The organism is Mesorhizobium sp. USDA 3734, assembly GCF_056279665.1.
Window position 1 is genome coordinate 5,029,821 of sequence record NZ_JBWCCW010000001.1, and the last position, 230,686, is coordinate 5,260,506.

At 59.1% G+C, this 230,686-nt stretch carries 167 protein-coding genes and 46 pseudogenes (2 of these 213 only partly in view); 107 read left to right on the forward strand and 106 right to left on the reverse strand.

Annotated elements, in window-relative coordinates; all coding sequences use genetic code 11:
• From ACZ89F_RS24140 to ACZ89F_RS24180, 9 genes and pseudogenes are all read left to right on the forward strand, one after another.
• Nucleotides 1-106: the 3' end of a pyridoxal-phosphate dependent enzyme gene (locus ACZ89F_RS24140; protein ID WP_476094525.1), read on the forward strand. Its footprint begins 440 nt before the window's first position; 106 of the gene's 546 nt are visible here — the last part of the coding sequence; its start codon lies off the left edge, out of view; the stop codon is at nt 104-106.
• Nucleotides 54-368, forward strand: a complete 315-nt coding sequence (locus ACZ89F_RS24145; protein WP_476094526.1) for a pyridoxal-phosphate dependent enzyme — start codon at nt 54-56, stop codon at nt 366-368. Before ACZ89F_RS24140 ends, ACZ89F_RS24145 begins: the two co-directional genes overlap by 53 nt.
• 705 nt (nt 369-1,073) lie before the next feature.
• Nucleotides 1,074-1,505 (forward strand): ParB N-terminal domain-containing protein, encoded by a 432-nt coding sequence (locus ACZ89F_RS24150; protein ID WP_476094527.1) that lies wholly within the window; start codon nt 1,074-1,076, stop codon nt 1,503-1,505.
• Complete coding sequence (locus ACZ89F_RS24155; protein ID WP_476094528.1) at nt 1,502-2,347, forward strand: alanine racemase; 846 nt, start codon at nt 1,502-1,504, stop codon at nt 2,345-2,347. The genes ACZ89F_RS24150 and ACZ89F_RS24155 overlap by 4 nt, the downstream gene beginning before the upstream one ends.
• Before the next feature lie 381 nt (nt 2,348-2,728).
• Nucleotides 2,729-3,969: pseudogene (locus ACZ89F_RS24160) on the forward strand (MFS transporter); the annotation flags it as partial.
• 541 nt (nt 3,970-4,510) lie between these two features.
• Nucleotides 4,511-4,798 carry a gamma-butyrobetaine hydroxylase-like domain-containing protein gene (locus ACZ89F_RS24165; RefSeq protein ID WP_476094529.1) on the forward strand — a complete coding sequence of 96 codons (288 nt, stop codon included), beginning with the start codon at nt 4,511-4,513 and terminating at the stop codon, nt 4,796-4,798.
• 9 nt (nt 4,799-4,807) lie between these two features.
• A complete protein-coding gene (locus ACZ89F_RS24170; protein WP_476094530.1) occupies nt 4,808-6,544 on the forward strand; it encodes a fumarate reductase/succinate dehydrogenase flavoprotein subunit in 1,737 nt (578 codons plus the stop codon).
• An 11-nt stretch (nt 6,545-6,555) separates the two neighbouring features.
• Nucleotides 6,556-6,789, forward strand: coding sequence for a 4Fe-4S dicluster domain-containing protein (locus ACZ89F_RS24175; RefSeq protein WP_135909587.1), 234 nt, complete (start codon nt 6,556-6,558; stop codon nt 6,787-6,789).
• Nucleotide 6,790: 1 nt separating this feature from the next.
• Nucleotides 6,791-7,747 (forward strand): HEAT repeat domain-containing protein, encoded by a 957-nt coding sequence (locus ACZ89F_RS24180; protein WP_476094531.1) that lies wholly within the window; start codon nt 6,791-6,793, stop codon nt 7,745-7,747.
• A gap of 23 nt (nt 7,748-7,770) precedes the next feature.
• On the opposite strand, the gene ACZ89F_RS24185 is transcribed toward ACZ89F_RS24180, so the two are convergent.
• Together ACZ89F_RS24185 and ACZ89F_RS24190 are read right to left on the reverse strand one after the other, a co-directional pair.
• On the reverse strand, nt 7,771-8,160 hold the full coding sequence (locus ACZ89F_RS24185) for a Crp/Fnr family transcriptional regulator (RefSeq protein ID WP_476094532.1): 390 nt from the start codon (nt 8,158-8,160) through the stop codon (nt 7,771-7,773).
• A gap of 7 nt (nt 8,161-8,167) precedes the next feature.
• A complete protein-coding gene (locus tag ACZ89F_RS24190; RefSeq protein ID WP_476094533.1) occupies nt 8,168-8,578 on the reverse strand; it encodes a Crp/Fnr family transcriptional regulator in 411 nt (136 codons plus the stop codon).
• A gap of 318 nt (nt 8,579-8,896) precedes the next feature.
• Between ACZ89F_RS24190 and ACZ89F_RS24195 the strand changes: the two genes are divergently transcribed.
• From ACZ89F_RS24195 to ACZ89F_RS24205, 3 genes are read left to right on the forward strand one after another with little or no spacing between them, the layout of a single operon-like run.
• A complete protein-coding gene (locus tag ACZ89F_RS24195; RefSeq protein ID WP_476097354.1) occupies nt 8,897-10,309 on the forward strand; it encodes an ABC transporter substrate-binding protein in 1,413 nt (470 codons plus the stop codon).
• A gap of 8 nt (nt 10,310-10,317) precedes the next feature.
• Nucleotides 10,318-11,100, forward strand: a complete 783-nt coding sequence (locus ACZ89F_RS24200) for an ABC transporter permease (RefSeq protein ID WP_476094534.1) — start codon at nt 10,318-10,320, stop codon at nt 11,098-11,100.
• On the forward strand, nt 11,100-11,930 hold the full coding sequence (locus ACZ89F_RS24205) for an ABC transporter ATP-binding protein (RefSeq protein ID WP_476097355.1): 831 nt from the start codon (nt 11,100-11,102) through the stop codon (nt 11,928-11,930). The genes ACZ89F_RS24200 and ACZ89F_RS24205 overlap by 1 nt, the downstream gene beginning before the upstream one ends.
• A 77-nt stretch (nt 11,931-12,007) precedes the next feature.
• Here ACZ89F_RS24205 and ACZ89F_RS24210 read toward each other — a convergent pair whose 3' ends face one another.
• Nucleotides 12,008-12,250 carry a hypothetical protein gene (locus ACZ89F_RS24210; protein ID WP_476094535.1) on the reverse strand — a complete coding sequence of 81 codons (243 nt, stop codon included), beginning with the start codon at nt 12,248-12,250 and terminating at the stop codon, nt 12,008-12,010.
• A gap of 97 nt (nt 12,251-12,347) precedes the next feature.
• On the opposite strand from ACZ89F_RS24210, the gene ACZ89F_RS24215 reads away from it, so the two are divergent.
• Complete coding sequence (locus ACZ89F_RS24215) at nt 12,348-13,376, forward strand: IS110 family RNA-guided transposase (RefSeq protein WP_476094536.1); 1,029 nt, start codon at nt 12,348-12,350, stop codon at nt 13,374-13,376.
• Between the two features lie 288 nt (nt 13,377-13,664).
• Here the strand turns inward: ACZ89F_RS24215 and ACZ89F_RS24220 are convergent, their stop codons facing one another.
• Genes ACZ89F_RS24220 through ACZ89F_RS24230 form a run of 3 tightly spaced genes read right to left on the reverse strand, consistent with a single transcriptional unit; the run spans nt 13,665 to nt 15,157 of the window.
• Entirely contained in the window at nt 13,665-13,985 is a 321-nt protein-coding gene (locus ACZ89F_RS24220; RefSeq protein ID WP_476094537.1) for an AMP-binding enzyme, read from the reverse strand.
• Between the two features lie 4 nt (nt 13,986-13,989).
• The gene (locus ACZ89F_RS24225; protein ID WP_476097356.1) at nt 13,990-14,505 is read right to left on the reverse strand and encodes a hypothetical protein; all 516 of its coding nucleotides are present in this window, start codon (nt 14,503-14,505) and stop codon (nt 13,990-13,992) included.
• A 22-nt stretch (nt 14,506-14,527) separates the two neighbouring features.
• Entirely contained in the window at nt 14,528-15,157 is a 630-nt protein-coding gene (locus ACZ89F_RS24230; RefSeq protein ID WP_476094538.1) for an AMP-binding protein, read from the reverse strand.
• Nucleotides 15,158-16,329: 1,172 nt separating this feature from the next.
• Here ACZ89F_RS24230 and ACZ89F_RS24235 point away from each other — a divergent pair.
• The 10 genes from ACZ89F_RS24235 (at nt 16,330) to ACZ89F_RS24280 (ending at nt 26,543) form a co-directional block, all read left to right on the forward strand.
• The gene (locus ACZ89F_RS24235; RefSeq protein WP_476094539.1) at nt 16,330-17,052 is read left to right on the forward strand and encodes a PIG-L deacetylase family protein; all 723 of its coding nucleotides are present in this window, start codon (nt 16,330-16,332) and stop codon (nt 17,050-17,052) included.
• Between the two features lie 346 nt (nt 17,053-17,398).
• A complete protein-coding gene (locus ACZ89F_RS24240; protein ID WP_476094540.1) occupies nt 17,399-18,433 on the forward strand; it encodes a sulfotransferase in 1,035 nt (344 codons plus the stop codon).
• A gap of 127 nt (nt 18,434-18,560) precedes the next feature.
• Nucleotides 18,561-20,012, forward strand: a complete 1,452-nt coding sequence (locus ACZ89F_RS24245; RefSeq protein WP_476094541.1) for a condensation domain-containing protein — start codon at nt 18,561-18,563, stop codon at nt 20,010-20,012.
• Nucleotides 19,999-21,483, forward strand: a complete 1,485-nt coding sequence (locus ACZ89F_RS24250; protein ID WP_476094542.1) for a GMC oxidoreductase — start codon at nt 19,999-20,001, stop codon at nt 21,481-21,483. The genes ACZ89F_RS24245 and ACZ89F_RS24250 overlap by 14 nt, the downstream gene beginning before the upstream one ends.
• 13 nt (nt 21,484-21,496) lie before the next feature.
• The gene (locus tag ACZ89F_RS24255) at nt 21,497-22,744 is read left to right on the forward strand and encodes an aminotransferase class III-fold pyridoxal phosphate-dependent enzyme (protein WP_476094543.1); all 1,248 of its coding nucleotides are present in this window, start codon (nt 21,497-21,499) and stop codon (nt 22,742-22,744) included.
• Nucleotides 22,714-23,406, forward strand: coding sequence for an HAD-IA family hydrolase (locus tag ACZ89F_RS24260; RefSeq protein WP_476094544.1), 693 nt, complete (start codon nt 22,714-22,716; stop codon nt 23,404-23,406). Before ACZ89F_RS24255 ends, ACZ89F_RS24260 begins: the two co-directional genes overlap by 31 nt.
• Before the next feature lie 33 nt (nt 23,407-23,439).
• Complete coding sequence (locus tag ACZ89F_RS24265; protein ID WP_476094545.1) at nt 23,440-24,939, forward strand: glycosyltransferase; 1,500 nt, start codon at nt 23,440-23,442, stop codon at nt 24,937-24,939.
• A 225-nt stretch (nt 24,940-25,164) separates the two neighbouring features.
• Nucleotides 25,165-25,596 (forward strand): recombinase family protein, encoded by a 432-nt coding sequence (locus tag ACZ89F_RS24270; protein WP_476094546.1) that lies wholly within the window; start codon nt 25,165-25,167, stop codon nt 25,594-25,596.
• Entirely contained in the window at nt 25,547-26,146 is a 600-nt protein-coding gene (locus ACZ89F_RS24275) for an NAD-binding protein (RefSeq protein WP_476097357.1), read from the forward strand. Before ACZ89F_RS24270 ends, ACZ89F_RS24275 begins: the two co-directional genes overlap by 50 nt.
• 199 nt (nt 26,147-26,345) lie before the next feature.
• Nucleotides 26,346-26,543: a hypothetical protein gene (locus ACZ89F_RS24280; RefSeq protein WP_476094547.1), complete on the forward strand. Its 198-nt coding sequence runs from the start codon at nt 26,346-26,348 to the stop codon at nt 26,541-26,543.
• On the opposite strand, the gene ACZ89F_RS24285 is transcribed toward ACZ89F_RS24280, so the two are convergent.
• Nucleotides 26,544-26,915: a methyltransferase family protein gene (locus ACZ89F_RS24285; protein ID WP_476094548.1), complete on the reverse strand. Its 372-nt coding sequence runs from the start codon at nt 26,913-26,915 to the stop codon at nt 26,544-26,546.
• An 831-nt stretch (nt 26,916-27,746) separates the two neighbouring features.
• Between ACZ89F_RS24285 and ACZ89F_RS24290 the strand changes: the two genes are divergently transcribed.
• The 5 genes and pseudogenes from ACZ89F_RS24290 (at nt 27,747) to ACZ89F_RS24310 (ending at nt 31,251) form a co-directional block, all read left to right on the forward strand.
• Complete coding sequence (locus tag ACZ89F_RS24290; protein ID WP_476094549.1) at nt 27,747-28,562, forward strand: COG4705 family protein; 816 nt, start codon at nt 27,747-27,749, stop codon at nt 28,560-28,562.
• A gap of 113 nt (nt 28,563-28,675) precedes the next feature.
• Entirely contained in the window at nt 28,676-29,185 is a 510-nt protein-coding gene (locus ACZ89F_RS24295; protein WP_476094550.1) for a cytochrome b, read from the forward strand.
• Between the two features lie 49 nt (nt 29,186-29,234).
• Entirely contained in the window at nt 29,235-29,810 is a 576-nt protein-coding gene (locus tag ACZ89F_RS24300) for a tyrosine-protein phosphatase (RefSeq protein ID WP_476094551.1), read from the forward strand.
• Between the two features lie 199 nt (nt 29,811-30,009).
• A pseudogene (locus tag ACZ89F_RS24305) lies at nt 30,010-30,671 on the forward strand (winged helix-turn-helix domain-containing protein).
• A 52-nt stretch (nt 30,672-30,723) separates the two neighbouring features.
• Entirely contained in the window at nt 30,724-31,251 is a 528-nt protein-coding gene (locus ACZ89F_RS24310; protein ID WP_476094552.1) for a hypothetical protein, read from the forward strand.
• 34 nt (nt 31,252-31,285) lie between these two features.
• On the opposite strand, the gene ACZ89F_RS24315 is transcribed toward ACZ89F_RS24310, so the two are convergent.
• From ACZ89F_RS24315 to tnpA, 7 genes and pseudogenes are all read right to left on the reverse strand, one after another.
• Nucleotides 31,286-31,984, reverse strand: a complete 699-nt coding sequence (locus ACZ89F_RS24315) for an IS6 family transposase (protein ID WP_476094553.1) — start codon at nt 31,982-31,984, stop codon at nt 31,286-31,288.
• 134 nt (nt 31,985-32,118) lie between these two features.
• Nucleotides 32,119-33,231 (reverse strand): transcriptional regulator GcvA, encoded by a 1,113-nt coding sequence (gene gcvA, locus ACZ89F_RS24320; RefSeq protein ID WP_476094554.1) that lies wholly within the window; start codon nt 33,229-33,231, stop codon nt 32,119-32,121.
• Between the two features lie 31 nt (nt 33,232-33,262).
• Complete coding sequence (locus tag ACZ89F_RS24325) at nt 33,263-33,433, reverse strand: hypothetical protein (RefSeq protein ID WP_476097481.1); 171 nt, start codon at nt 33,431-33,433, stop codon at nt 33,263-33,265.
• Between the two features lie 328 nt (nt 33,434-33,761).
• The gene (locus ACZ89F_RS24330) at nt 33,762-33,875 is read right to left on the reverse strand and encodes a transposase domain-containing protein (protein ID WP_476097358.1); all 114 of its coding nucleotides are present in this window, start codon (nt 33,873-33,875) and stop codon (nt 33,762-33,764) included.
• A gap of 99 nt (nt 33,876-33,974) precedes the next feature.
• Nucleotides 33,975-35,380 (reverse strand): annotated as a pseudogene (gene tnpC, locus ACZ89F_RS24335) (IS66 family transposase); the annotation flags it as partial.
• A 70-nt stretch (nt 35,381-35,450) separates the two neighbouring features.
• Nucleotides 35,451-35,795: an IS66 family insertion sequence element accessory protein TnpB gene (gene tnpB, locus ACZ89F_RS24340; RefSeq protein ID WP_206079223.1), complete on the reverse strand. Its 345-nt coding sequence runs from the start codon at nt 35,793-35,795 to the stop codon at nt 35,451-35,453.
• Complete coding sequence (gene tnpA / locus ACZ89F_RS24345; RefSeq protein ID WP_476094555.1) at nt 35,792-36,211, reverse strand: IS66-like element accessory protein TnpA; 420 nt, start codon at nt 36,209-36,211, stop codon at nt 35,792-35,794. Before tnpA ends, tnpB begins: the two co-directional genes overlap by 4 nt.
• A 235-nt stretch (nt 36,212-36,446) precedes the next feature.
• On the opposite strand from tnpA, the gene ACZ89F_RS24350 reads away from it, so the two are divergent.
• The gene (locus tag ACZ89F_RS24350) at nt 36,447-37,940 is read left to right on the forward strand and encodes a recombinase family protein (RefSeq protein WP_476094556.1); all 1,494 of its coding nucleotides are present in this window, start codon (nt 36,447-36,449) and stop codon (nt 37,938-37,940) included.
• A 20-nt stretch (nt 37,941-37,960) separates the two neighbouring features.
• On the opposite strand, the gene ACZ89F_RS24355 is transcribed toward ACZ89F_RS24350, so the two are convergent.
• The 3 genes and pseudogenes from ACZ89F_RS24355 to istA (ACZ89F_RS24365) form a co-directional block, all read right to left on the reverse strand.
• Entirely contained in the window at nt 37,961-38,140 is a 180-nt protein-coding gene (locus ACZ89F_RS24355) for a hypothetical protein (protein WP_476094557.1), read from the reverse strand.
• A gap of 438 nt (nt 38,141-38,578) precedes the next feature.
• Nucleotides 38,579-38,932, reverse strand: a pseudogene (locus tag ACZ89F_RS24360) (ATP-binding protein); the annotation flags it as partial.
• Nucleotides 38,884-40,309 (reverse strand): annotated as a pseudogene (gene istA / locus ACZ89F_RS24365) (IS21 family transposase); the annotation flags it as partial. The pseudogenes ACZ89F_RS24360 and istA (ACZ89F_RS24365), both read right to left, overlap by 49 nt.
• 377 nt (nt 40,310-40,686) lie before the next feature.
• Here istA (ACZ89F_RS24365) and ectB point away from each other — a divergent pair.
• The 14 genes from ectB to ACZ89F_RS24435 all read left to right on the forward strand — a co-directional run bounded on the left by ectB (nt 40,687) and on the right by ACZ89F_RS24435 (nt 56,343).
• On the forward strand, nt 40,687-42,009 hold the full coding sequence (gene ectB / locus ACZ89F_RS24370) for a diaminobutyrate--2-oxoglutarate transaminase (RefSeq protein WP_476094558.1): 1,323 nt from the start codon (nt 40,687-40,689) through the stop codon (nt 42,007-42,009).
• A complete protein-coding gene (locus ACZ89F_RS24375) occupies nt 42,006-43,133 on the forward strand; it encodes a Gfo/Idh/MocA family oxidoreductase (RefSeq protein WP_476094559.1) in 1,128 nt (375 codons plus the stop codon). Before ectB ends, ACZ89F_RS24375 begins: the two co-directional genes overlap by 4 nt.
• Nucleotides 43,114-44,232: a DegT/DnrJ/EryC1/StrS family aminotransferase gene (locus tag ACZ89F_RS24380; RefSeq protein WP_476094560.1), complete on the forward strand. Its 1,119-nt coding sequence runs from the start codon at nt 43,114-43,116 to the stop codon at nt 44,230-44,232. The genes ACZ89F_RS24375 and ACZ89F_RS24380 overlap by 20 nt, the downstream gene beginning before the upstream one ends.
• Nucleotides 44,229-45,344, forward strand: a complete 1,116-nt coding sequence (locus ACZ89F_RS24385; RefSeq protein WP_476094561.1) for a DegT/DnrJ/EryC1/StrS family aminotransferase — start codon at nt 44,229-44,231, stop codon at nt 45,342-45,344. Before ACZ89F_RS24380 ends, ACZ89F_RS24385 begins: the two co-directional genes overlap by 4 nt.
• Nucleotides 45,341-46,207, forward strand: coding sequence for a sugar phosphate isomerase/epimerase family protein (locus ACZ89F_RS24390; protein ID WP_476094562.1), 867 nt, complete (start codon nt 45,341-45,343; stop codon nt 46,205-46,207). The genes ACZ89F_RS24385 and ACZ89F_RS24390 overlap by 4 nt, the downstream gene beginning before the upstream one ends.
• Nucleotides 46,185-47,468 carry a M20/M25/M40 family metallo-hydrolase gene (locus ACZ89F_RS24395; protein ID WP_476094563.1) on the forward strand — a complete coding sequence of 428 codons (1,284 nt, stop codon included), beginning with the start codon at nt 46,185-46,187 and terminating at the stop codon, nt 47,466-47,468. Before ACZ89F_RS24390 ends, ACZ89F_RS24395 begins: the two co-directional genes overlap by 23 nt.
• Entirely contained in the window at nt 47,456-48,538 is a 1,083-nt protein-coding gene (locus ACZ89F_RS24400; protein WP_476094564.1) for an Ldh family oxidoreductase, read from the forward strand. Before ACZ89F_RS24395 ends, ACZ89F_RS24400 begins: the two co-directional genes overlap by 13 nt.
• Entirely contained in the window at nt 48,535-49,464 is a 930-nt protein-coding gene (locus ACZ89F_RS24405) for a Gfo/Idh/MocA family protein (protein WP_476094565.1), read from the forward strand. Before ACZ89F_RS24400 ends, ACZ89F_RS24405 begins: the two co-directional genes overlap by 4 nt.
• A gap of 37 nt (nt 49,465-49,501) precedes the next feature.
• A complete protein-coding gene (locus ACZ89F_RS24410; RefSeq protein ID WP_476094566.1) occupies nt 49,502-50,467 on the forward strand; it encodes an L-histidine N(alpha)-methyltransferase in 966 nt (321 codons plus the stop codon).
• A complete protein-coding gene (locus tag ACZ89F_RS24415) occupies nt 50,460-51,704 on the forward strand; it encodes an MFS transporter (protein ID WP_476097359.1) in 1,245 nt (414 codons plus the stop codon). The genes ACZ89F_RS24410 and ACZ89F_RS24415 overlap by 8 nt, the downstream gene beginning before the upstream one ends.
• Nucleotides 51,701-52,939, forward strand: coding sequence for an ATP-grasp domain-containing protein (locus ACZ89F_RS24420; protein WP_476094567.1), 1,239 nt, complete (start codon nt 51,701-51,703; stop codon nt 52,937-52,939). The genes ACZ89F_RS24415 and ACZ89F_RS24420 overlap by 4 nt, the downstream gene beginning before the upstream one ends.
• A gap of 4 nt (nt 52,940-52,943) precedes the next feature.
• The gene (locus tag ACZ89F_RS24425) at nt 52,944-54,326 is read left to right on the forward strand and encodes a nucleotide sugar dehydrogenase (RefSeq protein ID WP_476094568.1); all 1,383 of its coding nucleotides are present in this window, start codon (nt 52,944-52,946) and stop codon (nt 54,324-54,326) included.
• A 308-nt stretch (nt 54,327-54,634) separates the two neighbouring features.
• Nucleotides 54,635-55,726 carry a M24 family metallopeptidase gene (locus tag ACZ89F_RS24430; RefSeq protein ID WP_476094570.1) on the forward strand — a complete coding sequence of 364 codons (1,092 nt, stop codon included), beginning with the start codon at nt 54,635-54,637 and terminating at the stop codon, nt 55,724-55,726.
• Nucleotides 55,727-56,091: 365 nt separating this feature from the next.
• On the forward strand, nt 56,092-56,343 hold the full coding sequence (locus ACZ89F_RS24435; RefSeq protein ID WP_476097360.1) for a transposase: 252 nt from the start codon (nt 56,092-56,094) through the stop codon (nt 56,341-56,343).
• A gap of 207 nt (nt 56,344-56,550) precedes the next feature.
• Here the strand turns inward: ACZ89F_RS24435 and ACZ89F_RS24440 are convergent, their stop codons facing one another.
• Complete coding sequence (locus ACZ89F_RS24440; RefSeq protein WP_476094572.1) at nt 56,551-58,365, reverse strand: phospholipase D-like domain-containing protein; 1,815 nt, start codon at nt 58,363-58,365, stop codon at nt 56,551-56,553.
• A complete protein-coding gene (locus tag ACZ89F_RS24445; protein WP_476094573.1) occupies nt 58,362-61,955 on the reverse strand; it encodes a DEAD/DEAH box helicase in 3,594 nt (1,197 codons plus the stop codon). The genes ACZ89F_RS24440 and ACZ89F_RS24445 overlap by 4 nt, the downstream gene beginning before the upstream one ends.
• Nucleotides 61,956-62,102: 147 nt before the next feature.
• Here ACZ89F_RS24445 and ACZ89F_RS24450 point away from each other — a divergent pair, with 147 nt between their 5' ends.
• Nucleotides 62,103-63,056: an AbiJ-NTD4 domain-containing protein gene (locus tag ACZ89F_RS24450; RefSeq protein ID WP_476094575.1), complete on the forward strand. Its 954-nt coding sequence runs from the start codon at nt 62,103-62,105 to the stop codon at nt 63,054-63,056.
• 181 nt (nt 63,057-63,237) lie between these two features.
• On the opposite strand, the gene ACZ89F_RS24455 is transcribed toward ACZ89F_RS24450, so the two are convergent.
• From ACZ89F_RS24455 to ACZ89F_RS24465, 3 genes are all read right to left on the reverse strand, one after another.
• Entirely contained in the window at nt 63,238-64,137 is a 900-nt protein-coding gene (locus ACZ89F_RS24455; protein WP_476094576.1) for a hypothetical protein, read from the reverse strand.
• Nucleotides 64,138-64,402: 265 nt separating this feature from the next.
• Nucleotides 64,403-65,992 carry a hypothetical protein gene (locus ACZ89F_RS24460; RefSeq protein WP_476094577.1) on the reverse strand — a complete coding sequence of 530 codons (1,590 nt, stop codon included), beginning with the start codon at nt 65,990-65,992 and terminating at the stop codon, nt 64,403-64,405.
• Nucleotides 65,938-66,279 (reverse strand): competence protein CoiA family protein, encoded by a 342-nt coding sequence (locus ACZ89F_RS24465; protein ID WP_476094578.1) that lies wholly within the window; start codon nt 66,277-66,279, stop codon nt 65,938-65,940. The genes ACZ89F_RS24460 and ACZ89F_RS24465 overlap by 55 nt, the downstream gene beginning before the upstream one ends.
• Before the next feature lie 309 nt (nt 66,280-66,588).
• Here ACZ89F_RS24465 and ACZ89F_RS24470 point away from each other — a divergent pair, with 309 nt between their 5' ends.
• The 6 genes from ACZ89F_RS24470 to ACZ89F_RS24495 all read left to right on the forward strand — a co-directional run bounded on the left by ACZ89F_RS24470 (nt 66,589) and on the right by ACZ89F_RS24495 (nt 70,850).
• Nucleotides 66,589-67,395, forward strand: a complete 807-nt coding sequence (locus tag ACZ89F_RS24470; RefSeq protein ID WP_476094579.1) for a hypothetical protein — start codon at nt 66,589-66,591, stop codon at nt 67,393-67,395.
• The gene (locus tag ACZ89F_RS24475; RefSeq protein ID WP_476094581.1) at nt 67,356-68,012 is read left to right on the forward strand and encodes a hypothetical protein; all 657 of its coding nucleotides are present in this window, start codon (nt 67,356-67,358) and stop codon (nt 68,010-68,012) included. The genes ACZ89F_RS24470 and ACZ89F_RS24475 overlap by 40 nt, the downstream gene beginning before the upstream one ends.
• The gene (locus ACZ89F_RS24480; RefSeq protein WP_476094583.1) at nt 67,961-68,599 is read left to right on the forward strand and encodes a DUF2026 family protein; all 639 of its coding nucleotides are present in this window, start codon (nt 67,961-67,963) and stop codon (nt 68,597-68,599) included. Before ACZ89F_RS24475 ends, ACZ89F_RS24480 begins: the two co-directional genes overlap by 52 nt.
• Nucleotides 68,600-68,954: 355 nt before the next feature.
• On the forward strand, nt 68,955-69,404 hold the full coding sequence (locus tag ACZ89F_RS24485; RefSeq protein ID WP_476094584.1) for a hypothetical protein: 450 nt from the start codon (nt 68,955-68,957) through the stop codon (nt 69,402-69,404).
• A 23-nt stretch (nt 69,405-69,427) separates the two neighbouring features.
• On the forward strand, nt 69,428-70,102 hold the full coding sequence (locus ACZ89F_RS24490; RefSeq protein WP_476094585.1) for a hypothetical protein: 675 nt from the start codon (nt 69,428-69,430) through the stop codon (nt 70,100-70,102).
• Between the two features lies 1 nt (nt 70,103).
• Complete coding sequence (locus tag ACZ89F_RS24495; protein WP_476094586.1) at nt 70,104-70,850, forward strand: hypothetical protein; 747 nt, start codon at nt 70,104-70,106, stop codon at nt 70,848-70,850.
• Nucleotides 70,851-70,949: 99 nt separating this feature from the next.
• Here ACZ89F_RS24495 and ACZ89F_RS24500 read toward each other — a convergent pair.
• Nucleotides 70,950-72,016 (reverse strand): annotated as a pseudogene (locus ACZ89F_RS24500) (RHE_PE00001 family protein); the annotation flags it as partial.
• A 101-nt stretch (nt 72,017-72,117) separates the two neighbouring features.
• Between ACZ89F_RS24500 and ACZ89F_RS24505 the strand changes: the two are divergent.
• The 3 genes and pseudogenes from ACZ89F_RS24505 to ACZ89F_RS24515 all read left to right on the forward strand — a co-directional run.
• On the forward strand, nt 72,118-73,770 hold the full coding sequence (locus ACZ89F_RS24505; protein WP_476094588.1) for a transposase: 1,653 nt from the start codon (nt 72,118-72,120) through the stop codon (nt 73,768-73,770).
• A 1-nt stretch (nt 73,771) separates the two neighbouring features.
• A pseudogene (locus ACZ89F_RS24510) lies at nt 73,772-74,608 on the forward strand (TniB family NTP-binding protein); the annotation flags it as partial.
• A gap of 154 nt (nt 74,609-74,762) precedes the next feature.
• Nucleotides 74,763-76,455 (forward strand): annotated as a pseudogene (locus tag ACZ89F_RS24515) (DUF4158 domain-containing protein); the annotation flags it as partial.
• A gap of 89 nt (nt 76,456-76,544) precedes the next feature.
• Here ACZ89F_RS24515 and ACZ89F_RS24520 read toward each other — a convergent pair.
• The 9 genes and pseudogenes from ACZ89F_RS24520 to ACZ89F_RS24560 all read right to left on the reverse strand — a co-directional run.
• Nucleotides 76,545-76,697: pseudogene (locus ACZ89F_RS24520) on the reverse strand (hypothetical protein); the annotation flags it as partial.
• Between the two features lie 133 nt (nt 76,698-76,830).
• Complete coding sequence (locus ACZ89F_RS24525; RefSeq protein WP_476094590.1) at nt 76,831-77,430, reverse strand: CBS domain-containing protein; 600 nt, start codon at nt 77,428-77,430, stop codon at nt 76,831-76,833.
• A 1,680-nt stretch (nt 77,431-79,110) separates the two neighbouring features.
• Nucleotides 79,111-81,177 carry a DEAD/DEAH box helicase gene (locus tag ACZ89F_RS24530; protein WP_476094591.1) on the reverse strand — a complete coding sequence of 689 codons (2,067 nt, stop codon included), beginning with the start codon at nt 81,175-81,177 and terminating at the stop codon, nt 79,111-79,113.
• On the reverse strand, nt 81,174-82,493 hold the full coding sequence (gene brxD / locus ACZ89F_RS24535) for a BREX system ATP-binding protein BrxD (RefSeq protein ID WP_476094593.1): 1,320 nt from the start codon (nt 82,491-82,493) through the stop codon (nt 81,174-81,176). The genes ACZ89F_RS24530 and brxD overlap by 4 nt, the downstream gene beginning before the upstream one ends.
• Nucleotides 82,490-85,117 carry a BREX-2 system phosphatase PglZ gene (pglZ, locus tag ACZ89F_RS24540; RefSeq protein ID WP_476094595.1) on the reverse strand — a complete coding sequence of 876 codons (2,628 nt, stop codon included), beginning with the start codon at nt 85,115-85,117 and terminating at the stop codon, nt 82,490-82,492. Before pglZ ends, brxD begins: the two co-directional genes overlap by 4 nt.
• The gene (locus tag ACZ89F_RS24545; protein ID WP_476094596.1) at nt 85,114-88,878 is read right to left on the reverse strand and encodes a BREX-2 system ATPase PglY family protein; all 3,765 of its coding nucleotides are present in this window, start codon (nt 88,876-88,878) and stop codon (nt 85,114-85,116) included. The genes pglZ and ACZ89F_RS24545 overlap by 4 nt, the downstream gene beginning before the upstream one ends.
• Nucleotides 88,875-92,624: a BREX-2 system adenine-specific DNA-methyltransferase PglX gene (gene pglX, locus ACZ89F_RS24550; protein WP_476094597.1), complete on the reverse strand. Its 3,750-nt coding sequence runs from the start codon at nt 92,622-92,624 to the stop codon at nt 88,875-88,877. The genes ACZ89F_RS24545 and pglX overlap by 4 nt, the downstream gene beginning before the upstream one ends.
• Nucleotides 92,625-92,659: 35 nt before the next feature.
• The gene (pglW, locus tag ACZ89F_RS24555) at nt 92,660-96,811 is read right to left on the reverse strand and encodes a BREX system serine/threonine kinase PglW (RefSeq protein WP_476094598.1); all 4,152 of its coding nucleotides are present in this window, start codon (nt 96,809-96,811) and stop codon (nt 92,660-92,662) included.
• A 220-nt stretch (nt 96,812-97,031) separates the two neighbouring features.
• On the reverse strand, nt 97,032-97,274 hold the full coding sequence (locus tag ACZ89F_RS24560; protein ID WP_476094599.1) for a ribbon-helix-helix domain-containing protein: 243 nt from the start codon (nt 97,272-97,274) through the stop codon (nt 97,032-97,034).
• Between the two features lie 438 nt (nt 97,275-97,712).
• Here ACZ89F_RS24560 and ACZ89F_RS24565 point away from each other — a divergent pair, with 438 nt between their 5' ends.
• A complete protein-coding gene (locus ACZ89F_RS24565; protein ID WP_476094600.1) occupies nt 97,713-98,723 on the forward strand; it encodes a restriction endonuclease in 1,011 nt (336 codons plus the stop codon).
• A 338-nt stretch (nt 98,724-99,061) separates the two neighbouring features.
• Here the strand turns inward: ACZ89F_RS24565 and ACZ89F_RS24570 are convergent, their stop codons facing one another.
• The 3 genes from ACZ89F_RS24570 to ACZ89F_RS24580 all read right to left on the reverse strand — a co-directional run bounded on the left by ACZ89F_RS24570 (nt 99,062) and on the right by ACZ89F_RS24580 (nt 101,118).
• Nucleotides 99,062-99,475 (reverse strand): transcriptional repressor, encoded by a 414-nt coding sequence (locus tag ACZ89F_RS24570; protein ID WP_476094602.1) that lies wholly within the window; start codon nt 99,473-99,475, stop codon nt 99,062-99,064.
• An 83-nt stretch (nt 99,476-99,558) separates the two neighbouring features.
• Entirely contained in the window at nt 99,559-100,314 is a 756-nt protein-coding gene (locus ACZ89F_RS24575; protein ID WP_476094604.1) for an acyl-homoserine-lactone synthase, read from the reverse strand.
• Between the two features lie 84 nt (nt 100,315-100,398).
• On the reverse strand, nt 100,399-101,118 hold the full coding sequence (locus ACZ89F_RS24580; RefSeq protein WP_476094606.1) for a LuxR family transcriptional regulator: 720 nt from the start codon (nt 101,116-101,118) through the stop codon (nt 100,399-100,401).
• A 624-nt stretch (nt 101,119-101,742) separates the two neighbouring features.
• On the opposite strand from ACZ89F_RS24580, the gene ACZ89F_RS24585 reads away from it, so the two are divergent.
• Complete coding sequence (locus ACZ89F_RS24585; RefSeq protein ID WP_476094607.1) at nt 101,743-101,943, forward strand: hypothetical protein; 201 nt, start codon at nt 101,743-101,745, stop codon at nt 101,941-101,943.
• Between the two features lie 5 nt (nt 101,944-101,948).
• On the opposite strand, the pseudogene ACZ89F_RS24590 reads toward ACZ89F_RS24585, so the two are convergent.
• Together ACZ89F_RS24590 and ACZ89F_RS24595 are read right to left on the reverse strand one after the other, a co-directional pair.
• Nucleotides 101,949-102,086, reverse strand: a pseudogene (locus tag ACZ89F_RS24590) (integrase core domain-containing protein); the annotation flags it as partial.
• A 139-nt stretch (nt 102,087-102,225) separates the two neighbouring features.
• Nucleotides 102,226-105,963 (reverse strand): Ulp1 family isopeptidase, encoded by a 3,738-nt coding sequence (locus ACZ89F_RS24595; protein WP_476094609.1) that lies wholly within the window; start codon nt 105,961-105,963, stop codon nt 102,226-102,228.
• Between the two features lie 202 nt (nt 105,964-106,165).
• On the opposite strand from ACZ89F_RS24595, the pseudogene ACZ89F_RS24600 reads away from it, so the two are divergent.
• From ACZ89F_RS24600 to ACZ89F_RS24610, 3 genes and pseudogenes are all read left to right on the forward strand, one after another.
• Nucleotides 106,166-108,708 (forward strand): annotated as a pseudogene (locus tag ACZ89F_RS24600) (Tn3 family transposase); the annotation flags it as partial.
• A gap of 125 nt (nt 108,709-108,833) precedes the next feature.
• A complete protein-coding gene (locus tag ACZ89F_RS24605) occupies nt 108,834-109,652 on the forward strand; it encodes a tetratricopeptide repeat protein (protein ID WP_476094610.1) in 819 nt (272 codons plus the stop codon).
• 10 nt (nt 109,653-109,662) lie between these two features.
• Nucleotides 109,663-110,007, forward strand: a complete 345-nt coding sequence (locus ACZ89F_RS24610) for a hypothetical protein (protein WP_476094612.1) — start codon at nt 109,663-109,665, stop codon at nt 110,005-110,007.
• Between the two features lie 271 nt (nt 110,008-110,278).
• Here the strand turns inward: ACZ89F_RS24610 and ACZ89F_RS24615 are convergent, their stop codons facing one another.
• The 3 genes from ACZ89F_RS24615 to ACZ89F_RS24625 form a co-directional block, all read right to left on the reverse strand.
• Complete coding sequence (locus tag ACZ89F_RS24615) at nt 110,279-111,268, reverse strand: hypothetical protein (protein ID WP_476094614.1); 990 nt, start codon at nt 111,266-111,268, stop codon at nt 110,279-110,281.
• 70 nt (nt 111,269-111,338) lie between these two features.
• Nucleotides 111,339-111,884: a DUF6650 family protein gene (locus tag ACZ89F_RS24620; protein WP_476094616.1), complete on the reverse strand. Its 546-nt coding sequence runs from the start codon at nt 111,882-111,884 to the stop codon at nt 111,339-111,341.
• A 380-nt stretch (nt 111,885-112,264) separates the two neighbouring features.
• On the reverse strand, nt 112,265-112,822 hold the full coding sequence (locus tag ACZ89F_RS24625; RefSeq protein ID WP_476094617.1) for a hypothetical protein: 558 nt from the start codon (nt 112,820-112,822) through the stop codon (nt 112,265-112,267).
• Nucleotides 112,823-113,290: 468 nt separating this feature from the next.
• On the opposite strand from ACZ89F_RS24625, the gene ACZ89F_RS24630 reads away from it, so the two are divergent.
• Complete coding sequence (locus ACZ89F_RS24630) at nt 113,291-113,596, forward strand: hypothetical protein (protein WP_476094618.1); 306 nt, start codon at nt 113,291-113,293, stop codon at nt 113,594-113,596.
• A gap of 126 nt (nt 113,597-113,722) precedes the next feature.
• Here ACZ89F_RS24630 and ACZ89F_RS24635 read toward each other — a convergent pair.
• From ACZ89F_RS24635 to ACZ89F_RS24650, 4 genes and pseudogenes are all read right to left on the reverse strand, one after another.
• A pseudogene (locus ACZ89F_RS24635) lies at nt 113,723-113,843 on the reverse strand (OB-fold nucleic acid binding domain-containing protein); the annotation flags it as partial.
• Nucleotides 113,844-114,148: 305 nt separating this feature from the next.
• Nucleotides 114,149-116,068 carry a potassium transporter Kup gene (locus ACZ89F_RS24640; protein ID WP_476094619.1) on the reverse strand — a complete coding sequence of 640 codons (1,920 nt, stop codon included), beginning with the start codon at nt 116,066-116,068 and terminating at the stop codon, nt 114,149-114,151.
• A 381-nt stretch (nt 116,069-116,449) separates the two neighbouring features.
• Nucleotides 116,450-117,154 (reverse strand): SGNH/GDSL hydrolase family protein, encoded by a 705-nt coding sequence (locus ACZ89F_RS24645; protein ID WP_476094621.1) that lies wholly within the window; start codon nt 117,152-117,154, stop codon nt 116,450-116,452.
• Between the two features lie 331 nt (nt 117,155-117,485).
• Nucleotides 117,486-117,804, reverse strand: a pseudogene (locus tag ACZ89F_RS24650) (DUF4158 domain-containing protein); the annotation flags it as partial.
• A gap of 95 nt (nt 117,805-117,899) precedes the next feature.
• On the opposite strand from ACZ89F_RS24650, the gene ACZ89F_RS24655 reads away from it, so the two are divergent.
• Both ACZ89F_RS24655 and ACZ89F_RS24660 read left to right on the forward strand, forming a co-directional pair.
• Complete coding sequence (locus ACZ89F_RS24655; RefSeq protein ID WP_476094622.1) at nt 117,900-118,598, forward strand: recombinase family protein; 699 nt, start codon at nt 117,900-117,902, stop codon at nt 118,596-118,598.
• Between the two features lie 45 nt (nt 118,599-118,643).
• Nucleotides 118,644-119,351, forward strand: a complete 708-nt coding sequence (locus tag ACZ89F_RS24660; protein WP_476094455.1) for a DUF930 domain-containing protein — start codon at nt 118,644-118,646, stop codon at nt 119,349-119,351.
• Between the two features lie 133 nt (nt 119,352-119,484).
• Here ACZ89F_RS24660 and ACZ89F_RS24665 read toward each other — a convergent pair whose 3' ends face one another.
• The 9 genes and pseudogenes from ACZ89F_RS24665 to ACZ89F_RS24705 form a co-directional block, all read right to left on the reverse strand.
• A complete protein-coding gene (locus tag ACZ89F_RS24665; RefSeq protein WP_476097482.1) occupies nt 119,485-119,700 on the reverse strand; it encodes a hypothetical protein in 216 nt (71 codons plus the stop codon).
• Between the two features lie 53 nt (nt 119,701-119,753).
• A pseudogene (locus tag ACZ89F_RS24670) lies at nt 119,754-120,274 on the reverse strand (Y-family DNA polymerase); the annotation flags it as partial.
• Entirely contained in the window at nt 120,240-120,497 is a 258-nt protein-coding gene (locus ACZ89F_RS24675; RefSeq protein WP_476097483.1) for a hypothetical protein, read from the reverse strand. The pseudogene ACZ89F_RS24670 and the gene ACZ89F_RS24675, both read right to left, overlap by 35 nt.
• Before the next feature lie 76 nt (nt 120,498-120,573).
• A complete protein-coding gene (locus ACZ89F_RS24680) occupies nt 120,574-121,395 on the reverse strand; it encodes a PIN domain-containing protein (protein WP_476094454.1) in 822 nt (273 codons plus the stop codon).
• A complete protein-coding gene (locus ACZ89F_RS24685; RefSeq protein ID WP_476097361.1) occupies nt 121,396-121,824 on the reverse strand; it encodes an abortive infection family protein in 429 nt (142 codons plus the stop codon). It lies immediately after the preceding gene.
• Nucleotides 121,784-122,368, reverse strand: coding sequence for an AbiJ-related protein (locus tag ACZ89F_RS24690; RefSeq protein WP_476094624.1), 585 nt, complete (start codon nt 122,366-122,368; stop codon nt 121,784-121,786). The genes ACZ89F_RS24685 and ACZ89F_RS24690 overlap by 41 nt, the downstream gene beginning before the upstream one ends.
• Nucleotides 122,369-122,846: 478 nt before the next feature.
• Nucleotides 122,847-123,164: a type II toxin-antitoxin system RelE/ParE family toxin gene (locus ACZ89F_RS24695; RefSeq protein WP_476094626.1), complete on the reverse strand. Its 318-nt coding sequence runs from the start codon at nt 123,162-123,164 to the stop codon at nt 122,847-122,849.
• Nucleotides 123,151-123,429, reverse strand: coding sequence for a type II toxin-antitoxin system ParD family antitoxin (locus ACZ89F_RS24700; protein WP_352864905.1), 279 nt, complete (start codon nt 123,427-123,429; stop codon nt 123,151-123,153). The genes ACZ89F_RS24695 and ACZ89F_RS24700 overlap by 14 nt, the downstream gene beginning before the upstream one ends.
• A 196-nt stretch (nt 123,430-123,625) precedes the next feature.
• Nucleotides 123,626-123,868: a hypothetical protein gene (locus tag ACZ89F_RS24705; RefSeq protein ID WP_476094627.1), complete on the reverse strand. Its 243-nt coding sequence runs from the start codon at nt 123,866-123,868 to the stop codon at nt 123,626-123,628.
• Between the two features lie 182 nt (nt 123,869-124,050).
• On the opposite strand from ACZ89F_RS24705, the gene ACZ89F_RS24710 reads away from it, so the two are divergent.
• Entirely contained in the window at nt 124,051-124,494 is a 444-nt protein-coding gene (locus tag ACZ89F_RS24710) for a hypothetical protein (protein ID WP_476094629.1), read from the forward strand.
• Nucleotides 124,495-124,561: 67 nt separating this feature from the next.
• Here ACZ89F_RS24710 and dinB read toward each other — a convergent pair.
• From dinB to ACZ89F_RS24735, 5 genes and pseudogenes are all read right to left on the reverse strand, one after another.
• A pseudogene (gene dinB / locus ACZ89F_RS24715) lies at nt 124,562-125,678 on the reverse strand (DNA polymerase IV).
• A gap of 224 nt (nt 125,679-125,902) precedes the next feature.
• Nucleotides 125,903-126,100 (reverse strand): annotated as a pseudogene (locus ACZ89F_RS24720) (DUF2130 domain-containing protein); the annotation flags it as partial.
• A gap of 519 nt (nt 126,101-126,619) precedes the next feature.
• A complete protein-coding gene (locus ACZ89F_RS24725) occupies nt 126,620-131,806 on the reverse strand; it encodes a Ulp1 family isopeptidase (RefSeq protein ID WP_476094631.1) in 5,187 nt (1,728 codons plus the stop codon).
• Between the two features lie 125 nt (nt 131,807-131,931).
• The gene (locus tag ACZ89F_RS24730) at nt 131,932-132,096 is read right to left on the reverse strand and encodes a group II intron maturase-specific domain-containing protein (RefSeq protein WP_476097362.1); all 165 of its coding nucleotides are present in this window, start codon (nt 132,094-132,096) and stop codon (nt 131,932-131,934) included.
• A 114-nt stretch (nt 132,097-132,210) separates the two neighbouring features.
• A pseudogene (locus tag ACZ89F_RS24735) lies at nt 132,211-132,633 on the reverse strand (IS6 family transposase); the annotation flags it as partial.
• Between the two features lie 52 nt (nt 132,634-132,685).
• On the opposite strand from ACZ89F_RS24735, the pseudogene ACZ89F_RS24740 reads away from it, so the two are divergent.
• From ACZ89F_RS24740 to ACZ89F_RS24760, 5 genes and pseudogenes are all read left to right on the forward strand, one after another.
• Nucleotides 132,686-133,553: pseudogene (locus tag ACZ89F_RS24740) on the forward strand (IS5 family transposase); the annotation flags it as partial.
• Nucleotides 133,554-134,887: 1,334 nt separating this feature from the next.
• Nucleotides 134,888-135,421: a hypothetical protein gene (locus tag ACZ89F_RS24745; protein WP_476094633.1), complete on the forward strand. Its 534-nt coding sequence runs from the start codon at nt 134,888-134,890 to the stop codon at nt 135,419-135,421.
• 143 nt (nt 135,422-135,564) lie between these two features.
• The gene (locus ACZ89F_RS24750) at nt 135,565-137,178 is read left to right on the forward strand and encodes a transposase (protein ID WP_476094635.1); all 1,614 of its coding nucleotides are present in this window, start codon (nt 135,565-135,567) and stop codon (nt 137,176-137,178) included.
• A 12-nt stretch (nt 137,179-137,190) separates the two neighbouring features.
• Nucleotides 137,191-138,068 (forward strand): annotated as a pseudogene (locus tag ACZ89F_RS24755) (TniB family NTP-binding protein).
• Nucleotides 138,068-138,997, forward strand: a complete 930-nt coding sequence (locus ACZ89F_RS24760; RefSeq protein WP_476097363.1) for a TniQ family protein — start codon at nt 138,068-138,070, stop codon at nt 138,995-138,997. Before ACZ89F_RS24755 ends, ACZ89F_RS24760 begins: the two are co-directional and overlap by 1 nt.
• A gap of 216 nt (nt 138,998-139,213) precedes the next feature.
• Here the strand turns inward: ACZ89F_RS24760 and ltrA are convergent, their stop codons facing one another.
• Entirely contained in the window at nt 139,214-140,302 is a 1,089-nt protein-coding gene (gene ltrA / locus ACZ89F_RS24765; RefSeq protein ID WP_476094636.1) for a group II intron reverse transcriptase/maturase, read from the reverse strand.
• A 595-nt stretch (nt 140,303-140,897) separates the two neighbouring features.
• Nucleotides 140,898-141,761, reverse strand: a complete 864-nt coding sequence (locus ACZ89F_RS24770) for a DUF4158 domain-containing protein (protein WP_476094638.1) — start codon at nt 141,759-141,761, stop codon at nt 140,898-140,900.
• A gap of 325 nt (nt 141,762-142,086) precedes the next feature.
• Here ACZ89F_RS24770 and ACZ89F_RS24775 point away from each other — a divergent pair.
• A pseudogene (locus tag ACZ89F_RS24775) lies at nt 142,087-142,281 on the forward strand (sigma factor-like helix-turn-helix DNA-binding protein); the annotation flags it as partial.
• A 54-nt stretch (nt 142,282-142,335) separates the two neighbouring features.
• Here ACZ89F_RS24775 and ACZ89F_RS24780 read toward each other — a convergent pair.
• A pseudogene (locus tag ACZ89F_RS24780) lies at nt 142,336-143,039 on the reverse strand (IS6 family transposase).
• A 194-nt stretch (nt 143,040-143,233) separates the two neighbouring features.
• Between ACZ89F_RS24780 and ACZ89F_RS24785 the strand changes: the two are divergent.
• From ACZ89F_RS24785 to ACZ89F_RS24815, 7 genes and pseudogenes are all read left to right on the forward strand, one after another.
• Nucleotides 143,234-144,415 carry a TlpA disulfide reductase family protein gene (locus ACZ89F_RS24785; RefSeq protein WP_476094640.1) on the forward strand — a complete coding sequence of 394 codons (1,182 nt, stop codon included), beginning with the start codon at nt 143,234-143,236 and terminating at the stop codon, nt 144,413-144,415.
• Between the two features lie 387 nt (nt 144,416-144,802).
• The gene (locus ACZ89F_RS24790) at nt 144,803-145,951 is read left to right on the forward strand and encodes a TlpA disulfide reductase family protein (RefSeq protein WP_476097364.1); all 1,149 of its coding nucleotides are present in this window, start codon (nt 144,803-144,805) and stop codon (nt 145,949-145,951) included.
• A gap of 306 nt (nt 145,952-146,257) precedes the next feature.
• Nucleotides 146,258-146,779 carry a Spy/CpxP family protein refolding chaperone gene (locus ACZ89F_RS24795; RefSeq protein ID WP_476097365.1) on the forward strand — a complete coding sequence of 174 codons (522 nt, stop codon included), beginning with the start codon at nt 146,258-146,260 and terminating at the stop codon, nt 146,777-146,779.
• A gap of 69 nt (nt 146,780-146,848) precedes the next feature.
• Nucleotides 146,849-147,556: a winged helix-turn-helix domain-containing protein gene (locus ACZ89F_RS24800; RefSeq protein WP_476094641.1), complete on the forward strand. Its 708-nt coding sequence runs from the start codon at nt 146,849-146,851 to the stop codon at nt 147,554-147,556.
• A gap of 90 nt (nt 147,557-147,646) precedes the next feature.
• Nucleotides 147,647-147,826 (forward strand): annotated as a pseudogene (locus ACZ89F_RS24805) (hypothetical protein); the annotation flags it as partial.
• Nucleotides 147,827-147,960: 134 nt separating this feature from the next.
• A complete protein-coding gene (locus tag ACZ89F_RS24810) occupies nt 147,961-148,653 on the forward strand; it encodes a sensor histidine kinase (protein ID WP_476094643.1) in 693 nt (230 codons plus the stop codon).
• A gap of 283 nt (nt 148,654-148,936) precedes the next feature.
• A complete protein-coding gene (locus ACZ89F_RS24815; protein WP_476094644.1) occupies nt 148,937-149,884 on the forward strand; it encodes a hypothetical protein in 948 nt (315 codons plus the stop codon).
• Nucleotides 149,885-150,227: 343 nt separating this feature from the next.
• Here ACZ89F_RS24815 and ACZ89F_RS24820 read toward each other — a convergent pair.
• Nucleotides 150,228-151,354, reverse strand: a pseudogene (locus ACZ89F_RS24820) (RHE_PE00001 family protein); the annotation flags it as partial.
• 104 nt (nt 151,355-151,458) lie between these two features.
• Here ACZ89F_RS24820 and ACZ89F_RS24825 point away from each other — a divergent pair.
• The 6 genes and pseudogenes from ACZ89F_RS24825 (at nt 151,459) to ACZ89F_RS24850 (ending at nt 157,149) form a co-directional block, all read left to right on the forward strand.
• Nucleotides 151,459-152,712: pseudogene (locus tag ACZ89F_RS24825) on the forward strand (Mu transposase C-terminal domain-containing protein).
• Nucleotides 152,713-152,719: 7 nt separating this feature from the next.
• The gene (locus ACZ89F_RS24830) at nt 152,720-153,598 is read left to right on the forward strand and encodes a TniB family NTP-binding protein (protein WP_476094645.1); all 879 of its coding nucleotides are present in this window, start codon (nt 152,720-152,722) and stop codon (nt 153,596-153,598) included.
• Between the two features lie 5 nt (nt 153,599-153,603).
• On the forward strand, nt 153,604-153,903 hold the full coding sequence (locus ACZ89F_RS24835) for a TniQ family protein (protein ID WP_476094646.1): 300 nt from the start codon (nt 153,604-153,606) through the stop codon (nt 153,901-153,903).
• Nucleotides 153,884-154,006, forward strand: a pseudogene (locus ACZ89F_RS24840) (TniQ family protein); the annotation flags it as partial. The gene ACZ89F_RS24835 and the pseudogene ACZ89F_RS24840, both read left to right, overlap by 20 nt.
• Nucleotides 154,007-154,024: 18 nt before the next feature.
• A complete protein-coding gene (locus ACZ89F_RS24845) occupies nt 154,025-154,672 on the forward strand; it encodes a hypothetical protein (RefSeq protein WP_476097484.1) in 648 nt (215 codons plus the stop codon).
• Nucleotides 154,669-157,149 carry a TOTE conflict system archaeo-eukaryotic primase domain-containing protein gene (locus ACZ89F_RS24850; protein WP_476094648.1) on the forward strand — a complete coding sequence of 827 codons (2,481 nt, stop codon included), beginning with the start codon at nt 154,669-154,671 and terminating at the stop codon, nt 157,147-157,149. The genes ACZ89F_RS24845 and ACZ89F_RS24850 overlap by 4 nt, the downstream gene beginning before the upstream one ends.
• An 84-nt stretch (nt 157,150-157,233) precedes the next feature.
• On the opposite strand, the gene ACZ89F_RS24855 is transcribed toward ACZ89F_RS24850, so the two are convergent.
• From ACZ89F_RS24855 to ACZ89F_RS24885, 7 genes and pseudogenes are all read right to left on the reverse strand, one after another.
• Nucleotides 157,234-159,033: an SWIM zinc finger family protein gene (locus tag ACZ89F_RS24855; protein ID WP_476094649.1), complete on the reverse strand. Its 1,800-nt coding sequence runs from the start codon at nt 159,031-159,033 to the stop codon at nt 157,234-157,236.
• The gene (gene scpB, locus ACZ89F_RS24860) at nt 159,030-159,731 is read right to left on the reverse strand and encodes an SMC-Scp complex subunit ScpB (RefSeq protein ID WP_476094650.1); all 702 of its coding nucleotides are present in this window, start codon (nt 159,729-159,731) and stop codon (nt 159,030-159,032) included. Before scpB ends, ACZ89F_RS24855 begins: the two co-directional genes overlap by 4 nt.
• A 2-nt stretch (nt 159,732-159,733) precedes the next feature.
• Nucleotides 159,734-160,672, reverse strand: a complete 939-nt coding sequence (locus ACZ89F_RS24865) for a DUF1403 family protein (RefSeq protein WP_476094651.1) — start codon at nt 160,670-160,672, stop codon at nt 159,734-159,736.
• 133 nt (nt 160,673-160,805) lie between these two features.
• Nucleotides 160,806-161,129 (reverse strand): helix-turn-helix domain-containing protein, encoded by a 324-nt coding sequence (locus ACZ89F_RS24870; RefSeq protein ID WP_476094652.1) that lies wholly within the window; start codon nt 161,127-161,129, stop codon nt 160,806-160,808.
• Nucleotides 161,126-161,478, reverse strand: a pseudogene (locus ACZ89F_RS24875) (type II toxin-antitoxin system RelE/ParE family toxin). Before ACZ89F_RS24875 ends, ACZ89F_RS24870 begins: the two are co-directional and overlap by 4 nt.
• Nucleotides 161,479-161,581: 103 nt before the next feature.
• The gene (locus ACZ89F_RS24880) at nt 161,582-161,821 is read right to left on the reverse strand and encodes a hypothetical protein (RefSeq protein WP_476094654.1); all 240 of its coding nucleotides are present in this window, start codon (nt 161,819-161,821) and stop codon (nt 161,582-161,584) included.
• Between the two features lie 82 nt (nt 161,822-161,903).
• Entirely contained in the window at nt 161,904-162,155 is a 252-nt protein-coding gene (locus tag ACZ89F_RS24885; RefSeq protein ID WP_476094656.1) for a hypothetical protein, read from the reverse strand.
• Nucleotides 162,156-162,311: 156 nt separating this feature from the next.
• Between ACZ89F_RS24885 and ACZ89F_RS24890 the strand changes: the two genes are divergently transcribed.
• Together ACZ89F_RS24890 and ACZ89F_RS24895 are read left to right on the forward strand one after the other, a co-directional pair.
• Complete coding sequence (locus ACZ89F_RS24890; RefSeq protein ID WP_476094658.1) at nt 162,312-163,457, forward strand: tyrosine-type recombinase/integrase; 1,146 nt, start codon at nt 162,312-162,314, stop codon at nt 163,455-163,457.
• Nucleotides 163,458-163,690: 233 nt separating this feature from the next.
• Nucleotides 163,691-163,900 carry a hypothetical protein gene (locus ACZ89F_RS24895; protein WP_065010175.1) on the forward strand — a complete coding sequence of 70 codons (210 nt, stop codon included), beginning with the start codon at nt 163,691-163,693 and terminating at the stop codon, nt 163,898-163,900.
• Between the two features lie 438 nt (nt 163,901-164,338).
• Here ACZ89F_RS24895 and ACZ89F_RS24900 read toward each other — a convergent pair.
• From ACZ89F_RS24900 to ACZ89F_RS24910, 3 genes and pseudogenes are all read right to left on the reverse strand, one after another.
• Nucleotides 164,339-164,651, reverse strand: a pseudogene (locus ACZ89F_RS24900) (SMC-Scp complex subunit ScpB); the annotation flags it as partial.
• Nucleotides 164,652-165,787: 1,136 nt separating this feature from the next.
• The gene (locus ACZ89F_RS24905; RefSeq protein ID WP_476094660.1) at nt 165,788-166,303 is read right to left on the reverse strand and encodes a DUF2285 domain-containing protein; all 516 of its coding nucleotides are present in this window, start codon (nt 166,301-166,303) and stop codon (nt 165,788-165,790) included.
• Nucleotides 166,304-166,418: 115 nt separating this feature from the next.
• Nucleotides 166,419-166,595: pseudogene (locus tag ACZ89F_RS24910) on the reverse strand (transcriptional regulator domain-containing protein); the annotation flags it as partial.
• 1,251 nt (nt 166,596-167,846) lie between these two features.
• On the opposite strand from ACZ89F_RS24910, the gene ACZ89F_RS24915 reads away from it, so the two are divergent.
• The 4 genes from ACZ89F_RS24915 to ACZ89F_RS24930 all read left to right on the forward strand — a co-directional run bounded on the left by ACZ89F_RS24915 (nt 167,847) and on the right by ACZ89F_RS24930 (nt 174,310).
• On the forward strand, nt 167,847-169,940 hold the full coding sequence (locus ACZ89F_RS24915; protein ID WP_476094662.1) for a prolyl oligopeptidase family serine peptidase: 2,094 nt from the start codon (nt 167,847-167,849) through the stop codon (nt 169,938-169,940).
• Between the two features lie 363 nt (nt 169,941-170,303).
• Nucleotides 170,304-170,591, forward strand: a complete 288-nt coding sequence (locus tag ACZ89F_RS24920; RefSeq protein ID WP_476094663.1) for a hypothetical protein — start codon at nt 170,304-170,306, stop codon at nt 170,589-170,591.
• Between the two features lie 85 nt (nt 170,592-170,676).
• Nucleotides 170,677-171,393 (forward strand): OmpW/AlkL family protein, encoded by a 717-nt coding sequence (locus tag ACZ89F_RS24925; RefSeq protein WP_476097366.1) that lies wholly within the window; start codon nt 170,677-170,679, stop codon nt 171,391-171,393.
• A 607-nt stretch (nt 171,394-172,000) separates the two neighbouring features.
• Nucleotides 172,001-174,310, forward strand: coding sequence for a S9 family peptidase (locus tag ACZ89F_RS24930; RefSeq protein ID WP_476094665.1), 2,310 nt, complete (start codon nt 172,001-172,003; stop codon nt 174,308-174,310).
• A 233-nt stretch (nt 174,311-174,543) separates the two neighbouring features.
• Here ACZ89F_RS24930 and ACZ89F_RS24935 read toward each other — a convergent pair whose 3' ends face one another.
• Nucleotides 174,544-174,774 carry a helix-turn-helix domain-containing protein gene (locus tag ACZ89F_RS24935; RefSeq protein ID WP_476094666.1) on the reverse strand — a complete coding sequence of 77 codons (231 nt, stop codon included), beginning with the start codon at nt 174,772-174,774 and terminating at the stop codon, nt 174,544-174,546.
• A gap of 143 nt (nt 174,775-174,917) precedes the next feature.
• Between ACZ89F_RS24935 and ACZ89F_RS24940 the strand changes: the two genes are divergently transcribed.
• Entirely contained in the window at nt 174,918-175,169 is a 252-nt protein-coding gene (locus ACZ89F_RS24940; RefSeq protein WP_476094668.1) for a DNA -binding domain-containing protein, read from the forward strand.
• Nucleotides 175,170-176,107: 938 nt separating this feature from the next.
• On the opposite strand, the gene ACZ89F_RS24945 is transcribed toward ACZ89F_RS24940, so the two are convergent.
• From ACZ89F_RS24945 to ACZ89F_RS24955, 3 genes are all read right to left on the reverse strand, one after another.
• Nucleotides 176,108-176,827, reverse strand: a complete 720-nt coding sequence (locus ACZ89F_RS24945; protein WP_476097367.1) for a helix-turn-helix transcriptional regulator — start codon at nt 176,825-176,827, stop codon at nt 176,108-176,110.
• A 678-nt stretch (nt 176,828-177,505) separates the two neighbouring features.
• Nucleotides 177,506-177,697 (reverse strand): hypothetical protein, encoded by a 192-nt coding sequence (locus ACZ89F_RS24950; protein ID WP_476094670.1) that lies wholly within the window; start codon nt 177,695-177,697, stop codon nt 177,506-177,508.
• A gap of 59 nt (nt 177,698-177,756) precedes the next feature.
• On the reverse strand, nt 177,757-178,254 hold the full coding sequence (locus tag ACZ89F_RS24955) for an aminotransferase class III-fold pyridoxal phosphate-dependent enzyme (protein WP_476094671.1): 498 nt from the start codon (nt 178,252-178,254) through the stop codon (nt 177,757-177,759).
• Between the two features lie 990 nt (nt 178,255-179,244).
• On the opposite strand from ACZ89F_RS24955, the gene ACZ89F_RS24960 reads away from it, so the two are divergent.
• From ACZ89F_RS24960 to ACZ89F_RS24985, 6 genes and pseudogenes are all read left to right on the forward strand, one after another.
• Complete coding sequence (locus tag ACZ89F_RS24960; protein ID WP_476094673.1) at nt 179,245-181,335, forward strand: prolyl oligopeptidase family serine peptidase; 2,091 nt, start codon at nt 179,245-179,247, stop codon at nt 181,333-181,335.
• A 278-nt stretch (nt 181,336-181,613) separates the two neighbouring features.
• The gene (locus ACZ89F_RS24965; RefSeq protein WP_476094675.1) at nt 181,614-181,784 is read left to right on the forward strand and encodes a hypothetical protein; all 171 of its coding nucleotides are present in this window, start codon (nt 181,614-181,616) and stop codon (nt 181,782-181,784) included.
• A gap of 483 nt (nt 181,785-182,267) precedes the next feature.
• Nucleotides 182,268-182,636 (forward strand): annotated as a pseudogene (locus ACZ89F_RS24970) (methionine adenosyltransferase domain-containing protein); the annotation flags it as partial.
• A 113-nt stretch (nt 182,637-182,749) separates the two neighbouring features.
• A pseudogene (locus ACZ89F_RS24975) lies at nt 182,750-183,749 on the forward strand (adenosine kinase).
• 444 nt (nt 183,750-184,193) lie between these two features.
• Nucleotides 184,194-185,027 carry a glutamate 5-kinase gene (gene proB / locus ACZ89F_RS24980; RefSeq protein WP_476094677.1) on the forward strand — a complete coding sequence of 278 codons (834 nt, stop codon included), beginning with the start codon at nt 184,194-184,196 and terminating at the stop codon, nt 185,025-185,027.
• Nucleotides 185,028-185,439: 412 nt separating this feature from the next.
• Nucleotides 185,440-185,734 (forward strand): annotated as a pseudogene (locus ACZ89F_RS24985) (hypothetical protein).
• Here ACZ89F_RS24985 and ACZ89F_RS24990 read toward each other — a convergent pair.
• Nucleotides 185,710-185,841: a hypothetical protein gene (locus ACZ89F_RS24990; RefSeq protein WP_476097368.1), complete on the reverse strand. Its 132-nt coding sequence runs from the start codon at nt 185,839-185,841 to the stop codon at nt 185,710-185,712. The pseudogene ACZ89F_RS24985 and the gene ACZ89F_RS24990 sit on opposite strands and share 25 nt — an antisense overlap.
• An 882-nt stretch (nt 185,842-186,723) precedes the next feature.
• Between ACZ89F_RS24990 and ACZ89F_RS24995 the strand changes: the two genes are divergently transcribed.
• On the forward strand, nt 186,724-187,953 hold the full coding sequence (locus ACZ89F_RS24995; RefSeq protein WP_476094679.1) for an ATP-grasp domain-containing protein: 1,230 nt from the start codon (nt 186,724-186,726) through the stop codon (nt 187,951-187,953).
• A 566-nt stretch (nt 187,954-188,519) separates the two neighbouring features.
• Here the strand turns inward: ACZ89F_RS24995 and ACZ89F_RS25000 are convergent.
• The 5 genes and pseudogenes from ACZ89F_RS25000 to ACZ89F_RS25020 all read right to left on the reverse strand — a co-directional run bounded on the left by ACZ89F_RS25000 (nt 188,520) and on the right by ACZ89F_RS25020 (nt 193,772).
• Nucleotides 188,520-189,323: a dimethylarginine dimethylaminohydrolase family protein gene (locus ACZ89F_RS25000; protein ID WP_476097369.1), complete on the reverse strand. Its 804-nt coding sequence runs from the start codon at nt 189,321-189,323 to the stop codon at nt 188,520-188,522.
• A 59-nt stretch (nt 189,324-189,382) separates the two neighbouring features.
• Nucleotides 189,383-190,251, reverse strand: a pseudogene (locus tag ACZ89F_RS25005) (arginine deiminase-related protein).
• A pseudogene (locus tag ACZ89F_RS25010) lies at nt 190,251-190,937 on the reverse strand (Rossmann-fold NAD(P)-binding domain-containing protein); the annotation flags it as partial. The pseudogenes ACZ89F_RS25010 and ACZ89F_RS25005, both read right to left, overlap by 1 nt.
• A 630-nt stretch (nt 190,938-191,567) precedes the next feature.
• A complete protein-coding gene (locus ACZ89F_RS25015) occupies nt 191,568-192,731 on the reverse strand; it encodes an IS110 family RNA-guided transposase (RefSeq protein WP_476094680.1) in 1,164 nt (387 codons plus the stop codon).
• A 219-nt stretch (nt 192,732-192,950) separates the two neighbouring features.
• A complete protein-coding gene (locus ACZ89F_RS25020; protein WP_476094682.1) occupies nt 192,951-193,772 on the reverse strand; it encodes an SAM-dependent methyltransferase in 822 nt (273 codons plus the stop codon).
• Between the two features lie 708 nt (nt 193,773-194,480).
• Here ACZ89F_RS25020 and ACZ89F_RS25025 point away from each other — a divergent pair.
• The 3 genes from ACZ89F_RS25025 to ACZ89F_RS25035 all read left to right on the forward strand — a co-directional run bounded on the left by ACZ89F_RS25025 (nt 194,481) and on the right by ACZ89F_RS25035 (nt 198,742).
• The gene (locus ACZ89F_RS25025; RefSeq protein ID WP_476097370.1) at nt 194,481-195,740 is read left to right on the forward strand and encodes an ATP-grasp domain-containing protein; all 1,260 of its coding nucleotides are present in this window, start codon (nt 194,481-194,483) and stop codon (nt 195,738-195,740) included.
• Between the two features lie 227 nt (nt 195,741-195,967).
• A complete protein-coding gene (locus tag ACZ89F_RS25030) occupies nt 195,968-196,993 on the forward strand; it encodes a class I SAM-dependent methyltransferase (RefSeq protein WP_476094684.1) in 1,026 nt (341 codons plus the stop codon).
• 342 nt (nt 196,994-197,335) lie between these two features.
• Complete coding sequence (locus tag ACZ89F_RS25035; protein WP_476094685.1) at nt 197,336-198,742, forward strand: hypothetical protein; 1,407 nt, start codon at nt 197,336-197,338, stop codon at nt 198,740-198,742.
• Between the two features lie 22 nt (nt 198,743-198,764).
• Here the strand turns inward: ACZ89F_RS25035 and ACZ89F_RS25040 are convergent.
• The 3 genes and pseudogenes from ACZ89F_RS25040 to ACZ89F_RS25050 all read right to left on the reverse strand — a co-directional run.
• Nucleotides 198,765-198,964: pseudogene (locus tag ACZ89F_RS25040) on the reverse strand (dimethylarginine dimethylaminohydrolase); the annotation flags it as partial.
• 368 nt (nt 198,965-199,332) lie between these two features.
• Nucleotides 199,333-199,688: pseudogene (locus tag ACZ89F_RS25045) on the reverse strand (IS110 family RNA-guided transposase); the annotation flags it as partial.
• Nucleotides 199,689-199,832: 144 nt separating this feature from the next.
• Nucleotides 199,833-200,153: a hypothetical protein gene (locus ACZ89F_RS25050; RefSeq protein ID WP_476094686.1), complete on the reverse strand. Its 321-nt coding sequence runs from the start codon at nt 200,151-200,153 to the stop codon at nt 199,833-199,835.
• A 149-nt stretch (nt 200,154-200,302) separates the two neighbouring features.
• On the opposite strand from ACZ89F_RS25050, the pseudogene ACZ89F_RS25055 reads away from it, so the two are divergent.
• Nucleotides 200,303-200,479: pseudogene (locus tag ACZ89F_RS25055) on the forward strand (IS21 family transposase); the annotation flags it as partial.
• Between the two features lie 160 nt (nt 200,480-200,639).
• Here ACZ89F_RS25055 and ACZ89F_RS25060 read toward each other — a convergent pair.
• From ACZ89F_RS25060 to ACZ89F_RS25090, 7 genes and pseudogenes are all read right to left on the reverse strand, one after another.
• Nucleotides 200,640-201,837: pseudogene (locus ACZ89F_RS25060) on the reverse strand (M20 aminoacylase family protein).
• A 252-nt stretch (nt 201,838-202,089) separates the two neighbouring features.
• Nucleotides 202,090-203,574, reverse strand: a complete 1,485-nt coding sequence (locus tag ACZ89F_RS25065) for a carboxypeptidase M32 (protein ID WP_476094688.1) — start codon at nt 203,572-203,574, stop codon at nt 202,090-202,092.
• Between the two features lie 410 nt (nt 203,575-203,984).
• Nucleotides 203,985-205,271 (reverse strand): CapA family protein, encoded by a 1,287-nt coding sequence (locus ACZ89F_RS25070; protein WP_476094689.1) that lies wholly within the window; start codon nt 205,269-205,271, stop codon nt 203,985-203,987.
• Nucleotides 205,272-205,381: 110 nt separating this feature from the next.
• Nucleotides 205,382-207,061 carry a dipeptide ABC transporter ATP-binding protein gene (locus tag ACZ89F_RS25075; protein ID WP_476094690.1) on the reverse strand — a complete coding sequence of 560 codons (1,680 nt, stop codon included), beginning with the start codon at nt 207,059-207,061 and terminating at the stop codon, nt 205,382-205,384.
• A complete protein-coding gene (locus ACZ89F_RS25080) occupies nt 207,058-207,942 on the reverse strand; it encodes an ABC transporter permease (RefSeq protein ID WP_476094692.1) in 885 nt (294 codons plus the stop codon). The genes ACZ89F_RS25075 and ACZ89F_RS25080 overlap by 4 nt, the downstream gene beginning before the upstream one ends.
• Entirely contained in the window at nt 207,939-208,916 is a 978-nt protein-coding gene (locus tag ACZ89F_RS25085; protein ID WP_476094693.1) for an ABC transporter permease, read from the reverse strand. The genes ACZ89F_RS25080 and ACZ89F_RS25085 overlap by 4 nt, the downstream gene beginning before the upstream one ends.
• Nucleotides 208,917-208,921: 5 nt before the next feature.
• On the reverse strand, nt 208,922-210,511 hold the full coding sequence (locus ACZ89F_RS25090) for an ABC transporter substrate-binding protein (protein WP_476094694.1): 1,590 nt from the start codon (nt 210,509-210,511) through the stop codon (nt 208,922-208,924).
• Between the two features lie 225 nt (nt 210,512-210,736).
• Here ACZ89F_RS25090 and ACZ89F_RS25095 point away from each other — a divergent pair, with 225 nt between their 5' ends.
• Both ACZ89F_RS25095 and ACZ89F_RS25100 read left to right on the forward strand, forming a co-directional pair.
• Nucleotides 210,737-211,699 (forward strand): LysR family transcriptional regulator, encoded by a 963-nt coding sequence (locus ACZ89F_RS25095; RefSeq protein ID WP_476094696.1) that lies wholly within the window; start codon nt 210,737-210,739, stop codon nt 211,697-211,699.
• A 210-nt stretch (nt 211,700-211,909) separates the two neighbouring features.
• A pseudogene (locus ACZ89F_RS25100) lies at nt 211,910-212,124 on the forward strand (IS110 family transposase); the annotation flags it as partial.
• A gap of 283 nt (nt 212,125-212,407) precedes the next feature.
• Here ACZ89F_RS25100 and ACZ89F_RS25105 read toward each other — a convergent pair.
• Nucleotides 212,408-212,938 (reverse strand): annotated as a pseudogene (locus ACZ89F_RS25105) (ATP-binding protein); the annotation flags it as partial.
• Between the two features lie 208 nt (nt 212,939-213,146).
• Between ACZ89F_RS25105 and ACZ89F_RS25110 the strand changes: the two are divergent.
• On the forward strand, nt 213,147-213,482 hold the full coding sequence (locus tag ACZ89F_RS25110) for a recombinase family protein (protein WP_476094697.1): 336 nt from the start codon (nt 213,147-213,149) through the stop codon (nt 213,480-213,482).
• Nucleotides 213,427-213,834: a recombinase family protein gene (locus ACZ89F_RS25115; RefSeq protein WP_476094699.1), complete on the forward strand. Its 408-nt coding sequence runs from the start codon at nt 213,427-213,429 to the stop codon at nt 213,832-213,834. Before ACZ89F_RS25110 ends, ACZ89F_RS25115 begins: the two co-directional genes overlap by 56 nt.
• A gap of 9 nt (nt 213,835-213,843) precedes the next feature.
• Here ACZ89F_RS25115 and ACZ89F_RS25120 read toward each other — a convergent pair whose 3' ends face one another.
• Nucleotides 213,844-214,182 carry a hypothetical protein gene (locus ACZ89F_RS25120; RefSeq protein ID WP_476094701.1) on the reverse strand — a complete coding sequence of 113 codons (339 nt, stop codon included), beginning with the start codon at nt 214,180-214,182 and terminating at the stop codon, nt 213,844-213,846.
• Here ACZ89F_RS25120 and ACZ89F_RS25125 point away from each other — a divergent pair.
• Nucleotides 214,139-214,558, forward strand: a complete 420-nt coding sequence (locus tag ACZ89F_RS25125) for a helix-turn-helix domain-containing protein (protein WP_476094702.1) — start codon at nt 214,139-214,141, stop codon at nt 214,556-214,558. The genes ACZ89F_RS25120 and ACZ89F_RS25125 overlap by 44 nt on opposite strands.
• Before the next feature lie 84 nt (nt 214,559-214,642).
• Here ACZ89F_RS25125 and ACZ89F_RS25130 read toward each other — a convergent pair.
• The 9 genes and pseudogenes from ACZ89F_RS25130 to ACZ89F_RS25170 form a co-directional block, all read right to left on the reverse strand.
• Nucleotides 214,643-215,028, reverse strand: a pseudogene (locus tag ACZ89F_RS25130) (ATP-binding protein); the annotation flags it as partial.
• Nucleotides 214,976-216,357, reverse strand: a pseudogene (gene istA, locus ACZ89F_RS25135) (IS21 family transposase). The pseudogenes ACZ89F_RS25130 and istA (ACZ89F_RS25135), both read right to left, overlap by 53 nt.
• A gap of 381 nt (nt 216,358-216,738) precedes the next feature.
• Complete coding sequence (locus ACZ89F_RS25140; RefSeq protein WP_476097371.1) at nt 216,739-217,461, reverse strand: LuxR family transcriptional regulator; 723 nt, start codon at nt 217,459-217,461, stop codon at nt 216,739-216,741.
• A 1,399-nt stretch (nt 217,462-218,860) separates the two neighbouring features.
• Nucleotides 218,861-220,636: an ABC transporter permease subunit gene (locus ACZ89F_RS25145; RefSeq protein ID WP_476094704.1), complete on the reverse strand. Its 1,776-nt coding sequence runs from the start codon at nt 220,634-220,636 to the stop codon at nt 218,861-218,863.
• Nucleotides 220,637-220,653: 17 nt separating this feature from the next.
• Nucleotides 220,654-221,643 (reverse strand): ABC transporter ATP-binding protein, encoded by a 990-nt coding sequence (locus tag ACZ89F_RS25150; protein ID WP_476097372.1) that lies wholly within the window; start codon nt 221,641-221,643, stop codon nt 220,654-220,656.
• Between the two features lie 220 nt (nt 221,644-221,863).
• A complete protein-coding gene (locus ACZ89F_RS25155) occupies nt 221,864-222,967 on the reverse strand; it encodes an ABC transporter substrate-binding protein (RefSeq protein WP_476094705.1) in 1,104 nt (367 codons plus the stop codon).
• 118 nt (nt 222,968-223,085) lie between these two features.
• Nucleotides 223,086-224,276, reverse strand: a complete 1,191-nt coding sequence (locus tag ACZ89F_RS25160; RefSeq protein WP_476094707.1) for a M24 family metallopeptidase — start codon at nt 224,274-224,276, stop codon at nt 223,086-223,088.
• A 53-nt stretch (nt 224,277-224,329) separates the two neighbouring features.
• Nucleotides 224,330-225,640: a serine hydrolase domain-containing protein gene (locus ACZ89F_RS25165; RefSeq protein ID WP_476094708.1), complete on the reverse strand. Its 1,311-nt coding sequence runs from the start codon at nt 225,638-225,640 to the stop codon at nt 224,330-224,332.
• A 27-nt stretch (nt 225,641-225,667) separates the two neighbouring features.
• Nucleotides 225,668-225,979: a hypothetical protein gene (locus ACZ89F_RS25170; protein WP_476094710.1), complete on the reverse strand. Its 312-nt coding sequence runs from the start codon at nt 225,977-225,979 to the stop codon at nt 225,668-225,670.
• 409 nt (nt 225,980-226,388) lie between these two features.
• Here ACZ89F_RS25170 and istA (ACZ89F_RS25175) point away from each other — a divergent pair.
• The 3 pseudogenes from istA (ACZ89F_RS25175) to ACZ89F_RS25185 form a co-directional block, all read left to right on the forward strand.
• Nucleotides 226,389-227,908, forward strand: a pseudogene (gene istA, locus ACZ89F_RS25175) (IS21 family transposase).
• A 12-nt stretch (nt 227,909-227,920) separates the two neighbouring features.
• Nucleotides 227,921-228,631: pseudogene (gene istB, locus ACZ89F_RS25180) on the forward strand (IS21-like element helper ATPase IstB); the annotation flags it as partial.
• Nucleotides 228,632-228,790: 159 nt separating this feature from the next.
• Nucleotides 228,791-229,060: pseudogene (locus ACZ89F_RS25185) on the forward strand (IS66 family transposase); the annotation flags it as partial.
• Here the strand turns inward: ACZ89F_RS25185 and ACZ89F_RS25190 are convergent.
• The 3 genes and pseudogenes from ACZ89F_RS25190 to ACZ89F_RS25200 form a co-directional block, all read right to left on the reverse strand.
• The gene (locus ACZ89F_RS25190) at nt 229,028-229,369 is read right to left on the reverse strand and encodes an ABC transporter ATP-binding protein (protein ID WP_476094712.1); all 342 of its coding nucleotides are present in this window, start codon (nt 229,367-229,369) and stop codon (nt 229,028-229,030) included. The pseudogene ACZ89F_RS25185 and the gene ACZ89F_RS25190 sit on opposite strands and share 33 nt — an antisense overlap.
• A gap of 101 nt (nt 229,370-229,470) precedes the next feature.
• Nucleotides 229,471-229,881: pseudogene (locus ACZ89F_RS25195) on the reverse strand (ATP-binding cassette domain-containing protein); the annotation flags it as partial.
• Nucleotides 229,874-230,686: pseudogene (locus ACZ89F_RS25200) on the reverse strand (ABC transporter ATP-binding protein) (it continues 200 nt past the right edge of the window). The pseudogenes ACZ89F_RS25195 and ACZ89F_RS25200, both read right to left, overlap by 8 nt.

Here is a 230,686-nt window from a genome sequence, read left to right on the forward strand (position 1 = left end):
GGGCGATGAGATATGGGCTCAGACCGACTGGCGCATCGACGCCTTTGTTCAGGGTGGGGACCGGCGGATCAACGCGCGGCACCGCCGAAGCGCTGCACCTGCATAATCCGGCCATTCGCATCGTCGCGGTCGAACCCGCCGAATCGCCGGTGCTGTCGGGTGGTACTCCCGGTGCCAACCTGATCGAGGGCATCGGGATGGGCTATGTCGTCCCGCTGTGGAAACCCGGTCTGGCCGATGAGATCATCCCGATCCCGGCTGCCGATGCGATAGCGATGTCGCGTCGGCTGGCCCGCGAAGAGGGACTGTTCGGGGGCGCATCTTGGCCGGCATATTGCGCGCTTCCGGGGTATAGCGAAGTCGGGTGAAAAGCGAGATGCGAAGGTCAAGCCGGCAAGAGCCGACGACGAGGCGCTCGTGGCCAGTTTCGCACGCGCTTTCTCGATGCCCAAGGTTGGGGTTCCCAAAATCCCTCACTTTGCGAAACGTGCAAACTTCCCGCCTTCTCAGAAACCCAACTCCGCCGCGGGGATACGAAAAGTCATAGAGGATGCCCTGCGATCGGCAGGCTTGATGCACTAGCGTCTTGCCGAAACAACACCACTTTAGGACCACCGTACGGTGAGCAAAAATGTCATTATCGGGCCAACGCTGTAGGCCTGGCGTGGATTCGTCCCGGTTCGGCAGGGACTCGCATGGGCATGAGCCAACTTGCTGTTGGCATCGCGAGACGCGAATGTTCGCGGACTGGCCAGTCGTCCCACGAGCCGGCCTGGTCGGCGCCCATGGCGCCAGCAGACTATCGTGGGCTTACTCCATTGATTTATTCCCACACCAATCCCTACGGCGCCTTGAATGTCGATCTGGAGCGCCGGCTCATTTCGAGGTGAGCGCGGCGGCTTAACACCTCAGCTTAATGCGTTTCGCGGAGTCGATCTGTAAGCATTCCGCGACGCGCTTGGGACGCATTGACGACCGGCATTCAACTGATTGTAGAGGCCCTGCCAGCTAAATCATGACTCAGTTAGTCAAGAAAGCCAGCCCTGACATTTTGCGAGAACAGGCTGGCCAAGATGCAATATTGCCTCCTATCCCCGGCGCGTTTAACCCCCACTGAGGAGGTAAATCCTTCCAGGGTTGCTGAGCTGCAGGCGCAGATCCTGCAGGCGGGCTGCTGGACTGTCCCGATCACGGCACAGAAAGATGCGCTGTTCGTGATGGACGGCCATCACCGGCTGACCGTCGCCTATCGCCTGGGATTTGCGGCGGTGCCGGTGATCCTTTTGGACTATGGCACGGTTCGGGTGGAGAGCTGGCGTGCAGGCGAGATAATCACTCCCGCGTGCATTTTCGCAATGGCCCGAAGCGGCCGAAAATTTCCCTGCAAGACGACGCGGCATATTTTTGGCCAAAGCCTTCCCGGTTGCAATATCCCGCTGCAAAGCTTGCGCCGCGTCGATCGGGTAGACCATATGCGGGCAGGCGCGCCAAGGGCGTGGTCATGACGCTGCATTGCCACAAGCTTGGCGCGGGTCTGCCCCCGGTTCTGCGGCCCTCGACGGCTGAACTGTTGGCCCGCGATGCACAGCATCTTGCGGAATGGGTCGCGCGACACGGCTCGCCGCTCAATCTGATCTGGCCCGATGAGCTGCAGAAGAACCTCGCGGCAATGAGGGGCGTGTTGACATATAGCGATGTGGCGCATGCGGTTTATTACGGGGCGAAAGTCAACAAATCGCCGGGGCTGATGGAGGCGGCGCTCCGCGCCGGCGCCGGTATTGACGTCTCGAGCCTTTACGAATTGCGCGACGCCAAGCGGCTTGGCGCCGATGGCGCACGGCTTGTGGCGACAGGCCCGGCAAAGACGGCGGCATTCCATAGCGAGCTCGTTGGCTGCAGCGCTCTGATATCGGTGGACTCGCCGGAAGAGCTTGAGGACCTTGTGAGCTGCTTGTCAGTGGGCCAAGTGGTGCAGCCGATCCTGCTCCGCTTGCGCCCGACGGAACAGGGCATGAGCCGCTTCGGCATGCCAGCGGACGCTATACAGCATTGTCTGTCGCGCATCTCTGGTGAAGGCAGGCTGCGCTTCGACGGGCTGCATTTTCACGTCAGCGGCTATCGCTGGGAGTCCCGCGCGGCAGCGTTGAGGGAAGCCGCCAGCTTGATTACCGAAAGCCGGGCGAGGGGATTTGCTCCGCGCGTGATCAACATCGGCGGCGGGTTGCCAGTTCAGTATGTCGATCACCTGGCCAATCAGGCGCATCTGAAGGCACAGGTCCCCGGGGACTACCGGACCGGAAAGGTCCCGGGCTCCTTCTACACCTATGGCGGCGCTTTCGGCGACTGACTGGCTGCGCCAGTTCTTGCATGCGCCGATGCCCAAAGGCCGCAGCATCGCCGGGTATTTTGCGGATGAGGGATTGGTTTTGGGACTGGAGCCGGGGCGTGCATTGGCAGATCAGACGGCCATTTCCATCTTCCGGGTCTCAAGAGTGAAGGCCCTCAGTTCCGACACTTGCGTCATTTTTGTCAAAGGCAGCAGTTTTAGCGCCTGCGAAACCTGGTTCGCATCCGAATTCCTGGTCGACCCCATCCTGGTGCCGGTCACACCGCCGTCCGCCATGTCAAAACCCGTGCGGGCCTATCTGGCCGGCCACAGCTGCCTGGACGAGGATGTGCTTTGCAATCGGTGGCTCACATTTCCCGTGGCCCCGCGAAGACCGAGGCGCTCCGCTGTTTGGCCGGATGCGGCGCCGCGTTTACTGATCCGGCTTGGCACGCGTCGGTCGGCGACATCCTGCGAAAACGCGAGGTTCCGGCCGCGGTGACGCTGATCTCGGTCGGCTACAACGCGGTGCGAAGCATCGGTCCGGCGCTCGGCGGCATCATTATCGCGTCCTCAGGACCTTTGACAGCATTCGCTCTGGCGACGCTGACCTACCTCTCGATGCTGTGGGCCATAGGGCGCTGCAAATGGAGTGTTGGCTCTTCGCCTCTTCCCGGTGAGCCATTGACCACTGCCATTCATGACGAGGCGCGCTTCACGGCATTGTCGGGGGAGATCAAGGCGGCAATCGCGCGGGGAGCGCTTTTCGGTTTGGCCAGCATCTCGATACTGGCGCTGCTGCCTCTGGTCGCCCGCGATCAGCTTGGGGGAGGGCCAATCGCTTATGGTATCCTGATGGCCGGCTATGGGGCGGGCGCTTTGTGCGCCGGCATCTGCAACAACGTGCTGAGGCGGTCGCTGTCACAGGAGCGACTGACAACACTGGCGTGCATAGCCTGCGCGGCGTGCTGCCTGGCTCTTACTTTCACTCCTTCACTCGCGGTGGTGACTATGGCTTTGGCGCTCGGCGGCGCGGGCTGGGTCGTCACCTGGACGGGGCTTGACGTGAGCGTGCAGTTGTCGGGCCCGCGGTGGGTCGTTGGTCGCACGCTCTCGATTTACTCTGCCCTCTCGGCAGGCGGCATCGCGGCCGGCAGCTGGCAGTTGGGTATGGTGGCTGAGAACTATTCGCTCACATTGGCGCTGGAAAGCTCGGCTGGCGCTCTCCTGTTGGTTGCCGCCACCGGGTTCCTGCTCCCCATTCGGCAATGGAAAGAGTCTGACCTAGACCCTTCTGCCTTCGAAACGCCAGAGCTCGCCCTGGACTCGAAGTGGAGAAGCGGCCCGATCGTCGTCAAAATCGAGTACTCAATACCGGAGAACAATGTCGAAGCTTTCCTGGACCAGATGCGGGAACGACGCCGAGTGCAGAGCCGCGTCGGTGCCCGGCATTGGAACCTACAGCGCGATCTGCAGGAGCCGTTGCATGGACAGAGACATTCCGCACGCCGACCTGGATGGACTACCTTCGCCTGAACCATCGCCTCACAGCGGCGGACAAGAAACTGGATCAGCGTCTCCTCGAGTTGCATGTGGGAGAGCTTCCACCTCGCACCAAGCTTTCGATTGAGCGGCCGAGCGACCCGCAAGCGGGATCAATCGACAAGTCGGCGTCGATCCCATGCAAGCGTAAACGAGATCCAAGACGTCCGCCGCGTCGCACCGAGTGGTTTGCCAACGGTGTGGTGAAATATCATCGCAGGATCGGAACCACACTTAACGCGCTGGTCAGTGCCGGATTTGCCAATAGACAGACAGCGACGGACGATGCCTCGTCGGCTGCCCGAAACGGCAGCTGTAAAAAGGCCCCGGCGCTGGGTCGGTCGCCGGGGCCTTGGCCATGTACGAGATACCATCATGTCCGTTCATGAGCGTGACGCAATATACTCAACAAACAGTAAAGGGGACAGAGAAGGCCTTCCTAGACTAAGGGCCAGCCTATTACGAGGGTATCAAAGAAGCTTTGGGCAATGAGCGCCGCATAGCTAAGTGCCCGACGCAGAGCCCAGGCTTTCCACGGCAAGCAGGACCATCGCGGTTTCAACAGCATGCTGGCCGCAGGCAATTTATTGCGTGTCCATGTTTCGCTAGTTTCTAAGATGCGGCGAACCATCGGGGGACGCCGTGATACCTCTTGAACTCAAGATCACTGCCACGCGCAGCCTTCTTTCCGTTACATGGGATGACGGTGCGGTTTCGCTCATCCCCGCGTCCATGCTGCGGGCGCGCAGCCGGGCGGCACAGCAGGTGCGGGCTGACATCGAGGGCAACGAACATTCGTTCGAGACCGTCACCGTGACGAGCGCAGAGGCGATCGGTTCATATGCCGTACGTCTGATTTTCTCCGATGGGCACGACCGGGGCATCTATCCCTGGAGCTATTTGCGCGAAATCGCGGATTCTGATGCTTGAGGAACGAGAATGGATAATTTTGTCGAAGGGTTATCGGAAGTCACCTGCGACGTGCTGGTGATCGGCGGCGGCACGGCGGGACCAATGGCGGCGCTCAAGGCGAAGCAGAAAAATCCCGCTCTGAAAGTCGTCCTGCTCGAAAAGGCCAATGTGAAGCGTTCCGGAGCTATCTGCATGGGCATGGACGGGCTGAACAACGCCGTCGTCCCAGGCTATGCGACGCCCGAGCAATACACCAAGGAGATCACCATCGCCAACGACGGCGTTGTCGATCAGGCGCCGGTCTTCAAATATGCCTCGCGCTGCTATGACGTCATCCAGGAACTTGACGGTTTCGGCATCCGTTTCCAGAAGAACGCCAATGGCGATTTCGATCTGAAGAAGGTCCACCATCTCGGAACCTATGTGCTGCCAATGCCGAATGGCGACACCGTCAAGAAGGCGCTCTATCGGCAGATCAGGCGCGAAAGGATATTGGTCTCCAACCGCTTCATGGCAACGCGCCTGTTGACCGCCAACGACGGCAGGATCGCGGGCGCCACTGCTGTGAACACGCGCACGGCTGAATTCCTGGTGCTGCGTGCCAAGACCGTGATCCTGTGCATGGGCGCGGCGGGCCGGCTCGGATTGCCGCATTCCGGCTATCTCTTCGGAACCTATGAGAATCCGACCAATTCCGGGGACGGTTATGCCATGGCCTACCATGCGGGTGCCGCGCTCGCGAATCTCGAATGCTATCAGATCAATCCGCTGATCAAGGACTATAACGGCCCGGCTTGCGCTTACGTTGCCGGTCCGTTCGGAGCCTATACAGCCAACAGTCAAGGCAATCGCTTCATCGAAAGCGACTACTGGTCGGGACAGATGATGCAGGAGTTCTACAACGAACTACAGTCTGGCAAGGGGCCAGTGTTCCTGAAGCTCAACCACCTTCATGCCGACACGGTCGGCGAGATCGAAGAGATCCTGCACAAGGTCGAGCGCCCGTCACGCGGCAGGTTCCACCAGGCGCGGGGCACCGACTACCGCGAAAATATGATCGAAATGCACATTTCCGAAATCGGCTTCTGTGCGGGTCACAGCGCGTCGGGCGTTTTCGTCGATGAATTCGCCCGGACCACGGTGCCGGGGCTCTACGCCGCGGGCGACATGGCGAGCGTGCCGCACAACTATATGCTCGGCGCCTTCACGAATGGCGGGATTGCGGGCGAACACGCAGCCCAAGTCGCACTCGAAAGTGATCTGCCGCACTTCGACAGCGATCTGGTCAGGCTGGAGCGAGAACGCGTGCTTGCGCCGACACGACGCGAGGACGGCATCCCGCCCAACCAGCTGGAATACAAGGCCCGGCGGCTGGTCAACGACTATCTACAGCCGCCCAAGGTGACGGCCAGGATGCGGATCGGCCAGGCGCGGCTCGCGGAGCTCAGGGATGATCTCGAATCCGCCCTAATCACACGCGACGCGCATGAGCTGATGCGTTCGCTCGAAGTGTCGTCCATTCTCGACTGCGCCGACATGGCGGCCCATGCCTCGCTCTTCCGCACGGAGAGCCGCTGGGGGCTCTATCACAACCGCGTCGATTATCCGGAGAAGGACGACGCCAACTGGTTCTGCCATACACTTCTGCGCAAGGTCGACTGCCGAATGGTTTCTGAGAAGCGGGCCATTCAACCCTACATCGTTCCGATCGAGAACGAGGAGCGGACGGCCTATGACCGGCTGCGCGTTTCCAATCACGCCTGACGAGGAAAAACATGCCGCTTGCGCTTTCACCCACCACCGTTCCCGTCGTCGTGGACGAGGCAAAATGCATCGCCGACAAGGGTTGCACGGTCTGCGTCGAGGTCTGCCCGCTGGATGTCCTGCGCATCAGCGATCTCACTGGCAAAGCCTATATGAAATTCGACGAGTGCTGGTACTGTATGCCGTGCGAGAAGGATTGCCCGACCGGCGCTGTAACCGTCAACATCCCCTATCTGTTGCGCTGACATGACGGCATTCGATCCCTTCGAAGATTTTGGCGACATCGACGAAATTGGCGAGCGTCTGAACGATGCAGACGCGGCCGTGCGACGGCTTGCCGTGATCGACCTTGCCGAGACGGCGAGCGCGGATGTGCTGCCGCATCTCCTGACCGCAGTTGCCGACCCCGACGCGACAGTGCGTTTGCAGCTGGCGATTGCACTGTCCGAGTTCGACGCCGTTGAGGCGGCTGCTGGCCTTGCCCGTCTGGCGGCGGATCAGGATTTGACGGTGGCCCAGGCGGCAGCCGATAGCCTTGCTGAACTGAAGGATCCAGCGGCGGCTGAACCCATTCTGCCGCTCGTCGTTCATGGACGCGCCTTCGTCCGGGCTGCGGGTTTTCGCGGGCTGAAAGCGTTGCGTTCGCGTGGGGCACTCGGCCCCGCTCTGGCAGCAATGCGGGATGAAGATGCCAATGTGCGCGCGCAGGCGCTCGGCGTCGTTGCCTATCTCAAGCTGGAAGAGACCTTGCCTTCCCTGATCGCCACGACGCGCGATGCCGATGTCACCGTTCGGTCCGTTGCGGTCAACGCCTTGTCGTTCACGAGCCAGCCCGCCGCAGCGGCTGCCGTGACGGCTGCTCTCGACGATGAGAACTGGCAGGTGCGGGCCGCGGCGGCCGAATCGCTCGGCCGCATCGGTCAGACCTCAGCCGTTGACGGGCTGACGGACGGCCTTTCCGATGAATACTGGCAGGTTCGGCAAAAATGCCTGAATGCGCTCGGCAAGCTCAAGGCACAATCAGCGATATGGCAGATTTCCGAGCTGTTGACGAGCGACATGGCCTCACTGCGCAAAGAGTCTGCGGCGGCGCTCGGTGAAATCGCCGATCCATCGTCGCGGGATGCTCTCATGGCGCATATCGGCGACGCCGATCCCGACGTGCGCAAGACCGTTCGCTGGGCGCTAACGCGGCTCGGTTAGTTAGGGGAAGCCGAAGCGCGGCCTCACCCCGCCGCGCGCTTCGAAACCATTTCCATCAGCGTGTGAGGGCGTTCGATACGGATATGGCGCGGCGTCACCGTCACCAGCCCTTCCTTTTGGAAGCGCTTCATCATCATCGTCACCCATTGGCGTGTGGAGCCGACCATGGCCGCAATCTGGTCATGCGTCACCTTGGCATTGATGACGATTGCCCGTCCGTCGCGCACGCCATGAAGGTTGCCGAGATTCATCAGGAACTGCGCCAGTCGTTCGATCACCGAACGCGTGCCGAGCATCTGAGCCATCGCCGAATAGCATCTGCCCTTCGCTGCAAGCCCCTGCAGAAGACAGAGCGCGAAATTCGGGAGCTCGACGACGAGCTTTTTCAACGCATTGGCCGGGATGAACAGCATCCGGCATTCAAAATGCTTCTCCGGACCAGATATGGATTCCACCGCCGGTCATTTCGGGACCGCCAATGAAATGCCCCGCTGTCCAGTAGGCGAGAGTGATTTCGCGTCCTGACGGTGCCGTGTAGAAGACGTGAACCTTGCCGCTTTCGATGATGAAAATGCCACCGTGTCTGTCGCCCTGGATGAAGATCGCCTGACCGGTTGCAAAAGCGAGACGTCGGCCATGCGCCCTGAGTTTCGCCCACTCTTCTAATGTCAGGGCATCGAGAAAATGCGCGCCGTCGTCGAGCCCTTCCACGCTTTCGCTGAGAAAAAGTGCCCGATCGCCAGGAAGAACGACCCGCTCGGGCAATTCGAGCGCCGGCTCATGTTGCTTACGCTTGGCTTCGAGATCGGTTGAAAGCATTTCGAGGCTCATCTCCGGCTCCTCCTCGTGGTGAAAACGTGAAAGTATATGAATCCTATAGACGAAGAAGGAATATGATTGCGCCTTTCACGCTTGGCTTAGATGATTTTTGTCCCCCAAGTTCGACGGCGCCAGCATAACCCATTGTTTTAGACCAGGTATTTAGCACGTGCGGACTGCGGGAGACCGAGATCGGCTCGGAAGCCGCGCAACTAATTGCTTATGGCTTCAGCCCGGCGGTCACATAAATTCGCGGGACAGCGGTTTGGCAAGCGCCTCCGAGTCAGCAAATAACGCCGAATGCCGGCGATCAGATCACGAGGTAGGACCATGAATGTTCGCATACGTTTGGCTGCCACTGCCCTTATGGCGGCCGGATTCGCTTCTACCGCGAATGCCGAAACCATCCGCGTCGCCATCGGAACGCAGGACACCACCATCAATACCGCCACGGGCGGATTGCTGATCCGTGAGTTGAAGCTGCTCGACAAATACCTGCCGCACGACGGCAATTATAAGGACGTCACCTATGATATTCAGTGGAAGAACTTTACGAGTGGCGCGCCGATCACCAATGAGCAGATCGCCGGCAAGCTTGACTTCGGGGTGATGGCGGATTTCCCCGGCTCTTTCAACGGTCTCGCCCATATCAAGGCCGGAAGAAGGAGCTTGTTCATCACAGTGCTGTCCGGCAGCGTGAACGGCAGCGGCAACGGCGTTGTGGTGCCGACCGCTTCGCCCATCCAGTCCCTCTCGGAGCTCAAAGGCAAGACCATCTCCGTTCCATTCGCATCGACCTCGCACGGCATGCTGCTGCGGGCCGTCAAGGCTCAGGGCTGGGATGCCGAAAGCGACGTGAAGATCGTCACCCAGGCGCCTGAAGTCGCCGGCGCGGCCCTCCAGGCAAACCAGATCGAGGCGCACGCCGATTTTGTCCCATTTGCCGAACTCTTCCCCTGGCGCGGCTTCGCCCGCAAGATCTATGACGGATTCCAGGCAAAGACGCCCACTTTCCACGGTGCCCTGGTCGAGGCCAACTATGCTGAAAAATATCCCGAGATCGTTGTTGCCTATCTTCGAGCTTTAATCGAGGCCGATCAGTTGATCGCTAGGGAGCCGGAGAAGTACAGTGAGCTGATCGCCAAGGTGACGGGCGTCGAAGCCGAGGTCGAATACCTGTTCCATGGACCGCTCGGGCTTCAGACCCGTGATCTCACATGGAAACCGGAATACCGCCAGGCTGTCGACACTGCGATAGACACCCTGAGGCTCCTGAAAAAGACCGACCAGTCGCTCGACGTGAACAGCTTTGTCGATGACCGGTTCATAAAGGCGGCATTCAAGGCGTCTGGGCTCGACTATGATGCCGCGCTCAAGAACTATGCCCAGCTGCCTTTGAATGCCAACGATGCCGCCACCGGTGAAGTGATCAGCGACCCCAAACGCGTTGCTGAGATCTGGGTCCAGGGTGAGCCGCTCGTCCGACACTATGCGTCGCCGCAGAACGCATTCAAGGCGCTTAAGGCCGTTGAAAGTGAGGGGAAGCCGGTCCGGGTGTTTTATGCGCAGGACCGTGACAGCGGCATCAAGCTGCTCGGCAATCAGGCCTGGTTCGTGCGTGCCGACGGCGGCGAAGTCAGCGCCTTCCTGCTGAAGGAAAACGCCGAGAAATGGGCCAAGGATCATGGTGGCAAGGTGCTGGATTTCGCTGCCGCCAAGGCCTCGATCATGGCCAGCAACTGAGCCTGGCCATGACCCCTGTCCACCTTGGGCGCTGGTTGCGCCGGGCCGGATCCCTCGCCATCTGCCTCATTCTTTGGCAGATGGCATCGAGCCTCAAGCTGAATCTCGGCATTATCACGTTCGAGAATGTGCCATTGCCCTTGGATGTCGTGTCGGCGGCGTTGGATTTCCTGCGCTCGCCCAAGTTCTTTGCCCATATTTCGAGCAGCCTGGAAAGGGTTCTGGCTGGCTATGGCATCGCCGCCGTGATCGGTATCGGGCTTGGCCTCGTCATCGGTCGCTCACGGTGGCTCGCGGATATCCTACAAGCCCCGCTTGAGCTCCTGCGGCCGATCCCGGCCGTCGCCTGGATTCCGCTTGCGGTTCTGATGTTTTCGTCCTCGGAACTGTCGATGATTTTCATCACCTTTACGGGCGCATTGTTTCCGATCTTGCTCAACACCGTCCATGGCGTGGAAAACGTCGATCCAAGGCTGATCGCCTCCGCGCGCAGCCTGGGGAGCACCCGGACCGCGATGCTGTTGGAAGTCATTATTCCAGGCGCGGCGCCGAACATCGTCACGGGCCTGGTCATCGGCATGGGCACGTCGTGGTTTTGTCTCGTCACCGCCGAGATGATCTCCGGCCAGTTCGGTATCGGTTACTATACCTGGGAATCCTACACACTGCAAAACTATCCTGAAATCATCGTCGGCATGATCCTGATCGGGCTGTTCGGCATGGGAAGCAGCGCCCTCTTGCGAGCGGCAGGGGCGGTGCTTCTTCCATGGCACACGAAGGACGGCAAATGATGAACACCCATCAGTGCAGCTTTCGCGCGGCAACGGGCCGTATCGAGGCCAATCATGTTTCGATCCGGCTCGGTCACGGCAGCAGTGCGTTCGAAGCCGTCACTGATGCGAGCTTCGAAGTCTCTCCCGGCGAATTCGTCTGTCTTCTAGGGCCATCCGGCTGCGGGAAGTCCACCCTGCTCGGCGCCTTGGCGGGACATATCAAGCCAGCTGCCGGCGTCCTTTCGGTCGACGGACACCCCGTAAAAGACCCCCATCCGGAACGCGGTATCGTTTTCCAGCACCACACGCTGTTTCCATGGAAGAATGCGCGTGACAACGTCGCTTTCGGCCTCAAGATGCGCGGCGTCAAGCGCGGGCAGCGGCGTCTCGAGGCGGAGAAAATGCTCGATCTCGTCGGCCTGAACGGCTTTGCTGGTCGCTATCCGGGTCAGCTGTCCGGCGGCATGCAGCAACGCGTCGAGCTCGCCCGCGTTCTCGTCAACCAGCCACGGTTGCTGCTGATGGACGAGCCCTTCGGGGCGCTCGATGCCCTGACACGGTTGCGAATGCAGGAATTGCTGCTCGACATCTGGGAGCAATTCCGCAAGACGATTCTATTTGTCACCCACGACATCGACGAAGCCCTGCTGCTTGCCGACCGGATTATCGTCATGCAGGCGCAGCCCGGCCGGATCTACGAGGAAATCACCGTACCTTTCGAGAGACCGCGCATGACTGAGATCATCGCCTCGGGCGAGTTCATGCGCCTGAAACAGCATTGCCTGCAACTTCTTCACAGCGACAGGCGAGGGGATACTTTGCCCCGGCTTTCTCCCTTGGGATTATGAGTGAGTGTCGAGGGAGTCTCGACAGCCCCACCCGCGCTGGAAGACCTCAACGGTTCATGAACTCGGGAATCTATAGCCTACGGCTTGGGACGGTTCAAACCAGGGCGGCTGCTGGCCAGGACTGCGACACCCCCATTAATGAGGCTGAGATGCCGCTTCGAAGTCACGACGACGGGCGACAGGCGGTGCGCCAGGCGCTCGTCTTTGAAATCGGCCTCGAAGCTGTCGACCGGCAGGCCGGCCTTCGACCAGAGCTCGAAGACTGCCTGGCGATTGGCCTCGTCGGAGCCGAAGTGCGCGCCCTTGACGAAGGCGCGCACGACCTTGGCAGATGGGGTGGTTGCCGTCCTCCCCTAACGGCATCGCAATGTGCCAAAGTGATGTGGCGCAAGCCACAGAACACAGAGAGGACGGCGGATGAAGGATATGTTGATCGGAGTGGATCTGGCAAAGAATGTTTTCCAGCTACACGGGGCGCCGATGACAGGCGATGTGAAGTATCGCAAGAAACTGTCTCGCGGGCAGTTCTTCAGGTTCATGTCAGAGCAGCCATCGGCCCTTGTTGTTATGGAAGCCTGCGGCAGCGCCCATTACTGGGCGCGCGAGTTGGTGAAGCTGGGCCATGCAGTCAAGCTGATCGCGCCGCAATATGTGCGCCCGTTCGTGAAGCGGCAGAAGAACGACGCGACCGATGCCGAGGCAATCGTCATTGCGGCCCGTCAGCCTGAAATGCGCTTTGTCGAGCCTAAGACCGCTGATCAGCAAGCGCGGGCGGTTCTGTTTCGGGCGCGCGAGCGTATTGTTCATCAGCGAACGGAATTGGTGAACGCTCTGCGCGCCGTTCTCTACGAATATGGGCAGGTCATTCCGCAGGGGATTGGTCACATCGAGCGCATTGAGGCGATTGTCGAGAATGCTGAGATCGGCCTGCCCGAGCTTGTGCAGGAGGAATGCCGCGACCTTCTGGCTCAGATCGGCGAGAAGACGGCCCGGATCGAAGAAAAGGCCAAGAAGCTCGCGGAACTGTCCCGGCAGAGTGAAACCGCGCGCCGGCTTCAGACCATGCCAGGTGTGGGGCCGCTGATCGCACTGGCCGTCGAAGCTTTCGCGCCAGCGATGCAGAGCTTCCGATGCGGTCGGGAATTTGCCGCTTGGCTCGGCCTCGTTCCACGACAGTTCTCTTCTGGCGGGAAAGAAAGGCTCGGCCGGGTGTCGAAGGCTGGTCAGGCCGACATCCGCAGGCTCCTGATTCTCGGGGCAATGGCCCGCGTGAGTTGGGCGGGTCGCAAACCGCCAGCGCAAGGATCGTGGCTTTCGCGGATGCTCGCGAAGAAGCCGCGCATGCTGGTGGCGATCGCACTGGCGAACAAGATGGCTCGGAAAATATGGGCCATGCTGACGAAGCAGGAAGATTATCGAGACCCGGCTCTGGCTGTGGCGGCGTGACAAGAAACCACGCGGATAACCAGGACTGGCAAGCAGGTGTGAGAAGTCGATGACCTGAATGGGCGCATGATCAAACAATCTGGACCGGGAAAACCAGAAGTTAACTGAGGGCATAGAGCTCGTTTGGCAGATTTGGACCCGATCCGCAGATCACCATACCGGCCAGCGGCTTCTGAAAGTGCCGCAACTAAGGCCTGACAGAAGACCGCACTCGATCACACGTCAAAAAGGGTCAGACACTACTTGCGCCCCGGAGCGATGCCCCGCCAAGGTTCATAAACTGGTCATTCACGCGATACTTTTGATGCGAAGAACGCTGGACCAGATATCTCGCAGCTTGTGTTCGAGTTCCGTTTTTGGTTCTTCGAACAGAGTCAGCAGCTGAGGCCGAATGGTCGTCGGGTCCGGCAAAGCGGCAAAGTCTACTTTCCCGTTTCTGGTAACTGGAATTGCATCGATATGAATGATTCGCTCTGGGACCATGTATGCAGGAAGCGTTTGGGCAACAAAGCTTCGGAGTCCACTTTCCAAGACGTCGGGAGGGGCTACTATCCGTCTTGGCCTGAACCCTCCGTCGTCCTTGGCTATTTCTCTTGCTGTGAGCTTCACGCCTTCATTGACGGGTGCTACGGCGACGGCGCCACTTATCGAAGGATGGGTGCAGAGCCGGGCTCAATCTCTCCAAGCTCGATTCGGTGCCCCCGGATTCTGACCTGACGGTCTCGCCTGCCACGACATTCCAGCAAGCCGTCAGCTCTGAAGCGTCCGAGATCGCCTGTCTTGTATAGGCGCCGATGGGATGGATGGTTGGAGAACGGGTTTGCAAAAAAAGCATCTTTGGTACGCGAGCTATCATTGATATAGCCAGCAGCGACACCGACTCCGCTGACACAGATCTCGCCGACTTCACCCGTCGTGCACAGCCGCCATCCATCGCCGACATAGACCTCGGCCGGCCGATCGGCACATAGGCTTCAGATGCACTAGGCGGGACAGAAATCACATGGTGGGTAACCCCATCCGCACATTCTGTCGGGCCATAGTGATTGAGAATCGGGACTTGGGGGTACAGTGCCAGCCAGGCGCGCGCCAAGGCAGGCGTCAGCGGCTCGCCGACCGTGGAGATCATGCGCAAGGCGATGAGAAGCCGCTCATCGGCCGCGAGTGTCTGCAGATATTCTGGCAAGTACGGATGGGACGGATTGGACAATTGTGACGCCTTGTCCCTGCAGCGCCTTAAGAAGAGCTATCGGAGACTTAAGCGTGGCATCGTCTGTAATCGCGACGCCGCTTCCAACGCATAGCCCTGCCAAGAGCTGCCACAGCGAGATGTCAAAGCAATGCGATGCAGTTTGAGCGATGCAGTCCTTCTCGGTCAACTCGAGCGCATCGATCTTGGCTATCAAATGGTTGTTTAGTCCGGCATACTCGACCATCGCCCCCTTAGGCCACCCTGTCGACCCGGACGTAAACAAGATGTAAGCGGGACCGCACTCAGCCGAAGAGGGCATCGCAGGAGAGGCAAGGTCCCTAATTAACGCGGTCTGCACCGTCATGAATTCACGATTGCCATGGCTGTTTTCTTGAAGCAGACCTAAAGCTTCCGGTCGCTCTTGCCCGATAATCAGAGTGCATCCACTCTGCTCGACCATGAATGAAATGCATGAGGCCGGTAAAAATGGATCAAGCGGCAAATACGTTGCGCCGCCTTTCAGAATTGCGATTACCGTGGCAGCCCAATTGGGGTCACGTTGCCCACAATAGCCCACGATCGTTCCCACCGCGCAGCGCTCTCGTGGAGTGCTCGCGATTCTAGCCGACATGATCGCAGCTCACCATATGTGAGTTCCGTCGTGCCATGCGTAATCGCGGTTCTGTCTGGAAACGATGCCCCGATTTCATCGATAGCCGCGATCACATCGGTGAGCCGACGTCCGACCAGCTTGTGCTTCTCACGTGAATCTTCGTTAAACACCATCAGATGGGGCATGGCCGCTACACATGGTCCGCACAAAGTTGCCCAAAATTCACGATGCCAGGCTGGAAGATCGTGGGGGCTCGCCAGGCAGCAAGATCTCCACTTTAATCGAAGGAACCGGGGCCTCCATCTGCCAGACCATGTTGCTCTTCAAAGCTCTTGCTAAAGGTTGCGCGACTCTATGCGCGAGCTTGTTTCCCTCTTCGAGACGGGGCAGCCCTCACCCAATGTTGCCGGATCTCAATCAGCAAAGGCCGTGCCAGCGCGCTCAGCACGCGGGAAGCGCATGATTACGCGTTGAAAAACCCAAGGTGCCCAAGGTGGCAGGTTGTAATGAACCTGACATGTTTTCTGATGCTGTCAGGTTTTGGACACGCATCACGCGCTTCGCGCCGGCCAGAAAAGCGTGGCCAGCTCGACGTCGTTCGGCGGTATGCGCGAACAGGGTCGAAGAACCGCGGCGCGGCGACGGCAGAAACCTATGTCCCGCTCTATTACGCACCGGCGGGGACGTCCTCACTTTGTGTGGTGATCGAGGACATGGACGGCAGCATCCTGTCTCAGTCTGGGGGTGCGCTCCATACCTGTCCGGCTTCAGATTGGAATAGCCGTCCGGCATCACCGGAATACGCAGAGATGGCCGAGATGCGGGTCGCGAAAGCCTGGCCTGATGACCAGCATGACGGCCGGCGAAACGGTGACCACCGCCAGTCAGCGCCAGAGCCGCCCCTTTCTTTGAGGATTACCGTGGAAGGATGGTAACGTAGAGCGGCGCCGGGAAAATCGGCGCATAGGCTTCGGCCCGCGGAATGGTGTGAAGGCATAGACGCGGTGCACGCCCGACGCGATGCCGGCAAGGCGCGGGCCTGCACCGCCTTTTAACAACGGCATGGTTGTTGCGTGAACAGCTTGCATAGGCGGTCAGAGCGAGCAGGGGTCCGTTCAGCACTTTTTACCAATTCTGGGGAGAGGAAAATGAAGATACTGGCCCTGGGGGCGCATCCGGACGACATCGAGATATTCATGTTCGGTACGATGGCCGCGTATGCCGCGGCCGGCGCAGAGCTGATTTTTGCTATAGCTACGGACGGCGCGAGAGGCGGCAAGGGCGACCCGGCAGCACTTGCCAGCGCACGTCGCGAGGAAGCGACCGCGGCGGCGGTTCTGCTCGGTGTAGCGCCGCGCTTCCTCGATTTTCCCGACGGCGCGCTCGTCGCCGACGCCGCCTTGATCGTGGCGCTGAAGGCGCTGATCGGCGAGGTGAAGCCGGATGTCGCCATCACCCATGCGCCGAACGACTATCACGGCGACCACCGCGCGCTGTCGGATGGCGCGCGCATCGCGGCCTCGTTCGCCGTGCCGGTGCTGCATGCCGACACGCTCGGTGGCACGGGTTTTTGGCCGACGCATTATGTCGACATTACCGGCTATGCCAGCCTAAAAACGCAAGCCATCCGGGCACACCGCTCGCAGGCCCCCGAACGCTTCGTAGAGGCGGCGCGGACAATGAACAGTTTCCGGGCCGGCCAGTGCAACGGTGCTGTGGGCGCGCTCGCCGAGGCATTCCGCTTCGAGCCGGTCTTCCCCTTCGCCGATATCCGCTCCCTGCTGCCGCCCGCGCCACCGATCCGGCCGGTTACCGTCAGCGCCAGGACGGATCAAATAGGCTGGGCGCCGACGACGTGTCTGCCGACCTGAGCGCTGAAATTGTTCCCCAGCGGAGTCGAGATCGTATTCTCGGATGCGGTGGCCCGGTATGTTCTCGAACGGCGGAATTTCTCCCCAGAAGCTGATTCGCGCGCCGTTCAACCACGTTCGGTATGTTATTGTCCGAAGTCCGACGATGTCGGATAGGCAACGTAGGCAAAGCCAAAATTACCAGTTGTTTTCAATAGTTTTCTTCCTTGGCATGGGGCATGCATTGCGATCCGCAAATGCACTCACGACTGAGGAGAATGGTCCATGATCGTGCTCACCGAAAATAGCCCCCGCGGTCTCCCGGTTGCGGAACATCCAAAGGCGACGCTCGAGCCTTGGAACCACGATGGCGTCGCGTAGCCCAAAGCTGGTGCTTGAGGTGACAAAAGTGAACACATCCAAACCTCTCCTAGGAAACGTGGGCATAGACAAATACGTGGCCCCTCCTCTCGCCCTGCCCTCTAACCCTGTCCTGCTCGGCGGCGAGAACCGCTCCGGCACTACTCTGCTCAGTGTCCTGCTCGACTCGCACCCCGATTTGGTCGTCGGCCCGGAGATCGATTTTACCGAACCCATTAACCTCGGCCCGCACATCCTCGCAGTGTGCGACCTGATGGACCTCTGCGACTCGCGGGTCGCCGTTACGACGAAGGACGCCTTTGATCCTGAGTGGTACGACGGCGGGCACTTCGTTGTGCAGTGCGAGCGTTTTGGTCTGGACCGCGACAATGTACGGAGCCTGGTGACAAGCCAGATGGCCGAAAGCGGTACCGATCTGTCCGCCTTGGATGACCGCTGCCTGCTCATCAACTCCATCGGCGAATTTCGGCGTGAACAGACGGGAGCTCGACGATGGGGCCTGAAGCTTCAGCGGAGGATCCAGGACATCGGCACGTACGCCGCGATCTGGCCACAAGCACATTTCATCCACATCATCCGCGACGGCCGCGACCTGACGGCCTCCCACTTCAAGACCGTCCCTGACTGGGGCTACCGGACTGTCGCGGAGGCCGCGCGCGGCTGGCTGGAGGTCGTCACCCGACCCCGCCGGGCTGCGCCTGGCAGCCGCTATCTGGAAGTGCGGTATGAGGACCTTGTCGATCGCCCCCGCGACACTGTCGAGCGGATGCTGGAGCACCTCGGCCTGTCATGGGACGAGGCGGTCCTCCACCACGCGGAGCACGAACACGCGTTGTTCGACAACCCTTGGGGCCATCCAGCAGCGGAGGCCGCGGGTAAGCCGCTGTATACCGGGCGTAAAGGGCGGTACCTGCAGGACCTCACGCCTGGGGAGATCGAGGAATTCGAGCGGATCGCCGGGAAGGAACTGCAACAACTCGGCTACGACTTGTCGATGCCGAATCCGGGGAGCGCGGGATGACGCCGTCGGCGCACGAAGCGCTCCGATGACGCCTGCCCCGCAGCTTTCACCTTCTTCTTCTCGCGGGCCAGGCGGCGCTCCTCGTCGCACCCGTCGTTTCCGCTCCTCGCAGATAAGGCGCGCGATCATGAAGTTCACTGACATACGATCGTTCGGTCTGTCTCCGGGCGGTCTCATCGTCTGGCGGGCTTACGCTACGCGCATGTCCAGCACCGCCTGGGCAGCCGACGTACGGCGGGCTTCTCACGTGCAGGAAGCACACATCACATCCGTGCTCGAAGCGGCCGGTGATGGTCCCCTGCCGCCGTCCTGGCTGGGCTGCGCCTTCGATCTACCCGCCGAACTCGATGAGGACGCCTTCGCCACTGCGCTGCGCGGCTGGACAGACCGCCACGAAACCCTGCGCAGCCAACTCACTCTCGCTCCTCGTTCGACACCGGGCGGCCGTTTGCAACGCATGACGCTACCGGCCGGAGCCGTGAGCATCCGCCCCAGTGCGGCGGGGGACTTCACCGACGGCCGGAAGCTGGCGCGGTATCTGGAGGAACTGTTCGATAGCGAAGCCGGCCCCCTCGGCTGGCCCGGATATATCTGTGCCACCATAAGCCGCGCAGAAGCGACAACTGTCTGTTTCGCCGCCGATCACACCCTGACGGATTATTACTCCTTTCTTCTAACCGCCTATGAAATCCACATTCTGTACACCGCAGCACTCGCCGCCGCCAACGGCAAACCCGCCCCACCTCCCCTTCCCACCACCGCCAGTTACCTCGATTTCGCGGAGGCCGAACGGACGGCCGCCGACGCGCTGACTGCGGACCACAAATCCATCGTTCACTGGCGGCAGTTCCTAATTGAAACCGGCGGCCGCCTGCCGGAGTTTCCTGTACCGGTAAGCGACGTGAGCGGCAGCCCCGCCGCCCAGCCAGGTGGATACACCGAGCTTCTCGATGCACCCACCACGCTCGTCTTCGATAGAGTCTGCCGCGCGGCCGGGGGCCACTCCTTCTCCGGACTGCTCGCCTGTTTGGCCAAGGTCGGCCACGAAATCACGGGCTCGGGCGAATTCCGTACCATGGCGCCCTTCCACACCCGGACGGGTCCGTCGAAGTTTTCCATCGGCTGGTACGTAGGTATGGGGCCCATCACCTTTCCCTTAAGCGCGACCGACTCCTTCGCTGAGGCGGTGCGCTCCGCGGTCTCAGGCATCGAGGGAGTGAAGGACCTGGCCCAGATACCCATACCCCGAGTGGAGAAGCTCCTCGGCCGACGCCTCCGCGACCCCTTCATGGTTTCGTACAGTGACCTTCGTCGCACCCGCGGCGCCCGCCAATGGAACACTTGGCGGATTGTAACCCTCCGCGGCCGCAGCACCGACCCGGACGACGTGTACTTCTGGATCGTGCGTACCCACGACGGTCTCTTCGTCAACTACCGTCACCCTGCCACCGGCCCGGCAATCGTGGCGGTTCCCCACTACGTAGCCCGTTTAAAGCACCTACTGGCCTCCATCGCGGGCACCGCCTGCTGGTCCGCTACCTTACACCCACAGGAGACTGTTGCCCGTGACGGACATTAGACACATTTCAGCGGGCTCCTGTAACTTCACAAACTTCGATGCGGTTATCGTCGGCTCCGGACCATCTGGATCGATAGTCGCCCGAACACTTGCGGAAAAGGGCTGCCATGTGGCCGTCCTGGAATATGGAGGCGTGGTTTCCCCTGGCGCCATGCTCGGTCCCCACCAAGCGGCCTACAGCAAGGCACTCACCTCCAACCGCTCTGCCGATGGTAACCCTTGGACAGCGTGCTGCGTTGGCGGCGGGATGCCCTTCTACAACGCGATTACCTTCAGATACCGACAAACAGATTTGTCAGCCTCTCGCTATCTAACGACTGACATGGAGATTGATTGGCCCATCACCCTCCAGGATCTTGAACCCTACTATTCGGAGATCGAGGATCTCCTGGAGATCAGTGGCGCAAGCGGGTTTCCATCTTATCCAGCCAGCCCGCGCGGGTTAATGTTAACTAACGCAATGCAGGAACTGAGTATAACATCAAAGAGCATCCCCCTGGCAATCAGGCCGCCAGGGACCAACCTGGGATGCATAAACTGTTCGGCTTGCGATGAACTGGTGTGCCCTACCGATGCGAGAGCATCGGCGCTCGCAAGAAATATTTTGGATGACTCCGCGCTGCCAGGAACGATCTCGGTTCTATTCGGCTGTTTCGTCAACCGGATCGAAATGGGGATTCACGGTCGGGCTGAAGCCCTAGAGTGCTATGTGCCGCTCTCATCGGAACTGATCCGTATCCCAGTTGAAAGGGTCATCGTCTGCGCAAACGCGGTACAATCAGCGGCATTGATGCTTCGGTCGAAGAGTGGGCATGCACCGAAGGGAATAGGAAACAAATCTGGCCTCGTTGGGCGGGGCCTTTCATTCAAGATCAACGGCTACTCCGTCGGCTACATGGAACCGGTCGATCGCGGCTCCGGTGCATTTGCTCCGCACTGGGGACCTCATGCGACGGTTTATACCGATGAGTTCTACGAGCATAACGACGCGCCATGCAGATTTGGCGGCCTCATTTATGAAGCGAATTTCCCCTCGCCGGATGAGAACGTCGGCCTTGTCCGTCTGCACTACATGGCCGGAGAAGAGCCATGGTCGCACAATCGAGTCGTGCTTGACGAGGCCGTTGACCAATACGGTATCCCTTACATCCGTTTCGACTACCGAAGCTCCAAAAATGATCGCGATCGCATGAATTTTCTCGCCGACCGCGCTGATGACATTCTGCGCCACCTTGGCGCGTCCCGCATCCAGCGAGAGCCACCCTTCCATGGAAAAGGCAGCTCCCACCTGCACGGCACGACGCGCGCTGGATGCGACCCGAGGACCTCGGTCGTAGCCAGCTGCGGCAGGGTCCATGGGTTCACTAACATCCATGTCATGGATGGCTCCGTCATGAATTTCGCAGGGAACAGCAATCCGACACACACGATAATGGCCAACGCCAGGCGAATGGCTATGTCACTCGAGTAAAAGGGCAATTTAGATGCTCGATCCTGGAGCTACCGGACATTTGGCTGAATGGGAGCGTGACACCCGGTCATCCATCATATTCCGCTCCGCCACTGGCGCGACGGCGGAAGACATCAACGGCAAGATCTATCTGGATATGACGTCCTGCAGCGGGGCTTCGCCCTTGGGCAGCAACGACCCAGTGTTCAAGGCTAGGCTTGCGCAGGCGATGGAGCAAGAAACCGATATTCTGCCGTCGCCGGTGAGTGTGCAACGCCAGAGACTCGCCGGGAAGATCTCGGAAATGTTCCCAAACAATCCCAGAGTGTTCTTTCTGAGGACCGGATCTTGTGCAACGCAAGCTGCGGTTCGGATCGCCCGGCACCGAACAGGCCGGCCGCTCATCCTGACGGCTGGCTTCCACGGATGGCACGACATCTTTCAACAGCACCCCTGGTCGGACAATCCGCCGGCCAAGGATCAAAACATCCAGGATTTCCAATATGACCTCGATATCCTGGATCAGCAGCTGGTCGGGAACGAGGGGAGAGTCGCGGCCGTTTTCGTCACGCCTGAGCCTTCAGTCTTTCCTCCGGAATTGCTCCTGGAAATCTCCAGGATGACAAACCAGCATGGAGTATTGCTGATCGTTGATGAGGTTCTTTGCGGATTTCGCTACGCCAAGGGTGGCTACTGCCGAAAACACAGTGTGAAAGCCGACCTCATCACATTGGCCAAGGGGATCGCACAGGGCATTGGCCTTTCCGCGGTCGTCGGCACGGCCGATGCCATGGTGGGAGCCGATGGGGTCTTTCTGGGCAATACGTATCTGCGCGAGAACCGGGCCTTTGTGGCCGGCAACCTGACACAGGAAATCCTTGAAGAAGTAGAAATTGTGGCTCGCCTCGCCGAGAGCGGCTTGGCGCTCAAGAGGCAGTTCCAGACCTCCTTCGAACGTCGCGAAATACCTGCGCGCGTGCTCGGAAGCGATACCATGTTCAGAATCGTTCTGCCCTCGCAAAAGCATGGAAGGGCCTTCGCTCAGAGGTGTCTGCAGCACGGTATCTACACGGGCTACCCGGGGACATACATGAGCAATGCGTCCATGGACGGTGCATTTTTCGCAGCTTTGCAGCCGGCACTGCAGCGAGCACTCGCAGACTACCGCAAGGACGAGGACATGACTGCACAGGTCACTGACGCATCCATGGTCGAATACTGCGCCGAGGCGTTCCACACCACAGAGAGAGCATGTCTCTCCAACAAGCGTCATTGGGCCTGATACTGGGAGTAGATCAAACGAAAACCGCATCCCTCAATGTTCAGCTCGAAGATTATGATCACGTAGCCTTCGATCTGGACGGAACCCTTGTAGATTCGAAGGCTGTGGTCGAAAGCGCACTCCGTCGATGGGCACGGGAGGAACGGATCTCTCCGGATTATGCAATGCGGATGTCGGCCGCCCGCAGGGACGTCGACCTGGTGGCGACGATTACGCCCGGTCTCTCGCCAGAACGCGAAGCAGCTCGCATAGCAAATTATGAGATTCAAGAGATGCGACTGTTGCTGCCGATCCAAGGCGCCGTAGAGTTCTATAGCTCGATCCCTGCCGAACGCAGATCTATTGTCACCTCTTCAGCAAGAGTTTCGGCCCTCGCCCGCCTCGAGGCGGCTGGACTCTCCTACCCGAGGATCATGATTGCGGCCGAGGACGTCAGTCAGGGAAAGCCGCATCCGCTACCCTACCAAATGCTAATGCGGATACTGCGCATCACTCCCAAAAAATGCTTGGTTTTTGAGGATTCCGGCACCGGAATTGAAGCGGCGATCGCTGCAGGTTGCGACTGCGTAGGTGTCGGCCTCAATGCCAGGGGTCACCCTGACACCAGGGGCTGGGTAGAGAACTTTTGCGAGGCCTCCATCCTTTCTAACCGGCCGCGCTGAACCTGCTTCTCAGATTTTAACGAGGTCCACGGAATGAAAGTATCAACGATATTCCACACACCACTATTTGATGAGGTGCTGGTGGAAGGCTCGGTACTCGAGCTTTACGAAGCAGAGCGAAACGACTATGGTGAACTTCTCGATGAACTATTTCGTTCGTCCAGCGCAATTCGTGACAAGATTGGCCCCCGTTGCATTTGGCACATAAATTCCACCGCGTTCGGCGGCGGGGTGGCCGAAATGCTTCCACACCACATATGCCTCCTTCGGGAACTTGGTTTTGATGCGCGTTGGCTCATCTTTAAACCGAAGGAAGAGCAATTCTTTCAGTTCACCAAAGGACTTCACAATTCTCTTCACGACGCCACCGTGGCAGGCTTGAACGATCTTCTGCCACATTATCTTGAGGTATCGAAGCAAGGCGCCGCGCAGCTGGAAAGGATCATCAGACCTGATGGCTTTCTGGTCGTTCATGACCCGCAGCCACTTGGTGCGGCCGCGAAGTTCCTGGAATCTAACCCGCACCCGGCTATCTGGCGATGCCACATCGGCTATCCAAAGCGCACCCCGACAGTCGACGAAATCTGGGGGTTTTTGGGGGAATACATCCGCCAATTCCAGCGCATTGTCCTGAGCGTGAAGGAATATGCCTTTGATACCGGTCTCCCCATAGATATCATCCAGCCATCGATCAGCCCATTTTCGAGCAAGAATCGTAACTATAAAGGGCCCGCAGACCAGACGCTGGAGAATTCGGTTTCCTTCAGTAGCCAAGAATTCGACCCCACTCCGTCCCTCCAGGACATTCTCGGCTCGCGGTATTTCTTGCATGTGTCCAGGTGGGATGCACTGAAAGGTATTGACCGGATCATCGCCGCTTTCGATCGTTTTGTGAAAATGACGCTCGACCAGCCGTACGATATATGCCTGGTGGTCGCGGGACCGGATTCTTTGGATGTTGCCGACGATCCAGAAGGACGCGAGTATTTCGAGAAATGCGTCGTATTATGCTCTCAATTGCCCAAGGAAGTGCGGCGGCGTGTCCATCTGGCCTGTATCTCGATGAAGAACCACGATGCAAATGCCGAAATTGTTGGCCGGCTGCAACAGAACGCCTATGGAGTATTTGCGCTCTCTCGCGAAGAGGGCTTCGGCCTGACAGCAACAGAAGCTCTGTTTCGAGGCAAACCCATCGTAGTGTCGTCTGCCTTTGGTCTGAAAAGGCAGGTCGTAAATGGACTGAATGGGGTTGTCCTCGACGAGCCGGACATCGAGGATAAAGCTGCAAAAATGATGCATCACCTTGCGGTCAGTCATAGTGATTTCGAGGAGATGGCCAGAACCGCGCGCGAAAACTGCCTTCGCTCGAGTACGCAAATCTCGCAAATTCCAAAGTGGTACGAATCGATTCAATCGGCTCTATCCAGTTTTCATCTGAGCCAGGCAGCGGACGTCTCCGCGCCGAGGTCGCAACAGGGAGGCATAGGCTCCAGCTCCACCTCGCAACCGAAATACGAAAGAAGCACTGCGTAGGCCAGAGTGCTGATGATTGTCGTCCAGGTGGATTGGTGAGGACGCGGAAAAAAACCCTAGGAACGTCCGACTCCGGTGATCTGTCAGGTGTATTGCGAAACGTTACTAACAGGCCAGTTCGTTGCCATCGAGTGTCATGAATTAGGAGAGCGCTTGACATAGATGAGCTTGTTGAGCCGCTTTCTTTTCTTCTCTATGCGATGAGTTCGGCGGAGGCCGTCTTGCGTGATTGAGGGGTCGTCCCTCTGTCTTGGCAAGGTCGGTGCGGTCGCGGCGCGGGAAGTGTCGCGCTTCGCCCGCAACAGCCCTGACTGGCAGCAGCTCATCGAGATGTGCCGCGTCGTCGATACCGTGCTGGTCGCAGGAGACGGTCTATGCGCCGCGCAGGGTAATGACCGGCTGCTGCTGGGATTGACGGGCAGCCTCAACGAGTACGAACTTGATCTTCTGGGTCAGCGTTCCCTGTCGGCACGCTACGAGAAGGGGAGCATGAGGAACTGTGGGGCGGTCGGTGATGGAGGCTCTCTGAACGGGCCGGAACCGCGCCACAGAAAGTGCCCGTTTGGTAGGTCGCAACGTGACTGCCCCACAGTTCCTCATGCTCCCCATGTCTGCGGGGCCTCGCACCGCACCAGCCGACGCGCCCGTAACCGGTAGCCCACGCCAAGCCGAGGCGGGAGCCCTCGGTTCCATGGTCGGGTGTGACGAAAAGGAGTTTGCGCGGACTGAGCGTATCATCTCGGCCTATTCGACCGTGATTCGCCGCATGGGCGGGGTGGGGGCGGTACACATCGCCAAGCTCCTTAACAATTTCGTGACCCAGGGAACCGTCGCACTACTCGCCGAAGCCTACGGAAGGGCCCGCGAGTTCGGGGTGGAGTGGCGAGACCTCTACGCAGTGATGGAGGCCGGAGCGGCCCGGTCCGGGACGCTGGAGAAAATGCTCAAGCCTGCCCTGGACGGCGACTTCGACGGAAGCAACTTTTCCATGCGGAACGCGATGAAGGATCTTGGCTATTTCTGCAATCTCGCAGCCGATTCGAAAGCTGGCGCCAGCGAACTGGCGAAGCACATCCAGGCGGTCTTTGCGGGGGCGGTCGCAGCTGGCTTCGGCGAACGGAACGTCAGCGTCCTACTGGATCCAGTGGTCCAGGCCGACCTCTCCGTTGTGCCTTTAACAAGTTCGGCCGCGGCTGAAGGAGAGTGACAGGTGCGCTTAGGTACGTTGCCAGACGCGTGTCTAATGACCTGATCGGCCGCGGATCTCGCGCCGCTCACGCCCACACGCTCCCAGCGCGCAAGCCCGACGGCCATTCTGTGGAGATGTCATCGAACGCGCTGGCGTCCTTTGCCATCATTCACTGGCTGCGCAGCGCCTATCCCGCACCCACCGGAGGATTTGCCCGATGAACCTCATTCGTCTCGCCGTCAAGGAACTCGTCGGCATGTTCATCGACGACGGTAATCTGGCGCTGCTCCTGATCGCGGCGATCACGGCGGCGGTAAAGCTTCTGGCCCTGCCGCCATTGCTTGGCGGTATCCTGCTGCTGGTAGGCTGCCTCGCGATCCTGGTGCACAGCTTGCGCCGCGCGGCGCGACACTGATCAATAGAGGATGAAAAACGTCGGCAGAAAGCCGCTGACCCTGAAATACTCGATCACTTCGATCGCCGGGAAGACGGCGAGGAAATAGAGCCCGTCATAGAACGTCCGCTTCAACGCGTGCGTTGAGAACCGCCATTCAGCCTGGTCGCGGAACAGAAACGGGTTCGGCCAGAATCGCGGCGTCCGCTCTGCATAGGTACTGTAGACGGGGCCGAATTTGCCCAGGAGATACTCGGCTTCCTTGCGCGCCGTCACCTGGAAAACGATGAAGCTGGCCAAGCCCAATGCGACGGCCGCCAGCACGGATCCAAACATCAATCCGATGCCCACCGCGCCGATCGTGGAGAAGAAATAGAGCGGGTTCTGGGTCATCGAAAATGGCCCCATGGAAATCAGCTCGTCGTTCTTCTTGCCGCCGACATAGAGAATGCTCCAGAGGCGGCCGCCGACGCAGATCAGTATGAGGATGAAACCGAGCTGTTCGATGAGCTCGTGTCCCTCCGCCCCCTCGGTCAGGCCCGGCTTTGCAAACAGCAGCAGGGCGATGGCCGCGATCGCGGCGATCCGAAACGACGATCAGGCGTTTGCGTTGGTCGAATGCCTTCGGGTTGAGAGGAACATAGGCCATTAGCGTTTTCCCTCACTCCGACAAGCCTGTCGAATTGGGCAAGACCGTTGTTGCCCATCATCAGCCACCACTCTTTCTGCCGATTCATGGCGAGTTCATGGCGAGGCATCCCTCGGGATTTTGTCGCCCCACGCCCATTCTTACGAATTTGCCCATTCTTACAAAGATGTAAGACACCGGACAGATGCCGGTGAAATCGCATCCCTATGGTCCTGATGCCGGTCGACTTGGCCGGAGCTTGATCGAAGCTGCCGGCAGACCGGCGCCACACAGGGAAACATCACATTAAAAAACTGGTCCTCGCCCTCGAGTTCTGCACCATTGCCATCGGCAACCCGATTTCATCCACGTTCGCCGCCACCGCTCCCTGCGAAGACACGCTCAACAGCCTGCGGGCGGCGGAGGCCGCGGCAAAGCTCAGCAACGCGGACAAGACAAAGGTTGCCGAGCTGGAGACCAAGGGCGTCGAGCGCTGCAACGCCGACGACGACAAGCGCGCCGACGACTCTTTCGCTCAAGCCATGACGGTCATGGGCAAATAGTCCGCCACACGCCGTCAACGACAGGATATCGCCATGCTCTCGCCAACCGCCCAACGCGCCGCGCCGGCTCTCGACCGGGTTGCGCCAGCTCTCAACAGGGTTCCCAATGTCACCGTCGATTTCTGGCTGATCAAGCTCATGGCGGTGACCATGGGCGAAACGGCGGCCGACTATCTCGCCGTCAATCTCGGCCTCGGCTTGACGGTGACGTCGCTGATCATGACCGGCATCCTGGTCGTCGCCCTTATCCTGCAGTTTGCGCAGAAACGGTACGTGCCGTGGGCCTACTGGCTTGCAGTGCTGCTCATCAGTGTGGTCGGCACGCTGATCTCCGACAATCTCGTCGACAATTTCGGCGTGCGGCTGGAGACGACGACGATCGCGTTCAGCGTCGCGCTGGCTGCGACGTTCGCGGTCTGGTACGCCAGCGAGAGAACCCTGTCGATCCACACCATCTTCACGACGAAGCGTGAGATCTTCTACTGGCTGGCCATCCTCTTCACCTTCTCGCTGGGCACCGCGGCAGGGGACCTGGTTGCCGAAACCTTCAACATGGGCTACCTCACCACCGGCCTGTTGTTTGGCGGTGTGATCGCGCTCATCGCCTTTGCCTACTATGCTCTCAAGCTTGACGGCATCCTTGCCTTCTGGCTCGCCTATATCCTGACGCGGCCGCTTGGCGCCTCATTCGGCGACCTGCTGTCGCAACCGGTCGAATATGGCGGGCTGGGCTTCGGCACCACTTTGACCAGCATCATCTTCCTTGGCTGCATTGTTGCCCTTGTCCTCTACATGACCCTGAAGAAGGACGCCGATGAGGCCGAGGAAATCCTGCTTGAATCGGATTAGGAATCAAGCAGCTGCACGCCCGCCGGACGCGACGAGAACGCGCCAAAACGCCAACAGATCCCTGCCTTGGCTTCGCCATCGGCAGCTATCGCGCTCACCTCATGGACAGAACAGTGAACTCCAAAAAATCCGGTTATAGCGGCCTCCAGATTGGCCTGCATTGGACGATAGCGGTGCTTGTCCTGTTCCAGCTCCTGTTCGGGGAAAGCATGACAACCTACGTCGATGCGGCAGCGGACGGACGCCAACTGTCATCCTACGAGCAGACCATGGGGTCCGCCCACTACTGGGTCGGCCTGGCGGTCCTGTTGCTGGTGTTCGTGCGTCTGGCCGTCCGCCTCTTTGCCGGTGCGCCCAAGCCGCAATCGACAATGCCGAAATGGATGGCTTTCGCCTCACGCGCAACGCATGCGCTGTTCTATGGCCTTCTCGTCGCCGTTCCTGTTTCCGGGCTTCTGGCCTTTTATGTCTGGGGCTGGATGGGCGATATCCATGCCTGGGCAAAATCGGTGTTTATCGTCCTGATCTGCGTTCATGCCGGCGCCGCACTCTTCCATCATTTCGTTCTGAAAGACGCCGTGCTGCGCAAGATGCTTGTCCCCGCGCGCGATGCGGCCAGATGATTTTCGGACCATATTCGAAGGCATCAAGCCGTGACGGAAAAGGCAGCCAATGACAAGTTCGCGGCGAGTTTCGATCAAAGCCTGGGTGGTAGCCTCGATTTCCGTGCTTGCTTTTGCCGGCTGCGCCCTGGCGGCGTCTCACCTGAACAACAATTTTCACACGATCGTCGCCGGTGAGGCCTATCGATCGGCTCAGCCGTCGGCAGACGAGATCAGGGCCTACCGCGACGAATACCACATTGCCACGATCATCAATCTACGCGGCAAGGCGACTGGTCGGTCATGGTATGACGCGGAGGTCCGGACCGCGAAGGATCTCGGCATCCGGCATATCGACTTCGGCATGTCGGCCCGCACGAAACTGACGCAGGATCAGTCGCTCGCGTTGATCGCATTGATGAAGTCCGCCCCGAAACCGGTCCTCATCCATTGCAAGGCCGGCTCCGACAGGAGCGGCCTGGCGGCAGCGCTCTATCTGGCCGCGATAGCAAAGGTCGGTGAGGACAAATCCGAGGCGGAGCTCTCCATCCGCTTCGGCCACATCGCGATCCCGGTTCTGGGGACCTATGAAATGGATCAGACTTTCGAAACCATGGAGCCGCTGCTGGGGTTTTTCGGCTCGTGATCCCATATTTTCCAGGAACGGGCATTCGAGACCCTGATCCCGAAAAGTGGGTGCCTGTATTTGGAAAGATCATGGTCAAACAAGAGGATAGAGCCCCATCCCGGTTCCATTGGGATGGAACGGGCTCTAGCTAGGAACGAGCGGCTGCCGATGCTAGCATTCCGCTTTGACAAAGCCTCGGCAACGGACCGGAACGACGATGCGACTTCTCCTTGTTGAGGATGACCCGCGGACGGCCGACTATATCGTCAAGGGATTGACCGAAGCCGGGCATGTTTGCGATCTGTTGCGCGATGGCCATGACGCGCTTTTTGCGGCAACTCGCGGCGCCTATGACGTGATCGTGGCGGACCGGACGGCCTGTCGATGGTCAAGGCGGTTCGTGCGGCCGGCGTGCGGACGCCGGCGATCTTTCTCACCTCGGTCGGCGGCGTCGACGACCGCGTCGAAGGACTTGAGGCGGGCGGCGACGACTACCTCGTCAAGCCGTTCGCCTTTTCCGAGCTGCTCGCCCGCATCAACGCCCTTGGCCGCCGGCCGGCGGCGCAGGTGCAGAAGACCACTTTGCGGATCGCCGATCTCGAAATGGATCTGATCATGCGCCGTGTCACGCGGCAGGGCCAGGCGATAGATCTCCAGCCAAGGGAATTCAGTCTGCTGGAAGTGCTGATGCGCGGCGAAGGGCGCGTCATCACCCGGACCATGCTGCTGGAGCGCGTCTGGGACTTCCACTTCGACCCCAAGACCAGCGTCGTCGAGACCCATATCAGCCGGCTGCGGGCCAAGATCGACAAGCCGTTCGCAACCCAGCTCATCCATACCGTGCGCAACACCGGCTACAGCCTGCATGCGCCGCTTTAGCCTGCTTCGCAGCACGCCTTTCCGGCTCGCATTGACCTTCGCCTTCCTGTTCGTGCTTGCCTTCATCCTGACGGGCGCCATCGTCTATCAGCTGATGAGCGCCGACCTTGCCGAACGGCTCGATGAATCCGTCAAGGACACTTTTTCGGTCGTGGCGGCGACGTACGCCGCACACGATCTAGAGGATCTAATTGCCGCAGTCGACAGCCATTCCAAGCTCAGCACGAAAAAGGAGCAGCTGTTCTCGCTGACCGCGCCGGGCGGCAATCATCTGGCCGGAAATTTTACCGCGGCAGGTCTTCCCGACGGCTTCTCGATGTTCGATGCGGCGTTGCCGGGGGTACCTGCCGATACCATGTATCGAGCCTATTCCGGTTCGGTTGGAGGAAACAATCTGACGGTTGCATTCAGCCTTTCCGAGACCGAGGAGCTGGAGACCATCATCCTGATGAGTTTCGGCTGGGGAACTCTCATCATCACCGGCCTGGCAGTGGCCGGCGGCGCCTTGCTCGCGTCCCGCGTCCAGCGCCGCCTCGACGGTATTGCCGCCACGATGGTCGGGTTTTGTTGCAACGGCTGAATAGGGGCACAGAGAGGCCCTGATGCGAGGTCAATCAGGCGGCGAGGATTTCGAACTGCTCGGCCAAGGACGGATTCGGATTGAAGGCGTACCTCGCCTGTCGCTTGCGCATCATGTGAATCATTTCGATGCCGGTCAGGATGGTGGCTGCGGTGGCCGTCGATTTGAAGCCGAGCATCGGCCGGATACGGCGCTTGATGCGCCGATGGTCCTGTTCGATCCGGTTATTCAGGTATCTACTCTTGCGGATCCGGATCGGCTTCAGCCGGCGCCGGGAGCGATCCTGCAAGCGATTTGTGGTGTCGCAGGAAACGATCGCCTCCCGATTGGTCTGGCTACCGTCGATGACGACGCGATCCGGTCGGCCATGACGCTCCAGCGCCTTTCTGAAGAAGCGTTTGGCCGACGGCAGGTCGCGCTGCTCGCTGAAATAGAATTCGACGGTGTCGCCGACACTGTCGATGGCGCGATAGAGATACATCCACTGGCCACGGACCTTGATGTAGGTCTCGTCGACAGGCCATTTGCCGGTCACGCTACGCTTGCGCCGGTTGAAGCGCTCCAGCAACAAGGGCGCGAAACGGACCGTCCAGCGGTGGATGGTCGCGTGATCGACCGTAATGCCGCGCTCGGCCATCATCTCCTCAAGATCACGCAGGCTCAGATTGTAGGCCAGGTACCAGCGCACGCAAAGCAGGATCACAGATTGGTCGAACTGGCGGCCTTTGAACATCGCAATCCTCCGAAATGGTTGAAGGATCCCTTGCCACTCGCGAGTAACAAAAACGTTGCAACACATCCTTCCTTCATCGTAACGGACTTCCACCGTCTACTCCTTGCCGGTCTCCCGGCGCTCCAACTGTAATGCTAGTCATCCAAGACGCTTGCCTCCGCAAGTGTCGCCGGACTGCGGCTGGTTGAAGAAAAGGCATGACGATGGAAGACCGCCTGTAATGCTTTCGCAGTTGCTTGAGCCTCATTTAATACCCACTCGCGAAACTCTGTGACCAAGGCTGTGTCAGCGCCTTCTGGTGACGTGATATAATAGGCATATTGACGAGGCCCGGGGATTGCGAAGTCGAACGCATTCACGAGACGGCCTGCTATAATATCGTCGACGACCATGGCGCCGTCGCCGAGGGCTATGCCTAAACCGTCCACTGCTGCCTGTATTGCAGGACCGGATTCGAAAAAATGCAATCCGGGGCGGTGATCGGTTTCAGCAACCCCTAATGCAGAAAACCAAGTCTCCCAATTCGGCCAAGATACCCCCGGCCTGCTCCAGTCGAGATGAATTCGATTGAAACGCATCATGTCAGCAGGGACTTTGATGTCCTGATGCGCGCGGATCAGTTTTGGACTGCAAACAGGAAATATCGAATGCTCGAATAGGCGGTCGGCGCGTAGGCCTGGATAATTGCCATTGCCCCAGTGAAAAGCGACATCGACATTCTCTCGCGTGAAATCCCGAACTCTCGGAGAGATGGTTAGCCCCACGTCAATGTCAGGCCGAATGCGTATAAATCGCTCGATGCGTGGCAACAGCCACTGCGTCGCTATTGAACCAGGAGCGCTGACCCTAATTCTCGGATTGCCAGTGGTTCGGCGCATTTGCGACAAGGAATTCGTTAGAGTCTCCAGAGCGTCCTTCACGGCGGCTAAAATAACTTCTCCGGAAGATGTGAGATGCATTGATCGGCCAGACTTATGAAACAGCTCAATTCCAAGCTGATATTCGAACTCCCTTATTTGGTGGCTGACGGCGGCTGGTGTGAGTCCCAGTTCCGTGGCGGCTCGTGTGAAGTTGAGATGTCGCGCTGCAGCCTCAAAGGTGCGCAGACCTCTTGTTTTGGGAAAATAAGCAGCCATGGAGCCCCATAAATGTGGCGCGACAATTCTGATGAGAAGCGCGCGACAATCTGGATGAGAATCTGGTGTCGCGGCGGAGGTGATGATCGTGGCATTGATTGTCTCGCGCAAGAGGGTTTGTCGGTTTGATTGTCGCGGCGCGTCAATCAGCGAGGCTGTTGGCGGGTGTGGCATAGGACGCGGGGCGTCCCGGGTCACGCTTTCGCTCCATGGCCTCGCGGCGCTTGTAGCTCTCGACCTTCATCTCGAAGATGGTGGCGTGATGGACGAGGCGGTCGATCGCGGCAAGTGCCTCTCGGCTTGCTCGCAACAACCGCGATTGGCATCAGCTCCTTGATTTGTGTTCGCTCTTCGGCGTCATCATTGCCGATGGTGAACGTCTCTACGAACACACATCTTAATGCCCCAATTAGATTGGGGATGATCAACGGATAACTGTTACCGATCCGACGCACCCACTTTATGGGCGCGATTTCATTTTGGCGGGCAGACCGAGCGGCGCCGACCCGTATCGTCAGCTTCTTGTCGTTTACCGCGATGATGTTTTCCTGAAGATTCCGATCTCGGCCACCAATCTGTATCCATCGGCACCAGATCTGCCGTCAGCCAAGCTTTCAGCGTAAGCGCCCAGCCGTGGCCGTTCAGTTTGCGTGATGATGCCAGGGCAGGAGTTGGTCGAGATCGCGGTTCGGCCAGCCGTTGGCGATGCGCTCAAGCGTTTTCGTGAGCCAAGCGAAGGGGTCGACGCCGTTCATTTTGGCGGTCTGCAGGAGTGTGGCGATCGTGGCCCATGTCTTCCCGCCACCGTCGCTGCCCGCGAACAATGCATTCTTTCTTGTAATTGTCTGGGGCCGGATTGCCCGCTCGACAGCGTTGGAGTCGATGTCGAGACGGCCGTCGTGCAGGAAGCGTTCGAGCGCCTCACGGCGGCTCCTGGTGTAGCGGATTGCCTCGGCGAGTTTCGATTTGCCGGAGATGCGGCCCAGTTCCTTTTCCCAGAACGGCCAGAGCTCGGCGACGATGGAGACCGACTGCGCCTGGCGTGCGGACGGCGGACGTCGGGGTCCTGGCCGCGGATTTCTTCCTCGACCGCCCACAGCTCGGCCATCCGCTCGACGGTTTCGCTCGCCACATGCGAGACGCCGGACACGTGCAATTCATAGAACTTGCGCCTCAGATGCGCCCAACACGCCGCCAGCGTCAGCGGACCCCCGGCGCGCTTCGCTTCCGCGAGCCGGTTATAGGCACCCCATCCGTCGACCTGAAGCAATCCTGTGTAGCCGGAGAGATGGCGCTCCACGCAGTCGCCGCTGCGGCTGTCCTCGAAGAGGTAGGCGACCATGGGCGGCGCCGTGCCGCCAAAGGTTCGATCGTCCCGTGCGTAGGTCCATAGCCAGGCCGTCTTCGTCTTGCCGGAACCTGGCGACAAGGTCGGCAGCGTCGTCTCGTCGGCATAGACCCGCGCGCCCTCCTTGATCAGCGCCAGGATACGGTCGGCGAGCGGGGCGAGATGGAAGCCGACATGGCCCATCCAGTTGGCCATGGAGTTGCGGCTGATCTCGACGCCGTCGCGGGCATAGATGCCCTCCTGGCGATAGAGCGGCAGGCCATCGGCATATTTGGAGACGGCGACATGGGCGAGCAGCGCTTCGCTCGGCACACCGGCTTCGACGAGGTGACCCGGCGCCGGCGCCTGGCTGACGCCCTCCTTGCACTGCGCACAGCCATATTTGGGGCGACGGGTGACGATGACGCGGAACTTCGCCGGCGTCACGTCGAGCCGCTCGGAGACGTCTTCGCCGATCCTGACCGGTTGGCAAGCGCCGCAGGCGCAGGCGACAGTCTCCGGCTCGACGATGATCTCGACGCGCTCCAGATGCGCCGGGAACGCCTTGCGCGGGCGGCTCGCACGTCGCCGCTCGCCTGTCGACCTTGCCGCCTCGAGTTCGGCCTCGATCGCGCCAAGCCCGGTCTGGACCTCGTCGAAGGCGAAGGCCTGCTGGTCGGCATCGAGCTTCTCGGAACTACGGCCGAAGCGGGCGCGCTCCAACTGCTTGATGATCACATGAAGATTGGCGATCCGCTCTTCGGCGCGCTCGTTGAGCGTCGCCATCCGGACGATCTCGGCCTTGAGTTCCGCCGTTTCGCCCCGGAGTTGTCCCGCCTCGGTCTGCAGTTCGGCCTTTTCCGACGCCATGGCGACGAGCATCGCCTTGAGCGTGTCGACGTCGTCGGGAAGGGCCGAAGCGCTATTCGTCATAGGCCAACAGAAGCATATTCGACCCGCTTCCGGGACTGCTTTTGTGCCGCCTGAGTCACTTCGCCACGGTCTATCCGGCAGATGTCGGGCGTCGCCTCCGCTCGGCCCGAACACGCGTCCAATCCATGCCTTCAACGAGCGCCATCAATTGCGGCGCGGCAAGCCGGATCACCCCATTCTCCACCCTTGGCCAGCGGAACTTATCCTCGTCCAGCCGCTTGGCGAACAGGCATAGACCCGACCCGTCCCACCATACGATCTTCACGCGGTCCGCACGCTTGGCTCGGAACACGTAAAGCGCGCCGGAGAACGGATCAGCGCCTGTGTCGCGCACCAGCGCTGCCAGACCGTCCGGACCTTTTCTGAAGTCGACCGGCCGCGTCGCCACATAGACCTTGGCTCCGGTAGGGATCATGCCGATCGCAACGCACGGATCGCCTCGACCAGAAGGGTCGCTGCTATACCGCTGCCCACGCGGATCGTCGCATCGCCGATGACGATCTCCAGACCGCCCGCACGATCGCCCTCCCCAGGCGCCACTTCCACTGGCGCGAAGCTCTGCGTCTGGATCTCCGGCTTTGCCGACAGGATCGCGAGGGCGCCGGAGCGGATCGCTTTCCGCCGCCAGGCAAACACCTGCTGCGGGCTTACTTGGTGCGATCGCGCTACCACCGAGACATTCGCGCCCGGCGTCATCGCCTCTTCCAGAATCCGCGCCTTTGCTTCATCCGACCAGCGACGGCGCGGCACCGCCGGGCTCGCGTCGAGACGATCGGGAACCGCCTCGATGACTGTAAATGTTCCAGGTCTGGACTTGGGTGCAGACTGCAAACAAACCTCCCGTGAGAATCATCACGAGAGTGTCGCGTCCTTCATCGGTCCGCGAAACACGGGGCCTGCTTGGCGCTTACCTTTCAACTACGAGCGTTCGCGATTTTATTCGCCTTGTCTGCTCTGCAAAGGCGCAGGCGCCGCAAAGTTCCGTCGATATACCTGAGCATGATAGCCTGACGTCAGAAACCGAATCACCCCTATCGGACCCGCATGGTTCTCTGGAGGGCGAGCCATGATGTCGGATCTGATAACGACCCAGCATTTGTGCCGAAAAGCCGTGATTTACATCCGGCAATCGACACCACATCAGATGGTCAACAACCAGGAAAGCCTGCGGCTGCAATATGCATTGCATCAGCGTGCGGGAGATCTCGGCTGGGACGAAAACAATATCGAAGTGATCGACGCGGACCTTGGCCAGAGTGGAGCTGCGGCGGCTCACCGGGCCGGCTTCAAAGATCTCCTTGGACGCGTCACATTGGGTGAAGTTGGCATCGTTCTCTCGTACGAAGTGACACGCCTTGCCCGCAATTGTTCCGATTGGTACCCACTCCTCGATTTATGCGGCTATCGGCAATGCCTCATCGGCGACCGCGACGGAATTTACGACCCGGGCTCGGCCAACGGGCGCTTGTTGCTTGGCCTGAAGGGTACGATCTCGGAAGTGGAATTGCACACGCTTCGTGGCCGCCTGACAGCCGGTTTGCTCAGCAAGGCTGAGCGGGGCGAGCTGGCATTGCTGTTACCAGCCGGGTTGGAGCGGGACGCCAATGGTGTCGTGATGAAGGATTCAAACCAGGAAGTGCAGGACCGGATTGCCCTGATATTCTATGCATTTTGGGAGTTGGGCACCGTCGGAAAAGTGATCCGTTCCTTGCGGGATCGTGCGCTCACCATACCGCGGCGAAATCGATTTGGCGACGTTGTCTGGCGCGTCCCAACCGCCAGCATGCTTGCCGGGATGTTGAAGAACCCGGCCTATGCCGGCGCCTTCGTCTATGGCCGCACCCAGTCCTGTCACGCCAGATATCAAAGTGGTAAGATCATCTCGCGACGCCGGCCAATGGCAGAGTGGAAAATCGTAGTGAAAGACCGCTATCCTGCTTATCTCGATTGGGAGCGTTACGAGCGGATCCAGACCATGCTGACTGACAATCATGCTGAATACCGACGAAACCAGACACGCGGTGCGCCGCGTGATGGCGCGGCGGTGTTGCAAGGCATTGTCTGGTGCGGGCGATGCGGCCATAAAATGGGCGTTGAATACAAGAACGGCAACCGTTACGTCTGCAACTTCCTGGCACGCAGCCAGGGCGGAGCCTTATGCCAGCATTTGCCAGCCGATCCCATCGACGCCCGCGTCGTTGAGGCCTTCTTCGCGGTGGCCAGTCCGGCTGAGTTGGCCGAGTTGATGCACGCCAAAGATGCTCGTCAGCAGGCAGACGAGGCTTTTGAGCGCGCTGAAGAGCAGCAGATCAAACGGCTGCGTTATCAAGCGCTGCTCGCAGAACGGCAATACGATCGGGTTGACCCAGACAATCGGCTGATCGCGGCAGAGTTGGAGCGCCGTTGGGAGAGGGCTCTGCGTGAGCTTCGTCAAGCGGAGGATGCACTTGAGCGCCGTCGCGCGATGCAAAGTCAATCTGACGATCTGACGCCGACAGAACAGAATGATTTTATCGCGCCAGTTCGCAACTTCCTGAATTTTGGCAGAGACCTGACATAGAGTGGGGACGCAAGAAAGCCTTAGTACGCAGCTTGATCGACAAAGTGATCCTGCAACGGGTGGTCCGAGATCGGATTACGATCCGCATCGTTTGGCGAGGCGGTGAAGTTACCAAACGCGAGGTCGAGCCGAGAGTTCATGCCTTGAGCGCCTTGTCTCGCGGCGCCGAGATGGAGGTCCGGCTGCTCGAACTGGCTCATCAAGGGCTCGACGACACGGCAATAGCGGCCAGACTGACTAAGGAAGGTTTCCGCTCACCGCGCCGCAGCTACGTTCCTGTGCGCACCGTCCAGGTCGTCCGACAAGGCCATCGCGTATTGAGGCAGTCTACACCAGCCCGCTCTCACCACATTCCCGGGTGGCTATCGGTGTCTGAATTAGCGATGGCGGCGGACGTTTCTCGATCCTGGATCCGGCATCGAATCCGCAATGGCGTGATCATTATCCACGAAAGCGCCACTCACAAACGCGTTCTGTTTCCAGATGCCGCCGCAACAATCGCCGCAATAAAAGAGCTCAAATCCGGCGTGCGGCAACACCTCGACTTTACTCAATCCGCTACCGAATGAGGGTATCAACATGATAGATCGTACGATCCTTGCGCTTACCATGACCGCCTGCTCCTCGGTTTGTCCGGCAATCGAGCGCCGCCCGTAGCGGGCGCTGATGAGCTCGAACAGCACGCTGGTCTCGGCCTGGTCCTTGGTGACGTAGGCGAAAGTATCGAGGGTCTTTCCCGGCAGCAGGCGGGCTTCGGCGAGATGCCGCTCAATGCGGCGTCGATCGCGTTCGGCCAGCTCGTGCTCGGTGATCGCGGCGAGAAAGCGGGCGGCGGGCCAGCCTTCCTTGTCGGCCTGTTCGGCAAACTGCGGCCACATGACTTTGATGACCGGCAGGCGCAGCTCGTTGAGGAGCAAGCTCAGCCTGGCGGAATCGACAGCCGGGCGGGATCCGGCGCGAACCGTTCCCGCAAAACAGCCATGTCGGGCAATCGCCGTGCCTGTAGCGAGGCGGTCAATTGATCAGCCAGTTCGCTCTCGCAGCCGCGCTCGTGCGCCATGGCGAGAAGCTCGACCATAATGCGGCAGGCCTGCCGCTCAGGCAGCCGCTTTATGAGCACGTCGAAGGTTCGCCGGTAGGCCTCGCGGGGGAAGAGCTGGTCACGATAGACGAGGTTGAGCAGCGCCATCGGCTTGCGGCGCAGCGAATGGATGACATGCCGATAATTGACGACCTGGTCGTGCTTACCGTTTGAAGAGGCGCGCCCGCGGGGCAGCGTCATGAGCTGCGTGCCGCCGATGAAGATATCCAGCCGATCATCAAAGAGCCGCACTCTGAGGCGGTGGCCGATCAGGCGTGAGGGCACGGTGTAGAACACCTTGCGCAGCGTGAACCCGCCCGATGACGTGATGCGCACGGTGACCTCCTCGTAGTCGGAAGTGCGCCGGACGGGCAGTTCCTGGAGTTCGGCCCGCTCGATGTCGATGCGCTTGGAGTTGCGAGCATTCACGCGGCTGACGATCTCGTTGACAAAGCGACGGTAGGCTGCCAGGTCGTCGAAATCGCTCGATCCCCGCATCAGCAGCGCGTTATTGATCGCCCGCTTGAGATGGCCGTGCGGGCCTTCGACGGAGCCGTTCTCATGCGCAATGCCGCGATTGTTGCGGGGAAGGGATCATGCCGTAGTGGCCGCACAGTTCGTCGTAGCGGCGCGTCAGGTCCTCCCGGGCGTCCTTGTCAAGGTTGCGGAACGCCGCCGAGAGGCTGTCGCTGCGATGCTCGCGGGGAGCCCCGCCAAGCGACCACAGCACGTTCTGTAGGCCTTCCGCCAGAGCGACGAAACTCTCGCCGCCGAAACACGACATGCCCATGCTCGAAGCCCGAATAGGCGAGCCGGAAATGGTAGAGCCGGTGATCGAGTGGCTGGCCCGCGATCGTGACGCCGGCGGCGGCCATGTCGGTGAAATCCGACAATCCCATGCGCCCGGGTACGTGAACCTGCCGGAAGATGACCTCCTGTTCCTCGCCATGGACGGCGCGCCAGGCTCGGACCCGGCGCTCGATCGTGCGGCGAATGCCGGCTCCAAGCTCGGGATGACGCCGGATCATCTCATCGAAGATGGCGACCGACCGGATTCCCGGCGCGGCCCGCAGCAGCGGCACGATCTCGGCGTCGAAAATGGCGGCGAGCGGATCGGGGCGGCGCCGTTGTCGCGCAACCTTCCCCTGCGAGGGTAGCCTCGAATCCTTCTCGATGCGATAGGCCGTGGCTATGCTGATCGACGCCTTCGCCGCCGCGACGACCGTCGTATTGGTCTGCCGGAACTTCGAAAGCCCATCTGGTGATCGGTTACGTGGCGGCCGGGCACAAAGTGATTCCTCCAAATGGGAAAAACCACCGGCATACCCGGTAGATCGCGATCACCAGACAAACGCCCCCGAAAAGGGAGCGGCGCTGGCGGATTGAAACTCCAGTCGGGCTACGCCCTTCCTGCGTTCCAACCCGCCCGCATTCTCAACCTGATTGATTGGCGCAACGCTCGCAGCTTCATTGTCGCGCCGCACCATAAAAAAATTTACAGTTTGTAAAGAATAACTCGTTGGTCCCGAGAAGATCAAGCCTCTAACGTTGAATTTCGAGATATCCGGGTGCCGAGTCCGATCAGTGTCAAGATTGCCCTTGGCTTAAGTCAGCCACATTCGCCGCTTGTTGAATTTGCGTTAGGACTTTCTAAGGAGGGGAAACTTGTCGGAGACAATCATATTAGATGGAAAAAATATTCCAGACGTATACAGAGATATCGAGTCTGAGGTTAGAAGCTATTGCCGTGCTTATCCGGTGGAATTCGGGCGGGCGAAAGGTTCCTATCTGTATGATCGTCTGGGCCGCCCCTATCTTGATTTCTTATCGGGCTGTGGATCGCTTAACTACGGGCATAATTGCGAGCCAATTCGCGCGTCGCTCATGGAGTACATACTCAGCGACGGAGTTGCTTTGAGCATGGATATGTACTCCGTAGCAAAGACAAGTTTTCTCACGGCGCTGCGAGATACGATCCTTGTTCCCCGTCAACTGGATTTTCATGTTCAATTTCCCGGGCCTACTGGAACTAATGCTGTCGAAGCGGCGATAAAGCTCGCACGAAAATTCACCGGTCGAGCGAATGTGATCGCCTTTACCAACGGCTTCCACGGGTGTTCATTGGGTGCTTTGGGGCTGACCGGGAATTCATCGCATCGTGCATCGTCAAAGCCTCTTCTAACGCACGTTACTCATCTACCCTACTGCGACTATTTTGGACCAACCGTTGACACTGCGGCTCAAATAGAAAAACTCCTATTGGATTCTTCGAGTGGTGTCGATGCTCCGGCCGCATTTGTATTTGAGACAGTCCAAGGCGAGGGTGGTGCCAATGTGTGCTCACCGATCTGGGCTCAGAGAATGCAACGACTAGCCCATGAGATCGGCGCCCTCACGATTGTCGACGACATACAGGCTGGGTGCGGGCGAACCGGAAACTTCTTCTCCTTTGAAGATCTCGGTATTGTTCCTGATATCGTGATCATGGCGAAATCTATTTCGGGTTTTGGCCTCCCGATGTCTATCGCGTTCATTCGCCCCAAATATGACATTTGGAATCCAGGCGAGCACAACGGAACATTCCGCGGTAACAACCACGCTTTTATAACCGCCGCCGCGGCGCTTAAGCGATATTGGTCTAATGATCGCTTTGCAACGGAGGTCAAGGAAAAAGCCACGCTAGAAAGAGGGGTCCTTGAAACCATAGCGGAGCAGTATGGGCTGTCCGCGAAGGGAAAAGGCCTTTTGCTTGGTCTTGAGTTTTCAAACACTCAAGATTGTGCAGCGGTCAAAGAGGCGTGCTTCCAAGACGGTTTGATCATCGAAACCTGCGGACCAAAAGACGAAGTTCTTAAAATACTGCCGCCGCTCACGATTAGCAGATCCGAGTTTGATGACGGTTTGCAGATTGTTCGGAGGGCATTGAATAAGGTGCATTCCTCATCAAGGCGACTGGCAACGGTTGCGCGGGCGGCAACTGCAGCATGAACAGTCGAGGTACAATACACTCGTGGCAGACCAGCGGCCGACTTTCCGTCGCTACGGTAATAGTCGGTTACGGACATGCTGGCCGCGACCTTCACGAGCAATGCATCCAAAAACTATGGGCTTCACGACCGGGATCGCTGTCGACCACTGTTGACATTCTCGCGGTTGATCTATCAAGCGATCGCAGAAATCTCGCAGAGAAAGACGGACATCGGGCAACTGATGTGTTGCCTCCGGTAAATCTGCTGCATCCAACCGTTTGTCATATCTGCATTCCCCCAAAAGATAGAGTCGCTGCTGTAAGGGCCGTACTCGACAGAGGCTATCGCTCCATCTTGGTAGAAAAGCCGGCTGCGCTTTCGGAGCACGAATACCATCAGTTGCTCTCTTTGGAAGAGCAGTTTGGCGCACGAATCCTGGTTGTTTCAAACTGGCCTTGCAGCGCCCTGACGGCTTGCATCGGAGGCTTCCTTCGAAGCAAGGAGTTCGGAGACGCGATCTCAGCTGTGTTAGTTCAAACAAAATCTAGGATAGACCGTAGTCAAAATCACGTTGATGAACATATTGCTGAGGTGGAGTTACCCCATCAGCTTGCATTGGCACTACATTTATTAGGAGATTGGCATGTCGATGAATGTAGAATAACGGATATGATCTTGCCAAACGGCTCAAGGATAGCATCAATGGGCTCTGCTCGTTTGGTGCTTCGCCACTTTGGTAACGTGCACTCCACGGTGTTCTCTAGCCTCGCGCATCCAGTTCGCCAACGCAGCATCTCAATAGAAATGAGCACCGGGGTCACGATTGAAGGGTGGTTCCCGGCCAGTGCGGACGACAGCATATCTAGTCTGCAGTTGCGGAAAGGCAGCGAACTGTTGTTTGCCACCTCAATGTTTGATGATCCGCTGACGCGTTCTATCGAGCTTGCATACAATCATTTCCACCCCGCGTTAGGGCCGAGCGACGAAAGTCTCGTACGCGCCATGTCGCTGCCGGCGCATAAGAAAATAGCGAGTGTCATTGGGCTTGCAATGACCCGAAAAAGCGTCGAGCAGATTGGTTCGTTCGAATATCTTGATAGCAATTTTTCAAACGAGCGGCCGCATGCTAGTGCCATTCTATAGCAATACTCAGGAATTGCTGAGTCTTACTCCCGATCTCAGACGTGAGTTCGCGCTTCTGGTTGAGCAGGACACTCTTGTTAGTGGTCCTATGGTCAAGCGCTTTGAGAAAGAACTGTCAGATTATACCGGAGCAAAATATGTAATTGCGACGTCCAATGCTTCGGACGCCCTAGAGCTGGTTCTTCGCTCGCTTGGGATCGGACCGGGCGATGAAGTTATTGTTCCGTGCTATTCCTTTTTTTCTTCCGTGTCCTGCATTCGAAAAGTTGGCGCGACTCCAGTTTTCGTCGATATCGATGCCGCGTCTTACGCCTTGAACCAGCTTGCTCTCGAGGCGGCAATCACGCGGGACACGAAAGCGATCATGGTCGTCCATCTTTTCTGTCAGATGGCCGACATGCAGGCGTTGAATGAGTTTGCCACGCGACATCAAGTTCTCATTGTTGAAGATAGTGCCGAAGCAATCGGGATGACTCAGAATGGCGTGCACGCAGGCAGGTTTGGATCAGCTGGCGTACTGTCGTTTTTCCCGACAAAAACATTAGGCGCATTAGGAGACGCTGGAGCGATTATCACGGACGATCCTAAATTGGCGGTCGCGATGCGTCAGACGGGAGATCTCGGGCGGGACGGGTCAGGACTTGCTGTTAGACATGGCATTTGCAGCCGCATGGACGACTGGCATGCCATCGTACTTTCTCACAGGTTACGAACACTCCAAGCAAATATCGAGCGTCGTCAAGAAGTGGCGGCACTTTACTCACGACTACTCGCGCAAGTCCCCGACGTTCAGTTGCCTCGTCTGACCTCATACGTGAAGAGCGGCGAGGAAGTGTTCTACGTCTATTTGATCGAAGTGGAACTAAGGGACGAACTGGCAAAGTTTCTACTTGCACAGGGGATCTTCACAGAAACCTATTATCCCATGCCTCTTCATTTGCAGCCTGCCATGTCGGACTTGGGGTATCGCGTCGGCCGCTTTCCCGTCGCAGAGACGGCTGCATCCAAGGCACTCGCACTTCCTATCCATCCCGAGATTCAAAAGGCTCAGATCGAATATACGGTTGAAGCCATCGCCACATTCTACTCATCCCGATGAACGTTTCCTTCTTCAATTACGCAAGAACGGCCGCTCTTCTGCCCATGGTCCTGCCCGATCTTCTGCTCACTCACTGCGAGAAGGGTGAGTTCATTTTGAAATCATCAGTCGACTTCTTTGAGAGGCAGGTGGCATCGTTTGCTGGGTCTGAGGATCTTAAAACGGTGGCCGTTGGTTCTGCGTCTGCGGGCATGCAAATAGCCCTCGAGGCCTTGAGCATTGGCCAAGGGGATGAGGTTATTACCCCCGCATATTCATACTCATCCACAGCAAGTGCGATCGTAGCGGCCGGCGCGACACCGATCTTTGTCGATATCCAGGCGAACGATTGGTCAATTGACGTTGATGCAGTTGTGGCAGCGCAATCGATACGCACCAAGGCCGTCATCGCAGTGCATCTTTATAGTGGTGTTTGCGACATTCCTCTGCTGCGATCGAGATTGCCGGACCATATCCATATTCTTGAAGATAGCGCGACCAGTTTTGGTGGAAAGCTTCGAGGTCACCCGTTGGGGACTCTCGGTGACATTGGCGTGTACTCGTTTTATCCGGCCAAGCCGCTTGGCGGCTTGGGCGATGGCGGGATGATTGTCACAGACCGAGAAGAGGTTGCCAGTCTCTGCCGGATGCGCAGGAATCATGGGCAGGATGGAAAGACGCGTTTTGTCCACCACGTAAGCGGCCACAATAGCCGTATGGACGAAGTGAATGCTGCCTACCTCGCGATACAGATGGGATTTCTTGTGGAGAGGATCGAGCGCCGTCGGGCGATCGCAAAACGATACGACGCGGCTTTCACCGTCGCCGGAGTTGGCCTTCAGCATTGCAATGAACCAGAGCGAGTCCCGTATCGATATGTCGTTCGGCATCCAGATGCCAGTTGTTTGCGGCAGTTTCTTTCCGATCTCAAAATAGAAACCCAAACAGGGTTCCAGGCACCCCTGCCCCACCAGCCGGCTTTCGCGCACTTCGTGGAGAAAGGCGCGTCGTTGCCTGTGGCCCTTCAGATGAGCCAGCAGGCTGTCTGTTTGCCACTGTATCCGGAGCTGACGGATGCCGAGGTAAACCATGTGATCAACGGTGTGCTTGAGTTCGGAAACGCCTCCAGATGAAGTCACCCTACTCCATGTCGGGAATTGCCGATGAAGCTGCGTCGTCGATCGCAGTACAGATTGCCACTCACAAAGCCATTGGCCTCTCGCACATTGAACTCAGGTCCGTCGACGGCTCCCCGATTGACGCATTGGGAAAATCTGAGGTCAGTGCCCTGATAGCCTGCATTAAACAGGCCGATTTCGTCGTTGACTGCTTCGACTCGAGAATCGGTAACTGGTCGAGAACAGTTGAGTATCCACTCGATGATGAACTAGCCGAAATCGACCGACTTGCTGTTATTTGTCATGCATTGGGCTGCAGGTCAGTGCGGATCATGTCGTATTCGCGTGGCACTTTGTCGGCGCATGATTGGCAGGAACGCGCTATCGAGCGGTTGTTCGTTTTTGTAAATCGCGCCAAGGAGCACGGGATCAAGCTTCTTCACGAAAATTGTGCTGGTTTTGCCGGTAGATCGCCATCCGATACTCTTCGGATGCTTCGGCTCCTCGACAGCACCAATCTTCGTTTGCTATTTGATACGGGTAACGGGCTCGCCTACGGATATGATGCCCTCGCGTTCTTACGGCCCATCGTCGACTTCGTCGATCACGTCCACATCAAGGATGGTATGAAGTCTGGAGGCGAAGTCACTTATTGTCGCGCTGGCTGTGGACATGTCGGCGTCGCGGCATGTTTGGCGCTACTTTTCTCAAGCGGATACAGAGGAGTTTTCTCTGTCGAACCCCATCTAGCAGTGCTCCCGCACGCCGGTAGAGCAGACCCAGAGAACGATCGACGCATAGGCCTTTATACGGAATGTGCCGTAAGCGCTGGCGACCTAGTGCAAGATGTCTGGCATGGCATCACGCAGCATGTTTAGTCAGCATCATAAAGATCTGCTGAGCGAACTCGTCTCGGTGGATACGGTCACGCCGATGGAGTCAGGCAGATGCTGCGATCTTCCTCGAGCTCTGGATTTGTACGCTGCGGCAGCTCAGAGAATTGGGTTCACAACGCTGTATCGGCATGTGCCAACACTGGACTGTGAAGCCCCCGTTTCGGTGAAGCGTAGAGCGGAAGAAATGGGGCCAGAGTTCTTTGCCCACCAGGCCTCGATTGTGTTGGGATCACAGGACATCCATGGCTGCGCGGATGTAATGTTCAATTTTCATATTGATACGGTCGGCCCTTTTTTCCCCGCGAGAATCCTCCAAGGCGGTATCCATGGGCGGGGTGCTGCAGACAACAAGGGGCCTGGCGTAGCAATCCTGGAAGGAATCGAACGCTGGGCAGCCAACCACCCACCAGAGAAACGTCGCCCTCGCCTGTTCATCCAATGTGTTGCCGGCGAAGAGGGAGGCGCCATGGGCGTCTATGGCACCAAGCAACTTATGGAGTTGGGCTATCACGGCTCGCTCAACATTTTCGCTATTCCATCTGGCGGCGCGTATTTTGACTCCTCGACATGTTCGATGACCCTGGAATTATCTGTCGACGGAAAAGGAGCCACCGACGACGCACCCCACCGAGGGGACAATGCGAGTCTGATTCTTTCTTACTTATGCGCAGAACTGGCGAGACAAATGGGGCCGATTTGCTCTCGGACCGATGTGCGCATGACACTCGCCGGTGTTGCTACAGGTGACATGCATAACCGGGTGTACGGAACCGGCAGAGCGCAGTTCAACTTCTCGTATCGCGCGACACGATCAGGCGAGCTTGTGAAGTCCGCGGTAACTAGCGCGATTGAAACCGCGGGCTTCCGCTTCGCAGATATTTTCGGCGGCATTGATGTCTTCACTCGTACGGCAATGCGACTTGATCAGATTCTCACCGTTCGCTGGCTCAAGAGCGGATTGCCAGTCCTCACCAATCGTAACGCAGACTGGGAAAGAAAACTCGCGGACGCAGGAATAAAACGTCACGCCGACGATGCGGAGACTTTCACGTGCGATGCAATGTGGGGTCAAGGGCGAGGATATTCAATTATGTGGGGACCCGGTTCGCTGTCAACGAACGGGGCACACACCTCATCCGAACATATCGACTTCGCCGATCTCGACCAGTTCGCGGATCAAGTTGCAGCGCTCTTGTTTATTGCATCAAACGAAGTGACTGGGGCTGCAGCATGTCAAACGTGATTAGAATCGATGCAGAGTCTCTCAGAAGGCTAACTGAAGTGACCTTCGTGAGATATGGGTTCTCGTCTGAGCAAGCCGCCGCCGCCGCCGATGTACTGCTTTATGCTGACCTTCATGGCCTGGATTCGCATGGGATCTATAATCTTCTCCCGATCTACGTGAAAGCGTTAAGTGATAGATCCATTCTTCCATCATCCACGCTCCGAAGGGTGAGGAAGAAAGGGGCAATTTCGACGTTCGATGCGTCAGGCATGCTTGGACTTCTCGCAGCCAAAGGCGCGATGGAAGCGGCCATCGAACTTGCTGCCGAACATAGTGTCGGGGCCGTGACAGTTATGAATAGTAGTCATTTCGGGGCAGCCGGATACTTCGCGCGCATGGCAGCCCAATCGGGAATGATCGGGTTGGCACTGACGAACTTGGGAAATCGTCCTGTCGGGTACGCACAGGGTTCACGCCGAGCAATCATCGGCACCAATCCTTTGGGATTTGCGTCGCCCGCAGGGGACTTGCCATCTTTCGTACTTGACATGAGCACGACGGTAGTCGCCAGCGGAAAAATCAAACTCGCAAAGGACCTCGGAGAAGAGGCTCCAGTGGGTTGGATGGTCAATCAGAGCGGTCAACCCGTGACCGATCCCAGATCATATTTGGAAGGTTCTGGATTCCTGGTTGCGTTGGGTGGATGGCAACGATCTACGGGTGGCCACAAGGGGCTTGGACTCTCGCTTTTGGTGGAAGTGCTCTCTGGTGTGCTCTCGGGGGCGAGTGTCTCCTTGGGGTGCGAGGATGAGCAAAACAGCATTGGACACTTCCTGTTTGCGCTCGATGTGAGTGCATTTCTCGAGGGCCCCATATTTGCCGCGCGAATGGAGAGGTTTCTTTCCTCCTTATTGGGAGAACCTGTCTTTGAGGGGCATGAGGCACTCACCTATCCAGGACATTCCGACGCGAAAATTGCACTCGAACGAGGCGTCCACGGTATTCCTCTTCCGGCTCCGACGGTCGCCGCGCTCAATTGGCATGCGTCGACGTTAGGAGCTGTTTCTCTAGCGGAGATCGGACAATGATCCGTGTTGGCATTGCAGGCCTAGGAGTGATTTCTCACTACTACCTCGCTGCATTAACTAGATCGAACTCTCTGAGACTAACTGCTGTCTGCGATAGCTCGGAAGCCAAGCTGGATGCGTTTGATCGGCGGCATGAGGTCGAACAGTTCGCGGACTACACAGCCTTGATGCGAGCAGAATGCGTCGACGCTGTCATAGTGAATCTTCCGAACAATCTTCATTTCGATGCATGCAAGCTCGCCCTCGCTGCGAGCAAGCACGTTTGCTGCGAGAAGCCGCTAGTTATGGGCGAGCTTGAATCGAGACAGCTTATCTCCCTGGCTGTGCGACAGCAGCGAATTCTCTTCACTGCTTTTCATCGTCGATACAACCGAAACGTCAAAGATGTCGGGAGCCTTCGGACAACCGACAATGGAGGCATCGCAGCCGTTTCGATCTACTACAAGGAGGATATTCGGCAGCACGCAGGAAATGACAATTGGTACCTTGACCCCGCTGTGTGCGGAGGCGGCTGCATTGCTGACAATGGCCCGAACGCTTTCGATCTAGCGATGCATATCGTAGGCGAGATCGATCTCTTCGCAGCCTCCGCCGAGTTCGATGATTGCGGTATTGATATAGCCGCCACAATTGAATTACGCAGCCAAACTGGACTGCCGGTTCATATTTATTTGGATTGGGCTTACCCCAACGGGGAAGACAAGCGAATTGTGCTGTCAAACGCGGATGGAACGTCGCGAGAAATCGATCTTCTCAACGGGTTCCCCAAGTTCAAATCCTCTCTCTATCACGAATACGTAGGCATCCTGGACACTTTTTCTCATCATGTCGCCAACAGAAGCAAGGTGAACTACAGCGCTGCCGCATGCGTTCGGTTGGTTAGCAAAACGTATCAGAAACTATCTGCTTCCGGGCCAAGGAATTGAAGCAGAATTGAGTAGGTTGGAGCATGCGGAGCACATCATGATTCAGGATCTGTTGGACGGTCTGTCGAATGCGACAAAATCAATTCCGTGCCGTTACTACTATGACGACCTTGGGTCGCGTCTGTTTGAGGAGCAATGCAAGCAACCAGAATACTATCTGTATCGTACCGAAAAAGAGATTCTCGAAAGGCAATCTGAGCAAATACTGAAAGCATGTAGCGTTGAGACTTTCGTCGATCTCGGATGTGGGAATTGCGGGAAAACCGAAATATTTCTGCGTACCTCGATCTCCGAGATGCGGTACCCGCTGCTCAATATGATCGACATAAATGGCCTCATTGTAGAAGAAGCAAGCCAACGGCTGAGTCAGACGCTGCCGACTTTGAACACAGTGAAGCTTGTTGGTGACTATGCTGCAACTATTCCTATGCATGCTCATCGCGTAGAGCCCAGCCTTTTTTTCTTCCTCGGCAGCAACATCGGCAATATGACTGACGATGAAATTCTTGGGTTCATGACCATGTGCCGAACCGGGATGCGTGATGGCGACTACATCTTGATCGGGCATGATCTCGATAAGGACCCTGCATTACTGTCTGCAGCATATAACGACAAGAACGGGGTGGCTGCGAAGACAACCCTGAACGTGCTGTCGAACCTTAATAATCAATTCTCTGGAAACATCGATATCTCCGCCTTTCGTCACGAAGCTGCCTACTATCCGGAGGGGTTCACGATGAAATCCCATCTCGTGGCCTTAAGAGACACGACGTTCACATTACCAAAGCTCAAGCTCACTGTTTCGGTGAAGGCCGGAGAGCGTATTCTGACCGAAATCGAGAGGAAGTTCCCGATGAGGTACCTTGAGCAACTTTTGGAACTTGCAAATTTAAAGTTGGTTGAAGAATTTCACGATGACAACGCGTGGTTTGCCGTGAGCCTTTTTCGTCATGTTTGCCGTAACGACAGAACGGTCAGCGGCTCGTCCGGGCTCGATGGCTAGTATCAGCCGTATAGCGCAAGCTGAGTGGTTGCGCACTGTCTTGTCGCCACTGCGAGTTGGCAGCTTCCGACTGTATGTGTGTGCCAACTTCTTTCAACTTGTGAGCAGTTGGTCGCAACGGTTCGCATTGCTCTGGATTGTTTGGGACTCATCGCACTCAACGCGTATGCTTTCTTTCGTTCCAATTGGAGAAATGGCCCCTACCATTTGTTTTGGCTACATAGCCGGAATCGTAGCCGACAAGACGAACCGGTTTCACATCGTCATTGGCGTCCAGCGATGTCTTGCCGTTGTCGCATTTTTGCTATCAGCCGTTGCTGCATCCGATATGGGACCGACCCCAGCGATAATCCTGTGGTGCCTAAACGGGACCCTTATAGCATTTCTGACGCCGGCCGCATTCTCGCTTACGCCAATGATGGTAGGCAGAGAGTTGCTACCGAAAGCGATTGCCATTAACAGCGTGTCTTACTCCATTGCGGTCGTTATTGCGCCAGTATCAGTATATGTTCTGATAGAATCTATCGGTCCATGGATAATATTCTCACTCAACGGGATCGTGCTGCTCATTTACACTACGGTAATCTCAAGAATATCACAGAATTTCCGATCCGACGTGGGTGTCAAGAGAGGCAGTGTCGGAGGCCAGCGACGTACTTGGTCCCCTCAAGTGACTGCGCCCATCGTTGGGGCGCTTGCGTCGCTTGCAATCGTTTGCATGCTCTTCAGACCCATAGGTGAGTTGCTTCCCGGTATCGTCGCATCTCTTCATGGAATGACCGATCTTGCGCTCATCGCCACATTGACCTCTGCCTTTACCTTCGGCGGCCTCTTCTCCAGCCTCATACTTCTCGGGTGGATTTCGCCCACCAACGCAAGTCGGATCAACGGTCCCTTCGCTCTTGGTCTCAGTGTGTCTGCCATCGCGATGATCTGGGCGGAGTCGAATGCCCTCCTGACACTCATAATGTTCGCCTTTGGGCTGACACTAGCGATGAACGCAACACTTGCACTCGTTTTGGTGCAGCTTGAGTCTGATGAACAATCGCGGGGAAAATTGGTTAGCATCTACTTCTATGTTTATAGCGGTGGCACAGCATTGGGCTCTGCCCTGTATGGGATTGGCGAGGCATTCCCGCGTTCAATCATCGTCTCTGCTTCAATCGTATTCACAGTGTTTAGTGCTTGCCGATTTGTCGGCGAGAGCAGGAGGAAACTATGGGGGAATCGACTATGAGCGCTTCCAAACATCTTGTCGTTTTTGGTGCTGCCGAATGGCTTCTCGCGTCTGAAAATAGAAGGTTAGCTCGCTTTACAGTGGTGGACAGAGCCTACTGTTACGACAACTATGTAACTGACAGGCCAGAGCGCCTTCTTTTGATGGAATATGCGGACCCGTCACTTCCGGACATGATTGCTGCAATCCACCGCGAAGATCCCTTCCATGGCGTGCTTCTGATGTCCGATGACGCACTTATCGCTGGCGCCACGATTGCAGCAGCCTTGGGATTGGAGTGCGTAAGTGCGGAGGCAACCGCGCAGCTAAAGGACAAATCCTTGATGAGGACTGCCCTCCAATCCGAGAAGTCCGATGCCGTAGAATTCGAACGCGTGAATTCACTTGACGGCATCGCCGCATTTGCGGCCAGAGTAGAATATCCAATTATAGTTAAGCCGACAAATTCTGTTGGAAGTTATTTGGTGAAGAAGATAGAGAAGTTTCACGATGCAAGGCGCTATTGGGAAGAAAATTGGCAAGGCAAAGAGCAATCGAGTCTGGCAGAGAAGTTCATTGAGGGTACGCATTTTGGAATTCTTACGTTCTCAATAAAGGGCAGACTTTTAATCATTGGAATTGTGCGAATATTCCACGATCCGGCGATAGCTCATGGTAGCTGGGTTTCAATTGGGCAGTATGTGCCTGGCGAAGTAACGCAAGCGCAAAGAAGCGCAATCGGTGCGACCCTCAGTCGTGCTTTATCGACGCTTGGGATCGAAGATGGGCCATGCTGGACGGAAATACGCATCAACGGCGAGTCAATCAAAATAGTCGAATCTCAGAACCGTCTGCCGGGTGGATTTATTCCTCAGCTCATTCGTCACTCGACAGGCATCGACGTCCACAACCTCTTGATCGAATGGGGTGTGCGAGAGCGTGGGTCTGGTGACGAAAAAGTCGTAAGGGCGGCCGAAGCGTTGGAGAGCATGCACGGTACTGGCAGCGGAGCGGCGATTCGGTTCTACACGCCGCAGCCTGGGCGCGTGTTGAGGGTTACGTTTCCCGAACCCCGCCCGGACGCGATCCTGCGGTCTGAAATCTATATACAAACGCCCGGAGTCGCCCCTGTGGTCACGCGGGACATCGACAGGATCGGCTATGCGATCGCGATCTCCGACATTGGGAAGGACGCGTATGAGGCCGCAAGCAATTTTGTTGAGTCCACCAAGTTCGAATACGAAGCGATGGTCTGACGCTATGAGCATGCACCATGACGTCGACGCAGCTGAAATGGGACAACCGGATCAAAACCTTCCGGCGTGGCTGCTTGAACAAAAGCTGTCGTCAAAAACGGCGACAATTGGAGTAATTGGTCTCGGATATGTCGGTTTGCCGATGTTGACGGCCTGTTGTGCGTCTGGATACCAAGTGGTTGGGTTCGATGCCGACCCCGCCAAGATACGTCAATTGGAGAAGGGAGAGTCCTACATTGATGCTGTTCTCAGCGAGGATCTCGTCCGCCATGCCTCACGAAGCACCTTCAAACATGGGGGAGATGGCGCATCGTTAGACGGCTGCGACGTCATCGTTATCTGTGTTCCAACGCCGCTCTCGCCCAACAGAGAGCCAGACCTGCAATATGTTGAGGCGGTGGTTCAGTTGATCGCGTCTCGCCTGCGCCTTGGCCAACTTGTCATCCTCGAATCGACAACATATCCGGGCACAACGGAAGATGTCGTCAAACCCCTGTTGCAGCGAGCGGGCCTTATTAGTGGTGAAGATTTCTTTCTTGGATTTTCACCAGAGAGGGAGGATCCGGGAAACAAAGCATTTTCAACCGTGACGATTCCAAAAATCGTCTCGGGCGACGGTCCAATGGCCGCGTTTCTCGTTGAAAAATTTTACAAATCGGTCGTCTCTCGGGTTGTACCTGTCAGTTCTCCGCGCATCGCCGAGGCGGTGAAGATTTCGGAAAACATCTTTCGGTCCGTGAATATCGCTCTCGCAAATGAGTTGAAAGTGATCTTCACGGCGATGGGCATCGACATTTGGGAGGTCATCGAAGCTGCGGCCACCAAACCGTTTGGGTACATGCCATTCTACCCAGGACCTGGCCTCGGCGGACACTGCATACCGATCGACCCATTCTATCTTTCTTGGAAGGCTCGAGAGTACGGGCTTACTAGCCGCTTCATAGAACTTTCGGGAGAAATAAACGTCGGAATGCCCAACTACGTTGTCTCTAAGTTAAGCGAGGCATTGGATCGACGATATGGAATCGGTTTGAGTCGGGCACGTTTGTTGGTGGTGGGTGTCGCATATAAGCGTGATGTCAAAGACTGTCGCGAAAGCCCCGCTCTAGAGCTCATGACAATGCTGCGGGCGCGGGGGGCAATCGTCGACTTCCATGACCCCTATATTCCTCAAATCCCCGCGACGCGGAAGCATCCGGCGTTGGCGAGCCTGCAGTCGGTCAATTTGAACGACCCGTCTGGCGGAGAGTATGATGCAGCCATAATTACGACAGATCACACGTCCGTCGACTATGCGCAGATCGCGAGTAAATCTAAATGCATTGTTGACACTCGCAATGTATACCGCCAGCGTAAAATTGCTTTAGAGAAAATAATACAGGCTTAGTTGCAGAATATTCATAGACATGGCTACTTTGTATCAATTAAATATTTTGGGAGCGTGGAATGTCGGTGAGGCATGAATTCTTTTCGAGCGAGCACCGGAACAATAGGATTACTCCTAGGATTGCAACGTTAGCGCGTCCAGACGGCTCTCCAAAAGACAATGATCGTGTGGAGATCGGTCCGACTGAGGTTGCATTTGACGCTTGGGCGAAGGCTGGCTTAGAAGCTCCGAATCTAGCTCGAATGCGAGAATATCGACTATCACGTCTCGTACATCAGGTATGTGATCGGGACTACGCTGCGATCTTGATGTTCGATCCGCTGAACATCCGTTACGCGACAGATTCATCGAATATGCACGTATGGGTCATGCATAACCCTTCGCGGGCATGCCTTGTCACCAGTGACGGTTATGTTGTCCTTTGGGATTACGCTGGATGTGCACATTTGTCTAGTCACCTTCCTGCGGTGCGAGAAGTACGAAGTGGAGCTTCGTTTTTCTTTTCTTCCGCTGGAGAACAGATCGCGGAACGGGCGAACAAATTTGCGGCTGAAATTCGCGAACTGCTTCAGACGCGGTGCGGTTCGAACAAGCGCCTGGCAGTGGACAGGATCGATCCCGCAGGTGTTGTTGCATTGCAGGCCATCGGTTTGGAACTTTTCGATGGGCAAGAGGTAGCGGAAAAAGCTCGTTGCATAAAAGGGGTCGACGAAATCAAAGCGATGAAGTGCGCCCTGCATTCATGCGAGACTGCAGTGGCAAAGATGGAGCAATCACTTCGCCCCGGCATGACAGAAAGCGAACTTTGGTCGATCCTGCATGCGGAAAACATTCGCTTTGGTGGTGAATGGATTGAAACGCGTCTTCTGTCATCTGGGCCACGCACCAATCCCTGGTACCAAGAGGCCGGGCCGAGAATCATTGCCGAAGGAGACTTGGTGGCCTTTGATACCGACCTGATCGGTGTTTATGGTATGTGTTGCGACATTTCTAGAACGTGGATTTGTGGCGATGTTGAACCTTCACCAGAGCAAAAAGAATTGTACGTTTCAGCGTACGAACAGGTTAAGAGAAACATCACTGTCGTCCGCCCTGGACAGACATTTAGAGAGTTGGCCGGCGCCGCTCATCAGCCTCAAGGCAAATATCAAAGCCAACGATACAGTGAAATCGCTCACGGCGTTGGGTTATGCGATGAGTACCCCACAATCTACCATCCAGAGGATTTCCCATCACACGGCTATGACGGGGTCATCGTGCCCGGAATGATTCTCTGTCTTGAAAGTTATTGCGGAGTTGTCGGCGGTCGCGAGGGCGTCAAGCTTGAGCAACAGATTTTAGTCACTGAAGAAAGCGTCGAAGATCTAACCCACTATCCGTTTGATCGACGTTTTCTCTGACGAAGCGGCGACCAGCGGCGTTGATGCAGCGATCAAGAATCGACGCGCCTCGGTCTTTGACAGGGGTTAACTATGTCTGCCTAACCTGGCAGCGAACAGAATCCGAGCGTCCACATGCCAGCAGTATCCATCCGGTCTGGGCCGCGGCGGGTGCGGTCTGTGTTAAGCTGCAGCGATGGAGATCGACACCGACAAGATCGATGGTAAGCGCCCACGTGCCCCCATGTTTCGATGAGCGATGATAGGCGCGACACTCCTCGGGATGATTCTCACGGGAGGTTTGTTTGCAGTCTGCACCCAAGTCCAGACCTGGAACATTTGCAGTCATAGAGGCGACACCTGATCGTCTGGACGAGAGCCCGGGAGTGCTGCGCCGTCGCTGGTCGGGTGAGGCGAAAGCGCGGATACTGGAAGATGCGATAATGCCGGGTGCTAATATTTCGGCGGTGGCGCGGGCGCATGGAGTGAGCCCGCAGCAGGTGTTTGCCTGGCGGCGCAAGGCGATCCGCTCCGGCGCCATCGCGATCCTGCCGACAAGATCGGATGGCCAGACGCAGAGCTTTGCGCCGGTGGAAGTAGCGCCCGGGGAGCATGAGGAACTGTGGGGCGGTCGGTGATGGAGGCTCTCTGAACGGGCCGGAACCGCGCCACAGAAAGTGCCCGTTTGGTAGGTCGCAACGTGACTGCCCCACAGTTCCTCATGCTCCCCAGCGTGAGAAAATACGGGAAGATTCGGGAATCGCAATGGACAGCGCACACTCACTGTTGGCTTTCACCAAGTTTCCCCTTCCGGCAGCGCAGAGAGGTGAGCGTGGACGAAGCGTTCACGTAGCGACGCTGTCGTCGACATGTTCCGAGCTGAGATTCGAAGACTGCTGTTCGAGCTCTGGAAATATCCGCGTTAGCTGATCCAGGGCAGCAGTGGCGATGCTTTGGGATGTGATATGCACCCCAATCTCGGCGTCGGGAAAGTCCACTTCCGATGAAGCCGACGCCCAATTCATGCTGGTTACGACAAGATCGTCATTGTCCCAAGCGAGGAACTTCCCATGGAGAGGAATCTTGCCTGCCTCGATCAGGCGGAAACCGTTCGCGGCCGCTTCCGCCTTTAACTCACGGGCATGGCGATTTCGCATAGGCTTAGAGACCATCGTGTAGAGCACACTCACCGCCATCCCGGGCCGAGAGGCGGCCACCTGGCCTTGCAACAAAGCCCCGGGACGCGCGGTGGATCCCAGCTTGTGACATCCAAGCACGAGCCTCTGTGATGCTGTGCCACTGGCTTCTCTCAGCAACGCATCATGCGCATCGCCAGAAATTACCGCAATACGCGTTGATCCTCCATTTGGGGTCAGGCGCTTCAAATCGCGTTTCGTCAAATGCAATTCCGTGGCGACGGTATCCGAAAGGCCGCGCCTCCCGATGATCTGCTGGAGGGCACCCATCACATCAGCTACAACCGCTTGATCGCGAAGTATCGCCGTCAATTCGACGTTTCGAAATGGCGACTTCAACCAGTTGCAAGAGCTGACAGCTGCCAGCCACTCTCCCGAAGGAGTATCGACCAGCATCACCTTCGCATGAGAGCCTGTCGTCCGCATGTCGACGACGAAGCGGCCTGCGATATCCGCGTCCTTGCTCACCATCTCCATGATTTTAGCAGCTTCCGCCGCATTTCGAATCTCGGTCTCCTCATCATATTCTGCACCCCAGAACACGCTGAAGCGAACGCCGCGCCTGCATGCAGTGCGTATGATCTCGAACAGGGCTTCGACGTCTGACGCTTTGATGAACGTCGAATGGATGATCACCCGCTGGTGTGCCCCCCGAACAAGCTTCTCGAATTCCACACGCTGGGCTGAGCCCCCTATGATCAGGTCTTCCGGGCTGAACGAGCAATCGTGATACACCGGCTCCGTTTGCCGCGAGGATTGCGGTCCCGAATATTGGACCGTTAGGCCGGAGTTGCCGACGTCAAGCGCCGCCACCGCGTCGACAATCCGGCGCAGCTCATCACCAGCTGCCTCAGGCAATCCCCGAGGTACCCCGTCTACGACACGGACTACCATATATTCATCGTCCCGCACTGACGCCGTGCGGCCATCGATCGACGCGAGTTGTTCATCCCATCCCTGGGCCACCACCTCGCTAAGACGATTGAGATTGGCCTCTTGTGACATTGTCGGTCCATCGCCCTCCACGCGCAGGACCCGGACATCGGCACCAACCTTTCGCTCCGCTTCGATCTTTCGCGGAGACTTGATCAACACATCTCGTGTTGGAAAGAAGGTTCCCGTCGCTCTTTCGATGACGAAGCTTGCTTTCCGGACGAGCCGTTTCGGAAAAAAAGGCAAAGGATTGCCGCTGCTGATGGCTTCAAACCCATATGGACTCGCCATGAACGACGCGCCATTGGCGGATGCTTGAACTTCGACCAGGCGAAATCGCATTAGCCGCGCGATAGATGCGACTATGAGCTGGCGTGGTAGGTCGGCGTGATCCGCCAGTTCCTTGATCGTCCGGGGCACGCGGGCGATCGAAGCGAGGATTAGTTCATCGACAATGCTCCATGGCCGCCCTTTGTCGATCCCCACCCTGCAGGAAACTCGAAAAATGGGCAAAGCGACGAGAATACTCACCTGACGCCTCCCAGATTTTCCGGCCTGATAAGCTCAGCAAGTGCTTGCCCGTCGGCTCTCCGCTGTCCTCCCAGAGCTTCGACCGCTCCGAGGATATCGGTCAGGAACGTTAGGTCGTGTGTCTCTTCATCGGGATTGACACCCCTAACGGCCTCTCTCAAAAACTGAAGACTGCCGACGATCACAAGCTTGGATTTTGCCCTGCTCAACGCAACGTTCATCCGACGCCGGTCGCGCAGAAAGCCGATCGCTGAACCGCCGGAGCGCGGATTGTTCCGGACGAGAGAGATGATAACCAAATCGGCTTCACTTCCTTGGAAGGAATCGACCGTTCCGACGAAACTCCCGCCGCGCCGCACTGGCCGAAATCCATCAAGGTGCGCTAGGTCGCTACGAAGCAAGGCAGCGACCCGATCGGAGAGTTTTTCGACCTGGGCCTTATAAGGAGAAAGAATCGCAAGAGAGGGGGTGCCGCAGGACGGGTCTGCCCGCACGTGCTTAAGCACATTCATTACGGCATTGATCTCGGACGGATTGTTCCAACGCGGGCTCCCGAACTCCATCCGTTCACGCCGACCCGTCGAACTGACGTGGGGGAAGTCGACCACGACGACGGGGGAAGCGGGCAGCGGATCGATCGTAATAAAAGGAGGCGGCTCGCTCTGAGCCCGCTCTCGTCGCCCGCGCTCGGTCAGAAGCTTGCCTTGGTAGAACGCCTTGGAAACGATTTCAGCGATGGCCGGATCCATGCGCCTCTGTTCGGTCAGCGTTGCCGCGATGTGGCGATGATTTGGATTGGCCAGTGATCGTCGCTCGTCTTCGACCACGACACTCCGGAATGGCTCCAACAGCCGCAACGCGAGGTCGGTGATCTCCTTGAATTTCAGTGGATTGGTCCGCAGAGCTTGCATGGCTTCGAGTTCGCCGTCCCTCAAGACAGACGCGACAACCTGTTCTGCGATATCCAAGGTTTGCTCAACTAGGGTATGACTTCCCAAGATTCCGCCGATGCGTTCGGCTCCGAACGGCGGAAGCTGATGGTGATCGCCAATCAGCAGTCGCCGGCCAGACAGCATCAAAGGACCGACAAGTTCAGGACCGGTTGCCTTCGCTGCTTCCTCTACGATCACCCAATCGAATTGCTCGCGTGCGTCAACCATACGCTCAATGTCGGCGGAGTTCGCCGCCGAGATCACAATATTGGCTGCGTCGAGGACGAGATTGGACATCCCTCGGAGTCCTTTTCGTTCGTCGTCATGCAACTCATCCTCCTCTGACGACCGCTGAGCTCGCTTCGATTGAACGGACTTGGCCTCAAGTCGGTCGTACGCTGCGGCGAGCCGTTTGATCTGCTCGCGCTCACCGGAGATATTCTCGGCGACCATTTGGCTTCGGGCCAACGCCCGAAGATATTTTGCGGCAACATGCTGTACGTCGTCGTCGGTTTTCGCCCTCCGAAGCGATGACGAGCGCACGACAATGACGTCATGCGCATCGTGATCGGCTAGCACCTCTTTGACTTTCTCTTGCAAGTTATCGAGGGCATCGTGACCCTGTGCGCTTAGCAAGATGCGAGTCGATGGATCCTCGAAACGACGCCAGATCAATTCTGTGGCTAGCCTTGTCTTCCCCACGCCAGGCGGACCAACGACAAAGAATGATGGAAGATTGCTCCAGATAGCGCGCAGGGCCTTTTGCTTCGGCTGATCCAGTTCCGCGAATTCTGCGTCATCATCCCTCAGTGCCTCTTTGCTCGAGCGCTGAAGTCGCCAAGGATCGTCCAGCATGTCGACGAGATCGACGCGTGTATTGAGCGCTCGAATATTCGCCAGGTGCCGTCCTATAACCTTTTCGGTGCCAGTCTCTCCGTCGGCACGTAGGAACAGCGGACCTCCGTGAGGAACCTCGTCGTCAACCTCGAACCGGTACGCTTGTCCACCTCGCTTCTCGACAACGTCAACAAATGACGCCGTGATGTCGTGCGTTCTAGACCCGCCCAAGCTCGCGGAAAGGCTGATGCGCCACTGGCTTTCGGCATCCCGATGCTCCTCACCGAAGAGCCTGTTCAGCGCCGCAGATGTCTCAGGGAGGCCTATGCGCTTGGCAATACGATCACGATCATTGTTTGGAAGCCCGCGGATTGTCACATAGCGTCGACCGCGATCGCTGGTCGATTCAAGCACTTCGATTGGATAGATTTCAAACGCCTTGACGACGGATTCGACAATTTGAACCAGAACGAGCGCCGCCTGGATTTCCTCGGTGCGTCCGGTATCCGTGCCCTCCTTCGGATCTGCGAAGGCACTCCAATCCAGAACATCGGGCCCAAGTGCGGCACGGAGGTCTCGAGCCCCTCGGATGCCGGATACCGAGATCGGTTGAAGGATGGGGTGTTCAACGAAGTTGCCGACGCCGATTGGACCGCCACGTGGCTCCGCGTTGGCGCAAAACGCGATGTCCCAGACGGGGACACCGTCATCTTGGAATGCGGTCAACGTGTACGCCATCGCCTCGGTAACTAAGGTCAGGCGATCTCTCTTTGGATCAAACGATGTTGGCACAAGCAATGTGGCTCCCCCAGCCATATCTGCCTGGAGCCAATCCACCTGCTTCCGAAACTCGTCGATGGGTACTTGTCCACCGGTTGCGGCGAAAATCACGTCAGCCACGCGTGACGGAACCGGCAATGCCAGCAAGAAGGTTCCTACCCTTGCAGCGACAGATCGTGCGACGTTTGAGATAATGTCATCGATCGCCCGCGAAATCGTCCCTGCGTCCTGAACGTCAAGCCGAGAAGGGACGATGAGGCGGCGCAAAACGGCGCGCTCGGAAGGGCTCAATGCGAGGGCTTGGTCAGGCCCGTCGAGAGCTTCAACGTCTCCCGTTTGTCTCACGACTACACGAAAGGTCGCCGCGATCAGTCGACCGAGGGCCTGCCAATCTTCTTCAAACGAATATCGGTGCGCCCTTTTTGACTCGCTCTGAGGGCTGAGGCGCGCATGCGAGGCCGCAACGGAATCCGCACTTAGCCAGAGGCTCCATTCAAATCCAGCAAGGTAGAAGTCGGGGTCTTCCGATCCCTCCGTGAGCACGACATCTTCGCTCAGGCTTCCGTGCACGAGCCCTTGTGAATGGACGATGCCGAGCGCCTTCACAAGGCGGCCTACATTCCTCCAGAAGAGCACGCGCGACCTAATGGCGCCCAAGTTCTTTAGCCAATGCTGCCGGGGAAGACGTTTCAGTCGCTGGGCCAGTGGTTGGCCGAGCTGCGGTTGTAGTACTCCGAAATTCTCTTCGTCTTCGACGAATTCGATAACGTCCACGATCACTTCGCGGGCGCCGCCATATGACATCAGGCGTTGCATTTGCCGCATTTCGTGCAGCCATAGCTGCCGCAGATCATCGTCAACAGCGGTGTTGGTCTTTCGCCAGAGCTTTAGGTTGTAGCCCGCCCCAGTGTCCCGTTCCTCTACCTCGAAAATTGCGGATCTGAGTGCCGAGCGATCAATAGGGGCGATTGCGTCCCCGACGAATTCAAACCGCGCCTCCAGGGGCGGACGTTTGCGAGTCGGAGCTTTCTTTTTCGCCATCCGTGCCGTGCCCGAGGGATTCACTGATCCCTATATTCATCAACAGGCACGACGATTCGGATGACCAGCATCCAACATTCGTTTGCCCAACCCGCTTCCCAGACCCTTTTATAATACAGAATGTGGAGATTCGGACCAACGACTGCTTTGGCTGGCTTGTCCACTGGACCGGTATTTTCACACAATCCCCATGCTCGGCTGATCTTCAAATCGGGCCGGGACGCCAACCGAGTTTTCCGCTACGTGGAGAAATGTAATGTTCCCATACCGGAACGCTTTCAACTTTGCCTCGATCGTATAGCCTCAGCCATGTCGCAGAATTTTTCAGACCGCTACGGCTTCAAGCCGGCCGAACCGGAGATCACCATCCGGGAAGACGCGCCGGAAGACCTGCGCTTTGCCATCGCGCAGATCGCCGTCAACGCAGGAATGGGGCCGAGCGATATTCGAGATGTGGTCTGCACCGTTCTATTTGTGGCGCCCGACCGCAACAACTGGTCCGAATACCCGAACATCTGGGATGAGGTTCGGGGGCTGCTCGAAGATTGCGAATGGTTCAAGGTCTATGACATCGCTGAACGCCTTCATCGCAGCCTCCACTATCAGCAGGCGGATCAGTTTCGCGACGAGCTGAACAGATTTTTCCGCGAAAAGGGCATCGGCTGGGAGCTGAAGGACGACGAGGGCATCGTGTTTCGCGGCAGCGCCCCCTTTGCCGCAGCGACCATCAATGCAGTCGAGGCGCTAACAGCGACCGGACGCACAAATGCCGCCTCCGAAATTCGCGAGGCTTTGCGCGACATCTCCCGCCGGCCGGAGCCGGACAGGACGGGCGCTATCCAGCATTCCATTGCGGCGCTGGAAAGCGTTGCGCGCGACATCGCCAATGAGCCGGGACTGACGCTGGGACGACTGGTGCCGCGCCTCGGCCTTCCTCGCCCGCTCGACGAGGCCGTGGAAAAGCTCTGGGGTTTTGCCTCGGACAGGGCAAGACATATTCGGGAGGGACAGCAACTCGGCGATGACGAGGCAGAGCTGGTCGTCAGCGTCGCGTGCGCTGTTTCGATCTTCCTGGTCCATCGAACGCAGCAGGTTCGCTGAACGCTCGCCAAATCCTATTCCCAGCACCGGGAACAGCGACAAAGCCTATCGATTTCGACGCCTGGTCGAGACACGACCGCCGACCTAAACGATCCCCCAGGCGCGATAACGCGCCGTGCCGGCCACTACCCGTAAGGGGAACGCCGCAGTTCGGTCCCGCCATCGCGGACGAGCGAAGTCGCTACATGGTGTCGGCAGTGAATGGGACGCTGATATACGCTCTGCCATCCGGTTGAGCTATCGCATGCACGCCACAGACCCGGATGAGGGCGAACGCAGTCCGGCCCAGCACCAACATGTCGTCATGGGTCTCCCACTCGCAGCGTCGGTTCCACAGCAGGCGCATTTGCGATACGAGTTCCCCGATCGCGGCTACGAAGATAGGATCGGCGGCCTGCAATTCGGCGGCAACGTCACATTCTTCGTCGGAAGTGCCATCGAGATGGCCGAAGAGGTATGACGCCATCCGTAGCGGCTCCAGAGCCGCTCCGCCCACTTCCTGCAAAACGCGCTCGACATCTCCATGGGTCCGGTATGAACGGATGGCCTCACGGGCATGCGTACGCGCATCGTTCAGGCGGGAAGTCAGGTTCTCTCGGAAGCGCTGTTCCTCGTTCCGCGCGAGACGCGCCGAGATGCGACAAACGGCGTATTCACACCAGAAGGCTTCGGCGAATTGGCGCTCGAGGAGGCGGACGTACCCCGCAGGCGTCTGGTCGAGCAGGATGCCAGGAAATTGTCGTTCCCGAGCGGCATTCTCTTCCACATGCGCGCATTCATGCGCGACGATGGCGAGGGCCACCCGGAAGTCCTCCATATTGCGCTCGTCCTCGGCGAGAGCCAGAACACAGACGGGATCGGCCAATAACACGATATGGGTTTTGATCTCTTCTCCACGCTTGACCACGACCGCTTTGCCAACGCCGATCAACCCCTCATCATTGGTGCGTTCCTCCGGGCGCAGACCTTCGATGCCTCGATCGAGCTCACGCAACGCCGCATCGAAGTCAACGGCGATCGTGATGCCGTCGAGCGTACTGATGTCAATATAGCGCCCGATCTCGCGGACAAGCGCGATCATTCCCTGACCGAGGCACTCAGCGCCGTAGTGATTTTGGATACCGTGGACACTCACAGAAATCGCTGGGAGCGTTGATGGAATTTCGCCCTCGTTGGCATCATCGCTCGTGTCTATGGTGTCCCCCTGTTCATGATCTGCCCCGTCATTTAGTCACCGAATGGCTGTAAGTTAAGAGGACGGCGACAGGACGCCAGTCCGGCCCGATCCACGTCCGAGGTCGGTTACTGTGAAGCCTACGAGTTCGGCTGTGGTCGATGAAACCAGCTCATCGCGTTTGCGCAATCCATTGCAAAACGCCGAGCGCAGTCCGAAAGGTACTTTCATTCCGGCAATAGATCAGCGGCGGGCGCCCATCGAGCTTGCCATCCACCGTTTGCCTCACGACACGCGCAGCGCCATCTCCAAAGAGTTTCCTGGCCTCGTCCTCCAGCTTCGATCGCCACTCTGCGGCGACGCGTTCCAAACGTCGCGTCTGCGCAAACCTCCTCAAGGCCTCTTCAGCCAGCCCGAGCCCGGTATAGTTTGTCTCGGCGAGGTCGAGCGGAAGGATCCCGCTCTGATCGGCAAGCGGTGTACGAAAGAAATCGGCGCGATCCTGGTCATCCAAGGCCTGTTCACCGAGCCTGATCAGCGATTGCCGGCGACCATCCGCTTCGTCTGCCGCACGTTTTGCCTTGGCCTTCGCCTCGTTCGCGGCCCTTAAGGATGTCGCCTCCTTCACGGCGCGTTCAGCAGGTAGTCCGTGCAGATTGCGCGGCGATGCGCTGCTTCGCAGGTCCAAGACTTCGAGGAGCCTTTCCAGGTCGCTATCGATCGTGGTGTCGGTTTCGATTGTCTCCTTGCGCGGCCTTCCGCTTTCCGTTTCGGCCATCTGCCACCAGGAATCGACCGTCATCAATGCGCGATCTTCGTCTGGAATTAGGTCTAGGATGCGGGACACAAGGTTCGAGATGCTATTCTGTCGCTCGTTTTTCCTCTGCTCGGTTACTTCCCAATCGCGCCACCGTTCAGCCAGGCCGGTCTTCAGCGCGAACGAGAGGTGCTGTTGGTCCGCCAGGCCTGCCGTGGTCAAAGCCTGGAGATATCGATGCACGGCCTCCCAGGGTGTGAGGAACTCACGGTCAAGCTTGCGCATCGCATCGGCAAGGTCTTTTGTCAGCTGGACGAAGTCGCTGTGGACGTATCCCTCTTCGAGAAGGCGGGAGACGATATGGTCTGTAGCGAGGAAGCGATGATGATAGAGCCTTGGCCGCAGAATTGTCGCGAGGACAATCGATCGCCAGGTCTCGGACCGGACCGTGAAGCAACCACTTCCTCCGATCCGGATTCCGAGATGTTCGCGCAATCCCAGAGCACGCAGCGCGGCGAGGTCCTTGATTCGCAGCTTTTGCTCGTTGGCGTGCTGGCGAACTCGGCCATAAGCCTCGATCTTGCGCCTCGCACTTGATGCCAGCCGCTTGGCGGCGGCATCGACGTCTCGTCGTTCGCGCAGCCGCATGTCCTCGAGCGCACTCTCGATCTTCGCGTTGAACAGCCAGACGCGTGGCGCGGTCGAGACGACGGCCATCCGCACATCGTCGCGTGGGGTGTTGCGGGGCACGGAGGACATATCGATCTCGACGGCGGCCGTTCCCAGTCGCTTCAGGCGGGCAATCTTCTCCTCTCCGCAAGGGTGGGTCACGGCGATCTCGACAAAGAGATCCAGATCGTCAACCTGGAGACGGACGTCTGGTATCAACTCGACATGGTCGCGGAATTCGAGCGTTACATGTGCGAAAACGATTTCGCGCTCTTCGCCGATCAGCCTTTCGTAGCTGCCGTGTGCAGCGAACTCGCGCGGAACGGTGAGCCGCAACTCATCCCGGATGATTCCTTGCAAAGGATATGCAGCGCAGTTTCCGGACCGCCTCCGCATGCAGGCCCATGATGGGCGAAGTGCGCCGCCTTCAGGTCGTCCTTGAGGTGCGCGACCAGCACCCCCTTGCAGTGCGGGCAGATCAAGCCGCAGGCAAGGCCCCGACGCGCCTCTGAGATGTGGAAAAGCTTTTCCTTTTCAGAATCCCAGCCGTAAACGAGGCGCGCACTGTCATCGCCGTACTGGCGGCGGATTTCCGGGTTGTCGTGGCCCTGATGAATCGACATTGCCGGATAGTACCCGCCATCATGTGATGGCTGCTAGCTCGAAACAGGCAGCCACACGGTGGTCGGCGCGCCCTGCAGCAAAGCTTTCAGCACCGCTTCCGTCGAACAAGCGGTTGCAAAAGCACGAGGTCGCTCTGGGCGGACAGCTTCGAACTGGCGGGCCGCACCCGTGCTGAACCGCGCCGATATGGTCCACTACGCGGTTGATGACCCGGATTTCTATCCGGCGCTGAAATCTGACCTTGATCTGGCAGCCTGTCTGAAGCAGGCCGTTAGCCGTAAGTAGATATCGGGGAAAAAGGAGGATGGATGCGCAAAGTCCCGCAATGGGAATTTGATTTCTACGCCTTGTCGCTCCCGCGCGGCCACGACTTCGGTGCCGAACCGCCGGTCGCGGCCTGGGGCGGTTCGGACAGTCACAGCTGTGGTATCGTCACGCACAACGCTGCCGCCGACGCATTCAACACCATTCTCATGCGACGGCGGGTGGACTCGGTCTGGACCGTCACACGGCAGGAAAGCAGCTTCGCAAGTATCGACGCCGCGCGGGATGCTCTGGAGCCCTTTCTCGTTGAAGGTCAGCCGCCTGAGCCAATGCCCGCCGGAGCCATTCGTCGTCCGTCGCTGTTCGATTTGGCCGGACGGGAGCCGAGCGAGGTGTTTAGATTGCTTGCCACGACGGAGCGTCAGCCCGCTGCGTGGGCATTGAACCAGCTTTATCTCGCCATGCCGAAGCCTGACCGGAACTGGGCTAGTGACTGCCAGACCACCAATTTTCACACGCGCCTATGGGAAGCGCACCTTCTCGCGTCATTTCGGGAGCAAGGACTGCTTGTCGAACAGCCGTTTGAATCGCCGGATTTCCATATTGCGAATCGCCTAGGCGAGGAGGCCTGGGTCGAGGCCGTCACCGCTAATCCGCGCCATACAATCACGTTAACGCGCCCTTCGCGGATGTGCCCACCGAAAGAGAAGAGATATTCTTCGGCACGGCCGCACTACGATTCGCCAAAACCATCGGAAATAAGCTTGAACGACGATACGATCAGCTTCCTCATGTCATTGGAAAACCGTTCATGCTGGCAGTCGCGGATTTTCATGCATCCGGTTCGATGATGTGGAGCCGCGAAGGCTTGATTGGCTATTTGCAGGGCTCAGGCGCAACTGTGGCCGAGGTGGACGGTCGAAAACAAGCTGTGCCAATGCCGGCTGAGTATCTGCTCGGGCCAGCGCAGTTCCCGGCGGGGCTTTTCGCCAATGATCGCCACGCCGAACTATCGGCTGTCATCTCTTCTAATGCCTGCTCGATCTCCAAGCTCAATCGGGTCGCGATCTCCGGCGGCGGTGCGGCTGACGGTTATCGCTACACAAGACTAGGACATTTCTTCGACCGAACGCCCGGCTCCCTGCGGGGCATACCGTTCTGCCTCGACGTCACCGGCGACGAGTATCGAGGGCTCTGGCCGCACGGCTATGAGCCGTGGACGGCGGAGATTGAGGTTTTTCATAATCCCTTCGCGCGCCATCCAGTCTCCTTCGATTTGTTGCCTGAAGCGCAACATTGGTTCGAAGAGAACGGTGAATGGTTATGCAGCTCGGTTTATGAGACGCCGATCTTATGGTCGCAAACTCTAATCACGAACGCGAATAAGCCGGCACCAAAGCTGCAAGCTGAGGTTTCATGGGTAAGTTCCTTCTGCCGCTTAGCGAATACAACCGCATCTATCAGGTGACCCATGGCGTGCTTCTGGGCGTACCTGACGCGACTGCCGAGAGAGCATGCCTCTTCTTTGCGGCCGTCGGCGGCTATGTTCTCAACCAGTGCTATAAAATCAGAGCGCAGATTGTGGGCGGTGCGTTCTGCTTTTGCTTGGGTGACGGCGGCAGCGAGGTTGCCACCTTCGGGAAATTGGAGGATGGGCAGCTGGTGTCCGGGCACGATGCATTCCACGTGTGGCTCCAGACCGACACTCATATTATCGACTTCATGGCTCCGATCTATCGAGAGGCATTTGCTGATTACCCGAAATCAGCCGACCTGCCTCGCAAGATGATGCAACGGCGCCTGGATGAAGAAGCTCCCGACCTCAATGCCTTGGTGCACACCGGCGATTTTCGGTATTATCCGGATTCGGCTCTGACGGACAAATTGCTCGACGGTTTTCTCGCCAAGCGGTTCAACGAGGACCTGATCAAAGTTGCGATGGCCTGGTACGGAAAACGGCGCGCGAAACAGATGCCGACCTTCGCGATGCAAGACGAGAAAGGCCGTGTAACCCGGCTGTCACTTGCCGCGACCGTCGCCACCAGCTCTTGGTAATCGGCGCGGTGTCCAATCGGAGCATTGATCGGTGTGTTGGTGTGCACGGCCGATTCCCGCTTGTCCACTGTCCCGGGACTGAGGACAAGGCTGGAGAACGGCGGTTGCGAACGGCATGCCGAGCGGATGCCGTGGAAACGGTCGACTCGCCGCCGAGACCAACCAGTTTGCAGCCGTGATCGTTGACACTCAGCTCGTGTGATGATTAGGTGTCCTCTGTCCGAGGACAGAGGACATGATGAAGGGCCAGGATGTTGTCGTTCTGCTCAAGCTGGCGAGCTTGGAGGACGATGCAAAGGATATCGGTGACGAATCTACGCCGGTCGGGCTAGCCGCGGGCGAGGATCCCTATTCTGTGCGCGGCCTCGAGGCAGCCCTCGGAATCAGCAAGACGGAGATCGGCGCTTCGCTCAAGCGCAGCATTGCGGCCGGCCTCGCGATCAAGGACAGGAAGACAGAGCGGCCTAAACCGAGCCGGCGCGATCTGCGCGAGTTCATCGTCCACGGTCTGAAATTCGTCTTTCCGGCGAAACCAGGCGCCATGCAGCGCGGGTTGCCGACGGCGTTCGCCGCCCCCGTGCTACGTGAATCCCTGCACAGCGCAGGCAATCTCATCTGCGTTTGGCCCTACGCGCATGCAAAAGAAATGGGTCAGTCGGTCGACCCGCTGTTCAAAAGCGTGCCGGAGGCCTGCGAGAAAGACAAGCGGCTCTACGCCTATCTGGCGCTCATCGACGCGATCCGCGTCGGCAATCAGCGCGAAAGCAAGCTCGCCGCCGAACTGCTCGTACAGAGGCTGGGATGACAGTCCAGGGACAGTTAAAGGCCATGTTGAAGGCCGTCGCCGAGGCACTCGGCGAGGAGTTGCGCGCGCGCCTGGTCTTCGTCGGCGGCTGCACGACCGCGCTCTACATTACTGACCCCATCGTTCTCGAAGGGGTGAGAGCGACCGATGATGTCGACCTTATCGTCGATCTCGCTGGTTTCGCAGAATGGGTCGAGCTGACGGAGCGCTTGCGCGCACGCGGTTTCACCGAGGCGGCTGACGATTCCGTCATCTGCCGTATGAAACTCGGCGAGCTCAAGGTCGACTTCATGCCGGACGACGAGGCGATCCTGGGGTTCAGCAATCGCTGGTACGCAAAGGGGATCGCGACGGCCGTGCCAGAACAGCTGGAGGAGGCGCTCGAGATCCGGCGCCTCACGCCGCAGCTGTTTGTCGCGACCAAGTTGGAGGCATATCGCGGACGCGGCGAAGGCGATCTCATAGCCAGCCCCGATGCCGAGGACATTCTGCTTCTGGTCGACGGGCGGGAGGAGATCGTCGAGGAAATCGCAAACGGCGAGCCGGAGATCCGGGCCTACATCGCCGAACAGGTTGCTGCGCTGCTCGCTGATCCAAATTTCGACCATTTCCTGGAGGGAAACATTCGCGGACCAGCGGGACGTACCGACATCGTTTACGACCGGCTGGTCGCGATCAGCACGCTGGATACGCGCTGACATGACCTTGGTAATCCGATGGCACTGTCGGCAAGGCACGCGGACGGTTGACAACCGAGACCACGCCGGCATCGGTATCCGCGGTGATGCCGTCTTGGCCATCGTTCTCGATGGATCGACATCGGGTTCGGCCAGCGGCGATTTTGCTCGCGAAATTGCGCGCCGCATGGTCGACTGGTTCGTAACCGCGGCTGAACAGGTAACCGCCGACGCTCTGATCGCACAGCTTCGCATGACCCACGCGGTGCTCGCGATGGAATTTCGCACAGATTCGGCCAGCTATGCCCTTCTGCACTTTGAAGCGACGCGCCCGGCGCTGGTGCTGCATGCAGGCGATTGTCTGGTAGGCCGACACGCGGAGGATGGAAGGATCGCATGGCTGATACAGCCCCACACGCTCGCAAATCCGCTGTTGCCCGTGGCGATCGAGAGTCTCGCGAAAGACCCCGCGCGTCACAGGCTCACGCGCAGTTTCCGCTCGAAGCGCTTCATTGCTCCTGATCTGAATTCGTTCCAACTCGACGATCGGCCACTGCTGCTTGCGACCGACGGCTTCTGGGCGGAACTTGATCCGCACCAGCAGGTCGACTTCATCGAAAGGCGTGTTGGGATGGTCGAACATGACCGCGACGATTGCGGCGCTCTCTCGATTTTGCGCGGTAAGTCTGGATCTGGGATTGAGCTCATCGACGCCGAGGCGGCGCCCAACCTCTATGTGGCGGCGCACAAGCCAAGTTTACGTCGATAGCGCGCAGGAGAGCGGCAATGGTTAGCGATCTGCTCGGTATTTTCCGTGGAGAGGGTTGGTGCCGCGGCCGCCAGAATCGTTCCAATGACCAGCTTTGAGCTACATAATCCCCCACGCGCGAAACCTTCCCCTCCCCGTCATCTCGCGAAGGCCGAGCTCGCCGATAAGATTGAGCGCGCCCTGCTTCGAGACTTTTAGCACCTCTTGGATCATACCGGTCGAGACGATCGGCCGCGAGAGCACGAATTCGACCAGGTCGGCCAGTTTCGAGCTGGTGCGCCGTTGTTTGAGCCGCCGTTCCATCTGGCTTTTCGCCATCACCAGCCGATCGTGTTCCTTCAGGCCAGCCAGCGTCGCCTCATGGATTCCATCGAGTGAGGCCAGCAGCCGATCGCCGCGATTGTACGCTCGCCGCCGCTCCCGCGGAATGTTTTTGGCGCCGAGATGCAGGCAGGCGAGATGGTGGGCGGCAAGGCCTTCCTGCCGCAGCAGCGCGGCGACCAGCAGCGGTCCGAGCCAGGCACCATGCTGCAGCACTTCGATGTCCGACCAGGCTTCGAGCAGGATCGCCGCGCGCAACACCGCCGGCAACTCCCGCGTCTCAGCGAGGACGGCCTGCCATTCGGCGAGCCGTTCTTCTTCATTCCAGTCGAGATCGTAGATCAGGTCCGGCCGCTCGTCCGAACGCGGCGTCCTCGCCGGCACGTCGGCGCCGCTGAGGATCTTTGATGAGCGTGCCAGGATGGCATCGATCTCGGCAAATTCTTCAGCCAGAAGATCGTCCTCAGCGTCATCGTGAATATCGGCTTGAACGGGGCTGGCTTTAGCCCCCTCCCCTTCCCGGCCTTTTTGTCCCGATGCCGGCATCGCGCCACCCCGGCCGGTCAGGGCCAAAAACCCGTCGCGGCTTAGCGCCCAGTCCGGCTTCTGCGACAAAATTCGCCGGCGGACGCGTAAGACGGCATGCGCACGGGTGAGCTCGTGGGTCGGGGTGCGGACGTCCATGTGGGCGTCGTGCAGGACGAGGTCCTCGAGGTGGACGAGTTCGCCTTCGAGCCAGAGCGCGGCGGCCGCATCGGCAAATGCTGGCGCTCGACAAAACCGTCGCGGACGGGGGAACGAGCCAGCCGCTCGTCAAGGCGGGCCAAGGCTTCGGTCGCTGTCGCTTTTACTTCCCGATTTCAAACAGGGAAAAGTCAGGTGTTGTTTAGGTTTAGGCGCTACGACAGCCCCGATTTTTCGCTAACGATTTCACTGACTGCTCGATTTGCCGCACCGATTGCACAACCGCAAAGCCGCACCCGGCACGTCGCATTCCGACGAAGCATGGTCGGCGGCACGTCGTCTCGCTCGCGAGCTCGACAGGATTCTCGACGGTTCGGGGCCAAGACGCGCGGCAATCAACCGGGCCGCGGCCGAGGTGCGCCTCTCGACCCGCCAAGTCTACAATCTGCTGGCGCGCTACCGCAAAGATCGGACCGTGACGTCGCTGCTGCCCCAGTTGGATGGCAGCCGCAAGAAGCGCCTCGATCAAGGCATCGAGGCGATCATTGCGACGACGTTGCGAGAGCGGTGGCTCGTACTGGAGGCTCCGCCGCTCGCTCCCGTCGTGGCCGAGATTCGCGCTCGCTGCGAAGAGGCCGGCTTGGCCGCTCCGTCCTATCTCACGGTCGCCGGCCGGAGACCCGGGCTGTTCAGCCCCGAGGAGATCGCGAGGAAACGGTCCGCCAATCCGAAGCATCTCCAGCGGCTCAAACCGCGGCCAGGATATATCCATGCGGCGCGCCCGCTCGATGTCTGCCAGATCGATCACACGCCCACCGACATCAACTTCGTGGAGGTCGTCGACGGCGGCGGAACGTTCATCGGCCGGGCATATCTCACGATCGTCACCGACGTGGCCACCCGCTGCATTCTTGGCTTCTGCCTCACCCTCGAGAAGCCGTCGGCGCTGTCGGTCGCGCTCTGCCTGGCGCACGCCATGTGTCCAAGGGAGGCATGGTTAGCCGCGCGCGGCATCGAGCATGGATGGCCGATGTTCGGTCGACCACGGTCGCTCGTCACCGACTCAGCCAAGGAGTTCAAAGGGAATGCCTTCCAGCGCGGGTGCGAGGACTACGGCATTCGGATCCACTACCGGGATCGCGGCCGCGTCCACCAGGGCGGCGTGGTCGAAAGGCTGCTCGGGAAGCTCAACGCCGTTCTTGCGACGCAGCCCGGCTCTACCGGCAGATCCGTGGCGGACCGCGACGAATATCCCGCAGAGCGCCGAGCCCGTCTCTGCTTCGCCGATCTGGAGCGATGCGTCGTGCTCGCGGTGATCGACCATAACCTTCAGCAAAACGCGAGGACGTTGAAGGTGCCGGCGACACAATGGAACCGGCTGGCGCACGATTTGCCCCGCTTCGACGATGATCCTATACGGGTCTTGCTGGCATTCATGCCTGGGACGGAGAGGCGCATCTCGCCGCAGGGTGTCAGCATGTTCGCGTTGGACTATTTTTCACCGTGGCTGGGCAGCCTCGTCCCGCAGCGGGACCGGCTCGGCCGGCTCGAGGTGCGATACGACCCTCGCGACATCAGCCACATCTACATCCGGGATCCCGACACACGAGCGTTCCGGCCGGTGGCGAGAAGAGACGGGATCACCACACCGACGACGCTATGGGAGCACGAAGGTGACCGTGCTCATAGACGTGCCGCAAACGCCCGATCGGATGTAGAGAAGGTGACGCTTCGCCGCCGGATCGCGGAAATAGCGGGTGGGCAGAAGCCTTCAAAGGCGGACGTGCGCGATGCCGTCCGTCGAGCACACGCGGCCGAAGCGCCCAAACCCTATGATTCGATGCGTCCGGCGACGCCAGCGCCTGCCGAGCATCCGATACGCCAGAAACGCCGTCTGCCGGTCGAGGATTGGTGACGTGGTGGACCATCTGCTCGACCACGTTCGCCCGGTTCTTGACCGCAGCATGGAAGAGCGGATCGCCTATATCCAGGCGCCGCGATGGATCGGACATCAGGTGGCAGTCCAAGCGCATGAACGCCTTGCCGAGTTGCTGTCCCGGCCGCCGGCGTTGCGGACCCGAGGCGTGATGCTCGTCGGACCCTATGCCAACGGCAAGACGATGATCGCCGAACGGTTTGCTGTCGAACATCTGAGAACCGCCGAGCAGCAGCGGGTGTGGGTGGTCCAGACGCGTGAGGGTGCGGGCCTCGCCCATTTCTATGGAAGCATCCTCGAGGCATTGCGAGCGCCAACCGGCATGGGTCGTGGTGTCGGCCGCAAAGCCGAGCAAATCGATCGCCTGTTCGACAGCGTGAAGCCCAGGATGCTGATCTTCGACGAATTCCACAATGCGCTGCGGGGCCGATCGCGGGACGTCGAGGCGGTTTTTGCCTTCCTCAGAAGGATCGGCCGCCAGTTCGACATTTCACCGATTCTGATCGGTGAGGTCGCCGTGTACGACTTCATCAACCAGACCGCCGAAATGGCGACCCGATTCGACCTGCATGCGGTGCCGCGATGGCAATATGGCGAGGAGTTTCTCGCGCTGCTCGACAGCCTCGAAGCCTCCATGCCGCTCGCCCGCGCTTCCGATCTCTCGGATGAACCGATGGCGCGGATGATCTTCCAGATCTCCGAGGGCCTGATCCGCGAGATCGTGGCGATCGTCTCTGCGGCGGCCGTGGCGGCGGCAAGATTTGGCGCGGAGCGGATAACGAAAACGGGCATCGAGGCGCTGCGCTACATCCCCGTCTGGGGTCAGAACAAGAGCTGCTCAGAATCTTGCGCTAAGGTCGAACGGAGAGTGAACGCCCGGATGTTCGCTGTGGATACGCCATTTGCCTCCTGTACCGTTAGGCCGCTTTGGACGGAGGCTTTGCCACGACCTTTCTGGAGTGGAGTGGAAAGTGGCCCGACGAGCGCTTCTCAAAGAACACGAGCGAAAGACGATATTCGACATTCCGGTCGATGAAGACAGTCTGATCCGCCACTATTCTCTTTCGCCCGCCGATTTGCTGGAAATCCAGCTACGGCGCCGTGAACACAATCAGCTCGGCTTTGCGATCCAACTTTGCCTGATGCGCTACCCCGGCCGGCCACTGTTGCCTAACGAGGTTCCGCCGAAAGCGATGCTCGACTATGTTGCCGGGCAAGTAGGCGCAAGCTCGACCGCATTCAGGTTATATGCCCGTCGTGAGGAAACCCGCAGCAATCACATTGCTCACCTTCTGGGTTATCTGCAGAAGCGAAACGCAACAGCCGAAGATCGGCGTGCCGCATTGCTGTCGGCAATCGAGATGGCCTCAACAACAGACGCGGGTGCTTCGATGGCTGGCGCCATTGTAGCGGACTTCCGCAATCGAAATTCGCTACTCCCGGCAGCCACCATCATTGAGCGGATGGGGATCGCGGCGCGGGCTATTGCCCGGCGACGGGCAGAGAGGGCGCTGATCGAAGCGATACCAGCTGATCGGCTTGCATTATTGGACGGGCTGTTGGAGGTTGACCAGACGATCGGTCAAACGCGCTTTCATTGGCTGAGATCCGCGCCAGAAGCGCCTGGCGCGTCAAATCTAGTCGGACTGACCGAGCGGATCACGTTTCTGCGGGCGCTGGAGATCGACCCCGCACTACAGATCCGCATTTCTTCGGGACGTTGGGATCAGATGATCCGCGAAGGCAATGCCACGCCAGCGTGGCTGGCCAACGACTTCAACGCCAGTCGCCGTCACGCTTTGATCGTGGCTCAAGTCATCAAACTCGGCCAGAAGCTTACCGATGATGCCGTGACGATGTTTATCAAGTTGATGGGGAGGCTGTTCTCGCAAGCCAACAGCCGCAAGAAGCAGCGGCACATGGACAGTCGGCCGGACGCCACCAAGGCGCTACGGATGTTCCTCGACACCATCACAGCGCTGCAATCGGCGAACGATTATGGCCGGAATGCACTGGAGGTTCTCGACCAGAAAGTTGGCTGGCATCGACTGCTTCGGATGAAGCCGGAGCTCGAGTCCTTGGTCGAGGTCAGCGAGGCATCACCCTTGACCGTGGCAGCCGAACAATATCCGACCGTCAACAAGTACGCCGGCGTCTTCTCTGCAGGCATTCACGTTCCGCTCGGCGCGCCGCTACGACCCGCTTCTTGCAGCGGTCGGGGTGCTGAAGCGGCTCTATTCGGAGAAGCGTCGGACATTGCCGGAGACCGTCCCAGTCACTCACCTCAGCCAGACAGATCGCAAGCTGATATTCGGGCAAGATAAGCCCAATCGCCGCCTATATGAGATTGCGACGTTAGCGGCATTGCGAGACAGGCTTCGATCCGCTGACATCTGGGTCGACGGCAGCCGATCCTTCCGGCCGATCGACGAGCATTTGATGCCACGATCAACGTTCATCACAATGAAGGAGCAGGATCGTCTCGGACTGGGCGTACAAGGTGATGCCGCCGTGTGGCTAACGGAAGCGCGGCAGATGCTCGACTTCAACCTGAAGCGGCTGGCACACAGAACGCGTTCCGGAAAGCTTGAAGGTGTTCGTCTTGAAGGGGGAACGTTGATCGTCACGCCGAATGCCGGTGAGGTGCCGGCGGCGGCCGAAGAATGATGACTATGTGCCACCAGGCCAACAGGAAGGCGTCGCCGATGAAAGGCGCTAAGATGGGCTAAGGCCCTAACATAGGCCTCCTGCAAGATGTCCTCGGCCTCGGCGTCACTGCACAATAGGCCACGCGCAATGCGGTAGAGCGGTAAGCGACTGGTTATGAGTTTTGATAATGGGGTGGAAGGCATCCGCCTCGCGTCAAATGGCGCGCACCAGCGCGATGGTGGCGGCCATGCCATCATCGGTCCTAGCAAGGGCGACCGTGGGCATCGCGGACTTTCTCATCGCGACCCGGTCTCTACTTGAACAGTATTCATCCGAAGATTGGATGCGCCTGCCGGCAGAAGGGTCCGACCTGCGATGTTCGGATGGCCCCTATGCTGCTACTTTGAGCGGCGGCTCGTCTGCCGTTTGCAGGTGCATCGCCGCCGCCAGCAGGTCGGTCTGGGTGATCAGGCCGAGGATGCGCTGCTCGGCATTGACGATGACGACGGCATGGCTGCGGCCGTCAGTGAGCACGGAAAGGAGGCTCATCGCCGTTGTGTCGGGCGAGTCGTTGCCCGCTTTCGACATCACGCCCTTGACCGTGTCGGTCGCTCGCGTCAGCTCGCGCAGACCGACGGCGCCGACCAGCTTTGCCTCGGCATCGACCACTGGCAACGTGCGGGCGTTGTGGTCGAGAAGCTGCTTTCGGGCCTCGTCGGCGGTGGCATTTTCCGGCACCGAAATCACGTCGCGGGCCATGCTGTCCCGGCAAAGCAGCGGTCGGTGTGAGCGCACCATTGCCTGCAGCTCGACCTGCTGCAGCAACCTCTCGAGGTCCTCGCGTTCGATGTCGAATTTTGCGACAGAACCCTCGCGTTTCACCAAAACATCACCCCCATCCTGACGCCTTAGGGCGATCTCATCGACTCGCCTGAGCTGCCACACACGAGTTCGCCGGGAACGTTGTTGATTGAGGAATAGCAGGTCCATTTGGACATTGCCTGAACCGTCTTCTGCTCACACGGCATACACCACGACGATGCCGCTCGTGACCTGCCATGAGAGCCCCCCTCCCGAGACGGCCTGCCGGTGGGGCTTCCTTACGGGCAGCCGATGTCCTATTGCAGCAAATCGCCCCGAAGCTGCCCGCAGCCGCTCGTCGCCATCCACCGCGCCCGCGCCAAGTGCGACGCCCAGGCCCGACGTGCCCGTTCCGGCTGGCGCTCTGGGTCAATGTTCAAGGTGGCTCGTGCCACCTTGCCCCAGTCAGCGCCCTCGGCCTCCGCGAACAGCAGGACTGCGTAGGTCGGGAGGTGCGCCATGTCGTAAGGCGTGACCTCGTCCAAATCGGGTGCCTCACTATCGATCCACGTCCCTCGTCCGGTGGAGGCGCGTCGATATAGCGGCCAATCGAGGCCAGGTGTGCCACGATCTGGTAACGCAGGTGATCGCGGCTGCCGTAGCGCGCGTCGATGTCGGCGAGCTTCTTGTACAGCCCCCTCCGACTGCCGCGCGGAACATCGGAATCGCCCATGGTGTAGTAAGCCGGACCGACGGCACAGATATCGCAGCCGGTTGCGGCCACCTCCTGCACGAACGCCGGAATGTCCTTTTCTTGCATCCGCTTCATTCGAAAGCCTCTTCGTGTTACATGCCCTAGCACAACGTCCCGGATTTTGCAACCACACCGTGCATCCAGTGCATGACACACATTTGCGAGTGACTATCAGCTCGGCACCGGAAAGAACGCTATAGCCATGTCGCCGCAGGAATGGCAGTGGCCGCCAATCGGTTGGATTTGCGCCAGATTTGGGATGTGCCGCATAAACGCACCCCTGTTTGCCGCAACGGTTGCGGTGGCGCGGATTGGAGGGCCTCCTTCGCTGCCGTCAATACAAGGGCGTACAAGGCGGAAGCACCGAAATGCCCGCCAGCGAGACCAAGTCAGTTCGATGCCGGAGAAATTTCGTGGCCGTGAGACCGGTTCAACAGGGCGACCGTAGGAGCATCAGCATAGTCGCCGCCGTCACGCGGGATTGCGGGGCTATGCGCGCCAGCTTGCCCGCGTGTGTCGCTTGGCAGTTAATTATGAGAATGTAGAGCCAATGATTTCAGAGGCTTAGCTTTGCACCTAATTTGAGAATGGGTACTTAATTTGAGAATTCGAGGCGACGTATTGCACTTAATTTGAGAATGGAGCGCACGAGAATCGGCGGAGCCGTTTCTGCTGTGGCTTGGCACAGCGCCGAACGAATGCCCAAATCGCGCGGCCTGAGAGTTAATGCCTTAGCAGTTAATTTGAGAATCCTGGCCTTCGGCATTCTCAAATTAACTGCCTAAGTGATCGAAACCGCCGCATTCTCACGTTTAAGTGCCACGTGACAAGACCAATGCGCCGCAGCCTGCCCGAGGGCATCGCGTTGAAAGTACGCTAAACAACGCCAAGCCGAAAACCTAATGAAAGCAATGGTTCACGCAATCCGTATGGTTCCTGAGCAGGAGCAACCGGCGTCACGCTGACTGCGATGGACGCTCCAGCGGCGTCAACGAGAGTGACCTGTTCCGTGTTTGAGCTTATCGTTGCTGAGCGTAGCCATAGTTGACACACCAGCCACAGCAGCATCCCCGGTAGTGGTTGAAGCCAGTCACTCGAGTTTCACCTCCGCCATGCTATTCGTGCGCTAGCCGTGTTCTACGCGTAAGCGTCGCTTGAATACCCTCTCGATCAAGGAGACGCGCCTCAATTGTGGAGGCTGCGATTTTCTCGGAAAGGCATGTGTTGAATTTTAAGTCTCTGATCAGCTCTGTTGAAAATGATGGACGGATCGAGACTGCATCCAATTTTGAAAAAGCATCGATCGCCGCCGCAACGGTTCCGACCCTAATCGTAATACAAAAATCGTCCGAGTGCGCTTTGGGTCCCGGAATGGCCTGGGCCAGCGCTGCATTCGCGAGACCGCCCGCAAAGGTCCAAATACGGAAACTATCCTGTCCGTCGTGGACGATCGGAATCTTTGTCCCGTCGACAAACGGAAGTTGCTCCTGGACCTCTTCTAACTTGGACGCCGCCCTACGCGAAAGCCCGCACCCTGGCGAAGCTCCAGCGATAACCGACTCCGCAGCGCGACAAACGGCGAACGATGCAGGCCTTCCACCCCCCAGCCAGCGTGCTCGCCCCTCACCTTGAGCGGCTACGACGGATACCCGTCGACGTGGCCAATCAACCTCCACTACGCGCCAACTACGTCCGGCCAGGAGTATCACAATGGGCTCGTTGCTATGTGGCCCGAGCGCGAGCGGGTGAACGGCGCCGAGTTCGGTTCTTCCGAACATAACCGTGAGGAGCATTGGACTACTAAAGCTGACGACGAGATCGCCAAAGTGCCTCCGACCAAATTCGCGCTCGGCACGCGCTCCCAGCCCAACTACACCGGCATCCGAGTGCAGCATCCCGGTCGCAATCATGTGATCAATAATATCCGCTTGGTCGCCCGCCGACACGGCTTTGAACGTCGTTCCAAGCCAATCGTCCAGGTCACTACGCGCGATGCCTTTTTCTTGCAGCGCCAGAGCCATCACCTGCTGCGCGTAGAGGTGAGCGGGTTGAGCGAGAGGTTCCACGGGTTCAACGTACCCCTCTCGCCAGAGCCGGGCGATACCCAGCGCCAAAAGCAGTTCGGAGTCGTTTGTCGCCAGGAAAAGAAAATTGCGAACCGTGCCCGCCCTGCGGCCGCTTCGACCCATCCGCTGGAGAAAGCTAGCGACAGATGGTGGTGCGCCGACCTGTATCACTCGGTCGAGGTCGCCAACGTCGATCCCCAGCTCCAGCGTTGACGTAGCGACAATCGCGCAGTCAGGCTCGGCAGCGAAGGCGGCTTCGGCCTGGCGCCGCTCGTCGGCAGACAGAGAACCGTGAGAGACAAATGTCCTCACTCCAGCGCGGCGCAATCCTGACGCAAGTTGCTCAACCCGAGCTCGGCTGTCGGAAAATATGAGCCGTCGCTCACCCCGATGAACGCGAGACAGGACCGTCACTGCGTTTTCAACCGAGCCGACATAATCGGTCAGAACGTCGCCGGTGGGTGGCCCGGCGCCTGAGCCGACTATTCTGCCGCCTCTGTTCCGAGTGAGCCACGCCAATAAGTCGTCCGGATTTCCAACCGTCGCCGAAAGGCCAATGCGTTGAAGGCGGCGCCCAGCTAGTCGTTCGAGACGCTCAAGAATTGCGAGTAGGTGCCATCCCCGGTCGTCACCAGCGAAAGCATGCAGTTCGTCCACCACAACCGCTTGTAAACTGCTTAGCAGAGACCGGTGATCGACCCGAGCCGATACCAAAATTGCCTCAATCGATTCTGGCGTGGTGAGAAGAACGTCCGGCGCGTCCCTCAGCATCCGCTTGCGCGCGGACTCGCCGACATCGCCGTGCCATAGGCCCACTTTGCGCCCAACGAAGCCTCCGTACCGGTTGAGCCGAGGCTCAAGGTTGTTCAGCAGCGCCTTGAGCGGGCACAGATACAGAACCGAAAGACCGGTCCAGCTTTGGCTTGCCGCGCGTGAGAGCAGCGGCAAGAATGCTGCTTCGGTCTTTCCACCGGCTGTCGGCGCAAGGAGGAGTAAATCCTCACCGGCGTGGATCGGAGCAATTGCGTCCCTCTGGGTCGGGCGGAGGTCACCCCATCCCAACGTATTAACGATATGGTATCGAATGGCCGGATGAAGCTGCTCGAACGGGCTCACACCTCAAGCTCAACATTGTCGACCGAAGCTGCGCCTACGCTGGAACGCTCCGCGACCGACATCTCCAGTTCATCAATCGTCGGCGCGTAGTGTCGCCGCGGGTCGAAGTCCGCAAACTGATCCACCCTGTCGAGAACGTCAGCGACAAGCTTCTTAAGGAAAAGGCGAGGCGCTACACCAACTCGACCGCCAAACCTGCCAGCGACTGCGCGAGCAAGATATTCAAGGTAAGCGTTGTCGACGACCGCACGGACGCGGGCGCTCTGGGTCGCTTGCTCGGCAAAGAGATCGCGGACCCGAGCCCCTACTTGGACTAGGGCATCCAGATCAAATCCTGGAAGCCTTATTTGAACGGCTCGCGGATTGTCGAAACGCGCATCGGTGGCAAAGTCCGTGTGGATACGCTGCGCTAACGGAGGAAGGCGCTGAACGCCCTGCGGCCCATCGAAGAAAGCAGACGTTCCAGTCACGAGAAGGAACAACCCGGGATAGCGCCCGGAGTCCATCTCGTCCAAGAGCTGCCGGAGAGCGTTGAGCCCCTTCTCGCGTGTATCGGCGCGCATCCGCTGTAATGTCTCAACCTCGTCAAGCACGAGCACCAGCCCCGGCCGCCCAGAGTCTCGAAGGATGGTCAAAAGCCCAGCCAGAAAGTGCATAGCCCCGAATGGGTCGAGATCGCCCTTAACACCAGCAGCGCGCTTTACTGCGGCACCGACGTTCGGTTGACCACCTAGCCACGCGATCAAACCCTCGCCAAGCGCCGCGTCGTCAACCAGGAGTGCACGCCGATATGCACGCAAGACCGCGGAGAAGGCCGGCGCCGTACGCGAGATTGTCGAGAGCCTCTGCTCCACGAGAGCGTCCGTAGCAGCAACCAACCGGTCCGCGTCACGAGGATCGACGTTGCCTGACGCGAGTACATCTTCTTCAAGTGTGTAGAACCAAGCATCAACGACCGACCGTAGTGCGCCGTCCGGGGTATCGGCAGTTGCAAGGCGTTCTGCGAGGCGACGGTACACTGTCTCCCAGCGATGCAGGGGAGTTTCCGACTCCGAAACTTGGACTTCACTTGTTGCAAAGCCGCCTGCCGCGCGGGCGCGATCCTGAAGCCAGCGGGCAAAGAAGGTCTTGCCGCTCCCGTATTCGCCACGGACCGCCTTGAAGCCGCCCCGGCCCAAGGCAACAGCTGCGAGGTCGGCGTCAATCGCGGCTTCGAACCTTTCCATCCCCACCGCGAACGAGGCGAGGCCATCCCGCGGTACTGTACCTCGGCGAAGCGCATCGAGAATCTCGGCGCGTCGATGTGGGCCAGTCATGCCATTTCGCCGATCTCGAACTGCAACCGCAAAAGCCGGACATCGAGGAAGACCTCGTCTGTCTTCGAATCGAGAGAGAGAACCTGCGCCTGGTCAACATTGAGCACGCGTCTCGCCGCATTAACGAGGCCGGCGGCACGGAACGCAGGCAACTGAAGCGCCTGCGCCAGTGCCGTGCGTGAGAGCCGCCCACCTCGCGCTGAAAGAACCGAGACAAGCGCTCGTACAACCGGATCTTCGGGCGCACCACGTGCCGCAAGCCCTCGCTGGGCAATATAGGTGGTCGATGCCAGGAGTGCGTCAATCCAGGCATCCGCTGCTGGTGTGACGTCAAACAGGCCAATTTGCCTTTTATCAGTACGGCGGCCCGGCCGAAGTGGTGTGACGCTGGTCACCACTGGCGATGCTCCGTCCTCGCCCCACCAGGCGGGTTCAGAGGGAGGCGCCTCAACCCAGTCTGGGGGTGCGGCTCCACTGGTCAGGACTGCAAGCGGAACCAAAACTTCCTGAGGACTTCCACCCCCATGGTAGCCACTGCGCTTTGCGGCATAGCGAAGCCGTTCGCTCCAGGCCAGGACCGCCCGCAGTGTCCCATCAGGAGACATCACGCGGCCATCGCGCACTTCGATCTCTCCGTCCCGCGCAGGCCCGCCGGATCGCCAGCGGTCGCCGGGCCCAGCTTGGATGTGGGTGGTTCCAGTATCGAGAACGTGACCGTGGTCGCTGGTCAGAATAATGAGGCGGCTAGCTTCGCGTGCCGCTCTCAGCACAGGCAACAGTTGGCGTAGGACCTCCGTGGACCAGAGGACTTCGATCTGGTCCGATCCTGCAAGTTGCGCATCGACCGCGTTGTGGACGATGCCGACAACTCTTTGACCCGTATCGGTCAAAGCGGTTCGAACACGCTCATCCAACTCCGGTCCGACACCAAGATCGGCTTTGTGAAACAGAACCGGCGGCTTCCCTGCTCGCGATACCCCGCGGAGCCGTTGATGCACCCCAAACGCCGCGCGCTCCGCTGCGGCATTCCCGCGGACAAGGCGCCCAGAGAGGAGGCTTGTCCGCGAAACTTCGGTAACAGTGGGAAGGGCCGCCACAAGTGGAGGCGGCGAAGGTCGGCCTGCTGGGGAGAGCTCGGTCCAACCCTGACGCGCGATATCGGCGACCAGTGGACGCGCAACCGCGAAACTGAGCCCATCGAGAACCAGCAGCAGAACCGGCGCGTGTGCAGCAAGAGGTGCGACAATGCTATCGAGGGCGCGCTCGATTGGTAACGCCTCCTCGCCACCTGCACCGCCGGCGTTCCAATCGCGGAGTGAGTCCGCGAAGGTGCTGTTCTCTTCCTCGCGGCGAATACCGGCGAGTTCGCGCAGTCGCGCATAGGCGGCGGCTACAGCCGGAACACTGTCGCCCGCCCTGAGCGATGTGCGTGCCCAGTCCACGAAACCGCCCTCCTCGGCATAGGCCCTGGCTGCACTGCCAAACCCCAGCATCGACCTGCGCCTGCCCGAGATCCAGCGACAAAGCCTGGCGGCCATTTGCAGACGGTCGAGCCTGGCGCGATGATCGCCGGCGCGTTCGTGGTCAAGCGCCGAGCGCACCAACCGAGCGGCGCTTGCAAGGCCTTGTGTATCACCTGACTCCGCGGCCTGGGCAATCGCCTCCGCGGCCGCGACAAGCCGCGCCTCAAGCCCGGCGGTGAGCGCACGGCTCAGGCCAGCGTATTCCGTGGCGCGGACCGTATCCAACCAAATGGATGCCCGCGCTTGCTGCCTTTGTGCTGCGGGACCATCCAGCCGCGCAATGACGCGCCCCGCAGCGTCGGCCAACATGCTCCCTGCATCGGGTGCAATCCTGCTACTGCCGAACGCCGGCTCCAGCCGTACCGCTGCGTCTCGCAGGCTGTCGCTCGGTCCGCCCGGCGCGAAGATCACACCACACACCAACCCAATCGCGAGCGCGTCCGCCCCATGGCCAGCCGACACCGCCCTGGTCACCAGAGCAGCGGCGCTGCCGCCCTCGCTTGCAACTTTCTCTAGGATCTTGTCTCGAGTGGCCTGGGGCAGAGCTTCGAACCGATCAAGATTTCCTTCGCCAGCGGTCCACGCAAGCAGCGCCCCAACATCCGCTCGCGCTTCCGGCAAACCGACCGCATGCTCCAGACAAAAGCGCCAAGCGGTGTCGAGGTCCAGTACTCCGCCTGGGACTGGCGGGTATCCAGTCGCTGGGGGGCGCTCCAACAACAAATCAGAAAGCCAATCCTGACCACGCAACCGTGGGTCAAGATCACGCGCGGAGAATGCAGCACGAAGCGCGTCCCACCGGCTGGCCGCCATGAGCCGGCCACGCGGAAAACGGGCTACGACGTCTGCGCCAAGTAGACTTTCTTCGAGATGGGTGATCAGCAGAAGCCTCGCATCAGGAGCATCCTCGATCCCGGCAAGGGCTTCCCGGATCTCCAGCGGGCTCTCACACCATGCGATCCTAAACTGCTTCCCGCGACGCTCTATAAATTCGGGCCACGGCCGGCGTATCGGCGAACGCACTCCGAGAACACGTGCCTCAGGCTCGCGGTCCAGAAAGCCCTCAAGCTGTCGACGAGAAGGTGCGAGAAGTGGGCTCACTCTTTTCCACCGTCGCGTGTCAGCCGCCATGAAATCATCAGACGCGCGCCCGGTTCAGCGTCGAGAAGAGACTTAAGACGGTCAAGCTCTGCCTTTGCGTCATCAAGCGGAAGCACATCCCAAGATCTCTGCTCCAATACCTCTTGGCTCCGGCCAGCGCCAACGAACTCATCGCCTGGCTCTACACCGCCAACCGGAGGGCGATCCCGATCGTCCGCGGTGCCATTTCGCCCACCGGCACCAGCGGCGGACTCGCCGCCAGTTGGCGCCGCGGCAGCCAACACACGAAATGCATTCCGCTGTGCATCCCGCATCCGTGCCTCGAGTGGGACGACGTGTTCGTCCGCCTCCAGTGCCTCCCCGACAGCGCGGGCAATCTGTTCGGCCGCCACACGCCGATGGTCCGATAGGGTTGTGGCTGCGGCCAAGACATCCCATTCGAAGGATGTCAGGAACGACGAAAGGCCGCTCGCTGCCGATATCGATCGCCCGACGGCAGCTTCGCTAGTCTGAAGGTCCGACGTTGCTAGCGTCTGCACCACCGCCAATGGCTCGACACCGACGGTCAGTTCAGTCACGAGAACCGAAGCCGACAGCACTGTGATCATGCGCGGCGCGTTCTCAGGCGTCACGCCCGCAGCCGCCATTCTCGTCCGCAACACGCCGGTCAGCGTAGCCAGCGGTGCGCGCGCAGCCTGCGCCTTTTCCTGCACCTCGCTCGCCAGTCGTGCGATGGTCGCCCCCTTACGCACCTCTGACGGCACAAGGCCAAAGATCTCCGCCGCGCGCTCCCGCGCCTTCGTCCACGTCGTCTCGTCAGGTAGAGGTTGCGCGAGTAATTCGGCGTCGTCGTCTAGCCGTTCGATAGAGCCGCGGACCGGTGCGCCGCGCAGCGAAATCGTCCGATCTGCCTGAGCCGCACAGGCGAGAATGATTAGGTTCTCCACCTCTCGCGGCAGCCCCATCGGCCGCGGCTGGTCAATCAGCGACCGCAACCGCTTCACCGTCATGGCGCCGCCGCCCTGTTGCGCCGCCAAGCGTGCGAAGTGGTTGGCCCAATGATCCTCGAGAATAAAATGGGTCAGGCCTTGGTTCATCGTGCCTAGCTTGAGCGGGCCGGCGAACCCGCCGAGGATCTGGCGCATGGCCCGGTCCTCGATGAAGCGCCGCTGCTGCGGCTCCTCGGCCGCAGCTTCAATCTCCTTCAGCACCTTGTTGAGAGCGGCTGTCTTTACTTCTTGCTCGAAGATCGGATGGGCCGGGAAGCGATGAGCGAACGTAGAATCCAGCAGCGCGCCCAAGGCTTCCTTGAGTGCTGAGCCGACTGGCGGTTGCGGCCGGAACGTCCCGTCGAGCGAGACAAGATGATCCTCGGCTGAAACCTGGACTGCTAAGGCGCCGTCCTGATCTTGCCGGATCCCGTAGGCGGCTTCCAGCACCATGCGCATACGACCCTGAAGCTGGCTTTGCTGGTTCTGGAGCAGCGATCGCGCCTGCTGCCGATCGATCGCCGAAAGGTTGGGAGAGTTCTCCTCCAGGCGTGATCCGACCAGCAGATAGTCGATCCGCAGCAGCGTGCCGAGATCCCTCAGCGCCCGGTCGCCGAACGGTGAGGGCAACCATGCAATCGTCTCCGGTTCCTCGGTGAAGCGCGCCAGCCTCGCGCGATGGTCCGCTATCGTCCGGCCACTGGCATCGAACGGCAGACCAAGCAGCAGGGTCGGTGTTCCGACGCGTCCTCGCAGACGCTCGTCCGAAAGTTCCGCGATGCTTTCCAGCCAAACATCCACCTGGCGCCGCGTTCCGCGCCAGAGATGCGGTACCTCGATGAAGCCCTGCGCATTTAACAGTTCGCCGCCGTTGGGTTCGCCAATCCCAAGTGCTGCGAACAGCAGATCGCGCATCTTACGCCGACGATTCCCGTCATTGTCGTAGTGAGCTGCGTTAGCGAGAATCGGCTCGACATCTACGCCGGTGATCTGCAATGAGATGACCGGATTCGTGTCATCAGTCATTTTGATTTCGCCGACCTGAGCCGCCCAGGTACGAAGCTTACTCAGCACCGCCCCGCCTTCGCGCCCCGGAATGGGGGAAACCACGCTGCCGTGATTGAGCGCCGCCAGCCGCGCTGCCGTAAGCGCACGTAACGCTTCCACTTCCGGCACCAATGCGGCCAGCAACAAGGTCTTCAACAAGCGCGCATCGTTGCACAGGCTGGCCGCGGCCGGCACGTCTGCGCGTCCCTCGGCCATGTCTTGCCAGGTGACGCTGTGGGTCCGCTCCAGCAGAGGCAGCAGCTTCTGCGTCCACAGCTTTCGAGCATTCTCGAACTGAATCCGCATGCCGTCCGAAAAAGGCTGGTCGCTGGTCGAGATCGCGTCCCACAAATCGCCAACCGGAATCAGGCTGCCTAGCCGCAGCTCGTCCCTTCGTTCGACAAGCAGCGTCAGCATCAGCTTCAGCGCGGTACGCTCCCGCTGCAGCACGGAAGATGCAGCAATCAGCGCCTGCACAAGCGCTGGGCTAAACGGATAGACCTGCCGGAACATCGTCCGTTCACCGTCCGAACCGAGCAGCGTTTCAACAACCTCCTTACGGCGGTTGAAGAATTCGTCGAAAGCATTGTCGATCTGCATTTCGGCAACGTCATCCCGCGGCTTTAAGAGACGCCGTTGAGCGATAAGCGGCAGATTCCGGTCTTCAAGGTTGATGCGGTCGAACCGTGCCTCCCAGTAGCGCAGCGTGTCGGCAAACTGGAGCTGCAACGCGCCAGCCTGATTTGCGCCAACCAAGTCCCGCAGGTCGCGCTGACGCGCGACGAAGGAGATGATGGGAATGGGCCTGTCAGCCCGCTGAGCCTCAACCAGCTTCGACAACTTAGCACCCTCGGCCGAGACGAAATTCACGTCGGCGGCCCGAGTCGCCAACCACAAAATGAGCTCGTCAAGGAACAGTACCACCGCGTCGTAGCCAAGGCCGCGTGCGTGGCTGCTCATGATGGCAAGGCCGGTGTCGATATCAACGAAGGCCTCGCCTTTCGTGAGGGCCACGTCGGCATAGCCTGTGAACAGTCGGCTGATGAGATCACCGACCAAACGCTGGCGCTGATCGCCGCTCGGCGGCTCAAGCATGGCCGAGTCGAACGACCCCGCGTCCCATGCGTCTTCAAGATCTCCCCAGTCGCTTTCTGCGAAATCGCGCTGGTTCAGCCTGGCAAAGAAAGCGTCGTCACCGTAGTGCGACCGCTGACCCTTGGCGTCCTCGAACAATCGCTCGCCGAGATAGAAACCTGGCACCGGCGCCTCGGGATGGATGCGGCGAACATACTCCGCGTAGCCACCCAACACGGCGCTTTCGACATCCCGGGCGCCGATCATGTGAAAGGGCACCATCAGGAATCGGCGTTGCTGGGTCCAGGTGTTGTGCCGGTCCACTACCGGCGCCAACTCGGGGATCGCACGGGCGCGAGCGTTGCCGGCAAGCAGCAGGTTCAACACCGCCATGAAATGGCTCTTGCCTGAACCGAACGAGCCATGGAGGTAGCAGGCGGCGCTCTTGCGTTCCTCGGTCGCGCGCTGGATAAAGCCGAGCGCTTGGTCGAACGACCGCCGGAGCTGATCGGTGACAACGTAGTTCGCCACCGTCTCGGCGGCATGGGCGTCAGACACGCCTTCCGAGAGTTTCAGGACGAAATCGCCCTGATGCACCCGTTCCGGGATGGTGATCAGTTCGCGCAGTAGCGGGGCTTGAGTGTCGATCATGCGGCGATCCTCCGGCCGCGACGGGGTGTGGCGGGCGGTGTCCATGCGGCTACGGCGGCTTCGGTCATGCCGAGCGCCCTGGCCTCCGATTGCACAAAATCAACAAAGTAATCCCCCATCCGCGCGCCGAGATCGGGGTCGTAGTCGTTATGCCGCTGCAAGAGCCAGGGCACCAATTCGATTACGCCTGCCAGAAGAGGGATCAGCCGTTCGGTCGGCCAACCATCCTGGTCCTTGCGTTCCTGGTAATAGGCAGCGATCGCCAGGGCGCGCTTGAGATGGTTGTGGCCAGCCCAGGTGACGACCAGGCTGCCGTCCGCATCCCGCTGGCATTGCGGGAATGATACGAATCGCTCCTTAGGTACATCGAGGCCGCCTCGCAGGCGCCAGAAATCTGTGGTCTGGAAATCCTTGGCGACGTATTTCGGGGGCACGGGAATGTCGCCGACTTCCTCGCGCTTCCTGCGCCGTTGCTCTTCGGCGACCAGCTTGTCGATCGCGCGCTCCTCGGCTTCGATTGCGCCTGCATGCATGCGGATCGCGTAGGGCTCGGGTCCCTCCTCTGGGCGACGTGGATTGACAGCGCGCCATCCCTCCTGCGCCCACCGTTCGGCCTGAGCGCGGAAGTCTTCGCGGCGCCCGGCGACGACGGCGTCGATCGCGTCTTCGCGCCGCTGCTTTTCCCAGGTTGTTTGCCATTGTGCTCGTTTGCGCAGGCCGGCGTCCGCGTAACGGAGGGCGGCGAGAAACGGTACGGATTCTGTGGCCACGAGGTCCGCCACCAGAGCTTCGACATCCACGTCAGGCCGCCCTGCATAAAGCGTGGCGACCGAGAGAAACTCGGTGTCCCGGCGGAGGAGGTCAGCCAGCTGGTTGGTTGACAGAAGACGCGCATCGCCGCTGGTCCAGATAGACGGAGCCTCTAGACGGCCGAGCAGCCAAGTTTGCAATGCAGCTTGTTCCATTTCCTCCCAGGTTTCCATCGACCATCGACGCTTAAACTCGGGCCGTTCGATCAGGCCGACCGTAGCGTTTGTCTCGATCAGGGCGATGCGCTGTTCCACTATACGGCGATAATCGTCCGGCCAATGCCTGGGCAGCTCGGTTATTGGGGTAGAGCCGTGGCGGCTGAACCAGGTGGTTTCGACGGCGCCGGCCGCAATCTGGCGGGCCATAACAATTTCGAAGGCGCGTTCACCGAGACGCAAAGGCGGCGGCGCGGCATGCTCGGGAGGGGCCTTGCACAGGCCATAGAGACGATAGCAGCGCCAGTCGAGTTCCTCTTGCAGGGCAATCATTGAGCCGCGTACGGCATCTACGATTGCGCGGGACGTGTCGAGCGCGGTGCGGGTCGGAGCTGCCCGGCTAGCGACGACAGCAGGCAAATTTTCTCCCAGCTGTTGGGCCTGGGTATCTAGTGTACGGGCAAGGTCGATGGGAGCGTTTGCGGCGACAGGAAATTGTTGCAGCCCGGTGCCGGTAAATTCATAAAAATCCTCGAATGGCGCTGTTCGCTGTCTTGCTCCTTTGTCGTCAACGGTTGAACCTTTGTTGTGGAATACCTGCTTCAGCCAAAAGCAGGCCGTCGAGGAATTCAGAAGACCAAGCAACACCAGGTGATCGTCCACCGTTGCCGTAATAGGCAGCTTAATCACTGGCGCGGTCCGAGTGAAGACTCTGCCACCACGGTCGAGGACAAAGTGATTGTGGGTAGCAACAAAAGCGAAAACAATACTTAGCGGTATTCGTTGCTTTACTGGATTCACCTCGCCATACTCGAACCATTTTTTGCCAGTCTCTAGAATCGGTCGACTATAGAGTTTTCGGTTTGAAAGCACTGTCCGATACAGCCACATATGCTTCTGCATCGGACTGCCTGGGGCCGCCGATATTGGTCGATAGTCGTCGTCGTAAGGCCAAACGGACGCAAGGTTAGGGTTGATGCGATGATCGCGAACATCCTCTCCCGTACCGAACGGCCGTCCGCGCATTCCTGTGATCCGTTCCAGATCCGTAGGATTTCCAATGACAAAGACGTCGTCTGCGCCCGTGACGGCACTGAATCCGATCTGGAAAACTCTATCACCAAGGGTCGGCCAATCGCCTTCAATGAGCGCCTGCACTTCCGCTGCACCACCTCCGCCCATGTTCCACGGGTGCTGTTTCAACGCTATACGCGCCGTGTCCTCCGTGCTGATGAAATCACTCACTGATTCTGCCAAATCCGTCTGTGCCCGAATCGCCGTCCATACAAGACCCTGCGCTGGATCGTCCGGAGTCGAAGGTTCTCCGCGAATTCCTCGAACTGTTCGTACCACGATGTCCACTGGGAGCCTGTTGCGCCCGAATAGGATCACGGTCGGAGTACCGTGTCCTGGGATATAAGCCCCGGAGCAGTCCACGACGTGGGTTAGATCGAGGCGCGGCAAAACCGCCTCGATCAGCTTCGATCCAAACTCCCGTTTCATGAAGCTGTTTGCAACAATCAGCCCCACAAACCCTGCCGACTGTTCGCCGGTACCATCCTGAGCAAGGTCAAAAAATCGCTCGGTAAATGGGGCTCCGAGGCCGTATTTCATGTGGCAACTGTCATAGATTTCTCGATAGGCGTCCCGCATCGCCGCATCCTTCGGCGTGATGTAAGGCGGGTTGCCGACCACCGAATGATACTGCCGGCCGAGAATGCGATCGATCTCCGCTGTGTCCTCTGCGGCGTAGTGATGGCGAAGAGTGCGCCGAAAGCCTTCTTCGGTGCCGCCCAACTCACGACGAAAGAAGTGCCGCCCATGCAGCAAGCTATCTCCCGCCGCAAGATGCATCTCGAAGCTTGGTGCCGCCGTAAGCCGCCGCACATCCGCGGCCCGGAGTGCGGCCATCAGCAGTCGAAAACGGGCGATTTCCACAGCGAACGGATTGAGATCCACGCCGGCGATGGCATCCAAGGCCCGCTGCGCCTGTTCTGCGGGAGGCAGGCCCGGCGCAAATCGCCGCCACTCCCTCAACAGCCGATCAAACCCGCCGAGCAGAAAGTGACCAGAGCCGCACGCCGGATCGATCATCGTCACGCGCTCATGGCCGAACTCCTTGATCGCCGGTTCTAGTGCGCGGTCAAGAATCCAGGCCTCCACGAAATCGGGTGTCTGCAACAGGGCGTAGCGTTTGCGCGCCTCCTCCGAGAGGTCCTGATATAGATCGCCCAGAAAGCGCGTGTTCCAATCTCGATCAGTGAAATCGTGCGCCAGCTCGCCTGTCTCCGGCATTACCTCGCGGAAAAAACGGATCAGCGCCATCGATCCGTCGCCAGAAATTGGCAGGCGAAACAATGGATTGTGAGATGGGTCAAAAAGACCGGCGAGGCCAGGTAGTCGCGCCGCCGCCTCGAAGGTGGCGAGCAGATACTCAGTGTCAGAATCATGTGGCCGCGCCCGGAAGTGTGCCTCCTGCCGCTCTTTCGCCAAATCCAGGCGCTCGCCGGGTCCTGACAGGAATGGGCGATCGACCAACAGATTATCTTCCAGAAAACGCAGGAAAACACACCCGAGCACCCAGTGGACAACCGATTGGTCGAAGGCGCCATCGAGGAATACCTCGAAGGTATCTCGCGTCCGGCCGAGGTCGAAAGCCTCCCGCCACTCCGCCTGCACAGCGTCTCGCCGCGCCCCCGCGGCGTGGGTGACACGCAGGTCGGCGTCGAGCACCTTTCGGAGGCGCTTCAGGTCGGCGAGGAGTTTGGCGGCGTTGATCATGAATGAGGTGGTCCGAATTCAAATGTCCATGGAAATCAGGCGGCGCTTTGCGCGCCACCGGCCCGGTGAGCGTTGGCAAGCCAAGGATCGGTCAACCTGGCCCAGTTGGCGGCAGACATGACCGGAAGATATGCATCGTCGATCCGCGGCATCCCGCCATCCGCCTGCGGCACCAGCAGCCATAGGCTGGGAGGGCCGCCCCTGGTGCCAGAGGCTTGAGCGAGGTCTGATAGCATGGTCATCAGATCGTACCGCGCGAGCAGCCCGGGACTCACCAGCAGCGCCGGCCGGTCGAAGGCCAACAGGGTTGTGCGCACGCGTTCGGCCGCTTTGGTGGCCAGGCGGAGAAGGTTGCGGAAACCCTTCCCGTCGTGTCCTTCCGCATCTGCCGCCAGAACCACGGGCCATTTCACTTTTCGCGCATCGGCCTCGGCACGCATCTCGCGTAGCAATAGCAATTCCAGGCTGACCCGTTCCCGCGGCGCGAATCGGCGCAGCAATTCGGCCTCGGCGCGGGGGGCGCGGCGAACATCGACCGTCAGCGCGAGAAAGGCCCCTGTGCGGTCAGCGCCGACGATCTTTTCTTCCAGGGCCCGGGCATCCAACACCTCTGGCGTCGCCTGAGGTGCCGCTGCCAATGTGCCATAGCGCAGCGCACTGGAACGGCTGCCCCTGTCGGACGGAGTCACGAAGCGGCTGACATAACCACGCCCGTCGGGATCGTCGTCGCTCCAGATCCGTTCCGCGCCCACTTCGTCGAGGAGGCGGTCGAGCTCCGGCCGTGGTGGCAACTGGGCGGCGTCCGGGAAGCGTCCCTTGACCCTCTCCCGAACAGCTTCCTCGGACAGCAATCTGGGGCCGGCCAGCGAGCCGAGGGAGAGCCGCAGGGCCGTCGCTGGAGCCATTCCCTTCGGATACAGCTCGGCACGGGCTGAGAGAGACGCCCCCGTGGAGGCGGCAGCCGCGAGCCGAAGCGCGCGGCCGGGCGGTAGAACCTCGCCATCCGGTGGCCCCACTAGACTCAATTCCTCTTCAACCCTGCCAGGCGAGGGAAGCGGATCCTCATGCGCCATCCGGTCGGCAATAGCCCCAAGTGCAGCGGCATGCGCCGCCAGTTCAGGGCTGAGAGCCACTAGAATTGGGTTCTGGTCGGCATATGAAGCAAACCGCGGCGCGTCGCTGGCTGAGGCTTCTAGTTCGATAGCCGCACGGAGAACAGCGCGGGAAAGCCTACCGCGATCGGTCTCGGAGTCTTCGACCGAACCGCGGGCGGCGAGCAACAGCGCCGCCAGCTCATCCGCTGTGGCAACACGGCCGGCACTCGACAGCAGGGACACCAATTCAGTGCGCAGTTCATTGAGCTCCCGGCTCTTGTGCCAACGATCGCGCGCCTTGCCCAACACCGCGGCCACAGCGCTGCGAGCAACGCCTGCTTCGCGTGCCACCTCGCCGGCAGCCGGCCAGGATACGGGCCCATCCGCGGGTTCAAGCCCAAGGTAAAGCTCCAGTAACCGGTCTTCGGCCGTCTCGTCGCCTGCAGGGCGGCGCGGGATCAGAAGCTCGGCAAGCTGATCCACGCTTGCCCAGGCCTGCGCGTCCTCCGACCCACCACCTGGCTTCAGCTCGGGCCTTATTTCGGCAAGCCGCTTGGCGCGCTCGCGGATTTCCCGGCGAACCTTGTCGCTGACGCTGCGGAGGTAACGAAACCGGATTCGATCCACGGCTAGCAACTGCTGGACGGTGTGCACGCCCATGCGGTCGAGGACATCACGCGCCTCGAGGCTGTAGCCAAGCTCGGCGATGGTGCTGCGGCGGTCTAGACGGCGGGCAATGGTTTCGATGCTGTCTTCGGGGATAGCGCCACGGTCTAGTGGCTCGAACGCGCGCCGCCATTCGCGAAGCATGTCTTCGGCGTTGCCGAACCGCTCCTCAGCGTTCCGGCGCAGAGCCGTCGTAAAGAAATCTCGCAGTCCCTCGCGCAACATGGGATCGAAGCGGTCCGTCGCGATCGTGGCCTCGTCCTCTGTGACGAGGGGCTCGGTCGCGCCGTCGCCCCAGGTGGGCGGGACCCCCGCAACGAGCTCGTGTAGCGTAATAGCCGCTGCGTATCTTTCTGCATGAAGGTCCCAGCGACGCTGGGGCCTCAGTGCGAGGAATGGATCAAGGTAAGGACGCGTTCCAGCCTGGAGGTTCTCGGGCGGCGTGCGAGTGAGAGAGAAATCGAACAAGACAAGACGTAGACGGCCGCTTCCGCCCGCGGGTGCGATGCCAATGTTGTCGGGCTTTATGTCGCGATGGGCGACGCCCTGTTCCTCTAGGTGGTTGAGGGCTTGGAGGAGATCTTCCCCGAAGCGGCGCATCAGATCGAGAGAGGGCATGTCGTCGCCGCGAAGGCGCTCGGCCAGGGTGCGGTCGCCGGCCTTTTCCATCAGAATTGCGGCACGACCAGAGACGGTCAGCGTGTCAATGATACGAACGATGTTCTGATGATGCAGGCGGCGAAGAACGGCTGCTTCGGCCTGCAGACGGTCGCCGTGCGTCTCGTCTACCGCGACCTTGAGGACCAGCTCATCCTCCTCGCCATTGCGTCGGACCAGCAGCGCGTCTGCCGTGCCACCGCGTCCAAGTTTGCGGAGAACGACGAAGCCGCCGTCCAGCTGGTCGTCCCGCTTGGCGATGCTCGGATCAACCGTGGTTGTGGAGTCCTGTGCGCGCGCGTCTGTCTCGGCTAGGGCAAGATATTCGAGGAACTCGCCGGCGGAAGCGATCCGGTCACGAACAATCGGGGTAGTAGACGCGCGGACCAGGTCCTCAAGGAAGGTGCCGACGCCATCGACTGCCTCAGCAAGCCGCAACCCGCCCCCCTCCCGCAACTTCGCGGGCAGATCCAGCGGGCTCTCTGCCGGGGGTCGACCTGTGAACAGATGGTAGGCTATGGCGCCCAGCGAGAAGACATCTGCTTGTGCGCCCGCCTCACCGCCGATGAGCGCCTCAGGAGCAAGATAGATTTTTGCTGGATCAGAAAAATGATCGTCGATGTTGCGCGTGCCGGAGGTAACCGGAACGGCTGTTTGACTTCCCTCAGCACGGGATGCGACCTGCCAGTTCATTATCTGAAGGCGAGGTTGTCCCTCAGTTACTCCGTGGACGAGCACATTCTGAGGTGCCAGGCCGCGATGGTACAGACGCTTGCCGTGGGCATGGCCAAGCGCCTCGGCCAGCTGGCGGAGCAGCCCTAGGCGGGCTTCGGCCGTCAACTCTGACAGCTTCTCTCGGAGGAAACGATCAAGCCTGATGGAAATCGGGTCATGCTCGAACACCAGCGCTGGGCCAAGTTCTGTTTCACGGAAGTCGAGTACCCTGAGGATCCCGGGATGATCAATGCCCTCAAGAACGCGGAACTCGCGCATGGCCATGCGGCCAAGGCGCTCGCGCTCATCGGGGGACGCGGCACGGGCGTATGGATAAACCCTGACGCGGCGCGCCACTCCGAGACTCGCATGCCTAGCAACAAAATCCTGCCAGCCCTCGCCCTCGCCAAGCAGAGAGCCCAGGAGATAGTCGCCAACCCGCCGATCGCGGCCGGCTGGCCGGATACCTGCCTGTTCGATAGCTCTCGTGGTAGTGCGCGCTATATTCGCGTCCACCGATGCCGGTCGGCCGAGTTCGGTATCGAGCGCACCGGTTAGAGCCGCAATGATGCCACTGTCGGAGGAACTGCGCGGGTTGCCTCGCAGGAAGACCCTGCGCGCGGTCCCAGCATCGATACGTGGTGGCCGCAGGACTTTGGAGAGGAAGATGACCTCTGTGACCCACGGCACTCGGTTGGCACCGCGGCCGAACGCATCCTGTCGCTTTAGCAAGGATGCAAGACGCTTTGCCTTCCGGTTGGCCAGCAGGAGAGGGTTGTCGACAGTGTGGCGGCGTCCATCCGTCGTCCAAATCCAGCTATGCGCGTCGCCATCGATCGTCCCAGGTCGACTCTTGACTTCGACAAGCATCAAGCCGGCGGGGCTAAGGACGAGCAAATCGACCTCGTTGACACGACCCTCATCGTCCACGAATTCGAAGTTCGACCATGCCCGCCAGGGATCGTGATCTGGCAGGTGCTCGCGGAGGAACTCCAGGGCCTCACGTTCCCACTCGAATGCGGAGGGGCTAACGACTGTCCAACGAGGCAGCTTCATGCACTTCTCGTTCCTATGAGACCGAACCTACCGCCCGGCGGTGACCCCAAGTTCTGCGCCGCATGTGAACAGCAGCCCGTCGCGCCTGTGCCCGATCCAAGACGTCCTTCGGTTCGGCAAGAGCCAAAAGCGAGAATACTGGTGAGACGAAGTTCGCCCGGCGTCAGCCATTCGCGCAATTGGTCGATGCCTGGTCCCGTCCCGATCTTCCGAAAAAGCCTCATCGGTCTTGACCTCCGTGGCTGCTTGGCACCGGCCCCGGTGGGGGTGTAGGCTCGGGCGTCGTCTCGATGAACTGTCGGATGGCTTGGCGGATGACCCAAGAGATCGAAGCGTCTCGCGCCAACGCAATCTCATTGAGCGTCCGATAGTCCCGCTCTTCGAGGCTCACGGTCAGCCGCGTTGCCTTGCGAGGACGCTCGTTCATGCCACCCCTCCACTCCCTAGCCTGACCCTTACCCATTAGCGCATCAGATTTCAACGCAGTGATGCAGTTTTCATCAACGGAATCACATTAGAGTCGGGTTTCCTTGCGGGCGCTTTCAGCCGCTTGACGCGCAAGCTATTACTGCATGATTGCAACGTCGTTGAGCGGAGTCTTCGGTGTAAGCCCAAACGAGCGAATGGCGTGAAGCATAACTTTGGGAGCGCTTTCTCGTTGCTCCAGATCGTATTTACTTCGAAGCGATCTAGGCTCGAAAGGCGGCTACATGTGTCAGCATCGTCGATGCGCATGCGCGTCATCGTCAAAACAGTTCCCACCACTGGAATCGCTAGGCTGGAGCTGTCGAGGCGAATATATTGCCGCCCCCTCGTGAGCAGGGAGTCGGCGGCGATGGGGTCGATGGACTAGGCTCAGGTTCGGCGACCGACGTGAGGCCTTTGATACCGGAGTTTCAAGATGGCAATGAATTTTGATGGAGCGTCATTCCTTGGCTCGATATCGGAAGTGGTTGGCTACAAATGTGGAGTGGCTCTCAGCCACAGTGATCTTGCAACGCATTTCAGAAACAATGGCTACGATGAATACATTGAGATAGGCGACGATGACTGGATTCGGATACGTTCAGAGGTATACGAGGACATAATCGAGAGCTTCCTGTATTCACTCGGTCGACTTGAGCACAGATATAACAAATTTCCGACAATCTCATTTGCCCATAAGTACAAGGGAAACAAGAAAAAAAATCTTATCGCAAATAACATTCTGGCACTTTGGCTTGAATGGTTTAAGATCGAAGGTCGTAGCCAAATTGACTCCCGACAAAAGTCGCTTGACCCATCGAAGTTGATGATTCTCGTTTTTGACAATCACGGGAAAACAGGGCTTTCCATGCTCATGGAATTTATAGAGATGGTAAACGCCTCAACGATTGCAAATCCCTTGAGTACGCTGCGCAACTTCACATGGGACAACACAATAGAGTTGAAAGCCCTATTTGAAAGCGAGGGCCTTGATTCCTTCTACGGAACGTTCTTTGATCAAAGATTCATTGATTTCCTCCATCGGAACTTTGATGACATCGATCGAATGCATTGGCGCAAATTCGAACAAATGACCGCGGAATATTTCGACAGGCAGGGACTTGAAGTCCAACTAGGGCCTGGGCGGGGCGATGACGGCATTGATGTGCGAGCTTGGCTGCCATCAAGTAAGGGCATGGGTCCTCACATCGTGGTGCAGTGTAAGAGGCAGAAGGCTCTGGTAGAGAAGGTAGTCGTGAAAGCTCTCTACGCTGACGTCGTTCATGAACAAGCGACGTCAGGGCTTGTGGTGACCACATCCCGACTCTCGCCTGGCGCGATGAACATGAAAACCGTACGGCAGTACCCGATTGATGTAGCCGACCGGACGACTTTGGCTAGTTGGCTCGCGAACATGCGCCAGCCTGGGGCCGGCGTTATTCTTTAGATACGAGAGAGGCCCGCCACCGATCACAAGCAGCCGTTTCTGTTGTCGCGTGGCACTTAATGATGAGAATGCCAAGCCAATGATTCCAGTGGGTTAGATCTGCACTTAATTTGATAATTGGCACTTAACTTGAGAATATATCGCTATTCCTAGCAGTTAAATTGAGAATGAGCTGGCGGGATATTTTTCTGCATTTCAGTGATCAATCAAGGTATCTTACCTCAGACAAAGCCGATGACTTCTCAACGTTTTCAATGCCATAGCGCGCCGGCGTCAGACGTGGCCTGGTTCTCCCTTTTGCATCTTATTTGAGAACTGGCGCGCTGAGATTCTCAAAATTAAGTGCCACCGCCCGCACAAACTGCCGCATTCTTACGTTTAAGTGCCAAGCGACATCTGATGATGGCATCGGAAAAATCATCGGGAACGTCCACAAGCTCGCCCGAGTGCTCGTCGTAGATATGTGCATGCGTGGCGGTGTTCGTGTCATAGTAGGCTTGGGAGGAAAACTGCGGAAGCTGCCTGAGATCTCCTCTTTTCGTGAGGCGCAATAGCGTGTCGTTTACAGCCTCAAGCGATATGTTCGCGCGATCGGATTCCAATCTCCCGTGTATGTCGTTCGCGGTGAAGTGGCAGGCGCCACCCGCAAATACGGCTTCGGCAATCCGCTCATGAGAGTTTGGGTAATGAAATGCACAGTTGTCTTGGCAGGCGCGTTGTGTGCAGTTCTGGCATTGGGCGCTATTTGCCATAGCTCGCTCCTTTGTCTTGAATGCTAGCGTATGTCGAAGCTCGAAAGTTCACCGTCCGTCTGGATGACTGAGAGGTATACTCACTAAGATTCTCTCGCGTTTGCCGACAATGCAGATGCAAAGGAGTGCGGGGGTCGCTTTGGCACTTCGAAATTTGCATCCGCCGGCAGCGAGCGAATGAATCTTGGATAGCTGTCGAAATTCACACTGTCGGCGACAAACGGTCTCTGCTCACCGCGACGAACAAGCAGTGAATGGTCAATACCCAGCAGACGGCGGACGCTCACCAATGCTTCCTGTGTGACATCAGTGTAGGCGACGATACACCATTCGCCGCCGACTTCCTTTGCGAGTCCGCACGGCCGGACCTTCCATCTCAAGCGGCCATGATGGGCCATGAAGTACGTTTTCTGGATACCTCCGACCGCTGACAAACCTTCATCCAGCGCATACTCCACGACGGCATAGGAAAGTTGAGTAATAGTTCCCCTAATTCCGCGGTCAGCGACATCTCCTTTGACGAAGGTTCGCGTCCATTCCGCATAGTCCGGACGCCTAGGTACGCCGGTTAGTTCGCACATATCAGGGAAAACTTCGGATACCAGATGTGGATCGCTGGTTGGGATAAGCCTGGCGGATGTAACGACCTGGTCGTCCTGCATGCCAAGAATGTACGTTGCGACGTCCGTATCGAATTGATCAACCTCACGGCCATCGATGCTTTCCGGGCGCCACTGCTTCTGCCGCACAAAGGCGTCATGACGCCGACGAAGGAATTCGTCGAATTCCCTCTCATAGAGCAGCCTATTGCGTGACGTGACTACATGTGCATGGATCATGCATCAGCTCCTCTGGTTGGTTGGAGCTGAGCTTCGCAACGTTCTCATCCGTTGTCAGGTATCAGGGTTGATACCTTGACAAATTCACGGATGTATAGCCCGCAGCCTAATTGCTTCGACAACTGCTTGGATTGTGGTCGAAACGCCTAGCGCCTCGCGGGCCGCTTTTTCATGTTTGCGAACCGTCGCTTCGCTTATCCCAAGGATGACTGATACATCCCAGGCAGACTTGCCCTCTGCGGCCCAAAGTAGCACTTCCTTTTGACGCTCCGTCAGCGGGTCCACCTCCCTCTCGCCATATATAAAGGCTTCGATAGACATCCCAGCGTAAATGGCCATCGTGACCAGAAGAGACTTTTCATGTTCCGACATGTTGCAGCGTAGCTGCCCGGAAGCGAATGACAGGACAGACTGCCAATGTTTGAACGCATGCATCGGGACCGCAAATCCGCTGCGGATTCCAAACTCGGTCGCTTCGTCGTGAACAAGCTTGCTCTCAGGAGTGCCTGTCCAGCATTCCGGAATTTCATCCCAATTGAAGGGAAAGCGTGACTTGGCTGAGTAGATGCAGACAGCATCCGACCTTGAATGCTCTTTCTCACAATATCGCTCGAACCAGCCTTGGGGCCAGCCCATCAATTCAACCATCGGAGCGAGTTTCTGACCTCCCACGGGCACACCTGAGAAAATGAGATGCTCAAATCCGAGTGGTCTTGAGCTGGTAAGTATGTCCTTCAAGAGGTCCGTTGAGCAACGATGACCGCCGCATCTTTCAATGAAGCCAAAAGCAGCTGCTCCAATCACGACACTCGCCTCCTGCCACAACTTCTATTCATTGCTCGCCAATCATCATGAGCGGGGGCAATGGGCTTCCATATCGGTCCGCTGCCCCTCTATGCGCGATACAGCGCTTCGGTCGTCAGGGCGCACCCTGAATCGCGCCGCCCGCCGTCCGGTCGACCATGAGATGCGACAAGATCGAGGTTCAAAAAGTAATCCTCGGTGGCTCTTTGACGGAAATCCAAAATCTGCCCCACAGTTTGCCACTAAATCCTGTGGCGTAGCAAACATTTGCGCGGCAAGTGCTGATGCTGGCAGTGCTGCGATAAACAGGGTCTCCGCGCTCCCCGCCATCGGTCACACCTCATCCTGCCTGTTTGCGTGGTAAACTGGCTGCTGAACGAGATCACCGCCGAGCAGCTGGGCGCTGGGACCACTCTCGAGGTTTACATCGCCGTTCCGCCGGCGCTGGAGTGAAACGGGCTTCCGGCTCACGCCCGCCGGCCTCGAGGCAGAGCTCGTCGAGATGATCCGACCGTCTTGGAACTGTTTGGACTGGGGACATCGCGAACAGGTGTGCGAGGACATCGCGAACAGTTTGCCATCTTATCGAGCCAGGGCATTGAGGTCGATGGTTTCTATTTTCTGGTGTCTGAACCAGGCGTCGAAGACGCCGTCGGCAGCGGTTGGGCGAAAGGCGACGGATTTGCCGGCGAAGGCCCTGCACAGGCGCATGGTGTGGCCGAGGATGGAGACGAAGCCATGCTGCTGAACGCGGCGGACGAGATCGTCGTTGGCATAGTCGAACGGCTCGACGATTTCGCGATACTGGCGCTGCAGACGCGATAGCGGTCGAGCGGCACAGCGCCGCCAAGCGCGTCGTGCGGGCGCACGGTGTTGTAGTATCTGCGCCAATCCTCCAACTTTTCGGCGGCCTCGGCAAGGGTCAGGAACCAGTGGGCGTTCAGGCACTCCGCCCTGAAGCGGCCGTTGACTGGCCAGATTACATCTCCCCGGCACTGTCGACCAGAAGGCGCTGTACGGGTTCCTGCTCCTTACCACCATAGTTCAAGTCAGACCGGGCCTGCGCTGCCCCGTGATCCACATCCCCTCGTCCGCGGACGGCAGCGCTTACCCTTGAGAGCGAGGGGGCCACGGCGCCTGGGTTGGCTGATGAACACCGTCCATTCGCGCATGTCGGGTTGAATTAATTCGTGGCGAGGAGGAGGCGGGTTCATCATCCAACAGCTGCCGGAGTTCCGCTGGGTCGAATGCCATCATTGGTGGGGAGGCGGGCTCGTCCTCCAACAGTCGCCGCAGTTCCGCTGGGTCGAATGCCATCATTGGTGGGGAGGCGGGCTCGTCCTCCAACAGTCGCCACAGTTCCCCTGGCTCGAATGCCATCATTGGTGGGGAGGCGGGTTCATCATCCAACAGCTGCCGGGGCTCTTCCTCGTGCGGCAAGCGCCTCCTCAGCCGGTCTTGCAGCGCCTGCCGATCGGCGACGAGGTTGTCGAGGGGCAGCGGCTCGCGGCCTGGCCGCTGCCCTTCCACCAATCGTCCAACCAGCGCCCACGTGCCGTCCAGCACAAAGACGCCGCAATCATAATGGTTCGGCTGTCGGGCCATGGGGGCTGGCGCCAAGGTGGCGTTCAGCAGTCCTGCGAGCTGTGTTGCAGGCACGTCGTTGTAACCCTCTCGCTGGCGGGAGTCGTAGTGATAGGCGACCGGTCTTTCCGGCTCGCGGCGATCAACGAGCAGCAGCGACCAATGGGTGCCGAGCCTATCAAGAGTGCCATTGTTCACGGGCAGGAACAGGAAGTCGGCCGGGGCGGTGCTTTGATTATAGATGGACTGCAATGTGTGTTGCGCGGTGTTCGACCCCACATGACGCAGGAGATGGGATACCGACGGATCCACCAGCCGTGTCCGGGCGGCGAGCCTCGGATTGATCCCCTGCAGTTGCCCCTCCAGCAAATGGTAATCCCTCTGGATATGGGCGTCGCTCAGCCACTCGGTGGCGCCGAGCACCGACCCGTTGGCGACCTTGGACGAGGCTGTCGGACCGAACGCCCCGATCTGAGCATCGGAGGAACTGGTCGTTAGCGTCGTCACATCAACCAGTGGAAGACCGCGGTAGGTGTCTGGCAGCCTGGCGGTGACTGGCGAGGCGGGTTGAGGAGCTCTTGGCGGTGCCGCTGGCGCAACTTCACCCATGGGCCGAGGTCGAGGGTGATGGATGAGCTGAACCTCATTGGGTTCTCCCGCCCCCGGAACGGCGGCGGACCCTGTCCCTTGTATCACGGGCTGCCACTCCCTCTCGCGGAGCATCTGCCGCTGCGGACGCACAGGTGCAGAATGAGCATCGTCGCGCAAGTCGGACGGCGTGGGCGCATTCAGATCAACAAAAGACTGAAGACCGCCATAGGTGTCTGAGCGCACTCTGGCAGGGTGCGCTGGCGCAAAGTGAGCATCGTCGCGTAAGTCGGACGGCGTGGGCGCATTCAGATCAATAAAAGACTGAAGACCGGCGTAGGTGTCTGAGCGAGCCCCGGCAGGGGCGGGTGGCGCAAAATGAGCATCGTCGCGTAAGTCGGACGGTGTGGGCGCATTCAGATCGACAAAAGACTGAAGACCGCCGAAGGTGTCTGAGTGCACTCTGGCAGCACGGTTGTCGCCGCCCACGGTAACCGGTGTTGAATTTTGGGTCCGATCGGCAGGACGCTTGAAGCGGTCAAGATCTTTCTTCGGCGCATCATGTTTGTTGATGCGGCCCCGCCCGACCTGCCCTTCGTTGATAGCTTGCAGCGAGGTAATGGCCGGCATCTGCAGGCGACCGCCCGAATTAGCGATTTCGCTCGGCTGCCGCTCGGCGGCAAGGCCTTGCGAATCGTCCAGCGTCCTCTGCCTCTTCGCCGGCCTCAACAGCGCTTTGGAATGTTCGTTGTTGATGATGACCCACTCGGTTGGCAGGTGGTTGCCCCTGTCAACCGCGCCAGGCGAGCGCCGAATCTGCTGTTCGCTGACCGCTAACAACGGCCGGGCGGCAGCCTCAACCCCAGCCTGCCGAGAGCCGGCTGCTCCGAAAGCGCCCGCCCCGATGCTGTTGAGGTTATCCAGTCCAGCGGGCAACTTCCCTGGACCGGTGAAAACTGACGGCGCTGGTTGATTATCCTGCTGTGCCCGAAGCTCCTTTGGCCAACTGCCGACTTCCTGGGACGTGCTGCGCTGCGCAATCGCCTCGCCGACCCGCCTCGGGTCCAATAGCGCCGCGTGTTCGGCATCAGGAACGGAGGGAATATGGCGCTCGCGCTGCATCGCCTTAGCCCCGGCATGCGATTTTCGAAGACAAGCCAGTACGTAACCAGTCTTTCGATCACCACCGGCCTCCTTAAAGCCCTTGACATCTCCATCCAATGCCTTGCCGGAAAGCCGACCAGCAAGACCCTTCTTGTTGTTTTGACGCAGGTAGTCACTGAAGCCCCGAAGTGCAGTTGCATTCCTTTTGCCGGTCGATTTCCCTGCTTCGTTTTTGTACTCATCGATGAGGGCCACATCCTCGGGGTGAGGAGTCAACTCAGCGCGGGCTGTGATCGGCACGATGCCCCCCATCGACTGCGAGGTCCGGAGATGATTTATAGCAAGAGTGAGGGTCTTGGGATTACGCTCTCCGAGGAACGTACGCGCATCCTCGGTCAGTGACTTGGGGTCGAGCCGATCCTTCATGGGATCTTTGTTGTTTGCGAAGAGCCAGCGGCCAAAGCTGAGAAGAGAACCTACATACTCCTTGGCGGTGCTCTCGGCGGCATTGCCTTTGATGAGGGCCTTCCTAAGCCCCAAAATAAGTGAAGTATCCTCGGGATAGAGAGGCTGGTTCCTGCCAAACGGAGCTGACTGAGCCGGCTGCGGCGCCGAGAACGGGCCCGGTCGGTCCATCAACTCCAAAGGCCCGTCCTGATCGTGGGCCGCCGCAGCAAGTTCCTTTGGCCAACTGCCGACTTCCTGCGATGCGCTGTGCTGCACATCGGCGTCGCCGACTCGCCTCGACTCCATCAGTGCCGCGTCTTCGGGATCAGGACCGGGGGGAACATGGCGTTCGCGCTCCATCGTTTTAGCGCCGGCATGCGATTTTCGGAGACAAGCCAGCGCGTAGTCGATCTTTGGACCACCACCGGCGTCCTCTTTATAGCCCTTGACATCTCCATCCAACGTCTTGCCGGAAAGCCGACCAGCAATGCCCTTCTTGTTGTTTTGACGCAGATAGTCACTGAAGTTCCTGAGAGCCGTTGCATTCCTTTTGCCGGTCGGTGTCGCTGCTTCGTCTCTGTACTCTTTGATGAGAGCCGCGTCCTGGGGATACGGACTCAACTCAGAGCAGCCTGCGATCGGCACGATTCCGCCCGTCGACTGCGAAGTCCGGAGATGACCTATTGCCGTAAGGAATTTCGCGGGATTGCGATCTCCGATGAACTCGCGCGCATCATCGGTCAGCGACTGCTCGTCGACCCGGTCCTTCATGGGACCTTTGTTGTTTGCGAAGAGCCAGTGGCCAAAGCTGAGAAGAGAACTTACGTTGTTCCTGGCGGTGCCCTCGGCAGCGTTGCCCTTGATGAGGGCCGGCTGAAGCGCCAAAATAGACTCAGAATCCCCGGGATAAAGAGGGCGCCTGCTGAGCCGTTTCAAAAACTGAGCCGAGTGAGGCGCCGAGAACGGTCCCGGCATTGCTCCACGACCTCCATCTGATTTGGCGATTTCGCTCAGTTGCCGCTCAAAGGCGGCCGCACCTACGGACGGAGCCGCGGGTGAGCTCTCTTGCAGGCCGGCTCTGTTCGATTGTCCGCCCACCCGCTTGGTCGAGGTGAAATCCATCCGTTCTCACTTTCAGCAACAGGTCCGTTTTGGGTGGGCTTGAGTCTGCCATAGGGAAGCTGTCGAGAACCTGACGACTACGTGCCCGCCAAGACGGATGTGCTGCATAGTTTTCGGCAACCAGAGGCATGGCCTTGTGTTTCGCCGGAGAGTTCAGACGCTCAAGGCCGCCATTTCCTCCCCTGCCACACACGCCTGTAGGGGAGCATCGGTCGCTGCGATGATGGAGGCTGTATTTCTGTGGTGCCGGGATCGCAAGATTTTCGGTCCGTGGCGCAAGGAGATGGAGCGGATAGTGCGCTCCGAGCGGCAACGCTTTCTGGAATCCTTTCTTGGCGGTGTTGCGGATCGGCTTCGCCCGGAAACGGTCGCGCTGATGGAAACATCGCTGGCCGATCCAGATAGCCCGACCGGGTTGCATACGATCAAAGGAGATGCGGGTGCAGCCACGCTGGACAACATGCTTGCCCTGGCTGATCGGCTTGCCTTCATCAAGAAGCTGGATTTGCCGCGCGATCTTCTATCCGCTGCCGGCAAGACCTGGATCGATCAGATCGTTCGGCGGGTCGGCGCCGAAAAAGCGTCGGAGATGCGCCGCCACGCCTCGAGGCGGCAACTGGGACTCTATACCGTTTTCCTGATGATGCAGGAAGCACAGATCATCGACGGCATGATCGACCTGTTGGTGGAGACCATCCACAAGATCGGGGTGCGTTCGAAGCGCAAGGTGGTGGCCGGCATCGCGCGTGACATCGAGAGGGTTTACGGCAAGGAGCGGCTGCTGGTCGATATCGCGGGTGCCGCGATCGAGGCGCCGGGTGGCCGGGTCTGTGATGTGATCTTTCCGGTAGCGGGCAAGGAAAAGCTAGCGGCGATCGTCAAAGAGTATCGGGCGAAGGGCACGCTCGAACGGCGCATCTACCAGGTTATGCGTGGATCCGATGCCGGTCACTATCGAAGAATCCTGCCGAAGCTTCTTTCGGTTCTGGAGTTTCGTTCGAACAATGCCGTGCTTGGGGCGTTGGACTGGATCAGGCGGGCCTTCGAAACGGGTTGCCGCGTGGTGCCGCGGAACGGGGTGCCGATCGAAGGCGTCATTCCGCCGAAATGGCGCGGCGCGATCATCGGAAAGGATGGGCGAATCAATCGCATCAGCTATGAGCTTTGCGTCCTCAGCCAGTTGCGCGACCGCATCCGGGCCAAGGAAATCTGGGTGATCGGGGCGGACCGCTATCGCAATCCGGACGACGATCTGCCCAAGGATTTCGAGAGCCGACGGACGGCCTACTACAACGCGCTCAACCTGACGTCCGATGCGCGAGCTTTCACGCGCAAAATCCAGGCCGAGCTTGAGCGGGAACTGCGGCTGCTGAATGCCGAACTCCCCCGCAACGACGAGGTACGCATTCTCTGGCGCGGCGAGAACCGCATCTCGATCACGCCGTTCCAGCCGCTGCCGGAACCGCAGGGCCTCCGATCGGTCAAGGCCGAGATCGGCCGGCGTTGGCCGATGACGGAACTGCTGGACGTCTTGAAGGAGACGGCACTCGACACCGGCTTTCTGGACGCCTTTGAAACGTCGGCTTCCCGTGTGGCGCTTTCGCGCGGCGCGCTCGACCGGCGCTTGATATTGTGTCTCTACGGATTGGGCACGAATGCCGGCCTGAAACGCGTGGCGGCCGGATGCCCGGATGTCAGCTACGAGGAACTGCTTCATGTTGGCCGGCGCTTCATCCATCGGGATGCGCTGGGGCGGCCTGCGGACGTGTTGCCAATGCGACGCTGGCAATCCGCAACGCCGCCATCTGGGGCGAAGCCGGCACGGCCTGTGCCTCGGATTCCAAGAAATTCGGCGCCTGGGACGGCAACCTTATGACCGAATGGCATGTCCGCTATGGCGGTCGCGGCGTGATGATCTACTGGCACGTCGAAAAGGGTTCAACCTGCATCTTCTCGCAGCTCAAGCGCTGCTCGTCCTCGGAAGTCGCTTCGATGATCAAGGGCGTGCTGCGGCATTGCACCGACATGGAAATCCAGCGGCAGTATGTCGACAGCCACGGCCAGAGCTCGATCGGCTTTGCCTTCTGCCATCTGCTGGGGTTTGAACTGGCGCCGCGCCTGAAGGCGATCACCCGGCAGAAGCTGGCGCTGCCGCATGCAGGCCTGCGCGCAGAATTGCCCAACCTGCTTCCCGTTCTTTCAAGCGGCATCAACTGGGAGGAGATCGAGCAGCAATATGACGAGATGGTCAAATATGCCGCCGCCATGCACGGCGGAATAGCCGATCCGGAAGCGATCCTGCGCCGCTTCGCTCGCGCCGAGGTGATGCATCCGACCTACAAGGCTCTTGCCGAGCTCGGCCGGGCGATCAAGACGATCTTCCTGTGCCGGTATTTGCGCCACGAGAAATTCCGCCGCGAAAGCCACGAAGGCCTGAATGTGGTCGAGAACTGGAACAGCGCCAACAGCTTCGTCTTCTTCGGCAAGGGTGGCGAGATCGCCTCGAACCGGATCGATGAGCAGGAGATATCGGTGCTGGCCCTGCATCTGCTGCAGGCGTCGCTTGTCTATGTGAACACGCGCATGATGCAGTCCGTGTTGAGCGAGCCGAAATGGTTGGCGCGGCTGACGCCGGAGGATTATCGCGGCCTGACGCCGCTGATCTACGGGCACGTCAATCCTTATGGCCGCTTCAACCTCGACCTGAACACCCGGATCGATTTTGAGCAGAAACAAGCGGCCTGAAGCATCGAAGGGAATGGTAGAAATGCCTGTATCTAAGAAAGCCCCGAAAGAAGGCAGTGGCGAAGAAGCCGGAAAATGACAATGCTCTGCCTCCGATGCCAGACCGGCGCGGCATGGAGGGGTTCATGGCAGGTCTTTTCGGCGGAGGGCGTGGGAGCGACCCGACGGACGCTGCGCAAGACATCATGTATGAGGCTTGGGAAGCAACCAGTCGCAGCAAGCGTATTTCGCTGGCCAGGAAAGCGCTTAAAGTCTCGCCGTTGTGCGCCGACGCCTATGTGCTGTTGGCCGAAGAAGAGGCGGGGTCTGTCGAGGAAGTGCTGGACTGCTACCAGAAGGGCGTCGCGGCGGGTGAAGAGGCGCTGGGCCCTGACGGGTTTGAGGAATATGCCGGTCGCTTCTGGGGTTTTCTCGAGACGCGCCCCTACATGCGGGCGCGGGCAGGTCTTGCCGCCGTACTCTGGCGGCTTGGTCAGCATCAGGAGGCCATCGACCATTATCAGGCAATGCTCAAGCTAAATCCGAATGACAATCAGGGCATCCGCTATGTGCTGGCCGGGCGTTTGCTGGCGCGCGACGATATCAAGGCCCTGAGGAAGCTTCTCAAACAGCACGAAGACGATGGCGCTGCTGCATGGCTCTACACGCGGGCACTTCTTGCCTTTCGTGAAAACGATCCGGGCGCCGGCAAGCTTGCCGAGGAGGCCTGGCTCGCGAACAGCCGTGTGCCTGGCGTCCTTTCCGGCAAGCAGCCTTTGGTTGCTTCCATCGACGGCTATATCACCTTGGGGGGCGAGGACGAGGCAGCAGACTACGTCGAGGAAAACGGCCAGGCCTGGCAGGCCACGCCCGGTGCAGTCGCGTGGCTGGCGGAGGTGACCAGAAAGCTGAAACCACGACGACGACGATGGGCGTCGTCTCACGCCGTACTGTCTATCAGGTGAGGAAGGGCAAATGATGAAGGGCAGGCTCATAACCCATCTGACGCCAGCGACATGCGAAGAGATCCAGACCCGAATGCTCGAGGTCTGCCAGAAGATCGCTGAGGACCACGGCCTGGTCATCGAGGGCGCCGGATGGCGCGGCACGGATACCGGCTTCTCCTTCGAGCCCGTGTTCCGCGTCAGCATTCCCGCTTGCGACGGCACCGCGTTCAACCTCGAAAATGACAGGTTCGAGTTCTCGCAGAGCAATTCGGATTGGCCCCTTCGGACTTCGGACGCGAGTTCCGCACCGCAAGCGAACGGTTCCGGATCACGGCATCGATCCAAAGCGGCCACGCCACCCGATCTCCGCTGAGCGAATTCCCGACCGCAGAGGATTCAAATTTGCCGCCGAAAATGTCGCCATGCTCCTCCAACCCGAGGTGAGCAAGCCGTGAAGTTCTCCGATTGTTCCGCAAGTTGGCCAAAATCGCAGCTTCGGGCCGATTAGGCCTGGATAGATGTAGCTGCATGGCCAGAGCGTTCATCGCCTCTGAACTTTGTCCCGATCGACCCTCACTGCCGCGGGAAAATCGGGACGATTGGTGTCCTATCGATTTTTTGATTTTTTGCAGCGAGATGTTCGGTCATTCTCTGCGGATCAGAAACGCAGCCCAGTCGATTGCGGCAGTTCCGCCAGCGAGTGTAGGAGGGGCATCAGCACGAAAGTAATTTTCGCCCTCTCGAAAATCCAGCGCGAGCATTTCCTGATCCGCGAATATGCAATTCGAGAAATCACATCTCTCAAAAGCATATTTATAATTCGCATGATGATTCAGTGAATCAATCGAGTCGACACGAGCGACACCGCAATTCTTGAACATGGATCTCTCAAATCGACTGTCCACCGTTACGCCCTTCCATCGCGCTATTGTTACCCCGTTGAATGATGCATTTTTCAGGCTATCAATTTCGTATTCGTCATCGACTGGAAATTCCCCTCCGAAATATCTTACAGAGGCGAATCCTGGAATGTAATGCCAGTATACAGGATCATCGTCGTAATGGTGATCCTCTTCGGGTTCCACAACGTAGAAGGTGATGCTTCGACCGGTGTTAAAACCCGCCTCGTCTCCGGACCGCATGACTCCGGAAATCTCCTCTCGATGCCAGTTGCCGTGATAGTTACGCATGTGATCTTCGACAAAATCAGCGAGCAGGTTCATTGCGCTCCACGCGTAGTCCCCTTGCCCGCTATGAATGAGCACGCTTAGAGTAGCGACACCGGCAGACACATGGGATGGTTTGCTTGGCTCGCTCAAAAGTTTAGCTCCCTCTTGAAGGAGTCTTGCGCGCCCTTCGTTCTCAGCTTGATTGGCCTGCCGAACGCTAATGGAACCTCGCCAGCTAACCGTGCAAAAAGTTACCAGCGCGAACAGTGCAACGCCGAAGGGGGCGAGCGCTTGGGCCAAGCGGGTATCATGCTCGCCATCGAAGCCGTCTCCGAAAATGAACAGAAAAGCGGCTACGATAGCGACGGCCGTGAACGTCGCACTGACGATAGACAACACATACCAATGCTTTTCGGTAATAGTTGGCCACTCGCCGGTTGAATCCTTGCCCCTACGCTCGGTCACATAATCTCCCAGCCTCGACGTTTATTCGCAGCACATGTCAGCATGGCGTCAGTCTTGTAGCGCTACAGATTCAATCATGGCGCTCGACAGCAACGGGGAAGATCGACGCAAGGTCTTCCTCCACGTCTATCTCGAATTCCGCGGCGAGCGCCGAAAGCTGCAATCCGAAGATTGCCCGCAACTCCCCCAACGCCACGAAATAGCCGGGCGTCAACGGGCGCTCGCCGTGATCATGCGACCGGATCGGTGATCCATGATCGACGTCGTTGCGCAGGCGATAGGCGATGTTTCGGTAGTCCGGCGGCGCATCCTCCAGAAAACGCCGGGAGGCTGTGCGCAGATGCCGGACGCGCCGTGCAGTTGGCGAATTCTCGGGAAGGTCGTTCAAGATTTGCGTAAGCTCATTGCGAATCTGAATTACCGACTGATCAACTTGGTCCGGAAGCTCGAAATGCATCGGCGCGTAGAGCACACGCCGATTCTCCAAGAAATTGAACAGCCGCAAGATCACCGTCCGTTGTGCGACTGGCGGATCCCAGCTCGCGCTAATACTGAGGAACCCGATGCCGGTGAGCCTGCTTCGAATGGCGTCGAAGCTTCGCCGAACGATTGCCATCTACTGCCTCTCCACTCCAGATTCGCATCATTGGCGCGGTAGGACGTAAAAGGAAAGCCCGGCGTTTGGCCGGGTGTAGCTCGCCGCAACCATCTAAAGAGATCGTTGACGCGCCGACGCGGTTGCGTTGTTCCCGTGACGGGCGACGAAAGAGAGCCGCGACCTGCATCGCGGCCCGAGCAATGTCCGACCACGATGATTTGGAACATCTCAATCTGTTGCTGATATTCACTCTTGAGGAGCTCTTGCCTACCGAGCGTATTGAACGTGGCCTTGACCAAATTGCTATCTGCCCGCTCGCGGAACTACCGCCGGATGTTTCCAGCGGGAAAATGGAAGCTGACCCTAGACTCGAAAATCTCGGGACATTTCCGGCTGGCTCAAGATAGCGAGGTAGAGCTTAGCTGCCTTGATATCGTGTCGATTTCCGTCAGCAAGGCCCTCTTGTGGCACACAGTGGATATCCGCGCTGGTGGCAGAACAGATTCGCTATCGGCGCTGCCGGGCACGCTGGCGATGGCCCGGCCGAGATCGGCCTGCGCGAGATACTGTCTGTTGCCTTCGGTGATCTCCCGAAGTCTGGCATCGACATCGAGCAAATGATCCGTCTCTGTGCCGATGAGGTCGAAGAGATGGGTGTTGATGAACGCATGAAGGTCTGCGGCCAGTTGCTCGGACGCATCCCCCGACAGACTCGACAGATTGTCCGTTCTGCCGCGTGCGCGGATCTCGACGGTATGCCACAGCAGCGCCTTGCTGGTCGAAACCGACACGATATCGAGGCAGCTGAGATCAACATCGCCATCCTGGCTCAGCCGAATGCGCCCGGACAGCTTGGGGTCCAGGGTCAGCTTCCATTTTCCGGAAGGAAACATCCGCGCAAGGAAGCCAGGGCGGTATGTGCGCGCACGGCCAGATAGCAATTTACTCAGTGCCACATTCGATCTGTCCAGTAAATCAGGGCTCCCAAGGAGCTGATTATCATCAACGTATTGAGATGTTCCAAATCATCGCGGGCAATCGCAATGAAATGTTCGCAGCCAAAGCGCTGTCCCGGGATCTCGGGTCATCCTGGCATAGGCCAGTCAGTGAGCTGCTTTGATTGTGTGTCAGAACATCGTCAGGCTGCGGTCCCACGCGTCATATTGGTCGTATAGACGCCGCTTGGAAGTGAGCAAATGGTTCGAGATTGTTCACAAGCCCTTGCGAGCCCTGGTGCGTTATGCATGGGAAGCTGGCGGCTGAACGAGATCACCGCCGAGCAGGTGGGCACCGGGACCACTTTCGAGGTTTACATCGCTGTTCCGCTGGCGCTGGGGTGGAACGGGCTCCCGGCCAAGCCGCCGGCCCCGAGGCAGGGCTCATTGAGATGATCCGACCGCCTTGGAACAAGATGGGGGTAGAGCATGATGAAGCGTTGGCAGCGTGTCTCCATGGACGCGAGCGCCGAGGATGGGATCACGATCATTCGCATCACGCGCGGCCGCAAGGGCGACGCCATGGCTACCGTGGAATCGTTGGAGTGGTTTGAGCCGGACGGTCACGAATACACCGGCTACGCCGCGGCTCAGGAAACGGGGCGGCGTCCTGCCGTCGAGGTGCTCGCCGACTTTAAAAAGGTGCGGGCAGTCGTTGCGCTTGAGAGCGACGACATTTGGGATCCGGCATGGGTGACCTGCTGCCAATCGGCGGTTAACCGTGCCCGACAATAGCGGGCACAACATGCTGCTGAAGTGGCCGTCCGGAAGCGCTACCGGAAGTGCCGCGTCTTGACCTTGATATGGTCGATATGGTCATGGGCATCGACGATGTCGCGCCCCTTCGGCATGCCTTGGTGAGAAACATGAAGCCTTTGGCCGAGCCCGGCCGCTGCCGGACCAGCACCAGGCCGGCGGCCTCGAGCCAGCTTCTGTCTCGCGCCTGCATGGCTTCCTGACAGGTCACGATGCGGCGCCGGTTAGGCGGCACGCCGATTTTGGGAACGCTTGCCTGTGAACTGAAAAATTGAAGGTCGGACTTGCGGCACATCGATCACGTTCAAATAAATAAGTTGCTGCCCGGCGAGGTCGTTTCAGCGCATCTCGACTGGTGGTCGGCAAGACAATGGGGAACGGGAATGATCGCAGGCGTAAAGGGACGGCTTTGGGGCCGGAAGCTTCGGGCCTGGAACCGGACCCCAGTTGGGCGCAAGCATCGTGGCCTCCGCCCGGCCAGGCATTCACCGGCTCGGGAAATGCCAATTGATTCTGCTCAACCGGGCATGCCTAAACGGCCACCTGCGTTCCGATCTCAACCACACGTCCGGTCGGAATCTGGAAATACTCCGTCGCATCGGCTGCCGTGCGCGCTAGGCCGATGAACAGCTTGTCCTGCCACACCGGCATGCCGGAATTGGGTGACGCCTTGAGCGAGCGCCGCGACAGGAAGAAGGAGGTCGTCATAATGTCGAACTTCCAGCCCTGCTTGCGGCAGATCGCCAGCGCGCGCGGAATGTTGGGCTGCTCCATGTAGCCGAAGGTCAGCGTCACCCGCATGAACAGATCGTTGATGGTTTCCATCTTGACCCGGTCACTGTCGGGCACGACAGGCTGCTGCGCCGTCACCACCGAGAGGATGACGTTCTGTTCATGCAGCACCTTGTAGTGCTTCAGGCTGTGCATCAGCGCGGTCGGCGCGCTGACCGGATCGCTGGTCAGGAACACGGCCGTACCGGATACCAACTGCGGTTTCTTCTTCAACAAATTGGCGGCAAGGAAATCGAGCGGAATCTCGTTCCTGCGCGTCTTGTCGAACAGGTACCTGGTGCCTCTTATCCAAGTCCACATGGTCATCACGATCCCTGCGGCAATGGCAAGCGAGGCCCAGCCGCCTTCGAATACCTTGACGATGTTGGCTGCAAAGAAGCCGGTATCGATGAAGACGAACACCGCCATTAAGGCTATCGCGACGCCGAGCGGCCATTTCCAGATGCGCGTCATGACGACATAAAGCAGTATGTTCGTCACCAGCATGTTGCCGGTCACCGAAATACCGTAAGCCGAGGCCAGTCTGCTCGATTCGCCGAAGCCGACCACCAGCAGCATCACCACCAGCGCCAGCAGCAGGTTGACGCGCGGCAGGTAGATTTGGCCCGACTGTTTTTCCGACGTATGCAGGATCACGAAACGCGGCAGCATGTTGAGCTGTACCGCTTGCCTGGTCAGCGAGAAGGCGCCGGAGATCACCGCCTGGCTGGCGATCACGGTCGCCGCCGTCGCCAGCACCACCATCGGGATAAGCATCCAGCCTTCGTTCATCTCGAAGAAGGGATGACCGACGACACCGCCATTCGCCAACACGAAGGCGCCTTGCCCGACATAGTTGAGCAACAGGCAAGGAAACACTACCGCCAGCCAGGCAAGCACGATCGGCTTGCGCCCGAAATGGCCAAGGTCGGCATAGAGCGCCTCAGCGCCGGTGACGGCGAGAAAAACCGCACCAACCGTGACGAAGGCGACTTCGGGCGAATTGATCAGGAATGACACGATATAATGCGGGCTGATTGCCAGCAGGATTTCCGGGTCGTCCATGATGTGGTTGAGGCCGGAAAGGCCGATGGCCAGGAACCACAGCGCGGTAACGGGCCCGAACACCAATCCTACGCCGCCGGTGCCAAACCGCTGTACCGCAAACACGATCGCCAGGATGGCCACTGTCAGCGGCACCACATAGGGCTGGAATGTCGGCGTGACGACATTCATACCTTCGACCGCCGACAGTACCGAGATTGCCGGCGTAATGACTGCGTCGCCGAAAAAAAGCGCCGCGCCGACGATGCCGATGCCGAGGATCACCGCAGAGCGGGTCGGGAAACCGTTGCGCGCCAGCGCCATAAGCGACAGCACTCCGCCCTCGCCTCGATTGTCGGCGCGGAGCACGAACATGATGTATTTGATCGTCACGGTGATCGTCAGCGACCAGATGATCAGCGACAGTACGCCGAGGATGTCGCCACGGTTGGCGACGTTGCCACCGGCTGATGCATGCAACGCCTCGCGAAATGCATAGATCGGGCTGGTGCCGATATCGCCGTAAACGACACCGAGTGCGCCCAGCATCAGCACCTTGGTGCTGTGCTGCTCGACCTCAGAATGGCTCGATTGTTCGACAGGTTCTGCCTCGTTACCAGCATTGGTAAGGGCCATGGACGACACTCCGATAAGCGCGCGGTGCTCTACGCTTGCTGCACTGCAATATCAAGTGCCGTAACGTAATGTCTGCCGGCATCGCCTGTCGTTGCTCGCCTTGGCAGACTCGCCAGCCCCGAAGCCCTACCGACGAGCAATAGCGCACCGGCAGAACCCTCAAGCGCCCAGATCAATGAATGGTTCTCGGCCACAGTGCCCCCGCGATGCGACCGATGGCGACCAGGGTGTCGGGGCGCACAAGGATGGCGGTTTCCTGAGAGATGATGGGGGAGAACAAGTCCGCGCTTGGGAGGGCCACAAACGCCCGCTCAGCGGCTGCCTCGTCCTCCGCAACGCCGAGGAAGCCCGATCGACCATGACTGGCAACTGCAAGCGCTGCTACCGAACGATCAGTTCGGCAGGCCCGCTTCGGAATTCATGCTTGGCAAGGAACGACACGATCGCCGCGGCAATCTTTTTGCCGCCCTGTTCCGAAGGCTCGATGGCGTTGACAAAGTCGGCGTCCTCGCTGCAGACAATGCGAAGGTCGATAAGCGGAACGCCGCGCACGGCGGCTGCTCGTGTGATGCAATCGTTGAGGATCGACAGGGCCGTTACCGCAATGCGTCTCTGGTCGGGGTCGGCATACCGGACATCGTAGATCGAGCAAATCGCGGTCGGCAGCCCTACAGCCAGAACGGCATCCAGCGTCGACATATACTCCAAGCAAAACTGCTCTCTAATTTCGGCGAGCCTCAGCAGAGTGTCGGCAACGGACCGCGATGGAGCGTTCAAAACGGAGGAGACGCCGAGTGCGTCGTTCCCTCCCACGCTTACCACCAGATGAGTGGCGTCGGCTGGCAGGCGGTTCAGTTGCCGGCCCACATCCGCCATGACGCTGCCGTCAACGGCAAGCAGCATGGCCAACCAGCCGATCGGGAGCTGACGCAAAACGTGGGCCAATAGATCTGCTCCATCGGCCACATAGGCGCTGTTGTCGAACACCGAATCGCCTAGTAGCACAACCTTGTTCATCACAGCCACGTCCTCGGCGGAAACAGTTTGTACGGTGGAAACTGCTTGTCCCGCGGCGGCGGCCAGCAACAGGCTCCTGCGCGATATCCTTACCAGACCGGCGTCTCCCACGACTGTCGCTCGTGCGCACGCCTTCAGTGGCTGCTGTTCGAGTTCGCTCCGCTTTCCGGATTAATCGACCGCCGTCCTCTCCTGTTCCCGCCGCTGATACGCAAGAGCCATAGCAGCCGCTATGGCTACTCCCGCGGCCCCCAGCAAGAGTTTGTCTCGCGTCTCGGGGAGCATGAGGAACTGTGGGGCAGTCACGTTGCGACCTACCAAACGGGCACTTTCTGTGGCGCGGTTCCGGCCCGTTCAGAGAGCCTCCATCACCGACCGCCCCACAGTTCCTCATGCTCCCCTTGTAGCCGTAGATCTCACGCAACGCGCCGTCGTGCGGCATAGGTGAGCAGCGCATCGGCCGGGACGCCAAGCTGAGCCCCGATGAACGACAGGACCTCATGCGGGATCGCCTCGCCCGGAGCCAGCGCGCGCCCTGGATATCGCAACGCGCAAAGCTGCAGGGCGAACCCCAGCCTGTTCTCCGGCCTGCGGCGTTCCTGGATGTGTCCAAGATCGTCGTCGCCCAGTGTGTAATGCCGAAGCAGGGACAATTCATCGGTTGGCAGATCGAAGAGTGCCGAGCGCTGTCGCTCGCTGAGAATATGTCGCCTTGGCATGCCGCAATTGTCCCTATTGAAGTATAGTCTGTTTTGGACAACACTCAGCCCATGCAAATCAAGGCCTTCCGGCACCAAAATTTACGAGGGTTCAATTGGGACAGCGCGCCGCCATCTACTGCCGAGTTTCAACGGCCGATCAGTCTTGTGAACGGCAAGAGCGGGACCTGACGGCTTTTGCCGGCCGCGCCGGTTACGATATCGCTGGAATCTTCAAGGAAACTGGTTCTGGTGCGAAGCTCGATTGCGCTGAGCGACGCAAAATCATGGCCCTGGCCCAGTCGCGGCAGATCGATGTCATCCTCGTGACCGAACTTTCTCGATGGGGTCGCTCGACGATCGACCTCCTCAACACGCTGCGTGAACTCGAAAGCTGGAAAGTTTCCGTTATCGCCATGAACGGCATGGCCTTCGACCTAGCGTCCCCACATGGCCGGATGCTGGCGACATTGCTTTCCGGCATTGCCGAATTCGAGCGTGATCTCATCAGCGAACGAATCAAATCCGGGCTTGCCGCAGCAAAGGCGCGAGGGCGGCAACTCGGAAGACAGATCGGAGTCCGACCAAAATCCGACCGATTAGCACCCAAGGTCCTGGCACTTATTGATGAAGGGCGAAGCTACCGCTGGATCGCCCGCGACCTTGGTATCAGCAAGAACACCGTCGCAGACGTCGTGCAGCGATATCGGGCGACAGAACAGTCGCTGCATGTTGCGGAAGAGGCCGATGGCGAACGCGAAGCTTCGGAGGGCATTCTTCTCGGCTTTATTCGGAAGTGGAAAAGAGCATTTTAGCCGATCTGAGCTTGGTCCAGGTCCACGGCCATCAGAGCTGTAACCTTGCCGATACAGGAAAAAAATGGCCGGTATGCCCCTAACGCAATAGCGCTGAGCCTTGCAATCTCCGTGACGTTGCACCTGATCGCCGTCTTAGCCGTTGGATTCTTGCCAACCAGGAAATCGCCGCCTCCGCCAACCGAACAAAGCATCACCGTCGAAATCCTGAGTGAACCGCAAGCTGCAGCAACCGCACAGCCTGCTGTTACTCAAAGCGACAGCAAGCCTATCTCGTTGCCCACACCGATTGACCGGGCACCTGAGCAAGATACAAAACCAGCGATAGCCAACGAGTTGGCTCCTCAGGGAAATGGTATGGTTCGGGCCAAGGAGTTATTCTCAGCGAAAGTGCTGGCAGACCCGCGAAGCAAGGAAGCTTTGGTTGCGCTAAGACAACTGGGCACTGATGATCGTATTATCCAACTCTGCAACGTCGAAGCTATGGAACAGGTCCATATATGGAAGGCCGACTTCCAGCCGGATTTCGTCGTTGCCTACGCCATGGCCGACACAAAGCTTTCCGGTCTTACACTCCAGGCGGATGGCGCGGCGCTCAGAAGCAAACGCCATTGGTACGACATTAAATTCAAATGCGAGGTAACCCAGGATTTGGAAAGGGTGGTTGCCTTCGAATTCTCGCTGGGCACGGAAATCCCTAAGAGCGAATGGGAAACACATTCACTTCCCGTCGGCGACGGTCCATCCGACTGAGGTCGAAGTCCCTGTGCATGCTTAAAGTGTCATTTCGCCCCCTACCGGAGCCGACCCCGGGATCGTCCGCGACTCCGGCGGCAGCACGCGGCCATGTCCGAACATGCCACGGCTCGAGGCGGGTGCTTGGATGTCATAACCGTGCAGGGCGTACCAAAGGCGCTCTCCAGTAACATAGCTTGCGCATATGCTTCGCCTGGACATTGTAAAGCTGGTCCGTCGTGAAGATGCCGGCGCGATAGAGGCGCTTCGCCATGTTGCCGCCGACACCTGGAATGTCTTCCATTGTGACGGCGAGCAGCGCAGCCGGAAGGTCTTCCGGCCGCCATCGCGCTTGCCAGCCTTGCATGCAATTTTCGCGAGTTGCCGGTTGGCTGCAAACCCGATCGTGCAAGTGATCCATGGTCCGACATTTTCGGCAATTGTCGCTTTGATCTTCGCCGCCAGAGCGAGCGGGTCAGATCGGCGCGCTTCGTCGAGGCGGCACGTCAGCTCATCGATCGACTTCGCCGTGTCGATCGGAATGACCGTTTCAATTTCCGATAAGAGCGCATTATGGGCCGGCGATACAAATCCGGCTTTTGCGGAACCAGAACGAGCTCCGGCCAAAGCCGCTTCGCCTCGTTGATCGGCATGACATTCTTGACGCCATACGCTTTTGCTTCGCGGCTGCATGCGATCACGGCCGTTCTGTCCGTTCCCTCGAACGGAACGACACCGACCGGCCGACCGCGCAGGCGTCGGTCGCACTGCTGTTCGACCGACGCGAAAAAGTCGTCGAAATCCAAATAGAGCCGTTCGATGGTTTCCGGCTTGCGCATGGTTGCTCCTATCGTAGGAACAGAAGCAGAACACCCGCCGCGGCTCCCCGTCAAGAGGAATTTTTTCTTATGCGCAATTTGTCTGGCGCGCTCTTGCAGCATCCATGAATCGCAGCCCGCGATCCGTCAGGCCGAGAGACGTGCGGCTCCCCGCCGTCAAAACGGGATGCTGGACCACCGCAAGCTTATGATCGAGCAAAATCCGGACACGGCGCCACGGCAAATCGAGTTCTTCGCCGCACGCGATTAACTCCATGTCAGCCAGGGCATTGCGCCGTTGATCATCCCTCATAGGCGGCGCTGCATGCACGTCTATCGAGCTCATTTCGTTTTCCAGATGTGATTTTCCTGCCGTGCGAGTACTGAGAACTTGCGCCTACTCTTCATAGTCCCAATCGGGATCAGAGGCAGTGAAAGCGGGTTGTGTAAGGAAAGGGCAGCACCTCGACGGAATCCGCCTCAGGTTCGCCCTCGAAATTGCGATGAAACTTGACGGCGATGGGAAAGATCAACGTGTCCTCTTGCTCGACATTGTGGTCACCGAAGTCAATGTAGTCTCTATCCGCATAGTCAGGAGCGTAAAATCGCACTGAAACCGAGATATTTATACGAGCCGAGATATTGATCGACATCGTGATGAATTCGTCGTCGGAATTCAAGACTTTAAGATCGGCCGGATCTGCAACTTTCCAATACTGAGGAACAGCTTCGACACTCTCAATCTCGTATTCGTGGGACGCATCCCGGTCGATTTCGGGTGGGAAAGATTCGAAATACCAATACAGCTCGCGTTCGATAGCACCCTGCATCGCTGGAGCTTGGCCATCGCTGAGCAGCTTCAAAACCTGGTTGGAGATTTCCTGCGCAACTTGTGGGCTGAACAACTCGAGTGCGGTGCTCAGGTCCTTCACACAGACCAGTCTCTCAGAGGCATCCGCGAAAGACTGCCATCCCTTGTCATTGCTGACGACCAAGACCTTCGTATCCTTGGAGGCCGCCCACGCTTCCAAGCTCATCAGAGTGAGCGCATCCGGAAACTCGGACTTCTTCACCTCCGACAGCAGCACGGACACCTTGGTGGATTTGACCTGCTCCAATCCCTCGAAGGCTTTCGCATCGAGATTGCACTCGTGCCTGTCGAAAACCGTAGTATCGAGGGATATCGCGCCTATGCGGCCGTGGGCGATGTCATCCTTGATTGCTTCCTCGTCAAAACCGGGCATCTATTTCCCTTCGTTCTTGGCTTTCATGGCGTCCCACGTCGACACCAGAAATGTTGCCATCGTACCCGACAGGTTGACGGCTAGCTGTGCGTGACGCGGTGCAGGTTTCACGCGTTTAGGCCCGCGGCTATGTGCGTCTGAAATTTTGTTCCTGAGAGATCCGAGGGATTCGACAACGGACTGGCAGTTGCCTAAAATCTGTTTGAACACTGTCTCGGTGTGGTCGTCAGGGGCGAGCTTCAGAATCTTGGCCAGCTTTCGATACAGGATGGGGAGGTCATCCTTCTCGTCGTAGGATTCGCCAGCCTCGACAATGACCCATTTACAGACATCTTCGAGAAGGGTCCTGGACAGCGTGATCGCGCCCTCGGGATCGGTGCCTCGACGATCAAGCGCCTGCTCCCACCTCGCATGTACGGTATCCGGGATCGAACGCTGCTAGCGCTTCCGAAATCGCCTTGTCGGAGGGGCTACCAATAGCCGCGGGTTGGACTTGGTAGACCGGGCTACCTGATAGCCGTCGGACGATCGTCAAGCGATACCCATCGTGTCTGAGGTGATCGTTGATCGCTGCTGCGATTTCCGCTTGAACCTCCGGCGATTGCACCAGCGGACTGGCGACCTCCTCGACGAAGCGAAAGAACTGCTTTTGGGAGCACATCAGGAAACCAGCCGCGTTGAAAATCTCGCGATTGTCCCAATCGTTATTCCGCACGATTGCATTGAACAAGTCGTCATCGAACGTCTTGCCGGAGCCCGCGACGTACAGAGTGGAAGGCATTTTCTCCGTTGGCCAAACCCGCCTTATAAATTCGATTTCCTCCATTTCCGATGAAAGTGATCTCCTGTCGAATATCGACATCACCCGCCGGCGCGTGAGTTCGGATACGGTAGCCTGGCTGGACTCTTCGAGTTTTACAAGCGCTTCTGGCAAACTGTAGGACTCGGACTCTTCGAGCAGCCGCGCGGCCACAGGGATCAATTCCGCTGCAGATTTCTCCAGAAGCCGTCGCTCCGCGTATTTATACTTGCTCTTGAACGATTCCTCGCGATCCCCATGTCGAAGTCCGAGGCGAGCGCAAAGTGCCGGAACATCGTTGGCACTGAATCTGAGATGGCCGACGCGAGTTCGTGCCTCAGATTCTTGACTGCTGCCGTCGGATACCCTTTTGACTCTTGGTATTCCACCCCGCACCTCTTTTGGGCTTAAGTTTACAACCTGGCGCGGGCGAAAAGTAGCGTCAGATATGCTGTCTCCCACGGAAATTGGGCACGAAAGCAGCTCCTCTTCTGATAATCACTGAAACCGTCTTCTGAAATCGACGGCTCAAATGAGTGGCTCATAAGGGAGTGGTTAAATAGGATTGCTACTTTCAATTTTGAGCCAGGGCAGTAAGCTGGCCAATGCCATTCTATGCACCAAAGCTGGCGGCATCTGACCAGGCGCGCTGTCAGTCGGGTTCGCCGGTATGGTACAGGGCCTCGTAGTCGCGGCCGCCGTAAAACACGTTGGTGATCTCGACGTTGTCGGTCACGCGGTAGGCGATGATGGCCGTGCGTTCGAACGGCACGGTGCGCAACCCCGGCTCCAGGTCATCGCGGGGCCGGCCGCCGTTCGGCGCGTCACCGATTTTGCGGCACCGCGCCATGATCCGCTGCACAAACCCGGCCGCCACACCATCACTCTGGCTGGCCTCGGCAATGACACGGTAAATTCCCTGCAGGTCGGCAATGGCCTGCGGCCGGTAGGTGACGTTAGCGCGCCGCACTGCGCGGCGCTTTGCTTTCGTTCTTCATGAAGCGGGTCATTTCCGCTTCCGCCTCGTCCGCCGTAAGGCTGGGGCGGGGATCGTCAATGGACGCCCGGATGCGGGCACGTAGCACCTCGTTGACGGCCTGCTCTTCGCGATCGAGGGCGCGCAACGCGGCGCGCATGACTTCGCTGGCGGAATCGTAGGCGCCGGATGCCAACCGCGCGTCAACGCTCTGCTGCTGCTTGCCGAGGGTGACGGTGATGGGTTTGCTGGTTCTCATGGTCTGGCCTTTCCTTCCTCCCCTTATAGCACATGGCATGACAGTGTCATACAATTTTCCGACACCCGCTTTCCAAAGCAATTCTCTCTCGGCGGATTTGATCGGTTCCGCCTCCTTGGTAACGGCGGTGAAGGCTTCGCGAGCATCGCGCACGGCCTTGCGTTGCTCCACCTGAGGGCCAGGAACTGAATCGGTTTCAGTTCTGGAAATCGCGGCCGAGCGCCCCGCAAAGCAATGCAGCTAGATTGTCGAGTGCTCGCTTGTGGGTTGAACCGAGCGGCCGGCGCGCGAGGAAATCGTCGATTGTCATCCAATAGGCAGGATCTGTAGCCATGCTCGGTCTCAGAAATTCAATGTAAAGATGCAGGTCTTCGGGCACGAACACGATTGTCCATGCTCCGTCGCCGTCTTCGGCCAGTTGGTAGGTCAGGGCGCTCATTGAAGTTACTCCTTCACCCGTGAACTTGCCGATCGAGCGCGACATTTCCATCCCCAGAAATGAGTATTGACGCCTGATGAGCGTGCCATTCTGCGAGATGCTCGCCCTTTGAAAAAGGGTGCTACTGCACCCCCTGCCTGACCGGCGAGGGCCGGGGGATCCTACCTTCCTCGACCCAGTCCATGGGCGCGACCTTGGATGAGGAGAAGGATCTGAGCCGCAAGGTCCGCATCGAGGTCTGGCAGCCCGCTTCCCCAAGGTTGTGCCGCGCGGACATCGATGCCGCAGCCGGACAGATCGGTCAGGGCCGTCAAATAGAACTCCCGCTGCAGTTTCGAAAACGATTCCGCTGCTCTTTCGCGCGCAGCCTGCCGGCGTTTGGTTTCAAGCTCCTCTCGGAAAGCGCCCAGGCTGGGCGGCGCAACCTCCGCCCAGCCTGTGCGCGGGCCCAACAGCCGCGCGGAGGCTTCGGCACCTGCAGGCGCGGTTTTCCGATCGCCACATCTGACAGGCCAAGATCCCTGGCGATCTCGCGGGTCGGTTTCTCCCAAACCAGCGCAAACAATTCCTCTCGGGAGAGTTCTCGTCGTGCCATGCTATCTCTATCCGGCGACGGCGCGCGCTAGCCGGTAACGCGCATGTCTGCAACGAGCTGGTCGGCTGTCGCCCGCCATTTCAAGAAAGCTCGAGTTGTCAGATTGCAAGACTCATCTGAACCTCTTCCGAGACCATTTCAGCCTCAAGCGAGGAGATTGTCACGCCAAGCAGCCGAATTCCCTTCTCGACCGGGAAAACAGGATCGAGGAGGTCAAATACCATGGTCTGTAGCTCAGCTTGGCTGCGGATGATCTGGTGACTGGTTCGACGCCGCGTAATCTGGCGGAAGTCGGCATACTTGACCTTGAGCGTCACCGTGCGCCCATGGATTTCGTTGTTTTCGCAATACCGCCAGACCTTTTCTATGAGCGGACGCAGCCCTTCGTGCGCCTCCGCTATCGTGAACAGATCCCGCGCAAACGTATCCTCCGCTCCTACGGACTTGCGGACGCGATCAGGGTGCACCGGTCGCTCGTCGATGCCACGCGATATCCAGTAATAATATGGTCCGGCCTTGCCGAAATGTTCCTGCAGGAACGGCATTGTCTGCGCCCGCAGATCGGCGCCGGTATGGATTCTGAGTGCGTTCCATCTTCGAATTGGTGGCAGGACCGATGCCGTGGAATTTCTTCACCGGGAGCACTTCGACGAAGCTCGGCCCCATCTTCGGCGTGATAACGAATAGCCCATCAGGCTTGCCCTGATCGGAGGCCATCTTGGCGAGGAACTTGTTGTAGCTGACACCGGGTGAGGCGGTAAGGCCGGTCTTCGCCTTGATCTTCGCCCGGATCGCCTCGGCGATCTCGGTTGCCGTGGCGAACCCGTGCATGTTTTCGGTCACGTCGAGATAGGCCTCGTCCAGCGAAAGCGGTTCGATCAGCGGCGTGTGCTCGGCGAAGATCTCCCGGATTTGCTGCGAGACCGCCTTGTAGACGTCGAACCGGGGTTTGACGAAAATCAGATCAGGGCATTTGCGCCTCGCCGTCACGGAGGGCATCGCCGAGTGAACGCCGAACTTGCGAGCCTCATAGCTCGCAGCTGCGACCACGCCACGGTCGAGGGCGTGCCCGACGGCGACCGGTTTGCCCCGCAGCTCCGGTCTGTCGCGCTGCTCTACCGAAGCGTAGAACGCGTCCATATCTACATGGACGATCTTCCGCTGCAGCGCAGGCCTCTCAGCCCCAGCAGCTTCGCTTGTGACGGCGTCTTCCATGACTCGTCTGCCTCGATTGCCGGCTCACCTCCATATGCCTCTCATCCGCGCGCCGACGTCGACCTCTGAGCGGCCGGTCTGACAGGCCACAGCGATCGGCCGACGACGTTTGCCTTAGGTGCGGCGGGCTTCTTTTGCTTACGCCATCCGAAGGAGTCCGATAGTTACGTCGGGGGAAGCCGCTCCAGATTGCCAATCGTGTTCCTGTTGAGCTGCATGCTGGTCTATTCGGAATCTGGCCGGGATGCTTCTATTGCCAGCACATCCAAGGCCTCAATCTCCTGCATCACCTTTCCGGCGATGCCTTGCAAGTCGCCGTACATCTCGACGGTCGATTCGATGACGCCTTGGATCTGAGCCTCCCGCTTGGCCCACAGGCGTGTTGTGGCCTTGCGTTCCCGGGCTAGGTCCTCCTGCATATCAGGGGAGCATGAGGAACTGTGGGGCGGTCGGTGATGGAGGCTCTCTGAACGGGCCGGAACCGCGCCACAGAAAGTGCCCGTTTGGTAGGTCGCAACGTGACTGCCCCACAGTTCCTCATGCTCCCCAAGAAGCCCATGTGAGGCCTGGTACCAGCGCGCGCAAAGCAGGATCACAGATGGCTCGAACTGCGGCCTTTGAACATCACAACCCTCTGAAATGGTTGAAGCATCCGCCTTGCCTCTCGCGAGTAACAAAAACGTTGCAACACATCCCGATCAGCAGCTCACGCCAGCTCTGCACACTCTCCGCACGCCAATGGAAACCGATCAGATCCTTCTTGCCTGTCGTGCCGACAGTACCAGCACGCGTGCTGCGCCTTCTCGCAAGGGAAGTCCTCGCCGGCGATGGCGGGATCATCATCCGCCACGGCATCTCCTCCCACCCACCCGTCCGGGTGGAAAGGCGCCGACGCAACCGATAGTTCCGTGACCGCCCCCTCCTGCCCCTCCACCGCAAAGTCAACTTTTGCGTTCAGGGAGCCACGGCGCCTGGATTGGCTGATGAACACCGTCGGTCCGCGCATTTGGGGTCGAAATACCTCTTGGCGAAGAGGAGGCAGGCTCATCATCCAGCAGTCGCCGGAGTTCCTCTGGGTCGAAGGCCATCATTGCTGGGGAGGCGGGTTCAGCATCCAACAGCTGCCGGGGCTCTTGCTCGTGCGGCAAGCGCCCTCTCAGCCGGTCTTGCAGCGCCTGCCGATCGGCGACGAGGTTGTCGAGGTGCAGCGGCTCGTGGTCTGGCCGCTGCCCGTCGACCAATCGTCCAACCAGCGTTCGCGTGCCGTCCACTACAAAGACGCCGCAATCATAATCGTTCGGCTGTCGGGCCATGGGGGCTGGCGCCAAGGTGGCGTTCAGCAGTCGTGCGAGCTGTGTTGCAGGCGCGTGGTTGTATCCCTCTCGCTGGCGGGAGTCGTAGTGATAGGCGAACCGCCTTTCCGGGTTGCGGCGATCAACGAGCAGCAGCGACCAATGGGTGCCGGGGTGAGTAGGAGTGCCATTGTTCAGTGGCACGAACAGGAAGTCGGCTGGGGCGGTGTTTTGATTATAGATGGACTGCAATGTGTGTTGCGCGGTGTTCGACCCCACGTGACGCAGGAGATGGGATACCGACGGATCCACCAGCCGTGTCCGGGCGGCGAGCCTCGGATTGATCCCCTGCAGTTGCCCCTCCAGCAAATGGTAATCCCTCTGGATATGGGCGTCGCTCAGCCACTCGGTGGCGCCGAGCACCGATCCGTTGGCGACCTTGGACGAGGCTGTCGGATCGAACGCCCCGATCTGAGCATCGCAGGAACTGGTCGTTAGCGTCGTCACATCAACCACTGGAAGACCGCGGTAGGTGCCTGGCAGGCTGGCGGTTGCTGGCGAGGCGGGTTGGGGAGCTCTTGCCGCTGCCGCTGGCGCAGCTTCACTCATGGGCCGAGGTCGAGGGTGATGGATGAGCTGAACCTCATTGGGTTCTCCCGCCCCCGGAACGGCGGCGGACCCTGTCCCTTGCATCATGGACTGCCACTCCGTATCGCGGAGCATCTGCCGCCGTTCCAATTCCTCGCTCAACCACGCCATAGCTTCCTCGTCCGAGGAGTCTGGCAGTGGAGAAAGCGCCAGCGGCGAGCCGGGCTGTCGAGCGTCCTGGTGATGACCCGGTACTGGCCCGGGCGGATTGGGATCAACCGCTGCCTCAAAATCGCCGTAGGTCTCTGAGCGAGCCCTGACATAGTGCACTGGCGCTGGTTCCGAGGTTGGCCACATACTCCAATCAAAGTTGAGCGGCATCTGCAGCGACCAGGTTGACGTGGACCTGGCAGCTTCCTGCCATCCAGCTTGGACTATGTCCTGCGCCTGCTCAGGGGGAACTCCGGACCAGGGTGGGCCGTCTTCAACCATCAGATCCTGACCGTAACCTTCCGCGCCGACCGATGGCCAACTGACAGGTCCCTGCTGCGCAGCGGCGTCCCCGACGGACGTCGCGATCGCATGCGGCGCCGCGGCGTCTTCGTACCCGCTCCCCTGCATCATCGGCCGCGCCTCCCATGGCGATGCACCCAGTTGATGGGTGGCGGCCGGCGTCAGCAGGCGACCGCCTGAATTAGCGATCTCGCTCAGCTGCCGCTCGGCGGCAAGGCCTTGCAGATCGTCCAGGGTCCGCCGCCTCTTCGATGACCTCAACTCAGCTGTGTCAAGCTCATCCTCGATGAGGACCTCCTCGCTTGGCAGGAGGTTGCTCCAGGCAGGTGCACCCATCAGCTCGTCCGGGGACCGCTGGTGATTGGACACTCCGGGATCTGGTGCCTGGTCATGGCGCGCTGCGGGCTCGAGAGATGACGGCGGGCCGGCTGCGTCCATCAGCCCCAAACGCACATCCTGATCGTGCGCTGCCGCAGGAAGCTCCTGTGCCCAGTTGCCAGCTTGGTGCGACGCGCCGTGCTGCGCAGCGGCGACCCGCCTCGACTCCGTCGGCGCCGCGCCTTCGGAATTGATGAGCGTCACGTTCTGGGGGCGAGGATTGCGAGCGCGGCGTGTGCGCAGCACGACTCTGCCCGTCGACTGAAAGGTCCGGAGATGATCTAATGCCGCAACGAGTTTGCTGGGATCACCCTCTCCGATGAACTCGAGCACCCCACCGCCATCGGACAGTGACGTGCTGTTGAGCCGAGCAACAATGCTCGTTTTGTTCTTTTCGAAGAGCCAGCCGCCAAAGCGGCGAAGAATGCTTACATTATTCTTGACGGTGAGTTCGGCGGCATTACCCTTGATGAGAGCCTCCTCAAGGCCCAAAATAAGGGAAGCATCCTGGGGATAGAGAGGCTTCTGCTCCCGAGGCCGCTGCCTGCGAAGCCGAGTTGACTGAGCCGGCCGCAGCGCTGAGGACGACGGGCCCGGTTCGTCCATCAGCTCCAAACGCACATCTTGATCGTGGGCGGCCGCAGCAAGCTCCTTTGGCCAACTGCCAGTTTCCTGCGACGCGCTGTGCTGCGCAATCGCCTCGCCGACCGGCCTCGGCTCGATCAGTGCCGCGTCTTCGGGATCAGGAACCGGGGGAATATGGCGTTCGAGCTCCATCGCTTTAGCGCCGGCGTGCGATTTCCGGAGATGGGCCAGTGCGTAACCGATCCTTACGTCACCACCGGCGTCCTCCTTATAGCCCTTGACATCTCCATCCAACGCCCCGTCGGAAAGCCGACCAGCAATGCCCTTCTTGTTGTTTTGACGCAGGTAGTCACTGAAGCTCCTAAGAGCAGTTGCATTCCTTTTGCCGGTCTGTATCGCTGCTTCGTCTCTGTACTCTTGAATGAGAGCCGCGTCCTGAGGATACGGAGTCAACTTAGCGCGGCCTGCGATCGGCACGATTCCGCCCGTCGACTGCGAGGTCCGGAGATGATCTATTGCCGCAAGGAGTATCGTGGGATCACGCTTTCCGATGAACTCGCGCGCATCCTCGGTCAGGGACCCGTGGTCGAGCCGATCCTTAATGGGATCTTTGTTGTTTGCGAAGAGCCAGCGGCCAAAGCTGAGAAGAGAACCTACATAGGCCCTGACGGTGCGCTCGGAGGCGTTGATGAGGGCATCCTTAAGCCCTGAAATCAGCGGAGCATCCTCGGGATAAAGAGGCTGGTTCCTGCGAAGCCGAGCTGACTGAGCCGGCTGCGGCGCCGAAGACGACGGGCCGGGTTCGCGGCCAAAGCTGAGAAGAAGACCTACGTCGTTCCTGGCGGTGCGCTCGGAGGCACTGCCCTTGCTGAGGGCGTCCTTAAGCCCCGAAATCAGCGGAGCATCCTCGGGATAAAGAGGCTGATTCCTGCGAAGCTGAGCCGGCTGCGGCGTCGAAGACGACGGGCCGGGTTCGCGGCCAAAGCTGAGAAGAAGACCTACGTCGTTCCTGGCGGTGCGCTCGGAGGCACTGCCCTTGCTGAGGGCGTCCTTAAGCCCCGAAATCAGCGGAGCATCCTCGGGATAAAGAGGCTGATTCCTGGGAAGCCGAGCTGACTGAGCCGGCTGCGGCGTCGAAGACGACGGGCCGGGTTCGTCCATCAGCTCCAAACGCACATCCTGATCGTGGGCTGGCGCAGGAAGCTCCTTTGGCCAACTGCCAGCTTCCTGCGACGCGCTGTGTTGCGCAATCGCCTTGCCGACCCGCCTCGGCTCCATCAGTGCCGCGTCCTCGGGATCAGGAACGGGGGGAATATGGCGCTTGAGCGCCATCGCTTTAGCGCCGGCGTGCGATTTTCGGAGATGGGTGAGTGCGGAACCGATCCTTTGATTACCACCGGCGCCCTCTTTATAGGCCTTGACATCTCCATCCAATGCCCCGTCGGTAAGCCGACCAGCAATGCCCTTCTTGTTGTTTTGACGCAGGTAGTCACTGAAGCTCCTAAGAGCCGTTGCATTGCATCTGCCGTTACTTGTCTGGGCTTCGTCTCTGTACTGGTTGATGAGAGCCGCGTCTTCCGGATGCGGCGTCAACTCAGCGGGGCCTGCGATCGGCACGATCCCGCCGGTCGACTGCGCGGTCCGGAGATGGCCTATTGCCTTAAGGAGCCTCGCGAGGTCACCCTTTCCGATGAACTCGCGCGCATCATCGGTCAGCGACCCGTGATCGAGCCGATCCTTAATGGGATCTTTGTTGTGTGCGAAGAGCCAGCGGCCAAAGCGGAGAAGAGAACGGACATAATTCTTGACGGTGAGTTCGGCGGCATTACCGTTGATGAGGGCCTCCTCAAGCCCCAAAATAAGGGAAGCATCCTGGGGATGGAGAGGCGGTTGCTGCCTGCGAAGCCGGGCTGGCCGCAGCGCCGAGGACGACGGGCCGGGTTTCTCCATCAGCTCCAAACGCACATCCTGATCGTGGGCTGCCGCAGCAAGCTCCTTTGGGCAATCGTTAGCGCCGGCGTGCACTCTCCGGAGATGAGCTAGTGCGGCGCCGATGTTCAGATAACCACAGGCGTCCTCCTTATAGCCCTTGACATCTACATCCAACGCCTCGTCGGAAAGCCGACCAGCAATGCCCTTCTTGTTGTTTTGACGTAGGTAGTCACTGAAGCTCCTAAGAGCAGTTGCATTCGTATCGCCGGTATTTGTCGCTGCTTCGTTTTTGTACTCATCGATGAGGGCCACATCCTCGGGGTGAGGAGTCAACTCAGCGCGACCTGGGATCGGCACGATTCCGCCCGTCGACTGCGAGGTCCGGAGATGAGCTATTGCCGTAAGGAGTCTCGCGGGATCACCCTTTCCGATGAACTCGCGCGCATCATCCGTCACCGACTGCTTGTCGAGCCGACCCTTGATGGGATCTTTGTTGTTTGCGAAGAGCCAATGGCCAAAGCGGAGAAGAATACCTACATTGTTCTTGACGGTTCCCTCCCCGGCGTTGCCCTTGATGAGGGCCTCCTCAAGACTGAGGATAAAGTCTTCATCCCTGAAATGAAGAGGGCGCTTGCTGATCCTTCTCAAATACTTAGATGACTGAGCAGGCTGCGGCGCCGAGCCGGCCGGCATTGCTCCACCACCTCCACCTGAATTGGCGATCTCGCTCAGTTGCCGCTCAAACCCCTCCGCACCTACGGACGGAGCCGCACGTGAGCTATCTTGCAGGCCGGCCCTGTTCGATTGTCCGGGCACCCGCTTGGTCGAGGTGAAATCCATCCGTTCTCACTTTCAGCAATATAAGCTTGGATCTGACATAGGGAAGCTGTCGAGAACCTGACGACAACGTGCCCCGCCAAGACAGCATGTAAATCGGCGCAGGGCCTCCGCGCCGCTAGGCTAAGTCATTGAATATCAGTGGCGGGTGGGGTCACGTGGGGACGCTGATTCGCATTCATGGAATGGCGTCGACTTGCCCATTTCCCAGAGCGTTGCCCGATGTGGGAGTCTATCGATGAGAAGCTCGCTTTCGCGACGACGTGGCGGTGATACATAGTCCATCCCCGGATGACAGGGGTTCAGGTTCTGTATCAATGGCGCTGTAAAGTTATCAGCGGATTGATGCAGCGATAGCTGGCCGGGACGGCTGTCACGCTGCGGCGAGACACGCGATTTTGTTCCAGATCGGTGATCATGACCCGTGGTGTCCGCCCTTGAGCCTTCAGCAACTTGCGCATCAGACGCTTTGCCGCCTTGGCATTTCGGCGGCTTTGCACCAGCACTTCGAGGACGAAGCCGTCCTGATCGACGGCACGCCAGAGCCACTGCTTCTTGCCATTGATGGCCACCACACATTCGTCGAGATGCCATTTGTCGCCCAGGCAGCCGGCTGACCGTCGCTTGATCTCCCGGGCGAAATGCCGCCCGAATTTCTCCGCCCAGCTTCGAATGGTCTGATGCGTGACGATGATGCCGCGGGCCGCCAACATGTCCTCAACCATGCGCAGGCTGAGCGGAAAGCGAAAGTAGAGCCATACCGCGTGCGCAATGATCTCGGCGGGAAAGCGGTGGCGACGATAAAGCGGATCACGAGCAACTTCTGACATGGCCCATGTTCGCACATCTTCATCAGCCGTCGGTTAACTTTACGGTGCCAGTCTGACTTTGTGGCTGACACCAGATGCCCTGTCCGGATGGCAAGCACCAAGACGCAAGACCCGGGGCGGCCAGCACCGTTATTCCGATCTGGCGATCGAGACCGCCTTGACGCTGGGCCTGGTGTTTGGTCTGCGGCTGCGCCAAGTAGAGGGCTTGTTGGAATCTGTGCTGCAATTGATGGGGCTGGCGCTTGCCGTCCCCGATCATACCACCCTGAGCCGTCGGGGCGCGGACATGGCGATCGCCCAAGGAATGGCGTGATCACCAGGGCCTGCCGACCGGAGCGTTGCATGTTCTTATCGACAGCACTGGTCTACAGGTTTACGGCGCGGGCCAGTGGCTGGAGGAAAAGCATGGCGCCAGATCCCCTCGCGGCTGGCGCAAGTTGCATCTGGCGTTGGATGCCGATAGTGGCGAGATCGTTGCGCATACCCTGACTGATCAGGACACCGGCGATGTCTCTCAAGTTGCGCCACTGCTCGACCAGATTGACGGTCCGATCGGACAGTTTACTGCCGACGGTGCCTATGATGGAAAGCCAACCTATGATGCAGTCATCGATCACAGCGCGGCGGCGGCTATCGTCATTCCGCCTCGCGCCAACGCGGTCGAACCAACCGACGATAGACCTCCCGGCCAAAGGGACCAGCATATCGCCGCAATCGGCAGAGGCGGCCGGATGAAATGGCAGGTCTCTAACGGCTACGGCAAACGCTCGCTGGTCGAAACGGCAATCGGGCGATACAAGTCCATCATCGGGCGGCGTCTGCGGGCCAGGTCGCGGCCTGGTCAGCAGACCGAAGTCGCCATCGGCTGCGCCGTTCTCAACCGCATGCTTGACTGCGCACGCCCGAAATCCGTCCGCCGCAGCCACGGCATGATCAGCCGTTTCAAAGATCCCCATCCGTTCAATTCCAGATCCGTGCACCAACGCATGCCCGCGGCAGAGCCTACAATACCGAGCAATACAAAACTCGTCTCATCTCTAAATTGTTTTGAGACAGATTGTAGCTAAGTTAAAAACACGTGTAGCGTCGGATTTGTCGCATCTCCGACACGGGGTATTCGGCCTGAGTTCCTGCTGAATTCTCGCGTGAACCGTTGACCGGTGTGCCCAGAGATTTTCCGACCTTGCTTTGTCGTTTGGCACAATTTTTGAGTTCCCCGTTGGCGAGGCGGCAAGAATTGCCGACTCATGCCGTGGATGCCCTCGCGATCGATGGGACGAAGGAAGGACAGCAACATGTCTGGTTCGGGTCGGGTCCAAAGCAGCACCACCCGTGGCAGGGATGGCTCGCCGCTCGGACGCGCACCCCCGCAAGCAACACTTTTATCCCGGGGCGAGCGCGAGGCGTCATCGAGCGTTACGTGGCGCTCTTTCGGCTGACCCTGCCCATGGCGGCTGATCCTCAACAAGTAGGGAAGCACACGCGCCCGGCGATGGCGTTGTCGCCAGATTAAGAGCTGTTCTCACAAACGTGCAAGTGCGAACAGAAACCGACCAAAAGGAGACTTTCATGACTGAAGCAACACTTGTTATGGACAGCGGTGCCGCATCAAGCAATGGGGCTGTCCAGCAATCCCTGCCATTGAAACACCAAACTACAGGCGCTCCGCATGGCTGCGCAGAGGAGGATGGGTTCGTCCAAGACGCCCTGCGTCGAACCGCAGTCGCGGAACGATTCGATCTTTCTATTGTGCTTGCGAGGTATCGCAAACAGTACGGCTTCTCAAAAGCCGTTGCAGAGGACCATCAACGCGAGCTTGTCCGTTTCCTGGCACTTTGCGCGACTGCCCGACAGTACGGCAGTTCATATGGGATGATGGGCGCGATCGATGAACTATGGCACATGTTTGTCATCTTCACGAGAGACTACGCTCGATTTTGCGAGGAGGTGGGGGGCCAATTCCTTCACCATATTCCTGAGCCCCACGGTGTAGCCTCGCAGCGTACTGTCGACCGGTACCTCGCTTTCCTGGAGGACTACAGAACAGTCTATCGGGAAGAACCGCCCCGAGCGTATTGGCCGAACCCGAAGCGCTCGCCCCACGACGCAGGTGGCGCCTGCGCAGGCTGCAACGGCTGCGCTGCTGGATGCATAAGCTGAAGCACACTTTTGGAAGGAGCGCGGCAAATTGCTGGCGCCAGACTGGCCAAGCCATTCGCCGAGCCACTCGACCGACAACGAGCAGGGGCGGCCCATGCACATTTTGATGTTCGGTAAAATGCCTCCTATCGAGGGGGGCGTCTCCAGGGCAACTTGGGTAGCGGCAACCGATCTTGTAGCCGCAGGCCATACGGTAACTTTCATCTCCAACGCCAACAGCATGGGTTACGGATTCCGGCAAATGATGTCGGCGTCCAGCATCGAGGCCACAGTTGCCCTTTTGGCGGGAAAGCTTGAGATTCGGCAGGTCGAGGCGCTGCCGAGGCTCTCTTACATCCCATGGGCACCGCCGTACCTAAGCCAACTTCTTGGAAACGCCACCGCAGCAGCAAAGTCGCGTAGCCCCGACGTGGTGATTGGATGGTATCTTGAACCGTATGGCGTTGCGGCTTCGATCTTTGGCCGATTAGCCGACACACCGGTCATATTACGGCATGCGGGAAGCGACCTTGGCCGATTGAGGAAAGTTGCTGATTTGGCGCCCCTCTATGACTGCTGTTTAGCGTCCGCAAGCCGGGTGGTGGCGAGCAAAAATCCGGACGCGGTGCAGATGTCACTTGGCACTTAATTATGAGAATTCCATACAAATGATTCCAAATGCTTAGGCCGGCACTTAATTTGAGAATTAGCAGTTAATTTGATAATCGCTCTTGGCGCTTACCACTTAATGTGAGAATAGCGCTCTCGGAGTTTTTTCACTGGTGAGCCTCCATGAGCGACCCATTTCCCGACGAAATTGATGAGGCGCTTTGGGATGAAGCATGCCGGCGTGCGGATGCGATCCGCGGCTTTCTAAGGCGCCACTCCGGCCGCACTACGGCCGGAAATGTTGCGGGGCTAGCGGCCGAGCTCGGCCTTAGCCAAGCTACAGCTTACCGCCTGGTCAAGCTGTTCCGCGCCGGCGGAACCGTCCTGTCGCTTGTGGACCGCAAACGCGGGCGGCCGGAGGGTCATCGCACACTGGATGAGAAGCGTGAGGAAATCGTCCGGAGGACCATCAACGCGTTCTACCTGAAGCGGACACGACCGACGGTCTCGCAGCTGGTCCGGGACGTGCAGACGAACTGCATGTCGGCGGGACTGAAGCCGCCGCATCGCAGAACGATCGTCGCTCGCCTTGAGGACATCGACCTCCAGAAGCGTGCCAGGCGACGCGGCGAACAGAAGATCGTGAAGGCGACAACGGCCGTTCCCGGAGCGTTCGGTGCCTCCCGCCCCCTCGAGGTGGTCCAGATCGACCATACCAAAGCCGATGTATTCGTTGTTGACGAGGAGACCCGGCAGCCGATCGGCCGGCCGTGGCTGACCTTGGCGATGGACATCTGCAGTCGGATGGTCACCGGGTTCTACCTCACCATGGACGCCCCGTCGCGGTTGTCGACCAGCCTGTGCCTCTTGCATTCCGTCTTCGACAAGTCGGTATGGTTGAGAGAACGCGAGATCAGGGAGCCGTGGCCCGTAGCTGGCCTGCCGACTACAGTACATGTCGACAACGGATCCGACTTCCGAAGTCGAGCATTCAAGAGAGGTTGTGAGGATGCCGGTATGGCAATCGAATGGCGGCCGCCGGGCGAGCCGCGCTTCGGCGGTCACATCGAGCGTCTGATCGGCACGCAGATGGGAAAGCTGCACCTGCTGCCCGGGACAACATTCAGCAACGAACAGGAGCTCGGCGAATACAACTCCAAGCGGCACGCAGCGCTGACTTTGAGGGAACTCGAGCGCTACATCGCCCTCGATATCGTCGGCTCCTACCATCAGTCGATCCACAGCTCCCTGGGCCGCCCGCCGATTGCGGTCTGGCGGGAGCACGATGGCGAGATCCCGCTTCGACTGCCACAGGATCGGCTCCGCTTCTGGCTGACCTTCCTGCCTGAGCAGGAGCGCACCTTGCGGCCGACCGGGATTCATCTGTTCGGCCTGCGCTACTGGTCGGCGGCGCTCAGCGCCGACGTCGGACGTTCTGACCGCCGCCTGCTTGTGAAGTACGATCCGCGCGACCTAGCGCGCATCTTCGTTCGACGGCCATCAGGGAACTTTGTGGAAGCCCGTTATGCCGACGTCACCCTGCCCTCGATAACCCTGCACGAGGCGCTGACCGCCCGACGCACCCTGCTGGCGAAAGGCCGCCGTGAAGTCGACACCGGCGCCATCGTCCGCACCGCGATGGCGCAGCGAGAACTGGTCGACGCGGCGACCAGAAAGACAGCGGCGGCGCGCCGCGGCAAGGCTTCGTCAAAATCGAAGGTGGACGATCGGGGATGGGGCTCGCTCCGCGGTGTCGACTCCAGCAAACCTGTACCCTTTGTCGAGGATACGGATTGAGCTGGAGTGAATATGAACGATGAAGTCTCCCACCTGACCGCCAGCGCAGCGGCACTGCTTGCCGAAACTGACGAGCGACGCACTCGAGCGATACGATCACGCCGCTGGGTTCTCTACCCGCGCGCCAAGCAGGCGCTCGACCGGCTGAGCGGCCTCCTCGACCATCCGCGAGGCACGCGCATGCCCTCGGTCGCGATCTATGGCGACAGCGGCATGGGAAAGACCATGATTATGAAGCGGTTCCGGGACGAGCACCCGCCGAGCTTCGATCCGCTGACGGGCACGCTAAAGACACCGGTCCTGGCCATGGAAATGACTAGCCGTCCCGGCGAGCGACGGTTCTACGCTGAACTGCTTACCCTTCTCGGCGCGCCGCAGCGGCCTCGCGCCGACATCGCCCAGATGGAACAGGCGGCGTTGCGGATCATAGAAGCGATCGGCGTGCAGGTGCTGGTCATCGACGAGGTGCACAACATCCTCGCCGGATCCTACCGCGAGCAACGCATCGTCCTGAATACGCTCCGCTTCCTCAGCAATCGTCTGCAGATCTCCCTGGTCTGCTTCGGCGTCAATGAGGCGCGGGAGGCCATCAGTGGTGACGTCCAGCTTGCGCGCCGGTTCGAGCAGTTCACCTTGAGTGGGCTGCAAACGAACAGTTCGAGACCCTGGTGGCCTCGATCCTGCGCAACACGCCGCTGCGTCGACCCTCGGTGCTTACGCCGAAATCGCTGCGACGAATCTTGCAGATCACCGAGGGTATCACCGCCAGCATCTTCCATATGATCAATAGCCTTGCAGTCGAGGCCATCGAGAGTGGCCGCGAGCATATCACAGACGAAGCGGTCGAGAATTGGGAGCCGGAATTTGATGCCGAGGCGGCGTTCGCATGATGCGGCAGTTGCCAGTGAGGTTGTCACCTGTCGCGGACGAACTGCTGTCATCCTGGATCGGCCGGCATGCCGCCTTTTACTCGGTTCCACCGCTGGTCATGCTTCGGCATTGCCTGCCGGAGGCCTCCGCGTTACGCGCGGCCGATCTCCATCTGAGCAGTGATCAGGAAATCCGCCTGGCCAAGATGTTCGCCACCGAGTCGGCCGCAGTGCGCCGAATGACCTTCGCAAATGTCGCGCAACCATCGCGTCGGTTCATCGCCACGCGGCCAACGCAGGTCTGCACCAGCTGCAGCCCGGGACATACGGAGCCGGAGCCGATCCTGCGAAGCCAGCTTCTGGGGTGGCGCATCACGTGCCCTTTGTGCGGAGACCACCTCCGGGATGCCGGCGGTCGCGAACTCGCCTCCCCTTTCCGGCAATATCGGACTGCCGCTCTTCGTGGCGAAAAGCTGCTCGACGATGAAGTCGAACGTGGTATCGGAACCTGGACATCGCCAGCCGAAATTGCCCGGCTTCTCCTGATGCGACGCATTCCAAGACCTATACCACGCGAGAGCGACCTTTGGCGCTTCCGGGTGCTCGGCGCAATCATCCCCGATCTCGACCGTGTCGTTGGCGCGGAACAGGAGAACCTGCCCACGCCTGCAAAGCCGATCCTGCCGCTTCACATGCGGCCCGCTCTGCTGGCGGGAATCGCCATCGTCGAGCGCGCTGGACCCGAAATGCTCCGAATGCTGCGTGGTCACATGATGGGTGACAATAGGGTCCGGTTCACTGACTCAGTCGAGAGCATGATAGCCCGAACTCGTAAGTGGAAAGCTTCATCGCAGATGCACATCGCGGTAGGGACGCCCATTACTGGGCGCCCCCCGCTCAGATCCGAGCGAGCCCGATTCGAGCACTCGGCTCCTACCTTGGGTGGCTGACGGCGAAGCGCTCATTGGGCCACGGGTGAAGGATGCGCGGTTTGGGGAGCCAGTCGTCAGTCAGCTTCGTCATGCGGGCCCAGGTGAAGCCGTCTCGTTGGCTGCGGCGCCGAAGCGTCCGCCGCCAGAGATCGGTTACATGGTGCCGGAACGCCGAGAGCGTCCGGCCATTCGTCGGGACCGCATGATAGGCGAAATGACCTGTCACGACCTGCCTCAGCCACTTCCCTGTTCGGGGATGGGCCAATGCATGCGACGCCGCAGCTCCGCCTTGATGTCCTTGAGCTTCGCCCGCATGCGGTCGCTTCGGGTCTTCCGCCTAAGCAAGAAGCGCCCCTTGCGCGATTTTCCGCAGATGAAGGTAAATCCCAGGAATGCGAAGGTCTCCGGTTTGCCGAGCCCACGCTTCTTGCGATCAACCGCCGCGAAGCGGCCGAACTCAATCAGGCGGGTCTTGTCCGGATGGAGCGACAGCATGAACTCCTCAAGCCTCGCGCGCATCGCATCGAGGAAGCGACGAGCGTCGTCCTCGCGCTCGAAACCGACGATCAGGTCATCGGCATAACGCACGATGATCATATCGCCCGTGGCTTCGCGCTGTCGCCAGCGCTGAGCCCACAGGTCGAGGACGTAGTGCAAGTAGATATTGGCCAGAAGCGGCGAAATCACCGAGCCTTGACCCGTTCCCCTGTCATCTACCGTCACGATCCCGTCTTCGAGAATGCCCGCCTTCAGCCATTTCCGGATCAGGCGGATGATGCGCTTGTCGCCGATCCTATGTTCCAGGAAGCGAACGAGCCAATCCTGGCTTACGCTCCCGAAAAAGTTCTGGATATCGGCGTCTACAATCCAGTTCACCTTCCGCGTGTTGATCGCTACGCACAGTGCATCCAATGCATCGTGCGGCCCTTTTCCTGGTCGGAACCCATAGGAGAAGCCGCAGAAGTCGCCTTCATAGATGGCATTGAGCACCATGACGGTTGCCCCTTGGACGATTTTGTCTTCCAGGGCTGCAATCGCCAGCGGCCGCTGCTTTCCGTCTGCCTTCGGTATGTACGTCCGGCGAGACGGTTGCGGGCGGTACGCTCCCCGATGAACCCGTTCGTGCAGGTCCCTGAGCCGAGGCTCGAGGTCTGCCTCATAGTCCTGCCACGTCATGCCATCCACCCCGGGAGCGGCCTTGCGCTTCAACGCGTAGAACGCCGTCCGCAGTGTATCGACATTGATGTGGTGGAAGAGCGCGGTGAACTTCTCCTTCTTCCTCAGCCTTGCGGCCTTCCGTACGCGGTCCAGCGACTGGGACATGCGAGCCCGGCTCTGTGTCCGGTGCATATGTTGCTGTTCCGCGTTCCCCTTGGTCCCCGGCCTTGGCTCCACCGACTCCGCCGCCGGACGCCCGGCTTTGTTCGTCGGCTTCGCAGCTACTATGCCGGAGTCAGACTTCTCTGGATCGTGCATCAACGGCTACGGCTCCTCGCCTTCCCGTTGCGGACCATCCCTCGTACTCCTGGGGCGTATGGCCAATCCAGAGATCTCCCGGTTCCCGCACAAGGAGCTTCCGCACATGCCAGGGTCTCAGACCACGCCGGATCGAAACAGGCGCTCGCGAAAACGCGCCCGTCCGTTTCGCCTTCCGCTAAATTAACGGCGTCGGCATCCGGGACGAATTCCCTTTCGTGGCTCAATGGCTGGCCTATGCGCTCCCCTACCGACGCTTCGCCGGCATCCTCGCGGATGCCTGCGCACGGCTCGGGGCCGATGTGGATCGCTACTCCTTCATCGTAGTGGACTTTCACCACCTACTCCTTGCCGGTCTCCCGGCGCACTAATTTGAGAATCCACCGCCCAAGATTCTCACGTTTAAATGCCAACCCTTAGCAAAACCGGCGCATTCTTACGTTTAACTGCCAAGCGACATCTCCACTAGAAGATCGATCATGCCATCGATGATCTGCGCTTCCCGTACCATCAGGAAGACCGCATAGAGGCCGAGCTGCCGCCGCTGAGCGTGGCGGCGCATCTCGGAGGCTTTTTCAGCGCCGACCCGCCGGACAATCTGGTCGATCCACGTCTTGCCGGCGCCCGTCAGCAAGTCCCGCGGCAAATCCAGCTTCTTGATGAATGCCAATCGGTCGGCAAGGGACAACATGTTGTCCAGCGTCGCGGCACCCGGATCACCCTTGATGGCATGGAATCCGATTGAACTATCCGGATCGGCGAGTGAGGCTTCCATCAGCGCCATCGTTTCCGGTAGCAGACGGTCCGCGATGCTACCGAGAAATGTTTCCAGGAACCGTTGCCGCTCGGAGCGGACCAGCCGCTCCATCTCTTTCGCCGACGGCCCGAACATCCGGCGATCCCGGCACCAAAGAAAGACCGCCTCCAGCATCGCCGCGACCGATGCCCCTCGCGGGCAGAGCTCCATAGCCATCCAGGCGGCAAGCGCTGCGCGATCCGCGTGCTTCATGCGCCGAAAACCAAGATGGCGCAGAATCTCTGCACAATGGCGACGTCCCGAGCGCCCCGAAAAATCGTAACCGTCAAGATCGGTCTCGCCGACGCCAAGCTGGTTGGCCAGATACGAAACCGACTCACCGGGAACCTCAGACGCCGCGGTGGCGAAATATCCGTACGTGGCAAAGAACTTCAATTGCACCGCCAGTCCAAGCCTCGAACCGGCTGGCTTGGCGTTCACAAAGTCGATGTCGGCAAACGACAGGCTCCATCCCCCGGCCAACGCCTCGGGCGAAACACGCAGACCCATAAATCCACTCCCTGTTCCAGGAGCGAATTCTCAGGTCAGGATGACATTACGGTCAATCCGTTCCCGCAACGTTCCACAACTTGGCCAAAATCACAGCTTCGGGCCGATTGGGCCTGGAAGGGCCGCTTCGTGCGTATTTCAGGCGATCGTGAGCACGGATTTCAGCGCATCGTGAGCACGGATTTCACGGGATCATGAGCAACGATTTCAGACGATCGTGAGCAGCGGTTTCAGGTGATCGTGAGCACCTTTTCGAAGGTGCGGGACGCTTCGGCCGACAGCTCAACCGGTCTACGGGATGCCTCGTTCAAAACGAGGAAGCCCGATGCCCACAAAGAGATTGTCGATGCGCCGGATCAGAGACGTAATACGATTGAGATATTCCCAGGGCCTGACCGAGCGCGTCATCGCGCGCACGCTCGGGATCAGCAATGGCGTCGTCCACGGTTATCTGCGGCGCGCCCGTCTTGCCGGGCTGAGCTGGCCGCTGCCTGAAGGGATTGATGACGAAGGCCTTGAGCGGTGTTGTCACGTTCTCTGAAAATGATTGCGACGATCCCAGCCGGTGCTCAATTCACGCGAGTTTCTCAACCGCAGCTTCCCATTCCGCCATGGCTTGGAGGCGGTGAATATGGATGGCGAGAGCAGAGCATTTGAGCGGGGCGGGACGAACAGATTGCGAAGAGCCGAGAAGATCGAGATGAAGCGTTGGAGGCTTCCTGGCGATCGGAAACCCTGCATCGTGCTTTGGCGTTTTCGCAGCGGCAGATGCGAATTCTCGGCTCGATTGTTCAGCCCCTTGTGCGACCGGTGCTCGACGTCCGGCATCACTTGTCGCCTGGCTGCTCCATAGGATCGCAGCTTGTCTGTGATCATGCGCTTTGGCGCGGCACCCTGTTTCTTCAACAGGCGCATCAGCAATCGCTTGGCAGCCTTGGTGTTGCGGCGGTTCTGGACGATCTCGTCAAGGACGTATCCGTCCTGATCGACGGCCCGCCAAAGCCAATGTTTCTTACCGGCGATGCTGATGACGACTTCATCCAGATGCCAGATATCGTTCGGGCCTGGACGCTTTCTTCGGAGCCGGCGGGCATAGTCCGGGCCGAATTTCTGTCCCCACCGGCGGATTGTCTCATAGGAAACGACAATGCCGCGTTCCAGAAGCATCTCTTCGACGAGGCGCAGGCTCAGCGGAAATCGGTAATACAGCCAAACTGCATGGGCGATGATCTGGGGCGGAAAACGGTGGTGTTTGTAGCTGACGGCTGGCGTGTTCATGCCGCAGCTTCTCGGTCAACAATCGCTGAGCAAAAGTTAGCGTGACAACACCTCCGCGGCACCCCCGCGCTTCCCCGCCGCAATATCACCTTGCCGCTTCACACAACTTCACATTCGCCCGTAAAAGCCGAAACATTGCGGTTGTAGTTTCGTCCTCGCGGCAAAGATGCCGCGGCCTAACCAACGGATGAGACATGGAATCGAACCAAATAGCTTTCGAGAGCAACGTGGTGTTGCAGATGGAGTCCCCGGCCCCTTTGATTCAAGTGGAAAACTGGCTGCGTGGCAAGCCGCTCACCAGCTTCGAACCTGGAAAAGCGTACATCGTCGAATTTTGGGCAACTTGGTGCGCCCCTTGTGTGGACGCGATGCCCCATCTGATCCAGCTGCAGGAGAAATACAAGGACAGCGGCGTTGAGATCGTTGGAGTCGCGGCTTCTGAACGCGCTCCAACGGCCGATGAGGCCCGAAGCAAGTTGGACGCTTGGTTGACCGAAAAGTTCACGGATCTGAACTTTCCGATGGCGTTCGACTCCACAGGCGAAATGAAAAAGCTTTGGATGGAGCCCAGCTTTTCTTTCGGGATTCCGACCTCGTTCGTGGTCGACCGAGATGGTCACATCGCCTTTATCGGTGGTCCGACGGAACTCGATGAGGTCTTGCCGAAGGTGCTTAACGGCAGTTGGCGCAGCAGCGATCAGGCAAAATCCGCCGATGCGGAGCGGATCGCCCGTAACGAACCCAGAGCGCGAAAACAAGCGCTGACCAAGCCCATATACGACAAATTTCGGCCGGCAATGAAGGCCGAGGATTGGAAGACGGCGCTCTTGGCTGTCGAAGAAGGCATCGCCTTGCTGCCGGACAAGCTCGGTTTCCGCCGGTCTCAGGTGAATCTGTTGATTCACAAAATGCGCGACATGCAGGCCGGCTTGCCCGTCATGCGCCAATTCGTTCGCGACGCGATCAACAGAAACTCCGAGGATTGGATGGTTGCGGCGCTAGACGAACTCTTCTACCCGAACTTTGACCATTCGCACTTTCCGCCTGCTGAGCGCTTGACGATGGGAAAACAGCTGTCCGAACACATCCTGGCACTGAATCCCCCGGAAAGCGACCAATGTAAGCTCCTGCCTTATCCGGTGACAGCCCTGTACTATCACGCGAGCGGCAACAAAGATCGGGCGATCGAGCTGATCGAGCTGGCACTTAAGTCGCAGGGCGGTCCGGAGCTGATCCGGGACGAAGATGAACAGGACGCAATATTGTATTTGCTGCAGTTCCTGGCCAACTTCAAGGGTGAGAAGGTTTGTTACGGCGCTCTGTGTGCGGCTCCAAACGATGGCCGATACGACAGCTGGTATACCGTTTGCGGCTGACCGTGAGGTTTATGTGAGGGACAGAATTGGCTGGGCGGACACGCCCGGCTTGCGACATAGCCTAGGCCCGATCTTTTGGGCCTAGGTCCGAAGGACGGCGGCCTGCTACGATGCCCGCCTTTGGCCGAAACATTGCGCTCGTAGTTTCGCCCAGTCTCGGCAAAGATGCCGCATTATGGAAAGGATGAAATGAAATAATGGAACCGAACCATCAAGAACCAGCCAGCCTCTCCGGCACCCGCAAGAAGAAGAGCTGGGGCAAGCGCATCGCTGACACCGCCGGTGGTAAGCTCTCTGTACGGCACAGTTCGAATCGGAGCAGACAATAAGAGGAACCAGCTCGTGCAGAAAACCTCACAACCTTTGACAACAGCTTTGGAGAACAAAGTGGTGTTGCAGATCGAGTCCCCGGCCCCTTCGATTCAAGTGGAAAACTGGCTGCGTGGCGAGCCAATCACCAGCTTCGAGCCCGGCAAAGTGTACATCGTCGAATTTTGGGCAACTTGGTGCAGAGCATGTGTGGTCGGGATGCCCCATCTGATGCAGTTGCAGGAGAAATACAGGGACAGCGGAGTTGAGATCGTCGGAGTCGCGGCTTCTGAACGCGCTCCAACGGCCGATGAGGCCCGGAGCAATTTGGACGCGTGGCTGACCGAAAAGTTCTCGAATCTGAACTTTCGGATGGCGTTCGACGCCACAGCCGAAATGAAAAAACTTTGGATGGAGCCCAGCTTTTCTTTCTGGATTCCGACCAGTTTCGTGGTCGACCGAGACGGCCACATCGCCTTTATCGGTGGTCCGACGGAACTCGATGAGGTTTTGCCGAAGGTGCTTAACGGCAGCTGGCGCACCAGCGATCAAGCGAAAGCCGCCGACAGGGAGCGTATCGCGAAAGGCGAACCCAAAGCGCGCGAACAAGCGCTGAAGAAGCCGATCAATGATAGATATTGGACGGCAATGCAGGCCGAGGATTGGACGACGGCCCTCTCGGCTGTCGAAGAAGGCATCGCCTTGATGCCGGACAAGCTCGGTTTCCGCCGGTCTCAGGTGAATCTGTTGCTCCATCAAATGCGCGACATGCAGGCCGGCTTGCCCGTCATGCGCCAATTCGTTCGCGACGCGATCAACAGAAACTCCGAGGATTGGATGGTTGCGGCGCTAGACGAACTCTTCTACCCGAACTTTGACCATTCGCACTTTCCGCCTGCTGAGCGCTTGGCGATGGGAAAACAGCTGTCCGAACACATCCTGGCACTGAATCCCCCGCAAGACGACGGCTGTAAGTTCCTGCTTTATCCGATAGTATCTCTATACTATCACGCGAGCGGCAACAAATTTCGGGCGATCGAGCTGATCGAGCTGGCACTTAAGTCGCTGGGCGGTCCGGAGCTGATCCGGGACGAAGATGAACAGGACGCAATATTGTATTTGCTGCAGTTCCTGGCCAACTTCAAGGGTGAGAAGGTTTGTTACGGCGCTCTGTGTGCGGCTCCAAACGATGGCCGATACGACAGCTGGTATACCGTTTGCGGCTGACCGTGAGGTTTATGTGAGGGACAGAATTGGCTGGGCGGACACGCCCGGCTTGCGACATAGCCTAGGTCCGATCTTTTGGGCCTAGGTCCGAAGGACGGCGGCCTGCTGCGATGCCCGCCTTTGGCTAGGCGGGCTATGAGCTGAGCTACGGGTTTGCCCGCTTCGAACGTTCGCCAGTCTGGCGCGGGTGCCTCTCAACACCTCCACCACGCCCCGCCGCAATGTCGCCTTGCCGGCTTCACACAACTTCACATTCGTCCGCAACAGCCGAAACATTGCGCTTGTATTCGTCCAGTCGCGGCAAAGATGCCGCCTAACGAAAAGGATGAGACCAATGGAACCGGACCATCAGAAGAAGAGCTGGGGCAAGCGCATCGTCATAGGCGGCATTGCGATAGTGGCGCTTGCCGGGGTAGGCGTCCCTGGCGCGCTCAGCCAGGATTGCGGGGGCATGCAGCGCTTCGGCATGGGCGGGGGCGGATCCGACATGCACATGCAGGCCAACGTCCGCGACGGGATGGGCTCGTCGAGCGTGAGTTTGGGCGCATGCTCGAGGAGATTGACGCCACACCCGAGCAGGAAAAGAAGCTGGAGGCGATCAGGGACAAGTTGTTCTTCGATGTCAGCGTGATCATGTGCGGCTTCCGCGACACACGAGACGATGTCGCCAAGCTGCTCGGCGCAGCAACCATCGACCGCGAGGCGGCGGAGAAGCTGCGGGCCGAATTCGTCGCGGCGATCGACAAAGCCTCACGCAAGCTGAAGGAGGCGCTGCTCGACGGCAACGAGGTGCTGACGCCCAAGCAGCGGGCGAAGCTGGCCGAATAGGATCGCAGCTGCCACCGCCGCTGGTAAGCTTTGTACCGGCACAGTTTCGAATCGGAGCAGACAAAAAGCATGGACGAATGGATTCTCATCATCGACGCCGACAGGTACCAGTCCACCCGGCTGGCGACATATCTGCAGCGCAACGGCGGCTTTTGTGTGCGAACGGTGAATACGGCGGGCGCGGGCATTGCCGAGATCGCGCGGCTGTCGCCCGATGCCGTGGTTCTCGACGTCATGCTGCCCGACATGGACGGCTTCGAGGCGCTCAAACGCATCCGCGCGAACTCCGATGTGCCGCTTGTGATGCTCACGCCGCGAGCCGACGAGACCGAGATCGACCAGGGGCTGGAGATAGGCGCCGACCATTATCTACAGAAGCCGGTCAGTTCGCGCGGGGTGCTGGCGCGGCTGAGGACGCTTCTGCGCCGCCGCCGCAACGCCGGCGCGAATGCCTCGCCGCGCATCCTGCGCTTCGGACATCTGGAGATCGACCCTTCGTCGCGCTCGACCCGCGTCGACGGGCGCGAATGCCCGATGACCAGCTACCAGTTCGACCTCTTGGTGGCGCTCGCCGAAAATGCCGGGCGCACGCTGTCGCGTGAGCAGCTCATGGACATGGTCAAGGGCGAGGAACTGGAAGCGTTCGACCGGTCGATTGACGTGCATGTCTCGCGCATCCGCACCGCGATCGAGACCGATCCGAAACATCCTCGCCGCATCATCACCGTGCGCGGCGCGGGCTATGTCTTTGCCCGTTTTCAGGACGGTGACAGATAAGCCATGCGCAACAGCCTTTTCGTCAAGATCTATCTCACCGTGCTCGTCAGCCTCGCCGCAGTGGCGATCGCCAGCGCGATCTTCGTAATCATGGGCGATGAACGCGAAAATTCCGCGTTCGGCCCGGCAGGCTTTTTCCCGCTGATCGCCGCGGTGATAGGGCTTGCCGCCTTTCCAGTCGTGCGCCATCTCACACGCCACCTTGAAGCATTGCGCCAGGGCGTCGATCGCTGGGGCGCAGGCGCTCTCGACACGCGCGTCGCCGTGCGCGGCAGCGACGAGGTGGCGGCGGTGGCGGCGAGCTTCAACCGCGCCGCCGAGCAGATCGAGCGGCTGCTTGCCGCGCACCGCTCGCTGCTTGCCAATGCCAGCCACGATGGCGCTCGCCGCTTGCGCGACTGCGCATGGCGATCGACCTCATCGCCAACGAACAAACCGGCCCGATGCGGGACGAGATCGTGCTCGATCTCGCCGAACTCGACGCGCTGGTGGAGGAAATCCTGCTTGCCAGCCGGCTTGACCATATCGAGAAGCTGGAACGGGTGGAGCCGGTGGATCTGCTGGCGCTCACCGCCGAGGAGGGCGCGCGCTCCGGCGTCGACGTCTCAGGCGAACCCGGCGTCGTGTCGGGCGACCCGACTCTGCTCACACGGCTGGTTCGCAATCTCATGCAGAACGCGCAGAGACATGGCGGTCCGCCGTTCAGCGCGCATGTGGGGACCGAAGGCAGTTTGGTTGTGCTCAAGGTGTGCGACCACGGGCCGGGCCTGCCGGAAGGAACCGGCGAGCGCGTGTTCGAGCCGTTCTTCCGCCCGCAGGGCCGCAGCGAAACGACCGGCGGCTGGGCCTCGGCCTGTCGCTGGTGCGCCAGATCGCCTTGCATCATGGCGCAACCGTGCACCACGAATCGCCATCCGGCGGCGGCGCCTGATTTGTCGTCACGTTTCCGGCAATATCTTGATATGGCGGGCGCATATCCTTGTGAAAGCGGCCCCAGGCAGGGCGGAAGGAAGAGGTATGATCAAAGCACGACGGTTCCGCGAAAAGATCAGCAGGCGCGGAGGGCAGCGAACCTCGAAGGAGGACGGATTTCATGAACGATCCGGCCGTCCGTCGGCGGGAGCAGGCCTTGGCTAGCCTGGCCGCGGCTGAATAAGCCTGGTCGCTCCGACGTTCCCAGCACGTCGCGAACAAGCTGTCGAAGCTCACATGGGGAGTATTAGGTCGTGAGGAACCAAAGGGAAAACGTACAATGATCACCTCACCAAAAGGCCTCTCGAAGCCCTCGACGAAAATTCGTTCTGAGTGGCTGCGCACACAACGCGAATAGTTTGCGACAGAACCGGCAATCGAAACCAAGGAAAATAAGGAAAATATCTGATGCAGCGACTGTTGCTGACATGTGTGGCGCTTTGTGGTCTGACGGCGGGCGCCACCGCCGCCGCAGTGCCGGTGAACGCCGAGTCCGCGTCTATAGCCGGGGCAGCGGCCCCAGTCTTTTCCTTCGAAGGTGGGCTACGCTATTTCTACAGTACCGGCAAAGCATCGAAGGACCTTTACAATCCTAAAGGTACGTCACTGGCCTCGCGGCTCACCTATGACGGTCTAGACGCGCATTCGAGTGAAGTCTTCTTCAACGCGATCCACAATCCGACTGGCATTTTCGTAAAGGGCCTCCTCGGTGCGGGCGGCATCAGGGAGGGTTCTCTTATCGACGAGGACTTCTTACGGAAGTGGGGGGGCTACTCAAACACATTCAGTGATCAGCGCGGGGGCGGCGTCAGCTATTTCACCGCCGATCTTGGATATAATTTCTTGAACTCGCCGCGCTACCGCATCGGTGCTTTTGCTGGCTACAATTTCTGGCACGAGAGCTACGACGCTTTCGGTTGCACGCAGCAGGCGACCAACTGGAGAATCTGTGTGCCAACCGTCGCGACCTACGTCAACGGCATCAGCCAGGACAACGATTGGCATTCGCTGCGACTCGGCTTGGCCGGGCAGACGCAACTCACCGAGCGACTCAGCCTTTCTGGTGACGTGGCGTTCCTCTTCACGCGGCTCGACGGCAAAGATCAGCACCACATGCGCCCCGAGTTCAAGCTAATTCCCGAAGACGGCGATGGGCATGGCGTCCAGCTCGAGGCGGTGTTGAACTACAAGGTCACGGATTTGTTCAACATCGGCCTCGGCGCCCGCTACTGGGGGGTGGCAACTGACGGCGCCGCGCATTTCGAGAAGACACCGGACGGCGGTTCCCCGCAGGTCGAGCATTGGCAGACAGAGCGCTACGGCGTGTTCGTGCAGGCGAGCATCAAGTTCAACTGAGAAAGCAAGAACCGAGGAGAGCGGCGATGCCACTCCAGCTTATTTCGATCATTGAATCAACAGAAGGAAGTTTTCCGACGAGTTCTGCTGGCGTGCGCAAAGTCGCCAGACAAAGTTCTCTCGGTCCATAGTGTACGTGCCGTCACGCCCGTTCTCGACATGGTTGAATGATACCTCCCGCGCGATCGATCAAAGTCGTTCTTCATTGGTTTTCCGGAAATCGCGGGGAGGCACAGCATGCTGTGACCCTCGGCTGCTGATTTTCTGTCAACGCGCAGATGAGGCAGAATGAGCGTACAGCAAAAATCATCGGTGCTGTCGCTTTCGCCAAAGCCCGCCGCAGCTAAACGAGGCCCCACGCCCTGTAGCGCCCGCGGCCCGTCACCTCGCGGATGCCGAGTTCGGCGACGAGGCCGAGCGCCGCGCGTTGCGTGACCTTGAGCTCGGCCGCGATCAGACCGGCCGACACCACCGGCCGCGCCAGCACCAGCTCGATCAGCGCCGGCAGGCTCGAGCTTTTGCGCCGGTTCCTGAGCCGGCGTTCCATCTGGCTTTTGGCCAGCGCCAGCCGGTCGAGTTCCTTCAGTCCCGCCGCTGCCGCCTCTGCAAAGGCGTCAAGCACGGCCAGCAGCCGCGTGGTTTTTTCCTGCGCCCGCCGCCTGTCCCGCGGAACGACGCGCAGCCCGGCATTGAGGCAAAAAAGGTGCGAGCCGACCTTGCCGGCCTGGCGCAACAGTGCGGCAACCAGCAGCGTGCCGAGCCAGTGCTGGTGCTGCAGCGGTTCTATGTCCTGCCACGCCTCCCAGGCGATCGTCGCGGCCAGTACGGCCGGCATGTTTTCGCCGCGGAGCCGGTCAACGACGGCGAGCCAGTCGGCCAGCCGCTGGTCCTCGTCCCAGTCTAGATCGCGGATCAGCGGCCCGAGGCTGTTCGGCAAAGCCCCCAGCGCTGTCGCCCCGTGCCCTGCCGTGTCGACCTCTGGGCTGTCCGCCGCGCGCGGCGCGAACCTTTCGCTCGCCAGCAGCCGGCTGGAGCGGGCCAACACGGCGTCGATCTCCGCCAGTTCTTCGGCAAGAGCATCCTCCTGGTCGGTGTCTTGGAAAAGGCTTTCGTCGGCGTCGGCCGCCGCCGCGGCTTCGGGTCGGGAGCCAGCCCGCCCCGCGCTCGACCCGTCGCCCCCCTGCCCTTCGCGGCCGCGCAGCGCTAAAATGCCAACGCGAGAAAGCGCCCAGTCGGGTGGGTGCAAAAGAATGCGGCGCCGGGCGCGCAACACGGCGTGGGCTCGTGGGTCGGAGTGCGGATGTCCATGTGTGAGTCGTGCAGGACGAGGTCTTCGACATGGACGAGCTCGCCGTCGAGCCACAGCGCCGCGGCCGCGTCGGCAAAGTGCTGGCGTTGGATAAAGCCGTCTCCGACCGGGCTTTTGAGCACGCGCTCATCGAGCCGGGCCAAAAGGTCTTCGGCTGTGGCTTTTACTTGCGGATTTCAATCCTGCGAATGTCATATCGGCGTTGGCTTTGGGTGGTATTGCGCGACTGATTTCTCGCTAAGAATTTCAATCATGCGGTGCCGCCTTGCAGAAGCTGTTGCAAAAGGGGCCTTCGACCGTGTCCCGAACTGTGACCGACCGCCACTGGTCGCAGGCGCAGCGGATAGCGAGCGAACTCGACAAGGTCCTCGATGGTTCCGCGCTGCGCCGATTGCTCGCGTAGCGGCTGAGCTGCGGTTGTCGACCCGTCAGATCTATAATCTCCTGGCGCGCTATCGTGACGATCGAACGGTAACGGTGCTCTTGCCGAGAACGGGCAACACGCGCCGGAAGCGATTGCCGTCGAAGATCGAGGAAATCATTGCTGCGACATTGCGCGAGCAGTGGCTTGTTCTGGAAGCGCCGCCGCTGGCCCCTGTCGTCTCCGAAATCCGTGCGCGCTGCGAGGAGGCTGGCCTTCGGCCGCCGTCCTATATCACCGTTGCGCGGCGGATCCCGGCATTGTTCACGCCGGAAGAGATCGCCAAGAAACGATCGGCGAATCCGAAGCACCTTCATCGGCTCAGGCCGCGTCCATCAGGGTGGTGTGGTCGAGCGTCTCCTGGGCAAGCTCAATGCCGTGCTCGCCACGCACCCAGGGTCGACCGGACGATCGGTGGCCGACCGTGACGAATATCCATCTGAGAAACGTGCTTGCCTGAGCTTTGCCGATCTCGAGCGTTGCGTCGCGCTTGCTGTCGTCGACCACAATCTCCAGGAGAACGCCAAGACGCTAAAAGTGCCGCTGACCGAGTGGCAGACACATGCGGTAGATAATCCGCGCTTCAATGACGGCGCGCATAATGTCCTGCTGACATTTCTGCCGGGTGCCGTACGACGCCTGACGCCGCAAGGCATCAGCATGTTTGCCCTGTTCTATTATGCGCCATGGCTCGGTTCGTTCGTTCCCGAACGCGACCGGTTGGGCAAGCTGGAGATTCGTTACGATCCGCGCGACATCAGCCATGTCTATGTCCGCGACCCCGCAGGTGTCGCCTTTCGCTCGGTCCGGCGCCGTGACGGGATTTTGACGCCGGTCACCCTGTGGGAGCACGAAAGCGACCGCGCCAACCGCCGGATGGCGAATGCCCGGTCGAATGTCGAGAAGGTCCAGCTCCGTCGCGAGATTGCGTCCGTTGCCGGAACCGCCAAGCACAAGAAGACGGAATTGCGCAACGCCGTTCGCGCTGGCCATGCGGCGAGAGCTTCCAAGCCTTATGAGGCAATGGCGCCGGTGCCGCCGGCCCCGATGGAGCACCCGGTGCGTCAAAAGCGGCGGCTGCCGATCGAAGAATGGTAGTGCGTGAATGGCCGATCATCTTCTCGACCATGTACGGCCCTATCTCGATGGAAACATTGAGGAGCGGATCGCCTTCATCCGCTCGCCGCGCTGGATCGGCCATCACGCGGCGCTGGACGCTCATGAACGGTTGGCCGACTTGCTTTCCCGTCCGGCTGCACTGCGCACCGGCGGCCTGATGCTGATTGGTCCTTACGCCAACGGCAAGACGATGGTCGCCGAGCGATTCGCGATCGAGCATTTGAGGATGTCTCCGACACAACGGGTCTGGATCGTGCAAACCCACGAGGGCGTGGGGCTTGCCCATTTCTATGCCAGCATCCTTCAGGCGCTGAAAGCGCCGATCGGCAACGTCCGCGATGTTGGTCGGAAGGCTGCGCAACTCGATCACTTGCTCGCCAGCCTCGCGCCCCGAATCCTGATCTTCGACGAATTCCACAACGCCTTGCGCGGCCGCAGCCGCGACGTCGAGGCGATCTTCGCCTTCCTGCGCCGGCTCGGCCGGATTCACGACATCTCGCCGGTGCTGATCGGTGAGGTCGCCGTCTATGACTGTGTCAATGCGACCGATGAAATGGCGAGCCGGTTCGAGCTGTGCGCGGTCCCGCGGTGGCGCTATGGCGAAGAATATCTGGCGCTTCTCGACAGTCTCGATGCGGCCCTGCCGCTCGCCAAAAGCTCCGACCTGTCGGAGGAAGAAATGGCGCGCAAGATCTTTTCGCTCTCGGAGGGCCTGATCGGCGAGGTCGTCGCCATCCTCACCAAGGCGGCGGTGGTCGCCGTCCGATCCGGCGCCGAGTGCATCTCGATGGCGATGATCGATCGGTTAGGCCACATTCCGCTCTCGGCCCGTCGTCAGGCGCCGGTGCGCGAAGCCCTGCTGTAGCGGCTATGACCGGCACGGCCGCGTTCGCGATCGAAGTGCAGTCGCGCTACCGGGAGATTCATTCCGTTCGCTGGCCAGTCGTGGTCGTGCCGCAAGCGGATGAGCTGCTATCGAGCTGGCTCAATCGCCTGGCGTTCGCCAATGGCATCGCACCGCGCCATTTTGCCGACGTTTTCGGGATAGACGGCGGCATGTGGTCGGCGCGGCTCGATCTTTGCGCTGCCGGATGGCGCGGCGCGCCTGCTTCATCACTATTCCGGAGTTGCGCGAGACACTTTGGCTGCAATGACCCTTGCGCAGGATGAGCGCACGCGCCTCCTGCTGCCACTGCGCCAGACCGGCCACCGAAGGCGCTCGACCTGGCTGCAATTCTGCCCTCAGTGCCTTGCCTCGGATTTGGCGCCTTACTTCCGCCGGCGGTGGCGGATGGCGACCAGTATCTCCTGCCCGATGCACGGCTGCGGGCTGCGTGACCGGTGTCCGTCTTGCGGCAGCGGCACTGCAGCATTTGATCAACCGGGCCTTATTCCGCAGCATCATTGCGCCACTTGCCATTTCGACCTGAGAACAGCCGCGAAAGTCAGCGTGACGGCGGCAACGCGGCGTTTCGAGCGCTGCCTTCACGACCTGCTCCGCCTGGAGGCCGCCAAGGGCTTTCTCGCAACGAGTTCGCTGATCGCGCGACTCCTCAGCCTTCCGACGGCCGTTGATCCCGGCTCGGCCAGGACGCTGATCAACCTATCTTCAGCCGCGCGCATCCGCTGTTTTGACCAAGTAGCAGCAGAATGTCACGATCATCTGACGGCCGGGACGGAGGCTTCGGAAATCATCTTCTGGCGTCAGCGCATTTTTGCCGCCGGGAGCCTTGCAGCAGCCTTGCAACCGCTCTGCCGGTGGATGCGGAAGCGCGTCATGATCGAGGACGAAGCTCCCCCAAGGAGGATTGATATCCGGGACGTCGATCTTTCTGCCCTGATTGGCGCTTATCGACGTGTTAGAGAACGGCAGTTAGGCGGTCATGGTACCGGAGCATATCGGCCTGTTGGAGGCCGAGCTGACATATCTGGCGTTTGATTGACAGACAGTGGTTCAGGCTTGCTGTGTCGAAATGTGATTTTGAAAGAGACGATGAGATTGAGCGGATCCGCGCCCGCCTGAAATCGCTCGCCGCAGAGCAACGCGCCCTTGAAGCAAGACTTGTCGAGCTCGATCAGCCGCAGGCGCTGCTCCCTTTGGCGGATGTGTCGAGGTCTTTCGCGAAAGCTGCGCCAGTCACCAATGCGTCAACGGCGGCAGAGAAAATTGCTCTGTTCCGCCGCCTGTTTGCCGGCCGATCGGACGTGCATCCGGTCCGCTGGGAAAACAGGAAGGCGGGGCGGTCGGGCTATGCGCCGGCCTGCGCCAATGAGTGGGCAAAGGGAATCTGCGGCAAGCCGCGGGTAAAATGCGGCGAATGTCCCAACCAAGCCTTCATTCCCGTCTCCCACGACGTAATTGAAAACCATCTGCGCGGCGCTACCGGGTCGCGACGCGGTTCCGAGAACTTCGTTGCCGGGGTCTACCCGCTGCTGCTCGACGAAACCTGCTGGTACCTGGCGGCTGATTTCGACGGCGAGAGTTGGTCCGCGGATGCAATCGCCATGATGGAGACCTGCGATGCCAAGGGCATCTCCGCTGCGCTCGAGCGCTCGCGGTCCGGCAATGGCGGGCATCTCTGGATTTTCTTCTCCGAACCGATCCCGGCGCGCACCGCGCGACAGCTTGGCTCCCTCCTCGTGACCGAGACCATGGAGCGACGCCCGGAAATCGGCTTTGCTTCTTACGACCGCTTCTTTCCAAGCCAGGACACCATGCCGGTTGGCGGGTTCGGAAATCTCATCGCCCTTCCGCTGCAGCGGCGCGCGCGGGAACAGGGCAACAGCGTCTTTGTCGATCGAGATCTGCGTCCCTATGCCGACCAGTGGGCGTTCCTGTCGTCATTGCCGCTTCTGCCCGCCGACGCGGTGAGCCGCTTGGTAGACGAGGCGGAGATGCGGGGCCGCGTGCTCGGCGTGCGACTGCCGGTCGAGGATGAAGCAGCGGATGAGCCCTGGCGGATGACGCCTTCCAGGCGTGCTCCGATCGCAGTCACCGAGCCGCTGCCGGACCGAATCAAGATCGTGCTCGCGGATCAGGCCTATGTCGAACGCGCCGGCTTGCCCGCCACCATGGTAGCGCGGCTCATTCGGTTGGCTGCTTTCCAGAATCCGGAGTTCTATCGTGCCCAGGCCATGCGCCTGTCGACTTTCGGCAAGCCCCGGATCATTTCCTGCGCGGAGGTGCATCCGAGTCATGTCGGGCTGCCGCGGGGCTGTCTGGACGAGGTGATCGACCTGATCCGGAACCACGGCGGTGACATCGACCTGGAGGATCGCCGGGAATCGGGAACTTCGCTTCCCGAAGGCACACGGTTTTTAGGCGCGCTGAGGGGCAGGCAGGTCGAAGCCAATGAAGCGCTGGCGGCGCACGACTTTGGCGTGCTAGCTGCCGCCACGGCGTTCGGCAAGACGGTCGTCACCGCGGCACTGATCGCGCAGCGCGCCCGCAACACGCTGATCCTCGTGCACCGCCGAGAACTGCTCGCCCAGTGGGTCGAACGTCTGAAAGCCTTCCTCGCAATTGACCCGCAGCATATCGGCATCATTGGCGGCGGGCGCCGCAAACCGACAGGCATCATCGACATCGCGCTTATCCAGAGCCTGGTCCGGCGCGGCGAAGTTTCGGATCGGGTGGCCGACTACGGCCATCTCGTCGTGGACGAGTGCCATCATCTGTCCGCAGCCAGCTTCGAGCTGGTGGCGCGGCGCGCCAAGGCGAAATACGTCCTCGGCCTGTCGGCGACTGTCGCGCGCAAGGACGGACACCATCCGATCATCTTCATGCAATGCGGACCGGTCCGGTATCGCGCGAGTGCGCGCCACCAGGCAATCGAAAGCACATTGAGCCACCGTGTCCTGGAACGACCGACCACATTCCAGCTTCCGCTTTCCCTTGCGAACATGGAACGCCCCTCGATGCCAGCAATCTATGCCGCGCTTGCTGTGGACGAGCCCCGCAACGATCTGATCTTCGACGACGTGCTGAAGGCGCTGGAAGCGGGTCGGTCGCCGGTCGTGCTGACCGAACGGCGGGATCATCTCGAACGCTTGCAGGCGCGATTTGCCAAGTTTGCTCGCAATCTCGTGGTCCTGCGCGGCGGCATGAAGGCTGCGGACCGCAATGCGGCCGAGGCTGCCCTTCGCGTATCGGACGATCAGGAACGGCTCATTCTGGCGACAGGCCGCTATCTCGGAGAAGGCTTTGACGACCACCGGCTCGACACGCTGTTTCTGACCATGCCGCTCTCGTGGAAGGGGACGCTCGCCCAGTATGTCGGGCGCCTGCATCGCGAACATCAGGGCAAGTCCGACGTTCTCGTCTATGATTATGTCGATGGGGCCGTGCCGGTTCTGGCGCGTATGGCCGCGAAGCGGCGGACCGGATATCGGACCCTTGGCTACCGTCTGGATTAGCGTCGGTCAGGGTCTAATGACGATGTTGCAGCTTTCGTTCGACGATATTGGCTGTTTGCCTATCCAAAGGCCAAACGACCATGTCTATGCGCCCGGGCGCAACGCGTCGAGCAGCGGCTTGAGCTTGTATTTGCGCCTATGCTTCTCGATGAGGCCATCGATCCTTTCGATCCAGTCCTCGAACCGGCCCCCCGCATCATAGGCGAGCGCGGCCTTTTCCAGCCACTGCGCCGCGAGTTCATAGAAACCAGCCTGCCCGGCGTCCATGACGTTGACGGCCATGCGCTCGCAGACATCGATGACCCAGTCGGGATGGCTGGCGTGCGCCGCCTCGGCGAGGCGCATAAGAACCGTATTGGACGGATTGCGCAAAACGTTCTCGACGTCGACGGACCGCACCGCCTCGTCGATCCTGCCTTCGTTCAGGAAAATCTCTGTCCGGTCGTGAGCGTATTTCGCCGCCGCCAGTTTCGCCAGAAGACGGGCGCGCATCGCCGTCCATTCCGGTCCGGCCAGGGTCTCGGCCGCCCGAAAATCATCGAGCGACAGACTGTGCTCGAATGCGGCGCCCGCCGCCGTCAACGCGGGTTCTCTCCTGGCCAGCGCGGCGGCGCAATCGCGCAGCCAGCGCGCGAGACCGACAATCCCATAGGGGCGGTCCTCTTCCGCCTTCAGCGTCAGACCCCATTCGGCCAGTTCCAGCGCCTCGTCGATCTGTCCCGCCTCCTTCAAGATCTGTGAGAGCAGCAGAACCTCTTCGGCGGAGCGAAACCTTTTCCGGGCATAGGCGGCAGCTTCGGGGACACGTGCCAGCCGCACGAGCATCGCGGCATGATCGCCATGCCGTCCCGCCGCTCTGGCGAGGTTGAGAAACTCCTCCGCCCGCCCGCCGATATCGAGCACCCTCAGCCGGGCTTCCGTCAGCCGCTCCATGGTCCAGTCGTCTTGGCCGGACAGCGGCCAGGTTCGTCCCCGGCCGGCCATCACGTCATCGAGGCCGATTTCATCCCAGCCCTGTTCGAGCGCATCGATCGCGACCTGCAGATAGTCGTCGAGGCCGTACTCGTCGAGTTCGCCCTGCCAGACGTCGAGCCGCGCCATCAGGTCATCGCGTTCCTCGGCCGCAAGATCGCTCATCAGGACCGCCTCGGCGATCATCTGGGCGAGCACGGGAAAAAACTCATGGAGCGTCTCGTCCCAGTCGGCCTGTTCGCGCCATGCCGGCACGAGCGCCTCCATCACCGGGTCGAGAATCTTCAATGCATTGCGCCCATCCCGAGCTTCAAGGAAAGGTTTTGCCTTGTCGATCAGCGCCGCGAAGGCGTCCTCATCGCTGGCGGGCCCATCGTCGCTCCAGCCATGCCGGTGCGAATAGCGGCCAGACAGCAACGCCTCGGCCTGCCGTCTGATCGGCTCGGGATCGACGGCGGTCCGGCGGGAACCCGCCGAGGACTCGTCTGGCCCTCCGGCGGCAAGCTCCGCCTCGATCCAAAGCGCAAATGCCGGATCCTCCTCGGCCCGGCTGATCAGCAGCGCGGCCAGCGCCTCCCGATCAAGGCCCTGGAGAATATGGTCGAGGGACGGCCGCTCCTTAACCGCATGGGGAGCGTCGATATATTTGAGGAGCACGGCGACGACATGCTTGCAGGCGCCGCCCCAGTCGTAGGGGCAGGAGCAGCGCGTCTCGGTCACGCCGCCTTCGCGGAGCCTGACCGTCACGTCGTAAGGCGCGAATTCGCTGCCTTCGACCTGCGCGGTCACGACATCGCCGCGGCGCACGAGTTCGGAAACAGCCCCGCTGCGAAAATATCTTTTGCCGCGCGCGAAGGATTCTTCGGTGGCGAGGGAACGGATCGCGTCTTCCCCGAATGGCGGTGGCGTCATGGCAGCCGCTGCTCCTCCGCCTCTGGCTCCTCGCTGACAATGCCGAGCGCACCGGACAAGTCGGCGAGCAGTTTTGCCTTGTCGAGCAGGCCGGCGTCCTCGAGCTTTTCCATGTCGGGGAGATCGCGCAGCGTCTCGAAGCCGAAGTGGGACAGGAAGGTCTTCGTGGTCACATAGGTGTAGGGCGCCCCCGGCTGCGGCGCGCGCGGTCCCGAGGCGATGAAGCCGGCGCCGCGCAGATTGCCAATGAGGTCGCGGCTGATCTCGCGACCGAAAAAACCGGACAGCTCGGCGCGGGTGATCGGCTGGAAATACGCCACCGTCATCAGCACCAGCGCTTCCGATTGCGACAGGTCGACGGTCTGTTCGCTGGCGCCCGAAGCGGCGCGGATGGCGTCTGAAAAAGCCGGCCGGGTGCGGTGTTGCCAGCCGCCGGCGACCGCCACCAGCTCGTAGGGCCGGCCGCGCAGTTCGGCGCGGATGTCGTCGATCAGAAGATCGAGATTGCAGTCGCGGCCCACCATCCGCGCAAGAACCTCCCGCAACACCGGCTGGTGGGAAGCGAAAATGACGGCCTCGACCCGCCCCATCCATTCACGCCACCGAACCTCCGGCGGCAGGTGATCCAACGCGCGGTCAAGCAACAGTCGTTGCCCATCCCCATTGTCTCGGCGAGCCTTCGTCGGACGCGCCGCCATCATCACAGCCCGTAGATGCGAAAGGTGGCGCGGCCGGACAGTTCGCGCACCGCGCCGAGACCGGTCAGCCGCTCGAACAGGCGCCGCGCGCCCCATCGCGACAGATGGGGCGTCTGCAGCGAGCCGGGAACGGCGTCCTCGTCGAGAAGCAACCTGATCGCCTCCCCCGCCCCTTTCGCCCTGAGCTTGGGCGCCGCCGCGGCAAGCCGGGCGGCGTTCCGGGCGATGTCGGCGGCCAGCCGGCAGGCCTCCGCCGAGGCTTGCGCGACCGCGAGGCAGACCGCCCGCTCGAACTTTTGCTCCCCCGGCCTGATCCGCCCATGACCGTTCCCCGACCGGAACGCCGGCGTGTGGACCTGTGCGATCAGCAGCGGCACCGCGATCGGCCAGCGCAATCTTTGCGCCAGCGCCAGGTCGGCGAGCCACCAGCCCAAAAACGCCGCCTCCGGCCGCGCGGCGTGGACGTGGGCGGCGATGGCGGCGGCCATGAACGGCGCCGGCGGCGCGGACCGCAGCAGATCGTCCATGCGTTCGGGGATGGTCGCCAGCGCGCCATCCCAGCGGACCCCGAGCAAGTCGCAGATGCCGCGCAGGCCCTCGGCGTCGACCGCCGGCGAGCGTGAGGCCAGTCGTTTCCACGCCGCGAAAATGGCGCCGGAGGGGCCGGGATCGTCGCCTGGGCTGCGCAGATGCCAGGCGTCGCGCAGCGCCGCCTCGTCCTCGGCGCGGCCGGCGAGGCGCACGGCGGCCGCGGCGCATTTGAGCGCGAGGCGCTGGCGCCAGGCGCCGGCCCAGGGCGGCGCCGCGTTCACCAGAGTGTCGAGCGCATGCAACGCCGCGCCGGCCATGAAGGCGGCCTCCGCATCGCTTGTCACCGGCCCGCGCTGGGTCGCCCAGCCGGGCACGGCGGGCGGCTCGCAGGTCGATGCAATCGGCGACATGGCGGGACGAATCATGGCGTGGAGGATAACGCCGTCGTGCGCTTTTCGCTAGGCATTCGGTGCAAAGCGCACAGCCTGTCGCTACGCCTTTATGTCCGGTAAGGTTGCATTATCGGACGTAACCGAAGAGCCGCTAGCGCAGCACCTCCAGCCCGTGCTTGTCGACCACAAACAGCAGCTTCAGCGCCATGCCGCTCGGCCGCTTCGCGCCAGTCTCCCACTTTTGCACCGTCGATTCGGATGTGTTGAGATAGCGCGCGAACACCGGCTGGCTGACATGGTTTTTCTCGCGCAGCGCCTTGATCGCGTCGGGCCCGATCGCCGCCGGCGCCGTCAGGCAGCTCGCGTCGAAGCTGCGCATCGTCGCCTTGTCGATCGCCCCGACCTTGTAGAGCGCGCTCGCCGAGCTGTGGATCGCCTCGAAGGCGTCGGACTTGTATTTTCTAGCCCTGCTCATGTGCATATCTCCAAAAAATCTCCGTCTGCCAGCAATTCGCCGAGCTGCCGATCGGTCAGCCCAGCATAAGCCTTGGCCAGGCTGCGGAACTGGGCGAGTTCGTCGTCATCAATGTTGGCCCTGTCCTGCTTGGCGAACAGATACTCGTAGACCCAGAACCGACCGGATTTGGCCAGGATGATCGATCGGTGCCGGTTGTCGTTCAGACGCTTCTTGAACACGCCGCCGCCCAGATCATCCGCCTGTCCCACCGCTACCTGTCGATCGCCTTGCACAGGGCAGCCTCGCTGATCCGCGCCTTGCGCGCCGCCTTGGCGAACCAGGCCGTCTTGAATGTCCGCTGCGTCATGGTTTTATATAGCACCAGGTGCTATGGATTGCAAACGCTGCGGTGCCGCCGCCGAACACCGGTTGGCCGACAGCCGGTCCCGTACCGCTAGGGGTTCTGCACGTCAGTCAGATCCTCGGGATATCGGCCACCGCGCGCGTGGAACAGCCACCACGTTTGCGCGCCGCGCGTTGAAACGACCATGACAGTGGGGCTCATCCAGCGCCGGCTCGATCAAGCCCAGACGGACGAGCGGAATGATGGTCTTTTCGCCGATCGACTTGTCATGGTACGAAAGCCCGGGCACGACAAGGCGCCATCCCGGCGTTCCGCGCTCGGTCGTGGCCGCCGCGAGATAGCCCATTTCCGATGGCGACTCGCCATGCCCCAAGGTGAACAGGCAGATGCTCCAAAAGGCGTTTCGCGGACGCGGCGGGGATGAGCGCTCAATCGAGCGGACCGTCCTGCGCCGCCGGCTCTTGGCTTTGCGACGGCCGGCCCACCCGGTTGTCCTCAAAGCCTTGGCGATAGGCCTTTTCCAGCGCCCGGGCGATGGCGCCCGCCGTGTCGACGGCCATGCCGTATTTCCGGTCATGGCGGTCCTTGGCCACGATGTCGCGGGCCATCTCACGAAACCTGGCCTTGCGATAGGGATCAGCGGCGATTTGCGTTGATTTCTTGATCGCTTTCTTGATCACCGAGGTTCCCTTCGGGCAGGTCGCTGTCGCGCTGGCGTGTACGGATATAGGCCTAAGCCTGCGGGTGCGTGAGATGCCGATGCAATGGACAGCCTCGCTGTTTGGCTGCAAGCTGGCGCCGACTCGACTCTTCTGATTCAATCGCACAATTGAGCTATGGACAAGCTACTGAAACCAGATGGCGCGGACTCCCATCAAGACCCGCAAGCCGCCCGGCGTCGCGAAAACGGCCCGCCCGGCGAATTCGCAGACCTGCCCGACATCGTCGATCTGGTCATGGAGATGGGACGCCGATCGCGGTCGCCGGCGCATCTCGAAGCGCTCGTCGAGACGGCAAAAGACTACGCCAAGGCGGCCAGCTCCGAAAACACCCGAGACGCCTACACCAAGGACTTTTCGCATTATTCGTCCTGGTGTCGCCGCAACGGTTTTGAGCCCTTGCCCCCAGAGGTACAAACAATCGGCCTCTATATCAGCGCCTGTGCCTCAGGCACCGCCGCCGGCGAGCCGAAACGCGGCATTCCCGCCCTTTCGGTCGCAACGATCGAGCGGCGCCTCTCCGGCCTGGCCTGGAATTTTACCCAGCGCGGATTTTCTCTCGACCGTGCCGATCGCCATATTGCCACCGTGCTCGCCGGTATCCGCAGAAAACACGCAAAGCCGCCGCGGCAGAAGGAGGCCGTCCTCGGCGATGACATCAAGGCGATGATCGCGACGCTCGGCCATGACCTGCGCGGCCTCCGCGACCGCGCCATCCTGCTGCTCGGTTTCGCCGGCGGCCTGCGGCGCTCCGAAATCGTCGGCCTCGACGTCGTGCGCGAAGACAAGAGCGACGGCGCCGGCTGGATCGAGATTTTTGCCGACAAGGGCGTGCTGGTGACGCTGCGCGGCAAGACCGGTTGGCGTGAGCTCGAGGTCGGCCGCGGCTCCAGCGATTTGTCTTGCCCAGTGGTGGCGCTGGAGACCTGGATCAGGCTGGGCCGCATCGCGAGAGGCCCGCTCTTCCGCCGCATTTTTCGGGACAACAAGACCGTCGATGTCGAGCGGCTTTCCGACAAGCATGTCGCCCGCCTGGTCAAAAAGACGGCGCTCGCCGCCGGCGTCCGCTCCGACCTACCGGAAGGGGAGCGCGGGCTGCTGTTCTCAGGGCATTCGCTGCGCGCCGGCCTTGCCTCGTCGGCCGAGATCGAGGAGCGCTACGTGCAAAAACAGCTCGGCCATGCCTCGGCCGAGATGACCCGCAAATATCAGCGCCAGCGCGATCGGTTCCGGACCAACCTCACCAAGGCGAGCGGGCTGTAGGAACCATAAGTCCCCTGCCGCACTCAGTGCGTAGCAGCGGGAGTCTGCTTGTTGGAGGCTCGTCCTAGGACGAACGGCCTCAGGCTCCCTATCTACGCGAGGCGGAGCGGCTTGCCAGCGGGGCCTGATGCTGCAAGAATCGAGGAGTGTTGTGGCGCGAACGCAATACCCATCGCGCGCCCTGACCCTAGCCCGAATTGGCCAACAAATCGTAAACGCGGGAGCGCGCATCTATGGAAACCAGGATCATCGACAGCCGCAACGATTTCGCGCAATGGGCGATCGATAGGTCCAATGCGATCCTCATGGATCAGGGTTCGGAACTCGCCACCGCGGCCCGCAATGGAAACGAAGCCCAAATCGGTGAGACAGCACAGGCGCTCGGCCAGGCGATCGTCGATGCGCTGATCGAGGCCTTCGACGGTCTCGCAGGCGACGAATGAGCCACCGCTTGGCCCGCACGACTGGCTGCGTCAATGGAAACGGCGGCCGGTACGCGGGCTCCCAGATCCACCAGCCATCATGAATTCGGACTGCGCTGAATCCGCTTCGGCGGCATCGCGTCAGGGCTCCGAAAGGCCCCTCAACCAATTGAAACCGCAACGTAGAAACCGCGGTTCGAAATTTCAGCTTAGCGCTTCAATTGAAGTCGGGAAGTAAAACCGACACCCGGTGGTGCGGGCAACCGGTCCGATCAGGGTTTTCAGGGGCAATTCGCCAATGTCGTAAGCCATTGTTTTCATGAGGCTGATTCGCGATAGTCGAGCTATCCGGCAGTTAAGTTGACTTGCAGGGGATTTTCTCTGGCGTCTTTGTCACTATCTATAATGACCTCTTATCGATAGCGATCAAATAGTTCGCTTGATTCGACTCTTAACCGCTCATATCAAGCGATTACTTCCATGTATCTGCTGCGCTATTCCAGTCCTGGCGTTGGAGTGTCGCTCCTCACCTCCTCCACCACTCACCAGCCCGACGGGAATATCGCCCGCCAGCAGCTTCTCCTTGCTGAGCAGCGCGGCAACCTCAAGCGCCTCGAAATCGGGCAAGTCCCGCTGTGTCGAGGCCAAAGTGCAACAGGAAAGTCTTGGTCGTGACGTAGGTGTAAGGCGTGCCAAATTGCGGGCTCCGCGGCCCGGAGGCGATAAAATCCTGCGACCGGAGCGCCCCGATCGGGTCGCGGCTGAACGCCTTCAGTGTCTCCCGACGCTTCTTGAAGTTTGGCCTGATCCCTGATGTTGAAATGATTGATGAGGACTGTGGTGCCCGGGTGAAATATAGGCGTCACTCATCAAGCGGCACGGGCACGCCTTGCTTCGACATAGGCATCGCCCAGCTGATCGCAGTCCGCTGGCTCAACGGCCCGGCCTCTTCGCACAGGACGAGGAACTCGTTCGAACAGGTTCGGCTCGTCTCGCGACACGGCCATTGCCGAAAGCGCAGCCTTGTGACCATCCGCCAGCATCGCTGCGACGATCGGCTCAAGCGGTTTCTGGTCGAGGGCTCTGATGACCTGTTTGGCAAGCCGCAATGCGTGCGCTCGATCCCCCATAGAGCTCGCCGTTTGCCCTTTTCAAAGGTGCGCACGTACGGAGTTCGCATACTTCATCAAGGGCTAGGGTGATCGGACGCAACGAACCCAAAGTGAGCTAGCGCGGCTGATTTGCCCATCCACCATGTTTTCAACATCTTTCCTTGCTCCAGCTCGCTACGGAACAAAGTAAGAACAAACAAATTGCCAGTTGTTGACCGACTCGTCGAATCACGTTTTGTTCTAGTCGCAAGGACGCTGGTTACCAGACCATTTCCACGCAGGGACGACATCAAATCTGGATTACCGATAGGCAGACTGATGGAGAGGCAGCTACTGTGATCGCGCTCGCCCGGTGCCCTAAGTCTCTGGGCACCTCTTAAGTGGTCATCCGCCCCAATCCTCTCAGACGGACATTGCTATTTCATGTTCTTAACGCCGTACACCTGTAACGGCATGCCCGGCAGGAGACTGAGCTCGCTGCCGGGCCGGGTACGCCTTGGGAGGTGGCGTAAGTCTGCGACTTCGTGGAGGTGGGAACCACTCGGTCAGCACGTTTGCTGAATAGCGTGCATTTACTGTGCCAAGGCAAAACGCATTGAAAACAACCCTATAGTCAGGTCATCAACGTTGCGTACCCGACATTGTCGGCTATCGGACAATCCCGAACGTGCCTCTCGGCATGACCGCGCCTGAACCAGAGCGCACCCGCAATGCCGTTCCCTGCCGTGTCGAACGGGCGAAGCGGTGGTGATCTGTTGTCGCTCCGCCGGCTGACGCACAGGGCGGACTGTCACTTTCAAGTGAGGAGATCTCTATACCCTCCATTCATGAGCGCACGGCCACGAGAGACGGCGCGGCGAATGCGGTCGCGCAGATGATCGCGAGGATCCCTCCAGTCGGCATGGACGCGGCATTGACCGATCAGCGCTTCGGCGAGCTCGCGATGTGACGCCCCGGCAAGCGATCCGTCGAGCGCACGAAGAACGAAGTTTAGACGGGGACCGCGTTTTTCCCGCGGAAACAAGCGGGCAGGCAGTTGCTGACCCAGACTTAGAACATTGAGACACTCGAGCGTCCTCAGGCGATGCTTCGAAAGCGTCACGGGCCAGATGGCGTCGGTACGGAGGCAAACAGGGTGCAAGATATCGGCGCCTGAGACGGCGAGCTGGAGCGTATGCTCCGCATTGCGAAGAAGAACATGCTGGCCCTTGTCGGGCGCTAGCAGGACCGTCGCACGACATGGCAATGCCGAGAGCTCGAACGGCGATGTCACCGAGGATGCGGACAGCTGTTCTGCAATGACCGGCAGCACATGAACGCACCAGAGCGGACACCAGAATATAAGCGAATTTCGCCCATAAGACTCGGCGAAACAGGACACCCCAGCGCGACAGGTCGCCGGCCGACACGACCACGTCGAGAAACGGTTGGTGAGACCAGGTCTTGGCCAGCTGGCTTGCAGTGGTCACATCAAGTTGGAATGCTGGATTGCGGCGCAAGAACTCCCAGGCCCACTCGCGCGGTGTCAGACCAGCGGTGTAATTGTATGATCTTTCATCCCGCCAATCAGCCTCATCCGCGCCAGTCACGAGAGCTGTAGGCATGACTGTGCCCCCCTGCCCGCTTGCACGGACGTCGAAACGTCATGCCGCCTGGCAAAGCACCGGTGCCGAAGGCCCCAGACCTCGATGGCGCCGTTTCGTCGAAGCGTGTGCCATCGGCAATGTCGAGGGCAAAAGACGCGCGCAAATGGCGACCAGACCGTCGAACCCGCGCAGCGACAGCCAGCGCGGCCTGAGCACGCCAAGGGAATCAGTTTGATAGCGGTGATCGGCTCCTGCGTCGCGTTCCAGACCTGCCTTGAAGGCGCAGTAGCGCGGCCGTGGATTGCAAGCTGGTTTTGGGTAGGTTGTCGTAGGGGGGGCGCTATAAGCTCAGTCATCGCAGGTCTCCTCGGGGGAATTTCCGCCATTGGAGGCCAAGTTTCACGCTATGGCAGCCTGTATAGTTGTACAGGTGAAGCCGACCGTTCAGTGGACCGCAAAACGAACGGGCGACGTGCGCAATCGCTTCTTTGGGTGGTGTTCACGCAGTGCCTTTTTGCGACGGGTAAAAGATGGAGCACGGCCGGGGCTCACTAGCGCCTGCTGCAGCCGGTTCTTCCAAGCAGACTTGCCCCGTACTGCCCATAGTCTGCGGGCATGCCAATGCGCGGCGTCAGCAAGACATCGCCGACCATTGGCCGGCTCGCGGAGATACTATGCCGAGCCCGAGCCCCCTCTCCTGAACCCTCGTATCGCACATCGGACGGGGCCCGACATCAGCCCAAGTTGCATAGGCACCAATCCGTGCGATCGCCCGAATTCAGCTTGCTGGCTTGATCGACAGAGTTCAAGAATCCCACCAAGGGGACGGTGCAGGCCAAGATTGCGGCAGGGCTTGGGCAACCATCAGGTCGCCCACGCGGCGCCCTATCCCTTTCTTCGAATCCTCCGGTTTTTTTGCCGCTGGGGGTGTCTAAAGCACATCCGCAGCCGATCCTGCTTGAGTTCAGCACGGTGTCACCGATGGCGCCGGAGGTTGATTCAGTGATTACGGGGGACGCTCGTTGTCGCATTCTCGACGATGTCTGACATCTGACACAGCGCTGCCAGAGCGATCCCATTGTTCGGTAAGGATTTTCCCAGTTGGCACGACGGTTGCTGCCCTATGCGCAAAAGCACTGCGTACGCCGCACCCACTGGGAAGAACTCATCCATGACTACGTTTTTCGGACATGCCGGCGCCGCCGCAAACACTGAGCGTTCCCGAGCAGACGGAAGCCATTCCACTTTCATTCCTCAGGTCGTCCGGACATGACCCAATTCGATTTCCGTCCAACGCTGAATGCACCCGACGATGACCCCCATCTTTGGCTTGAAGATGTAGAAGGCGAACGGGCACTTGCGTGGACCGCCAGCCAGTCGGCAAAGACCCTGAAGCACTTCGCGGGAACGCAGTTCGAGCGCGACCGCGCGGCCCTGACGATGATTTTTGACCGTTTCGACAGGATTCCTACGATAAGCCGCCGTGGTCAGTACCTCTACAATTTCTGGCAAGATGCCGGAAATCCGCGCGGACTGTGGCGCCGGACCACCTTTGCCGCCTACATGAAAGCGGATCCCCAATGGGAGCTGCTGATCGACCTGGACGCCCTCGCGGCTAGCGACGGAGAAGACTGGGTCTGGGGCGGCGCGTCGATCGAGCCGGAGACGCGCGAAAGAGCCGTCTTGCGCCTGTCGCGCGGAGGCAGCGACGCGGTCGTGCATCGCGAATTCGACCTGAGGTCTTTGAGCATTGTCGCCGAAGGTTTCAATCTCCCGGAGGCCAAGGGCGGGATAAATTGGCTCGACCCTGACACGCTTCTGCTTTGCAGTGCGCTTGGCCATGGCATGGCCACCCGCTCCGGTTACGCGCGCACCGTGCGACTGTGGAAGCGTGGCGTGGATCCCCTCACCGCGCCGGCAATCTTCGAGGCCGGTTGTTCCGAGTCCCTAAGCGTGTCTGGTCGTCTGGACCGCACCGCCGAGAACGAGCGCCTTTGGTTCACCGAGAATACTGGCTTCTTCGAGCAAATAGTCCAAATCGGCGACAGGAGCGGGCCGAAGATTGAGATCGATCTTCCTAAGGACGCCAGGTGGGATACCTTCGGCGATTGGCTGGCGGTAAAGCCGCGCAAGCCCTGGACAGTGGGAGGGACGACCCATGCCGCCGACGCGCTGATCGGCATCTCGCTTTCCTCTTTCATCGCTGGCGAACGCCGTTTTAGCACCCTGTTTGAACCGGACGAGAGGCGCTATCTGCAGTCATTTTTCTGGAATGACGGGAAGCTCATTGTCGCCTACCTGGCGAACCTCGCCCCGCGTTTCGCGGTGTTCACCCCGGGTCGGCAGGAATGGACGCGCCGAGCCCTGGACACGGTGCCGGCGCAAGGGACTGTTCACCTCTGGTCCCTCGATGCGGAAGATCACGAGACCAATGGAGAGGTCCTCGTTTCGGCTCAGGACCCGATCTCACCGTCGCAACAGCTCCTATTTGATCTCAATGCCGTGCCGCCGCTCGGTGCTCCAGTGATCCTGAAGCGCAACCCGGAGAATTTCGACGCATCCGGACTGGTGGTCACGCGCCACGAGGCAGTCTCGATTGATGGTGAGATGATCCCCTATACGCAGGTCGGGCCGGCGAACGGGAACGGTGATGCCCCGGTTCACCTTTCCGCCTATGGCGGGTTCGGCATATCGCTCCTGCCCTCCTACAACGCCCCGCTCGGCAAGCTGTGGCTCGAGCGCGGAGGCACGTGTGTGGTGGCGAACATCCGCGGGGGCGGCGAGTTCGGCACCCTGTGGCACGATGCCGGCCGGAGGGAGGGCAAGCGTCTCGCCCATGACGATTTCGCCGCCGTTGCAGCCGACCTCGTCCGAAGGGGCATCACACTGCCGAGGCGGATTGCGGCTGAGGGCGGCTCAAATGGCGGCCTGCTGATCGCCAACATGCTTACCCGCTATCCTGAGCATTTCGGCGCGCTGTTCTGCAGGGTTCCGCTTATCGACATGCGCCGCTACACCAAGCTCCTGGCGGGCGCGAGCTGGATCGACGAATATGGCGATCCGGACAAGGCTGACGATTGGGCTTTCCTGAGGGAAATCTCCGCCTATCACACTGCCACGCCGGGACAGCCCTATCCGCCGATCCTGCTCGCCACCACGAAGCGGGACGACCGCGTCCACCCGGGCCATGCGCGCAAGATGGCCGCAAAGCTGCAGGCCCTTGGCTATCCCGCTTACTTCTACGAGCCGAGCGCGGGCGGGCACAGCTACGGCAAAGACAATCGCGAGCGGGCCGCATTCATTGCCTTGGGCAACAATTTCCTTCGCAGCGCGATCGGCTGGTACGCCGATAGCGCTCAATGACGGCCGGGATCCCCGACAAGATGAACTTCGAATGAGTGAGTACAGACCGACGACATGAGAGAACGGTGCAAATAAGGTTAAAGTAATGCGTGCATGTCTTGCGCGAAATGCGCGCCATAACCTCTGTCTCACTCAATACGGCAGGACTATTCACAATTCAGTCTGTAATTTCTGAATAACAAGGAGAAATATCATGTCAACAAAGCGAATGAACGTGGCGCGGGGAGTAGCAGCGGCTGTCGTCCTGATGCTGCTGGCACAGCAGGCTGTCGCGACGAACCATCCACAAGCCCCGTGCGTCTCTCCGCCTCCCCCTCCGCCTCCCCCGTGCCCCTCTACGACACCAATCTAAGAGCCAAGCCCTTGGCCGATCCGCCTGCGCTCGTTGGGGACATATTCGGCAAGGTTACTACGGTGGCCTATCCCTCTTACTTGTACGAGATCAGCGCAGGCGGGCACACCTACGGCAACGACAATCCCGAGCGGGCCGCATTCATTGCCTTGGGCAACAATTTCCTTCGCGGTGCCATCGGCTGGCAAGACGATGGCGCTCGATACGCCGCCAAACAGGGCAACGATTCAAAAAAAGTAGCACAGGTCCGTGATTGCGCGAATGCGCAGATAACGACGGCAGAGTCTCGTCAAAAGTGAGCATGAGATTCCTTCAATACAAATTGAGCATAGGGAGATTGTAGTAGTGCAGCGCACCATTTCTGAAGAAAAAGGAGAGAATATCATGGCCAGAACGCGAGTGGGCGTGGCCCAGGGAATAACAGCGGCCGTAATCCTCATGGTAATGGGACACCAGGCCGCCGCGGCGGACCTTGCGCAGGCCGCGAGCGTCCCGGAAGTAGCAGTCTTGGCCTCGGACGAAGGAGACTTGGCCTCGGGATGGCCATGCCCTTGGCAGATCCGCCTCCGTGGCTTGGGGGTCATCACCCAGGATTCGGGCTACGTTGATACGCTTCCCGGCTCCGGTCTTTCCTATTCGGACACGGTGACGCCGGAACTCGATATCTCGTATTTCTTCACGGACAACGTCGCCGCCGAGCTCATCCTCGGCACCACCTATGCCAACATAGCTGGCCAGGGCTCGATCGGCGCGCTGGGGAATATCGGCAAGGTTTGGCTGCTCCCGCCCACGCTGACATTACAGTACCATTTTACCGATTTCGGCGCCTTCAAGCCCTATGTCGGTGCCGGCGTGAACTATACGATATTCTATCATCAGGAGGCCGGCAGCGCCGACGATCTCAGGGTCAAGAACACGTTCGGCACCGCACTGCAGGTCGGGTTCGACTACATGGTGGACGAGCACTGGGGCGTCAACTTCGATGTGAAGAAGCTTTTCCTGAAGCCAGACTTCGACGTCACCGTGGCCGGCAAGAAGTTGACGGGGAAGGCGGAGCTCGATCCCTGGCTGATAGGCGCAGGTGTCACCTACCGTTTCTGACAACGGAAGGCGAAGGCGGCTTACGCGCAGCCGAGTCAAATGAAGGGCGTCTCGTGCGCCCTTTTGCCGTCGGCCCGACGGTCCACTTTTGTCAACCCGACATACACCCAAATCAATGTTGGGGTTGTCCGAGCTGTCGGATATGCGCCGTTAACGTCGGTCATCGACACAGCCAGTCCGACCGATCGCCTTGATTTAAAAGGCATTTTCCTTTGGCGCGCATATTGCATCCTTCATCCGGACACGGATCAAGGGACTGACGACAGCCATGCAGAGAATGTCAATCGCCAACGCTTTGTGCCGGGCCCAATTCCGGCCCTTCCAGGTGTAGAAAAAGGAAGGGAGTGTGATTGCAAGCGTCATGGGGCTTTGAACATTCCATCATTGTGGACATGGAAAATACCCTGCTGGCTCGGATGCCAACTCTTCAGTCTGGTCACCGGCCAGTTCCTGGATATCCGCGTAGGGCGCACGGGTCATGGTGACTGCCGTCTCGGCTGCACCCGCGTGCTGACTCCTTCGAGCAACGCTCAACGCTGCTGCACACCGGCGATGAAAAGCCAGATCCAACAATGCGTCTTCCGAAAACCGAAAGAGGTGAACAGATATGTTCAAGATCGGCGCTTTGACGCCCGCGTTATCAATTCAAGGTGCATCGGGATCGGCAACCGCTCGGGCGCTGGCCAACGGTTCGAACGGTGCACATCCACCGCTAGCGCCGAGCGATTTGGAGCGGGCACTGACGATCAACGATCGCTATCGCGGGCTCACCGTGAATGTCCCCGAGGGGCCGTTCTGGCTGACTGGAGCCAACGCGTTCGTATACCGCCGGACTACCCATGGCGAGCAGCAGTTCATGCGGGTCGATGCTGACACGGGTTTGAAACGGACCGCCTTCGATCAGGCGCGTCTGGCGGCGGCGCTAAATAAGGCGAGCCATAAGAGCTATCAGGCCGGCGATCTTCCCTTCCACCATTTCAAACTGACCGACGATGGTCGCAGGCTCGATTTCCTGATCGAGCAGGTCCGGTGGAGCTGCGACCTTGCAAGCTATGCCTGCACCAGCACTACATTGGATGTGGACGCCCCGCACCTTCAGCAGCTCAGCCACTACTACACGCCACCGGCGCAGAACAACCCCGACCAGAGGAGCGTGTCACCCGACGGCAAATGGATCGCCTATATCAAGAACTACAATGTTTTCCTGCGCAGCAATGACGCATTGCAGGAAGTTGCGCTGAGCCGGGATGGATCCGGAGGCAATTACTACGTCTTTTGGACACTGAGCTGGTCGCCGGACTCGCGCCACCTCGCGGCTTACCGTGTTCGCCCCGGCTTCAAGCGGGAGCTCCACTACCTCGATTCGTCGACGGACCAGTTGCAGCGCGAATATTCGACAATCGTCTATCCCAAGCCGGGCGATGTCCTTCCGCTGCCCCAGCCGGTCCTGTTCGACATTGCCGGCCGCCGCCAGATCGTGATCGACAATGCCCTGTTTTCGAATCCCTTCGAACTTTCCTCTCTCCAATGGTGGGAGGACGGCCGCGGCTTCACCTTCGAATATAACCAGCGCGGGCATCAGCTCTATCGTCTGGTCGAGGTAGATGCCGCCACGGGCCGCGCGCGCTCGCTGATCGATGAGACCAGTAAGACCTTCGTTGATTACCAGCCGCTGGTGATGAACCAGGAAGGTACCGGGAAAACCTTTCGTTACGATGTCGATGACGGGAAGGAGATCATCTGGGCGTCCGAGCGCGACGGGTACGAGCATTTGTATCTTTTCAACGGCCGGACGGGCGCACTCGAGAACCAGATCACCCGAGGTGAGTGGGTGGTCCGGGGGGTCAACTATATCGATCCGGTCAAGCGCCAGATCTGGTTCGAGGCGAGCGGGGTGAACCCGGAGGAGGACCCCTATTTCGTCCATGCCTACCGCATCGGCTTCGACGGCAAGGGGCTGACTGCACTCACACCCGAACCGGCCAACCACCATATCGAGTTCTCGCCCGACGGCCGCTATTATGTCGATCTCTGGTCGCGCATCGATCTGCCGCCGCGCATGGTGCTCTACCGGGCCAGCGACAATGCCAAACTCATGCAGGTCGAGACCGCCGACATGTCCGAGCTTGTCGCCGCCGGCTGGCGGCCGCCGCTCAGCTTCCATGTCAAGGGGCGCGACGGCAATACTGATATCTGGGGCGTGATCCACCTGCCCGCCAATTTCGACCCGACGAAGAAATACCCTGTTGTGGAGGATATCTATCCCGGGCCAGATTTCTCCTTCGTCCCAAAATCCTTCTCGACGGAGATAGAGCCGCTCACGCAGCTAGGTTTCGTCGTCGTGCAGATCGATGGCATGGGTACCAACAACCGCTCGCGCGCTTTCCATGATGTTGCCTGGAAAAATCTGAAGGACGCAGGCTTTCCCGATCGCATCCTGTGGCACAAGGCGGCGGCCGCGAGGTATCCGTGGTACGATATCTCCAATGTCGGCATTTTCGGCACGTCCGCCGGCGGCCAAAGCGCGGTGAGCGCGCTGCTCTTCAATCCCGATTTATACAAGGTCGCGGTCGCCAACAGCGGCTGCTACGACAACCGGATAGACAAGATATGGTGGAACGAACAGTGGATGGGGTGGCCAGTCGGCATTGAATATTCGCAATCCTCCGCCGTCGACAATGCTCACAGGCTGCAGGGCAAGCTGATGATCGTGGTCGGCGAATTGGACCACAATGTCGATCCGTCCTCCTCGTTCCAGCTTGCCGATCGGCTCATCAAGGCAGGAAAAGATTTCGACATGGTCTATGTGCCTGGTGCCGATCACGGCGTGCCAGGCATCTATACTGAGCGCAAACTCCTGGACTTCTTCGTTCGCAACATTCTCGGTCAGACCCCACCCGACTGGAACGGCACGTGAATCGAGAAGGATGGCTCAGCCATTGTTAATGGATGAGGTGCCCGATTTCCGACTAACGTCCCCGAGACGTCATGTTTGACGCCGCTTTGACTGTCCACGGGGATCTTTGTGGCTGCCGCTGCACCCAGTGACCGAGTCCGACTGAATGCCGAAGAAAGGCGGCCCCGTTTCACGAGCTCGCCCGAAGGCGCATGCATCGTTAGAGCCGGCCGAAGTTCCCGCATCCGCCGAAGTTAATTTTTTATGCGATGCCCGCGCGGCGGTTTTATGAGCTCGCAGGGGTCAACGCTGAATGCCTTCGCGAGTCGCCCAAGCACGCTGACGCTTGCGGAGACGCGGGCACGCTCGATCGAGCCCACATAGCGCATGCTAAGGTCCGCACGTGCAGCCAACTCTTCCTGCGTCAGATCCTGTTCATGGCGCAAGCGACGCATGTTGATCGCCATGACCTCTTTGAGATCCACGGGCGAGATAGGCGCTGAAAAGGAAACATCCTCTAGGAATGATCGTTCCTATTCATTATGGTTAGCCCGTTAGTGAACTGGCTCGCCGGGCCCCCATCGGCCGGCCATCGCCATCTGCTCGAAATCAAACAGTAAAAGCGCGCATGAAGCCAAAAATTATGGACGAAGTCCCGTGGTCAGACAGCATCACGAGCTACGACAGGCAGCATTCCACCATTTACCTGCGGATCCTCGACGCCTGCGCCGACAACGCCAGCGTAGAGGAAATGGCCGAACTCATTCTCGGCATCGACCCCGTCCTCGAACCGGTCCGCGCCCGCAAGGCTGTTCGTAGCCATATCGACCGCGCGAACTGGATGGTCACGACCGGCTACAAGGAACTGTTCGCCGGTTGACGCAAAGCGGAATTGTCAAGCCGAGGAAGTCCCGGTCCCCGCCATTCGTCAGCGCGCGCCCGCTAGACACGGAGCGGCGGATTCGATCTCGCACGTGATCGCAACGAACGTTCGGAGTTGAAGCGCCTTTCGCCGATCAGCGCCTCAGCGATGCCGCGATGCAAAGGCGACGACAAGCGCCGTCGAGCGCACGAAGGACGAATGTCAATCGGGCGTCGCGTTTGTCGGGCAGAACAAGCGGGCGAACGTTTGTCTAGCCTGGCCAGACCACTCGAGCGCTCTCTTCGAAAGCATCGCCGGCCAGATCGCTTCCGTACACAAGCAGACGGAATGCAGGATGTCCGCTCCCGAGACGGCGAGTGAAGCGTATGCTCGGCGTTGGGACGAAGAAGATGCTGGCTTTGTCGGGCATCGATAGGAGCGAAGCGAGACATGGCAATGCGCCAGGTCGAACGGTGCTCGGCAATGAGCAGGCCCTGTTCTGCAACGACCGGCAGTACATATTGGCAGCTGTGCGGACACCAGAACACGGCCGCACTGCGCCTGTAAAAGTCGGCGAAAACAAAACACAGCGTGAGAGATCGCCGGCCGACGCAATTACGTGGAGAAAAGGGTCCGCGAGAGAGTATTGGCCTGCTGTAACGCAGCGCGCAGATCATGCTGGAATGCCGGATCGCAATGCAAGAACATCCAGGCCCGATCAGACAGCGTCGAAGGAGCGTTGCTGTCATATGAAGACCGAGTCGGCATCTGGCGCGACAGATATGGGCATGACCGTGCCCCCCGCCCGGCGGACGTCGAAAGATCATGCCACCCGGGAAGCATCGGCGCCCACAGCGCGGGACCGCTAAGGAGCATCGCCGGTGAAACTTCGAAGTTGCAGTCGAGGCGAAGCTTTACGCGAGTGAAGCCTGCGCAGTCGTCCAAGAATGAAGCTGTCAGTGACCCGAAAAGCCCGAAGCGGCAAGACATGCAATCGCCTGCCTGGTGGTTGTCACGCCCAGCTTACTGCGGGCCTTGCCCAAATGAAACTCAGCCGTGCGCCGTGTGATCCCTAGGATGCAACCTATCTCCCATGCCGACTTGCCACGTGCTGCCCCTTGTAGGCACTCGTATTCGCGCGACGTCAGCGACACACCGTTCACCACTCGGTCGCCAGACAGTTTTCGTCGAACGAACATGTAAAAACAGGTTGCGACATATGGGAGACCCTCTTCATGGTGTTGCGCCAAGCGGAAACATGCCGGATCGGGGTCGTCAGCGGCAAAGGCAATCGCCGCAAAACTGTTTCGTCGGTCGATGATCGGGATCGTCACGCCGCAGCAAATGCCAAACTGGGCCGCTTCCTCGAAAACGTGAACCCCCGAAACCTCACCGCCCTTTAAACCTGGCCCCCATCGGAACGGGCATCCGCCCAAGCGGGCGCGAACGATGACCGGATCTACGGTCTGGTACTGGTGCTCAAGATAGCGCGCTGTCCAGGGCGCCGGATAGTTCGAGATCAGTGTGGGATTGATATTAGACCGTGGTGGCAGCGAGACGTACGCGAAGGCGAGTAGGCCGAGTTCTGAGGCCACCTCGGCCACGGCGCCGCGGAAACCGGCCTCATCGACACTTACTGATAACTTTTCCAGGAATGTCTCAAAGACAATTCGCATGTCCTTCGCCATGCCTCTATGACCTCAACTTGTCTGTCGATGTTGCTGTCACCCGGACATGCAGGCTCCAATTGTCAACCTACTGGCCGACGGTGGCTTACGGGAACTTGTCAGGAGTTCGCCGCGTTTCCTTCGTGGCGAGGTGCGGCATTGGCGGGCAGGTGGACACCGCCTCTAACTCGCTAGGTCATGCGGAGCGGCGGCAACCTTCGTACTGGAGATGGGGAAATTTGATGTATCATAGGGATATAAGTCATTCTCCTTCTAGGATCTTTGGTCATGGTACGCGCTGCAGCCACTCCATCCAGCGATTTGAGAAACATAGCCCTGCCGGTGGGGAGGTGTGCACCGGCAGGGCGCGCCGCGCTTAGGGTCGCGGCCGCGTGGCGGCCAGACAGCGGCGGCAGGCTGGGCGTTGCAAACGAATTGCCTCTGGGATCGCAAAGAGTATGGTCTGTTACATCGTTGGGCACATCACCTCCCAGGAGCGCGGTCAAAGGGCTGATACATCCTTCAACATGTCCGCATCTTACCGGGCCGCGGTCCGACCAAACCCCGATCGCGCTCTACGCTAACGCCTGTGGAATTTAACCACTGCCGGCCGCAGTCCTATCGAACATCGCCGACTTCCGCGAAGATCAAATCGCGCCCTCTGCTTTCAGAGCGCGATAGGTCGTATCAACTGATTTCGCGGTATAGCCCGGCCGATGACACCATTCTCAAACAGAGCAGCGGCGGCGGCACGCCGACCTGAAGTCCGGATTCAAACGGTACCCGCCCTTTAGGATCCCGCATCAGTTCCATGGCGGACAGAACACCGACGCCGCGAACCTCGCCAACAATGGGATGTTCCTCCAGTTCGGCTTTCATGCGGGCATGCCAGTACGGTCCGACATCCCGAACATGTTCCAAGATATTCCTTTCCTTTATCAATTTAATATTGGCAAGCGCGGCTGCCGCGCAAAGCGTGTGACCGAATATGTCCAGCCGTGGCCGAGTGGGCCGTGCTTCTCGGTTCCTTGTTCCAAGACCGACCAGACGCGGTCGCCGATAATTGACCCGGAGATGGGCAGGTAGGCTGAACTCACGCCCTTGGCAATGGTCACAAAACCCGGACGCATCCCATACACGTGAGAGCCGAATTTCTCACCGGTTCGCGCGAAGCCGCAGACCACTTCATCGGCGATCAGAAGGACATCGTACTTGTCGAGCACCGCTTGAATCGCCGTCCAGTATCCTTTTGGGGGCGGAACGATGCCGCCTTTCCCAAGCACCGGCTCTCCGATAAAGGCAGCAACCGTTTCTGGGCCTTCGGCGAGGATCAATGCCTCAAGTTCATCGGCACAGCGCTTGGAGAATGCTTGCTCGCTTTCGCCATGACGCGCTTGGGCAAGTTGTCGTAGCGCCGGCGCTATAAGCTCAGTCATCGGGAGGTCTCCTGGGGGAATTTTCCGCCATTGGAGTCCAAGTTTCACGCTATGACAGCCTGTATAGTTATACAGGTGAAGCCGACTGGTCAGTGGCCCGCAAAACGAAGCGGCGAGGCGCGCAGATCGTTTCTTTGGTGGTGCTCACGCCGAGCGTTCTTTGCGGACGGTATGGAGATGGAGCGCGGCCAGGCTCTGCTTGCCCCTGCTGCAGCCGATTTCCCAGGCAGACTTGCGCCCGCACCGCCCCTGTTGCGGACATGCCCACTGCGCGGCGTCAGCGAAACACCGTCGACTAATGGCCGCATTGCCGAGATACTGCACCGAGCCAAGCGCCCGGTCTCCTGAACCGTCGTACCTTGCATTGACGACGCGTTGCCTGCAGCCCAAGTTGCGATAAGGACCAGTCCGATGTCTTCCGTCGAACGCAGCTTGCTGCGCGTTCGATAGGCTTCGAAAATGCAACAGGGGACGGTGCAGGCCAAGATTGAGGCAGGGCTTGGACAACCATCAGGTCGCCCAAGCGGGCGCCCCATACCTCCTCGGATCTCCGCTTTTCTCCAGTAGGCGGTGTGGAGACCCACAGGCGCAGCCGGCTTGGTCGCTCAAGGCATCCATCGCCTCATGGTGGCTGCCATTGACTCCGTGTGCGTGAAGCGTTCCGGAGCGAGCTTCACCGCTTGAGTTCTGCACGGTGCCGCTTATCGCGCCGGAGGTCGATCCGGTGATTACGGGGTTCGCTCGTTGTCGGATTCTCGACGATGTCCAACATGTGACACGACGCTGTGAGAGCGATCGCATTATTTCGAAACGGTTTTGCCAGTTGGCACGACGGTTGCAGTCCTATGCGCAAAAGCACTGCGACGCGCGACCGACTGGGAAGAACTCATCCATGATCACGTTTTTCGAACATGCGGGGGCCGCCTCAAATATTGAGCGTTCCCGAGCAGACGGATGCCATTGCGCTTTCATTCCTCTGGACGTCCGGACATGACCGAATTCGATTTCCGTCCAACGCTGAATGCTCCCGATGATGACCCCCATCTTTGGCTTGAAGATATTGAGGGAGAACGGGCACTTGCGTGGACCGCCAGCCAGTCGGCGAAGACCCTGAAGCAGTTCGGTGGAGCGCAGTTCGAGCGCGACCGGGCGGCACTGACAGCGATTTTCAACCGTCCCGACAGGATTCCCCTGATCACGCGCCGCGGCCAGCATCTCTACAATTTCTGGCAAAATGCCGGAAATCCGCGCGGACTGTGGCGCCGGACCACCCTTGCCGCCTATATGAAGGCGAATCCCCAGTGGGAGCTGCTGCTCGATCTGGACGCCCTCGCGGCTAGCGACGGAGAAGACTGGGTCTGGGGCAGCGCGGCGATCGAGCCGGAGACGCGCGAAAGAGCCGTTCTGCGCCTGTCGCGCGGCGGCAGCGATGCGGTCGTGCATCGCGAATTCGACCTCGTGTCTCTGAGCTTTGTGGGCGACGGTTTCAATCTTCCCGAGGCCAAGGGCGGCATTGAATGGCTCGACCCTGACACGCTTCTGCTTTCCAGTGCGCTTGGTGATGGCATGACCACCCGCTCCGGCTACGCGCGCACCGTTCGGTTGTGGAAGCGTGGCGCGGATCCGCTCACTGCACGGGTAATTTTTGAGACCGGTTTCGAGTCCAACGGCGTGTCTGGCCAACTGGACCGCACAGCCGAGAGCGAGCGCCTTTGGTTCATCGAGACGCCGGCCTTCTTCGAGAAGATCGGCCGAATCGGCGACAGGAGCGGGCCGATGATGCAGATCGACCTTCCTCACGACGCCCGGTGGAATGGATTCGGCGACTGGCTGGCGGTAAGGCCGCGCAAGCCTTGGACGGTGGGAGGGACGACCCATGCGGCGGACGCGCTGATCGGCATCTCCCTCTCCTCCTTTATCGGCGGCGAGCGCGATTTTGCCACCCTCTTTGAACCAGGCGACAGGCACTCCCTGCAGTCGTTCTTCTGGAATGACGGGAAGCTCATCATCTCCTATCTCGTCAACCTTGTTCCGCGTTTCGAGATGTTCACCCCCGGCCACCAGGAATGGACGCGCCGAGCGCTGGATACCGTGCCCGCCGAAGGGACTGTTCACCTCTGCTCACTCGATGCGGAACATCACGAGACCAATGGAGAGGTGCTCATTTCGGCTCAGGACCCGATCACGCCGCCGCAGCTTCTCCTATTCGACGTCAATGCCGCGGCGTCTCTCGGCGCACCAGTGATCATGAAGCGCGAACCGGAGAGTTTCGACGCATCCGGGCTAATGGTCACGCGCCACGAGGCAGTCTCGACCGATGGTGAGATGATCCCCTATACGCAGGTCGGCCCGGCTAACGTGAGCGGGGATGCCCCGGTTCACCTCACCGCCTACGGCGGGTTCGGCATATCGCTCCTGCCCCACTACAACTCTTTCCGCGGCAAGCTGTGGCTCGAACGCGGCGGCACGTGTGTGCTGGCGAACATTCGCGGCGGCGGCGAGTTCGGCACGCTTTGGCACGAGGCCGGGCGCAGGGAGGGCAAGCGTCTCGCCCATGACGATTTCGCCGCGGTTGCCGCCGACCTCGTGCAAAGGGGCATTACGGTGCCGAGGCGGATTGCCGCCGAGGGCGGCTGCAATGGCGGCCTGCTGATCGCCAATATGCTAACGCGCTATCCTGAGCGTTTCGGCGGGCTGTTCTGCAGAATTCCGCTTGTCGACATGCGCCGCTACACTAGGCTTTTGGCGGGCGCGATCTGGATCGACGAATATGGCGATCCCGACAAGGCTGACGATTGGGCTTTCCTGAAGGAAATCTCTGCTTATCACGCGGCGACGCCGGGACAGCCCTATCCGCCGGTCCTGCTCGCCACCACAATGCGGGACGACCTCGTCAATCCGGGCCACGCGCGTAAGATGGCCGCAAAGCTGCAGGCGCTTGGCTATCCCGCTTACTTCTACGAGCCGAGCGCGGGCGGGCACAGCTACGGCAAGGACAATCGCGAGCGGGCCGCATTCATTGCCTTGGGCAACAATTTCCTTCGCAGTGCCATCGGTTGGCAAGACGATGGCGTTCAATGACGACCGGGAGCCCGACGGCGAGAACGGCGCAAATAATGCGTACACAGCTTACGCGAAATGCGAGCCAGAGCTCTGTCGATCTCACTTAATACGGCAGGACTATTCACAATGCAGTCTGTCATTTCTGAAGCAAGGAGAAATATCACGGCAACAAAGCGAATGAACGTGGCGCGCGGAGTAACAGCGGCCGTCGTCCTGATGCTGGTGGGACAGCAGGCCGTGGCGGCCGAGCTTGCGCAAGCCGCGAGCGTCCCGCACGCGGGAGCCTCGGTCACGGAATGCCCAGCCCTTGGCAGATCCGCCTGCGTGCGTTGGAAGTCACCACTGAGGATTCGGGTCACGTCAATGCAGTGCCCGGCTCCGGTCTTCCCTATTCGGACAGGGTGACGCCGGAACTCGATATCTCGTATTTCTTCACGGACAACATCGCCGCCGAGCTCGTACTGTAGAAGTCCTCGCCCGCTGTCATGAAGGAGGCGAGCAGATGCGCCCGCTCGGGCGAGGACCTGCGACCATTCTTGCGCAGGGCCTTCAGCAAAACGGAAACCGAAACGATTCCGATGCCTCGACCGCCGCAAAGACGGAATTGAGGACATGCGATGTACCTCATAATCGTGAACCGCCGGTTACAACAAATTTAAAGACTCTTCACCACCGCAAATCGCTGACAAGTGGTACGTTTCTCTCGGCAATCTAGTCGGATTTACCGCCAAGTCTGAGGTTAGTCAAAAGAAGATGACGTCTGTTTATCCCGTTACGCCGCACAGCTCACTCGCGGTTCTATTGCCACCGAGGTCCCTGGCATCACCGACAGATAACGCGGGATAATCAAAATGCACCATACAACTCCAGCACACCCGAAGCGAGGGCCATTCCATGACTAGGCAGTTCGTGTTCTCTCTTCCGAATCCGTCGAGGCACCTTTTCGGGGGGACCCGTCCAAGGTTGATCGCTCGGCCGCCTATGCGGCGCGGTACGTCGCAAAAAACGTTGTTTGCAGCGGCCTGGCGGAGGTCTGCGAGGTTCAGCTTGCCTACGCGATCGGTGTGGCCGCGCCGGTGTCTATCCTGGTCAATACCTTCGGAACAGCAAAGATCGACGAAAAAAGGATCGAGCGCGCTGTTCTTGAGCTTTTCGATCTCCGACCAAAAGGCATCATCAAAATGCTTGATCTCTTACGCCCGATATACCTCAAGACCGCGACATACGGACACTTCGGCCGCGAAGAGCCTGAGTTCACCTGGGAAAGGACGGACAGAGCTGACGACCTGCGGCGCGAGGCAGGACCGGCAGCTGCGTGATGCGCGGATGTTGGGTCAGCGGCATACGGCAGCTCATTCCACGCTCGTCAAAAAGACCCGCCCGCGCCCGGCGTGGCAGAAAGCCGGTGGTTTTTTGGCGGAGACATGAATTGATGCCGGACTATGACGTGCTTTGTATCGGTAATGCCATTGTCGACATCATCGCCCAGTGCGACGAGGCATTCCTGGAGACGAACGGCATCATCAAGGGCGCGATGAACCTGATCGACACGAGGCGCGCCGAGCTGCTCTACAGCCGCATGGGCCCGGCCATCGAAGCCTCGGGCGGCAGCGCCGGCAACACGGCGGCGGGCGTCGCCAGCTTCGGCGGGCGCGCCGCCTTCTTCGGCAAGGTCTCGAACGACACGCTCGGCGAAATCTACGCCCATGACATGCATGCCCAGGGCGTGGCCTTCGACACCAGGCCGCTCAAACAGATAGCCCTCGAAATAGGTGACGGCGGCGCCCGACGCCTTGTCCGCCTCGACATCCTCCGGACCGAGCTGGGACCCGCCGCGCGCCAAGGAAGCGTTCCGGCAGACGGCGAAGCTCGCCCACGCAGCCGGGCGCGAAGTGTCGATGACATTGTCGGATTCGTTCTGCGTCGACCGCTACCGCGAGGAGTTTCTGGAGCTGATGCGCTCGGGTACTGTCGATATCGTCTTTGCCAATAGCCACGAGATCAAGTCGCTGTACCAGACCGCCTCCTTCGACGAGGCGCTGGCGCAGATCCGCAAGGATTGCAAGATCGCCGCCGTCACCCGCTCCGAAAAGGGCTCGGTCATCGTCCACGGCGACGAGACCGTCACCATCGAGGCGACCAGGATCCGCGAGCTGGTCGACACGACAGGCGCCGGCGACCTCTATGCCGCCGGCTTCCTCTACGGCTACACGCAAGGGCGAAGCCTGAAGCAGTGCGGCGATCTCGGCTCGCTGGCGGCCGGGCTGGTCATCCAGCAGATCGGCCCAAGGCCAAGGCAGAATCTGTGCAGAGAGGCCGAACAGGCGGGCTGCGTCAGGCGGACTGTTCAAGGGCTAGCTCCCCACCTCCCCCTTTTGCAGGCTGTCCAGGGGAGCGCGGGTAAATCGAATGTCGCATGCGCCTTACCGTGAGACGAGGGCCACAACCAGCGCACGCCAGCAGGATCACAGATTGGTCAAACTGCTATACCTTGAACATCGCACCTGCTCCAAAATCCTTGAGCCGCTCGACGCACGTCACCGGTAATTAAATTATGCAGCAGATCCTACAGATAATTTCACAGAATCTTTGCAACCGCAAATCGCTGACAATGGTACGTTCACCACAACGTTTGAGACATCCTTTAGTCCGCTCCCCGACGCAGGTTGGCCTTAGACCTCCTTCTTCTTACTAGAGGGTGGCCGACTCTAGCTTACGTTCTGGCGCGGCCTAAAGAGGTCGTGACGCTCAGGAGCCGTAGACTCGATATCATTGTTATTGCCTGTTCAGGCTCACCGGACGGTTGTTGAATTGCCAAGGAGGATTAGAGAGGCGTGTCTTCACTTCTAGTGCAGCAAAACTCGGTGCCAGCAACAATGAGCGCGGTCCAATTACTGTCGGCTCGCCGGCTGATCGTTAAAATTGGCTCCGCACTGATTGCCGATGCGCAGATCGGAGAGATACGCGGTCCTTGGCTGGAAGCGCTGGTAGAAGATATCGTCCGATTTTTCAAACGCGGACAACAGGTGATCATCGTCACCTCTGGTGCTGTTGCGGTTGGATCATGTCACTTCAATCACTTGGATAGGCCTCTGCGAATTGAGGAGAAGCAAACGGCCGCCGCGATTGGTCAGGTTCGACTGATGCTTGCCTATGAACAGAATTTGAAACGCCATGGGTTTGGCCTGGGGCAGGTGTTATTGACGGGTGAAGATATAGACAACCAGCATCGCCGCCTCAATGCACAGTTGACCCTTGAACAACTTTTCAAGGTCGGCGCTGTACCCGTTATCAACGAGAACGACACGACCGCAACGGCCGAGATCTCTCTTGGCGACAATGATCGGCTGGCGGCACGGGTTGCAGAGACTGTAAACGCCGACGTTCTTATTCTGCTTTCCGATGTGGACGGCCTCTTCACGGCAGATCCACACGACAACCCGTTGGCGCGGCTGGTGAAAGAGGTGCGATGCATTACTCCCGAGATAGAGGCCATGGCCGCTCATTCCCCCGCTCGCCATAGTTCGGGTGGCATGGTGACCAAATTGATGGCAGCAAGGATAGCCATGGACGCGGGGCTGCGAAGTGGTCATCGCCAAAGGAAACAAACCTTACCCGCTCGCCGCGATCGAGAATGGTGGGCCATCAACATGGTTCATTCAGTCCGCCAAAGGCAGGGCTGGTGCGAGACCTATGCCAGCGCGCCCTAGATGAAGGGTCGTGCGCGGTTATTTGGACCGCGACCGTCAGCAGCCTACAGGCTGCCGGACGGCCGAGACCGTCTGAGGCTGCCGAAGGAAACCGGGCTCACCGCCGCAAAGGCGCGGACGCCCGCTATAACTGGAGGCTGGACAGAATCTCACACGGATTACCGTCAAGCGCCGCAGTGACGTCGAGAAACTCAATGACATCGAGACGCCGCTCTCCACCTATTTGGCCACGAAGGATTGCGGACAGCCAAGCTTCTCAGCCACCTGCTCCTGGGTCAGGCCGTTGGCCTTCGTAACGAAATTAGCCTGGCCAGAAGCCGCTGGTGGCGCGGCGATCGAAGAGATTCGGACATGCAGGTGAACCGGTCAGTTGAAGACCGGCTCACCGACTAATCCCGATTTCGGTCCCATTTTGGGAACAGGCTGCTTTAGCTCCAGCACAGCACAGGCGAGATTCGCAGCAGCAGCAGCAGTTCGACGAGTCCCCTGGTCGGAAAGCCTTAGGGCTTACGACAAAGAGCATTTCACGACCTATATGCAGCTGCTCAATGCTTCGGCCGACGACGCCCCTTTAGAGGAAATGCGGCATGGGATCCTCGGCATTGATCCGGCACACGAACCGGAGCGCGCCCGTAAGGCTCTTCGCAGTCATCTCGACCGTGCAAACTGGGGTCACGACCGGCTACAAGGACTTGTTCGCTAGCTGACCAATAAAGCTGTGCCTTCCGTTAGGCTGTCCGGCAAGGAAGTCCCTGTATCCGCCAACCATGAGCGCATGGCCGCGCCGAACGGCGCGCCGGATGCGGTCACGCAGATGATCGCGAGGATCTGCCCCAGTCGGCCTGGACCCCGCAGTTCGCCATCAGCCCTTCAGCGATTTCCGGCCGCAGCGAACCGTCGAGCGCCTGCAGGACGAAGGCGGCGACCGCGCGTCCGAGGGAAACAGGGTCTGTTGGCAATTGTCGCGTGCGCGGTCAGATAGTTGAAACATTCGAGGACCCATAGGCGGTGTTTGAACTGCCGAGCGGGCCAGATCGCGTCGATATGGAGGCGGACGAGCAGCAAACACCAGCGTCAGATATGACAAGCTGGAAATGCCGATCGGCATGCCGCAACAGAACATGTTGGGTTGGCCGATAGTGTTCTGAAGGTTCTGCAAAAAGCTCTGAAGAGAGGCCGGCGCTGGCTCTGAAGCGAGTGGCGGCCACGGCACGCTGGTGACGTTGCGATCACCGATTCCCGTGGAAGGGAAGTGCATGACCAATCGAGAAGTTAAGCTGAGTGGGTCAGAGTAGAAAGCGTTGTTACTGTCGGACGAGACAGCGAAAGCAGCTGGTGCTTAATGCAACCTGCTGCCTGTCCGGTCAAACCGGGGCCACTCCAGGTTTGCCGCCCAATTCGCCAGTGCCGCCGCGATTTTAAGCGGTATCGAAATGATTCAGATGCGATGAGACGAAAACGACAGGTGATGCTCCTGTCGAGCAATTCGCATTCTCGGTGCCTGACCAGCAACCCGCAAATCGTCGTTGCGGCCTAACCCAGCCGTTGCAACAGGTCCTTCACATAAATTTACACGATCTTTGCGACCGCAAATCGCTGAGACTGGTACGTTCAATGCGAGGTCTGAATTTAGCGAAGGCTGATGCCGCTTTGGACTCGGACAACCAGGAAGCACGCAACATCGGAGTCAAGAGCCATGGCAAGAAGAGCACTCATCATCATCATGATTGAAGGCCCAAGGGGTAGCATGTTCTACGCTCAAGCGGCCCAGCGTCTTGGCCTTCATCCAATTGTCCTGTCGGCTGATTCATCCCGGTACGACCACCTTGCAGGGGAAGAGGGTGGGGCCATCCAGGTCGAGACAGACAATCTCGATGCGCTGATCCGCGAATGTTCCCGGTTACGTGCGACCTATGATATTGTTGGCATCACGTCTGCCAGCGAGAGGGCCTATGAGACAGTTGGCACCCTCTGCCGGTATTTCGATCTGGCGGGACCGAACCCCCCATTGATTGGGCAACGCTGCGACAAATTCACTCAACGTCAGGTCCTCGCAGAGGCCGGCGTTCCGGTACCTGCTTATCGGCTGGCAGCGAATTCGATGGACATAGAAAGCGCTGCCGCAGAAATCGGCCTGCCGGTAGTAGTCAAGCCATGCGTAGGCAGCGGCAGCGTCGGTGTCCGATTGTGCCGCAGGCTCGATGAATTGACCGAACATACGACCTATCTGTTGGGCGAGAAGCAAATGTGGCGGTCTTCGCCGAGGATACTGATCGAAGAATTCGTACATGGTCCCCAGTACATGGCTGAGATAATGGGAAATGAGCTCATTGGGATTGGCACCATGGACTTCGGCCCCCCCCCGCATTTCGTTTATCGTGAGTGGACCCTTCCGGCCCCGCTGACTGATGACGAGCATGAGCGCATTGCCAATGTTTCGCTGAGCTGTTTGCGAGCTCTCAACCTTGGCTGGGGGCCAACGGACATTGAACTCCGGTGGACCGAGCGTGGCCCAGTCGTCATTGAAGTCAATCCCCGACTTGCGGGTGGGCCCGTTCCTCAACTGGTTCGCCTGGCTTACGGAGTCGATCTCGTTACCGAGCACATCAAGCTTGTGATCGGCGAGGAATTGGATCTGCGCAGACGGCAGTCGCAGACTGCGACTGCACGATTCCTGGTTCCTGATTGCGATGGCACCCTCGATTGGATCAGTGGCGACAGTCGCGCGGCTGCTATCTCAGGTATCGCCGAGGTCAAATTCTATGTTGAACCCAAGATGCCGATCGTCAGGAAAGGCGATTTCCGAGACTGTCTCGGACATGTCATCGCCGCTTCACCCAGCCTTGCTCGGACCGAGGCGATACTTCAGGATGCCGTCGACTCAATCGATTGGTCGATCACACCATTTCCGCCCGTTGGCGAATAGGAACAATCTGCCACCTTAGCCCCCGCACAAGCGCAGGTGGCGCCAGCTAAGAGATGATCGTCGCCGAATATCGGTGAATAGAGCATGGGAGAGATGCGTCTTGGTCCAAGGAGCAGAATTGGGACGGGTGGAAGCATCGGTACATAGCGGATCAGGCGGCGAGAGTGGCGAATCGTTCGACAGACGGATTGAAGGCATACCTTTTCCTGTCGTTTGCCTACGTGGATCATCTCGATGCGATGCAAGTGGCGCTGTTCTACGAGTTCAGCACCGCGACGTTCGCACGACCTCAGCGCCGGCCGCGGTCAACCGCTCGCCACCGGTGGCTCGTTTGAACAGCGAAGTCCGTGACGCCCTTCCAGCAGCCACCAACGCGATACAGTTCCGCATGCAGCCGTGCTTGAGTTCGGTGTACTCCAGAATGGCGCGACGTATTCCTTCGCCAGAATTCCCGCTTTCCTTGATGCCAGCGAATGGCGTCAGCTCCTACGGTTTGTCCCCGTGTTGATGCCCACCATGCGAACTCCAAAACGCGGACACGGGGTGATGAGCGGTATCGGAACGGGCTACCTACTCTCCCGGTACCAACGCAGCGACATGCAGGAGAGCCCGGCGTCAATCTTCTCGATTTCGGCAGTCTTCAGAAGCACGACCTTGTAGCCCGCCTTGTCGAGCATCTCGATCGTGCGCGGGTAGCCCGCGCTAGCCATGACAATGTCGTTGACGCGAAGGACGTTCGCCGCGGGCTCTTCGTCTTTCGGGACGATAATCTTGTCAAAATCCTTAAACACGGCAGCGTTCGCGAGTGCAGCGGTCGCAATCACGGTCTCATCGTCAAGCAGCGAAGAGGCTGTCTTGAAATGCAGAACCCCGTTCGGAGTCTCAGCAATCTGGGCCTTTCCGCCGAGTTGCTCGATGCATGCGACAAGCCCGTCAGCGCCGGCCTGGTCGGTGCGCGCGGAGAGGCCGATCAGGATGCCCTTGGGCGTGTTCATCACATCCCCCCCGTCGGCCTGCCCCGGGGGAGGCAGTTCGAGCACGGTCTCGAACATCTCGCGCAGGATCGGTGCGATCTCCGCGATCTCATCAATCCGGGTTGGCGTTCCAGGACGGAGCAGGATTGCGCCTTCGCTGAAAACGAGCGCCGGGTCTTCAACAAAGATGGAGTCCGGAAATGCCTCAAGGGGCGGAAGAACGGTCACCTCGACACCTGCATTCCGCATGGCGGCAACATATGCGTCATGCTCGGTCTTGACGCCTTCGTAGGTCGGGCCGCCCCGATCGTCGGCACGTACGCCGTTGAGCACAGAGGTGGAGGGTTCGCGAACAATTGCGGAGTTGAACCGATAGACTGATCTTGGCTGCGACATTTCCATGTCCTTTTGCTCCCGTGCTTTTCTCTATCCGGCTTGCTCGGCCGTGACGATATCTATGCAGTTTGCGGAAAACGCCGCGCCAAGTGAATCCCGGCAAGCATGCGCTTCATCGATCCCCCGCGAGTTCAATTGTCGAAACATCGAACGACAATAGTTTCGCGGCTGCTCGATTGCCAATATCTGCTCCGGCTGCAGGGCTGCATGCGCTCGCGCTGACAGCGCGACGATACGACCGTACCTGACCTCCAGTTCGATGGCGTTGCCGCCAAAAACTTTCGATCTGCTCGATCGAAAGCTCGATGACCAGACGACCGGCTTCCTCGAGCCTCGCAACGATTTCCTGCCGCCGTCCGGAGTCAGGGATCGACTGATCCCCTAACAATGCGAAATCAGGTACCGATGCACATCAGGACGTTGGTGTGGTAGAGTGGTTTGCCGCTGCGATCAACAGCATCAAAGATCATTTGCTCGAAATTGAGGTGCGTGCAGAACCGTTGGAGTGCAACCTCGTTCTCCCTGTTGGAACGTACCACGTATGCATCGATGTGATCGAGCACCATCGCACCGGTTCCTTCGAGCAAGACCCTGTGTTTCTCAAGACCGGTAATCGATGACGTCCTGACCCCGGTACTCGCACGGCGGTCGGGTCTTCGATTTTTCCGAGTACATCGGGTAGATCGCGACATGTCCGCCCGAGTGGGTGGAAAACCAGTCATTCGGCATCACTGAGGCGGGTGTTGCGGCCGACTGCTCCTCGTAGAGGTGGACAGTAATCCGGCATCAGCGAGGCCCTGTGCCATACGCGTGACTTCTTGATATGCCACAGCGACCAGATCATCGGGATTGCGCCTTTCGTCGCGCGGCTGAACGCATTGTCTGCCGCATTGACCGGGTTCGGTGTGAAGTGACGAGCGCGGATCATCACGACCGCCCTCGGCGCCTGCACGGATACTCTGCTCGTCCCAATGCGCGGCTCCGCTGCATCACTGGAGCTGGCTTGGCGGTGCGCAGGATCATGCCGTATAAGTCGCGGGGTTCGTCCGGATCGGGGAGAAGATCGAGTTCTTCGTAGAGGCCAGTCTTCTCCAGGCAGTCGGGGACATAGTGCAGGGCCCGAAAAGTCCTCAATGGCGAAGCCGACGGAATCGAACAGCGTGATCTGGGCGCTCATCCGAGCGGTCTGCTGCCTTACCGGCGATGACCTGCCAGAGTTCGATAACCGGGTGGTCAGAGTCGAATTGTTGGATCTAGCCCTCGATCCGAGTCTGGGGCGGGTATTCCAGGAAGATATCAGACCGTAGCAGGATATCGCGGTGCAACTCCGTCTGGCCAGGACAATCGCCCCGATTGCGTTGATGTGGATACCGGGCCCGGCCATGTTGCTGGTGAGGATCATGGCGTATTGCTTGTCGGCCGCCGCAATTTCGGCCCCTCGACCCCATCTTATGAGGAGGCGCAGGCGGCGATTCCAGGCCCATGCCGGCGAGGCTCTTCACGCAGCGGCGCGTGGCCGATGGATCGATGTCGCAGAGGCGAGTCGATCGATACCAGGGATTGCCTTGAATGCTCCGACTGCGCCCCATTGCCGATCATGGCCACAGTACGCGCGTAGGCGCTCCTTTTTTTGGTCGGTTCGACAGCGCCGAAGGATGCCACACCCTCGCCGCTCGCCCCATAGCATCTACAGCACTATCAACGGCGCGCTCGCGCGCGGCTCAAAACCGCGGAGCTACACCTGTATGGGGCGATGATTGTCAAGCTTGCTCCTGGTTCGTTTCCTCATCTCCTCGTTCGGGCCGATTGGCGACCATCTCCTCGTGCCGACCTGGCTTCGAACTGGCCGCCGCGCGCAGTGACGGTCAAGGGTGGGCCGCAGGCTCCCATCGCGAAGCGACTTGTCCTTGACGGTCACGAGCACGCGGCAGGCTTTGCCGGGTCGGGTGAGCCGTTTCCAGTGGGGGCCAAATGCCGACGACAGATTTCCGAGGCGAGCTCGCCGAGCCAGGCGCGAAGGTCGCGCGGCAGACTTGTATGCGGTAGATCGCAGTGGGATCTGACCATGATGCAGCATGCGCATCGGTGGCGAAGCTCCGGGGCGGCGGGGCCCATTCTACGCCGGCGGTCCGAAGGACCATGTGTAGCTTCGGGTGGCCGCCACCTCGGATCGTCATCGGCAGACCCTGCTGCGGGCCCGCCAATTGGGGTGTGCCTTGTTCTCCCTCTTCCCACGTGCCTCCATCACGCCGCACGCACGATGACGCCCTGCGGCACCTCGCCCGCGGTGACGAAACGCCAAAGCGCAATCAGCAGCTTGCGTGCCAGCGCCACGATCATCGTCTTGCGCGTGGTTTTGCGGCCGTCGCTCGTGCGCGCCTGGAACCATTGGGCCAGGTCGCTGTCCTTCTGGAACAGGAGAAAGCGCCACGCCAACTGGATCATGCCGCGCCGCACGCGGGCATTGCCGGCGCGCGCCAGCCCTTTCTCGCGGCGGCGTTGGCCGCTCTCGTCTGGCGACCCTGTCAGCCCGGCATAGCGCGCCACGGCGCGGCGGTCGCGCAACGGGCGCGACAGGATCTCGTGAACCAGCATGTCGGCGGTCTCGACGCCGATGCCGATGATCCGCGCCAGCAGGCGAACCATCGCGTGACCGTTCGCCGCAGCCGGAGCCGCCGCCAGCCGGCGCAGGCGCTCCTGTTCGATGGCGCGGATCTGCGCGCGCACGAGGTTGAGGCGCTCAAGGAAGCGGTAGAGCTCGGCGCGGGTGTTGTCCGGCAGCGGCGTTCCCTCCGCCGTTCGGATGCTCTCCAGCCTGTCCGCCGCCTGGCGCAGGCTCAGCCGGAAGCTGCGGACCCCGAAGCGGGCGAGGATCGCCTTGACGCGGTTGATGAGCCGCGTCTGCTCGCCGACCAGAGTCCCCCGCTCGCGGTTCGGCCGCCGCGCGTCCTCCTCTTCGAGTGTCGGGATCGCAGCCATGGAGCAATGACGTTTCTCGCCGCGCAGCCAGCCGAGAAAAGCACGCATCAAAAGCTCGGTGTCGAGACGATCGGTCTTGGCGCGGCGGTGCTCGCGCGACACTGGAACGCTCGAGGGATGGATGGCATAGGCATCGATGCCGTGCGCCCGCAGCCAGCGCGCCAGCCAGAAGCCGTCGCCGGCCGCCTCATAGGCGACGGCGATCCGCTTGATCGTATGCCCGGCCCGGCCGGCTTCGTCGCGCCAGCGCTGCAGCAGCTTCAACAGTGCTGGGGCGTCGGCATCGATCTTCTTCAGCGGCTGGCGTTTGAGACCCGGAACAAGCGCGGCGACGAGCCACTTCGCCTTGCTCATTTCGATGACGGCGATGATCGTGTTATCCTGTTCGAGAGCGGTAAGGGACCGGCTCGTGTCAAAAGATTGCGACATGGGGCGCCTCCTTCTGATGGTGGTTTTGACAGCGCCGAAGGATGCCACACCCTCGCCGCTCGCCCCATAGCATCTACCTAATTGGACACGACCCCGTCTGGCGTTTACGCTTTTCTTGGGTAAGCCACTACCATCAATTCAAACATCGCTCGTCGCCGTCCGCGCGCTTCAGGCAGTTGGCAGAAATGGACATTATACGAATTTGTTTCGGATATTCGATCATAGCGAAACCAAATCGATTGACCCAGTTTTATCCCCCCTCAAGAGGTAATGCCGCCCGGATTCGACCGGAATAGGTTCTCGTAAAGGGTGAAAAGCCATCTGCCAATGGCTTTTCCGGTCTCTTGAAGTAACAAGAAACTTCCCAAAATGGGCGTCAAAATATGACGTCATTCCGTGGCAGAGGCCGGAACTGTGGGCTATGATATGGTGTTCTACCGGATCCAAAGCATTCGGATTTAAATAAGCATAGTTCCTGAAAAGAACGGTTGGCGAGAGACATACCGGATCATGCTGCGTCTTCTCTACCAAGAAATATGAACGCTCGGCAAATAAGTTAAAACCAGAAAGATCGAAACCACACTGATCAAACACGGAATTTTTCTCGAAAGCTTGTACGTCAGTGCAAAGGAAACCGAATTGCTGGATCCAATTCGGCATAACAACTGTGGTAGGACTTGCGATCTGGCGAATGTCTTCCGCGATCACTTCATATCCCTCGCCAATAACTCCAGCGTCCAATGTCTCTGTGAAAATGATGTCGGGTTCCGAAGGAAGATCGCCGTCTAGAATTGCTTGCCTCGAGGATTTTGCAATCACCTCGATGCGACCCTGCAATTCGTTGGCCCGGATAATCTCCCGCGCCGTGTCAGCAATTCTCTCATCCATCTCGCATGACAATACCTTTCGAGCCCCATATCTCGCAAAGAGCATCGCCGGAAGACCAGCCCCCGTTCCGATTTCAACAATAGTTTTCCCTATGACATTACCAGAAGCAATAGCGGCCTCTATTCCTGCATTTCGTGCGGTGTCGCGCATCATTGTGAAGTGCCACCCGGGAACTTTAGAATTTGCGTGAGAGGGTGATTTTATTTTGTTCAATTTGATACTCCCAGAGGTCATCGACGATTAACAAAAGCCAAAGATCTCATCGCGAACAACGATCGAGAACAGCCAGTTCAAGCGTGTGAGCTACAAAGCTTTCAGAACACCTTACCAAGGGCCACAATCTGTTCTTGCTCGGGCTCAAGCTTCACAACGGCCACGTTGCGCAAGCTACGTGAGATAAAGTCTTTAGCGCACGGATTGTAGAGCTCCCTGTCAAGCCTGTGTGAAGAGCGAATGAGTATTACGGTTCCCGAAGAGGGAGCAGCAAGATTCGTACCAAGGCACGGAAACGCTCTGAGACCGTCTCCACCGCTAATTAAGTTGCCTACAATACTGCTCAAATTGTGGGAATGCGCCGGGTACCTGTACTCAGTGTCGGTTTGTCGAGATCGCGACGCAGCAGTGTTCACCGAGTGTCCTCCTGTACTCCATTTGACGTATTGATAATTGCACTCCTCCGGACCGTCGATACGACGTGCCTCACGACGGCTAACCACAATACAATTGCAACAGATCCTTCTTAATAACTTTACAAAATCTTTGCGACCACAGATCGCTGACAATGCTACCTTCACCACAAATCTGAGGTCAGGCACGGCTGAAAAAGCTGATGCGAAGCACCGCAACGGAGGGTCAACGCCAATGGCAAGAAGAGCGCTCATCCTGATTGAAGGTACAAGGACCAATGGTCCGCTTTACGTCAAAGCGGCCCATCGTCTTGGCCTTCATCCAATTACCCTGTCAGCTGATCCAGCTCAGCACGACTATCTTGCGGCGGAAAGCATTGAGACATTCCGTGTCGATACAGACAATCTCGATGCGCTGATCCGCGAATGTTCCCGACTACGTGCGACCTATAACATTGTTGGGATTACGAGCGCCAGGGAGGAGGTCTATGCGACAGTTGGCGAGCTCTGCCGGTATTTCGATTTACCGGGACCGAACTCTGCCTCGATTGAACGATGCTGCGACAAATTTACTCAACGTCAGCTCCTCGCGAAGGCCGGCGTTCCAATACCTGCTTATCGCTTGGCAGGGAATGCGATGGAGGTAGAAAGCTCTGCTGCGGAAATCGGCTTGCCGGTCATTCTCAAGCCAGCCGTCGGCACCGGCAGCAGCGGTGTCCGATTGTGCCGCACTGTCGATGAGTTGTCCGAACATACGACCTATCTATTGGGCGGGAAGCACATCTGGCGGTCTTCGCCGAGGATACTGGTCGAAGAATTCGCACAAGGCCCATTCTATTGCGCTTACATAATGGGAAATGAGGTCATTGGGATTGAGGCTGCTGACTTTGGCCCCCCACCGAATTTCGTCTTTCGTGAGGGCATCTTTCCTGCCCCGCTGACTGATGACGAGCATAGGCGTATCGCCGATGTTTCGCTGAGCTGTTTGCAAGCTCTCGGCCTTGGCTGGGGGCCAACGAATATTGATTTCCTGTGGACGAGGCTTGGCCCAGTCGTCATTGAAGTCAATCCGCGTCTTGCTGCCGGTCCTAAAACGATTCAGCTGGCTTACGGTGTCGATCTCGTCACCGAGCACATCAAGCTTGTCATCGGCGAGGAATGGGATTTGCGTAAGAGGCATTCGCACACTGCGGCCTGGCGGTGCCTACTTCCCGATCGCGATGGCATCCTCGATTGGATCGATGGCGACAGTCGGGCGGCTGCTATACCAGGTGTGGCTGATGTTAAATTGTACGCCGAACCAAAGGGGCCGATCGTCAGGAAAGGCGATGGCCGAGACTTTATGGGATTTGTCAGGGCCGTTTCAACAAGCCCAGCTCAGGCTGAGACGATACTTCAGCGTGCCGTCGACTTAATTAGCTGGTCGATCACGCCATTTCCGACCACTGGTGGAGAGGAACAACCTGTAGCCCCTTTGGGACCGGGCAAGAGATGATCGTCGCCGAACATTGGTGAAATTGAGAGCACGAGAGAGTCGCAGGTCGATGATGATGCTTGGTTTCGTTTGTGGCGACAGCCGCCTCTTTCGTGATGGACAGTAGTGGAGGACGCCGATGCCATAAGCGCAGCAAGAATAGCGTTTCTTCTCGATCGAGGCATCTAGAACGGCAGCGTCATTCATGCACTGCCGGAGGCGTCGAGCAATTCCCCGGGGCAAGCGAAATGGAACAGCAGATGCGAGAATTTTTCATGGAGTGCGATAAGGCACCACGTTTGAACGAAATGGCCGAATTTTTTTCGGCTACCGCTGCTGGACGATCAGGAGTTCCGACCAAAGTGCCGCAAATTGATCCGCGCCTTTTCCAGGGGGATGTGGCGCTGGTAGGCCTCAACGATGTGCATCGCCAGATCTGGGGCCGTTTCGGCCCTCATTATTTTAGCAGTATCCCTTATCGTCTCGAGGAGGACATTCGCCTTGGGGATGCGTTCTTAAGATATGGTACTGGGAATGATGATCCCCTGGCTCGATTCTATCTACTGGGCGCCGCCGAAGGGACACTCGCTCGAACGCTAGCCAAGTTGGGCAACGGGAAGATTCAGACCCTTTCGTGCAGTCCGAATAAGGAAAACGAGGAGAGCTTCTTTCTTCACGGACGACCCCCACATGCGACGTTCTTCCTCGGCCCATTCCATCACTTGACCCGGAGCCGAATGGTGACGACGCCGGGACTCACGCATTTTTCCGACGGATTCGACATCATCTTGGAGGATACGACGTTTCAAATGTATTCGCCCAATCGAATGGCCCAGATTGGCTTCGTGAAACGTCATTTGAAAGACGACGGCATATTTCTCTTCTTAGAAAAATTCAAGCAAGATGACACTAAGGAATACTTGCGTCGTGAGCTTCAGAAAGATCACGGATATAAAGCGCGATTCTTCAATCCCGACGATATCAAAAAGAAAAATGATGTCATACTTAAACGGATGAACCTCAACGAGACAACGCTTGAAGATATATCAAAAGCATTGGTCGCGCATTTCAAATATGGATGCGTGACATGGAACTGCGGCAATTTCTACACGCTTGCTGCCAGCAACAGCGCGTACAATCTGCGGCGCCTAATCTCGGCGATGGCCCCGCCCTGCATTCCAAATGAATATGTCTACATAGAAGCTCCCGCTTCGCTGCCGGGATTAGCCTTTGAATTACCACCGTTCCGACGCTCGGAAGCGTCTACGACATGAGTGAGGCCGTTCAAGGACCGCTGCGTCCGCATTACTTGAATGCCACCAGCGAGCAGCCAGTCACTTTATTGCCGGTGTGGGGACTGACGTTGAGTTTTGATCAGCGGCGGGGCCGGCCTTGTTGCGGACGCATTCGACCGGCGACTTACGATGCCATACGGATCGTGATGCTTGTGATGACTGCCGTTCGGTCCGCATATGGTCGGGGAACGCTGCTCTCTTCGGCTCTATCCTCGATCGCGGATGTCCGACAGCGGTTCAGGCAATGGTGCCGATCATCCCGCCGGCATTCTCATCTGTCGGCATCAGAACGATAATCCAAAAACCACCGGATGATATGCAATGAAATCATCGTCTCCAAAGCCCGTAGCCGAAGCGTTGGTGTGGCTTATGCCATACATTTCGCGGTACTCGACGCTTCCAACGTCTAGGTATGCGCATGCCGTTTATGACGCGAAACCAACCGTTGCCGATCCTGTCCGTACGCACGCCCTGGAGCAGATGGAACTGCTACTTGCAGATCGCGCCTTACGTCTGGGTTATCGGCATCAGCAGATTGAGAAACTCGGTAAACAGCTTCGCAGCCGACCGGTCATTCAGACCGGCCCACATTGTCATCTGATTTTTGAACCCGACGCGTTCTATACGCATATTTTTAGTGCCATTGGGCTTCGCTCCCATCAAGACAGCTGGTATTTGTTGTATTCTCCTTCCACCGTAAAATTCACCGAAAGCGCTAAGAAAGGACCCGGTTGGCTGTGGTTGGGTCATCGAACCCTCAATGTCTTCGGGCTGTCACGGAGTAAAATGATTCCATTCAGTGTTTGCGGACGTCATGCGCCGCAGCGGTTTGCTCTGACGAGTTCCGAACAAACTACCGATGCGAACGAATTGGTCGAGCAATTGCAAAGGGCCCTGCCAGATGGTGAATTTCCCTCGGCCGCCGATGCTATCAAGGCAGCCAATCAGTGCCTCTGGCACCGCTTCTTCGCATCGAACTTACAGTTGCTGCAAATTGACGATCTGGACGTGGCGGACCTTGTTGCCCAGCATCTTCGCGATCCGTCCTCATGGCTTTCGTCAACGCTGTTTGGAGCAGGCTCTTTTGCGAAGAGGCTGCTTACTCACTTCAGGTCGGTTGATTGCGGCCAATGGGGCGGCTGGGCGAAGACGACAACCGACTTCTTTTGGCATTTGTCAGGGGGGCGCATCTTTCCCCTGCGGTTGGACGACGGCCAGCTGTTGAATGCAGACGGGACCTTCGTGGTACGATGCGCACCCGACGCGCTTGTCCAATCCTTGAATGAGGGTGAGATCATACCCAGTCTGTTCCTGTCATTTTTGGTGACGTCGGTACTTCCTGGACTGCGGGCGCTCGGCGGTAAGCGCCAGATTGTCTACTATCCAATTATGCGCCATGCCTTGTTGTCTGCCCTTGCCGACTTTCCGTCACCTGCACATTGCAGCTTAACCGCCTCGCTAGAGTCCGACGAACAGCCGGGTATGTGGGGACATCGCACGATCGCACCCGGCCTCATCGACCCGTTCAGTCTGATTGCCCCATCTGGTTCGTCCTGTTTTGAGCAGTTGATCGGCTCCTATGGCGGGATGACTTTGAGCAAGGCATGGGGCAGCTTACCAGCATTCACCGGCGATCCCCTGTGGCAAACGCTATGCGAGCGGCTTGCAACGGACACGGCATTCGAGGATCGCCCAGTTTGGCTCGCTCAGGGGTCAGATCAGAGGTAATTCGTATTTCTCGTTGGTATGTCTACTTGCCGTCCCGGTACCAGCGCAGCGACATGCAGGAGAGCCCGGTGTGGATCTTCTCGATCTCGCGGTCTTCAGAGGCACAACCTTGTGACTTGTCTTTTCGAGCTTCTCGATCGTGCGCGGGTAGTCCGCGCTGACCATGACGATGTCGTTGACGCGCAACACGTTCGCCTCAAGCTCTTCGCCTTCCGGGATGAGGCGGCTCGCCCTACACTGCGCGTCCGAGGATTGCTTCTCTATTCGACAGGTGGAGTCAGCGCTTGTCGAGCTTCCGCTTCGCCGGCGGGTGAGGTCTTTCGCGGGGTTCATGCTTCTCTACGACATCGGCGCTTGGGCGTCGCCTTGATGGGGATCAGAAGAATGAGGCGGAATAAATCTCGGGAGCGTCCTGGTCGTTGTGATGCGACGGAACTGCAACCCTCGCGAACTCACCTCATTCGTCGTCCCGCGAAGCTGTGCGGTCAGGCCTGCGTAAAGGACATGGGTGCCATCGTTTTTCATGGCTTTTGGCAAGGACCGGCGGTGCGCGAGCCCGGCCTTCCCCGCCGACGCATCGGCGGCCCACCTCGGAACAACACAGCGCATGCCTGCTGATCTTCCGACTTCAGCTGTACAAAACCCATCTCCGGACGCTGTGCTGCAACGACGATTGCTTCCGCATCGGCAGCATCGTTTTTCTGCCGTTTGACAAAAAAGGGCCGCGCATATTGAGCTGCGATCAGCTTCACCTCGTAGCCAAGCCTGACGCATTTCTCGGGCCCAGTAGCTCGCGCTGCCGCATGCTTCCATCACACACAGCAGGCGGTTGGCATGCCATGAACTGCCGGAACCGTGACCGCGTCAGCTTCTTACGGACTCAGATACCCGTCATTGTCGCACCGTCAAGCTGGAACACGTTCTTTGCCAGGTCCACCCCGATCATAGTATCTTTCAATTGCCGTCCTCTCCTTCTCGTGGCGTTGAACACCACGACCTTGTCGGGTAGGCGGGGTCGTTGCCGATCCCCACCCCCACAGATCCGGACGTGCAGATTTCCCGCATCCGGCTCCTCACATGCCAGTTTCGCTCATGGACTGCGCCACTGACGGACAATCTTGGCTGGCGGCAACTGATACCTTTCGAGTAGTCCCTGCATTCGGGCCCAGGTAAAGGCATCCTTCTGGCTCCGGCTTCCCAGCCATCGCTTCCAGATGCGCCCGACCTGATTGTGGTAGCAGTTCAGACGTTCCGCGTTTCCCGTGATCCCGTAATAGGCATAGTGCTCGTGCTGCTGCTTGAGCGGCAGGTGCCGATAGGTCTTGCACCAGCGCCAAATCGCCTTCAGCGACCGCGCGTAACGATCCTTGGCCGTGACTTGGTGCGCGGCGACAATCAAGGTGAGAGTCAATTAGGATGAGACTCGGCGGCGGGGGTGTGACGAAGGGAGGGCGTAGCCCGACCGAAGTTAGATTCCCGCCGCGGCGCAATTTTTCGGCGTCTCATGATCGCGGTTGGCCAGTAGCGTGGGTGATTTTCTGATAATGAAGAATCACCGTTGTGCCGGGTCGCCATGTAACCGATCATCAGACGAGGCTTTTTATGAAGTACCGACAAAACCATTCCATCGAGGTCTCCGCCGCCAAGGCGTCGATCAGCCGGGCGACAGCTTGCCGCATCGAGAAGGAAGCGCGTCTTCCATCGCAGAGCAGGCCGCCGCGAGACCCACGCTCGCCGCTTACCTGCTGCAAATCGGTAATCGGAAGCCTCGCCGGAGGCGTACGACGGAAGCCGACGAGCCGCGCAAGTTTTTGATCGGCCGATTTCACTCCTGCTGGCTGTTCACACTATCGAAATCATCCGGTTTATGACCATTCCCGCCTACCTCCGTATTACGTTATGCAATTCCACGTTGGCACGGCTTAGCTCCATCACAGAGCGGCAGACGTATTTCTACCAATCGGGCGAAAAGGCTTGCACCAGTGCTCAAGATTGCGTCGTCGAAGATGAAACCTGGATTATGCAACGGAACATCACCACCATGGCCTAGATTGCAGTAAGCGCCCGGAACAGCACGTAACATGTCGGCGAAGTCCTCACTACCCATCCCCGGTCGGGGCGTCATCAGCACCTTGTCCTCACCAACCACCTCGCGAGCAACGTCGGCAAGCGCGAGACGCATGCTCTTCGCTGTTCTCAAGTACAGTGAAGATATCGCGGATGTCGACCGTGATCTCAACATCGAAACTCATGGCCATTCCTGCTGCAATTAATCCAATTCGATCACGTATCTGGTCGCGGACCTCATCTGCGAACGCCCGGACGGTGCCAGCGAGCGTCGCATGCTCTGGAATGACGTTGTAAGCGGAGCCAGCGTTGATCTGCGTAATCGACAACACAGCTGGCTGGATAGGATGAACATTCCGACCCACAATGCTCTGTAAGGCCTGCGCTAGAGCCGTTGCCACGACTATGGGATCCCGGGCCTCGTGCGGAGCCGCACCGTGGCTCCCGCGACCCTTGATAGTGATGTCAAAGAAATCAGCACCTGCCCCGACGACTCCCGGCCAGACCCCGACTTGACCCGGCTCAAGAGACGGCGAGTTGTGGAGAGCATAGATCTCATCACATGGGAAGCGCTCAAATAGGCCATCCGCTAGCATCGCGCGGGCGCCGCCAAGCCCCTCCTCGGCCGGTTGGAAGATGAACACGACAGTCCCGCTGAAATTCCGTGTCTCGGCCAGGTAGCGCGCCGCGCCAAGAAGGATTGCGGTATGTCCATCGTGGCCGCAACCATGAAAGCGGTTTGGAATTGTGGATCGGTACGGCAGGTTGGTCGCCTCATCCATAGGCAATGCATCCATATCTGCACGGAGCCCGATGCTCCGCCCATTTTCCCCACGACCCTTTAGGATACCGACGATCCCCGTTCGACCAATGCCGCGATGAACCTGAATGCCCCACGTTGCGAGCTTCTCGGCCACGACCTTCGAGGTGCGTACCTCCTCAAAGCCGAGCTCGGGATGCGCATGGAGATCGCGCCGAATAGCCGTCAGCTCATCAGCGAAGCGATCGATCAAGTCGAGTGTGGGCATATGAATGTTTCTCCATTGCAATGGGATCAGGGAAATAAGGCCGGCTTGACGCGGATGCAGCCAGCTTGGTGTGGAAGCTCATACGGCACGCCATCTGCAGCCCACCTCAGCGTCACTTCGGCATCATTTGGAGAATATCGTCAAACTGCACGAGAACGGCCGGAGATCTTTCCCGACCGTCGCTGGGCAGGAGAAGACGAAGTTCCGCGGCCGTAAGAGTGAGGGCTGCACCGGCCTGAAACGATGAGCCTGTCAAGCCCCGTACCGCTCCTTCAGATGCGCGGTGAAATGGGCGGCGTTGAGCTTTTCTCCCGTCGCTAACTCCATCAGTTCCGGTGTCGAATACCGCGAAGCTTGCGACCAGATTTTTTCGCGCCGCCAGTGGGTGACTGTGTCGAAATTTCCTTTCGCAATCTCATCGTCCACAGAAGGATGCAGCTTCTCCAGTGCCGCCCATTGCTGCGCCGCCATCATGGCGCCGAGCGTGTAGGACGGGAAATAACCGAAGGCGCCGCCTGGCCAATGCATGTCCTGCATCGGGCCGTCCTGCGGCGTGTCGATGGTCGACAGGCCGAGGAAGTCGCGCATCTTCGCATCCCAGGCTTCGAGCAGGTCCACGGGCTTCAGCCTGCCGCTGACCAGCTCCTGTTCCAGTTCGAAGCGCAGGATGACGTGCAGCGGGTAGGTGACCTCGTCGGCGTCGACCCGGATGAGCCCGCGCTCGACCCGGTGGACATGGGCGAGAATGTCCGCCTTGCTCCAGGTCTCGCCGAGATATTGCTCGACCAGCGGCAGGGCCCACTCCCAGAAGGCCGGGTTGCGGCCAAGCTGCTTTTCGACGAACAGGCTCTGGCTTTCGTGCATGGCCATGCCGCGCGCCTTGCCGACCGGCCAGTGCGACCATTGCTTGGGCAGGTTCTGCTCGTACATGGCGTGGCCGGTTTCGTGCAGCACGCCCATCAGCGCCGAGAGGAAATCCGTGGTCTTGTAGCGCGTGGTGATGCGCACGTCGGTCGGCACGCCCCCGCAAAACGGATGGTGCGACACCGACAGGCTACCATGGGTGAAATCGAAGCCGACCGCCGCCATTATGGCCAGCCCAAGCTCGCGCTGCTTTTCGATCGGATAAATGCCGGATAGCGGCCGCAGCGGATGTTTGGCAAGCCTTTGCTCCTCTGCCGCCAATGCCTCCCGCACGAAATCCTTCAGGAAGGTTTTCAGCTCGGCAAAGACCGGCGCGATGTCGGCGGCGCGGTGGCCGGGGTCGTATTGCTCCATCAGCGCATCGTAGGGATCCAGCCCGAGCACGTCGGCGCGCAACTGCGCTTCCTCGCGCACCAGCGCAACGATGCCCTCCAGCGCCGGCAAAAAACCCGGCCAGTCGTTTTTCGAGCGCAGGTCGCGCCAGAGCTGCTCGGAGCGAAGGCGGGCCGTGGTCCGGCGCTCGACGAACTCGGTCGGCAGGCAGGTCATGTTGGTGTACTGGCGGTGGAATTCGCGGAGCGCGGTCTGCTGATCCTCGTTTAGCGCCTCCTGTTCGGCAGCCGCGATCCAGTCGGCGATCTCCGGCGCGGTTGCCCGCGCGTGATGCATGCCGGCCAGCGCCGACATCGCCTCCGCCCGTTTCTCGCCGCCTCCGACCGCCATATGAGTCGCCTCGTCGGCACTCAGAATGGCGAGCGAATGCTCCAGCGCTTCGAGCTTGCGGCAAAGCTGGTCGATTTTTTCGAAGGACATGGTGATTCCAATCATTGTGGTGCAGGGAAGGAACAGCACGGTAGATAGGCATTGGACGGTCGAGCTTGCCGCCATCGGCCCCACAAACAGGGCCCGGCGGCGCTGTGGAACGCATTGTCCAAGTTTCGCACACGTGCGGATGGGAAGCGCGCGAGGGTCGGCTGGGCAATCATGCTCATTGCTGGCGCCGAACTGAAGAGAGCCATGGCCGGCGACCGCCGTGGAGGAAGCTCTTCGAAAACAACGTCGGGCCGGGTGGCGTCGACCTCCTACAAGAGGCCTTGGCATGAAGACCATGTAAGAAACAGACATTCCGGCGTTGATGCACACGGGGTTGTTTGGCGCCGCCGCCTCGAGCTCCGCCATGGGGGATGCCGCTTTTCCGCAAACTCGAAATGATCGCAGCCACTTCATCGTCGAACGCCACCATCGATCCGCCGCCGGCTCCGCAAGGTCTGATCGGGGGCGTCATTTGTCGAACACAATATCCGGGCATCCTCCGGCGCAATTCTGGTTCCATGCTTTCGTGACCATCGAGATAAATCTTCGAGCATAGCGTAAGCCAGCTCTTTTGAAGCAGGCACGGGCACAATGCGCTCATGATAGCCGTTGCTGCCAAGCCGCTGTTCCCGGCCGATCACGATTGGAACGAGATCGATTGACTGCAAGCGGTTGTTGCCGTCGAAGCTGCATGTCGCGACGACACTTTTCCAAACGTCGGGCGAACTCCATTCAAACTTGCTGTGAAATATGAAGTTGCCTAATCCAAAAAAGATCGGTGCTCCACGGTAAATTTCGATCGGCTGCAGCACCGGTGCGCCGTGGCTGACAAACGCGTTAGCGCCCGCATCTACGCAGGATCGCGCAAAAGACTGGACCCACCCGGGAACCTCGCGCCAACTCAGCTCCCAATGGTGATGATGCAGATAGGCAATGACAAAAGCACCGTCTGATGCGGCCTTGCGAATCGTGGCGAGTTGACCTTGTAGGCTTGCCTCGTCGACGACAATCCTGCGGCAGTTTTCCGGCGCCCTACGAAAAATTGTCCCGTAAAAGTCGATGTCGTCGGAAGATACTAGTTCGGGCGGGTCGTTCGGCTGCGCGTAGTTGACCAGGTCCGAGAGGTTGCTATGAAAGGTTTCCTGGATTGCGGTCAGGGTCTCAAAGTATTTGTGGTCGACCTCAAACACCCGCGAGACGTCGAGCTTGTTTACGCCCGGTCGAGCGGGACGGGCGTCTGCAGCGTCATCAGCGTACATTATGGCTGGTCCGGGCCCGGCATCCATCGCGACGAGGGCAACTTTCCTCGCGCCGAATTCCTTGACCCCTGCCTGCTGCGCGGCCGTGCCATCGACACCGATTCCCGCATGAAGAAAACCTCGTCCGTCAACTTCCTCAAGCGTCGACAACACCCCGGAAGGGCCGAGATCGAATGCATGGTTATTGGAAAGCGCCAGTGCGTTAAAGCCTATATCCTTCAGACTATCTAAGACGACAGCTGAAGAGCAGCCAAAATAGGAACCCTTCAGCGGCCATCCACCGTGCCGGCCGAGAATGGTGGTCTCGAAATTCGTGAACGAAACATCGGCTTTCTGGATCAGTTCTTGAATTGCGGCAAAGCCCTCATCCGAAACCTGTCGAAGATCGTGGTGAATGAGAGACTGTCCGGTTATGGCCACTGTGAAATTGTTAGGCATAAGTTCCCTTTCTCGGGCACCGACTGGCTGCCCGTTTGCTGAAGAATCAAGATGGTGATGCGCTCGATCGGATAAGACGGTCTATTGAGCTAGGCGACGCAAAGATTTCGCTAGTGTATAAATCTTCGGGGTCGTGCCTCTATTAAACTGCGTGTATACGGATTATCTGACTGCGAGAATATGTATTTTGATGGTCCAAAATCCTCAATCGAGCCATTGTTCATTATATATACGTATGTACATAAGTCTTGCACCAATGCTAGGTCGTGAGAAATGAACAACATCGACAACCGCTGTTCTTTCACGAACTGCTTTAGAAGGGCAATTATTTCCGACTGAACTGACATATCTAGTGCCGAGGTTGGCTCATCGGCTATCACAATTTTTGGGCTGGCCAGTAGTGCTCTTGCTATACATACGCGTTGCTTCTGCCCCCCAGAAATCTGATGCGAATAGCGATTGAGAAGAGCTCGAGGGAGACCAGTGCGATCCATCATGTCCCCAACACTCAGGGCCTTGTTGTCCGGCTGTGCCTTCAGTCCAAATCGGACACTCTCAGCGAGTGTATCAGCAACTGTCATTCTCGGATTCAAAGAGTCGGCCGGATCCTGGAAAATCATTTGGACACGCCCAAGCAGACCACTTTTGCTGCTGCGACGCGAAATGTCATACTCGTCCCGATCAAGCACCACCTTTCCGGCATCCGCCGTTTCGAGACCCGCCACGATGCGTCCGATTGTCGTCTTGCCACTTCCGCTCTCCCCGACAACTCCTGCCACGGTACCGTATGCCAAGCGGAGGCTGACGTCTTGCAGAGCGAATTTCGCTGATCTCTTTCCGAAGAATCGCTGTGAATGAGCACCAAATGCCTTCGACACCCCGTCGACAATGAGGATCGGCGCCTGCTCGTCCCCCTCACAAACTTTCGGCTGATGGCGACGACCCTCGGATTGCTCGTTCACATCTTGCTGAGGTGCACCCTCAGAAATCCAAAGCCGAGGAACTGCGGCAAGTAAGCTGCGCGTGTAATCGTCCTTAGGACAATCAAGAAGCGACGAAGTGGTATTTTCCTCGACCACCCGACCATTCTTCATCACAAGTACCCGGTCGGCAATTTCGGAAATAACGCCCATGTCATGGGTAACGAGAATGATGGAGAGCATCTCTTCATCAACCAGCCGGCGGAGTAGTTTCAGGATTTGCATCTGGACCGTCGCGTCGAGAGCTGAAGTCGGCTCATCAGCAACGATGATTTCGGGTGAACCGGCCAGCGCAATGGCAATCGCGACCCGTTGTCTTTGTCCACCAGAGAGCTGGTGGGGATAGCTACTGTAGCGACGATCGGGGTCCGGTATTCCCACACGCCCCATCAACTCAATTGCAAGAGTTTTGGCTTCCCGCCGCGTGGCTTTGAGATTTGTTGCAAGAACAGTTTCTGCTAATTGGGCGCCGACCGTCATCAATGGATCAAGCGAAGCCGTATGATCCTGAAATACACTGGCAATCTTGCGCCCTCGCAAGGATTCGCGCCTCCAGCCATTCACAACTGCATTTCCATTGAATCGGATCTCTCCTGCCGGCACCTCAAAGCTGGGATCGAGCAAACCTATGATGGCATTAGCTATCGTGGACTTGCCAGCACCCGACTCGCCGATGATGCCAAGAATCTCGCCGCGCTGCAGGTCGAAGCTTATGTCCTCGATCACGGTCATCGATCCGGTCTTCGCCGGATATCTCACTGAGAGGTTCCTTAGTTGGAGCAACGGCAGTGTACTGTTCTCAAATGTCATATCGAACTGCTCCTTGGATCGAAGTCGGATCGAACGTCTTCACCGACGAAGTTGATGCTCGCGATGAGACCGAACAACGCTAGGCCGGGGAAAAAGCTGATCCAGTACTGGCCGGTCAAAAGGTATTGGAATCCGCTGGCCACCATCGAGCCGAGAGAAGGCTTATCTATGGGAACTCCCAGCCCCAGAAAGGACAGCGTAGCTTCCAGCGCGACTGCGCCACCAATTTCGATTGGTATCAGCGTAATCGCTGGGGCGATGCAATTGGGAAGAAGATGGCGTAGGATGACACGTCTGGAGGGCAGTTTCATCAGCCGGGCGGCATCTATGTAGGATTTGCCGGTCTCACTCAATGCGACACCGCGTGTAATTCTTGCAAAACTGGCCCACTGCACGATGATGAGAGCGAGGATAATCCTGTCGATGCCGGGCCCCAATGTTACGATCGCGATGAGCGCGACCAACATGGTAGGCAGACAGAGTTGAAGGTCGACCACTCGCATGATGATTGCGTCAACCCATTTGCCAAAGTAGGCGGCGGCGACACCCGCAGTGACACCGATGAATGCAGCGATGCTGGCGCTGATGAGGGAAACGACGAGACTGATGCGCAAGCCGTAGAGGATGCCACTTACGATATCGCGCCCAAGGCCGTCCGTTCCAAGCAGATATCGATATCCGCCACTTCCTATAGAACCGGGAGGGTAAGACGCCTCCCATCCAAAGATCTGAAGCGGATCATAGGGATTCTGAGGAGCAAGGAGCGGCGCGGCAAGGGCTGCCAAAACATAGAATGCCAGTATTACCACTGGGATTGATAACGCTCGGCGATAAGAAATGTCGACTATCCGCAGGAATGTGGCCGGAAAGAATAACCTCATGCTGATACCCTCACACGTGGATCGAGAATGGAGTATAGAATGTCGACACAAGCATTAATAAAAACTAGTACTGATGAAATGAAAATTAGAGTTGCCATAACCACCGGCCGATCAACCAACTGTATAGAATCTATGAGGAGCTTTCCGATACCTGGCCAAGCAAAGATGCTTTCGACCACAACCGAAAATGCGAGCATGCCACTGAATTGGAGCCCGAGTACTGTCACGATTGGGATGCTGATATTCGGAAGGGTATGCCGGAACAGAATTCGGCCGGATGAAAGCCCTTTCGCTCTGCAGAATCGCGTGAAATCGGTGCGTTCGACTTCTATCGTGCCCGACCTCGCCAACCGGGCAATAAGTGCGACATTCGGTATCGCAAGTGCCATGACGGGAAGAACAAGATGCCTGAGCCCGTCGAGCGTCAGAAAACTCCAATTCTGACCAAGCAAGCTCAACGTTTCTCCCCTCCCCCCAGCGGGAAACCAACCCATAAGAATGGCTCCAAAAAAGATGAGCATCATGCTCAGCCAAAACGAAGGAATGCTCAAAGCGAAAACACTTGACCGCAGGATGAGACCGTCAAGCTTTGAGCCGGGGCATCGGCCTGCAAACAATCCCAAGGCCGTTCCAATCGGTGCAGCAAGCAGCATAGCGAAAAGAGCAAGCTCGAAAGTGGCGGGAAGCTTGCTCAGAACCAGCTCGAAAGCGGGCAGATGATAAATATAGGATACGCCGAAGTTTCCGGTGCTTACATTTTTGAGGAACAGAACATATTGAACCCAGAGTGGCTGATCGAGACCCATAGCGATCGTCGCCTGCCTGATCTGCTCGGCGGATGCGGTTTCCACGTTGACCATCTGGTAGACTGGATTGCCGGCGGCGTGGATGCCAACGAAGCCGATCAGCGACATCACAAGAAGGAGAAAGAAGGCTTGTAAAAGCCTTCCCAGAACAAAGTTTGTCATAGCCATCGTGTTCACTCCGACGGCGTAGCCTGCATGGCTGTCGTCCATCCACGAGGATGCATCGTATAGGATGCGACCTTCTCGCCGTAGGCAGAGACATGGTGGAAGTGGTAAAGTGGGATAATGGGTTGGTCGGCCATCACGAACTCAGTCGCACGTGCGATTGCCTCATCTCGTTCAGTGCCCAGTTCGATTGTCTGCGCCTTGGCGAGCATGTCATCGAAGGCTTGGTTGCGGTAACCGCTGTAGTTCAGAAAGCCGGTACCTCGCGCATTGTCACGTGAGGCGACGACCGCATCGAGACAGACTTCAGCCGCCTCCCCGGAGCAGCCCGCGTACCACACGGCATATTCGCCCGCTGCCCTCTTCGGCTCGTACACGGAGAAAGGCACAGCATTCGGCGTGACGCCAACTCCCACCTTCGCCCAGTTCTGTGCAATCGCTTGCAAAGACTCAGCGTCTCCGGGGTACCTCCCTACAGTACCGGCCAGGCTCAGATTGAACCCATCCGGGAACCCGGCCTCAGCTAGTAGCGCCTTTGCTTCGGCATAATTGGGCGGTTGTGGAACCAGCTTTGGCGAGGTGCCTGGTAGCCCGTTGGCGAAGAACTGTGATGCGGCTGTGCCGTAACCGAGCAAAATCTTGTCTGCCAGCAACCCTCGGTCGGTTGCCATTGCCAGAGCCCGCCTCACACGGACATCAAGGAATGGGTTCGGGATGGAATTGCCAGCCTTATCGGTTACGCCCGACAGCATTTCGCGTCCCAAATCGAACTGCAGGAAGTTCGAGCGCGCAGCACTGACACTTTCCGCCGTCATCCCTCGCTGCTCCAATCCCTCGACATCGCGCGCCGGAATGAAATCCGCAACATCGGCATCCTTGGCCATCAAGGCTGCGACTCGCGCGGCGGGACTTTGGATTGCGCGGAACGTCACTTCCGACCATGCGGGCCGATCACCCCAATAATCGTTGTTTCGGACTAGCTTCAGTGTTTCGCCGGATTGCCAGCTGTCAAACTTGTATGGTCCAGTTCCCACCGGCAAGGCGCCTGTATCGAGTTCTTCAGTGGTTCTGAAGCCATCAGTTTCATGACGTATAATGAAAATGGTAGACAAGATGCGTGGCAGAGTTGGGACACTGTCATGTGTCTCAATCAAGACGGTCAAGGAATCGGGTGTCGAAACGGACTTAATCGGCTTCACGTTGGCCTGATAGCCGCCGCTCGGAGGCCTCAGGAAGCTCTGAATTCGTTCGATCGTGTAGACCACATCCTGCGCGGTAAAAGCAGAACCATCGTGGAACCGAACGTCGTTGCGGAGCTTGAACTCCCATTGAGTGTCCGACAGCCGCCTCCACTCGGTCGCCAATTGCGCCTTTAGGTTGAGACCCTCGTCCTGATATACGAGACGCTCGTACATATGCGACAGGAGTGACGTGTTCTCGTTCAATTCCGCGTAGTGGGGATCTAACGTAAGCAGCTTGTAGTTAGTAGCGACGCGCAATTCCTGAGCCACGGCGGGAAAAGCACTCGTCGCACATAGCGAAAATATAACTGCCGCAGATGTACGTTTTAGCGTTCGAACCGGGTTGCGATTTTTCATAGGTGTTCCCATTGTTGCTATTATGGTCCCTCTGCACTGCCAGTAACCTATACATCAGGTCGACGTTTTTTCCTGACGCGTTGATCACTAGTTTGCATTCAAAACGATGGGAGGAATCGCAAAAATCGTCAATTTATTAAATTTTTGTGACGCCCTATTAATTTTACTAATATAGCAAGCAGACGGAACCCCGGGGCTCCGCAGCTACGAATTCGGACAAACGCAATGGAAGAGATTTCAGGCCGAAACAGCAAGGCTGGGCTCAGATGCGCTCAGATTTTTCGGGAGATCATAAGGACCGGCTCCACGAGGCGGGCCGCCAGAGAACTCGGAATTACCCAGTCGGCCGTAAGCCAGTATCTCAAGCTGTTTGAGGAGGCTGTTGGTGAGAAGCTTTTCGCGCGAGATCCCCATGGCCTTGTTCCAACCACACGGGCGATCGAAATTTACAATCGGCTAGACAGATACTTTGATACGCTAGGCCACATCGAGAGGGAAATCACCGACTCTTTTCGCACTAAGGAAAACCGCCTGACGATTGCCGCACCGCATATATTCTTGTTAAGACTCGCCCCCAAAATCATACTTGCGCTCGACAATCTGGATCCGTCTCTAGAGTTTCATTTCAGGGCACAGCGATATGATGAGATAACACAAAGCATTGTGACGGGAGAGGCCGATATCGGAATTTCCCGACTGCCGTTAGACGCCCGCTTCTTTGAGTGGCAGATAGTCGCCGAAAGCAAGAGCGTCTGCGTATTGCACCCTGACCATCACCTTGCAAAAAAAGACATCATAACTGTGGATGACATCTCAGACGAGCCCCTTATTTCTCTAGAGAGAGAATACACGTCTAAGCGGAGTTTATTGACAAAGGAAGACTTGCGTTTAAGGCCGAAGATCAATTCGGACACGATAGGATTGGACGCTTCTTTTGCCGCCCATGGTCTAGGCATTATAATCGACAACGAATTTATTGCGCATCAGTATCAGATGTTTGACGTGAAGATCGTTCCTTTTCAGCCGGCAGTGAGATACCATTACGTGGTATTTTGGCGCCGGGGCAGTGATAAGTTTTCGCGACAGTCAGCGATTGTGGAGACATTCGTGGAGGTAATAAACGTGAACAATCGCCGAGAGAAGAACGCGCCGGTTAGCACACGGAGCCCCAGGAGTTTCGCGCGTTAGCGGGGTCTGCATCGGCTTTGGTATGGTGGCGCGATGATCCTCATATCGCGAGGTTGAGGCTCAAATTGCCGCTGGATGAGAGTTCAGTGGCAGGTATGGACGTATATGGACCCCGCCCGATTGTAACAGGTTAGCTGGATGCGGTTGATGATCACAACTGCTGAGGGATATCCGGCTTCATCATGCGGCTCGATGTTCAGCGCCGCGAGCCTGACGCGCACGCTCGTTGCGGCACGCACCAGCTAGTCAGGGTCACGACCGAGCTCTCAAACCAGATCCGGGGTCTCATGAAGACATTCGGATTGCTTGTTCCCGCCGGCAAAGGAAGCACGCTCGCTCCTATCGTACTGCCGATGCTGGAAGCCTGGCGCAGCATGCGCGTTCGGGCCGCTGAACTCGGGCGTCAGCTTGTCGCTGGTGCGAGAGGTGCTCCTCGCCAATGGCGAACTTCTCCTGCATGGGGTCGCCTGGTGCGGGCGATGCGGCCACAAAATGTACGTTCGCTAAAAGGGTGGCGGAGAGTATGTGTGCAATCACCTGCGCTCCCACACGGGCTTGCTGGCGTGCCAGCACATCCGTGCTTCACCGCGTGGATGCCGCCGTCGCCGACGCTTCTTGGCGGCGCTGGTTCCCGCCGAGCTTGACGCGCTGTCGCGAGTGTCAATGCCGCCGTAAATTTCCTCAAAAGTGCCGAAGTAAATTCCCCAATTATGCCGACGGAGTCGTCATGGAGAGATGGCCGTTTTTCGGCGGACGTCCCCTTGGTTTCGGCGGAGAGCTGAAGGCTGGTGGCGTGATCAGCGCCTTCGAGCGGACATGCGCCGGCATGAGCTCGGCATGCTGACGCAGTCGATAGCTTGATCCCTCGATCTGCACGATGACGGCATTGTGCAGAAGGCTGTCGAGCAGCGCGGTGGCAACGATCGGGTCGCCGAACACATCGCCCCATTCGGCAAAGCCGCGATTTGAGGTGAGGATCATTGCGCCGCGTTCGTAGCGGGCGTTGACGAGTTGGAAGAACAGATTGCCGCCGCCGGCGATGACCGGCAGATAGCCGATTTCGTCGACGATCAGCAGGCTTGGCCTGCAAAAGAAGCGGATGCGCTTCTGCAGCCTGCCTTCCCCGTTCGGCTCGTGAGAGCGCGGCGATCAGATCGGCAACCGTTGTGAAGTAGACGTTTTCCGGCCTTGACGCCTCGACGCCGAGAGCAGTGCCAAGTGGCTTTTGCCCGTCCCCGGCAGACAGGGCTCATAATGCCCTTATCAGCAAGACAACGGAACACGGACTATTCACTACGCCTTTCATCCGCGCACTGGCGAGGAGGCGGTCGTTGTCGGACGGCAGCGCTATTGCGGGGAGCCGGCCTATGTGTGCCACGTCATCGCCTCCTGCCATTGATCGAGTCCCTGCTCAGGGAAGCGGCGAAGAAGGCCAGGGAGGCGGATCATGAAGATCACGCCTGAGCATCTGGCGCGCGGTGCCCATGTCTATATTCGCCAGTCCACAGCCGATCAGCTTGTCGACAACCCGGAGTGCCGGCACCGCCAATACGGTCTTGCCGACCGGGCACTGGCGCTTGGCTGGGAGACCGTAATCGTTATCGACGATGATCTCGGTCGCTCCGGATCCGGCGTAACTCGCCCCGGCTTTAGGAAGCTGCTCGAAGCGATCTGCGAAGGCCTGGTGGGCGCGGTGCTGGCGATCGAAGCGTCACGCCTGGCGCGCGATGGGCGGGACTGGCACGAGTTTTGCGGCTTGGTCGGGTACGCTCATCATCGATGAGGACGGCATCTATGAGCCGCGTCGTCCCAATGACCGGCTGTTGCTCGGCATGAAGGGCACGATGAGCGAACTTGAGCTTTCGATCCTGCGCGCCCGCTCGGTCGAAGCGCTAAAGAACAAGGCGCGGCGCGGTGTGCTGTTTCTGGCGGTGGCGGTCGGCTACGTGAAGGCCGGACCGCATCGAGATGGACCCCGATCTGAGCGTGCGCGAAGCGATCCCACTTGTCTTTACGCGCGAACCGTCGGCACCGAAGTCTTGGAACGGCTTCAACCCTTGGGCATCGAAGCGGCTGTTCAGGCGATCGAGACATCCAAGGCGCAGAGCGCTGCGTCAGATCGAGCTCGCGCTTGAACAGGCACGCTATGAAGCGGCCCATGCGCAGTGCCAATATACGCCGTCGATCCCGACAATCGGCTCGTGGCAAGTGAACTTGAGCGGCGCTGGAATGCCGCGCTTGCGGTTTTGCGTGAGCGCGAAGCCGAACTCGAAACGCTCGACAACAGGAAGCCAGAAACCCTGAGCGAGACCGAGCGCCAGGAGCTGCTGCACATGGGCGCCGACCTTGAACCAGCGTGGCATCACGCAAATGCCACCAGCGTCACTCGCAAGCGCATCATCCGGACGCTCGTTCGCGAGATCGTCGTTCGTGTCGAGAATGACCGGATCGAGATGGTGGTGCATTGGCAGGGCGGCGATCATTACCACGCTCTCCGTCAAGAAGAACAAGCTCGGTCATCACAGGCGGGGTGCTGCGCCCGAGATCGAACCGCTGATACGGGCGCTAGCGCGCCAGCTGCCGGACAAGACGATTGCGGCCCTTCTCAATCGACTCGGCAAGACCACCGGCCGGCAAAACGGATGGACGCAGTCGCGCGTCTGCACCTTCCGCAGCCAACACAACATTGCCATCTACAGACACGGCGAGCGCGCGGCGCGCGGCGAATACACCTTGCAGGAAGCGGCCGAGAAGCTGGGCGCGCGGGCAATGACGGAACTGCGCATGATCCACGCCGGTCATCTACCGGCCGCGCAATACTTCAAGGCACGCCCTGGGTCATTCGCGGTGAGGATCTAGTGCGTCCCGACATGCAGCACTATGCTCAACAGCGGCATGCGACGCCCATTATCACAAGGGCAAGATCAACAGCCGATGCTTTTTCAATGACATAGCGAGGTGTGCATTATGACGCGGGATCGGGAGGCCCAGGAAATGGACAGCTTCACAACGCTTGATGAAGCCGGGCTGTGCGAGGGTGAAGATCCGATCCTTGTCGAGCGATGGCTGGAATGAGAAATCGAAGCCGGCCAGCGTCTTGATCGTCGCAAGCCGCCCCATACGCAGCACGGTCTTGATGCGGCTATTTTCTTCGCACGGTCAGTTCCTCGGAGAGCAGGATGTCGATCGCCCAATGCGGAGAGTTCGCCGTGCTCCAGCCGACGAACAACATGATCCAGAGCCTCGAGCGCACGCGGCATCTTCAGGCCGACGAGATCATGACGGATGCGGTCGATCATTGTGGGTGCGGTATCGAGGGCGGCGCTCATGGGCAGTTCTCCCGTGCCATGGCTTTGCCGACGGCGTCAAAAGGCCAAACCGATGAGGAACTGTGTCGCCAGCGCCCTGGAGAACAATGCTGCTGTCAGTGGACGGCAGCCGTGAACGCTGGGAGGCCGTGCTTCGACGATGATCCGGGCCGGACGCGTCGTTGCCTGCGTCCCTCCAGAACAGGATGAACGGCAATTAGCGTGCCGTTCTCGAAGATGCGGACCTCGTCGGCGAGCGAATGGACTTCGACCATACGGCTTCGGGTCGCGTCGGGAACACTGTAGGCATTGCCGCGACGCTGACCATGCCTTCTCGGGAGATCCGGCGCTCCAACTTCAGAACCGAGCGGAAAGGAGCCAATGGAAGCGGTCGCAAATACGGCCGTTCTTTGGCGAAGGCCTCATTGACGACGCGTAAGGTGGTGGCATGCGTGCGCGGATTGGCGATGCTGTCTAACCAGTGCCGCAGTTGGGCGTTGAGGTCGTCGAGGTCACGGAACGAACGTGCCAGGAAGAAGTCTTCCCGAATAAGCGAAACGGTCTCTCGACCTTGCCCTTCGTCTTGGCCCGATAGGAACGGCATGCCCTGGGATGAAAGCCATATTGACGCGCGAGATCAACAGCGCACGGTTATAGGCAATATACCCTGTCTCGCCTTCGCCGATGACCGCGGTCTTCATGCGATCGTAAGGATCTCGCGCGGAACGGCCCAATCGCCTCAAACGCGGCGACGTGGCAACGTAGCACGCTCGGCAGGTTCTGATGCATGACGAAGCGCGCCAGATGAGACGGCTGTAGCCGAGCACCATGGAAACAACCAGACAATCCTCGGGGTCGTCGGTTCATCGGTGAAGACGACATGAAACTGGGCAAAGTCGACCTGCGCCTGCTCGCCCGGCGGTGCCTCGAAGCGAACCTCAAATCCTCGCTCGCTGGGTGGCCGAATGTCGCGCAAGATGCGTGTTTCGGTAATTCCCGGACACCACTGTCCGGGAATTAGCGGAACCCCTGTCCGGCTTTTGCGAAATGCGCAGCGCAAGAAGTTGGTCAGCGCCGTGTAGCCGCCGGAATAACCAAGATCCTTGATCTCGCGGAAAGCCGCCGCGCTGTAAGGCCGGGATAGCCTTCACGCGTTCGCGAAGATAGGCCGGAACGGGTCGATCACCGTCGCCCTTGGTTTGCGCGGTCCATAGACGAAGCCTCCAACCCTCGCTCGCTGTACTTGCGCACCGTCTTGCGATCGATACCAGCCTGCCTGGCGATCGCTGACACCGACAGACCTTGCCGATGTAGATCCAGGATCATCATCATCTCCCTCAGCTTGATCACCGATCCCCCTTTCCGACCATCGGAAGCAGTATCGGTGACGACGCGCCTCAACGGCCCACGCTCGCCGCTTACCTGCTGCAAATCGCCATGCTTGGCGGTTATCTCGCCCGCAAACATGATCCGCCTCCCGGCAACATGGTCGTCTGGCGCGGCATGACCCGCTTGCACAACATCGCGTTCGGCATCTCCATTGGATCACACCGACGATGTGGGTAATCGGAAGCCTCGCCGGAGGCGTACCGGAATAACTCCAGCGACGTCGATGCAATAGGCTGGCGCCAAGGGAGCCTCCGGGCAGGAATGACCTTGCCCAGCAGACGCGAGCGCACCCGCCTGTTCACCTGTTCACAACCATGGGGGACCAAAGCCGAATTCGGTTTCTTAGAGAATTGAGGGCCGAGAGGAGGCTAGCAGCGCTACGGCCTGGTTTTTGGTGCGCACTCCGAGCTTATTCCTGGCATTATCCAGATGGAAAGCGACGGTGCGCGACTTGATGCCCAAAATGCAGGCTATATCTGGAGCGGACTTGCCGCGCGCCGCCCACTGCAGGCATTCATATTCGCGCGGCGTCAACAAAATGCCGTCCACCATTCGACTCGCCGAGAGTTTGCGGCGAACATGAATGTGAAAGCACGTTGCTATGAGCTGAAGCGCCTGCTCATACCGCTCGGCAACGCGCAGCAAACCGGACAGCTCACGCGCCGCAAAGGTCATCGTTGCAACAGAGCCCCTGCGATCGACAATCGGGATCGTCAATCCACAGCAGATGCCGAAATCTGTCGCTTCAACGAACAGCCTTTGCTGAACCTGGGACGTCTCAACGCCACGAGAATTCGCGTCCCATCTGAAGGGGCATTCGGCAAGTCGCGCGCGCATGACGACCGGATCGACTCTCTGGTACTGGTTTCGGAGATAGTGCGCTGTCCAGGGAGGCGGATAATTCGAGATCAGCTTGGGCTCGCTGGAAGGTTGCAATGGCAGGGATAAATAGGCGAACGTAAGTAGATCAAGTCCCGCGGCCGCGCTGGCTAGCGCTTCCCGTAAATCTGTTTCGTCGACACTCTCCGACAGCCTTTCCAGGAATGTCTCGAAGACAAGCGGCACGTCCGTTGTCATTGTATTAACTCAATTGCTGCATCTGTCTGCTGCGCGCCGCCCTAACTGGAGACCCGGTAGACCCGGCCGCCCGACCGCCGCCAGTATTGCGGCTTTGGCCGCTTGACGATCCTTGCAGAATGCCGCGAGCCCCGGACCATCTTTGGGCCGGTGATCATCCCAGGCCGGCACTAATTGCGTCCGCACCAAGTCAATTGGCTCCGGTTTGTTCTGGCAATTTGCAGGCAGACGAACGGTTTCCATAGGCTGCGGCAAGGCGGCTGCAGGTATTTGGGGAACTTTGTCCCGATTATACTCAGCTGGGTTGGAAGCCCGCCTTGGGGGCGGAGATCGCTGCGATGGGGTCGGCATAATCAGAGGGCCTCGAGGGAAACAAAAAGCTTGTCGAGCGGCCGGGAAATGCCTTCGGCAGTCACGACGAAATCCTCCTGATGTTGCGAATTTCGCGAGTGGCGGAATAACGGATATCTAGAGCTTGGCTTTATTGCCAAAAGCTGGCGCTTTTGACGAATGAGTGCTTGCTGACTCCATTACCATCCGGCAGAGCGTCGTAATGTCATACACCGGGAGAGTTGTGAAACGACGGATCGTTTCCGCAACGCGAGGGAACATCGTGCACTCAAGCAGTATTGCGCCGATCTCAGGATACGCCTGTCGTAGTTCTTGAATTCGGGTGCAAACGTCCTCCTGCAGGACGGCGGTGTTTGTCAGCACCGGCGGTCGCGCCATCTCATTCAACCAGGTTTGCGTATTCTCAATACCGCCTATCACAACCCGTGCCCGTTCAGACGGATCGTCAGTATCCAGTAGCTCCTTTCCACAACACGCAGCATCAAAGGTTAGAATCGCGAGCTTTGCCGTTGCCGGTAGTAGGCGTAGGATGACTGGGACTAGCATCAGAGCTGACAGCGCTACTGGGACGCGAACTGCAGCAGCAACTGCGGCCTGATGTCGGATGGAAAAGCCGCAGTCGGCCGTTATCGCGACAGCGCCACGTTCCACTAGGCGCCGGGCGGCTGCGACGTAAGCCGATTCGAGCGTTGGATCGCCAGGAACGACTACATTCGCCCAAGCTCCTGAGACTGTTTCTCTTATGATGGGGAAATTGAACGTGACCGGATCTGCCAGAGTTCCGGGTGTAGGGGGAACGGTAGGTCCTGGCTCTAGATCTAGAACACCCAGGACCTGGCCGACCTGCGTTCCCTGGTTTTGCAGCATTTTGAAACTCCATTGGTTTGGTTTTTTTCAATTGAGGAGCCACCTTGACGCACCATTCGTTCGTCAGTTTCCGGCCGTCAATTCAGCGAGAGCGTTCGAGTGATCGGAGGTCGCTCGTAGATTTGCTTGTCTTCCAGGTCCAAAACGCCAAGCAAGCGGCGTCCTGGTTTCACACTTTTTTTTCCACGGCAGCGAACTGAGACCAAGCCCCAGTCCTCCACCACATGATGTAAAGCGCGATCATCCACAGTATTGGCAGAAGGGTGAGAAGCGACGCCACCGCGGCGACAGTCGGATCGATTTCATTGCGGATGTTCTCCCACATCTTCAATGGCAAAGTCCGCACAGAAAACCCGCCAACAAAGGAGGTGATGACCACCTCACCGAAAGAGTGGATAAAGGCGAAGAGCGCGCCGCCTATGATGCCAGGGCGGATGAGCGGCAGAGTCACTCTCATGAAAGCCCTGAAGGGTGTCGCCTTCATGCTCTTAGCAGCCTGGACCAGTCGTTGGTCGAAATTCACCAGCGTTGCGGAAACGATAATTGCAACATAGCTGATTGCTCCAATCGTGTGCGCCAATATGATTCCGGTCTCGGTGCCAATTAACCTGAGCTTCGCCAAGCCGAAGTAGGTTGCCACGCCGACAACGATGACAGGTATGGTGATTGGTGTAAGAATTGCCATTGTAATAAGGCTACGCAGATCCGGTGCGATACGACTAAGGCCAAACGCGGCGAGCGTACCTACTGTTGTCGACAGTATTGATACAGAGAGAGCGATTTTAATACTGGTCAGCGCCGCGCCATACCACGCAACGTCGCCCAAAAAAGACCAGTACCACTGGAGCGAAAGACCGGGCGGAGGAAACCTTAAGGTTGCGCCATTGCTGAAGGACATCACAATGACAACGACCTCTGGGAATAGCAGGTAAAACATGACTAGCGACGCCACAGTCCAGCCGGCAATTCGAGACCATCGCCCATCGGGCTGCGCCCGATAAAGCGAAGTGGACCACCGCCTTGCTCTAGAAGAGACCGCCATCTCGTTGAAGTAGCCTATGGCCGTTTTTAAGAGCGTGACTTGCCTGAACCAACGCATTTTCAATTTAGGTGCAGCATCTTGGGCACCGGACGGATTGAGGCCCATCGTTGAAAGTACGACTAACGCAACAGCAAGGAGGATGAATGAGGAGGCGCTTATTGACCCAACATCGAAACCTGTAGCCACTTGAGACGCGATATAGGTCGAAAGCATTGCATCACCCAAACCGCCTAGCGCAGCCGGCGTGATATAAAAACCCAGACAGATCACGAAAACCAGTAACGTCCCACTGCGTACACCGGGTAAACTAAGTGGGAAGTACACGCGCCAGAAAGCGGTCGACGGTCTCGCACCCATGCTTTTCGCAGCTGCGACCAAGGACGTGTTGATGCTCACCATTACACTCACCAGCGGCATGATCATCATCGGCAGCATGATATGAACCATGCCGACATAGACTGCCATACGGTTGTAAATAAGCGGAAGTGGACTGGAGATGAGGCCGAAATCCATCAAGACACTGTTGATCAGCCCGGTGTCACCGAGAATCACCACCCAGGAGTAGGTCCGTGCCAAATCGCTCGTCAAATAGGGTAGGACCACAAGGACGATTAGGATTACTCGGACCCACTTGGAGGCCGTTGAGATCAGATAGGCGGTAGGATAACCGACAAGCAAGCAAATAATCGTAGCTATCGCGCTGATTTCCAGCGTCTGGAGCAAGAGCCGAATGTTAGCGTATTTCTTGAGGAAGGCGTAATAGTTCTGTAAACTGAAATCCGGAGCGTTCAAGCTCTCAAGAAAGAGCTGTATCGTTGGTATACCAAAGACGATTAGAAGGATAGCGAGCGCCGGGATGACGATGGTGAACGGCGACCGCACGACCCTCTGAAGTGGATGCATTTGCTTATTTCTCTACTTCAAGCTCTCAGCGAACGCACGTCAGCGCGTAGCCAGTCAAGGCGAACAGCGTCACCTGGCCGAAAGATTTCCTGCCCAGACGCAACGTGTTCACGGACTATGAGTGAAAGACTGCCAACCCGGACCTGATATTTCCTTAGCGGTCCGGCGTAGGTCATGTCCTCAACAGTGCCGTTCACATTGTGGCGCAGATCTTGAGTTGAAAGTGGTGCCGCATTCGCTCCTGAGATGCGGACACGTTCCGGACGGATCATCGAAACGGTGCCGGGGGGGTTCTCCTGATGTCCCAGAGCAGGACAATCCAGTAAATTCGCCTCGCCTAAGAAGTTGGCGACGAAGCGGCTTGCGGGACGGTCGTAAAGCGCTTCAGGAATATCTGACTGCTCTATGCGGCCGCCGCGCATGACGATGATCCGGTCCGATAGCGTGAGCGCTTCTTCCTGGTCGTGGGTGACGCATATGGTTGTTTTCCCAAATTCTCGATGAAGGCCCTTAATCTCGCCCTGCATTTGCTCGCGCAGGTTTCTATCAAGTGCGCCAAGGGGTTCGTCCAGAAGAAGGATCGGAGGATCGGCAATCAACGCTCGAGCGAGGGCTACACGCTGCTGTTGACCACCGCTGAGCTGCGAAGGCAGGCGTTCTCCCAAATCCCTAAGATGGACCCGCTTGAGCATGCGCTCAACGAGCGCTACCCGTTCGCCAGCTTTCACCCCACGCATTTCCAAAGGAAATTCCAGATTTCGACGTACCGTTAAATGAGGAAACAAGGCATAGTTTTGAAAGACAATCCCTTGATCTCGGCCGTACGAAGGCACTGCGGCTACTGACTTTCCAGAGATCAAGATATCTCCTCGGGTAGGAGCTTCAAATCCCGCAAGCATCATCAATGCTGTGGTCTTGCCTGAACCGCTGGGGCCAAGAATTGTCAAAAATTCCCCCTGGCGCACGGCAAGTGAGAAATCCGTTAATGCGGTGACGGAGCCGTACATCTTCGTAACATCACGAAACTCGATCTGCGGAGGCGCGGTGCTTTCCACTACTTGTCCCCCGCTTGGCTCTCGTTCCAGCACCTTGTTGCGGCTGAAGCGCTCAAGGTCGTCGTGGCGATGAATACATGGCGCCATCCTATTCTTCTTGCATCTGGAAAGTCGTCATTGTCACGATACCAGCGAGTCTTATCGCGGACCCGCTGGTCAGTTCTGATCTGCTTTATTGAAGAATCCATTCGCTCCAGCGCTGTGCAAGACGCTGAAGATTTGACATGCCGTCCGCGCCGACTTCCGCATACCAAGCGCCATTTGCCAAAATAGCCGTTGCTAGGTAATTGGGATGGCTTGGAAGCGTGACCGCGAGTTCTTCTGGCAGCAGTTTAAACGCATTCCGGTTGGTTGGCCCTTCCGGATAGAGCTTCGCAAGCGCCGCTTGATTCTCGGCCCGGCTCACAAACTCAACAAACTTCTGCGCATTTTGCACATTGGGGCCGTTCTTGGGAATTACCCAGGAGTCAAATGTTAGTTTAGCCTGATTGCGGCTCATTTCGAGCGGAGCGCCCTGAGCGATCGCCGTCGTAGCGCGGCCGTCGTAAGACATCATCAGGTCACCGGCGCCGCTCAACATCAATTGCTGTATCTCAGATCCCGCCGTCCACCACTTTCGAACATGGGGCTTGATCTTGTCCAAGCTCGCAAAGATGCGGTCGATGTCCATCGGATAGAGTTTGTCGGGAGAGACACCGTCGGCCAAAAGGGCCTGTTCCCAAGGACCCTCATTTCCGTACTGGCCCGATTGCAAGTAGCGAACTCCAGGGAATTTCTCGACATTCCAGAAATCTACCCAGTTGCCGGGACGTGTCTTATCGGATGGGTACTTCGTGGTATTATAGACTAAGTTATAGCTGTAGAAGAAGAAGCCAACGGAGTGCTCATTCCTGGTTTCTGGAAGGAGCCCTTCGATGTCTTCTTTCCTGAAGAGCGAGTAGTCAACCTCTTCAAGATACCCTCTCGGTGCGCTCTGAAGAACCGATCCTTGGGTCAGCGGACCAACGTCGACCGTGACGCTGTTCGTCTTCTGCATCAGGTCAAGCTGTTGGACGCTAAAGTCTTCCGTAATGGGGGTGACCTTAATGCCGGTTTCTGCTTCGAACGGCTTCAGGTAAGCTTCGATCACGCTTTTGCCGACTTGTCCACCGTAAGTTGAGACGCGAAGCTCCCCCGTCGTTTTGGCGGAAGCTCGCACGGCCGGCGCTGCCAGAGCGCCCACCGCGACGGCAGACGACGCCTGCATGAAACGTCTTCTATTGATCAACATGCTCATTTTCCTTCACCCTCTGTTTCCCTTACCTCTATGGCGGGGTCGTTGAGCCCAGGCCTCGTCGAAGCGTGTAGGCGAAATGCCGACGCAATAGGTCGACATTGCGACAACTAAAACCCCTCTAGGCATCGACTACCGTCAGTGTCGTGTCATGAAGGGTAAGGATTTCGCATCCTGTCTCAGTGACCGCCCATGTCTCACTGAATCCTACTCCCGGGGTCCCTGGCATTAGTTCCCCGACTGGTGAATGGAACGTCATGCCAGGTTTCAACTCCAACTCATTACCTTCGCGTATGTAGCAGAGGTCTTCGCACCACGTAGGGGGTGCCCCCGATCCAATTGAATACCCGTATACGGCTGGCTCCGGCCAAACTTCTCTCAAGCTAATGCTCACTTCCCGTGCAACCTCGTGAATGGTTCGTCCCGGTCTAACGGCACCAAACAGGACGTTGAGACCCTCGTTGATTACCTTGGCCTGTTTCTCTACTCCCGAAGACGGCTTCCCGATTGCGACGGTATGATAAATCGCACTGGTGTAGCGCTGGTAGGCGGCCCCGAATTCGAGGACCACCGTATCCCCCAGTTGAAGGGGCGTGCGCTTGAAACTCGCATGGACTATGCCACTCCGGTGACCCGCCGCAACGATTGGCTGCGTGCTGAAAAACTCGCTGCCTTCACGGACCATCGTCTCATAGAGCGTGGCGGCAATCTGATTATCAGTGACCCCAAGCTTGATCACGGGCAACGCTGCGTCGAGGCCCTTTTTGGTGATTCTCCCCGCCTGGCGCATGTAGTCCAGCTCAGCTGGTGATTTGATCATTCGGGGCTTCGCAACCACTTCCGAGGCATCGACAAAAGTAGCCCCAGGCAGACCACGTTTCAGGCCTTCATAAAGATCAAGGGTAAGGCCGGGCCTTCTCCGCTCAACGCCAATCCGCCTCCCTTCCAGCTTCCGCTCTTTCAATATGCCCACGAGCTTGTCAGCTTCTCCTCCCTCGGCCCAGCGAACGCCTCGAATGTCTGATACCCAGGAAGTAAGCAAAGCGGGAGCGAACTCCAAGTGGGCCATATGAAGAATTGGCTCCCCCTGGCGAGGTAAGATCATACACATATACCAACACGAACCAAAACTTTGGTAGCCACTCAAATAGCTTAGGTTCGGCGGGTACGTGATAAGAAGGACGTCAAGGTCCTCCTTATCCATGACCTTCCTGACTTCTTCAATGCGATGGCGAAATTCCGCCTCCGGAAAAGCTAGCTCCTTTGAAACTGGACTGCTCGTGCGAATTTTATAAAACTGGTCGTTATCCATTCGAAGTTTCCTTGATCTTCTTTTCAGGTTAATTTCAACCGATTGGGGAATGGCTACCCACGCAGAAACCGCCCAAGTTCAAGCATTTGCGGAACAGTGATCACGTCGCTAAATGCAGAGGTGGCCAGCGGGTGGGACGCGAACAGCGCAATCACCATCTCTGCTCCTGGCGCGATATATAGCCGCTGACCGTGAATGCCCTGAGCTTCGATGGCGCTAAACTCGTCGTGCGGAACCCACCACATGCTGCGGTAGGAATAACCGGGCATGCCCTTGTAGGTGAACTTTGCCCGGTCTCCACCGCGCCGGATGTCGTCTATGACTGACGCTGGAATGATTTGCTTGCCATTGCATTCGCCTTCTTGCCGGATCATCTCGCCGAAACGCGCCAAGTCTCGCAAACTTGCGTACAATCCCCCGCTGGCAGATGGCATCCCGGCGGGATCAACTACCAAGTATCCGTCGTCTTCGCAGCCCAACGGCGCCCACAAACGCTCATGCAGCAATTGCGCAAATGAACGCCCCGTCACACGCGACATAACCCACGCCATGACTTGGGTGTTTACGCTCTTGTAGCTAAAAAGATTACCATGCTCGCCCTCTTTGCGAACGGTGTACAGAAAGTCGCAAGATGTCTTCGGCCCATCGTAGTTGGCTGGCCGTGATCGCGTTCGACAAGCCCGCATATATATTGCGTTGCTTGATTGCTCATCGACTTCGTCCTCGCTGTACTCCAGACCGGTCTGCATATCCATCACCTGTCGCAGCGTCGCATCTTCCCATGCAGTCCCTCGCAGGTCGGGCAAATAGTGAGAAATTAACTTACCTTCGTCGAGCACCCCTTCGTGTACCAAAGCCGCAGCAAGTGTCCCCGCATAAGATTTCGTGACAGAAAAGCAGGCATGCGGCATCTTCCGCTCAAGTGCACCGAAATAGCGCTCGAACACAACGCGACCGCCGTGCAGCACCATGATGCCGTCGGTGTAGGTGTCGAACAACGCCTCGTCGAAGCGTCGGGAGCGCCCGTTCATATCCGTAAACGCCAACGCCTCGACCGCAGCAGTATCCGCAGCAGATGGGTCGTTGAAGGAGCGCTCAGCCCCATCAGCGCGGCCAACACTCACTGTCGGCACGAGCTCCCGCATGTGCGAAAGGCTCCAACGTATTTCAGGGAAGGCCATGTGGCGGCCGCCCTCGAAGGTGATCTGCTTATTCGCAGGAGGCGGGAACCCCTGCATCCATCCGAACTTCCGCGGATCGCTAGCGACACCATCCAAATATGCTTTCCCTCCAAATTCCAGGGTCTCCTGCGCCGACGCGCACTGGCTAGAGGCTTCGTTTTTTACATCTTCACCGAGCGCCATTCTCAAAATCTCCCGTGCAAAGCGCCTCTACCGCCAATTGGATTGGCGGGCCACTTCGAATTCAACGCAATCGATCGCTGCCGGAGCATCGTTGCGCACCGAGGGTTTCGCCGTCTTCGCAACGCTTGTCGGCGCCGATGGAAAGCCCTGCTGCAACGGTGATGGTCTGGACGATTTTTCGCCAGATTTAGCTTCTCCCCGACGCGCTGCTTGTTGAGATAGTTCGGATGCAACGCTGCTGGCGAAATTTATGCGCTGACCAACGAGGCGGATCAAATAGACTTTTGCAATAACGGCTATAGGTCCGCTGAATGCGGATAGTGCAGCGGGCAGTTTCACCCAGGCTTCGACAAGATTGCATGTGGCTCAGAGAGTGCGCTAAACCTCGATTGCCAGATCGAGGAAGATTTCGGAACATCCCTCCTCGTTCGCGGTAGGTGCCGCGTGACACCTACTGCCACCGGCACCAAGCTACTGGAACTGCTCGTCCGCTCCTCTCGCCGCATCTGACGTTAGGCGGCGTCCTGTCGGGCCTTCGATAACCTCCAGCCGACCCGCATAGCTTCCATTTGAGACGCCAATTGGACACTCATTTTGCCGTCTCGCTCCATGCAAAGTAAGCGGTGTTGCCGGACCACCTAAGCCGGCCACCATTCCAACCAAAGACCGGTCGGTTTTCGGCACAAAGATTACCTCCTGGGTCAGCAACTTTGGCATCAATCACCTCGCGATGAACGGGGACATTTCGATGCCGGAAAAGAGAAGGCTGACCGTGAGACAGTTGAGACAAATGCTTCGGCTTGCCGGAAGCGGGACCAGCTCCCGCGAGATTGCGGTCGTGCTGGGAATAGCACGCAGTACGGTGCAGGATAATCTGCGGCGCGCAGCGGCAATCGGGTTGAGCTGGCCCCTGCCAGGCGAGCTGACCGATGATGCGCTTGAGAACAAACTCCGCTCGCAATGGCGTCAAACAGCGCACGCGGCGGCGCGCAGAGCCGAACTGGGCCGATCTTGCCGTCGAGCTCAAGAAGCCGGGCGTCACGCTCCTCATCTTGTGGGAGGAGTATCGAGGAAGTCATCCCGACGGATATGGCTATAGCCGGTTCTGCGAGCTCTTTCGCAGCTTCGAACAGCGGCTTTCGCCGACGATGCGCCAGGAACACGCCGCCGGCGACAAGGTCTTCGTCGACTATTCCGGCACGAAGATCCCGATCGTTGATCGAGACACCGGCGAGATCCGTGAGGCGGAGATCTTCGTGACAGTGCTGGGTGCGTCCAGCTTCACCTATGCCGAAGCAACCTGGACCCAGACACTGCCTGATTGGATTGGTTCACACATCAGGATGTTTTGTTTCCCCGACTGATCGTCCCCGACAATCTGAAGTCGGGTGTCAGCCGCGCCAGCTTCTACGATCCCGAGATCAATCGCAGCTACGGCATGATGGCATCCCATTATGGCGTCGGGGTTCTTCCGGCACGGCCGCGACGGCCGAAGGACAAATCGAAAGTCGAGAACGGCGTGCGTTTCGCCCAGTCATACATTCTGCGGCGGCTGCGCAACCAGACCTTCTTCTCGCTGGCCGGGGCCAATGCCGCCATTCGCCAGGCACTCGATCGCATCAATGATCACGTCATGCGTCGGCTGGGCGTCAGTCGCCGGCAATTGTTCGAGAGCGTCGAGCGTGCTGCGCTCCCAAGCCTGCCGAGTAAAGACTACGAATTCGCCGAGTGGCGTTTGGCCCGCGTTTCGACGGATTACCACGTCGAGTTAAGACCTTCTTTTATTCCGTACCGCACAGCCTCATTCGCCAGCAAGTCGATCTGAGAGCACCGGCACGCACCATCGAGATCTTCCACCGCGGCAAGCGCATTGCCGTCCATCAGCGCCGCTATGGCGGCCCTCGTCATGGGACGGATCCGGATCATATGCCCAGACCCACCGGCGATATGCCAAGTGGACGCCGGACCGTTTCCGTCGCTGGGCCGCATCCGTCGGGCCCCAGACGGAAGGCTTGGTTGTCGCAATCCTCGCCAGCCGCCCACATCCTGAAACAAGGCTTTCGGACATGCCTGGGTGTCCTTCGCCCGTTTCGAGATATCCCACACGATCGCGCCGAAGCCGTGTCAGCCTGCGCTGTCGAGATCGGTGGCCTGAACTGCAAGAGCATCGCCTCGCTTATCGCCAATCACAAGGCCGCAAGGCATTCCACCGAACCGACCGCCATCGTCGATCACGCCAATCTGCGTGGCCCTGATTACTTCCATTGAGGAGACACACCAATGCTCATCCATCCGACGATCGACATGCTGCGCGAACTCGGCCTTCATGGCATGGCCACCGCCTTCCAGGAGCTCGACGCACAATCCGAAGCACGCGGCCGAATGGCTTGCCATGCTGCTCGAACGCGAGGCTACCATGCGCCGCCAGAAGCGTTTCGAAGCCCGCGCCAGGGCTGCCAAGCTTCGCCATGACGCGCAGATCGAGAATGCCGACTTCCGCGCCGCACGCGGTCTTGATCGCAATCTGTTCATGGCGCTCGCCGGCTGCGACTGGATCAGAAAGCATCACAGTCTTCTCATCACCGGGCCGGCGGGCGTCGGCAAGAGCTGGCTGGCCTGTGCGCTTGGCCACAAAGCCGGCCGAGAGGATTTCTCCGTCGCCTACCACCGGCTTCCCAGGCAGTTCGCCACCCTCGCGCTTGCAAGAGGAGACGGGCGATACGGCAGGATCCTCAAATCTCTTGCCAGGACCGACCTGCTGATCCTCGATGACTGGGGACCGGAAAAACTAATGACGACCAACGCCGCGATCTCCCGGAGATCATTGAGGATCGCTACGAACGACGCTCAACCATCGTCACAAGTCAGGTGCCCGTGGATCGCGGGTGGGAGATTATTGCAAACCCAACTTTGGCCGACGCCATCCTGGATCGCCTCGTTCACAACACCTATCGCATCGATCTCACCGGTGAAAGCATGCGAAAACAGCGCCCGCCAATCGTACCCGAAACACCGAAGCTTGACCCGAAACAAAACCCAACCCAAACATCAACGAGACCCAGGATCAGCCCGAAAAATGGCCGCCTTCAAATCGGAATGACTGGCCGGCTTCAAATCGGAATCGATGGCCGGCTTCGTCGGAATACGCACCGTGTGATGCGTCAGGAAAATAGCCGCGCTATCATCGCCGATCTCGAACCCTGGCTGCGCGAGAAGCTCGGCTTGATCAGCCAGAAAACCAAGCTCGCCGAGGCGATCCGCTACACGCTCTCGCGTTGGGAAGGCCTCTCGCGCTTCCTTGACGATGGCCGCATTGAGATCGACAGCAACGTGGTCGAGCGCTCCATCTGTCCGATTGCGAAGACTGATTCATTATGCACCTCCTTTTCAAATGGCGGAAAACAGCGATTCCTGGTTGTCGTCGTGGATGCGACGCGGAGTATTGCGCGCCAACTGCAGGGCCGGCAAGTCGGCGCGGCCTGAATTGCCGCCAATCTGCGGAGTGGCGTTGCGCAAGGCGACAGTATAAGGATGGCGAGGGTTGAATGTGATCTCGTCGGCGCTACCGATTTCGACCAGTTTTCCAAGATATAGGACGGCAATGTTGTGCTTGTCGCGCAGGTCAACCAGGACCTGAAGGATCTGTGCGCGTATCGAGACATCGAGCATCGAGACCGGTTCGTCAGCAACGATGAGCTCTGGCTTGACAGCAAGAGCTCCGGCAACCACGACGCGTTGGCGCTGTCCGCCAGACAGCTCATGTGGGAGCGGGCGAAGAAATCACCGGGAGGATTGAGCCCGGCGGATGCGAGCGCTTCGCTTACCCGTTCTTCAAGCTGTTTGCCGTTATCGACCAGCCGTAGTGATCGCAGCGGCTGCGCCACAATGTCGATCACGGTGTGTCGCGGGTTGAGCGCCTGATAGGCGTCCTGAAAGATCATTTGCACGCGATGCCTGTAGGGGCGTAAAGCCGACAAGTCTTGAACGGGCGTCATGTCGCGACCTTGAAACAGGATTCTGCCGGCTGTCGGTTGGGCAAGTTTGGTGATGACACGGCCCACCGTCGTCTTGCCGCTTCCCGATTCCCCGACCAGGGCGACGATCTCACCCCGTCTGACGTTGAGGTCGATGCCGTCCAACGCGCGCACGGCGCCGCCAGGTCGGCCCAGGACACGGTCGAACAGTCCGCCACCCTGGATAGGAAAATGCTCCAGACGCAGCATATCGGCGGAATCAGGCATGGACTGCGACCTCGTCTTCTTGCGTCAAGGACCGGTGAAGATGACAGGCCACGCATCCCCGCCCGGACTTGTCGAGGCTGGGGAGGTCGGTCGCGCAAACCCCCATGGCCGACGGGCAACGTGGATGAAACGCGCAGCCTGACGATCGGTTCATCAAGTTGGGGGGATCACCAGGGATGGGCCGAATGATCCGTTTGCCGCTCGCCGGGTTAGGGATCGATTCGATTAGTAAGCGGGTGTAGGGATGTTTGGGCTGGGCGAAGATCTCGGCGACAGTGGCATCCTCGACGATCCGGCCCGCGTACATGATCATCACGCGATCACAACATTCAGCCACTACAGAAAGGTCGTAGGAGATCAAAATGAGGGCAAGGCTAAGCCTCGATCGCAACTCACCCAGCAGCTTCAGAATTTGGGGCCTGTGTAATGATGTCCAGCGCCGTCGTCGGCTCATCGCCGATGATGATTGAGGGACGACACGCGAGCGCCATGGCGATCATCACCCTTTGACGCATGCCACCGGACAATTCGTGAGGATAGGCAGCGCCGCGATCCGCCGGAATGCCGACGAGCTCGAGCAGTTCTCGTGCTCGCGCCGTCGCCTCGCCACGCGACATGCCGAGCTTCAGCATACACGGCTCGGCGATCTGCTTGATGATGCGGTGAACGGGATTAAGCGCATTCATCGCGCCCTGGAAGACTACGGACGTTTCGCTCCAGCGGTGTGGCCGCATAGCCGCATCATCGTCGATCGGCAGTCGGTTACCACGATAGCGCACTTGGCCGCCGCTGACCCGCGCGTTGG

What these genes read in the sequence shown, in the direction of transcription:
- ACZ89F_RS24150 (WP_476094527.1), top strand. Translation starts at nt 1,074, where the DNA reads ATGCAATATTGCCTCCTATCCCCGGCGCGTTTAACCCCCACTGAGGAG.
- ACZ89F_RS24155 (WP_476094528.1), top strand. Translation starts at nt 1,502, where the DNA reads ATGACGCTGCATTGCCACAAGCTTGGCGCGGGTCTGCCCCCGGTTCTG.
- ACZ89F_RS24170 (WP_476094530.1), top strand. Translation starts at nt 4,808, where the DNA reads ATGGATAATTTTGTCGAAGGGTTATCGGAAGTCACCTGCGACGTGCTG.
- ACZ89F_RS24175 (WP_135909587.1), top strand. Translation starts at nt 6,556, where the DNA reads ATGCCGCTTGCGCTTTCACCCACCACCGTTCCCGTCGTCGTGGACGAG.
- ACZ89F_RS24180 (WP_476094531.1), top strand. Translation starts at nt 6,791, where the DNA reads ATGACGGCATTCGATCCCTTCGAAGATTTTGGCGACATCGACGAAATT.
- ACZ89F_RS24185 (WP_476094532.1), bottom strand. Translation starts at nt 8,160, where the DNA reads ATGCTGTTCATCCCGGCCAATGCGTTGAAAAAGCTCGTCGTCGAGCTC.
- ACZ89F_RS24190 (WP_476094533.1), bottom strand. Translation starts at nt 8,578, where the DNA reads ATGAGCCTCGAAATGCTTTCAACCGATCTCGAAGCCAAGCGTAAGCAA.
- ACZ89F_RS24195 (WP_476097354.1), top strand. Translation starts at nt 8,897, where the DNA reads ATGAATGTTCGCATACGTTTGGCTGCCACTGCCCTTATGGCGGCCGGA.
- ACZ89F_RS24200 (WP_476094534.1), top strand. Translation starts at nt 10,318, where the DNA reads ATGACCCCTGTCCACCTTGGGCGCTGGTTGCGCCGGGCCGGATCCCTC.
- ACZ89F_RS24205 (WP_476097355.1), top strand. Translation starts at nt 11,100, where the DNA reads ATGAACACCCATCAGTGCAGCTTTCGCGCGGCAACGGGCCGTATCGAG.
- ACZ89F_RS24215 (WP_476094536.1), top strand. Translation starts at nt 12,348, where the DNA reads ATGAAGGATATGTTGATCGGAGTGGATCTGGCAAAGAATGTTTTCCAG.
- ACZ89F_RS24225 (WP_476097356.1), bottom strand. Translation starts at nt 14,505, where the DNA reads ATGATCTCCACGGTCGGCGAGCCGCTGACGCCTGCCTTGGCGCGCGCC.
- ACZ89F_RS24235 (WP_476094539.1), top strand. Translation starts at nt 16,330, where the DNA reads ATGAAGATACTGGCCCTGGGGGCGCATCCGGACGACATCGAGATATTC.
- ACZ89F_RS24240 (WP_476094540.1), top strand. Translation starts at nt 17,399, where the DNA reads ATGGCGTCGCGTAGCCCAAAGCTGGTGCTTGAGGTGACAAAAGTGAAC.
- ACZ89F_RS24245 (WP_476094541.1), top strand. Translation starts at nt 18,561, where the DNA reads ATGAAGTTCACTGACATACGATCGTTCGGTCTGTCTCCGGGCGGTCTC.
- ACZ89F_RS24255 (WP_476094543.1), top strand. Translation starts at nt 21,497, where the DNA reads ATGCTCGATCCTGGAGCTACCGGACATTTGGCTGAATGGGAGCGTGAC.
- ACZ89F_RS24260 (WP_476094544.1), top strand. Translation starts at nt 22,714, where the DNA reads ATGTCTCTCCAACAAGCGTCATTGGGCCTGATACTGGGAGTAGATCAA.
- ACZ89F_RS24265 (WP_476094545.1), top strand. Translation starts at nt 23,440, where the DNA reads ATGAAAGTATCAACGATATTCCACACACCACTATTTGATGAGGTGCTG.
- ACZ89F_RS24275 (WP_476097357.1), top strand. Translation starts at nt 25,547, where the DNA reads ATGTCTGCGGGGCCTCGCACCGCACCAGCCGACGCGCCCGTAACCGGT.
- ACZ89F_RS24280 (WP_476094547.1), top strand. Translation starts at nt 26,346, where the DNA reads ATGAACCTCATTCGTCTCGCCGTCAAGGAACTCGTCGGCATGTTCATC.
- ACZ89F_RS24285 (WP_476094548.1), bottom strand. Translation starts at nt 26,915, where the DNA reads ATGACCCAGAACCCGCTCTATTTCTTCTCCACGATCGGCGCGGTGGGC.
- ACZ89F_RS24290 (WP_476094549.1), top strand. Translation starts at nt 27,747, where the DNA reads ATGCTCTCGCCAACCGCCCAACGCGCCGCGCCGGCTCTCGACCGGGTT.
- ACZ89F_RS24300 (WP_476094551.1), top strand. Translation starts at nt 29,235, where the DNA reads ATGACAAGTTCGCGGCGAGTTTCGATCAAAGCCTGGGTGGTAGCCTCG.
- ACZ89F_RS24315 (WP_476094553.1), bottom strand. Translation starts at nt 31,984, where the DNA reads ATGTTCAAAGGCCGCCAGTTCGACCAATCTGTGATCCTGCTTTGCGTG.
- ACZ89F_RS24330 (WP_476097358.1), bottom strand. Translation starts at nt 33,875, where the DNA reads ATGAACGGCGTCGACCCCTTCGCTTGGCTCACGAAAACGCTTGAGCGC.
- tnpB (WP_206079223.1), bottom strand. Translation starts at nt 35,795, where the DNA reads ATGATCCCTACCGGAGCCAAGGTCTATGTGGCGACGCGGCCGGTCGAC.
- ACZ89F_RS24350 (WP_476094556.1), top strand. Translation starts at nt 36,447, where the DNA reads ATGATGTCGGATCTGATAACGACCCAGCATTTGTGCCGAAAAGCCGTG.
- ACZ89F_RS24355 (WP_476094557.1), bottom strand. Translation starts at nt 38,140, where the DNA reads ATGAGCCAGTTCGAGCAGCCGGACCTCCATCTCGGCGCCGCGAGACAA.
- ACZ89F_RS24375 (WP_476094559.1), top strand. Translation starts at nt 42,006, where the DNA reads ATGAACAGTCGAGGTACAATACACTCGTGGCAGACCAGCGGCCGACTT.
- ACZ89F_RS24380 (WP_476094560.1), top strand. Translation starts at nt 43,114, where the DNA reads ATGCTAGTGCCATTCTATAGCAATACTCAGGAATTGCTGAGTCTTACT.
- ACZ89F_RS24385 (WP_476094561.1), top strand. Translation starts at nt 44,229, where the DNA reads ATGAACGTTTCCTTCTTCAATTACGCAAGAACGGCCGCTCTTCTGCCC.
- ACZ89F_RS24390 (WP_476094562.1), top strand. Translation starts at nt 45,341, where the DNA reads ATGAAGTCACCCTACTCCATGTCGGGAATTGCCGATGAAGCTGCGTCG.
- ACZ89F_RS24395 (WP_476094563.1), top strand. Translation starts at nt 46,185, where the DNA reads ATGGCATCACGCAGCATGTTTAGTCAGCATCATAAAGATCTGCTGAGC.
- ACZ89F_RS24400 (WP_476094564.1), top strand. Translation starts at nt 47,456, where the DNA reads ATGTCAAACGTGATTAGAATCGATGCAGAGTCTCTCAGAAGGCTAACT.
- ACZ89F_RS24405 (WP_476094565.1), top strand. Translation starts at nt 48,535, where the DNA reads ATGATCCGTGTTGGCATTGCAGGCCTAGGAGTGATTTCTCACTACTAC.
- ACZ89F_RS24410 (WP_476094566.1), top strand. Translation starts at nt 49,502, where the DNA reads ATGATTCAGGATCTGTTGGACGGTCTGTCGAATGCGACAAAATCAATT.
- ACZ89F_RS24415 (WP_476097359.1), top strand. Translation starts at nt 50,460, where the DNA reads ATGGCTAGTATCAGCCGTATAGCGCAAGCTGAGTGGTTGCGCACTGTC.
- ACZ89F_RS24420 (WP_476094567.1), top strand. Translation starts at nt 51,701, where the DNA reads ATGAGCGCTTCCAAACATCTTGTCGTTTTTGGTGCTGCCGAATGGCTT.
- ACZ89F_RS24425 (WP_476094568.1), top strand. Translation starts at nt 52,944, where the DNA reads ATGAGCATGCACCATGACGTCGACGCAGCTGAAATGGGACAACCGGAT.
- ACZ89F_RS24430 (WP_476094570.1), top strand. Translation starts at nt 54,635, where the DNA reads ATGTTCGATCCGCTGAACATCCGTTACGCGACAGATTCATCGAATATG.
- ACZ89F_RS24445 (WP_476094573.1), bottom strand. Translation starts at nt 61,955, where the DNA reads ATGGCGAAAAAGAAAGCTCCGACTCGCAAACGTCCGCCCCTGGAGGCG.
- ACZ89F_RS24455 (WP_476094576.1), bottom strand. Translation starts at nt 64,137, where the DNA reads ATGATCGCGCTTGTCCGCGAGATCGGGCGCTATATTGACATCAGTACG.
- ACZ89F_RS24465 (WP_476094578.1), bottom strand. Translation starts at nt 66,279, where the DNA reads ATGTCGATTCATCAGGGCCACGACAACCCGGAAATCCGCCGCCAGTAC.
- ACZ89F_RS24470 (WP_476094579.1), top strand. Translation starts at nt 66,589, where the DNA reads ATGCGCAAAGTCCCGCAATGGGAATTTGATTTCTACGCCTTGTCGCTC.
- ACZ89F_RS24475 (WP_476094581.1), top strand. Translation starts at nt 67,356, where the DNA reads ATGCTGGCAGTCGCGGATTTTCATGCATCCGGTTCGATGATGTGGAGC.
- ACZ89F_RS24480 (WP_476094583.1), top strand. Translation starts at nt 67,961, where the DNA reads ATGGGTAAGTTCCTTCTGCCGCTTAGCGAATACAACCGCATCTATCAG.
- ACZ89F_RS24490 (WP_476094585.1), top strand. Translation starts at nt 69,428, where the DNA reads ATGTTGAAGGCCGTCGCCGAGGCACTCGGCGAGGAGTTGCGCGCGCGC.
- ACZ89F_RS24495 (WP_476094586.1), top strand. Translation starts at nt 70,104, where the DNA reads ATGACCTTGGTAATCCGATGGCACTGTCGGCAAGGCACGCGGACGGTT.
- ACZ89F_RS24525 (WP_476094590.1), bottom strand. Translation starts at nt 77,430, where the DNA reads ATGGACCTGCTATTCCTCAATCAACAACGTTCCCGGCGAACTCGTGTG.
- brxD (WP_476094593.1), bottom strand. Translation starts at nt 82,493, where the DNA reads ATGACTGGCCCACATCGACGCGCCGAGATTCTCGATGCGCTTCGCCGA.
- ACZ89F_RS24545 (WP_476094596.1), bottom strand. Translation starts at nt 88,878, where the DNA reads ATGATCGACACTCAAGCCCCGCTACTGCGCGAACTGATCACCATCCCG.
- pglX (WP_476094597.1), bottom strand. Translation starts at nt 92,624, where the DNA reads ATGATCAACGCCGCCAAACTCCTCGCCGACCTGAAGCGCCTCCGAAAG.
- pglW (WP_476094598.1), bottom strand. Translation starts at nt 96,811, where the DNA reads ATGAAGCTGCCTCGTTGGACAGTCGTTAGCCCCTCCGCATTCGAGTGG.
- ACZ89F_RS24560 (WP_476094599.1), bottom strand. Translation starts at nt 97,274, where the DNA reads ATGGGTAAGGGTCAGGCTAGGGAGTGGAGGGGTGGCATGAACGAGCGT.
- ACZ89F_RS24565 (WP_476094600.1), top strand. Translation starts at nt 97,713, where the DNA reads ATGGCAATGAATTTTGATGGAGCGTCATTCCTTGGCTCGATATCGGAA.
- ACZ89F_RS24570 (WP_476094602.1), bottom strand. Translation starts at nt 99,475, where the DNA reads ATGGCAAATAGCGCCCAATGCCAGAACTGCACACAACGCGCCTGCCAA.
- ACZ89F_RS24575 (WP_476094604.1), bottom strand. Translation starts at nt 100,314, where the DNA reads ATGATCCATGCACATGTAGTCACGTCACGCAATAGGCTGCTCTATGAG.
- ACZ89F_RS24595 (WP_476094609.1), bottom strand. Translation starts at nt 105,963, where the DNA reads ATGGATTTCACCTCGACCAAGCGGGTGGGCGGACAATCGAACAGAGCC.
- ACZ89F_RS24605 (WP_476094610.1), top strand. Translation starts at nt 108,834, where the DNA reads ATGGCAGGTCTTTTCGGCGGAGGGCGTGGGAGCGACCCGACGGACGCT.
- ACZ89F_RS24610 (WP_476094612.1), top strand. Translation starts at nt 109,663, where the DNA reads ATGATGAAGGGCAGGCTCATAACCCATCTGACGCCAGCGACATGCGAA.
- ACZ89F_RS24620 (WP_476094616.1), bottom strand. Translation starts at nt 111,884, where the DNA reads ATGGCAATCGTTCGGCGAAGCTTCGACGCCATTCGAAGCAGGCTCACC.
- ACZ89F_RS24630 (WP_476094618.1), top strand. Translation starts at nt 113,291, where the DNA reads ATGATGAAGCGTTGGCAGCGTGTCTCCATGGACGCGAGCGCCGAGGAT.
- ACZ89F_RS24640 (WP_476094619.1), bottom strand. Translation starts at nt 116,068, where the DNA reads ATGGCCCTTACCAATGCTGGTAACGAGGCAGAACCTGTCGAACAATCG.
- ACZ89F_RS24665 (WP_476097482.1), bottom strand. Translation starts at nt 119,700, where the DNA reads ATGCAAGGCTGGCAAGCGCGATGGCGGCCGGAAGACCTTCCGGCTGCG.
- ACZ89F_RS24675 (WP_476097483.1), bottom strand. Translation starts at nt 120,497, where the DNA reads ATGAGCTCGATAGACGTGCATGCAGCGCCGCCTATGAGGGATGATCAA.
- ACZ89F_RS24680 (WP_476094454.1), bottom strand. Translation starts at nt 121,395, where the DNA reads ATGCCCGGTTTTGACGAGGAAGCAATCAAGGATGACATCGCCCACGGC.
- ACZ89F_RS24700 (WP_352864905.1), bottom strand. Translation starts at nt 123,429, where the DNA reads ATGAGAACCAGCAAACCCATCACCGTCACCCTCGGCAAGCAGCAGCAG.
- ACZ89F_RS24705 (WP_476094627.1), bottom strand. Translation starts at nt 123,868, where the DNA reads ATGAGCGCCCTGACCTACCAACTGGCCGAAGACGGCGACGGAGCATGG.
- ACZ89F_RS24710 (WP_476094629.1), top strand. Translation starts at nt 124,051, where the DNA reads ATGGGCGCGACCTTGGATGAGGAGAAGGATCTGAGCCGCAAGGTCCGC.
- ACZ89F_RS24725 (WP_476094631.1), bottom strand. Translation starts at nt 131,806, where the DNA reads ATGGATTTCACCTCGACCAAGCGGGTGCCCGGACAATCGAACAGGGCC.
- ACZ89F_RS24745 (WP_476094633.1), top strand. Translation starts at nt 134,888, where the DNA reads ATGCACATTTTGATGTTCGGTAAAATGCCTCCTATCGAGGGGGGCGTC.
- ACZ89F_RS24750 (WP_476094635.1), top strand. Translation starts at nt 135,565, where the DNA reads ATGAGCGACCCATTTCCCGACGAAATTGATGAGGCGCTTTGGGATGAA.
- ACZ89F_RS24760 (WP_476097363.1), top strand. Translation starts at nt 138,068, where the DNA reads ATGCGGCAGTTGCCAGTGAGGTTGTCACCTGTCGCGGACGAACTGCTG.
- ltrA (WP_476094636.1), bottom strand. Translation starts at nt 140,302, where the DNA reads ATGTCCCAGTCGCTGGACCGCGTACGGAAGGCCGCAAGGCTGAGGAAG.
- ACZ89F_RS24770 (WP_476094638.1), bottom strand. Translation starts at nt 141,761, where the DNA reads ATGGGTCTGCGTGTTTCGCCCGAGGCGTTGGCCGGGGGATGGAGCCTG.
- ACZ89F_RS24785 (WP_476094640.1), top strand. Translation starts at nt 143,234, where the DNA reads ATGGAATCGAACCAAATAGCTTTCGAGAGCAACGTGGTGTTGCAGATG.
- ACZ89F_RS24795 (WP_476097365.1), top strand. Translation starts at nt 146,258, where the DNA reads ATGCCGCCTAACGAAAAGGATGAGACCAATGGAACCGGACCATCAGAA.
- ACZ89F_RS24800 (WP_476094641.1), top strand. Translation starts at nt 146,849, where the DNA reads ATGGACGAATGGATTCTCATCATCGACGCCGACAGGTACCAGTCCACC.
- ACZ89F_RS24810 (WP_476094643.1), top strand. Translation starts at nt 147,961, where the DNA reads ATGGCGATCGACCTCATCGCCAACGAACAAACCGGCCCGATGCGGGAC.
- ACZ89F_RS24815 (WP_476094644.1), top strand. Translation starts at nt 148,937, where the DNA reads ATGCAGCGACTGTTGCTGACATGTGTGGCGCTTTGTGGTCTGACGGCG.
- ACZ89F_RS24830 (WP_476094645.1), top strand. Translation starts at nt 152,720, where the DNA reads ATGGCCGATCATCTTCTCGACCATGTACGGCCCTATCTCGATGGAAAC.
- ACZ89F_RS24835 (WP_476094646.1), top strand. Translation starts at nt 153,604, where the DNA reads ATGACCGGCACGGCCGCGTTCGCGATCGAAGTGCAGTCGCGCTACCGG.
- ACZ89F_RS24845 (WP_476097484.1), top strand. Translation starts at nt 154,025, where the DNA reads ATGGCGACCAGTATCTCCTGCCCGATGCACGGCTGCGGGCTGCGTGAC.
- ACZ89F_RS24855 (WP_476094649.1), bottom strand. Translation starts at nt 159,033, where the DNA reads ATGACGCCACCGCCATTCGGGGAAGACGCGATCCGTTCCCTCGCCACC.
- scpB (WP_476094650.1), bottom strand. Translation starts at nt 159,731, where the DNA reads ATGGCGGCGCGTCCGACGAAGGCTCGCCGAGACAATGGGGATGGGCAA.
- ACZ89F_RS24865 (WP_476094651.1), bottom strand. Translation starts at nt 160,672, where the DNA reads ATGTCGCCGATTGCATCGACCTGCGAGCCGCCCGCCGTGCCCGGCTGG.
- ACZ89F_RS24870 (WP_476094652.1), bottom strand. Translation starts at nt 161,129, where the DNA reads ATGAGCAGGGCTAGAAAATACAAGTCCGACGCCTTCGAGGCGATCCAC.
- ACZ89F_RS24880 (WP_476094654.1), bottom strand. Translation starts at nt 161,821, where the DNA reads ATGGGCTATCTCGCGGCGGCCACGACCGAGCGCGGAACGCCGGGATGG.
- ACZ89F_RS24890 (WP_476094658.1), top strand. Translation starts at nt 162,312, where the DNA reads ATGGACAAGCTACTGAAACCAGATGGCGCGGACTCCCATCAAGACCCG.
- ACZ89F_RS24895 (WP_065010175.1), top strand. Translation starts at nt 163,691, where the DNA reads ATGGAAACCAGGATCATCGACAGCCGCAACGATTTCGCGCAATGGGCG.
- ACZ89F_RS24915 (WP_476094662.1), top strand. Translation starts at nt 167,847, where the DNA reads ATGACCCAATTCGATTTCCGTCCAACGCTGAATGCACCCGACGATGAC.
- ACZ89F_RS24925 (WP_476097366.1), top strand. Translation starts at nt 170,677, where the DNA reads ATGGCCAGAACGCGAGTGGGCGTGGCCCAGGGAATAACAGCGGCCGTA.
- ACZ89F_RS24930 (WP_476094665.1), top strand. Translation starts at nt 172,001, where the DNA reads ATGTTCAAGATCGGCGCTTTGACGCCCGCGTTATCAATTCAAGGTGCA.
- ACZ89F_RS24940 (WP_476094668.1), top strand. Translation starts at nt 174,918, where the DNA reads ATGAAGCCAAAAATTATGGACGAAGTCCCGTGGTCAGACAGCATCACG.
- ACZ89F_RS24945 (WP_476097367.1), bottom strand. Translation starts at nt 176,827, where the DNA reads ATGCGAATTGTCTTTGAGACATTCCTGGAAAAGTTATCAGTAAGTGTC.
- ACZ89F_RS24950 (WP_476094670.1), bottom strand. Translation starts at nt 177,697, where the DNA reads ATGAAAGCCGAACTGGAGGAACATCCCATTGTTGGCGAGGTTCGCGGC.
- ACZ89F_RS24955 (WP_476094671.1), bottom strand. Translation starts at nt 178,254, where the DNA reads ATGACTGAGCTTATAGCGCCGGCGCTACGACAACTTGCCCAAGCGCGT.
- ACZ89F_RS24960 (WP_476094673.1), top strand. Translation starts at nt 179,245, where the DNA reads ATGACCGAATTCGATTTCCGTCCAACGCTGAATGCTCCCGATGATGAC.
- ACZ89F_RS24965 (WP_476094675.1), top strand. Translation starts at nt 181,614, where the DNA reads ATGCCCAGCCCTTGGCAGATCCGCCTGCGTGCGTTGGAAGTCACCACT.
- proB (WP_476094677.1), top strand. Translation starts at nt 184,194, where the DNA reads ATGAGCGCGGTCCAATTACTGTCGGCTCGCCGGCTGATCGTTAAAATT.
- ACZ89F_RS24995 (WP_476094679.1), top strand. Translation starts at nt 186,724, where the DNA reads ATGGCAAGAAGAGCACTCATCATCATCATGATTGAAGGCCCAAGGGGT.
- ACZ89F_RS25000 (WP_476097369.1), bottom strand. Translation starts at nt 189,323, where the DNA reads ATGTCGCAGCCAAGATCAGTCTATCGGTTCAACTCCGCAATTGTTCGC.
- ACZ89F_RS25015 (WP_476094680.1), bottom strand. Translation starts at nt 192,731, where the DNA reads ATGTCGCAATCTTTTGACACGAGCCGGTCCCTTACCGCTCTCGAACAG.
- ACZ89F_RS25020 (WP_476094682.1), bottom strand. Translation starts at nt 193,772, where the DNA reads ATGATGCGCGACACCGCACGAAATGCAGGAATAGAGGCCGCTATTGCT.
- ACZ89F_RS25025 (WP_476097370.1), top strand. Translation starts at nt 194,481, where the DNA reads ATGGCAAGAAGAGCGCTCATCCTGATTGAAGGTACAAGGACCAATGGT.
- ACZ89F_RS25030 (WP_476094684.1), top strand. Translation starts at nt 195,968, where the DNA reads ATGGAACAGCAGATGCGAGAATTTTTCATGGAGTGCGATAAGGCACCA.
- ACZ89F_RS25035 (WP_476094685.1), top strand. Translation starts at nt 197,336, where the DNA reads ATGAAATCATCGTCTCCAAAGCCCGTAGCCGAAGCGTTGGTGTGGCTT.
- ACZ89F_RS25065 (WP_476094688.1), bottom strand. Translation starts at nt 203,574, where the DNA reads ATGTCCTTCGAAAAAATCGACCAGCTTTGCCGCAAGCTCGAAGCGCTG.
- ACZ89F_RS25070 (WP_476094689.1), bottom strand. Translation starts at nt 205,271, where the DNA reads ATGCCTAACAATTTCACAGTGGCCATAACCGGACAGTCTCTCATTCAC.
- ACZ89F_RS25075 (WP_476094690.1), bottom strand. Translation starts at nt 207,061, where the DNA reads ATGACATTTGAGAACAGTACACTGCCGTTGCTCCAACTAAGGAACCTC.
- ACZ89F_RS25080 (WP_476094692.1), bottom strand. Translation starts at nt 207,942, where the DNA reads ATGAGGTTATTCTTTCCGGCCACATTCCTGCGGATAGTCGACATTTCT.
- ACZ89F_RS25085 (WP_476094693.1), bottom strand. Translation starts at nt 208,916, where the DNA reads ATGGCTATGACAAACTTTGTTCTGGGAAGGCTTTTACAAGCCTTCTTT.
- ACZ89F_RS25090 (WP_476094694.1), bottom strand. Translation starts at nt 210,511, where the DNA reads ATGAAAAATCGCAACCCGGTTCGAACGCTAAAACGTACATCTGCGGCA.
- ACZ89F_RS25095 (WP_476094696.1), top strand. Translation starts at nt 210,737, where the DNA reads ATGGAAGAGATTTCAGGCCGAAACAGCAAGGCTGGGCTCAGATGCGCT.
- ACZ89F_RS25110 (WP_476094697.1), top strand. Translation starts at nt 213,147, where the DNA reads ATGAAGATCACGCCTGAGCATCTGGCGCGCGGTGCCCATGTCTATATT.
- ACZ89F_RS25115 (WP_476094699.1), top strand. Translation starts at nt 213,427, where the DNA reads ATGGGCGGGACTGGCACGAGTTTTGCGGCTTGGTCGGGTACGCTCATC.
- ACZ89F_RS25125 (WP_476094702.1), top strand. Translation starts at nt 214,139, where the DNA reads ATGACCGGATCGAGATGGTGGTGCATTGGCAGGGCGGCGATCATTACC.
- ACZ89F_RS25120 (WP_476094701.1), bottom strand. Translation starts at nt 214,182, where the DNA reads ATGATCGCCGCCCTGCCAATGCACCACCATCTCGATCCGGTCATTCTC.
- ACZ89F_RS25145 (WP_476094704.1), bottom strand. Translation starts at nt 220,636, where the DNA reads ATGCATCCACTTCAGAGGGTCGTGCGGTCGCCGTTCACCATCGTCATC.
- ACZ89F_RS25150 (WP_476097372.1), bottom strand. Translation starts at nt 221,643, where the DNA reads ATGTACGGCTCCGTCACCGCATTAACGGATTTCTCACTTGCCGTGCGC.
- ACZ89F_RS25155 (WP_476094705.1), bottom strand. Translation starts at nt 222,967, where the DNA reads ATGAGCATGTTGATCAATAGAAGACGTTTCATGCAGGCGTCGTCTGCC.
- ACZ89F_RS25160 (WP_476094707.1), bottom strand. Translation starts at nt 224,276, where the DNA reads ATGGATAACGACCAGTTTTATAAAATTCGCACGAGCAGTCCAGTTTCA.
- ACZ89F_RS25165 (WP_476094708.1), bottom strand. Translation starts at nt 225,640, where the DNA reads ATGGCGCTCGGTGAAGATGTAAAAAACGAAGCCTCTAGCCAGTGCGCG.